The 228990-nt window shown below is 64.4% G+C and carries 193 protein-coding genes, 4 tRNA genes, 2 rRNA genes and 2 pseudogenes (2 of these 201 only partly in view); 100 read left to right on the forward strand and 101 right to left on the reverse strand.

The genetic code is table 11. From position 1 onward, the window contains the following. The 3 genes from QYC26_RS09415 to QYC26_RS09425 all read left to right on the forward strand — a co-directional run. Positions 1-1759, forward strand: a 23S ribosomal RNA gene (locus tag QYC26_RS09415) (it extends 1034 nt beyond the left edge of the window). 120 nt (positions 1760-1879) lie between these two features. Then, positions 1880-1994, forward strand: a 5S ribosomal RNA gene (gene rrf, locus QYC26_RS09420). A 102-nt stretch (positions 1995-2096) separates the two neighbouring features. Then, a tRNA-Met gene (locus QYC26_RS09425) sits at positions 2097-2173 on the forward strand. A gap of 241 nt (positions 2174-2414) precedes the next feature. On the opposite strand, the gene QYC26_RS09430 is transcribed toward QYC26_RS09425, so the two are convergent. From QYC26_RS09430 to QYC26_RS09440, 3 genes are read right to left on the reverse strand one after another with little or no spacing between them, the layout of a single operon-like run. After that, a complete protein-coding gene (locus QYC26_RS09430; protein WP_317511975.1) occupies positions 2415-2831 on the reverse strand; it encodes a hypothetical protein in 417 nt (138 codons plus the stop codon). A 54-nt stretch (positions 2832-2885) separates the two neighbouring features. Beyond that, the gene (locus QYC26_RS09435; RefSeq protein ID WP_317511976.1) at positions 2886-3380 is read right to left on the reverse strand and encodes a hypothetical protein; all 495 of its coding nucleotides are present in this window, start codon (positions 3378-3380) and stop codon (positions 2886-2888) included. 50 nt (positions 3381-3430) lie between these two features. Continuing rightward, complete coding sequence (locus QYC26_RS09440) at positions 3431-4234, reverse strand: hypothetical protein (RefSeq protein WP_317511977.1); 804 nt, start codon at positions 4232-4234, stop codon at positions 3431-3433. A 352-nt stretch (positions 4235-4586) separates the two neighbouring features. Between QYC26_RS09440 and QYC26_RS09445 the strand changes: the two genes are divergently transcribed. Further along, complete coding sequence (locus QYC26_RS09445) at positions 4587-5192, forward strand: TetR/AcrR family transcriptional regulator (protein ID WP_317511978.1); 606 nt, start codon at positions 4587-4589, stop codon at positions 5190-5192. 67 nt (positions 5193-5259) lie between these two features. On the opposite strand, the gene QYC26_RS09450 is transcribed toward QYC26_RS09445, so the two are convergent. After that, entirely contained in the window at positions 5260-8226 is a 2967-nt protein-coding gene (locus QYC26_RS09450; protein ID WP_317511979.1) for a TonB-dependent receptor plug domain-containing protein, read from the reverse strand. A 485-nt stretch (positions 8227-8711) separates the two neighbouring features. On the opposite strand from QYC26_RS09450, the gene QYC26_RS09455 reads away from it, so the two are divergent. Beyond that, positions 8712-10469, forward strand: coding sequence for an N-acyl-D-amino-acid deacylase family protein (locus QYC26_RS09455; protein ID WP_317511980.1), 1758 nt, complete (start codon positions 8712-8714; stop codon positions 10467-10469). A gap of 188 nt (positions 10470-10657) precedes the next feature. Next, entirely contained in the window at positions 10658-11968 is a 1311-nt protein-coding gene (locus QYC26_RS09460; protein ID WP_317511981.1) for a surface lipoprotein assembly modifier, read from the forward strand. A 44-nt stretch (positions 11969-12012) separates the two neighbouring features. On the opposite strand, the gene QYC26_RS09465 is transcribed toward QYC26_RS09460, so the two are convergent. From QYC26_RS09465 to QYC26_RS09490, 6 genes are all read right to left on the reverse strand, one after another. Beyond that, complete coding sequence (locus QYC26_RS09465; RefSeq protein WP_317511982.1) at positions 12013-13614, reverse strand: GMC family oxidoreductase; 1602 nt, start codon at positions 13612-13614, stop codon at positions 12013-12015. Positions 13615-13710: 96 nt separating this feature from the next. Beyond that, complete coding sequence (locus tag QYC26_RS09470; RefSeq protein WP_317511983.1) at positions 13711-15819, reverse strand: phosphocholine-specific phospholipase C; 2109 nt, start codon at positions 15817-15819, stop codon at positions 13711-13713. A 34-nt stretch (positions 15820-15853) separates the two neighbouring features. Continuing rightward, the gene (gene phnE / locus QYC26_RS09475; protein WP_317511984.1) at positions 15854-16849 is read right to left on the reverse strand and encodes a phosphonate ABC transporter, permease protein PhnE; all 996 of its coding nucleotides are present in this window, start codon (positions 16847-16849) and stop codon (positions 15854-15856) included. Continuing rightward, on the reverse strand, positions 16846-17529 hold the full coding sequence (locus QYC26_RS09480; protein ID WP_317511985.1) for a phosphonate ABC transporter ATP-binding protein: 684 nt from the start codon (positions 17527-17529) through the stop codon (positions 16846-16848). The genes phnE and QYC26_RS09480 overlap by 4 nt, the downstream gene beginning before the upstream one ends. Before the next feature lie 53 nt (positions 17530-17582). Then, the gene (locus QYC26_RS09485; RefSeq protein WP_317511986.1) at positions 17583-18545 is read right to left on the reverse strand and encodes a phosphate/phosphite/phosphonate ABC transporter substrate-binding protein; all 963 of its coding nucleotides are present in this window, start codon (positions 18543-18545) and stop codon (positions 17583-17585) included. Positions 18546-18671: 126 nt separating this feature from the next. Next, positions 18672-20870, reverse strand: coding sequence for a TonB-dependent receptor plug domain-containing protein (locus QYC26_RS09490; RefSeq protein ID WP_317511987.1), 2199 nt, complete (start codon positions 20868-20870; stop codon positions 18672-18674). Positions 20871-21119: 249 nt separating this feature from the next. On the opposite strand from QYC26_RS09490, the gene QYC26_RS09495 reads away from it, so the two are divergent. Genes QYC26_RS09495 through QYC26_RS09505 form a run of 3 tightly spaced genes read left to right on the forward strand, consistent with a single transcriptional unit; the run spans position 21120 to position 24210 of the window. After that, positions 21120-22013 carry a MurR/RpiR family transcriptional regulator gene (locus tag QYC26_RS09495; RefSeq protein WP_317511988.1) on the forward strand — a complete coding sequence of 298 codons (894 nt, stop codon included), beginning with the start codon at positions 21120-21122 and terminating at the stop codon, positions 22011-22013. 49 nt (positions 22014-22062) lie between these two features. After that, positions 22063-22323, forward strand: a complete 261-nt coding sequence (locus tag QYC26_RS09500) for a hypothetical protein (RefSeq protein ID WP_317511989.1) — start codon at positions 22063-22065, stop codon at positions 22321-22323. 57 nt (positions 22324-22380) lie between these two features. Further along, positions 22381-24210, forward strand: a complete 1830-nt coding sequence (locus tag QYC26_RS09505) for a diguanylate cyclase (RefSeq protein ID WP_317511990.1) — start codon at positions 22381-22383, stop codon at positions 24208-24210. A 23-nt stretch (positions 24211-24233) separates the two neighbouring features. Here the strand turns inward: QYC26_RS09505 and QYC26_RS09510 are convergent, their stop codons facing one another. From QYC26_RS09510 to QYC26_RS09535, 6 genes are all read right to left on the reverse strand, one after another. Further along, on the reverse strand, positions 24234-24917 hold the full coding sequence (locus QYC26_RS09510) for a Fe2+-dependent dioxygenase (protein ID WP_317511991.1): 684 nt from the start codon (positions 24915-24917) through the stop codon (positions 24234-24236). A 19-nt stretch (positions 24918-24936) separates the two neighbouring features. Further along, entirely contained in the window at positions 24937-26088 is a 1152-nt protein-coding gene (locus tag QYC26_RS09515; RefSeq protein ID WP_317511992.1) for an alpha-hydroxy acid oxidase, read from the reverse strand. A gap of 21 nt (positions 26089-26109) precedes the next feature. Further along, positions 26110-28365 (reverse strand): TonB-dependent receptor, encoded by a 2256-nt coding sequence (locus QYC26_RS09520; RefSeq protein WP_317511993.1) that lies wholly within the window; start codon positions 28363-28365, stop codon positions 26110-26112. Between the two features lie 20 nt (positions 28366-28385). Further along, on the reverse strand, positions 28386-29096 hold the full coding sequence (locus tag QYC26_RS09525; RefSeq protein WP_317511994.1) for an energy transducer TonB: 711 nt from the start codon (positions 29094-29096) through the stop codon (positions 28386-28388). A 296-nt stretch (positions 29097-29392) separates the two neighbouring features. After that, positions 29393-29929 carry a DUF177 domain-containing protein gene (locus QYC26_RS09530; protein ID WP_317511995.1) on the reverse strand — a complete coding sequence of 179 codons (537 nt, stop codon included), beginning with the start codon at positions 29927-29929 and terminating at the stop codon, positions 29393-29395. After that, positions 29926-30450: a ubiquinol-cytochrome C chaperone family protein gene (locus QYC26_RS09535; protein ID WP_317511996.1), complete on the reverse strand. Its 525-nt coding sequence runs from the start codon at positions 30448-30450 to the stop codon at positions 29926-29928. Before QYC26_RS09535 ends, QYC26_RS09530 begins: the two co-directional genes overlap by 4 nt. A gap of 126 nt (positions 30451-30576) precedes the next feature. Here QYC26_RS09535 and QYC26_RS09540 point away from each other — a divergent pair, with 126 nt between their 5' ends. Next, positions 30577-31053 carry an outer membrane protein assembly factor BamE gene (locus tag QYC26_RS09540; RefSeq protein ID WP_317511997.1) on the forward strand — a complete coding sequence of 159 codons (477 nt, stop codon included), beginning with the start codon at positions 30577-30579 and terminating at the stop codon, positions 31051-31053. A gap of 134 nt (positions 31054-31187) precedes the next feature. On the opposite strand, the gene QYC26_RS09545 is transcribed toward QYC26_RS09540, so the two are convergent. Beyond that, positions 31188-33452 carry an NADP-dependent malic enzyme gene (locus QYC26_RS09545; protein WP_317511998.1) on the reverse strand — a complete coding sequence of 755 codons (2265 nt, stop codon included), beginning with the start codon at positions 33450-33452 and terminating at the stop codon, positions 31188-31190. 132 nt (positions 33453-33584) lie between these two features. Here QYC26_RS09545 and mutS point away from each other — a divergent pair, with 132 nt between their 5' ends. Continuing rightward, positions 33585-36197 (forward strand): DNA mismatch repair protein MutS, encoded by a 2613-nt coding sequence (gene mutS / locus QYC26_RS09550; RefSeq protein WP_317511999.1) that lies wholly within the window; start codon positions 33585-33587, stop codon positions 36195-36197. A 49-nt stretch (positions 36198-36246) separates the two neighbouring features. After that, on the forward strand, positions 36247-39003 hold the full coding sequence (locus tag QYC26_RS09555; protein ID WP_317512000.1) for a [protein-PII] uridylyltransferase: 2757 nt from the start codon (positions 36247-36249) through the stop codon (positions 39001-39003). 6 nt (positions 39004-39009) lie between these two features. Here QYC26_RS09555 and QYC26_RS09560 read toward each other — a convergent pair whose 3' ends face one another. From QYC26_RS09560 to thrS, 4 genes are all read right to left on the reverse strand, one after another. After that, entirely contained in the window at positions 39010-40869 is a 1860-nt protein-coding gene (locus QYC26_RS09560; protein WP_317512001.1) for a sodium:proton antiporter, read from the reverse strand. A 101-nt stretch (positions 40870-40970) separates the two neighbouring features. Further along, positions 40971-43691 carry a TonB-dependent receptor gene (locus QYC26_RS09565; RefSeq protein WP_317512002.1) on the reverse strand — a complete coding sequence of 907 codons (2721 nt, stop codon included), beginning with the start codon at positions 43689-43691 and terminating at the stop codon, positions 40971-40973. 300 nt (positions 43692-43991) lie between these two features. Continuing rightward, positions 43992-44528: a translation initiation factor IF-3 gene (gene infC, locus QYC26_RS09570; RefSeq protein WP_317512003.1), complete on the reverse strand. Its 537-nt coding sequence runs from the start codon at positions 44526-44528 to the stop codon at positions 43992-43994. A 174-nt stretch (positions 44529-44702) separates the two neighbouring features. Continuing rightward, positions 44703-46706, reverse strand: a complete 2004-nt coding sequence (gene thrS, locus QYC26_RS09575; RefSeq protein ID WP_317512004.1) for a threonine--tRNA ligase — start codon at positions 46704-46706, stop codon at positions 44703-44705. Positions 46707-46898: 192 nt separating this feature from the next. On the opposite strand from thrS, the gene QYC26_RS09580 reads away from it, so the two are divergent. The 7 genes from QYC26_RS09580 (at position 46899) to QYC26_RS09610 (ending at position 52334) form a co-directional block, all read left to right on the forward strand. Next, complete coding sequence (locus tag QYC26_RS09580) at positions 46899-47972, forward strand: YjgN family protein (RefSeq protein ID WP_317512005.1); 1074 nt, start codon at positions 46899-46901, stop codon at positions 47970-47972. Positions 47973-47990: 18 nt separating this feature from the next. After that, the gene (locus QYC26_RS09585) at positions 47991-49076 is read left to right on the forward strand and encodes a M48 family metallopeptidase (RefSeq protein ID WP_317512006.1); all 1086 of its coding nucleotides are present in this window, start codon (positions 47991-47993) and stop codon (positions 49074-49076) included. 10 nt (positions 49077-49086) lie between these two features. Next, complete coding sequence (locus QYC26_RS09590) at positions 49087-49842, forward strand: alpha/beta hydrolase (protein ID WP_317512007.1); 756 nt, start codon at positions 49087-49089, stop codon at positions 49840-49842. Continuing rightward, the gene (locus QYC26_RS09595; protein ID WP_317512008.1) at positions 49839-50618 is read left to right on the forward strand and encodes a tetratricopeptide repeat protein; all 780 of its coding nucleotides are present in this window, start codon (positions 49839-49841) and stop codon (positions 50616-50618) included. Before QYC26_RS09590 ends, QYC26_RS09595 begins: the two co-directional genes overlap by 4 nt. 66 nt (positions 50619-50684) lie before the next feature. After that, the gene (locus QYC26_RS09600) at positions 50685-51098 is read left to right on the forward strand and encodes a VOC family protein (RefSeq protein WP_317512009.1); all 414 of its coding nucleotides are present in this window, start codon (positions 50685-50687) and stop codon (positions 51096-51098) included. 32 nt (positions 51099-51130) lie between these two features. Then, the gene (gloB, locus tag QYC26_RS09605) at positions 51131-51859 is read left to right on the forward strand and encodes a hydroxyacylglutathione hydrolase (protein ID WP_317512010.1); all 729 of its coding nucleotides are present in this window, start codon (positions 51131-51133) and stop codon (positions 51857-51859) included. A gap of 58 nt (positions 51860-51917) precedes the next feature. Further along, complete coding sequence (locus QYC26_RS09610) at positions 51918-52334, forward strand: hypothetical protein (RefSeq protein ID WP_317512011.1); 417 nt, start codon at positions 51918-51920, stop codon at positions 52332-52334. Between the two features lie 42 nt (positions 52335-52376). Here QYC26_RS09610 and QYC26_RS09615 read toward each other — a convergent pair whose 3' ends face one another. The 4 genes from QYC26_RS09615 to QYC26_RS09630 form a co-directional block, all read right to left on the reverse strand. Next, on the reverse strand, positions 52377-54170 hold the full coding sequence (locus QYC26_RS09615) for a long-chain fatty acid--CoA ligase (protein ID WP_317515039.1): 1794 nt from the start codon (positions 54168-54170) through the stop codon (positions 52377-52379). 66 nt (positions 54171-54236) lie between these two features. Continuing rightward, entirely contained in the window at positions 54237-55907 is a 1671-nt protein-coding gene (ggt, locus tag QYC26_RS09620) for a gamma-glutamyltransferase (RefSeq protein ID WP_317512012.1), read from the reverse strand. Between the two features lie 66 nt (positions 55908-55973). Then, positions 55974-56207, reverse strand: a complete 234-nt coding sequence (locus tag QYC26_RS09625) for a DUF2061 domain-containing protein (protein ID WP_317512013.1) — start codon at positions 56205-56207, stop codon at positions 55974-55976. A 126-nt stretch (positions 56208-56333) separates the two neighbouring features. Next, positions 56334-57398 (reverse strand): quinone-dependent dihydroorotate dehydrogenase, encoded by a 1065-nt coding sequence (locus tag QYC26_RS09630; protein ID WP_317515040.1) that lies wholly within the window; start codon positions 57396-57398, stop codon positions 56334-56336. 204 nt (positions 57399-57602) lie between these two features. Between QYC26_RS09630 and QYC26_RS09635 the strand changes: the two genes are divergently transcribed. Both QYC26_RS09635 and QYC26_RS09640 read left to right on the forward strand, forming a co-directional pair. After that, entirely contained in the window at positions 57603-59441 is a 1839-nt protein-coding gene (locus QYC26_RS09635) for a DUF885 domain-containing protein (protein WP_317512014.1), read from the forward strand. A gap of 247 nt (positions 59442-59688) precedes the next feature. After that, entirely contained in the window at positions 59689-60534 is an 846-nt protein-coding gene (locus QYC26_RS09640) for a helix-turn-helix transcriptional regulator (RefSeq protein WP_317512015.1), read from the forward strand. A 10-nt stretch (positions 60535-60544) separates the two neighbouring features. On the opposite strand, the gene mnhG is transcribed toward QYC26_RS09640, so the two are convergent. From mnhG to QYC26_RS09700, 12 genes are all read right to left on the reverse strand, one after another. Then, positions 60545-60919, reverse strand: a complete 375-nt coding sequence (gene mnhG / locus QYC26_RS09645; protein ID WP_317512017.1) for a monovalent cation/H(+) antiporter subunit G — start codon at positions 60917-60919, stop codon at positions 60545-60547. Next, positions 60912-61196, reverse strand: coding sequence for a monovalent cation/H+ antiporter complex subunit F (locus QYC26_RS09650; RefSeq protein ID WP_317512018.1), 285 nt, complete (start codon positions 61194-61196; stop codon positions 60912-60914). The genes mnhG and QYC26_RS09650 overlap by 8 nt, the downstream gene beginning before the upstream one ends. After that, positions 61193-61531 carry a Na+/H+ antiporter subunit E gene (locus tag QYC26_RS09655; protein WP_317512019.1) on the reverse strand — a complete coding sequence of 113 codons (339 nt, stop codon included), beginning with the start codon at positions 61529-61531 and terminating at the stop codon, positions 61193-61195. Before QYC26_RS09655 ends, QYC26_RS09650 begins: the two co-directional genes overlap by 4 nt. Then, a complete protein-coding gene (locus QYC26_RS09660) occupies positions 61528-62991 on the reverse strand; it encodes a proton-conducting transporter membrane subunit (protein ID WP_317512020.1) in 1464 nt (487 codons plus the stop codon). The genes QYC26_RS09655 and QYC26_RS09660 overlap by 4 nt, the downstream gene beginning before the upstream one ends. Continuing rightward, the gene (locus QYC26_RS09665) at positions 62988-63368 is read right to left on the reverse strand and encodes an NADH-quinone oxidoreductase subunit K (RefSeq protein WP_317512021.1); all 381 of its coding nucleotides are present in this window, start codon (positions 63366-63368) and stop codon (positions 62988-62990) included. Before QYC26_RS09665 ends, QYC26_RS09660 begins: the two co-directional genes overlap by 4 nt. After that, positions 63365-66109 (reverse strand): hydrogen gas-evolving membrane-bound hydrogenase subunit E, encoded by a 2745-nt coding sequence (gene mbhE / locus QYC26_RS09670; protein WP_317512022.1) that lies wholly within the window; start codon positions 66107-66109, stop codon positions 63365-63367. Before mbhE ends, QYC26_RS09665 begins: the two co-directional genes overlap by 4 nt. 238 nt (positions 66110-66347) lie before the next feature. Beyond that, positions 66348-67508, reverse strand: a complete 1161-nt coding sequence (locus tag QYC26_RS09675) for a CaiB/BaiF CoA-transferase family protein (protein WP_317512023.1) — start codon at positions 67506-67508, stop codon at positions 66348-66350. Next, positions 67505-68434 carry a hydroxymethylglutaryl-CoA lyase gene (locus QYC26_RS09680; protein ID WP_317512024.1) on the reverse strand — a complete coding sequence of 310 codons (930 nt, stop codon included), beginning with the start codon at positions 68432-68434 and terminating at the stop codon, positions 67505-67507. The genes QYC26_RS09675 and QYC26_RS09680 overlap by 4 nt, the downstream gene beginning before the upstream one ends. Then, entirely contained in the window at positions 68431-69048 is a 618-nt protein-coding gene (gene leuD / locus QYC26_RS09685) for a 3-isopropylmalate dehydratase small subunit (protein WP_317512025.1), read from the reverse strand. Before leuD ends, QYC26_RS09680 begins: the two co-directional genes overlap by 4 nt. Next, positions 69045-70451, reverse strand: coding sequence for a 3-isopropylmalate dehydratase large subunit (locus QYC26_RS09690; protein ID WP_317512026.1), 1407 nt, complete (start codon positions 70449-70451; stop codon positions 69045-69047). The genes leuD and QYC26_RS09690 overlap by 4 nt, the downstream gene beginning before the upstream one ends. Further along, positions 70420-70920: a DUF3598 domain-containing protein gene (locus QYC26_RS09695; protein WP_317512028.1), complete on the reverse strand. Its 501-nt coding sequence runs from the start codon at positions 70918-70920 to the stop codon at positions 70420-70422. The genes QYC26_RS09690 and QYC26_RS09695 overlap by 32 nt, the downstream gene beginning before the upstream one ends. Before the next feature lie 12 nt (positions 70921-70932). Further along, positions 70933-72486 (reverse strand): alpha/beta hydrolase, encoded by a 1554-nt coding sequence (locus tag QYC26_RS09700; protein ID WP_317512029.1) that lies wholly within the window; start codon positions 72484-72486, stop codon positions 70933-70935. 84 nt (positions 72487-72570) lie between these two features. On the opposite strand from QYC26_RS09700, the gene QYC26_RS09705 reads away from it, so the two are divergent. From QYC26_RS09705 to QYC26_RS09720, 4 genes are read left to right on the forward strand one after another with little or no spacing between them, the layout of a single operon-like run. Then, the gene (locus tag QYC26_RS09705; protein ID WP_317512030.1) at positions 72571-73251 is read left to right on the forward strand and encodes an isochorismatase family protein; all 681 of its coding nucleotides are present in this window, start codon (positions 72571-72573) and stop codon (positions 73249-73251) included. Further along, entirely contained in the window at positions 73251-74153 is a 903-nt protein-coding gene (locus QYC26_RS09710; protein WP_317512031.1) for a polysaccharide deacetylase family protein, read from the forward strand. Before QYC26_RS09705 ends, QYC26_RS09710 begins: the two co-directional genes overlap by 1 nt. After that, a complete protein-coding gene (locus QYC26_RS09715) occupies positions 74143-75057 on the forward strand; it encodes a polysaccharide deacetylase family protein (RefSeq protein ID WP_317512033.1) in 915 nt (304 codons plus the stop codon). The genes QYC26_RS09710 and QYC26_RS09715 overlap by 11 nt, the downstream gene beginning before the upstream one ends. After that, positions 75054-76487, forward strand: a complete 1434-nt coding sequence (locus QYC26_RS09720) for an aldehyde dehydrogenase family protein (protein ID WP_317512034.1) — start codon at positions 75054-75056, stop codon at positions 76485-76487. Before QYC26_RS09715 ends, QYC26_RS09720 begins: the two co-directional genes overlap by 4 nt. 92 nt (positions 76488-76579) lie before the next feature. Here QYC26_RS09720 and QYC26_RS09725 read toward each other — a convergent pair whose 3' ends face one another. Beyond that, the gene (locus tag QYC26_RS09725; RefSeq protein WP_317512035.1) at positions 76580-76933 is read right to left on the reverse strand and encodes a helix-turn-helix transcriptional regulator; all 354 of its coding nucleotides are present in this window, start codon (positions 76931-76933) and stop codon (positions 76580-76582) included. 506 nt (positions 76934-77439) lie between these two features. On the opposite strand from QYC26_RS09725, the gene QYC26_RS09730 reads away from it, so the two are divergent. The 3 genes from QYC26_RS09730 (at position 77440) to QYC26_RS09740 (ending at position 79608) form a co-directional block, all read left to right on the forward strand. Next, on the forward strand, positions 77440-77583 hold the full coding sequence (locus QYC26_RS09730) for a hypothetical protein (protein ID WP_317512036.1): 144 nt from the start codon (positions 77440-77442) through the stop codon (positions 77581-77583). A gap of 113 nt (positions 77584-77696) precedes the next feature. After that, complete coding sequence (locus QYC26_RS09735) at positions 77697-78731, forward strand: alpha/beta hydrolase (RefSeq protein ID WP_317512037.1); 1035 nt, start codon at positions 77697-77699, stop codon at positions 78729-78731. 4 nt (positions 78732-78735) lie between these two features. Next, positions 78736-79608, forward strand: a complete 873-nt coding sequence (locus QYC26_RS09740) for a sugar phosphate isomerase/epimerase family protein (protein ID WP_317512038.1) — start codon at positions 78736-78738, stop codon at positions 79606-79608. Between the two features lie 72 nt (positions 79609-79680). Here the strand turns inward: QYC26_RS09740 and QYC26_RS09745 are convergent, their stop codons facing one another. Next, the gene (locus QYC26_RS09745; protein WP_317512039.1) at positions 79681-80121 is read right to left on the reverse strand and encodes a hypothetical protein; all 441 of its coding nucleotides are present in this window, start codon (positions 80119-80121) and stop codon (positions 79681-79683) included. A 207-nt stretch (positions 80122-80328) separates the two neighbouring features. Between QYC26_RS09745 and QYC26_RS09750 the strand changes: the two genes are divergently transcribed. From QYC26_RS09750 to QYC26_RS09770, 5 genes are all read left to right on the forward strand, one after another. Then, a complete protein-coding gene (locus QYC26_RS09750) occupies positions 80329-81753 on the forward strand; it encodes an OprO/OprP family phosphate-selective porin (RefSeq protein WP_317512040.1) in 1425 nt (474 codons plus the stop codon). 100 nt (positions 81754-81853) lie between these two features. Then, positions 81854-82564, forward strand: a complete 711-nt coding sequence (locus QYC26_RS09755; protein ID WP_317512041.1) for a response regulator transcription factor — start codon at positions 81854-81856, stop codon at positions 82562-82564. After that, a complete protein-coding gene (locus QYC26_RS09760; RefSeq protein ID WP_317512042.1) occupies positions 82561-83874 on the forward strand; it encodes an ATP-binding protein in 1314 nt (437 codons plus the stop codon). The genes QYC26_RS09755 and QYC26_RS09760 overlap by 4 nt, the downstream gene beginning before the upstream one ends. Positions 83875-83975: 101 nt before the next feature. Beyond that, positions 83976-84665 carry a carbonic anhydrase gene (locus tag QYC26_RS09765; protein WP_317512043.1) on the forward strand — a complete coding sequence of 230 codons (690 nt, stop codon included), beginning with the start codon at positions 83976-83978 and terminating at the stop codon, positions 84663-84665. After that, the gene (locus QYC26_RS09770) at positions 84662-86176 is read left to right on the forward strand and encodes a SulP family inorganic anion transporter (RefSeq protein WP_317512044.1); all 1515 of its coding nucleotides are present in this window, start codon (positions 84662-84664) and stop codon (positions 86174-86176) included. The genes QYC26_RS09765 and QYC26_RS09770 overlap by 4 nt, the downstream gene beginning before the upstream one ends. Before the next feature lie 61 nt (positions 86177-86237). On the opposite strand, the gene QYC26_RS09775 is transcribed toward QYC26_RS09770, so the two are convergent. Both QYC26_RS09775 and QYC26_RS09780 read right to left on the reverse strand, forming a co-directional pair. After that, entirely contained in the window at positions 86238-87314 is a 1077-nt protein-coding gene (locus tag QYC26_RS09775; RefSeq protein WP_317512045.1) for a tartrate dehydrogenase, read from the reverse strand. A gap of 82 nt (positions 87315-87396) precedes the next feature. Next, positions 87397-87888, reverse strand: a complete 492-nt coding sequence (locus QYC26_RS09780; protein WP_317512046.1) for a MarR family winged helix-turn-helix transcriptional regulator — start codon at positions 87886-87888, stop codon at positions 87397-87399. A gap of 175 nt (positions 87889-88063) precedes the next feature. On the opposite strand from QYC26_RS09780, the gene QYC26_RS09785 reads away from it, so the two are divergent. Next, positions 88064-89311, forward strand: coding sequence for a dicarboxylate/amino acid:cation symporter (locus tag QYC26_RS09785; RefSeq protein WP_317512047.1), 1248 nt, complete (start codon positions 88064-88066; stop codon positions 89309-89311). 338 nt (positions 89312-89649) lie between these two features. Further along, entirely contained in the window at positions 89650-90045 is a 396-nt protein-coding gene (locus tag QYC26_RS09790; protein WP_317512048.1) for a UrcA family protein, read from the forward strand. A gap of 136 nt (positions 90046-90181) precedes the next feature. Here QYC26_RS09790 and QYC26_RS09795 read toward each other — a convergent pair whose 3' ends face one another. Both QYC26_RS09795 and QYC26_RS09800 read right to left on the reverse strand, forming a co-directional pair. After that, complete coding sequence (locus QYC26_RS09795) at positions 90182-90925, reverse strand: LytTR family DNA-binding domain-containing protein (protein ID WP_317512049.1); 744 nt, start codon at positions 90923-90925, stop codon at positions 90182-90184. Between the two features lie 85 nt (positions 90926-91010). Continuing rightward, complete coding sequence (locus tag QYC26_RS09800; RefSeq protein WP_317512050.1) at positions 91011-92141, reverse strand: sensor histidine kinase; 1131 nt, start codon at positions 92139-92141, stop codon at positions 91011-91013. A 341-nt stretch (positions 92142-92482) separates the two neighbouring features. On the opposite strand from QYC26_RS09800, the gene QYC26_RS09805 reads away from it, so the two are divergent. Further along, a complete protein-coding gene (locus QYC26_RS09805) occupies positions 92483-93034 on the forward strand; it encodes a hypothetical protein (protein WP_317512051.1) in 552 nt (183 codons plus the stop codon). Between the two features lie 160 nt (positions 93035-93194). On the opposite strand, the gene QYC26_RS09810 is transcribed toward QYC26_RS09805, so the two are convergent. From QYC26_RS09810 to hemC, 8 genes are all read right to left on the reverse strand, one after another. Next, the gene (locus tag QYC26_RS09810) at positions 93195-96416 is read right to left on the reverse strand and encodes a DUF3857 domain-containing protein (protein ID WP_317512052.1); all 3222 of its coding nucleotides are present in this window, start codon (positions 96414-96416) and stop codon (positions 93195-93197) included. A gap of 68 nt (positions 96417-96484) precedes the next feature. Further along, on the reverse strand, positions 96485-97075 hold the full coding sequence (locus QYC26_RS09815; RefSeq protein ID WP_317512053.1) for a DUF3800 domain-containing protein: 591 nt from the start codon (positions 97073-97075) through the stop codon (positions 96485-96487). 35 nt (positions 97076-97110) lie between these two features. Then, entirely contained in the window at positions 97111-97509 is a 399-nt protein-coding gene (locus QYC26_RS09820; RefSeq protein WP_317512054.1) for a hypothetical protein, read from the reverse strand. Between the two features lie 5 nt (positions 97510-97514). Further along, on the reverse strand, positions 97515-99470 hold the full coding sequence (gene ftsH / locus QYC26_RS09825) for an ATP-dependent zinc metalloprotease FtsH (protein WP_317512055.1): 1956 nt from the start codon (positions 99468-99470) through the stop codon (positions 97515-97517). A 90-nt stretch (positions 99471-99560) separates the two neighbouring features. Next, positions 99561-100502 carry a tRNA lysidine(34) synthetase TilS gene (gene tilS / locus QYC26_RS09830; protein WP_317512056.1) on the reverse strand — a complete coding sequence of 314 codons (942 nt, stop codon included), beginning with the start codon at positions 100500-100502 and terminating at the stop codon, positions 99561-99563. Between the two features lie 19 nt (positions 100503-100521). Then, positions 100522-101505 carry a hypothetical protein gene (locus QYC26_RS09835; RefSeq protein ID WP_317512057.1) on the reverse strand — a complete coding sequence of 328 codons (984 nt, stop codon included), beginning with the start codon at positions 101503-101505 and terminating at the stop codon, positions 100522-100524. After that, positions 101502-102218, reverse strand: a complete 717-nt coding sequence (locus QYC26_RS09840; protein WP_317512058.1) for a uroporphyrinogen-III synthase — start codon at positions 102216-102218, stop codon at positions 101502-101504. Before QYC26_RS09840 ends, QYC26_RS09835 begins: the two co-directional genes overlap by 4 nt. Then, on the reverse strand, positions 102215-103141 hold the full coding sequence (hemC, locus tag QYC26_RS09845) for a hydroxymethylbilane synthase (RefSeq protein WP_317512059.1): 927 nt from the start codon (positions 103139-103141) through the stop codon (positions 102215-102217). The genes QYC26_RS09840 and hemC overlap by 4 nt, the downstream gene beginning before the upstream one ends. Before the next feature lie 43 nt (positions 103142-103184). Between hemC and tsaD the strand changes: the two genes are divergently transcribed. From tsaD to QYC26_RS09880, 7 genes are all read left to right on the forward strand, one after another. After that, the gene (tsaD, locus tag QYC26_RS09850) at positions 103185-104231 is read left to right on the forward strand and encodes a tRNA (adenosine(37)-N6)-threonylcarbamoyltransferase complex transferase subunit TsaD (RefSeq protein ID WP_317512060.1); all 1047 of its coding nucleotides are present in this window, start codon (positions 103185-103187) and stop codon (positions 104229-104231) included. Then, complete coding sequence (locus tag QYC26_RS09855; protein WP_317512061.1) at positions 104228-105205, forward strand: NAD(P)H-dependent glycerol-3-phosphate dehydrogenase; 978 nt, start codon at positions 104228-104230, stop codon at positions 105203-105205. Before tsaD ends, QYC26_RS09855 begins: the two co-directional genes overlap by 4 nt. 279 nt (positions 105206-105484) lie before the next feature. After that, positions 105485-105832: a phasin family protein gene (locus QYC26_RS09860; protein ID WP_317512062.1), complete on the forward strand. Its 348-nt coding sequence runs from the start codon at positions 105485-105487 to the stop codon at positions 105830-105832. Positions 105833-105904: 72 nt separating this feature from the next. Then, entirely contained in the window at positions 105905-106528 is a 624-nt protein-coding gene (locus tag QYC26_RS09865) for a Pr6Pr family membrane protein (RefSeq protein ID WP_317512063.1), read from the forward strand. Positions 106529-106588: 60 nt separating this feature from the next. After that, the gene (gene pabB / locus QYC26_RS09870) at positions 106589-108364 is read left to right on the forward strand and encodes an aminodeoxychorismate synthase component I (protein WP_317512064.1); all 1776 of its coding nucleotides are present in this window, start codon (positions 106589-106591) and stop codon (positions 108362-108364) included. Between the two features lie 92 nt (positions 108365-108456). Further along, entirely contained in the window at positions 108457-109659 is a 1203-nt protein-coding gene (locus tag QYC26_RS09875) for a pyridoxal phosphate-dependent aminotransferase (protein WP_317512065.1), read from the forward strand. A gap of 149 nt (positions 109660-109808) precedes the next feature. Beyond that, positions 109809-109949, forward strand: a complete 141-nt coding sequence (locus QYC26_RS09880; RefSeq protein WP_317512066.1) for a hypothetical protein — start codon at positions 109809-109811, stop codon at positions 109947-109949. A gap of 15 nt (positions 109950-109964) precedes the next feature. On the opposite strand, the gene QYC26_RS09885 is transcribed toward QYC26_RS09880, so the two are convergent. The 4 genes from QYC26_RS09885 to QYC26_RS09900 all read right to left on the reverse strand — a co-directional run bounded on the left by QYC26_RS09885 (position 109965) and on the right by QYC26_RS09900 (position 113801). Then, entirely contained in the window at positions 109965-111101 is a 1137-nt protein-coding gene (locus QYC26_RS09885; RefSeq protein ID WP_317512067.1) for a GNAT family N-acetyltransferase, read from the reverse strand. A 17-nt stretch (positions 111102-111118) separates the two neighbouring features. After that, complete coding sequence (locus QYC26_RS09890; RefSeq protein WP_317512068.1) at positions 111119-111586, reverse strand: RidA family protein; 468 nt, start codon at positions 111584-111586, stop codon at positions 111119-111121. Between the two features lie 61 nt (positions 111587-111647). Continuing rightward, positions 111648-112721: an FUSC family protein gene (locus QYC26_RS09895; RefSeq protein ID WP_317512069.1), complete on the reverse strand. Its 1074-nt coding sequence runs from the start codon at positions 112719-112721 to the stop codon at positions 111648-111650. Positions 112722-112829: 108 nt separating this feature from the next. After that, on the reverse strand, positions 112830-113801 hold the full coding sequence (locus QYC26_RS09900; RefSeq protein ID WP_317512070.1) for a DUF3011 domain-containing protein: 972 nt from the start codon (positions 113799-113801) through the stop codon (positions 112830-112832). Positions 113802-113999: 198 nt separating this feature from the next. Here QYC26_RS09900 and QYC26_RS09905 point away from each other — a divergent pair, with 198 nt between their 5' ends. From QYC26_RS09905 to QYC26_RS09915, 3 genes are read left to right on the forward strand one after another with little or no spacing between them, the layout of a single operon-like run. Further along, positions 114000-115229: a glycosyltransferase family 2 protein gene (locus tag QYC26_RS09905; RefSeq protein ID WP_317512071.1), complete on the forward strand. Its 1230-nt coding sequence runs from the start codon at positions 114000-114002 to the stop codon at positions 115227-115229. After that, the gene (locus QYC26_RS09910) at positions 115226-115840 is read left to right on the forward strand and encodes a class I SAM-dependent methyltransferase (RefSeq protein ID WP_317512072.1); all 615 of its coding nucleotides are present in this window, start codon (positions 115226-115228) and stop codon (positions 115838-115840) included. Before QYC26_RS09905 ends, QYC26_RS09910 begins: the two co-directional genes overlap by 4 nt. After that, a complete protein-coding gene (locus tag QYC26_RS09915) occupies positions 115840-117387 on the forward strand; it encodes a hypothetical protein (RefSeq protein WP_317512073.1) in 1548 nt (515 codons plus the stop codon). The genes QYC26_RS09910 and QYC26_RS09915 overlap by 1 nt, the downstream gene beginning before the upstream one ends. Before the next feature lie 392 nt (positions 117388-117779). On the opposite strand, the gene QYC26_RS09920 is transcribed toward QYC26_RS09915, so the two are convergent. The 7 genes and pseudogenes from QYC26_RS09920 to QYC26_RS09950 all read right to left on the reverse strand — a co-directional run bounded on the left by QYC26_RS09920 (position 117780) and on the right by QYC26_RS09950 (position 126109). Beyond that, a complete protein-coding gene (locus QYC26_RS09920) occupies positions 117780-118085 on the reverse strand; it encodes a 4a-hydroxytetrahydrobiopterin dehydratase (protein WP_317512074.1) in 306 nt (101 codons plus the stop codon). After that, entirely contained in the window at positions 118078-118743 is a 666-nt protein-coding gene (locus QYC26_RS09925; protein WP_317512075.1) for an SDR family oxidoreductase, read from the reverse strand. Before QYC26_RS09925 ends, QYC26_RS09920 begins: the two co-directional genes overlap by 8 nt. A 55-nt stretch (positions 118744-118798) precedes the next feature. After that, entirely contained in the window at positions 118799-121036 is a 2238-nt protein-coding gene (locus QYC26_RS09930) for a TonB-dependent receptor (protein WP_317512076.1), read from the reverse strand. 146 nt (positions 121037-121182) lie between these two features. Further along, a pseudogene (locus QYC26_RS09935) lies at positions 121183-122383 on the reverse strand (MFS transporter). Positions 122384-122544: 161 nt separating this feature from the next. Next, positions 122545-123447 carry an SDR family NAD(P)-dependent oxidoreductase gene (locus tag QYC26_RS09940; protein WP_317512078.1) on the reverse strand — a complete coding sequence of 301 codons (903 nt, stop codon included), beginning with the start codon at positions 123445-123447 and terminating at the stop codon, positions 122545-122547. Positions 123448-123534: 87 nt separating this feature from the next. After that, positions 123535-124452: a hypothetical protein gene (locus QYC26_RS09945; RefSeq protein WP_317512079.1), complete on the reverse strand. Its 918-nt coding sequence runs from the start codon at positions 124450-124452 to the stop codon at positions 123535-123537. Beyond that, entirely contained in the window at positions 124379-126109 is a 1731-nt protein-coding gene (locus QYC26_RS09950) for an N-acyl-D-amino-acid deacylase family protein (RefSeq protein ID WP_317512080.1), read from the reverse strand. The genes QYC26_RS09945 and QYC26_RS09950 overlap by 74 nt, the downstream gene beginning before the upstream one ends. A 159-nt stretch (positions 126110-126268) precedes the next feature. Between QYC26_RS09950 and QYC26_RS09955 the strand changes: the two genes are divergently transcribed. Continuing rightward, the gene (locus QYC26_RS09955; protein WP_317512081.1) at positions 126269-127564 is read left to right on the forward strand and encodes a TetR/AcrR family transcriptional regulator; all 1296 of its coding nucleotides are present in this window, start codon (positions 126269-126271) and stop codon (positions 127562-127564) included. Between the two features lie 169 nt (positions 127565-127733). Here QYC26_RS09955 and QYC26_RS09960 read toward each other — a convergent pair. Further along, a tRNA-Ser gene (locus QYC26_RS09960) sits at positions 127734-127826 on the reverse strand. 190 nt (positions 127827-128016) lie between these two features. Between QYC26_RS09960 and QYC26_RS09965 the strand changes: the two genes are divergently transcribed. Further along, positions 128017-128808, forward strand: a complete 792-nt coding sequence (locus QYC26_RS09965) for a DUF1134 domain-containing protein (protein WP_317515041.1) — start codon at positions 128017-128019, stop codon at positions 128806-128808. Between the two features lie 61 nt (positions 128809-128869). Here QYC26_RS09965 and QYC26_RS09970 read toward each other — a convergent pair whose 3' ends face one another. Continuing rightward, positions 128870-130198, reverse strand: a complete 1329-nt coding sequence (locus QYC26_RS09970; protein ID WP_317512082.1) for a dihydroorotase — start codon at positions 130196-130198, stop codon at positions 128870-128872. Between the two features lie 61 nt (positions 130199-130259). Between QYC26_RS09970 and QYC26_RS09975 the strand changes: the two genes are divergently transcribed. Together QYC26_RS09975 and QYC26_RS09980 are read left to right on the forward strand one after the other, a co-directional pair. Next, positions 130260-130991, forward strand: coding sequence for a folate-binding protein (locus QYC26_RS09975; RefSeq protein ID WP_317512083.1), 732 nt, complete (start codon positions 130260-130262; stop codon positions 130989-130991). Positions 130992-131026: 35 nt separating this feature from the next. Further along, positions 131027-132700 carry a M28 family metallopeptidase gene (locus tag QYC26_RS09980; protein WP_317515042.1) on the forward strand — a complete coding sequence of 558 codons (1674 nt, stop codon included), beginning with the start codon at positions 131027-131029 and terminating at the stop codon, positions 132698-132700. Between the two features lie 63 nt (positions 132701-132763). Here the strand turns inward: QYC26_RS09980 and QYC26_RS09985 are convergent, their stop codons facing one another. Both QYC26_RS09985 and acnA read right to left on the reverse strand, forming a co-directional pair. Next, entirely contained in the window at positions 132764-133159 is a 396-nt protein-coding gene (locus QYC26_RS09985; protein ID WP_317512084.1) for a hypothetical protein, read from the reverse strand. A gap of 197 nt (positions 133160-133356) precedes the next feature. After that, the gene (gene acnA / locus QYC26_RS09990) at positions 133357-136026 is read right to left on the reverse strand and encodes an aconitate hydratase AcnA (RefSeq protein WP_317512085.1); all 2670 of its coding nucleotides are present in this window, start codon (positions 136024-136026) and stop codon (positions 133357-133359) included. 252 nt (positions 136027-136278) lie between these two features. On the opposite strand from acnA, the gene QYC26_RS09995 reads away from it, so the two are divergent. The 3 genes from QYC26_RS09995 to QYC26_RS10005 all read left to right on the forward strand — a co-directional run bounded on the left by QYC26_RS09995 (position 136279) and on the right by QYC26_RS10005 (position 138089). Beyond that, on the forward strand, positions 136279-136602 hold the full coding sequence (locus tag QYC26_RS09995) for a YnfA family protein (protein WP_317512086.1): 324 nt from the start codon (positions 136279-136281) through the stop codon (positions 136600-136602). 93 nt (positions 136603-136695) lie between these two features. After that, complete coding sequence (locus QYC26_RS10000; RefSeq protein ID WP_317512087.1) at positions 136696-137370, forward strand: SDR family oxidoreductase; 675 nt, start codon at positions 136696-136698, stop codon at positions 137368-137370. Between the two features lie 194 nt (positions 137371-137564). After that, positions 137565-138089, forward strand: a complete 525-nt coding sequence (locus QYC26_RS10005) for a TIGR02281 family clan AA aspartic protease (protein WP_317512088.1) — start codon at positions 137565-137567, stop codon at positions 138087-138089. Here the strand turns inward: QYC26_RS10005 and QYC26_RS10010 are convergent, their stop codons facing one another. Further along, positions 138090-139001, reverse strand: a complete 912-nt coding sequence (locus QYC26_RS10010; protein WP_317512089.1) for a peptidylprolyl isomerase — start codon at positions 138999-139001, stop codon at positions 138090-138092. A 98-nt stretch (positions 139002-139099) separates the two neighbouring features. Further along, complete coding sequence (locus QYC26_RS10015; protein ID WP_317512090.1) at positions 139100-139609, reverse strand: hypothetical protein; 510 nt, start codon at positions 139607-139609, stop codon at positions 139100-139102. 193 nt (positions 139610-139802) lie between these two features. On the opposite strand from QYC26_RS10015, the gene QYC26_RS10020 reads away from it, so the two are divergent. From QYC26_RS10020 to ribH, 6 genes are all read left to right on the forward strand, one after another. Further along, positions 139803-140474, forward strand: a complete 672-nt coding sequence (locus QYC26_RS10020; RefSeq protein WP_317512091.1) for a TonB family protein — start codon at positions 139803-139805, stop codon at positions 140472-140474. Between the two features lie 681 nt (positions 140475-141155). After that, positions 141156-141506 carry a hypothetical protein gene (locus QYC26_RS10025; RefSeq protein ID WP_317512092.1) on the forward strand — a complete coding sequence of 117 codons (351 nt, stop codon included), beginning with the start codon at positions 141156-141158 and terminating at the stop codon, positions 141504-141506. 17 nt (positions 141507-141523) lie between these two features. Beyond that, the gene (gene ribD, locus QYC26_RS10030; RefSeq protein WP_317515043.1) at positions 141524-142474 is read left to right on the forward strand and encodes a bifunctional diaminohydroxyphosphoribosylaminopyrimidine deaminase/5-amino-6-(5-phosphoribosylamino)uracil reductase RibD; all 951 of its coding nucleotides are present in this window, start codon (positions 141524-141526) and stop codon (positions 142472-142474) included. A gap of 27 nt (positions 142475-142501) precedes the next feature. Continuing rightward, complete coding sequence (locus tag QYC26_RS10035) at positions 142502-143107, forward strand: riboflavin synthase (RefSeq protein WP_317512093.1); 606 nt, start codon at positions 142502-142504, stop codon at positions 143105-143107. Positions 143108-143220: 113 nt separating this feature from the next. Further along, positions 143221-144510, forward strand: coding sequence for a 3,4-dihydroxy-2-butanone-4-phosphate synthase (ribB, locus tag QYC26_RS10040; RefSeq protein WP_317512094.1), 1290 nt, complete (start codon positions 143221-143223; stop codon positions 144508-144510). A gap of 2 nt (positions 144511-144512) precedes the next feature. Next, on the forward strand, positions 144513-144935 hold the full coding sequence (gene ribH / locus QYC26_RS10045; RefSeq protein ID WP_317512095.1) for a 6,7-dimethyl-8-ribityllumazine synthase: 423 nt from the start codon (positions 144513-144515) through the stop codon (positions 144933-144935). Positions 144936-145006: 71 nt separating this feature from the next. Here the strand turns inward: ribH and QYC26_RS10050 are convergent, their stop codons facing one another. Beyond that, on the reverse strand, positions 145007-145405 hold the full coding sequence (locus QYC26_RS10050; protein WP_317512096.1) for a glyoxalase/bleomycin resistance/extradiol dioxygenase family protein: 399 nt from the start codon (positions 145403-145405) through the stop codon (positions 145007-145009). A 120-nt stretch (positions 145406-145525) separates the two neighbouring features. Between QYC26_RS10050 and QYC26_RS10055 the strand changes: the two genes are divergently transcribed. The 7 genes from QYC26_RS10055 to QYC26_RS10085 are packed head-to-tail and all read left to right on the forward strand — an operon-like array spanning position 145526 to position 149839. Continuing rightward, positions 145526-146074 (forward strand): GNAT family N-acetyltransferase, encoded by a 549-nt coding sequence (locus QYC26_RS10055; RefSeq protein WP_317512097.1) that lies wholly within the window; start codon positions 145526-145528, stop codon positions 146072-146074. Positions 146075-146130: 56 nt separating this feature from the next. Beyond that, entirely contained in the window at positions 146131-146508 is a 378-nt protein-coding gene (gene crcB / locus QYC26_RS10060) for a fluoride efflux transporter CrcB (RefSeq protein WP_317512098.1), read from the forward strand. Continuing rightward, the gene (locus QYC26_RS10065; protein WP_317512099.1) at positions 146505-147662 is read left to right on the forward strand and encodes an RluA family pseudouridine synthase; all 1158 of its coding nucleotides are present in this window, start codon (positions 146505-146507) and stop codon (positions 147660-147662) included. Before crcB ends, QYC26_RS10065 begins: the two co-directional genes overlap by 4 nt. Further along, a complete protein-coding gene (locus QYC26_RS10070; protein WP_317512100.1) occupies positions 147662-148264 on the forward strand; it encodes an FMN-binding negative transcriptional regulator in 603 nt (200 codons plus the stop codon). The genes QYC26_RS10065 and QYC26_RS10070 overlap by 1 nt, the downstream gene beginning before the upstream one ends. Next, positions 148261-148926, forward strand: coding sequence for an HAD-IA family hydrolase (locus QYC26_RS10075; protein WP_317512101.1), 666 nt, complete (start codon positions 148261-148263; stop codon positions 148924-148926). The genes QYC26_RS10070 and QYC26_RS10075 overlap by 4 nt, the downstream gene beginning before the upstream one ends. Continuing rightward, the gene (locus QYC26_RS10080; protein ID WP_317512102.1) at positions 148923-149144 is read left to right on the forward strand and encodes a hypothetical protein; all 222 of its coding nucleotides are present in this window, start codon (positions 148923-148925) and stop codon (positions 149142-149144) included. Before QYC26_RS10075 ends, QYC26_RS10080 begins: the two co-directional genes overlap by 4 nt. Next, complete coding sequence (locus QYC26_RS10085; RefSeq protein ID WP_317512103.1) at positions 149144-149839, forward strand: ATP12 family chaperone protein; 696 nt, start codon at positions 149144-149146, stop codon at positions 149837-149839. Before QYC26_RS10080 ends, QYC26_RS10085 begins: the two co-directional genes overlap by 1 nt. Positions 149840-149844: 5 nt before the next feature. On the opposite strand, the gene QYC26_RS10090 is transcribed toward QYC26_RS10085, so the two are convergent. Beyond that, a complete protein-coding gene (locus QYC26_RS10090; protein WP_317512104.1) occupies positions 149845-150939 on the reverse strand; it encodes an alkene reductase in 1095 nt (364 codons plus the stop codon). Positions 150940-150995: 56 nt separating this feature from the next. On the opposite strand from QYC26_RS10090, the gene QYC26_RS10095 reads away from it, so the two are divergent. The 6 genes from QYC26_RS10095 to QYC26_RS10120 all read left to right on the forward strand — a co-directional run bounded on the left by QYC26_RS10095 (position 150996) and on the right by QYC26_RS10120 (position 158904). Further along, positions 150996-151928, forward strand: a complete 933-nt coding sequence (locus QYC26_RS10095) for a DMT family transporter (RefSeq protein ID WP_317512105.1) — start codon at positions 150996-150998, stop codon at positions 151926-151928. Between the two features lie 26 nt (positions 151929-151954). After that, positions 151955-152617 carry a COQ9 family protein gene (locus QYC26_RS10100; RefSeq protein WP_317512106.1) on the forward strand — a complete coding sequence of 221 codons (663 nt, stop codon included), beginning with the start codon at positions 151955-151957 and terminating at the stop codon, positions 152615-152617. Positions 152618-152681: 64 nt separating this feature from the next. Then, entirely contained in the window at positions 152682-152924 is a 243-nt protein-coding gene (locus QYC26_RS10105) for a FeoA family protein (protein WP_317512107.1), read from the forward strand. Between the two features lie 3 nt (positions 152925-152927). Next, positions 152928-154781, forward strand: coding sequence for a ferrous iron transporter B (gene feoB, locus QYC26_RS10110; protein WP_317512108.1), 1854 nt, complete (start codon positions 152928-152930; stop codon positions 154779-154781). Positions 154782-154796: 15 nt separating this feature from the next. Then, a complete protein-coding gene (gene ssb, locus QYC26_RS10115; protein WP_317512109.1) occupies positions 154797-155402 on the forward strand; it encodes a single-stranded DNA-binding protein in 606 nt (201 codons plus the stop codon). Positions 155403-155556: 154 nt separating this feature from the next. After that, positions 155557-158904, forward strand: a complete 3348-nt coding sequence (locus QYC26_RS10120) for a PAS-domain containing protein (RefSeq protein WP_317512110.1) — start codon at positions 155557-155559, stop codon at positions 158902-158904. Here QYC26_RS10120 and QYC26_RS10125 read toward each other — a convergent pair. After that, the gene (locus QYC26_RS10125; RefSeq protein WP_411197648.1) at positions 158878-159459 is read right to left on the reverse strand and encodes a LuxR C-terminal-related transcriptional regulator; all 582 of its coding nucleotides are present in this window, start codon (positions 159457-159459) and stop codon (positions 158878-158880) included. The genes QYC26_RS10120 and QYC26_RS10125 overlap by 27 nt on opposite strands. A 273-nt stretch (positions 159460-159732) precedes the next feature. On the opposite strand from QYC26_RS10125, the gene QYC26_RS10130 reads away from it, so the two are divergent. The 3 genes from QYC26_RS10130 (at position 159733) to QYC26_RS10140 (ending at position 164800) form a co-directional block, all read left to right on the forward strand. Further along, positions 159733-161145: a DcaP family trimeric outer membrane transporter gene (locus tag QYC26_RS10130; RefSeq protein ID WP_317512112.1), complete on the forward strand. Its 1413-nt coding sequence runs from the start codon at positions 159733-159735 to the stop codon at positions 161143-161145. Positions 161146-161165: 20 nt separating this feature from the next. After that, on the forward strand, positions 161166-162833 hold the full coding sequence (locus QYC26_RS10135; protein ID WP_317512113.1) for an MFS transporter: 1668 nt from the start codon (positions 161166-161168) through the stop codon (positions 162831-162833). 92 nt (positions 162834-162925) lie between these two features. Further along, positions 162926-164800 (forward strand): AMP-binding protein, encoded by a 1875-nt coding sequence (locus QYC26_RS10140; protein WP_317512114.1) that lies wholly within the window; start codon positions 162926-162928, stop codon positions 164798-164800. 57 nt (positions 164801-164857) lie between these two features. Here QYC26_RS10140 and QYC26_RS10145 read toward each other — a convergent pair whose 3' ends face one another. The 8 genes and pseudogenes from QYC26_RS10145 to QYC26_RS10180 form a co-directional block, all read right to left on the reverse strand. Beyond that, the gene (locus QYC26_RS10145) at positions 164858-166237 is read right to left on the reverse strand and encodes an L-serine ammonia-lyase (RefSeq protein ID WP_317512115.1); all 1380 of its coding nucleotides are present in this window, start codon (positions 166235-166237) and stop codon (positions 164858-164860) included. A gap of 81 nt (positions 166238-166318) precedes the next feature. Next, a complete protein-coding gene (locus QYC26_RS10150) occupies positions 166319-167671 on the reverse strand; it encodes an MFS transporter (protein ID WP_317512116.1) in 1353 nt (450 codons plus the stop codon). Positions 167672-167746: 75 nt separating this feature from the next. Next, positions 167747-168214: an SRPBCC family protein gene (locus QYC26_RS10155; RefSeq protein WP_317512117.1), complete on the reverse strand. Its 468-nt coding sequence runs from the start codon at positions 168212-168214 to the stop codon at positions 167747-167749. Positions 168215-168237: 23 nt separating this feature from the next. Beyond that, positions 168238-168891: a glutathione S-transferase family protein gene (locus QYC26_RS10160; RefSeq protein WP_317512118.1), complete on the reverse strand. Its 654-nt coding sequence runs from the start codon at positions 168889-168891 to the stop codon at positions 168238-168240. Further along, positions 168884-169375 carry a VOC family protein gene (locus QYC26_RS10165; RefSeq protein WP_317512119.1) on the reverse strand — a complete coding sequence of 164 codons (492 nt, stop codon included), beginning with the start codon at positions 169373-169375 and terminating at the stop codon, positions 168884-168886. The genes QYC26_RS10160 and QYC26_RS10165 overlap by 8 nt, the downstream gene beginning before the upstream one ends. A 43-nt stretch (positions 169376-169418) precedes the next feature. Next, a complete protein-coding gene (locus QYC26_RS10170; RefSeq protein ID WP_317515044.1) occupies positions 169419-170216 on the reverse strand; it encodes a VOC family protein in 798 nt (265 codons plus the stop codon). Then, a pseudogene (locus QYC26_RS10175) lies at positions 170199-170567 on the reverse strand (DUF1428 domain-containing protein); the annotation flags it as partial. The pseudogene QYC26_RS10175 and the gene QYC26_RS10170, both read right to left, overlap by 18 nt. Before the next feature lie 50 nt (positions 170568-170617). After that, on the reverse strand, positions 170618-171067 hold the full coding sequence (locus QYC26_RS10180; RefSeq protein ID WP_317512120.1) for a VOC family protein: 450 nt from the start codon (positions 171065-171067) through the stop codon (positions 170618-170620). Positions 171068-171174: 107 nt separating this feature from the next. Between QYC26_RS10180 and QYC26_RS10185 the strand changes: the two genes are divergently transcribed. Further along, entirely contained in the window at positions 171175-171855 is a 681-nt protein-coding gene (locus tag QYC26_RS10185) for a helix-turn-helix domain-containing protein (protein WP_317512121.1), read from the forward strand. Positions 171856-171869: 14 nt separating this feature from the next. Here the strand turns inward: QYC26_RS10185 and QYC26_RS10190 are convergent, their stop codons facing one another. After that, positions 171870-172838 (reverse strand): 2-hydroxyacid dehydrogenase, encoded by a 969-nt coding sequence (locus QYC26_RS10190; protein WP_317512122.1) that lies wholly within the window; start codon positions 172836-172838, stop codon positions 171870-171872. 50 nt (positions 172839-172888) lie between these two features. Next, on the reverse strand, positions 172889-173938 hold the full coding sequence (locus QYC26_RS10195; RefSeq protein WP_317512123.1) for an LD-carboxypeptidase: 1050 nt from the start codon (positions 173936-173938) through the stop codon (positions 172889-172891). Between the two features lie 102 nt (positions 173939-174040). On the opposite strand from QYC26_RS10195, the gene QYC26_RS10200 reads away from it, so the two are divergent. Together QYC26_RS10200 and QYC26_RS10205 are read left to right on the forward strand one after the other, a co-directional pair. Beyond that, on the forward strand, positions 174041-175594 hold the full coding sequence (locus QYC26_RS10200; RefSeq protein ID WP_317512124.1) for a M20/M25/M40 family metallo-hydrolase: 1554 nt from the start codon (positions 174041-174043) through the stop codon (positions 175592-175594). A gap of 89 nt (positions 175595-175683) precedes the next feature. Beyond that, the gene (locus QYC26_RS10205; protein ID WP_317512125.1) at positions 175684-176067 is read left to right on the forward strand and encodes a limonene-1,2-epoxide hydrolase family protein; all 384 of its coding nucleotides are present in this window, start codon (positions 175684-175686) and stop codon (positions 176065-176067) included. A gap of 54 nt (positions 176068-176121) precedes the next feature. Here the strand turns inward: QYC26_RS10205 and QYC26_RS10210 are convergent, their stop codons facing one another. The 3 genes from QYC26_RS10210 to QYC26_RS10220 form a co-directional block, all read right to left on the reverse strand. Then, positions 176122-177321 (reverse strand): MFS transporter, encoded by a 1200-nt coding sequence (locus QYC26_RS10210; protein ID WP_317512126.1) that lies wholly within the window; start codon positions 177319-177321, stop codon positions 176122-176124. 126 nt (positions 177322-177447) lie between these two features. After that, positions 177448-177843 carry a polyketide cyclase gene (locus QYC26_RS10215; protein ID WP_317512127.1) on the reverse strand — a complete coding sequence of 132 codons (396 nt, stop codon included), beginning with the start codon at positions 177841-177843 and terminating at the stop codon, positions 177448-177450. 256 nt (positions 177844-178099) lie between these two features. Continuing rightward, positions 178100-178175: transfer RNA gene (locus QYC26_RS10220), tRNA-Thr, on the reverse strand. 165 nt (positions 178176-178340) lie between these two features. Here QYC26_RS10220 and QYC26_RS10225 point away from each other — a divergent pair. Together QYC26_RS10225 and QYC26_RS10230 are read left to right on the forward strand one after the other, a co-directional pair. Next, positions 178341-179645 carry a hypothetical protein gene (locus QYC26_RS10225; protein ID WP_317512128.1) on the forward strand — a complete coding sequence of 435 codons (1305 nt, stop codon included), beginning with the start codon at positions 178341-178343 and terminating at the stop codon, positions 179643-179645. Between the two features lie 96 nt (positions 179646-179741). After that, on the forward strand, positions 179742-184412 hold the full coding sequence (locus QYC26_RS10230) for an NAD-glutamate dehydrogenase (RefSeq protein WP_317512129.1): 4671 nt from the start codon (positions 179742-179744) through the stop codon (positions 184410-184412). Between the two features lie 58 nt (positions 184413-184470). On the opposite strand, the gene QYC26_RS10235 is transcribed toward QYC26_RS10230, so the two are convergent. Next, entirely contained in the window at positions 184471-186255 is a 1785-nt protein-coding gene (locus QYC26_RS10235) for an ABC-F family ATP-binding cassette domain-containing protein (RefSeq protein WP_317512130.1), read from the reverse strand. A gap of 94 nt (positions 186256-186349) precedes the next feature. Between QYC26_RS10235 and QYC26_RS10240 the strand changes: the two genes are divergently transcribed. The 4 genes from QYC26_RS10240 (at position 186350) to QYC26_RS10255 (ending at position 191049) form a co-directional block, all read left to right on the forward strand. Continuing rightward, positions 186350-186664: a PepSY domain-containing protein gene (locus QYC26_RS10240; RefSeq protein WP_317512131.1), complete on the forward strand. Its 315-nt coding sequence runs from the start codon at positions 186350-186352 to the stop codon at positions 186662-186664. Positions 186665-186726: 62 nt separating this feature from the next. Further along, entirely contained in the window at positions 186727-187392 is a 666-nt protein-coding gene (locus tag QYC26_RS10245) for a response regulator transcription factor (RefSeq protein ID WP_317512132.1), read from the forward strand. A 131-nt stretch (positions 187393-187523) separates the two neighbouring features. Beyond that, entirely contained in the window at positions 187524-188831 is a 1308-nt protein-coding gene (locus QYC26_RS10250) for a HAMP domain-containing sensor histidine kinase (protein WP_317515045.1), read from the forward strand. A gap of 130 nt (positions 188832-188961) precedes the next feature. Then, a complete protein-coding gene (locus QYC26_RS10255; protein WP_317512133.1) occupies positions 188962-191049 on the forward strand; it encodes a M13 family metallopeptidase in 2088 nt (695 codons plus the stop codon). 48 nt (positions 191050-191097) lie between these two features. Here QYC26_RS10255 and QYC26_RS10260 read toward each other — a convergent pair whose 3' ends face one another. Continuing rightward, a complete protein-coding gene (locus QYC26_RS10260) occupies positions 191098-191382 on the reverse strand; it encodes a chorismate mutase (protein ID WP_317512134.1) in 285 nt (94 codons plus the stop codon). A gap of 102 nt (positions 191383-191484) precedes the next feature. Between QYC26_RS10260 and QYC26_RS10265 the strand changes: the two genes are divergently transcribed. The 3 genes from QYC26_RS10265 to QYC26_RS10275 are packed head-to-tail and all read left to right on the forward strand — an operon-like array spanning position 191485 to position 195326. Next, positions 191485-192501: a polyprenyl synthetase family protein gene (locus tag QYC26_RS10265; protein ID WP_317512135.1), complete on the forward strand. Its 1017-nt coding sequence runs from the start codon at positions 191485-191487 to the stop codon at positions 192499-192501. Positions 192502-192525: 24 nt separating this feature from the next. Beyond that, positions 192526-194994: an ATP-dependent helicase HrpB gene (gene hrpB / locus QYC26_RS10270; RefSeq protein WP_317512136.1), complete on the forward strand. Its 2469-nt coding sequence runs from the start codon at positions 192526-192528 to the stop codon at positions 194992-194994. A gap of 53 nt (positions 194995-195047) precedes the next feature. Further along, positions 195048-195326, forward strand: a complete 279-nt coding sequence (locus QYC26_RS10275; protein WP_317512137.1) for an ETC complex I subunit — start codon at positions 195048-195050, stop codon at positions 195324-195326. A 19-nt stretch (positions 195327-195345) separates the two neighbouring features. Here QYC26_RS10275 and ubiG read toward each other — a convergent pair whose 3' ends face one another. Beyond that, complete coding sequence (gene ubiG, locus QYC26_RS10280; RefSeq protein WP_317512138.1) at positions 195346-196071, reverse strand: bifunctional 2-polyprenyl-6-hydroxyphenol methylase/3-demethylubiquinol 3-O-methyltransferase UbiG; 726 nt, start codon at positions 196069-196071, stop codon at positions 195346-195348. Positions 196072-196138: 67 nt separating this feature from the next. Here ubiG and QYC26_RS10285 point away from each other — a divergent pair, with 67 nt between their 5' ends. The 5 genes from QYC26_RS10285 (at position 196139) to QYC26_RS10305 (ending at position 202907) form a co-directional block, all read left to right on the forward strand. Further along, positions 196139-197401, forward strand: a complete 1263-nt coding sequence (locus tag QYC26_RS10285; RefSeq protein ID WP_317512139.1) for an aspartate kinase — start codon at positions 196139-196141, stop codon at positions 197399-197401. A gap of 29 nt (positions 197402-197430) precedes the next feature. Further along, positions 197431-198417 carry an NAD(P)H-dependent flavin oxidoreductase gene (locus QYC26_RS10290; protein ID WP_317515046.1) on the forward strand — a complete coding sequence of 329 codons (987 nt, stop codon included), beginning with the start codon at positions 197431-197433 and terminating at the stop codon, positions 198415-198417. Positions 198418-198727: 310 nt separating this feature from the next. Continuing rightward, positions 198728-200941: a phosphoenolpyruvate--protein phosphotransferase gene (ptsP, locus tag QYC26_RS10295; protein WP_411197649.1), complete on the forward strand. Its 2214-nt coding sequence runs from the start codon at positions 198728-198730 to the stop codon at positions 200939-200941. Positions 200942-201044: 103 nt separating this feature from the next. After that, entirely contained in the window at positions 201045-201914 is an 870-nt protein-coding gene (locus QYC26_RS10300; RefSeq protein ID WP_317512141.1) for a helix-turn-helix domain-containing protein, read from the forward strand. Positions 201915-201998: 84 nt separating this feature from the next. Then, on the forward strand, positions 201999-202907 hold the full coding sequence (locus tag QYC26_RS10305; protein WP_317512142.1) for a YbgF trimerization domain-containing protein: 909 nt from the start codon (positions 201999-202001) through the stop codon (positions 202905-202907). A gap of 37 nt (positions 202908-202944) precedes the next feature. On the opposite strand, the gene QYC26_RS10310 is transcribed toward QYC26_RS10305, so the two are convergent. The 6 genes from QYC26_RS10310 to QYC26_RS10335 all read right to left on the reverse strand — a co-directional run bounded on the left by QYC26_RS10310 (position 202945) and on the right by QYC26_RS10335 (position 212317). Beyond that, positions 202945-203616, reverse strand: coding sequence for a glutathione S-transferase family protein (locus QYC26_RS10310; RefSeq protein ID WP_317512143.1), 672 nt, complete (start codon positions 203614-203616; stop codon positions 202945-202947). A gap of 98 nt (positions 203617-203714) precedes the next feature. Beyond that, positions 203715-204140, reverse strand: coding sequence for a hypothetical protein (locus QYC26_RS10315; protein WP_317512144.1), 426 nt, complete (start codon positions 204138-204140; stop codon positions 203715-203717). Between the two features lie 132 nt (positions 204141-204272). Further along, positions 204273-208802, reverse strand: a complete 4530-nt coding sequence (gene gltB, locus QYC26_RS10320) for a glutamate synthase large subunit (RefSeq protein ID WP_317512145.1) — start codon at positions 208800-208802, stop codon at positions 204273-204275. Between the two features lie 53 nt (positions 208803-208855). Then, positions 208856-210310 (reverse strand): NAD(P)-dependent oxidoreductase, encoded by a 1455-nt coding sequence (locus QYC26_RS10325; RefSeq protein WP_317512146.1) that lies wholly within the window; start codon positions 210308-210310, stop codon positions 208856-208858. A 160-nt stretch (positions 210311-210470) separates the two neighbouring features. Then, entirely contained in the window at positions 210471-211277 is an 807-nt protein-coding gene (locus QYC26_RS10330) for an undecaprenyl-diphosphate phosphatase (protein ID WP_317512147.1), read from the reverse strand. A gap of 101 nt (positions 211278-211378) precedes the next feature. After that, entirely contained in the window at positions 211379-212317 is a 939-nt protein-coding gene (locus QYC26_RS10335) for a complex I NDUFA9 subunit family protein (RefSeq protein WP_317512148.1), read from the reverse strand. 103 nt (positions 212318-212420) lie between these two features. On the opposite strand from QYC26_RS10335, the gene QYC26_RS10340 reads away from it, so the two are divergent. Next, positions 212421-212507, forward strand: a tRNA-Leu gene (locus QYC26_RS10340). A 265-nt stretch (positions 212508-212772) separates the two neighbouring features. Here the strand turns inward: QYC26_RS10340 and QYC26_RS10345 are convergent. From QYC26_RS10345 to QYC26_RS10360, 4 genes are all read right to left on the reverse strand, one after another. Then, on the reverse strand, positions 212773-213084 hold the full coding sequence (locus QYC26_RS10345; protein ID WP_317512149.1) for a hypothetical protein: 312 nt from the start codon (positions 213082-213084) through the stop codon (positions 212773-212775). 50 nt (positions 213085-213134) lie between these two features. Beyond that, positions 213135-213530: a hypothetical protein gene (locus QYC26_RS10350; protein ID WP_317512150.1), complete on the reverse strand. Its 396-nt coding sequence runs from the start codon at positions 213528-213530 to the stop codon at positions 213135-213137. Positions 213531-213697: 167 nt separating this feature from the next. After that, positions 213698-214792, reverse strand: a complete 1095-nt coding sequence (locus tag QYC26_RS10355) for a PepSY-associated TM helix domain-containing protein (RefSeq protein ID WP_317512151.1) — start codon at positions 214790-214792, stop codon at positions 213698-213700. Continuing rightward, a complete protein-coding gene (locus QYC26_RS10360; protein ID WP_411197590.1) occupies positions 214792-217005 on the reverse strand; it encodes a TonB-dependent receptor in 2214 nt (737 codons plus the stop codon). Before QYC26_RS10360 ends, QYC26_RS10355 begins: the two co-directional genes overlap by 1 nt. A gap of 225 nt (positions 217006-217230) precedes the next feature. On the opposite strand from QYC26_RS10360, the gene QYC26_RS10365 reads away from it, so the two are divergent. Further along, a complete protein-coding gene (locus tag QYC26_RS10365; protein ID WP_317512152.1) occupies positions 217231-218877 on the forward strand; it encodes a M28 family metallopeptidase in 1647 nt (548 codons plus the stop codon). Between the two features lie 44 nt (positions 218878-218921). On the opposite strand, the gene QYC26_RS10370 is transcribed toward QYC26_RS10365, so the two are convergent. Beyond that, a complete protein-coding gene (locus QYC26_RS10370) occupies positions 218922-219395 on the reverse strand; it encodes a heavy metal-binding domain-containing protein (RefSeq protein ID WP_317512153.1) in 474 nt (157 codons plus the stop codon). 60 nt (positions 219396-219455) lie between these two features. Here QYC26_RS10370 and QYC26_RS10375 point away from each other — a divergent pair, with 60 nt between their 5' ends. Further along, a complete protein-coding gene (locus QYC26_RS10375) occupies positions 219456-219968 on the forward strand; it encodes a hypothetical protein (RefSeq protein WP_317512154.1) in 513 nt (170 codons plus the stop codon). Positions 219969-220121: 153 nt separating this feature from the next. Here QYC26_RS10375 and QYC26_RS10380 read toward each other — a convergent pair whose 3' ends face one another. After that, a complete protein-coding gene (locus tag QYC26_RS10380; RefSeq protein ID WP_317512155.1) occupies positions 220122-220439 on the reverse strand; it encodes an alkylphosphonate utilization protein in 318 nt (105 codons plus the stop codon). A gap of 130 nt (positions 220440-220569) precedes the next feature. On the opposite strand from QYC26_RS10380, the gene QYC26_RS10385 reads away from it, so the two are divergent. Beyond that, entirely contained in the window at positions 220570-221316 is a 747-nt protein-coding gene (locus tag QYC26_RS10385) for a DUF72 domain-containing protein (protein ID WP_317512156.1), read from the forward strand. On the opposite strand, the gene QYC26_RS10390 is transcribed toward QYC26_RS10385, so the two are convergent. Continuing rightward, positions 221308-222447 (reverse strand): pyridoxal phosphate-dependent aminotransferase, encoded by a 1140-nt coding sequence (locus QYC26_RS10390; RefSeq protein WP_317512157.1) that lies wholly within the window; start codon positions 222445-222447, stop codon positions 221308-221310. The two genes, QYC26_RS10385 and QYC26_RS10390, sit on opposite strands and share 9 nt — an antisense overlap. Positions 222448-222607: 160 nt before the next feature. Here QYC26_RS10390 and QYC26_RS10395 point away from each other — a divergent pair, with 160 nt between their 5' ends. The 4 genes from QYC26_RS10395 to QYC26_RS10410 all read left to right on the forward strand — a co-directional run bounded on the left by QYC26_RS10395 (position 222608) and on the right by QYC26_RS10410 (position 227457). Next, the gene (locus tag QYC26_RS10395; protein ID WP_317512158.1) at positions 222608-223288 is read left to right on the forward strand and encodes a TetR/AcrR family transcriptional regulator C-terminal domain-containing protein; all 681 of its coding nucleotides are present in this window, start codon (positions 222608-222610) and stop codon (positions 223286-223288) included. 298 nt (positions 223289-223586) lie between these two features. After that, complete coding sequence (locus QYC26_RS10400) at positions 223587-225326, forward strand: D-aminoacylase (protein WP_317512159.1); 1740 nt, start codon at positions 223587-223589, stop codon at positions 225324-225326. A gap of 58 nt (positions 225327-225384) precedes the next feature. Beyond that, the gene (locus QYC26_RS10405; RefSeq protein WP_317512160.1) at positions 225385-226257 is read left to right on the forward strand and encodes a Coq4 family protein; all 873 of its coding nucleotides are present in this window, start codon (positions 225385-225387) and stop codon (positions 226255-226257) included. Positions 226258-226350: 93 nt separating this feature from the next. Continuing rightward, entirely contained in the window at positions 226351-227457 is a 1107-nt protein-coding gene (locus QYC26_RS10410) for an alpha/beta hydrolase (RefSeq protein ID WP_317512161.1), read from the forward strand. Between the two features lie 50 nt (positions 227458-227507). Here the strand turns inward: QYC26_RS10410 and QYC26_RS10415 are convergent, their stop codons facing one another. Next, a protein-coding gene (locus QYC26_RS10415) for a TonB-dependent receptor (RefSeq protein ID WP_317512162.1) crosses the window boundary here: on the reverse strand, positions 227508-228990 show its 3' portion. 887 nt of this gene lie beyond the right edge of the window; the window shows 1483 of its 2370 coding nt (coding positions 888-2370); the start codon falls outside the window, past its right edge; its stop codon occupies positions 227508-227510.

Here is a 228990-nt window from a genome sequence, read left to right on the forward strand (position 1 = left end):
TCCCCAAGTCACGTCTAAGTGGGAAAGCATGTGGGAATCCCAAAACAACCAGGAGGTTGGCTTAGAAGCAGCCATCCTTTAAAGAAAGCGTAACAGCTCACTGGTCTAAATAAGGGTTTCTGCGGCGAAGATGTAACGGGGCTCAAGACGTGCACCGAAGCTTAGGGTGTGTTCTATGAACACGCGGTAGCGGAGCGTTCCGTAAGCCTGCGAAGCCGAAGGGTAACCGACGGTGGAGGTATCGGAAGTGCGAATGCAGACATGAGTAGCGATAAAGAGGGTGAGATGCCCTCTCGCCGAAAGACCAAGGGTTCCTGCTTAAAGCTAATCTGAGCAGGGTGAGCCGGCCCCTAAGACGAGCCCGAAGGGGGTAGTCGATGGGAACCACGTTAATATTCGTGGGCCTGGTGGTGTGTGACGGATTTCGTGTGTTGTCAGACCTTATTGGATTGGTCTGGCTTCGAAGAAGTCCCAGGAAATAGCCCCACCGTATAGACCGTACCCGAAACCGACACAGGTGGTCAGGTAGAGTATACCAAGGCGCTTGAGAGAAGTATCCTGAAGGAACTCGGCAAATTGCCTCCGTACCTTCGGAAGAAGGAGGCCCCACATTTGGGCAACCATTTGTGGGGGGCACAGGCCAGGGGGTAGCGACTGTTTAGCAAAAACACAGGGCTCTGCTAAGTCGGCTTCAAGACGACGTATAGGGCCTGACGCCTGCCCGGTGCCTGAAGGTTAAGTGGAGGGGTGCAAGCTCCGAAATGAAGCCCAGGTAAACGGCGGCCGTAACTATAACGGTCCTAAGGTAGCGAAATTCCTTGTCGGGTAAGTTCCGACCTGCACGAATGGCGTAACGACTTCCCCACTGTCTCCAGGATATGCTCAGCGAAATTGAATTCTCCGTGAAGATGCGGAGTACCCGCGGTTAGACGGAAAGACCCCGTGCACCTTTACTGCAGCTTCAGAGTGGCATTAGGAAAGAATTGTGTAGCATAGGTGGGAGGCTTTGAAGCCGAGGCGCCAGCCTTGGTGGAGCCATAGGTGAAATACCACCCTGTTGTTTTCTGATGTCTAACCCAGCACCGTTATCCGGTGCGGGGACCCTCTGTGGCGGGTAGTTTGACTGGGGCGGTCGCCTCCTAAAGAGTAACGGAGGCGCGCGATGGTAGGCTCAGGACGGTTGGAAACCGTCTGCAAGAGTGCAATGGCATAAGCCTGCCTGACTGCGAGACTGACGAGTCGAGCAGAGACGAAAGTCGGTCATAGTGATCCGGTGGTCCCTCGTGGAAGGGCCATCGCTCAACGGATAAAAGGTACGCCGGGGATAACAGGCTGATAACCCCCAAGAGCTCATATCGACGGGGTTGTTTGGCACCTCGATGTCGGCTCATCACATCCTGGGGCTGGAGCAGGTCCCAAGGGTTTGGCTGTTCGCCAATTAAAGTGGTACGTGAGCTGGGTTCAGAACGTCGCGAGACAGTTTGGTCCCTATCTGCCGTGGGCGTCGAAATTTGAGAGGAGTTGACCCTAGTACGAGAGGACCGGGTTGAACATGCCTCTGGTGGACCTGTCATCGTGCCAACGGTGCAGCAGGGTAGCTATGCATGGACGGGATAACCGCTGAAAGCATCTAAGCGGGAAGCCTCCCTCAAGATAAGATTTCATAGAGCCGTCGAAGACCACGACGTTGATAGACTGGATGTGGAAGTGCAGTAATGCATGGAGCTAACCAGTACTAATTGCTCTATTCACGCTTGATAGTCCCACCATCAATGACAGCCCTGGGCTGTCGGATGGATGAGATTTAAAGCTCAACCAGATGATTGAAAACGCACGGATAACATCGACAAGAACCCAACATATTGCGCCGGCTTCATAGCTTGGTGACCATAGCGTCTGTGACCCACCCGATCCCATCTCGAACTCGGCCGTGAAACCAGACTGCGCCGATGGTACTATTGCTTAAGCACTGGAAGAGTAGGTCGTCGCCAGGCTTTGAAGCTCGCGCAATATGTTGTGTAAGAACCCATTCACAAACCCCGCTGCCTCAGGACAATCAAGAGGCCCAGCCCTCTCCTGATCCAGCACAAAGTTGACGCGGGATGGAGCAGCCCGGTAGCTCGTCAGGCTCATAACCTGAAGGTCGCAGGTTCAAATCCTGCTCCCGCAACCAACCACACAAACACACACAGGCGCCACTCGGCGCCTTTTTTTGTGCCCGGCGCACAGCGACCAGCGACGGCGCGGTGATGTGGCTATTCCCTCGAGGTGGCGCTATTGGGCGCGGCCAGCCGCCTTCCAACCGGAGATCCGCGCTCGGAATGGTGATGTCATTCCGAATGAGGCGCCCAGCGCGGGTACGACCGCAAGCACTGGCGCCTCATCCTGAATCACGCAAATCCGCTGCAAGTGCATCAGCCGCCGCTGACCATCAGCATCAGCCTTTGTCCGTCCTTCCCAAGGATTTCGAGGCCATCGGGGCTGGTACGGAAGCGCTCCGCCTCTTCAACGATCGTCAGGAAGCGGCTCACCTCCTTGGCGTGCTCGCAATCATAGGCTGGGGCTTGCACGTCGCTGATGCTGATCTTCGGGAATTTGATGGCGACCCTCGCGGACCAGTCCGTGTCGCACGCCGTCTTGCCCGTCACGAACTGCTGTTCCGCATCGATGAGGAATGTCGGCGCTGGGCTGTCGTCGTGCTTGCCGGGAAATTCGGTTACCCACCATGTCCATTGCAGGAGGGAGGGGGACAGCGGGGCGGCGGTCTGGGCGGTGGCCTGCACCGGCAACAGGCAGGCTGCCAGGCCGAGCATGGTAAGCGATTGTTTCATGTTCAAATTCTATCCTCCGGAAAACGGCGTTGATATTCGCATGGCGTCTCGTCTTTAGCGCCCCTCGCAATGCGCCACGAAATCAGCGACCGCCTTGGTGCCCGCCTTGGTCCCGGCCATATTGATGCTGGCGCTGCCGATTATGGCCGTCAGCCCGCCATTGGCCGCGAGCGCCGATATGAACGGATGGTCTCCGGCGATTTCGACCGAGGTGAACGACGGCAGTTCGGGGATCTCGGTCTGCACCGTTTTGCCGCTTAGTCTCAGCGTTTCGGTTCCGGCGGTCAGCGTAATGCCCGAAAGTCCTGCCGGGCCGCCCGATATGCCCGCAAAGATGCGCGCGCCGCCTGCCTCGCAGGTAAAGTTCAGTTCCTGACCGTCCGTGTCGTTCTTTTCATAGGCCAAAATGGCTTGGCCGGCGCGATCGCTCTCGTCGATGCGCAGATGCCAGTCATAGCCCGCTTTCCCGGCGGGCTGCGCAGCCGCGCCGCTCGCCCCGCTGACACAGGCAGCCGCACCGATAAGAAACAGGGCTGTACGCGAAGTCATCAAAGGCATGGGGATCCTCTTGGTTCGTTGGGTCTCTGCTGAATCAATCGTCATTGTGGCGTCACGCTCCCCGGCACGGCGTCCGCGGCGATCGGGGGCTGCATGAAGCCGATAGACTTCACGCATTGCTCGCTCATTTCGGCGGGCGTGGGCAAGTCGCGGGCCTGGCGAGCGAGGGGCATGTAGAATGCCCGACCATTATTCGCGACGAAATGGGGGCTTGCCTGTCCGCCATCGGTCACGCCCAGAAAGGCGCGCAAGGTCTCATCCTTCCAGCCCGTATTCAGCGCCAAATGCGCGGCGTCGCCGATGGTCAGGCATTTGCCTGCGGCATCGTCGGTGGCAGGCGGCGTGATCCGGATGTCGTAACGATAGTCCAGCGCATCGGCCGCAACGATCCGTTCGGGCACGGGACCGGTCTTGAAGACGGGAGGCTCGCTTTCCCGCAATGGAAAGGCGCTCTCACGGATCCAGAGAAACATAGTCCAGCCACCGCTGCCGCTAACCGAAACCATATAACTGGCCTGGCGCGTGCTTGCGTCGCGGGTGGTAAGCTGCGGCAGCCCGAATGTACGGATGGCGCGGTCTGCATCCAGAGGGGCAGACGCCTGCGCAATCAGCGAACTCAACCGGCTGTAGAGTTCGGTCTGGTCATATGCGCAGACAGCCGTCTGCCCGGGGCGGTGCTGCGCAGCATCGTCGGCGACGGGTTCAATCAGACGACAACGCGTTGGGGGCGCATCGGCGCGGTTAAGGGGCTGGCTATCCGACGAAGCACTCGCCACACTCGCCATGAGCGAGCCCGATAGTGCGGCGAACATAAAACCAATATATCTCTGATACTTGCTCATCAACACCCTTCTGCCGCAGGGGAATGAACGGGCGATGAAGCTGGCGGCAGACCCGCTCTATGCCCAAGCCGACTTGCCCCGACGCGATATCAACACCCATGGGGGTCAGATTTGGCTTCGGCGGTTGCACGTGCCGAATAGCGCGCTGGGAGAGCGTTCGCGATGAACGCCGCGAACATACTGACGCAAACGCATATGCGCTGCCTCTCGTCGAAACAGGCTTTCGGTTTGTCGAAATTGCCTCAGGGCGGCTGGCCGGGCTGTTAGGGTGCCAGCCACCGGAGCAACCGCCATGCTGAGACCGACTGCATATTCGGCTATCGAGCCGGCGCCTGCGCCGCGCCTCACGGGGGCATTGTCCACGCGCAATTGTTACGGCCGCATCATCTGGGCCGCCCGCGATCTGATGGTTCGCACGCACAACCCGCATTTTTCGGTCCGCGATATCGCGGCGGCAAGCGACCTCAGCCCTCGGGCTGTCTACAACCATTTCAACGGCCCTGAAGCGCTGCGCCGCGCGGTCTTGCGCAGCATGCTGGATGAGGTGCGGGAGGGCGTCGAGATTGACCTGCCCACCACTCTCCCGCTGGAACAGGCGATTCCCGATTTCATTCGATCCGCGCTGGCGGTTTTGTCCTCCGAGGTGAACGTCGCGCTCTGGAACGTCATTGCCTGCCATCACCTGTCGGATCGGTGGCTTCCGGCCGCCTATCACCGTCTGGTTCGTCAACCGATCATCACGTCATTGGAACTCTATCTTCTGCGGCGCGCCGGCTTTGTTGCCCGCAACGCTGATCAGGTGCGTCCGCTAACGCTCCATCTCCTCGGTATGATCGAGGCCGCGAGCGTGCTTCCTTCCCTGCTGCGCCTCGAAACCGACGCGGAAGGGCGAGCGCCGGTGGATGTGGATTTCATTGCAGCCAGCTTCCTGCGCGCGCATTTTGCGGCGCCAAATTCCTGACCGGATATTCAGAGACCAAAAAGAAGGCGGCCAATAAGGGTGTTGGCCGCCTTCCTCCCCTTTTCGATCAGAATTTGACTTTGGCGCCCATGGCAAAACGTCGGCCAAGCGAGTCATAGGTCGACGGATAGGTGTTGCCGCTGTTGAAACTCGTCGAGCCGATGGTGCTCCCGACGATGGGTGGTTCGCGGTCGAACAGATTCTGGACCGTTGCCGTGATCGTGACGTGATCGCTCGGCGAGAACTGGAAGGCCAGATCGAACCAGTCATAGGCTTTGATATGGCGGAACTCCTCGAGGAACTGGTCGGCGACAAGGGGCTCCACATCGACCGAGGAGATATGGCGCCACAGGAGCGAGATATCGATTGCCTCGAAACTGAGGGTCGATCGTGCGTTCCACGAAAATTCCGGCTGTATCGAACCAACGCTGCCAAAGGCGGTCGTGCCATTGCCGGGGGCGCCGCAATTGACGCTGTAATAGCCGACACATTCGCGGTTGATCGAACCCGGCTTGGAGCGGAAGCGCGACGAGTTTGTCCAGTTTCCGTTTAGTGCAAGACTGAGTTCGGCAAAATCGAACCTGTGTTTGTAATTGAGCGCAACATCGATGCCGTCGGTCTTGATAGTTCCCTGGTTGGAAAGCGGCAGGAAGACGCCGGGTGTCGTCGCGCTGTCACCGTCCAGCCCGCCGCTGAGCGGATCTCTCTGAAATTCAAGGCAATCAAAGGATGTTGCGGCGCCGGCAACCGGATTGACGGTATCGGGCCCTGATCCCCCGAAGCATTCGCGCAACTGATCGTCGATCGTCGGCGCGGTGATCGCATTCTTGATCTTGATGTTATAGTAATCGGCCGTGAAGGTGAGCCCGGGGACAAAGTCGGGCTCGAAGACGAAGCCGATCGTGAAGGTATCGGCCTTTTCCACGTTCAGGTCCGGATTGCCGCCTTGCGTGAAATTGATCTGCCCGCCCGAGGGCGCGGTGATGAAGCCGATCGTGTTGGCTGGAGCCCCCTGGGCCAGACAGATTTGCTGCACGACCGGGTTTCCGATCGCGGGATTGAAATCATCGGCGCTGGGGTCGGCGGCCTGCCCTTGGCACGGGTCATAGGCCGAGTTGTTGAGCCCGGTCTGCACCGATGCATAGAGTTCCTGGATCGTCGGGGATCGGGTCGCCCGGTTGTAATTGCCGCGGATCTTGAGGCTGGCAATGGGCGCCCAGCTGCCACCGATCTTGTACGTAAAGGCGCCGCCCGTCGTGTTGTAATCGGAATAGCGCGCGCCAAGCTCGAGCGTAAGGCTGTGGGCAAACGGCTTATCCTCGATCAGCGGTGCGATCAGCTCGCCGAACACTTCCTTCACATTGGTCGAATTGTCGGTGGTGGCCGGCGCGCCGCCAAGGCCCAGCACTTCGCCGGGGATCAGCGAAAGCGCGTCTGGCGTCCGCTTGGCGGAGGTTTTTCGATATTCGGCCCCCAAGGCGATGTTGATCGGTTGGGCATCGCCGATCGCCCCGAGCTCGCCGGTCACGACGCCGCGTATCTGTGTCATCGCGTTCTTCTGGGTGTCGCTGGCATTCGCCGCGTCGATGAAGGAGATCATCGCTGGCGTAATGCTGCCTGCGGGCCCAAAAATATTGAGCGGAACGCAATTGTTGCTCGTATCGAGGCAGGTGTCCGGATTGGTTGCCAGCAGCGCCTGCCGCGCGCGGGACAATAGCCCAAAGCCGATATTTTCGCGGAGCAGTTCGCTTTCGCCATAGGTGCCAAACACGTCGAAGCTGAACTTGTCGGTAATGTCGCCGCGCACCCCGATCTTCTGCTGCCAGAATGTCGTGGTGAACGCTGTCCGGCGGGGCCCGGCCTCGATGAATCGGCGCAGTACATTGCTCTGGAAGGTGGCGTAATTCGGATCATTCGGATCGGTGGCGAGCGCCGCCGCATCGCACTGCGCGCCGGACAGGCCATTGGCGGCGCAAAGCTGGTTGCGCGCAGGGGCGGGCAGAAACGGATTGCTGTAGGGGATTTCGAAGGCGGCGCCGAACAGGCCCGACGACGCCACGATCGATTCACTCTTGTTGCGCGAGAAAATGCCCTGCGCGTAGACATCAATGCCGTCGGCGACCTCATAGCGTGCCGAGCCGAAGATGTTGAACCGCTCAAACGGTGTCTGCAGGATATTCTGCGGGTTGAAGTTGAACGGAATAAAGCTTGAATCGATATTGAACGCACCGGTGGCTGGGTCCAACTGGCGCGTCCCCACTCCGGGAATGGACATGCGCACGGGAATCGATGTGCCCGATCCCCCCGCTTCCCCGGTCGAGGAATCGATATTGTCGATCGAGAAGGAGCGGGAGCCCTGATAGACGGGTTTGGCTTTCTGATAGCCGATGCTGAGCACGGCATTGCCCCGGTCGTCAGAGAAATTGCCGCCCACCGTCAGATCCGCGCGAAATGTCGATCCGTCACCGCGCTGCGTAATCTGTTGGCCCAGATCGAGCTGCATGCCTTCAAAATTGCGCTTGGTGACGAAATTGACCACGCCTGAGATCGCGTCCGCGCCATAGGTCGTCGATGCGCCACCCGTCAGCACGTCGACGCGTTCGATCAGCGCGAGCGGAATATTGTTGAGGTCGGCTGCGCCGTCGGCGCGCGCGGGAACGATCCGCATGCCGTCGAGCAGTGCGAGGTTGCGATTGATGCCAAGCCCCCTCAGGTCGACAAAGGAAGAGCCGCCCTGACCGTTATTGACCGCTGAACCGATGCTGGGTGCCACGCCGGGCAATTGCCGGAGGAATTCCTCGGCGGTGTTGGACTGTTTCAGCTGTATCTCGTCCTCGCCGATCACCGATACCGGGCTCGATTGCTCCAGATTGGGGTTTCGGATCAGGGTCCCGGTCACGATGATATCGGGGCTGGTCTGCGATGCTGCCTCGGTTTGTCCCTGCGCATCCTGAGCATGGGCGGGCGATAGAAGGAAAGACGAGCTTACGAAAATGCTCGTCGATATGAGGATGTTGCGATGGTCCGTACGCATCTGGCACTCCCTGTAAGAGTGATGACGATGGCAATAGTCGGATCATCTAGGATCTAATTATGAAGCGATGCCATCAGATTTGCTGGAAGCCCTTGCGGTTGGGCACGTTTCCTCAAAGGGAGTCGCCGGCGTGCTACGGTTTCATGCGCAATGTCATGCTTTCATCTTCACACATTGCGCATGATTGAGCGGCGCTCCGTCCTGTGCTGATCGAAATGCGCTGGTGGAGCAGCGGATCGGGCGATGAGAGCGCGTCGCCAGCGCGAAAATATGGCCCTCTATAAAAACTGAACAGACTGTTTCGGAATTTCTATTCCGAAAATCTGTTTCAGTGTATGCTGGGTCCCGGCCGGGAAGAGGGCGGAAGACCCATCAAAGGCATTCCCGAGAGCGGGGTCGACCGCGGGCTGAACGATCTGCCCCCAGGCGAGTGGTGAGTAGCGATGCGTCAACGATAAAAACGCCGATAATAAGGAGAGAGATGGATGGCCCAGTTTCTGATCAAGGGCGGTACGGTCGTCGACGGGACGCTGGCACCGGCCTTTGCTGCAGATGTGCGTGTCGATGGTGAGCGGATCGTCGAAATCGGCAAGAATCTGGATGCGCGCCCGGGCGAAGAGGTGTTCGACGCCAGTGGATGCTATGTCACCCCGGGTTTTATCGAGGCGCACACCCATTATGATTCCACGATGTGGTGGCAGCCCGAACTGGATCCGCTGCCGGGTTACGGCGCGACCACGATCGTGATGGGCAATTGCGGATTTTCGGCGGCGCCGCTTGCCGATGACAAGGCTGCCCAGATGGAGATGATCAAGATCTTCTCCTTCTTCGAGGATATTCCGCTCGAACCGTTCATGCAGCATTTGCCGTTCGACTGGCGCAAATGGTCCGAATACCGGAAATCGATGGTTGAGAAGGTCAAGATGCCGCTCAACTATACCACTTATGTCGGCCATATTGCGATCCGCATCGCGGTGATGGGGGCAGAGGCCTGGAATCGCGTTTCCACCGCAGATGAGCGGGCAAAGATGGCTGAATTGCTCGAAGATGCGCTGCAGGCCGGGGCATTGGGGCTGTCGACCAATCTGCTCGATCATGACGGTGAAAACCGGCCGATCCCGACGCTGGTGTCCGACGATGCCGAATTCGAGGCGCTGTTCGAAGTGCTCCAGCGTTATCCCGCCGCCACCTTCCAGTGCATCATCGACGTGGCGCTGATGCGCGACAATGGCGATCAGCAGATCGAGCGCATCGCAGGCCTGCTCAAGGGGCGCGGCATTCGCGTTCAGTTCACCGGCGCGGGGCCGACGTCCGAATATCAGAACTACCGTGTCGAACAGATGCGCGATCTCGTCGCCAGGCTGCGCGGCGAAGGGATTGATGTCTGGCCGGGCTATACGCATGTGCCGCTCAGCGCGCAGGTCAGCATTTACCGGTCGCTGCTGTTCGCGCAGTCGAACGACTATGTCTGGCACGAAGCCGTGCTCGCCGAAGGCGATGCGGCGAAGGAAGCCGTTTTGCGCGATCCGGACTGGCGCGCCCGGGCGCGCGAAAGCTGGGATACGAAGATCTATCCGCAATCGCCGATGGCCAATCCGCATATGTTGCTGCTGACCAAGGTGGGCTCTGAAAATGGCACTGGCGGTCCGTTCGGCCTCACCCTCAAGGATTATGCGGAGCAGCTTGGCGTTCATGCCTCCGATGCCGCGGCCGAGTGGCTTTTGCGCAATGGCGTCAACTCCGCCATCCGCATGGCGCCGCTGCCGATGAACGACGACGCGGTCGCGGTTCAGGTGCGCGATCCGAAATCGCTCGGCAATGTCAACGATTGCGGCGCGCATCTCCAGATGCTCTGCGGCAGCGGTGAAAACGTGATCTATCTGACCAAGTTCGTCCGCGACAAGCAGCTGATCACGCTGGAAGAGGCGATCCACACGATGACCGGCAAGATCGCCGAGCATTTTTTCCTTCAGGACATCGGCGAAGTGAAACTGGGCAAGCGCGCCGATCTTGTCGTGTTCGATCTGAACGAGATCGAACAGCGCGACATGGAAAAGCGCTATGATGTCGACGATGGCAAGGGCGGCATGATGTGGCGCTATACCCGCCCGGCGGCACCCATGCGGCTGACGATGGTCAATGGCGTGCCGATTTTCCGGGACGGGGCCTATACGGGCGCAAAACCCGGCGAATATCTCGAAGCACGGGTCGAAAACGGCCCCGCCTCGATCGCTGCCGAGTAAGTCCGCCGCAATGCTTTGATGCGGCATGACACACTGGACGAAGGGCATCGTACTTGCCCTTCGTCCATCTTCAATCGTGTGCTCAGCGGCGTTTCGCGACGATCGCGCTCTGTATAATGGCTTTATCGGGATATAGGGCTGTGAAACGGGGGCGTGTCATTTTAGTTCATAAGTTTCTGGCCATAGTCATGCTGGCTTCGATCCCGGTCGCAGCAAATGCAAAGGATGCGCCTGACCAGTCCGCGCCCGTTCTCACGCAGACCCATGTCTCGGCGATCGAGGTCTTTGCGCTGGCTGATCGCGCGCGGGGGCAAGGCAATTTCGAGACCGCTGAGGCCGCCTTCCGCGCACTTACCGAAGACCCCGATCTGGAGGTGCGCACCGAGGCGCGTTTCCGCCTTGGCATGATGCTGGCGGATGATCTCAAACGCTATAACGAGGCCGCGCTCGCCTTCCGCCGCATTCTCGATGACAAGCCCGGGGCCGCGCGTGTCCGCCTCGAACTGGCGCGCATGCAGGCGATGCTCGGCAATATGGCGGGCGCGCGCAAGGAATTGCGCGCGGCGCAGGCTGCGGGGCTGCCGCCAGCGGTCGAGCAGTTGGTGCGCTTCTATTCGCGCGCACTCAATGCGCGCAAGCCGCTGGGGGGCTCGGTCGAGGTGGCGCTTGCGCCGGACAGCAATATCAACCGGGCAACACGGTCGGATACGCTGGGTACGGTGATTGGCGATTTCTCGCTCGACGACGATGCGCGTGCAAAATCGGGTGTCGGGCTTGATCTGCGCGGGCAGGGCTATTTTCGGCATGGCATTGAACCGGGGGTCGATCTGCTCGTCCGCGCCTCGGCGGACGCGACGCTATATCGGGAGGCTGATTTTAACGACCTCACCGTGGCGCTTCAGGCGGGGCCGCAATATATCTGGGGCGGCAATCAGCTGACCTTCTCGTTCGGCCCCGCGCGGCGGTGGTATGGCGGGGATCTGTTCAGCACGTCGATCGGCGGCGGGGTCAGCTGGCAACGTCCGCTGGGCAAGCGCGGTCAGGTGCGCCTCGACGGCAATATCGTGCATGTCAGCAACAAGCGTAATGCGCTGCAGACGGCGGATGATTTCACGCTCTCCGCCAGTTTCGACCGCGCCTTTAGCGGGCGTTTTGGCGGCGGCGTACAGCTGTTCGGCTTTCGCGAGGCGGCGCGCGATCCGGGCTATTCGCTGGCGATGGGCGGCGCCTCGGCCTATCTTTTCCGCGATCTGGGCCGGACCACATTGGTCGGAACATTGGGCTATAGCCGCCTCGAAGCGGACGCGCGGGTGTTCCTCTATCCCAAGCGCCGGGCCGAAAATCGGTATAGCGCCAGCATTGCGGCAACCTTGCGGGCGCTCAGCCTTGGCAGCTTCGCCCCGCTTGTGCGCCTGAAGTGGGAACGCAATCATTCCTCGATCGAGCTTTACGATTATCGCCGCGTCGCCGCGGAATTCGGCGTAACCTCCGCCTTCTGATCAGGTTGCAATAATCCGCAGCAGCGCGCGACACCGCTTCGTCATCACGCCGCCTTCAACAGCATGTCGGCGGCTTTCGCGCCGATGGCGATGCACGGGGCGTTGGTATTGCCGCGCAGCGGCGTGGGCATCACCGAGGCGTCGGCGATCGTCAGCCCGTCGATGCCGTGGACGCGCAGGTTCGGCGCCACCACGCCCATCGGGTCGCGGCCAAGCCGGCAGGTGCCCGCATAATGGAAATCGGTGGTCACGGCATCGCGCAGGAAATCCTCGATCTGCGCATCGGTCTGGATATCGATCCCCGGCGCGCGTTCCGCGCCGATGATCGGGCCCTGCGCATCGCGCCATGCGTCATGGGTCATGATGCTGCGGCCCAGTTTCACGCCGTTGATCAGCGTTTCCAGATCGGCGCGCTTTTCCATGAAGTTGAGGTCGATTTCCGCCGGATCGAGCGCGGAGGCCGAGCGCGGGCGCACGCTGCCCCGGCTTTCCGGCGTGATGCAGCACATCGTCACCGACAGGCCGTGCTGCGGCACATTGCCGCCGTCCAGCCCGTCCGACATCAGCGGCACGAACTGGAGCTGCAGGTCGGGTGCATCAAGCCCGGGGCGCGAGCGCGTAAAGATATTGCCGTCGAAATTGTGCCACGCGCCGTACCCCTGGCGCAGGAACAACCATTGCAGGAAAATCCGCGCGCGTTCAGCGAACGACATGCCGCTGAAGGTGATCGGGCGGTTGCTGAGATATTTGATCAAGACCGACGGATGGTCGTGCAGATTGGCGCCGACGCCCGGCAGGTGGTGCTTCACCCGGATACCGGCGCGTTCAAGGTCGGGCGTGTTGCCGATGCCCGAAACCTGCAGCAGTTGCGGCGTCTTGAGCGCGCCTGCGCTCAGGATGATCTCCTTGCCCTCGGCAACATGATCCTTGCCGTTCTGCCGGTAGATAACCGCCTGCGCCCGCCCGTTCGCGATATCGACCTGCAACGCCAGCGCGCCGGCGCGCACCTCCAGATTGGGGCGCTTGCGTGCGGGGCGCAGGAACGCATCGGCGCTCGAACAGCGCCTCCCGTTTTTGATCGTCGCCTGGGTCCAGCCCGCGCCTTCGGGGTCACCGGCGCAGAAATCGTCGGTCAGCGGAATGCCATGCGCCTGCGCCGCCGCCATGAAACTGTGCAGCAGCACATGGTTGGGCAGATCGGGCGCGTCGGACACCCAAAGTTCCCCGTCCACGCCGTGCGCCGCGCTTTCACCGCGCGTCTGGTGCATGGTCGATCGGAAATAGGGGAGGAGATCGTCATAGGACCAGCCCTCATTTCCCGCCGCCGCCCAGTCGTCATAATCCTGCTTTGCGCCGCGGATATAGAGCATGGCGTTGACGCTGCTCGAACCGCCCAGCGTCTTGCCCGTGTAGAGCATGATCTCGCGGTTGTTCAGATGCTTTTGCGGCACCGTATTATAGTGCCAGTGGTGCTTGCCGGTCTTGAACAGCTCCAGCATTCCGGCGGGCATCTTGATGAACGGGTGTCGGTCCGACGGGCCCGCTTCCAGCAGCAGCACCTTTTTGGATGGGTCGGCGCTCAGCCGGTTGGCGAGCACGCACCCCGCCGAACCGGCCCCCACAATCACATAATCGTACCGCGCCATGGCCCTCTCCCACATTTATGCCATACTGCTAGTATGGTCTAAATGTGTTGTCCATATTCCGGGCAGCCCCAAGCGGCTGCCCGGTGCGCTTTTCGCTCAGCTGAACATCAACGGATCGCTCACCCCGTCGACGCCGCGCTCGATCCGCCCGGCAAGTCGGATCTGCATCCCTGTCAGCGTGACGCAGACATCATACCAGCCATGTTCGCGGGCGCCTTCCCACATCTCAACGGTCTTGCCCTGCGGCTTGAGCGCGATCTTTCTGCGCGCGCTGGGGGCATAGGCATCCTCGCCCATCTCCACGGTCTGCGGCGCCGCGCCCGGGTTGCGCAGCGCAATGGCCAACCCATTGCCCCGCGCTGCGGGGCGTGCGGTCATCAGCGGCGCCTGCGCGGCCTCGCTGATGGTGCCGCGAAACGCGCGGTGAAAGCCATTGGGGCCGAGCACCCAGAGGTCGAATGTGCCATCGTCATCGGCGATCCAGCGATCGTCGATCGCCTTGCCGGCCTCGACCGTATAGCGGCGCGGAATCCGGTCGAGATGGCGCTTGTCATAGACATGGAACACCGCACCGGCCTGCCCCTGATTGATGAAATCAAGCGTGATGGCATTGGCCGCCGCATCGATGCGTGCGTCGACATGGAGGATATAAGGCAGCGCGCGCGAGCGGCGGACGCCCTTTTCCTGATGCAGTTCCTGCGGCGTCCGCGGGGGAAACGCCTTGGGGCGCTGCAGATGCGCGGCGAGGATCGTCGTCGATCCGCTGACATCGGGTAGGTCCGGGAAGCTGGCATCGCCTTCGCGCGAGAAATCGAAGCACGAGGTCAGGTCGCCGCAGACCGCACGGTGCCACGGGCTGATCGCGGGGATGGTGACGCCGAAACGTTTCTCGATGAACTGGCCGACCGATGTGTGGTCGAACACCTCGCTGCTCACCCAGCCGCCCTTGCTCCACGGCGAGACGACATACATTGGAACGCGCGGGCCCAGCCCCCAGGGCCGGGTCGTGCCCGACACCGCGTCGTCGCGGGAAAGGTATTTGTCCTCATGGTCGTCGAAATAATGGCCGGGCAGGCTGAGCGTCGCCTTGCCCGCCAGGCTGCCATCGGCGTTGTACGAGGGCGGCGCGGCTGGCGGCAGGTGGTCGAACAGCCCGTCATTCTCGTCGAACGTCTGGAAAAAGACCGTGCTCGCCCACACATCGGGATTGGCGGTGAGCGCATCGAGCACGCGCGCGGTGAATTCGGCGCCCTCGATCGGGGTCGAGGCGTAGGGGTGCTCGGACCATTCCTTGGGGGGCAGCACCCAGGACACCGCCGGCAGCGTGCCGTTCTTCGCATCCTCGGCCAGCTTTTCGAGCGAATGATGGCTCATTCCGCGCTCATAGATCGGCGAACCGGGCTTGGCGTCGCGAAACCCCTTGAAGGCGAGGCCACCGTGCATCGCGCCGGTCCAGTTATCATTGGGGTCCTGATAGATGCGCCAGTCGACGCCGGCGGCTTCGAGCACCTCGGGGATCGTCGCCCATTCAAGCGCATTGCCGGCATAGGTGTAGCCCGGTTCGGGCAGCGCGCCCTTGATCCAGCAGCGCAGGTTATTGGGCTCGGACGTGTCGTCGCGGCAATTGGTGCCGGTGGCCGCCACCTTGGGATCGAAATTGGAGCCGGACCAGAAGACGATGCGGTTGGGATCGGTGCCCGTCGTGATCGAGCAGTGATAGGCGTCGCAGATCGTGAATGCCTCGGCGAGCGCGAACTGGAAGGGAATATCCTCGCGCTTGTAATAGCCCATCGAATAATCTGTCTTGAACTTGGGCCACAGGCCGAACTTGCCCTGGTTCCACGCGGCCTGCGCGTCGGAAAAACTATGCGGCGTGCCGGGCACCTTCAGCGCGTTGGTGCGCGCGGTGTCGAGGTGGAAGGGCGGCAGGTCGCGCACGCCGTTATTCTGCCACCAGACAGTCTTGTCGCCGGGCAGCGGAATGGGATGCCGGTCGCCAAAGCCGCGCACGCCCTTCATCGTCCCGAAATAATGGTCGAAGGATCGGTTTTCCTGCATCAGGATGACGATATGGCGAACATCCTTGATCGTCCCGGTCGTCCGCCGCGCGGGGATGGCGAGCGCCCGGCCGATGCTGGCGTGGAATGCCGCTGCGGTGCCGGCCACGCTAGCCACCTTCAGGAAATCGCGTCTCGATTTGCTCATTCAAACTACTCCGGTTCGACGGGAAAAAGGAACGTCATCGCCAGGCCCGCCGCGCGTGCGCGGCGATCAGGTCGAGCGTGAGGATGACGAGGAAGATGGCGATCAGGATCGTGCCGACATGGCCATATTCGTACATGTCGAACCGGCCCTTGAGTTCCTGGCCGATGCCGCCCGCGCCGACGAGGCCGATCACCGTGCCCATGCGTACGTTGCGGTCGAAGGTATAGAGCGTGCAGGTGATGTGCTGGGGCAGGATCTGCGGCAATATCGCCTGGTGCCAGATTCTGAACCGGCCGACCCCCATCGCCGCCAGCGCCTGTTGCGGGCGGGGATAGGCATCCTCGACATCATCGGCATAGAATTTGCCGAGGAAGCCCGCCGAATGCAGCCCCAGCGCGAGCACCCCGGCAATCGGTCCAAAGCCAAAGGCGATGACGAGGAACAGCGCCGCCACCAGTTCGGGCACCGCGCGCAAAAAGCTCGACACCGCGCGCGCGCCGCCGCGCACCGCGCCGTTGGGCACCAGATTGCGCGCGCCCATCAGCGCCAGCGGCAGCCCGATCGCAATCGCGATGACGGTCCCCCAAAGTGCCATTTCCAGCGTTTCGAGCATCTTGCCACCAACATGGCCGAGATAACCGAGCGGGTCGACCAGCCATGTGGTTCGGACGACGCGTTCTGTCGGACGCAGCGTTTCGGGGTCCAGCTCTGAAACGCGCGTTTCAACCGTCTCGACATAGGCGAAGGGCGGCAGGTGGGCGGGATCGAAGCCCGTAATCCGCGCGACCTCGCGGCGTTCCGAAAGCTGGATCGGCACAAGCTGCGCCAGCGTCGCGCTGAAGCCGTCGGCCACCTGCGAGCGGTCGGCAAGGCCCATCGGCACCAGCATCGCCTCCGCGCTGAGCGACAGCATCCGGCCGATTTCAAGGCGCTGGCCGGTATAACCGAGCAGCAGAAACGCCAGGAAAAGCAGCGCGATGGTGCGCGCGCCGAACAGGGCGGGGAAGCGCCAGATTTCGGTGGCCGTCATGCCGGCATCTCCGCCGGGCGGATGCGCGCGGGGCTGTGCTCCGCCAATGCGCTGTCAACGCTGATGCGCCCCGCGTCGAGTGTGATGAGGCGATCGGCGAAACGGCGCGCCAGTTCGGGTTGGTGCAGGCTGCAGATCACGGTCGCGCCAAGGCTGCGGGCCTCGGCGCGGATCAGCGCCAGCGTGGTGGCGGCGGTCGCCGGGTCAAGGCTCGCCACGGGTTCGTCGGCGAGGATCAGGGCGGGTCGGTGTTGCAGCGCGCGCGCAATCGCAACGCGCTGTTGCTGTCCGCCGGAAAGGCTGTCGACCCGCCGGCCGATCAGCGCCGGTTCCAACCCCAGTTGCGCGAGCAGCCGGCTGGCGCGGCGGCGCTCTGCCTCGGGATAGAGGCGAAACAGCGAACGCCACCCCGCGATGCCCGCGGTGCTCATCACCGTGTCGGCCACGCTTGCCCGGCCGCACAGCGCCAGATCCTGCGGCACGATCCCGATCCGGCGGCGCAAGGCGCTTGGGTGCGCGGCCGCGACAGGGGTTCCATCAAGGTGCAACTGGCCGGAGCTTGGCGGCACTGCGCCCGCAAGCGCCCGCAGCAGCGTCGATTTCCCGGCACCCGACGCGCCGAGGACCGCGCAGAACTGGCCTGAGGGGATGGCCAGCGTCAGCGCCCTCAGCACGGGCATCTCGTCCCCGTGGCGCACGCTCAGCCTGTCGAGCAGAATTTCCATCGCTGCGGTTACCGCCGTGCCGCCATGCGCAGCATTTCGCTTTTCAGCGCGGTGCTGATCATCGCCATCTTGTGGGCGGCGGGGGCGAAATGGCCGGTGGGAACGCTGCCGACATAGCCGTCGACCTGCGCGCCGCCATAGCCGCGGATCATTTCGGCGGAGATTCCGGGGCTGTGGCGGACGGCCTGAAAGGCGGTGCGCAGGCGCTCGCGTTGTTCGGGCGCAAGCCGGGTGTTCGCGATCAGCGGCGGATAGGGAATGGCGTCGCTGCGCGCGATCACGCGCAGATCGCGCACGCCGGCCATGTCGGCGCGCACGGCCTTGTCATAGGAATCGAAGGAAAGCGCGGCCGCATCAACCTCGCCGGCCACCAGCGCGGACAGGCTGCTGGCATGGGTGCCGGTCATGCGGATCGCGGCCAGATCGTGCGTGGGGTCGATCCCCGCCTCCATCAGCATGGTGACCGGGAAGACGAAGGCAGAGGTTGAATTGATGTCGCCAAAGGCGATGCGCTTGCCGCGCAGCTCCGCAATCGTATGGATCGCGGAATCGGGGCGGACAAACAGCCCCGCATAATAGACCGAGCGGCCCGATTTCATCGCCACCGCCAGCAGTTCGGCGCAACCGCGCGCGCTGGCCTGTAAATAGGTGACCGGGCCGACAAAGGCGATGTCGGCAGCATTGTTGCACATCGCCTCAACCACCCCGCCATAGGATTGCGCCACTTTCAGGTCGAAACGCACCCCGGTGTCGCGCGCAACCGCGTCGAAAATCGGCTGATAGTCGGCCAGAGTGCCGCTTTCGGTGCCGCCATCGGCGGGGATGAGGAGCACGCGCAGCGGTGCCGCCGAAACGGGCTCTTCCCGCCCGCGCAGCGGTGCCGCCGAAACGGGCTCTTCCCGCCCGCCCAGCCACAGCGTGCCGATGGCAAGCATTGCCACCAGCACCCCGGCCATCATCCATTTCCGCATACGCACCCTCCACCGACCCGAACGACGGGGGGCTGCTACGACGGTGCTGTGACAAGCTCATGAACCGGCAGACCTTGCACGGCGATGTGCCCGGCATCGGTGCCGATACCGGGCACATCGCTTCGCTCAGAACTTGGTGGTGTAGGAAACGTAAACGCTGCGCGGCTTGCCCTCGAATTCATAGCCATAATAATATTCGGGGCTCGCGGTCGTGATCTCGCCGCGGTTGAAGGCTGAGCTGTAGCGCATATTGCCATAGCCGTAGCGCTCGGCATATTTCTCGTTGAAGATGTTGGCGATGCGCAGCTGGAGGCGGTGCTGGCGCTTGTCGCCCGCCCAATATCCGATCGATCCGTTCATCACGAAATAATTGCCGAAATTGTGGCGCAGCGACTGGTTGAGGCCGCCCGTCGCATATTCGGGGCCCTGATAGCGCGGGAAGAGCGTCAGGTGGATCCGGTCGTCGGGGCTGTGCCAGGCGATGTTGCCGCCGATCATATATTCGGGGGTTTCGTTGATCTGCAGCTTGCTGCCGTCCAGACGCGCCTTCTGCTTGGTATAGTTGATGTTGAAGGAAAAGCTCTTGCCGATCAGAATATCAAGGTCGGCGGTCAGGCCGCGGATCTTGGTGACGCGGTCATTGTTGAAATAGGTCGACATGCCGGGTTCCCAGCCGGGAATGCCAACCGCTTCGTCGGGCAGCGGGATTTTCGACTGGATGCGGTTGGTCACATCGGTGTGGAACGCGCCAAGCTCGGCATTCACCTGCACAGCGCCGAACAGCTTCGAAAAACCGATGCCGCCATTATAGGTTTCGGTTTCCTCGGTCTTCAGATTGGGGTTGCCGACCAGCGTGGCGCTTTGCGAATAGAGCTCGTTGGTCTGCGGCAGGCTGTACGACGTACCGCCATTGCCGCGGATATAGAAATCGCCGATCGGCTGGCGGAAACCGAATTTCCAGATCGTGCGCGATCCGAAGCTGTCAGCAAAGTCGGTGCGCACCGCCAGCGACAATTTGGTGTCGGTGCTGAAGGGCAGGACCGGGCGGAAATCGGCATAGACGCCGGTGATCGTGTTCGCCTTGTTGGAAATCGGGAAAACCGGGTCGGAATCGTTCTTGTACGAAACCACCTGAACCCCGCCGACGACTTCAAGCGCGTTCGGAATGTTGAGCGTGTTGCGGACATTCAGCCCCATCTCGCGGAACCCGCCGACCTTCGAATCCTTGCCGAATCCCTTGTTGGCGAAGGGGATCGACTTGCCGGTGGCGTCGCCGAACGCCGTGGTCTTGCCGGTCGACGGATCGATGCACCCCGTCTGGATCTTGCAGATCTCGGCATAGGTTTCGGTGTTGTTGAGCTGCGGGTTGCTCCAATAGCCTGCGATCTCGGTGTAGAGATTGTCGGACCAGCGCCGGTCGAACGAGAAGTCGACGATCGGATAGCGCGTGCGGTTGGGGGAGAAGGTTTCGGCGTCGGGGAAGGGGTCGTGGAACTCTAACTGGGTATATTGCCCGTTGACGCGGAATTCCGACTTGTCGTCCAGCTTCCACAGATATTTGACGCCGATATTGTTGCGGTTGAGCGGATATTCCTGGATCCCGCCGGCTTTCACGACATTGTCGACATAGGCTTCGGGGGCAAAGATGCGCGGGCCGTCGGTCTGGATGCTGCCGCCATAGAACATCAGGCTGTGGCGCCCGTCGGCGTCGAGCGGGAAGCTCGCATTGCCCCAGATCTCACGCGTGTTGAACGCGCCATATTGCGCGCCCAGTTCGAACTTGCTCGTCCCGTCGGGGCGCTTGGTGACGAGGCTGACCACGCCGATGCCGCCATTGCTGCCGAAGAACAGGCTGTTGCCGCCGCGAAACACCTCGACACGTTCGATCATGTGCGGGTCGATCGTCGTGGTGCCCCAGATCGTTTCCAGCGCGGGGCCACGATCGTACAGCGGCACGCCGTCGAGCACGACCAGCGTGTCGCGGTCGCTGCCACCGTCGAGGCGGATGGTATATTCGCCTTCGTCGGGCGAATAGCCGATATTGGCGCCCTTGATCAGGAACTGCGCGATTTCGGCGAAGTTGGTCGCCCCGGTCGTCGCAATCTGCTGCGCATCGATGATCTGCACGGCATTGCCATATTCGATCGCCTGCGCGGCCAGCGGCGTCGCCTTCACGACCTCGCCGGTCACGACGATCTCGCCCGATGCATCCGCGGCATCGGCGCTGGCCTCGTCAGCCGCTGCCAGCGCGACGGAGGGCAATGCGCTGGCGGTCAGGAACAGGCCAAGACACATGGCCGCGCGAAATTTGGATGCAGTTTGCACGTAAAAGCCCCTGTTGAAGGATCCCGGTCACATTGCCGGTGCAGGACATCGATCTGACGGCGATTCGTGCTGCAGCGCGGCATTGCGCAGGGCCCGGTTAGGCGGGGGATGTGACAGTTGAGTGAAAGATGTTCAATTTTATGGAAAAATAAAAATGACCATATCTCATTTTCGGCTGAGTGGACTTTGGGTGCCGTCTGCCGCAGAATCGCGATGATTTTTCACGCAATGCGGCAAGACGGAAACAATATGGGCAAGGCCAAGGATGGGGCGGCTCCGGGGGCGACGGAGAGCGGCCCGGTCGAAAACGCGCTGGCAAGAATGAGGATAGCTCAACCCGGCATGGCCAAGGGCGCGCGCCGCATTGCCGACTATATCCTCGCCCAGCCCGAGGAAATCGTGCGTATGTCGGTCACCGAACTGTCTGAAGCGGTGGGGGTGAGCGAAGGCAGCATCATCAATTTCTGCCGCGGCATCGGGCTCACGGGGTTCCAGCATCTGAAACTCAGCCTCGCGCGCGAGATCGTCCAGCCGGTTCAGTTCATCCATGAAGATGTCGGCCGCGACGATGATATGGATACGATCTGCCGCAAGGTCTTCCATTCGGGCATCCAGGCGCTGCGCGATTCGCTTTCGGTGCTCGATCCGCAGGCGCTGTCGCGCGCGGTGGCCGCGATCCGCGGCGCCAAGCGCGTCGAGATCTACGGCATCGGCTCGTCCGCCCCCATTGCCGAGGATACGCATTACCGCATGCTCCGCATCGGGCTCGACGCCCGCGTCGTGATCGACAGCCATGTCCAGGCGATCAGCGCGTCGCGCTGCGATCCCGATGTCGCCGTGCTCACCATCTCGCATAGCGGCGCGACGCACGAGACGGTGGCCGCCACGCGCCTGGCAAAGGAGGCTGGTGCGCGCACCATCGTGATCACCAATTTCGCGCGCTCGCCCATCCAGGCGCATGCCGACATCGTGCTCTTCACCATGGCGCGCGAAACGCGCTTCCGGACCGAGGCGATGACCAGCCGGATCGCGCAGCTCTGCGTTGTCGACGCGCTCATCGCCGCGCTTGCGCTCGATGATTATGAACGCTCGACCGAAACGCTGCGCAAGACCTTCGAGGTGCTCTCGATCAAGCGCTTCTAGCCGGACCGCCGCGATTGAAGCGCCGCGCCCCGGGAGATAGGAGGGGCCGATGAAGAAGAAGCGCCGCTATCTGACCGCGACGATGCCCGATGGCTATGTGAAGACGATCGGCCCCACCACCGACAGCTTCACCCATTATTGGCGCATCGTGGCGGTGCTCGAAAACGGCAAGACCGAGGTGTTCTGGGGGCATAGCCGCTCGCTTGCCGAGGCGAAGAAGAAACGCGGGCCTGCGGCGGACGGCGCCCGGATGCGCGGCTGGAAAAGCTACAGTTTCGAAATCGCCGAACTGGTCGAAACACCCGCCTGAGCCGGGAAATATCGCATCGTTAATCCTTTTAAACCAAAGCGCCGCTATAGTGGCATAATGTTCTCCTCGCTCTCTTCCCGGGTCGCCGCGCTCAGCACATTGGTGGTGGTCGCGCTGGCCGCCTTTGCCGCCCTGCTTGTCGATGCTTCGCGCCAGACGCGCGACAGCTTTGTCGCGGTCACCCAATCGGCTGCGGTGATCGAGAATATGGGACAGATCCTCATCGATCTGCGCGAAGCAGAGGCCGGGCAGCGCGCCTTCATCCTCACCCGCAATCCGTCCTTCGTCGAATCCTTCGAAAAAAGCGTCGACAGCGCCGCGATCAACGCGGCCCAGCTCGTTCGCCTGACCGAGGATAACCGCCTTCAGAACATGCGCGCGCAGGAAATCCGCGCGATGATCGATCTGCGTATCGAATCATTGCGCAAGACGCTCGATATGGGGCGCAAGGCCAATTTCACCGGTGCGACCGAACTCATCGCCAATGGGCAGGGGCGCGATCTGATGATCTCGGTGGCGGCGCGCTCGCAGGGCTTTCTCGAGGAAGAACGCGTGCTCCAGACCGCCCGGATCGAGGCCGCCAATACCCGGCTCGGCTGGGTGAAGCAGCTCGCGCTGGTCGGCGGCCCCATCATCGCGCTTTTGTCGGGCATCGGCGCGTTCCTCGTCATCGCGGCGATCAAGCGTCCGATCCGCACGATGGAGCAGGCGATGGAGGATCTGGGGCAGGGGAACCGCAGCATCCGGATCACGTCCGACATGGGCTCGCCCGAATTCGAACGGCTGGCGCAGGGCTATAATGCGATGGCCGAGCAGCTGGAACACGCGGTCGCCGATCAGGCGCGTAGCGCCCAGCAGCTCAAGGTCGTCAATGCCGAGCTGCTGCTCAACAGCGACGTGCTGAAGGAACGCGGCGAGGTGATCGAGCTTCTCGGCGGCATGGCGCACCGCATGCAGGCGGCGCGCACCGATGAGGAACTGGCCGCAATCATCCAGGTTTTCGTGCCGCGCGTGCTCCCCGGCATACCGGGCGCGCTCTATGCGCATAATAATTCGCGCAACCTGCTCGTGCCGATTGCCGGCTGGAGCGGGCTTGAGGTCGACAAGGGCGGCTTCGCGCCCGATCAATGCTGGGCGCTGCGCCGCGGCCAGAGCCATTTCGTCGCCGAACCCGGTGGCGACATCGTCTGTGGCCATGTCGGCGACAGCCGCGAAATCTATCACTGCGAACCGCTGCTCGCGGGCGGCGAGGTGATCGGCGTGCTCTATCTGAAGGGCGTGGTTGAAAACGAAACGCGCTTCCGCCTCACCGTCATGGCCGAAAACATCGCCTCGGCACTGGTCAACCACCGTCTCCAGCGCGGGCTGCGCGAACAGACGATCCGCGATCCGCTCACCGGGCTGTTCAACCGGCGCTATATGGAAGAGACGCTCGCGCTCGAAATCGCGCGCGCCTCGCGCTCGGGCGCGCCGCTCAGCCTCGTCATGTGCGACGTCGATCATTTCAAGCGCTTCAACGACGAATTCGGCCATGATGCGGGCGATGCGGTGCTGCAGGCGGTGTCCGCCGAAATGGTCCGTCGTTTCCGCGACGGCGATGTCGTCTGCCGCTTCGGGGGCGAGGAATTCACGATCATCGCGCCCGGCAGCTCGGTCGAGGCGCTGGCCAAGCGCGTCGAGCAGGTGCGCCATTCGATCAGCGAGCTCAATGTCCGCCAGGGCGGGCGCACGGTGGGGGCCACCAGCATGTCCTTCGGCATCGCCAGCTGGGATCCCGGCATGGCGCGCGACGGGTCGACGCTGATCCAGGCCGCCGACACCGCGCTCTATCAGGCTAAGCGCGAAGGCCGGAACCGCGTCGTCGTCGATCTGCGCGCCGCCGCCTGAGCCGCGCGCCGCGCGGGGGCGGTCTACATCTCCGCCCAGCGGCGCAGCAGATTGTGGTAGACGCCGGTCAGCCGGACAAGATCGGCATCGTCGGGCGCGCGCGTCGCGGCAAGCGCCTGGACCGTCTGGTCGAGATCGAACAGCAAGCCCCGGTCCTCGGCGCTGCGCACCATGCTCTGGATCCAGAAGAACGAACAGATCCGCCGCCCGCGCGTCACCGGCTCCACGCGGTGCAGGCTGGTTGCGGGGTAGAGCACCAGCGCGCCCGCCTCCAGCTTCACCGCCTGCGCGCCGTGCGCGCCCTCGATCAGCAGCTCGCCGCCGTCATAATCGGCCGGGTCGGTGAGGAACAATGTGGCCGAAACATCGCTGCGCAGCGTATCGTTCGTCCCCGGAATCCGCATCACCGCGCTGTCGACATGCGTGCCGTAATGGCCGCCACCCGCATAGCTGTTGAATTTGGGCGGATAGATGCGGTGCGGCAGCGCGGCCGAGATCGCCAGCGGATGCGTGCCCATCCGCCCGAGGATGATATTGCCCAGATCGCGGCCCAGCGGATCATTTTCGTCGATCTGCAGATTGCGCTTCACTGCGGCGGAAAGCGTGCCTGCGGTGCTCGCGCCGTCCACCCAGGTGCCGGCGTCCAGCCGCGCGCGAAAGGCGCGCACTTCCTCGGCCGTCAGGAAATTGTCGATGGTCACCAGCATGGCGGTAAGATCCGTCTCGTCAGCAGGGAAAAAGGGCGGTGTCGTCGATGTCGGCGATCGTCGCGCGCCCGGCCAGCGCCATCGCGATCTCCAGTTCCTGGCGGATCATCCGCGTCATGTGCGCCACGCCAAGGCTGCCCGCCACGGCGAGGGCATGGATCTGCGGGCGGCCGATCATCACCGCATCCGCGCCGCATGCCAGCGCCTTGAACGCGTCGGTGCCGCTGCGGATGCCGCCGTCCAGCAACACCGGATAGTCGCGCCCCAGCGCGGCGCGGATCGCGGGCAGCGCCGCAAGGCTTGCCGGCGCGCCGTCCAGCCCACGCCCGCCATGGTTGGAAACGACGATCCCCGCCACCCCCATGCTGCGCAGCATTTCGGCGTCGGCGGGGTGGAGCACGCCCTTGGCGATCACCGGCAGCCGGGTTTCGGAAAGCAGCCAGTCAAGGTCTTCGGCGCGCGGCGCATCGGCCATCGCGCCCTGAAAGACGATGCTGGCATCGGGGGGCAGCGCCACCGGGGCAAGCGGCGCCTGATCGCGCAGATTTTCCGGGCGGACATCGCCCGGCAGTTGAAAGCCCAGCCGCTGCGCGGCGCGCGGCGGCGTCTGCACGCTGGTGTCCAGCGTCACCATGATCGCGCGGTACCCTGCGGCCTCGGCGCGGCGGACCAGCGCCAGCGTGTCTTCGCGGCGCGGCTGCATATAAAGCTGAAACCAGAGCGGCCCGGCGCTCGCCGCTGCAATCTCCTCAAGCGTTGCCGAGGCCAGCGTGCTCGCCACCATCAGCGTATCGAGCGCGCCGCGCGCGGTCGCCACCTCGCCCTCGGGATGGACCAGCTTCTGATAGGCGACGGGGGCAAGGAGGATCGGGTGGTGCAAGTCGGTGCCCAGCAGCCGCGTCGCGGTGCTGCCCCGGCGCATATCTCCGAGCAGCCGGTTATAGATATGGATGGTGCCAAAGGCCGCGCGATTGGCGGCCAGCGTCTGTTCGGCGCCGCTGCCGCCCTCGATATGCGCGCGCACCGGCGCGTCGATATGGTCGTCGGCCAGCCGGGCATAATCGTCCAGCGAGACGAGATCGGCGGGAATGGCGGTCAGTCTGGGGCGGCGCATCGCGTCCTCGGCGGTCGTTTCGATGCCTATAGACAATAAATGACGGGCCGGCGCCATGGCCGGCCCGTCGTCACGCGATCAGAAGCGTGCGCCCACCGTCAGGCGGAAGCTGCGTGCATCGCCCTTGTAGATGAACGATCCGCTGCGATACGCGGCAAGGTAATAATCCTTGTCGGTGATGTTTCCGGCGTTGAAGCGAACGTCGAAATTCTCGTTGAACTTGTAGCTCGCGAACAGGTCGAACACCGTGCTCGACGGCACCGTGCGGTTGAGCGAACCCGCGCCATCGGGCTGCCCGGCATGCATCTTGCCACGATAGGTCGCCGTTCCGCCGAACGAGAATTTCGAGGTCGCCTGATACCGCAGCTGCGCGGTGGCTGCATTGTTGGCGAAATTCGCCAGCGGTTCGCCGATATTGGCGGGGTTGTTCGAACGCAGGATCTTCGATTTCATGAAGGTCACGCCCGCTTGGCCGCTGAGGCGCTCGGTGATGTTGCCGACCATCCCCAATTCGACGCCGCGCACCCGGTTGCGGCCGGTATTGAGCGTACCGGTCAGGTCATAGCCAGTATTGCCGATCGCCTGTTCGAACACATCGTCCTTGGTGATCTCGAACGCGGCTGCACTCAGCATCAGGCGATCGTTGAACAGATCCCATTTCACGCCCAGTTCCAGATTCTGGACGGTTTCGGGCTGGCCATAATCGATCGCTGCGGTGGAGGTGCCCGTCGGAACGCTGGGAACGCAGATGCCGCCATAACCGCAGCTGCTGCCCAGATCGGATTCGCCGCCGTTCACATCCTTGGCGGTGCCCCAGCTGAAATAGATATTGCCGTTTTCGGTGGGCTTCACCGAAATGCCGGCATGGCCGTTCCACAGCTCCTCGCTATAGCCATAGGGGGTCCGGGTGCCGTTGTTGGCAATGGTGGTGTTGCTGTAATCCAGCGCGTCGTAGCGCAGCCCGGCAAAGACGGTCAGCCAGTCGGTGAAATCGACGGTGTCCATGATGTACGCCGACAGCGTCTTCACATGCCATTTCGAATCGACGCGGCCCTTGGTGATCTCGCGGCCCATCAGCGTGTTGATGTTGTCGTAATAGTTTCCGGCGGCATCCTTGATGCAATAGCCGGTGCCGCAATTGGGCGTGCCGGTGTTGACGTTGGTGTAGATACCGTTCGTCACCTTCTGATCGGAATATTCGGTGCCGACGATCAGGTTGTGCTTCATCGAGCCGGTGGTGAATTCGCCGTTCACGTTGAACTGGTTGACGAAATATTCAACGTCCTGCCAGCCCTGATGCGTGCTCAGCGTCGTGCCGCGATAGCCGGTGGTGACATAGCCATTGTCGGTCGTGCCGTACCGCGTCGCATTCTGGATGCTGAATCCGTCGAACGGCTCAAGGATGATGCGGCCGGTAAAGGTGTCGACGTCCGATTTCAGGAAATCCTGTTCCTGCGCATAAACGGGGGTCTTCACCGGCTTGCCGGTGGTGCCGTCGAGATACACGCCCATATCGGGCAGGTCGCGCGCGGTGAGGTGGTAATAATCGAGCAGGATCTGCAGTGTGTCGGTGGGGGTGAACACCGTCGACACCGCGCCGCCCCAGCGCTTGCGGTCGGCCGGATCGCGATCGGGCACTTCCTGATAGCTGTAGAGCAGGTTGACGCGCGCGGCGAGCGTGTCGGTCAGCTTCCAGTTGCTGTCGATCGTGCCACGGATGAAATTGTCGGTGCCCGCGCCCAGCTCGGCGCGGTTGAAATTATATTCGGTGCTCGCGCGCTTGGTGATGCCGTTCACCGCGCCGCCGGCCGAACCGCGGCCCGCAAAGGTCGAACTCGGGCCCTTGGTCAGTTCCACCTGTTCGATGGCAAAGCTTTCGCGGATCGTCATGCCGGGGTCGCGCAGCCCGTCGACGAACACGTCCGAACGCGCTTCCTGCCCGCGAATGATATAACGGTCACCAAAGGCGTTGCCGTTTTCGCCGGTGCCGATGGTCACGCCCGGCTGCTGGTTCAGGATCGCGCGCAGGTCGGTCTGGCCCGATTCCTTGATCTGCGATTCGGTGATGACGGTGATGGTGGTGGGGGTTTCGACAAGCGGCTTCACGCGGCGCGCATCGCCCGACACGCGCGCCTTATAAGGGGCGCCTTCCTGCGTATAGGGGTTGGTGTCCGAGGTGCGGTCCTTGATCTTGAGCGTGTCCAGCTCAACTTCGGCTTCCTGCGCGGCGGCGGGCGTCGCGGCGGTGGCGGCAACCAGGCCCAGCGCCAGCGTGGCCGCGCATGATTGCAGGCGCAGGCTCGCTGGCCGCGAGACATTCAACGTCTTGCTCACTTGTATTTTCCCCTTTTTATTCAACCATTTATCAATGAGTATTCGATGGGCAGAGATATCGTCAGCCGGTCCTTGCCCAGCGAGTCGGGAATGGCCGGGAGCGGCGAGGCGCGCCGCATCAGGTTCAGCGTTTCCTGATCGAGCAGCGCATACCCGCTGCTTTTCTTGATCACGGCGTCCAGCACATTGCCCTGTCGGTCGATCGTGAACTTCACGACGACCACGCCCTGCTGGCGGGCCTTCTTGGCTTCGGGCGGATATTTCCGCTTCCGGTTCAGCCAGTCCATCAGCGTGGCGTAATAATTCTGTTCCTGTTTGCGTGTCTGCGCCGATGGTGCGGGCGGCGCGGCGGCGGCCGGGGCTGCGGGCTGCGGCGGTGCCGCAACCGGCTGGGGCACCGCGATCTGCGGGCGCGGTAGCGGCACCGGATCGGCCACCGGCACCACATAGGGCGCCGGAAGCTCCGATTTGGTCACCGTCACCTCGGGCTTCACGATCTGCGGCGGCACTGGCTGTTGTTCCTGCTGCTCAGGCGGTGTCGGCGGGGCCTGTTCGAGCGGCTGGCTCAGATCGGGGACCGAGAACACCGCAAGCTCGGGCCCGGCGGCGTGCATCTTGAGCGGGGCCTTGTTGAAAACGAGCAACGCCAGCGCCAACACCGCGCCGTGGATCGCGAGCGATAGCGCCATGCCGCCGGTGCGGCCCGCTGTCTGATCGAGATAACCGCTCATTGCCCGCCCCCCGGCATCGGCGCCCACAGGCGGGGTCGCGGCTGGCGCCGTCTCGTCCCGTTGCTGTCGAACGCGTCTCGCATCCTTGCTCGCCCGTTTTGTTGCAAACGATATGTATAATGATTCGCAATAGGTGCCCGCCTATTCCTCTCGAACGCGCTTGTCCAGCGTCAATAGGCGGTCGGGTAAAGCGGCTGTTTTTATCCACCCCAGACACGAAAAAAGCCCCGGCTGCGCGGGGCGGCCGGGGCTTTTGTAACATTTTGTATTCTATCAAAAAAAACGGCCTCGTGCGGTTATGCCCCGCCGGTCATCTTCTTTTTCAGCGCGGCCAGCGGGCCAAAGGCGCCGGCCTCTTCCTCGCTCAGCACGCCCGCCTGGCGCAGCGTGGTCTCGGCATTGGGGCTGCGCGGGAAGGGATCGAGCGCCAGCGCCATCGTCTGCGCCAGCGCTTCACCCATATCGACCGCCTGTCCGTCGAAATCGACGATGTCGAGATCGTCTTCTTCCAGTTCGATCTCGTCGGCGGGCACGCCCGTTTCGGCGGCGACGAACTTCAGGGAAAAGCTCTCGCTGATCGTCGCGGGCACCGGCTCGCCGGTCGCCACGCAAAATTGCTCGACCTGCGCCTCAAGCCGGCCCGAGGCGGCAATCCCGCCCGCGACGCGCGACAGCGCGGCGGTGCCCTTCAGCAGCGCGATGCTCTGCAGCCCGAACCGCGTGGCGAGTGCCACGCGCTCGGCGGCATCGGCCTCCAGGTCGACGGTGCGGGGGCGTTCGCCGATCGAATCCACGCGGTAGATGCGGCTGAATTCTGCGGGGGACGTGGTCATGGCTTGGGGAAATCTCCGTTGACAAGGGCCGGCATGGCGCGCGCGTCGAGCTGGACGACAAGCGCGCGCATGCGTGCGGCGGTAAAGCTCAGCGTGCCGGCATCCACCGGCGCGCCGCGAAACAGGTTGCGCGCCAGCGCGTCTTCCCAGCTCTCGGTGCCCTGGCTCGCCGCGCGGTATGCGGTCAGCCGGCCGCCCAGTGCGCTCATCATCTTGCCAATATGCTTGCCGACGACGATGTCGCCGATCCCGATCTGGCGCAGCTGGCCGTCCATATCGTCGACGAAGATCTCGGTCAGCAGCACCGAGACATCGGCCCCCGGCTTGCCCTCGCGCTCGAGTCTGAGCAGCGTCGCGCTCAGCAGCGCGGCGACCATGTCGAACCGTCCATCGACCGTGTCGGCAACCCCGCCGTCGAGATACCAGGCCGGCTCCCGGGCTTCGGAAACGATTGCATTATATAGCGGAATAAGCGCCTCGCGCCCATTCTGCCTCCCGAAAAGGCGGTTGATAATCGACACTGTCCGGTCTGCTCCAATAATTGGCGGCCTTGTCTGGCGGCTGCTATCCGCATATCGATGCAGCAAGCACGGCATGCAATGGGATTATGCCGCCAGATTTGCGTTGATTCGAGGAGTAGCGGGCCGATGGCAAGAAAGACACGGGCGATCCTGGTGGTGGCCACCGCCACGTTGGCTCTGGTCGCAACCAGCGGCTGCACGCGGATTCGCGGGCATCAGGGATATATTATCGATCAGCAGCTGGTCGATGGCATCTCGCCGGGCGTCGACAATCGCGATTCGGTCGAAGCCACGCTGGGCCGCCCCACCTTTGTCGGCCAGTTCGACAAGAATGATTGGTATTATGTCGCGCGCGACACGCGCCAGCTCGCCTTCGCCCAGCCCAGCCCCACCGCGCAGACGGTGCTCCACGTCCGGTTCGACGGCGCGGGCAATGTCGCCTCGATCAACCGTACCGGTCTGGAACAGGTCGCCTCGATCAGCCCCACCGGCGCCAAGACGCCAACGCTCGGCCGCAAGCGCGGCTTTTTCCAGGAACTGTTCGGCAATATCGGCGCGGTCGGCGCGCCGGGCATGGGCGGTGCAACCCCCAACACGCCCTGACGGGAACGAGCAACCGGAACGGTCGCACACCGCGCGACACGTTCCGAAATCTCATGTCGCCTTTGCCAGCGGCATCAGGCCACAAAAAAGGGCGCCCCGGTTTCCCGGAGCGCCCTTTTTGCGTGTAGCGCGGATCAGCCCGCGATGCCGGCTGCGGCGAGCACCGCCAGCGTCACCAGTTCCGATGCGCTCGACGACATCGTCGCGACCTGAACCGGCTTTTCCATCCCGACAAGCATCGGGCCGATCACCGAATCGCCGCCCAGTTCGCGCAGCAGCTTGGCCGAAAGATTGGCCGACTGCAGGCCGGGCATGATCAGCACATTGGCCGGGCCCGAAAGGCGGCTGAACGGATAATGCGCCATCGCCTTGGGGTTGAGCGCGACGTCGGGCGCCATTTCGCCCTCATATTCGAAGCTGACACCGCGTTCGTCGAGGATGCTGACGGCGGCGCGCAGATTTTCCAGCCAATTGCCCTCGGGGTTGCCAAAGGTCGAATAGGACAGGAAGGCAACCCGCGGCTCATGGCCCATGCGGCGCGCGACGGCGGCGGTGCCCTCGGCGATGTCGGCCAGTTCGGCCGCGCTCGGGCGTTCGTTCACCGTCGTGTCGGCCATGAACACGGTGTGGCTCTGGCCCACCAGCACGTGGATTCCGAACGGCGTCGATTCCGGACGCGGGTCGATCACCTTGCGCACTTCGCGCATCGTGCGCGAATAGGTGCGCGTCACGCCGGTGATCATCGCATCGGCTTCACCCAGCTGCAGCATCAGCGAACCGAAGATGTTGCGATCGCGGTTCACCATGCGCTCGATCTCGCGCTTCAGATAGCCACGGCGCTGCAGGCGAGCATAGAGCATCTCGACCATCTGGGGGACGAGCGGCGAATTGACGCTGTTGTGCAGTTCGAAGCTGTACGGATCGTCAACGCCCAGCGCGCGCAGCTTGTCATACACATCGTTGCGGCCGACGAGCACGGGGATGCCATAACCGCCTTCGCGGAACTGGATCGCGGCGCGCAGCACCACTTCCTCTTCCGCCTCGGCGAACAGCACGCGCTTGGGGTGCGCGCGCGCGGCTTCATAGGCCAGCGTCAGCACCGAGGTCGTGGGGTTGAGCCGTGCCTTCAGCGACTGGCGATAGGCCGCCATGTCGAGGATCGGCTTTTGCGCCACGCCCGAATCCATCGCCGCCTGCGCCACGGCCGACGGTACGATTTCCATCAGGCGCGGGTCGAACGGCGCGGGGATGATATATTCGGGGCCAAAGCTGTGTGCCATGCCGCCATAAGCCAGCGCCACTTCCTCGGGCACCTGCTGGCGCGCCAGTTCGGCGATGGCATTGGCGGCGGCAATCTTCATCTCGTCATTGATCGCGGTTGCGCGCACGTCGAGTGCGCCGCGGAAGATGAAGGGGAAGCCGAGAACGTTGTTCACCTGATTCGGATAGTCCGAACGGCCGGTCGCGACGATCGCGTCGGGGCGTGCGGCCTTGGCTTCGGGCGGGGTGATTTCGGGATCGGGGTTCGCCATCGCGAAGATGATTGGCTGGGGGGCCATGCCCATCACCATTTCGGGCTTCAGCGCGCCGGCGGCGGACAGGCCGAGGAAGATGTCGGCGCCCTGCAGCGCTTCGGCTAGCGTGCGGTGCTCGGTCACCACGGCGTGCGCGGACTTCCACTGGTCCATCGATTCGGCGCGGCCCTGATAGATTACGCCCGAACGGTCGCACATGATGACATGGTCGTGCGGCACGCCCATCGACTTGATCAGCTCGGTGCAGGCGATTGCCGCCGCGCCCGCGCCGTTCACCACCACCTTCACGTCCTTGAGGTCGCGGCCGGTCAGGTGGCAGGCGTTGATCACGCCCGCGGCGGTGATGATCGCGGTGCCGTGCTGGTCGTCGTGGAAGACGGGAATGTTCATCCGCTCGCGCAGCTGCTGCTCGATGATGAAGCATTCGGGCGCCTTGATGTCTTCAAGGTTGATGCCGCCAAAGCTGGGCTCGAGCAGCGCGACCGCGTTGCAAAAGGCTTCGCTGTCCTCGGTCGCCACTTCAAGGTCGATCGAATCGACATCGGCAAAGCGCTTGAAGAGCACGGCCTTGCCTTCCATCACCGGTTTCGACGCCAGCGCGCCGAGATTGCCGAGGCCGAGAATGGCGGTGCCGTTCGAAATCACGGCCACCAGATTGCCCTTGGCGGTATAGTCATAGGCCGTTGCCGGGTCCTCGGCGATCGCGCGGACGGGAACCGCAACACCCGGAGAATAGGCGAGACTCAGGTCACGCTGGGTGGCCATCGGCTTGGATGCGACGATCTCGATCTTGCCGGGCCGCCCGTGCGAGTGGAAAAGCAGCGCTTCTTTTTCAGAAAACTTGACGTTGCTGCCTTCGCTCATTCGGACTGTCCTTTTCGCAAATATACTGGCGCGCCTGGGGGGAGCGCGGGTCGCGGCGGACCCTAGGCGCAAAAATCGATGCGCGCTACCTTTGGCAAAGCTGAAATTAGCCGGTATCAGACCCGCCGAGCTATGACGAAATCCACCAGCGCCTCTTCCGCCCCGACGCCGATGATGGCGCAATATCTGTCCCTCAAGGCCGAGGCCGGGGACAATCTGCTCTTCTATCGCATGGGCGATTTTTTCGAGCTGTTCTTCGACGATGCAAAGATCGCCGCCGCCGCGCTCGACATCGCGCTTACTGCACGCGGCGAGCATGACGGCAAGCCCGTGCCGATGTGCGGCGTCCCCGCGCATTCGGCCGATGCCTATCTTGCGCGCCTTATCAAGGCGGGGCACCGCGTCGCGATCGCCGAACAGGTCGAAAGCCCGGCTGAAGCCAAGGCGCGCGGTTCCAAATCATTGGTCGCCCGCGCGGTCGTCCGCGTCGTCACGGCGGGGACGCTCACCGAGGAAACCCTGCTCGACGCGCGCGCCGCCAACTGGCTTGTCGCCATCGGCCAGGCGGGGGGACAGCTTGGCTTGGCGGCCGCCGATATCTCAACCGGCCGGTTCGAGGTTGCCGCGATCGACCCGCATAATCTGGGGGCGGAGCTTGCACGGCTCAACCCGGCCGAACTCGTCGCCTGCGAAAGCTGCGATCATCAGCCCGAATCCGCGCTCCTGCGCCCCCGCGCTGATTTTGACAGCGCGCGCGGTGAAGCGCGGCTCAGGGATCTGTTCGGCGTTGCGACGCTTGATGGGTTCGGCAGCTTCGACCGCGCTGAACTGGCGGCCGCCGGCGGGCTCGTCGCCTATCTAGATCATGCCGGCAAGGGGCGCTTGCCGTTCCTCCAGCCGCCCGTTCGCCGCCATGCCGGCGGCCATATGATGATCGACGCCGCCACGCGCGAAAGCCTTGAACTGACGCAGGCGAGCGGCGGTGGCCGCGCGGGCAGCCTGCTCGACAATGTCGATCGCACCGTCACGGGCGCGGGCGCGCGGCTGCTCGCCGCCGATATCGGCGCGCCGCTCGCCGATCGTGGTGCGATCGAGACGCGGCTCGATCTGGTCGGCTTTTTCTTCGACGATTCCGGCCAGCGCGAGGATCTGCGCAGCGCGCTGAAGGCGCTGCCCGATATCGGCCGCGCGCTCGGGCGGCTGGTTGCCGGGCGCGGTGGCCCGCGCGATCTCGGGCAATTGCGCGATGGCCTCAACGAGGCGCGTCTGCTGCGCGAAAAACTGGCGCGCATCCCCTCGCCGCCGTTGCTGCTCGAACGCCTGCTGCCGCTGCTCGACGGGCATGGCGAGCTGGTCGACCATCTCGCCCGCGCACTGGTCGCGAGCCCGCCGATCGATGCTGCGCAGGGCGGCTATATTGCAGAAGGCTATGACGCCGCGCTCGATGAGCTGCGCAATGTCGGCGGCGACGGGCGCCGCGCCATCGCCGCGCTCGAAGCGCGCTACCGCGAATCCACCGGCATTGGCGCGCTCAAGATCCGCCATAACGGCGTGCTCGGCTATCATGTCGAGGTGCCGGCACGCGCTGCCGATACGCTGATGGCCGCGGATTCGGGCTTCACCCACCGCCAGACGCTGGCGGGCGTCGTTCGCTTCAATGCCCCCGAACTGCACGAACAGGCGCTGCGCGTCACGCAGGCGGGCGCACATGCGCTGGCGGCCGAGGCCGCGCATCTTGAGGAACTGACCGCGCTTGCGCTCGGTCGGCGCGATGCGATTGCGACGACGGCCGATGCGCTTGCCCGGCTCGACGTGTCCGCCGGCCTCGCCCAGCGCGCGGCTGAGGGCGGCTGGGCACGCCCCGTGCTGGTCGACGATCCCTGTTTCGAGGTCGAGGGCGGCCGCCATCCGGTCGTCGAAAGCGCGGTCGAACGCGCGGGCGAGCGTTTCGTCGCGAATGATTGCAGCCTCTCCGAAAGCCGGCGCCTGTGGCTTGTCACCGGTCCCAATATGGGCGGTAAATCGACCTTCCTGCGCCAGAACGCGCTGATCGCGGTGCTTGCACAGGCAGGCGCCTATGTTCCGGCACGCGCGACGCGCATGGGGCTCGTTGATCGGCTGTTCAGCCGCGTCGGCGCGTCGGACAATCTCGCGCGCGGCCGGTCGACCTTCATGGTCGAGATGGTCGAAACTGCCGCCATTCTCGCCCAGGCCACCGAACGCAGCTTCGTCATTCTCGACGAGGTCGGGCGCGGCACCTCCACCTATGACGGGCTCGCCATCGCCTGGGCGGTGGTCGAGGCGGTGCACGAGGTGAACCGCAGCCGCTGTCTCTTTGCCACCCATTATCATGAGTTGACCCGGCTGGCCGAACGGCTCGACGCGCTCAGCCTGCACCATGTCCGCGCCCGCGAATGGAAGGGCGATCTCGTCCTCCTCCATGAAGTGGCGGACGGCGCCGCCGATCGCAGCTACGGCCTTGCGGTCGGCAAGCTTGCCGGGCTGCCCCCGGCGGTGCTCGCCCGCGCGGATGAAGTGCTGAAAAAGCTGGAGGCCGGCAAGGCGCAGACGGGTGGCCTTGCCGCAGGGCTCGACGATCTTCCGCTCTTCGCAGTACTCGCCGCCCCGGTCGAGGAACGCGATCCGCTGCGCGACGCGATCGAGGCGCTCGATGCCGATGCGCTCAGCCCGCGCGACGCGCTCGATGCCATCTACCGGCTGAAAATGCTCGTCGAGCACGGCTAAGGGTAGTGAGGTGATTACATTGGACCTTTCTCTATTCTAGACTGGGTCCATGTCCATTCGCTTCGAGAACATCCCGCAACGGCGCGCCATCATCGATCGGCGCATCCTCTCTGATGCGCTGGCCGAACTGCCCGATGCCGCCGACACGGGAAAATTGCGGCAAAGCGCGGTGGTCTTGCTGCGCGGGGCGATGGAAAAGGGGCGCGCCGAAATCGCGCGCCGGCTGGTCGAAAGTCCGTCACGCGGCAGCGAGATCGCCTCTGCCCAGGCTTTTCTGACCGATCAGATCCTGCGGCTCGTCCATGATTTTACGGTCAAGCGGCTATATCCGATCAACAATCCCACCGCTGCCGAACGGCTCACGCTGATCGCGGTGGGCGGCTATGGGCGCGGCGAAATGGCGCCCTTTTCGGATGTCGATATCGGCTTCCTCACCCCGTGGAAACAGACCGGCTGGACCGAACAGGTCATCGAATCGATGCTCTACACCTTCTGGGATCTCGGCCTGAAGGTCGGCCATTCCAGCCGCTCGCTCGATGAAATGGTCCGCATGGCGCAGTCGGACATCACGATCTGCACCGCGCTCCTCGAGGCGCGCTATATCTGGGGCGATCAGGCGCTGTATGACGAGGCGTCGGTCCGTTTCTCGCAGGAGGTGATGGCCGGAAAGGGCCGGGCCTTCGTCTCTGAAAAGCTGGTCGAGCGCGATCAGCGCCACAAGCGCATGGGCGACAGCCGCTATGTCGTCGAACCCAATGTGAAGGAAGGCAAGGGCGGGCTCCGCGATCTCCACACGCTGTTCTGGATCGGCAAGTTCGTCCATCAGGTCAGCACCGTTGCCGAACTGGTCGACAAGGGGCTGCTCACCCGCAAGGAACTGCGCCAGTTCCAGAAGGCGGAGAATTTCCTCTGGTCGGTGCGCTGCCATCTGCACAGCCTCGCGGGTCGCGCCGAAGAGCGTCTGACCTTCGATTTTCAGCCCGAAATCGCCCGGCGCATGCGCTACGCCGATCGTCCCGGCAAATCGGCGGTCGAACGCTTCATGCAACATTATTTCCTGATCGCGAAGCAGGTCGGGGATCTGACCGGGCTGTTCCTCGCGCATCTCGACGACACGATGGGCGCGCGCGGCCGCCGGTTCGCGCTGCCCACGCTCCGCCGCCGTCCGCGTAAGCTCAATGGCTTCACGCTCGATCGTGGCCGGCTCGCGCTGCCGTCGGAAGATTTCTTCGAAGAAGATCCGGTCCGCCTCATCGAGATGTTCGCGCTGGCCGACAAGCACGAGATCGAGATTCACCCGCTCGCGATGCGCGCGGCGCGGCGCGATGCGCGTCTGATCGATGCGTCGGTGCGCAACGATCCGCGCGCCAATGCGCTTTTCCTTGACGTGCTCACCTCGCCGCGCAGCCCGGAGGCGGTGTTGCGCTGGATGAACGAGGCCACTGTCTTTGGCCGTTTCGTTCCCGATTTCGGCCGCGTCGTCGCGCAGATGCAGTTCGACATGTACCACCATTATACGGTCGATGAGCATTCGATCCGCGCGATCGGCCTGCTGTCCGATATCGAAAAGGGCATATTGTACGACGATCACCCGCTCAGCTCGGTGATCGTCAACCAGCTCGTTTCGCGCCGCGTGCTCTATGTCGCGGTGCTGCTCCACGATATTGCCAAGGGGCGGGGCGGCGATCACAGCGTGCTGGGGGCGGAAGTCGCCAAGCGGCTTTGCCCGCGTTTCGGGCTGACGCCCGCTGAAACCGAGACGGTGGCCTGGCTCGTCCGCCATCACTTGTTGATGGCCGCTACCTCGTTCAAGCGCGACCTCGCCGATTTCAAAACGATCCTCGATTTTGTCGAAACGGTGCAGAGCGTCGAGCGCCTTCGTCTGCTGCTCGTCCTCACCGTCGTCGATATCCGCGCGGTCGGCCCCGGTGTCTGGAACGGCTGGAAACGCCAGCTTCTCTCCGATCTCTTCGATTCCGCCGAGGAAGTGCTCCGTCTCGGGCACAAGCAAAAGGGGCGCGCCGAACGGATCGCCGCCAAGCAGGCGGTGCTTCAGGAAATGCTCGGCTGGGATGACGGCGAACTGGCCATGCTCAAGAAGAAGCTGGGCGATGCCTATTGGATTGCCGAGCCGGTCGACGTGCTTGAGCGCAACGCGCGCCAGATCGCGGCCGCCAAGGACAAGCCTTTGTCGATCGAGGCGCAGGTCTATCCCGAACGCGGTGCGACGCTCGTCACCGTCTATGCGTCCGACCATCCGGGGTTGTTCTACCGCGTCGCGGGCGCGATCCACCTTGCCGGCGGCAGCATCATCGATGCGCGGATCCACACGACGCGCGATGGCATGGCGCTCGATAATTTCCTGGTTCAGGATCCCTTCGGCTTCCCGCTCGACGAGCCTGATCGCCTCGCCCGGCTCGAACGTGCGATCGAGGATTCGCTCGCCAACCGGCACAAACTGACGCAAAAGCTCGCGCAGCGCCCGCTCAGCCGGCCGCGCGCCGATGCGTTCGATATCGTTCCCTCGGTGTTGCTCGATAACAAGGCGTCGAACCGCTACACCGTGATCGAGATCAGCGCGCGCGATCGCCCTGCGCTGCTCCACGACATCGCCTATGCGATGTTCCAGGCAAAGCTCACCATCCACTCGGCGCATATCGCCACTTACGGCGAACGCGCGGTCGACACCTTCTACATCACCGATCTGATCGGCGATAAGCTCGATGGCGCCACCCGGCTCAAAAGCGTCGAACGCCGCCTGCTCGCGGCTGCAGCAGGTGAGGAGATCGACAGCCAGGCCGCCTGAGCGGGGTCAGCCGCCCGACGGGGCCAGAACTTCGCTGCCGCTGTCCTGCGCCTTGTCCTGCAAGTCTTCGCTCCGGTTGCGGCTGGCCGTGTCGGGGGGAACGAAGCTGATCGCGGTGTCCCCGGCCTCCACCAGCGGCCGCGCGGTCGTCGAAAAGAACAGAATGCGCTTGTCGGGCTTCATTATGGCGACCGGCATCGCGCCTTCAGGCAGCATCGCGCGGTAGTCCGAATAACGGAATTTCTCGGTTATCCGGGTGCGGCTGAACGCCCAGTCGTCCGCAACCAGGGTTTGCAGCTCGTCCATCGTGGCGCCGGTTTCCAGCAATACGCGTCCACGCATGGCCGAACTGCCGCTCGTTCTGTCGGCATGGGTCTGGCTGACGCGTTCGGGGCCCATCTCCTGTCCGATATCGGCGCAGATCAGCGCGTTATAGGCATCGTTGTCGCTGGCCGCGATCACGTGCTGGAACTCGCCGAATTCCAGATGATCCTGCGCATCTTCGGCCAGGATATCGCCCTGCCAGGTCTCCAGCCCTTCCTTGCGCGCGGTGCGCAAGGCGAATTTGGAGGGATCGGCAATCGTCACCGCAAGGCCGAGCGATTTGAGCATCGCGCCGAATTTTGCCGTCCAGCCATTGGCGCCGACGATCAGGACCGCGCTGCGCTCGGCATTTTCGATCCCCAGTCGCCGCGCGAGCCATCGCGCCGAAAAGCCGTGCGCGAAGATCGTCGCGACAACGACGCCAAAGCTCAGCGGGATCAGCCCCTCGGCATCCTGCACCCCGTAATCAGTGAGGCGCAGCGCAAACAGGCCGGTGATCGCCACGGCAACGATCCCGCGCGGCGCGATCCACGCCACGAAGATGCGCTCGCGCCACGGCATCGCCGAAAAGAGCAGGCTGGTCAGCACGGTGAGCGGGCGGACGACGAACAGCAGGAGGAAAAGGAAGATCACGAAGCGCGCCTGAAACTGGCTCATCGTCGCCCAGTCGAGCGTGGCCGACATCAGGATGAACACACCGGACACAAGGATGACGGTCAGGTCTTCCTTGAACCGTCGCAACGCGTGCGAAGCGGCCATCGGCTGGTTCGCGATCACCACGCCCATGATCGTCACCGTCACCAGCCCGGTTTCATGCTGGATCAGATCGGCGATCACGAAACCGGCGATCACGGTCACCAGAAGCGTCGGCGTCTTCAGATATTCGGGAACATATCCGCGCGGGAAGAGCCAGCCGATCGCAAACCCCAGCCCCGCGCCCAGCAGCCCCGCGACGAAGGTCGACGCCAGAACGTCAAACCCGATCGCGGCGATATCCACCCGCCCCGCGCCGCCATGCGTGACATAGGCATAGATGAAGACCGCGAGCAGCGCGCCAATGGGATCGTTGACGATTGCCTCCCATTTCAGCGCATCCTTCACGCGGGGGCTGATGTTGAGTGGGCGCAGCAAGGGTTGGACGACGGTGGGGCCTGTCACGACCAGAATGCCGCCGAACAGGGCGGCCACCTCAAAGGAAAGGCCTGCGCCATAATAGGCGGCGGCGGTGCCCAGCGCCCAGCCGAGCGGGGCACCGATCAGCACCAGCCGCAGAACCGGGCCACCCGCATGGCGCAAATCCCTGAAATTGAGGCTCAACCCGCCTTCGAACAGGATCACCGCGACGGCCAGTTTGACCATCGGTTCCATCAGTGCGCCGAAATCGGCCTTGGGGTCGATCAGGCCGAGCACCGGTCCGGCGAGTACGCCGGTGATCAGCATCAGGGCGATCGCGGGGCGTCCGGTGCGCCAGGCGATCCATTGCGCACCGATGCCAAGCAGGCCGATCAGCGCGATCTTCACCATCAGGGAGTCAAGCAACATGCGCGCGACCATGCCAATGCGGTGGACAGGGTTCAAATAAAAGCGGCCCGTCGCATCGGTGGACGCGACGGGCCGGATGTGTCAGCCATCCGGCTGAAGCATCAGAATTTGCCGCGCAGCGTTACGCCATAAGTGCGCGGTTCTGCGAGGAAGGCGGAAAATATCTGGGTTCCGCCGGGGAATTGCGCCGCCGGGAAATTGGGGTTTGCCCCCACATTCTGCGCCTGTTGGAAGGGCGAGTTGAACGCAACCTGCGTATAGCCCTTGTTGAACAGGTTTTGCGCCCAGATTTCCACCGCCCAGCGCTCATCCTCGCCGCGAATGCCTGCTCGGGCGTTGACGATGGCAAAGCCATCCTGCGCCTTTTGCGGGAACAGGTCGGAACCGGTGTTATAGTCGCTGGTCAGGCGGGTATCGACATAGAAGAGCCCGCTCAGCCCCGAATTGCCGATCGGCGGTGTCCAGGTAACCGAACCCGTGGTCACATATTCGGGCGCGTTGGACATGAAATTGCCCGGCAGCATCCGAAGGGCGGGATCGAGCGGCACGCCGGTGTCGCGGCCCACCAGATCGTTGCGATATTTGGTCCGCGCCCAGGTGAAGCCTGCGTTGAAGCGCAGATAGGGCGACGGGGAGAGCGAGGATTCGACCTCGATCCCCTGCGCGCGCACGCCGTAATGCACGTCGCCCGGATCGCACGCGCCGGTTGCGCCGGAAAGATCCTCGTCCGATCCGCTGCCGCCGACAAGGTTCGAGCAGCCGTTGATGTTCTGGACAAGGAAGACCGTGCCGTTGAACGTATTCAGCTGAAAGTTCGAGAATTCCTGCCGAAAGGCGGAGATGTTGAAGATGAAGTTCTTGAACGCCAGCTTCGCGCCGATTTCATAGGCATCCACCTTTTCAGGGTCGAACCGCAAATTGGTGACGTTGAAGCCCGATTGGGGCGCCGCGAACGGAAAGATGGTCGACGTGGTCAGCGCCGAACGATCGAGGTTGAAGCCGCCCGCCTTATAGCCCTTGGAAAAGCTGGCATAGACCATGACATCGTTGTTGGGTTTCCACGAAACCACGCCCGTTCCGGTGAACTGATCGTCCTTGATCTTGTCGCGCAGGCTGAGCGCATTCAGTTCGGCGCTGCTATTGCCCTGACACGAAAGTCCGATCAGCCCGCCGGCAATCGCGGTGACGGTACCGCCGGCGGCGAGCAGGGGAAGCAGATTCTGCTTCTGGACCGGGCACAACACATTGTCATTGTTGAACTCGGCCCGGAACTTCTTGATCTCCTTGGTCCAGCGCACGCCCAGCGTCAGGTCGATCGTGTCGGTGACGTGAAAGATATTGTGCGTGAAGAAGGCATAGTTGGTGCTCTTCTGCCGGTAGATGGCGTCGTCATCGCCCACCGAGCGGATGGCGTCGAGCCGGTCGAACCCGGCAAGGAGGGCAGGCCCTGCGGTGGGAATGCTTCCGACGAAACCACGCCCCGCTGCGCTCAGGCATCCCGGATTGGCCGCATTGATCAGCACCGAGGGAAGTCCGGCCGCAGCCACAAGGCGGCAGGCCGCGAACCGGCCATAATCGCGCCCGAACTTCAGATTGTCGGTCAGCTTCATCTTTTCATCGGCGAAATAGCCGCCGACAAGCCAGTCGAGCCGGTCGTCGAACAGCGAACCCTGCAGACGCAATTCCTGGCTGAAGGTGCGGAATTCGCGCTGATAGGCCGAACTGCCGGGGTCGCGGTACAATATGTCGACCTGGCTATAGTCGGTGTCCGATCCCTGGTTCGAACGATAATCCCGGTAGGCGGTGATCGCGGTCAACTGGACGGCGTCGAAATCCCAGTTGAGTTCGCCCGAAATGCCCCAGTCTTCGGTCTTGCCGCGATAGCTCCGGCCTTCGGAGACATAGAGATCGCGGTCATAGGGATTGACCGTGAAAGCGGCGGGATTCTGCCCGGTGCCAATGAGCGCGCCGATGATGGGATTCTGGGCTGGATCGAGCAGCCCGCCGACCTGCGCGACTTCATTCTGGCGGATATAGACCGCGCCGCAGCAGGATTCGTCACGCTTGGTATAGTCACCGATCAGCCGGATGCGGACGTCGCTCGAGGGTTCGAACAAGAGTTGGCCACGCAGGAAATAGCGATCGCGGTCGTTAAGGTCGCGGTCGTTCACAAGATCGCGGTAGAAACCGTCACGCTTGCTCCATACCCCGTCGATACGGGCTGCAATGGTTTCGGTGATCGGCCCAGTCACTGCACCGCTCAACCGCCAATAATCGTAATTGCCGTAAGTGATTTCGCCCGAGCCGCCGAATTCGAATTCGGGGCGCTTGCTGACAATGTTGAGCAGACCCGCCGATGCGTTGCGCCCGAACAGCGTGCCCTGCGGTCCGCGCAGCACCTCGACGCGTTCGATTTCACCGAGTTCGTTGAGGCCGACGCCGGTGCGCGAGCGATAGACCCCGTCGATGAAGACGGCGACCGAACTTTCAAGCCCGGGATTGTCTCCCACCGTGCCGATGCCGCGAATACGCGCCGAGCCATTGGCTTCGGAGCCGGTGGAGGAAACGAGGAGGGAGGGGGCCAGCTGGTTCAGCTGGCGGATATCGTTCGCCCCCGAATTCTGGAGCGTTTCGGAACTGACCGCCGAAATCGCGAGCGGTACGTCCTGCAATTGCTGGGCGCGCCCCTGGGCGGTGACGATGATTTCATTGGTGGCGGTGTTCGCGCCGGTCGGTTCTGGAGGCGGTGTTGTTTCCTGCGCCAGGGCAGGGGCGGAAAGGGCGAGACACGCGACGGACAACATCCACGAAGCTTTGGACATCTGGCTCTCCTCTCTGATCGACTGTTTTTCTGATTGTCCCCACAGCAGTTATTTTTGCCGATCCTACGCGCATCGATCGAAACGACCAGCGTCTCAAAGGAGAAAAGAGCCTGATTCTTGGGGGTTCGCGGCCTTTATGCCACAGTTTTTCAGATGCAATTTGCAACTGACGTTACGGAATAAGTCCAACCGGACGACGGGTTAAGAGCTGCAAAATTTGCACGTTGCACGGCGGGCAAAAGAAAAGGGCGCTTTCCATAAGGGAAAGCGCCCCATTTTCCTTGCGCTGCGGCAGCGCAATTATTTGGGAGACAGCACCATCAGCATCTGACGGCCTTCCATGCGCGGATAGGCTTCGACTTTTGCGTCTTCGGCCGTGTCCTGCTGGACGCGCTGCAACAATGCCATGCCAATCTGCCCGTGGGAAAGCTCACGCCCGCGGAAACGCAGCGTGACCTTCACCTTATCACCCTCTCCGATGAACTTGTGGATGGCCTTCATCTTAACGTCATAGTCATGATCGTCGATGTTGGGACGCATCTTGATCTCTTTGATCTCCTGCGTCTTTTGCGTCTTGCGCGCGGCGTTTGCCTTTTTCTGGGCTTCGTATTTGTATTTGCCGACGTCAAGGAACTTTGCGACCGGCGGGTCAGCATTCGGAGACACTTCGACGAGGTCGAGGCCGACGGACATCGCCTGCTCCATCGCCTCACGGGTATACATCACGCCAATATTCTCGCCGTTCTCGTCGATCACGCGAACCTTGGGCGAGTTGATAAATTCATTGTAGCGCGGGCCGTTGTTCGGCATTTGTGGCGCGAACGGGCGCCGGGACATGGGCGGACGTATAGCGGATTCTCCTTGAATGCTCCGATTTCAGTGCGCCATTTAGCGATTTCGTGCGCCTAAGAAAAGAGGCGGGCGGTGCATGGTTTCAGATTTCAGCTATTGCGTTGCGCAATAGCGTCACCTGAGCCCTGAACCGCCCCTCCCTGATTTGCCGAAACGCGATCAGGCGGACCGCAGATCCGGTGGGGTTGCCTCCTCGCGCAGCATCACAATCGCCTCATCGAGCGACATGATCTTCTGGCCTTCCTTGCCGAGCGTGCGGACGGCGACGGTGCCTTCCTCGGCCTCGCGCTTGCCGACGACCAGCAGGTGCGGAACCTTCGCCAGCGAGTGTTCGCGCACCTTGTAGTTGATCTTCTCGTTGCGCAGATCGCTTTCGACGCGAATGCCCGCCGCCTTGAGCCTGGCGACCGCATCGCGCGCATAATCGTCGGCGTCGGACACGATCGTCGCGACCACGGCCTGCACCGGCGCGAGCCAGACGGGCAGCTTGCCCGCGAAATGTTCGATCAGGATGCCGATGAAGCGCTCATAGGAGCCGAAGATCGCGCGGTGGAGCATCACCGGGCGGTGGCGTTCGCCATCCTCGCCGATATAGCTCGCATCGAGCCGTTCGGGCAGCACGCGATCCGACTGGATCGTACCGACCTGCCAGGTACGGCCGATCGCGTCGGTCAGGTGCCATTCGAGCTTGGGGGCGTAGAAGGCGCCCTCGCCGGGCAGTTCTTCCCAGCCATATTCCTCGGTGGCCAGGCCCGCGCGGACAACCGCGTCGCGCAGCTCGGTTTCGGCCTTGTCCCACATCTCCTCGGTGCCGAAGCGCTTTTCGGGGCGCAACGCGAGCTTGATCGAATAGGTGAAGCCGAAATCCTTGTAGATCCGGTCGGCCAGCTCGCAAAACGCCTGCACCTCGGCGACGATCTGGTCTTCGCGGCAGAAGATGTGCGCATCGTCCTGCGTGAACTGGCGCACGCGCATCAGCCCGTGCAGTGCGCCATGCGGCTCGTTGCGGTGGCAGCAGCCATTTTCGTAGAGGCGCAGCGGCAGGTCGCGGTACGACTTGATCCCCTGGCGGAAGATCAGGACGTGCGCGGGGCAGTTCATCGGCTTCAGCGCCATCCAGTCGGCATCGGCCGAAACGATCGGGCCCTCATCGTCGACATTGGGCACTTCGTCGGGGATGACGAACATGTTCTCGCGGTACTTGCCCCAGTGGCCGGATTGCTCCCACTGGCGCGAATCCATCACCTGCGGGGTCTTCACCTCGCGGTAGCTGGCGCCGTCGATCGCGCGGCGCATATAGGCTTCAAGCTCGCGCCAGATGCGGTAGCCCTTGGGGTGCCAGAAGACGCTGCCATGCGCTTCCTGCTGCAGATGGAACAGGTCCATCTCGGCGCCGAGCTTGCGGTGGTCGCGCTTGGCGGCTTCCTCGAGCCGGGTAAGGTGCGCGTCGAGCTGCTTCTTGTTGAGCCAGCCGGTGCCATAGATGCGCGTCAGCTGCGCGTTTTTCTGGTCGCCGCGCCAATAGGCGCCCGCGACGCGCATCAGCTTGAAGGCGGCGGGGTCGAGCTTGCCGGTCGAGGGAAGGTGCGGGCCGCGGCACATGTCGAGCCAGTCGTCGCCCGACCAATAGACGGTCAGTTCCTCGTTTTCGGGCAGTTCCTTGGCCCATTCGGCCTTGAACGTCTCGCCCTCGGATGCCCATTTTTCGATCAGCTGCTGGCGGCTCCACACTTCGCGGCGCAGCGGTTTGTTGGCGCGGATGATCTCGCGCATCTTTTCCTCGATCGCGGGCAGATCGTCCATCGAGAAGGGCTCGCGCGAGGCTGGGGCCATCACGTCATAATAAAAGCCGTCATCGGTTGCCGGGCCGAAGGTGATCTGCGTGCCGGGAAACAGGGCCTGCACCGCCTCTGCGAGCACGTGCGCGAAATCGTGGCGCGCCAGTTCAAGCGCATCGGCCTCGTCCTTCGAGGTGACGAGCGCCAGCTGGGTATCACCTTCGAGCGGGCGGTTGATATCGCGCAGTTCGCCATCGACGCGCGCGGCGATCGCCGCCTTGGCAAGGCCGGGTCCGATCGCTGCCGCGATGTCCGCCGGGGTAGTCCCGGGCGCAACCTCTCGGACGGAGCCGTCGGGTAGCGTGATCTTGAACATCTCGGACATGGATTTGCCGTTTCTCTTTTGGAGTTTCGATATGGGTGATTGCGCCGGGCTTATGCCCCCAAGCTCCCCTATAGGGCAAGCGGCAACGAAGCTGGCGCGCCGGCTCCAATTTAGATGGTCACGCAATTTAAACGGTTGACGCGTCACTCAGGCCCGATCACGCCTTGGAGCGTAACTGGCCGGGGGGCATTTATGGAAGAAGAAAGCGCTTTTGCATTTGAGGGGAACTGGCGCGATTTCGCACGCATAGCCATTCCCAACCTGTTGCTGACGATCGTTACGCTCGGCATCTACCGTTTCTGGGCGACGACGCGCGAGCGCCGTTACTTATGGGGGAACAGCTATTTCATCGACGACCGGCTGGAATGGACGGGAACGGGCAAGGAACTGTTCTTCGGCTTCCTGCTTGTCTTTGCGCTGCTTGGTGTTCCTTTCCTCTTCCTTCAGTTCGGTGCGCAGGCGCTCGTGCTGCAGGGCAAGGCCGAACTGGCGGGGATTCTCTCGCTGCTGGCTTTCCTCGTCATCTTCTATCTGGGCGGGGTCGCGCGGTTTCGTGCGCTGCGCTACCGGCTGAGCCGCACCTATTGGCACGGCATTCGCGGCGGCAGCGACAATCAGGGCTTTGGCTATGGCCTGTCGACCATGTGGAAGACGGTGGTCGGCTGGTTTCCCTTCGGTCTGCTCATCCCCTGGTCGATGGTGTCGCTGTGGAACGAGCGCTGGAGCAAGATGAGCTTCGGTCCGCACCAGATATCGTCGTATGCCAGCGCGGCGCCGCTGATCCCGCGATTCCTGATCTTCTACGCCGCACCGTTCCTGATCGCTATCCTCGCCGGCGCGGCAGCGGTCACGGGCGGCGCCTTTCTGGGCCCGCTACGTCTCTATTCGGAAGCGCCCGCCCTGGTCACCGTGCTCATGTTCATGGTGGTGATGCTCTGCGTCTATCTGCTCGTCGGGTTGATCGCGCTGGCCTATTATTCGGCATTCTTTCGCGAGGCGGTGGGGGGCCTGTCGTTCGGTGGTCTCGATTTTTCGTTCGAGGCGCGTACCAGCGACTGGGTCAATCTGATCATCGTCGATGCACTGATCGTGGTCGGTACCTTCGGGCTCGGCTATATCTTCCTCAGCTATCGCCACTGGAAATTCTTCATCACGCACATGGAAGCGCGTGGGGAGATTCAGCTCGACATGCTGACCCAGTCGCGCACCCGCCAGCCGGGGCAGGGTGAAGGGCTGCTCGACGCATTCGACGTGGGGGCGTTCTGAATGGAGGGCGCCTCCGCCATGCCGCGCGCACCGGACTTTTCCGTCTGGCATTATGATGGCGAAAGCGCGGTGCGCCGGACGCCGGAAATGGTGGTCCGTGCAGACGGCTTCGTGCTGGTGGAGGACGGTGTCGCCGGAGCGCCGATCGGCTGGAACCAGCTCGTCGCGCAAGGCGTAACGCGCGGCGAGGCGGTGTACGGGCTCAAGGACCGGCCCGGCTGGCGGATCGGGCTGGCCGGGGAAATTCCCCCCGCCATAGCCGACAGGCTGCCGCGCGAGGCGCGCTATGGCGGGGTGATCGATCGCTGGGGACTGGGCCGCGCGTCGCTGGCCTTTGGCGTTGTCGCGGCGGCGGTGGTTGCGGTCGTCGCCAGCGCGCCGCGCTGGATTGCGCCTTATGTGCCACCCAGTTTCGAACAGAAGCTGGGCGATGCGATGGTCGGCGATTTCGGCGGCCGCTTCTGCAACGGGCCGGGCGGTCAGGCCGCGCTCGACAAGCTTACCCGTGCGCTCAACCGCGATGGCGTGCCGCTCAAGGTACGTGTTGCCAAGATGCGGATGGTGAATGCGGTTGCCTTGCCGGGCGGCAACATTGTGATCTTCGATCAGTTGCTGCGTGATGCCAAATCGCCCGATGAGGCCGCAGGGGTGCTTGGCCATGAGATCGGCCATGTCGCCAATCGCGACGTGCTGCAGGCGCTGCTGCGCCAGACCGGGCTCAGCGTCGTGATGGGGGGGATGAGCGGCAACGTCGGCGGCTATGCCAATGCGCTGCTTGCCGCCACCTATTCGCGCGAGGCCGAGCAGGCGGCGGATATCTATTCGATCGCGGCGATGGACCGCGCCGCGATTTCGCCGGCAGCGACGGCCGGTTTTTTCCAGCGGCTGTCGGTGATCGACAAGAAGCTGGGCGAGGCGAGCGTTGCGCTCAACTATCTGTCGACCCACCCGCTTTCGGCGGACCGCGAAAAGCAGTTCGCATCGAGCGCGAAGCCTGGGCGCAGCTATCAGCCCGCACTGACCCGCGACGAATGGGAAGCGCTCGTCGATATTTGCCGTAATGATCCCGATGTGAGGGAGGACAGCCGCTGGTTCGGTCGTTAAGAAGCGGGGCATGACACTGCCCAGCTATACGCCGCCCAGCTTCTCCGTCCGTCCCGACGGGCTGCGCCTTGCGCATGTCCACCGCAAGGGCGCGGGGCCGACCATCGTCTTCCTGCCCGGCTATATGTCGGACATGGAAGGGGGCAAGGCGCTTGCGCTCGATGCCTGGGCGCAGGCCAACGGACGGGCGATGCTGCGGCTCGATTATTCGGGATGCGGCGCCAGCGAAGGCGCATTCGATCAGGGCACGCTCACCGTCTGGCGCGACGATGTGCTCCACCTCATCGATACGCTGGTCGAGGGGCCGGTGGTTCTTGTCGGCTCGTCGATGGGCGGCTGGCTCATGCTGCTTGTGGCGCTGGCCCGGCCCGAGCGGGTGCAGGCGCTGATCGGCATCGCGGCGGCGCCCGATTTTACCGACTGGGGCTTTACCGATGCGCAACTGGCCGAGATGCAGGCCAAGGGGCGGCTGGAGGAGGCGTCCGAATATAGCGACGAGCCCTATGTCACCACGCGCGCCTTTTGGGAATCGGGCCAGGCGAACCGGCTGTTCGGGCAGGAGATCGCGGTCGATTGCCCGGTGCGGTTGTTGCAGGGTCAGCGTGACGACGATGTGCCGTGGCACCACGCGCTTCGGCTGGCGGAAGCGCTGCGTTCAGACGATGTGCAGGTGGTGATCGTTAAGGACGGGGATCACCGCCTTTCGCGCGATGGGGATATCGCGCTGCTGATCGATACGCTCGCGCGCCTGCTGGAGAGCCGATGACCCTTTTCCCCTTGATCCTTGCCGCCGCGCTGGCCGCTGCGCCTGCCGAACCCGCCCAGCTCGGTGACGAGGCGAAATATGACGCGTGCGTCATGCTGGCCGCAGGCGACCCCGAAAAGGCGGTTGAGCAGGCCAATGCCTGGCGCATCGCCGGCGGCGGCGTTCCGGCGCGTCAGTGCCTTGCGCTTGCCTATGTGCAGCAGCAGCGCTGGTCGTCCGCGGCCGTGGCCTTTGAACAGGCGGCGCGCGATTCCGAAATGGCGCAGGATGGCCGCTCGCCCCGGCTATGGGTGCAGGCGGGCAATGCCCGGCTGGCCGCCAAGGAGGCGCAGCCCGCGCGTAATGCTTTCGACAAGGCGTTAGCCTCTGGCGGGCTGGATGGTGAAATGAAGGGCGAAGCGCATCTCGACCGCGCCCGCGCCTGTGTCGCGCTGGGTGATATGGCCGCTGCGCGCGGCGATCTTGATGCGGCGCTGAAGCTTGTCCCCGACGATCCGCTTGGCTGGCTGCTTTCCGCCACGCTCGCGCGAAAGATGAACGACCTTCCGCGCGCGCAAAAGGATATTGCGGAGGCGGTGAAGCGTTCGCCCGACGATGCGTCGGTGGCGCTGGAGGCGGGCAATATCGCGGTGCTGACGGGCGCCCCCGATGCCGCGCGCGCGGCCTGGCAGGGCGCGATCGCCAGCCAGCCGAACAGCGATGCGGCCAAGGCGGCCGCAGAGGCGCTGAAGGCGCTCGATGCCGATACGCCCGCCGCGGCACCGCCCAAGCCGTAAGGGGCTGCAAAGCGCGGGCCACCGGCCTATACCGGTATCAATCCGTCACGCGTTACAGGACATCGCATGAAGTATCTCCACACCATGATCCGGGTCACCGATCCGGACGAGACGATCCGTTTCTTCGAGCTGCTCGGCCTGCGCGAGGTGAAGCGTTTCGACAGCGAGCAGGGCCGTTTCACGCTGATCTATCTCGCCGCGCCCGGCGACGAGGATGCGCAGGTGGAGCTGACGCACAACTGGGACCCCGAGGACTATAGCGGCGGCCGCAATTTCGGGCACATCGCCTATCAGGTCGACAATATCTATGAGACCTGCCAGCGGCTGATGGATGGCGGCGTCACGATCAACCGGCCGCCGCGCGACGGGCATATGGCCTTTATCCGCACGCCCGACGGCATTTCGGTCGAGCTGCTGCAGGACGGCCATCTCGAACCCGCCGAGCCCTGGGCCTCGATGCCCAATATCGGGAGCTGGTAATCGCAGCCCACGCGGCCGCCAAGGAGCACAGCATGATCGAGATCGTTCGTATCCCCGTTCTCAGCGACAATTACGTCTGGCTGATCCATGATGCGGACTCGGGCGAAACCGCCGTGGTGGACCCTGCGGTCGCGGAGCCGGTGCTGGCCGAGGCCGGCGCGCGCGGCTGGACGATCAGCCAGATCTGGAACACCCATTGGCACCCCGATCACACCGGCGGCAACGCCGCGATCAAGGCGGCCACCGGATGCACGATCACCGGCCCGCAGGCCGAGGCCGAACGTATTCCGACGCTCGACCGGCAGGTGCGCGAGGGCGATAGCGTTTCGATCGGCGCGCACCGAGCGCAAATCTATGACGTGCCCGCGCACACCGCCGGGCATATCGCCTATCATTTGCCCGGTGAGGGCGCGGTGTTCGTGGGCGACACATTGTTCGCCATGGGCTGCGGCCGGTTGTTCGAAGGAACGGCGGCGCAGATGTTTGCGAACATGCAGCGGCTGGCCGCGCTGCCGCCCGAAACGCGGGTGTACTGCGCGCACGAATATACCCAGTCGAACGGGCGCTATGCGCTGGCGGCCGAGCCCGAAAACGCCGATATCCGCGCGCGGATGGCGGCGGTGGACGCCGCGCGCGCGGCGGGCGAGGCAACCGTGCCGACGACCATTGCGCTCGAGCGCGCGACCAATCCGTTCATGCGCGCGCGCGACGCCGAAGAGCTTGCCGTGCGCCGCGCGGAAAAGGATGTATTTCAAGGGTAAATCGATATAGCATCGAAACGCTGGGGAAATTCGGGATCACAGGATGAAGGGGATTTCCATGCTCAAATTGCTTCCACCCTTGGCCGTGCTCATGATCGTTGCTGGATGCGCGACCACAGCGACACCCGAACAGCAACAGGCGCGGCAGGACAAGTTCGAAGCCGATCTGGCCAAGGCGCTCAAGGGCCGTACACCCGCAGGCGATCCGCGCAGCTGCATCAACATGCGCGATATCCGCTCCACCAAGATCGTGCGTCCATCGACCGTGATCTATGAAATGGGCGGCGACCTTGCCTATCGCAACGATTTCGGCGGCAGCTGTGTCGGCCTCAGCGATAACGACACGATGATCACCCGCACCCCCACCAACCAGCTGTGCCGGGGGGATATCGTCCGCATCGCCGATCTCAGCGCCGGTTTCCAGAGCGGCAGCTGCGTGTTCGGCGACTTCGTGCCCTATCGCAAGGCCAAGTAAACGCCTGTCTGCGCGTGGCATGGGCCGCGCGCAGACATGGGATCAGCCCTTGTAGAGCGCGTCGAGCCGGTCTCCATAGGCTTCACGCAGCACATGGCGGCGGATCTTGAGCGAGGGCGTCAGCTGCTTGTTGTCGATCGTGAAGCCTTCATCGGCAAAGACCCAGCGGCGGATCTTTTCGGTGACGGAAAGGTCGCGGTTCACCCGGTCCACCGCGTGGGAGACCGCGGTACGGAATGCCTCATGCTCGCGCAGCAGATGCAATTCAGTGGGCAGCCCCTGCGCCTCGGCAAATTCGCGCGCCCATTCGGCATCGGGGACGATCAGCCCGACCAGATAGGGGCGCCTGTCGCCCGACACCATCGCCTGCCCGATCTCGGGCTGCAGCGTCAGCATCCCTTCCACCTTTTGCGGGCTGACATTGTCGCCCTTGTCGAGGACGATCAGATCCTTCTTGCGATCGGTGATGACGAGGCGGCCCTTTTTGTCGAGATGGCCGATATCGCCGGTATACAGCCAGCCATCGACCAGCGCGCGCGCGGTCTCTGTCTCGTTGCGCCAATATCCCTTCATCACCAGTTCGCCGCGCACGAGGATTTCGCCGTCCTCGGCGATGCGTACCTCGGTATGCGGCAGCGGCGGGCCGACCGTATCCATCTTGATCCCCGCTGCCGGGCGGTTGCAGGCGATGACGGGTGCCGCCTCGGTCTGGCCATAGCCCTGCAGCAGCGTGAGGCCGAGCGAATGGAAGAACACGCCGATATCGGGGTTGAGCGGGGCGCCGCCCGAGACAAGCGCCTTCATCCGCCCGCCGAAACGCGCCTGGACCTTGGGGCGGAACAGCCGGTCGAGCGCGAGGTCCATCGGCTTGTCCCAGAAGCGGAGGGTGCCGTTCAGTTCCTTGGCGCCCAGCCCGAGCGCGCGGCGCAGCATCGCCTGGGGCAGTTTGCCCTGTTTTTCGACCGCTTTCACCATGCGCTGGCGCAGCACCTCGAACAGGCGGGGGACGACAACCATGATCGTCGGCCGGACCTCCTCGATATTGGCGGCGAGCTTGTCGAGCCCCTCGGCATAATAGATCTGCGCGCCCAGCCCGATCGGGAAATGCTGCCCGCCGGTATGCTCATAGGCGTGCGAGAGGGGGAGGAAGGAGAGAAAGATCTCTTCGTCCCAGCCGAAATCCTCGGAGATGATCTCGATGCACCCGGCGACATTGTGGAGGATCGCGCCGTGGTGCTGCATCACCCCACGCGGCGCGCCGCCGGTGCCGCTGGTATAGATGATGCAGGCAAGATCATCGCGGGTGACGCGCGCGGCGGTGGCGCGGATATGCGCGACATCGGGCGCCTGACCCGCGATCAGCGCGCGCCAGTCGTGGAAATCGACCAGCCCCGACTGGCCGACGCGCAGCGGTTCGATCCCGATCACCGCGCGCACCTGCGACGAGCGCATGACCGCGGGCATCAACGTGCGGGCGAGCTTTTCGGTGGAGACGATCACCGCGCTGGCGCCGCTATTTTCAAGGATATGCTGGTGATCGCGCTCGGTATTGGTGGTGTAGGTCGGCACCGTCACCGCGCCTGCGGCCATGATCGCGAGATCGGAAATGCACCATTCGGGGCGGTTTTCGGCAACCAGCATCACCCGGTCGCCGCCGCGAATGCCCATCTGGGTGAGCGCGGCGGCCAGGCTCGCCACCTGATCGGCGGCCTCGCGCCAGCTGATCGAATGCCAGGCGCCCCCATCCTTGTGCCAGAGGAAGGGCTTGTCGCCCTGTTCTTCCGCGCGGGTGAAGAACAGGGTGACGAGATTGGGGAAATTTTCGAAGTGACGCATCATCCCTCCTGAAAACGCGCGGATTGCCCGCGTCGTCCTGCACAGATCATCGCTGCACCCGCCGGCTTATTCGGCGAGCGCCACACCCTCGCTGCGCGGATCGGCGGCACCGCGCCAGCCCGCGCCCGTCCATTCGACCGCGTTCACCTTGGACGGCAGATCCGCCGCGACCACCGCGCGCCCGAGCGTGTTGAGCGCGGGCAGTTTTGCTTCGAGCGCGGAGCCCTGTTCGATCATCACCGCATCGCCCCCGAAGTAGAGATTGGGGAGCGCGATCGCCTCGGCGGCGGGCAGGCCGAAATCCATATAGCCGATGAGCGTCTTGGCGATGTGCATTATGATCCGCTTGCCCCCGGCCGAACCGAGCGCGAGCACCGGGCGGCCGGTTTCGTCATAGACGATGGTCGGCGCCATCGAGGAGAGCGGGCGCTTGCCCGCCTCCACCCGGTTGGCGACGGGGGCGCCGTCCTTTTCGGGCGCGAAGGTGAAATCGGTCAGTTCGTTGTTGAGGAACATGCCGCTCGCGATCAGCTGGCTGCCGAACGGCCCCTCGATCGTCGAGGTCATGCTGGCGACATTGCCGGCGCCGTCGACCGCGACGAAATGGGTGGTGCCCGCAACCTCGCCCGAAATCGCGGCGGTGCGCGGCTGCGCGCCCGGCGGGGTGCCGGCCTCATAGGCGGCGAGCGAGGTGTCGGGCGAAATCAGCGCCGAGCGGCTGGCGAGATAGGTGCGGTCGAGCAGCCCGGCGACGGGGACCTGCACGAAATCGGGATCGCCCAGATATTTCTCGCGATCGGCATAGGCGAGCATCATCGTCTCGGCGATCAGGTGCCAGCTCTTCGGATCGTCCTTGCCCATCGCCTTCAGATCGAAGCGTTCGAGCATGCCGAGCATCTGGAGGATGGTGGTGGCGCCCGACGAGGGCGGGCCCATGCCGCAGACCGTGAAGCGGCGATAGGGCGCGCACAGCGCAGCGCGGTCGCGCACCTTATAGGCGGCCAGATCGGCGAGGGTGAGCGGCACCGGGTTGACCGGACTCTTGCTGACGGCGGCGACAATCGCCTTGCCGTGCGTGCCGGTATAGAAGGCATCGGGGCCTTTTTGCGCAACATCGCGCAGCAATTTGGCGAGCGCGGGGTTGCGGATCGTGGTGCCCTCGGCCTTGGGCTTGCCCTGTTCCCAGTAAATGGCGCGCGCCTCGGGGAAGCGATCCCATAGGGGCGCCATCATCGCGAGCCGGCCCGCGAGCGTCTTGTTGACGGTATAGCCCTGATCGGCGAGGCGGATGGCGGGCGCGAAGATCTTTGCCCAGCCGATCTTGCCCCAGCGCTTGTGGGTTTCGGCCATCAGCCGGATATTGCCGGGAACGCCCACCGAATGGCCGCCCTGAAAGGCATCGCGAAACCCGATGGGCTTGCCGTTCGCGCCCATGAACAGCTTCGGCGTGGCCGATGCGGGCGCGGTTTCGCGGCCGTCGATCGTTTCCATTTTCTTAGTCGCGGCGTCGTGGTGGACGAGGAAGCCGCCGCCGCCGATGCCCGAGCTTTGCGGTTCGACCACGGTGAGCGCGAGCATCATCGCCATCGCGGCGTCGGACGCGCTGCCGCCCTGCCGCAGAATCTCGCGGCCCGCCTCGGTGGCGCGGGGATCGGCGGAGGAGACGACACCGCCGGCGGCCAACGCGGGAACGGGTGACAGGACGAGCGTTACGGCAAGCAGAAAATGTTTGAACATCGACCGGATACTAGCCGCCCGCGCGGCAAGCGCAATGCGCGTGGGCGGCGCGACACGCGCGACATGTCATGCGCGGTGGTGTCGCGCTGTCCCCCATTGCCCAAACCGCGCGAAAAGGCCGGAAAAATCGCCGCGCCAGGCGCGTTCGTGGAAGAAGAAAACCACCGTGTTGATACAGGGTTCGATGAGCGCGATTCCGCCCGCGATCGCGACCGATCCGGTGAGCGCATAGGCGACGCCGAACCCCACCATCAGGTGGAGCGCGAGATAGGTTGCGGTCTTGGCATATTCGACGGGCATGGTGTTTCCTTCGTCGGCAATATGCAAATGCGTCGCAATATTATCTAATGCATTGTCTCGGTATCGCTGATCGGCGGCATCGATCAATGCCGCCGAGAGGGGCCGCTGCCACCGCTCATGCCGTGATCAGAGCGTGCCGACCGCATCCTTGAGCGTGGCGAAACCGTCGCGCGCGAGCAGCTGGCGCAGCCCCTTGTTGATCCGTGCGGCGAGCCCGGGGCCTTCATAGACGAGCGCCGAATAGACCTGAATGAGGCTGGCGCCCGCGCGGATGCGGGCATAGGCGTCCTCGGCGCTGGCGATTCCGCCTGCCCCGATCAGCGGGATGGTGCCGCCGGTTGCCTTGTGGAAATCGATCATCCGCTGCTGCGCCAGATCGCGCAGCGGCGCGCCCGAAAGGCCGCCGCCTTCGCCGGCATGACGGCTGTTGAGCGCGGGGCGGCCGATCGTGGTGTTGGAGATGATCAGCGCATCAAGCCCGGTATCCGCCGCGATCCGCGCGATATCGTCGATATCGGCGGGTTCGAGATCGGGCGCGACCTTGAGGAAGATCGGAGGCATGCGCCCCGTGGTGACCGCCGAGGCGGCGCGCGCGGCCATCACCGTCTGGAGCAGTTCGGTGAGCGCGCCCGCATCCTGCAGCGCACGCAGCCCCGGCGTGTTGGGCGAGGAGATGTTGACCGTGAGATAGGTGGCGACCGGCGCCATCGCGCACACGCCCCTGGCGTAATCGTCGATCCGGTCGGTGCTGTCCTTGTTCGCGCCGATATTGACGCCGATGATGCCGGGACGGTGCGCGACGGCGGTCAGCCGCGCGAGCGCCTCGACCTGGCCGCCATTGTTGAAGCCCATGCGATTGATGACCGCGCGGTCCTCCACCAGCCGGAACAGGCGCGGCTTGGGGTTGCCGTCCTGCGGCAGCGGGGTGAGCGTGCCCAGTTCGGCAAAGCCGAAACCGAGGCCGAGCATGACGTGCGGCACCTCGCCATTCTTGTCGAACCCGGCGGCGAGCCCGACCGGATTGGGAAAATCGATCCCCGCAACGCGCATGCCAAGCACCGGATCGGCAGCGGGCGGCGCGCCCACAGGCATGCGCTTCAGCGCGGCGAGCGTCAGCAGGTGCGCGCGTTCGCCGTCGAACTGGAAGGCAAGGGGGCGCAGGAGCGGATAAAGCGAGGCGATGAGCGACATGCGCGCCCCTATGACAGGCGCGGGCAGGCCGGTCAAAAGCCAAGTGGCGCGGGCGGTTTCGACGAACGACGCACTGGATTCGACGAACGACATGGGCCCCTTCCCCCGCCCGCAGCCTTTCGATTAGGCTCCGCCCCATGAAGTCAACCTTGCAAACAGGGGCCTGAAAACAGGGACTTCGACAACAGAGGGAGAATTTCCACGATGCGCGTTTTGCGAACCGGCATTTCGATGGTGGCGCTGGCACTGACCGCGCCGATCGCGCTTGCGCCGGCATCCGCCCAGGCCCCGGCGGCTGCGGCACAGGCCAACCCCGATGCGGAGATCCTCGAATTCTTTGCCGCCTATGACACCGCCCAGCTCAACCGTTCGCCGATGAGCAAGGCCTATCGCGGCATTCGCGATGGCGATTACGGCAAGTGGAACGATTTTTCGGACGCCGCCGAACAGGCCGAATATGACGCCGACCAAAAGGCGCTGAAGGACATGCGTGCGCGCTTCGATCCGGCCACGCTCAACGCCGAAAACGCGCTGTCGTACCGCCTGTTCGAAAAGAAGGTCGAGCGCAGCGCCCGCGCCTTCCCCTTCCGCCACAATGATTACAGCTTCGATCAGATGAACGGCCCGCAAAGCCAGCTGCCGGCGTTTCTGATCAACATCCACCGCATCGAAACCAAGCGCGATGCCGAGGCCTATGTCAGCCGTTTGAACGGCCTTGGGCCCGCGATCGACCAGCTGGTCGGGCAGAGCCGCAAACAGGCCGAACGGGGCGTGATGGTGCCGAAATGGGTCTATCCCTATGTGATTTCGGACGCGAAGAACGTCGTCAGCGGCTTTCCCTTCACCAAGATCGCCGATGAAGCGCCGCTTTACGCCGATCTGAAGGCGAAGCTGGGCAAGCTGGATATTCCGCAGGCCGAAAAGGACGCGCTGCTCGCCAAGGCGGCGGACGCGCTCGTGAAGTCGGTGAAGCCGGCTTATGGCCGCCTCGTCGCCGAGATGGAGCGCCAGCAGGCGATTGCCTCCACCGATGACGGCGTGTGGCGTTTCAAGGACGGCGCGGCCTATTATGCCGAGCGGTTGTCGAACTACACCACGACCCCGATGACCGCCGATCAGGTGCATCAGGTGGGGCTCGACAATGTCGCGCGCATCCATGACGAAATGCGCGGGATCATGAAGACGACCGGTTTCACCGGCGATCTGCCCGCCTTCTTCACCTTCATGCGCGAGGACAAGCGTTTCTACGCACCCAACACCGATGAAGGGCGCCAGCTATATCTCGACGAATCCGAAAAGGCCAAGCAGTGGGTGACCGCGAAGCTGCCGGAATATTTCGGGGTGCTGCCGCAGGCGCCTTTGGTGGTGAAGCGCGTCGAACCCTTCCGCGAAAAATCGGCGGGCAAGGCGTTCTACCAGTCGCCCGCGCCCGATGGCTCGCGCCCCGGCACCTATTACGCCAATCTTTATGACATGGCGGACATGCCGCTGACCGAGGTGGAGGCGCTGTTCTACCATGAGGGGCTGCCCGGCCATCACCTCCAGCGTACGATTCAGACCGAGCTGAAGAATGTGCCCGCCTTCCGCCAGTTCGGCGGGGTCACCGCCTATAGCGAGGGCTGGGGGCTCTATTCGGAAAAGCTGGCCAAGGACATGGGGCTCTATACCGATCCGTACCGCGATTTCGGCCGGCTTCAGCTGGAATTGCACCGCGCGATCCGCCTCGTCGTCGACACCGGGCTGCACCACAAGCGCTGGACCCGCGAAAAGGCGATCAAATATGTCGAGGACAATTCGGCCGACGCGCCGGGCGGCATCGTCAAGGCGATCGAGCGCTATATCGTCTATCCGGGCCAGGCGACCGCGTACATGGTCGGCCGCCTCAAGATCAGCGAATTGCGCGCGCGTGCCGAGAGCAAGCTGGGCGCGGGTTTCGACATTCGCCGTTTCCACGATCTGGTGCTGAAGAGCGGGCCGGTGCCGCTCGATGTGCTCGAAGAGCGCGTCGACAGCTGGATCGCGGGCGGCGGCCAGCCGGTCTGAATCATAAACCGGGCATGGGAAGGTTCGGGATAAAAACGAGAAATTTTTGCGCGATGTCGATTCTGTACAATACGAATCGGGACCGTTCGACCTAAACCACCCATGCGACCCGAAGGGCCCTTTCAAGATTTTCTTTGGGGGTTCTTAACTTACAGCCCGGCCCGAACTCTTCTGGCCGGGCTGCTTTTATATCGCGCCCGGATTGCCTATCCTGAACCCAACCAGAACAAATATCGGGTCGGGGTAGATGGATATTCAATTAAATTACGCCGCGCCGGACGGCGATTTGCGCGAGTATCTGTCGGTCTTTTACGAATTCCATGCGCCCGTTCCCGTGTTCGAGGATGTCGAACGCGCCGATTTCGCGCAGATCCGCTTCATGCTTTCGGGCGAGGGGCACTACACCTTCGCCGACGGGCATGAGGCGAGTTCGGCGCCGATCACGATCGTCGGCCCCACCACCGGCAATACCCGCATCCGTGCGACGGGGCCGGTGCGCATCTTTGGCGCGGGGCTGTTGCCCGCCGGTTGGGGCGTGCTGATGGGGTTCGAGGCGTCGACGCTGGTCAACCGCGCGATCGATGCCACGCAATTGTTCGGGCCCCAGCTGGAAGCGGCGCTTGCCGATTTGCGCGCGGCCGACGGGCTGGAGGCCAAGGTGGCGATCGGCAACCGGGTGATGCGCGCGCTGGAGAAGCATGTCGAGGAAACGCCGATCGCCTTTACCCGGATCGTCGATCAGTGGCTGGAAAGCGCGCTGTCGCCCGATGTGCAGGATCTGGTTGACGCGGTGGGGCTGTCGCGCCGGCAGGTCGAGCGGCAGTGCAAGCGGCTTTACGGCGTTCCGCCCAAGCTGCTCTCACGCAAATACCGCGCCATTCGCGCCGCCACCAAGCTGGCGCGCGGCGAGGTCGAGATGGGGGATCTGATCGGCGACAATTTCTACGATCAGTCGCACTTCATCCGCGAGATCAAGCAGTTCACCGGGCTGACCCCGAAGAAGTTCAGCGAGGATCTGCCGACGCTCGCCAAGCTGACGGTGAAGCCCGCCGAACTGGCCGGAAAGGTTGACCCGATCGTCTTTCAGAGCTGAGCGCGGAAAATCAGGCTTCGCGGCGATCGGGCGGGCCGGCGCGTTCTTCGAGCGGGGCGTCCTGGCGTTCGACCACGCCCTCGAGCGGATCGGGGCGGGTGAGTTTCAGGTCCGCGCCCGAGATATAGGCCGCGCGGCCGAGTAACTGGGCGGCGACGGGCAGCGTCATCAGCAGGAAAAGGATCGTGATCGCTGCGGTCGACAGGCCGAGATCGCGGCTGAGCAGCACCGCGCCCAGCACGATCAGCGCCGCGCCCAAGGTGCCTGCCTTGGTGGAGGCGTGCATGCGCTGGAACGCATCGGGCAGGCGGACCACGCCGAGTGCGGCAAGCGTGAGGAAGACGAGCCCGACACAGATCATCGCGGCGCCCAACAGCTCAGTCATCGCCCGTTCCCTTGCGTTCGAGAAAGGCCGCGAGGGCGGCGCTCGCGACGAAATTGATGAGCGCAAGGCCAAGCCCCACGTCGAGAAAGGCGCCGTAGCCGGTGGCCACCGCCGCCGCCGCCGAAAGCGCGACCGCAACCGCGGTGAGCATGTCGAACGCGACGAAGCGGTCTGCCACGCCGGGGCCGCGCACCATGCGCCACGCCGCCAGCGCGAGCGGGATGGTGAGCAGCAGGATGACGAGGTTGGCAAAGGCCTGGGTGGGAAAGCCGGTCATGCCTCCAGCTCCCCAATCCAGCGTTCATAGAGCGTCTTGAACCGGCGGATCGCGGCGTCGGACGAAGGGGCGTCGAGCATGTGGAGATAAAGCTGCTTGCGGTCGGCGGAGACGTGCAGGCAGGTCGAACCCGGCGTCAGCGAGGTGAAATAGGCGAACATCGCCACGCCCCATTCGGTGCGCAGGTCTACCGGGATCCTGACGATCGCCGGCGCCTGCGCCGGAACCGGCGTGACCACGATCCTTGCCACCGCGAGCGAGGAAATGACGATATCGTAGAGGAAGATGGCGGCGAGCGCGACGAGCGCGCGCAGCTTGCGCAGCAGGCGGATCATGCGGCCACCCCGAGCGCCTGCGTGGCGGCGCCCGCGACATCCCATATCAGCCCGGGCAGCAGCCCGATCAGCACCGTGGCGCACGACAGCAGCCCGATGGCGATGAGCATGGCGGTGGGCACGGGGCGCGCGATCCGCCCGCCGATCCGCGATTGCCAGAAACCGAGCGCCCAGACCGCGCCCATCGAGATGATCGTGAGCAGCCCGGCAAGGATCGCGATGATGGCGAGCCAGCCGCGCCCGGCCTCGAACGCGGCGTCGATCACGGTGAACTTGGCCCAAAAGCCCGATAGTGGCGGGATGCCCGAGAGCGAGAGGATGGGCACGGCGACCATCATCGCGAGCAAGGGCTGCGAGCGCGCGATGCCGCCCGCGGTGCGCAGGTCGAAACTGCCATCGGCGCGCGCGATGGCGCCGGCCGCAAAGAACAAATTGGTCTGCACGATGATCGAATGGATCATGTAGAAGATCGCCGCTTGGACGCCCGCCGCCGTCGCGATCGACAGGCCCATCGCCATATAGCCGACCTGCGCGATGATGTGGAAGGCGAAGAGGCGGCGCAGATCGGTCTGCGCGAGCGCGCCCGCGACGCAGATGAGCATGGTGCAGCACGCCATGACCGCGATGATTTCGGAAAAGCCCGGCAGCATGCGAACGCCGAAGAGCGAGATCAGCACGCGCAGCGCCGCGTAGAAGCCCGCCTTGGTGAGCAGCCCGGCGAACACCGCCGAGGCTGCGACCGGCGCGGTGTGGTAGGACGCAGGCAGCCAGAAGAAGAAGGGGAAGAGCCCTGCCTTCAGCATGAAGCCGGCAAGCATCAGCACGCCGCCGGTGACGAGCGACAGCGACGGATCCGTCGTCCGCGTCCGCGCGGCGAGATCGGCGAGGTCGAGCGTGCCGGCTTCGGCGACGACAAAGGCGATGCCGATAAGGATGAAGGTGGCGCCGAGCATGCTGATCGCGGCGTAGCGGATCGCCCCGTCGATCTGCGCCTTGCGCCGATCGAGCGTGATGAGCCCGAGCGCGGTGAGCAGCATCAGTTCGAACCAGACATAGAGGTTGAACAGATCGCCGGTCAGAAACGCGCCGTTGACTGCGGCGAGCAGCCCGAGGAACAGCGCGTCGAAGCCCGCACGGCGGCGGCGCGCCGCCACCTCGGCGCGGGCATAGATTGCCCCGGCGACGCCAATGAGCGCGGTGACGAGCGAGAGCGGCGCGGCGAGCGCATCGCCCACAAAGCTGATACCGAAGGGGCGCGGCCATCCGCCAAAGGTCATCACCACCGCGCCCTCGCGCTGGACGGTGACGAAGAGCAGGAGCGAGGCAAGCGCCATGAGCCCGACACTGGCTTCCATCGCCAGCCGCTGCGCGCGCGGACGCCCATAGAGCATCGCGGTGAGCGCGGCGCCCAGCAGCGGGACGAGCACGGGGGCGATAAGCAGAAGGCCGGTCAGATTCATCCCGCGCGCTTCCCCGGTTCGTCGGGATTGCCCAGTTCGGCGGCGCTGCGCATCTGCGAGGCATCGAGCGTGCGTTCGCCGCGCCAGGCGCGCAAGCTGAGCGTGGCGAGGACGAGCGTGAGCGCAAAGCCGATGACGATCGCGGTGAGCACCAGTGCCTGCGGCAGCGGGTCGGCGCTGGCCCCCAGCGTCTTTGCGCCTTCGTCGATCAGCGGCGGCGCCGCGCTTTTGATCCGCCCGGCCTGGAAGATGATGATGTTGGTCGCGGTGGTGAGCAGCGACAGCCCGAGCAGCAGTCGCACCAGATGGCGCGACAGGATCATGTAGATCGCGCAGCCGAACAGGATCGAGGCCATGAGCGCATAGACGATGTTCACCGTTCGGCCCCCCTTTGCAGCCCGAAGAGGAAGGAGAGGACCGCGCCGAGCACGACGACATAGACGCCGAGATCGAAGACCATCGTGGTGCTCGTCTTGAGCACGAGGCCGCCGAGCGACAATTCGTACCAGGGCTGGACGAGATAGGCGCCGCGTTCAAAAAATCCCGGAAGTCCGGCGAGGAGCACCAGCAGCATTCCCGCGCCGATCACGGAAAGCGGATGGAAATGGAGCGCGATACGGGCACGGTCGATCCCATGCGCAAGCGCGATCATCGCAAAGGCGAGCGCGGCGACGAGCCCGCCGATAAAGCCGCCGCCCGGTTCGTTATGGCCGCGCAGCATGATCCACACCGACAGCGCGAGCAGCACCCAGAAGAACAGCCATGCCGTCTTTACCAGGATGAAGGCGGGCTGGCGCCGCGCGCGCGGGCTGCTCAGCGGTTCGTACAGGCGCGGGCCGAGCAGCGACCAGGCAAGGATCGCCGACATGCCGATCACCATGGTTTCGCCCAGCGTGTCGAACGCGCGGAAATCGACGAGGATGACGTTGACGACATTGCGCCCCTTGGCCGCGACATAGCTTTCGGCGCCGAAAAAGGCGGAAACCGCGCCGTCATTGCCGCCCGCCGCCATGTCGAGCAGCGCAACCAACATGATGAGCCCGGCGACGACCGAGAGGATGATGTCGAGCCTGCGCTCGCGGTAGCGGCGCGTGGGCGGAATGCCGAGCGGGATGGCGAGGAGCAGCGCGGTGAGCATCACCACGATGAGCGCCTCAACCGAGAATTGGGTGAGCGCCAGATCGGGCGCGCCGTTGAGCAGGAAGCCGATCGCCACCGAAAAACCGGTGAGCCCGACCGCGATCATCGCCGAGACGAGCCCGCGCATCCAGGCGGCGGCGAGCGCCCCGACCACGCCGATCGCCGCGATGAGGAACGCCCCCCATTCGATGGGTGTCGGCTGGGGCAGGCGCGGCGCGATTCCGGCGGCGAGCCAGGCGGTGGGCAGGAGCAGCGCGGTGGCCGCGATGACGACGAGCAGATGGCGCCGCAGATCGCCGTGCTGAATCGTGCGCGTGAGCGCGCGCGCGCCGCGAAACACCGTGAGGATCGCGCGTTCGTAGAATTGTTCGACCCCGGCGCGTTCGAACCAGTTGCTGCCGCGCAGCCGCAAATGGATGCGTTTCCAGTTGAGCGCGATCAGCCCGCCGATCGTGACGACGACCAGACTGAGCAGCAGCATCGGCGTCAATCCGTGCCACAGCGAGACATTCACCTCGACCGCGCGGCCATAAACCTCGACTGCGGCGGGGCGCAGCACATTGGCGGTCACCCATTCGGGATCGAGGCTGAGGAACAGCCCGGCAAAGGCGAGCACGAGCGGGCCGAGCACCAGCCCCACGCTTTCGCCGTGGCGCAGTTCGCTGACCTTGCCGCGATTGAGGAAGAAGGGCCGCAGCGTGATGACCGAGGCAACCCCCACCATCACCGCGTTGACGAGCACGATAATCGCCATGGGGAGCAGTTCGGGCGTGCTTTCAAGCTGCGCCTGGAACAGGAATTCCTTGGAGATGAAGCCGAAAAAGGGCGGAAGCCCGGCCATCGACAGGCTGGCGAGCAATGTCGCGAGCGCGGTCAGCGGCAGATAGCGCACAAGCCCGCCCATCGACCTGAGCGTGCTGAGACCGGTGGCGTGCAGCACCGAGCCGGCGCAAAAGAAGAGCGCGGCCTTGTAGAGCGCATGGGCAAAGAGGAACCCGACCATCGCGACGCTCGACGCCGGGCCGGTGAGCCCGATCAGCGTGACGAGAATGCCGAGCGAGGCGATGGTGGAATAGGCGAGCGCGGTCTTGAAGTTTTCCGCGCGCAGCGCCTGCAGCGCGGCGATCAGCATCGAGAGCGCGCCCACCGCGATCAACGTCTGCCGCCCGCCGGGCACCGCGGCGATCAGCGGCTCGAACCGCGAGAGCAGATAGATGCCGAGCTTCACCATCGTCGCCGAATGGAGATAGGCCGAGGCGGGGGTGGGCGCCTGCATCGCGTTGGGCAGCCAGAAATGGAACGGGAACTGCGCCGATTTGGTGAAAGCGGCGATCATGATCCCGGCGAGGATCGGCACGACCATCGGGCTGGCGGCAAGTTCGGGGATGCGTTCCTTGATGTCGCCGAGCGAATAGGTGCCGAGCACCTGCCCGATCATCAGGATCGCGGCGAGCAGCGCCAGCCCGCCAAAGGCGGTGACATAGAGCGACATCAGCGCCGACCGCCGCGAGCGGACATTCTTGCCGTCGAACCCGATGAGGAGGAACGACAGGATGCTCGTCGCTTCCCAGAAGACGAGCATGACGATCAGATTGTCGGCCAGCACCGCGCCGAGCATCGCGGTCATGAACAGCAGGATGAGCGTGAAGAAACGGCCCCGGTCGGATGCCGATTTCTCGTTCATATAGGCGCCCGAATAGATGACGACGAGCGCACCGATGCCGGTGATCAGCAACGACATCATGAACGAGAAGCCGTCGAGCCGGAAGGTGAGGTAGATGCCGAGATGCGGCGCCCAGTTCAGCCCGTCCCCCAGCACCCAGCCGCGTTCCATGACGGGCGCGGCGGCAATCAGGGCGACGAACAGACCGGCGGGGAGGAGTGCGAGGACCCAGCCCGCCCAGCGCCCCGCAAGGCGCGACACGGGGCTGGCAAGGCAGCTGCCGGTTAAGGCGATCAGGAGTATCCAGATCAGCATCGAACGAGTTCAGCACCTGCCTTTATTGGTGCCGAAATGCGGCAGGGTTCCTGCACCGCGCACCATCCGAAAGATGGCTATTCAATGCAGGGCAGATGCAGAATTGGCAACCGTTGATCCGGTTTTTCGCGGGAAAAGTTAACGCGGCCCCGGCGATTTAGTCTGCGCGCGCCAGCCGGACACAAAAACGCCCCCGGAAACTGGTTTTTCCGGAGGCGGTTTTGCTTGGGGGCGAGGCTCAGGCGGCGAGATCGGCGATTTCGTCTTCGCTGAGGCCGAGATCGGCGAGGATGGCGCGCGTGTCGGCACCCGGCTGGGGCAGGACCGACGCGGCCGCCGCGAGCTGGCCGTCGAACGCGATAGGCAGCGCGGGCAGGCGGGTTTCGCGGCCATCGGCCAATGTGACGGGTTCGAGCGCGCCGGTGGCGGCGAGGTGCGGATCGTCGAACATGTCCTCGGGCTTGCCGATCGGCGCGAAGGGCAGGCCGGTGCCTTCGAGGCGCGCGATCACCTCGTCCCGCGTGAAGCCTGCAATCAGTTCGCGGATCTGCGGCAGGATCTGATCGCGCTTGAGCACGCGGTCGTTGTTCTTGCGCAAGCCTTCATCGGCCCAGAGCGCGTCGAGCCCGAAGAGCGCGCAGAATTTCTCCCACAGCCCGTCGGTGACGACGCCGATGAACACCGGATCGTCCCTGGTTTCGAACACGTCGTAGATCGCCCAGGCCGAAATGCGCGCGGGCATCGGGTTCGCCGCCTTCCCGGTGACGGCAAGCTGCGCCATGTGCTGGCCAACGAGGAAGACCGTGGTTTCGAAGAGCGAGGCCTGGATGAGCTTGCCCTTGCCCGTGCGGTGGCGTTCCTCAAGCGCGGCGAGCACGCCGATCACGCCGAACATGCCGCCCGTCACGTCGATGACGCTGGAGCCGGCGCGAAGCGGGCGTCCCGGCGGGCCGGTCATATAGGCGAGCCCGCCCATCATCTGCGCGACTTCGTCGAGCGCGGTGCGCTTTTCATAGGGGCCGGGGAGGAAGCCCTTGGCCGAGCAATAGATGAGGCGCGGATTGGCCTGCGACAGCGCGTCGTAGCCAAGGCCGAGCTTTTCGAGCGCGCCGGGGCGGAAATTTTCGATCAGGATATCGGCCTTGGCGGCGAGCTTCTGGGCGATGGCCAGCCCTTTTGCCGATTTCAGATCGAGCGAGATGCTCTTCTTGTGGCGGTTGTACATCGGGAAATAGCCCGATCCCGAACCGAGCAGCGTGCGTGTCTTGTCGCCCTCGGCGGGTTCGACGCGGATCACTTCCGCGCCCAGCGCGGCGAGCATCGCGCCCGCCGCCGGGCCCATCACCATATGCGTGAATTCGACAACCTTGATGCCTGCAAGTGGTGCGGGCGTGTTCATGCTGCAACCTTTCCGAAGCCGAGCGGCAGACCCGCATCGGGGGTGAAACCGTAAAGCGGCTCGCCGGGCAGCGCGTCCGCGATGATGCTGCGCACCTTGAGCAGCTTTTCGAGATCGATCCCGGTGTCGAAGCCCATCGCCTCGAGCATGAAGACCAGATCCTCGGTGACGATATTGCCCGACGCGCCGGGCGCGAACGGGCAGCCGCCCAGCCCGCCGAGCGAGGAATCGAGCGTGGTGATGCCTTCCTCAAGCCCGGCCAGCGCGTTGGCGAGGCCAAGGCCGCGGGTGTTGTGAAGGTGGAGCGTGTTGAGCCGATCGGCGCCGATATCCGCCTTGATCGCGCGGACCATGCGCTTCACCTGCGCGGGATTGGCGTAACCGGTGGTGTCCGACAGCCCGACCTCGCGCGCGCCCGCTTCGATCGCGGCCCCGGCGAGGCGGCGGACAGCGTCTTCGCTCACCGGCCCCTCGATCGTGCAGCCGAACGCGGTGGCGAGACCCACCTCGAAATGCGGGCGCGTGGCTTCGGGCTGCTGCGCGACGAGATCTGCGATCGCGCGGATTTCGGCGAGCATCGCGGCGTGATCCTTGCGGACATTCTTCAGGCTGTGCGTTTCGGACATCGAGAAGGGGATGGAGATTTTTTCCGCCCCAGCTGCGATCGCGCGTTCGGCGCCCTTCAGATTGGGGACGAGCGCGGCAACCGACAGCCCCTCAATCCCCCTGGCGAAGGCGATCAGTTCGGCGGTGTCCGCCATCTGGGGCAGCAGGCTGGGCGGCACGAAGCTGCCGACCTCGATTTCGGGCACGCCGGCGGCGGCTTCCGCGGCGATCCAGGCCTTTTTCGCTTCGAGCGGCATCACCCGGTCGATGCTCTGCAGGCCGTCGCGCGGGCCGACTTCGCTGATATGAATGCGCGTCATGGTTGAACGTCTCCGAGATAGATCCAGGGGCGCGCGGCTTTGTCGGCCTCCTGAAAGGCGGCGATTTCCGCCTGGTTCTTGAGGGTGAGATCGATCGCGTCGAGCCCTTCGTAGAGCATGGCCTTGGCCTCGGCGCCGATCTCGAACGACCACTCGGTGCCGCTGGCGAGCGTCACCGTCTGCGCCGCGAGATCGATCGTCACCGGCCCGCCATCCTGCGCGATGGCGGCAACGGCCGCCTCGGCGAGCACCAGCGGGACAATGCCGTTGCGCGTGCAGTTGCCCGCGAAGATCGGCGCGAAACTGGGCGCGATCACCGCGCGGATGCCATATTCGGCAAGCGCCCAGACCGCGTGTTCGCGGCTGGAGCCACAGCCGAAATTCGTGCCCCCCAGCAGAATTTCAGCCTGTGCGAATGCGGGCTGGTTGAGCACGAATTCGGGGTTGGGATCGCGTCCCCCCGGCGTCAGATAGCGCCAGGCGGAGAACAGCCCCTCGGCAAGGCCGGTCTTGCCCGTGCTCTTCATCTCGCGCGAGGGGATGATGGCGTCGGTATCGATATTGTCGCGGATTAGCGGCGCCGCGACCGAGGTGACAGTGGTGAAGGGGGTCATGCCGCAATCTCCCGCGGATCGGCGATATGGCCCGCGATCGCGCTGGCGGCGACGGTTTCGGGGCTGGCGATATGGGTGCGGATATTGGGGCCCTGACGCCCCTCGAAATTGCGGTTGGTGGACGAGATCACGCGCGATCCGGCGGGAAAGCTTTCGCCGCCCGCATAAAAGCACATCGAGCATCCGCTCATCCGCCATTCGAACCCGGCTGCGGTAAAGACCTGGTCGAGCCCCTCGGCCTCGGCGGCGCGGCGTACCGCCATCGATCCGGGGACGACGAGCGCCTTGACGCCGGGCGCGACATGGCGGCCCTTCAGCAGCGCGGCGGCACGGCGCAGATCGGACAGGCGGCCATTGGTGCAACTGCCGATAAAGGCGGCGTCGATGGGGATGCCGGCCAGCTTTTGCCCCGGTTCCACACCCATATAGGCGCGCGGGCGTTCGGGCGCGTCGGCGGGCACCTGCCCCGAAATGCCGGTGGCGTGTTCGGGCGAGGTGCCCCAGCTGACCATCGGTTCGATGGCGGCGGCGTCGATGGTGATGTCGGTGTCGAACGCGGCGTCCGCGTCGGAGGCGAGCGTCCGCCATTCGGCGATCGCGCGGTCGAGCACCGCCCCTCTGGGCGCGTAGCGGCGGCCGGCAATCCAGTCGAACGTCTTCTGATCGGGCGCGATCATGCCCGTCATCGCGGCGAATTCGGTGGCCATGTTGCAGAGCGTCATGCGCCCTTCCATGTCGAGCGCGGTGACCGCATCGCCCGTGAATTCGACGGCATAGCCCTTGCCGCCGCCGGCGCCGTGGCGCGCGATCAGCGTCAGGATCATGTCCTTGGGGGTAACGCCCGGTGCCAGCGTGCCGGTAAAGGCGACGCGCATCGTTTTCGGGCGGGTGAGGCGCAGCGTGCCCGTGGCCATCGCATGTTCGGCCTCGGACGAGCCGATGCCCCAGGCCAGCGCCCCAAAGGCGCCCTGCGTGCAGGTGTGGCTGTCGGGCGCGATCAGCGTGCAGCCGGGCAGCACGATCCCCAGTTCGGGCGAGACGACATGGACGATCCCCTGATCGGGGTCGGTCACGTCGAACAGCGTGATTCCGGCTTCGGTCGCCGCCGCACGGGTTTCGGTGATGAACGCCTGCCCGCCGGGCATCAGCGTCTGATCCCCGCGCCCCGGGCGCGTGTCGACGATATGATCCATCACGCAAAAGACGCGCGCGGGATCGGCGACCGTCCGGTTGGCCGCCTTGAGACTGTTCAAGGCGGCGGCACCGGTGCGTTCATGCAGGAAGATCCGGTCGATGGCGATCAGTTCGGCGCCACCGGAGAGACCGGCAACGACGTGCCGGTCCCAGATTTTCCCGAACAGGGTGCGAGGATCAGGCAGCCTGATTCTCCATTTCCTTTTCAAGAGCGGCCCAGTCGCGGCTGACGAGCTTTTCCTGAATGGCGGTGCGGGTTTCGAGCAGGCCGTTGCGGATCCAGTGCCAGGTGCGGCAGCGCGTCTGGCCGTCGTCCGAAAGCTGGATCATCTCGTAGAGATACAGGCTGGGGTCGCCCTGGCGCTGCCAGTAGAGCATCACGGTGCGGTTATATTCGTCGAGACCGACTTCGGCGGCCCAGCCCTTGATCAGATCATTGTCCCACCACACGCGCTTGTCGGCATAGGTGGCCGGGAAATCGCGCACATCGGTGCGGCCATCGTCCCAGATATAATGGTTGGTCTGGTGATAGGGCGTGTCGCTGTCGTCCTTGAAGCGGCAGAACAGGCGCGACTTATGCTCGTCGATCTTCTCGCCGGCAGCGTTGTAATAGGTGTAAACACCGTCCCACACGCCCTCATGGCGTGCCAGCAGCGGCATGTCTTCACGAATACCCATTATCTTCTCCCTTTAAAAACCTTCAGGTGCCCAGATGTCGGTCCGGCCGGTGGCCCAATCCGCCTTTTCCCAGCGGGTGATGGCGGGGGCGGCGGCGATGATCGCATCGCGGTCCGCCGCGACGAGCGCACCGAGAAGCGCGCGCCCTGCGCGGGCGCGGATCAGGCTGCGATGTTCGGCGGCAAGCGCTTCCGGCGCGATGTCTTCGGCTTCGAACGGAATGGCGTTGGCGTGCTTTGCCTCGAACCACGGCCAGAAGAAGTGCGCACCGCGCACCGCGCTCCAGCCGGCGTTCAGATATGCGCCGAAGCGGTCGGGCGTCTGATCGGGGATTGCCTGATCGGCCCAGCGTTCGGCATCGGCCGCCTGCGGAATATGCGCGGCGATCGCGCCCCAGCCCGGCGCGTTGATGCGCGCGGCAATGGCGCCCGCGAGGAGTGCGGAGAAGCCCTCACCAATGATTTGCGGCGCCTTTGCGCCCGAGATCGCGGCGATGGCCGCTGCGGCGACCGCGCTCCAGCCCGCGAGATCGGGGGTGTAGCCGGCTTGCCAATTGTCGGACAGGCCGTGGCCGGGCAGGTCGATCGCCAGCGTATCGGTGGTGTCGATCAGTTCGGCGGCGCGGCCGGGCGCATGGAAGACGATGGTGTCGGCATCGCGCTGGCCCTGCCAGTGGATCAGGCCGTCGAAACCCGGCACCGCGACATGCGCAAAGCCGCCGTCGCGGCTTTCGGCGATGGTCGGGATCGGCACGGTTTCGGCCGCAAGCAGATGGGCAAGGCAGGCGTCTTCGAGATCGGTTGGGGTTGCCACCGCTTCGGCGCGCCAGCTTGGCGGCAGTTCGCCGAGGCGCGCGATATGCGCCTGCAGCGGATCGCCATTATAGGCCGCGATCAGCACGGGGATGGTCTGCGCATCGACCGCCGGAATATCGCGCGGCGCGCGGAGCACCGCGCCATAGCCGGCGCGGTAAGCATCGCCGCTGTCGAGCATGTCGCGGATCACCGCATCGGTCTTGACCGGATCGTCGTGCGCGACGCTGATTCGCGCGCCGTGGCGCACGTCGAACCAGGGGAAGAACCAGGTCTGTTCGATGATCCGGTTCCACAGCCAGGTCAGGTGCTCGCCGTAGGCGCTGGGCTGGAAGGGGGGCAGATAGCCCTTGTCGAAAATCGCGGATTCTTCGGGCGTCCAGATCGCATAACCGCCGGTGGCAAGCGCCGTGAAACGGTCCGGATGGCGCTTGACCGCGCCCACCAGGATGATGCCGCCCGAGTGGAAGCCATAGGCGGCCGTCCTGGCGATGCCGAGCGCGTCGAGCAGGTCGACAAGCGCGGTTGAAAAGTCGTCAATTTCCGGATTGCCCGGCAGCGGATCGGACTGGCCGAAGCCCGGCGAGTCGGGCGCGATGCACGTGAAGTGCTGCCCCCATTTTTCCATCAGCGGTTCATATTCGGCCGAACTGCGCGGACTTTGGTGGATCATCAGCAAGGTCGGGCCCTGACCGGCCTTGCGATAATGAACTCGGCGATCGCCGACGCGAATGAAGTGACGGGTGATGCTCATGGCGCCTAATTTGTCCGGACAAATTCCGCTCGACAAGTCCTTTTCTTCAACTATCGTACGAATCACGAGTTCGCAGGAGGCATAATGACACTGATCGGGACCCAGATGGTTTGCGATGGTCGCACGGCGCGTCAGATCTTTGAGGAAGTCATGGCGAACCCGGCGCGCAACAAGTTCGGCTTCGGGGAAAAGCTGGCCATCGTGAACGTGGATTTCCAGCAGGCCTATACCCGCACGGACATGTTCAAGACGGCGTATGAGACCGATCCGCGCCAGATCGAATATGTGAACATCATTTCGCGCCTTGCCCGTGCCAAGGGCATGCCGGTGATCTGGAGCCGCGTCGGCTATAAGGACGATGCGGGCGATGCCGGCGTCTGGGGCACGCGCACCAACACCCCGGATTCGCTGCAGAACATCAAATATGGCAGCGAGCGCCACGCCTTTGATCCGCGCTGCGAGATCGACGCGAACGACCTTGAATACACCAAGCGCATGCCCTCGGCCTTTTTCGAGACGCCGCTTGCCAGCTATCTGCGCTGGCACAAGGTGGATACGGTTGTCGTCACCGGCGGCAGCACCTCTGGCTGCGTGCGCGCGACCGCAGTGGATTCGCTGTCCTATGGGTTCCGCACGATCGTTCCGATCGAAACCAGCGCCGACAAGCATGAAAGCTATCACTTCGCCAATCTGACCGATCTTCAGCTGAAATATGCCGATGTCGAACCGGTACAGACCGTGATCGACTGGCTGGAGGCCCGCTGATGCGCGAAGGCGAAGCCGATCCCGGCCTGTATGATTTCGCGCCCTATCGCGGCCGCCCCAGGATTACATGGCCGGGCGGCAAGAAGGTTGCCGTCTGGGTGGCGCCCAATCTCGAATATTACGAGATCGACCCGCCCGCCAATCCGCTGCGCAAGAGCTGGACCAAGCCGCACCCCGATGTTGTGGGCTTTTCGCACCGCGATCATTCGAACCGCGTGTCGCACTGGCGCATGGCGGAGGCGATGTCGAAATACGGCTTTCCGGGTTCGGTTTCGCTGTCGGTGGCGCTGTGCCAGCACCATCCCGAGGTGGTGAACGATGCGAACGCGCGCGGCTGGGAATTCTTCAGCCACGGCATCTACAACACGCGTTATTCCTATGGGATGGACGAGGCGCAGGAACGCGCGATCATCGAGGATTCGATCCGCACCGTGCGCGAGGCGACCGGGCAGACGATCCGCGGCTGGCTCGCCCCCGCGCTCACCCACACGCCGCGCACGCTCGATCTGATCGCCGAATATGGGCTCGACTATACGTGCGACCTTTATCACGACGATCAGCCCCAGCCGGTGCATGTGAAGACGGGCAAGCTCGTTTCGATCCCGTACAGCCTTGAGGTCAACGACCATTACGGCTTCTTCGTCTACAACATGTCCCCGCGCGAATATGCCGATACGCTGATCCGGCAATATGAGCGCCTGGCCGAGGAAGGCGCGGAATCGGGCACGGTGATGTGCATTCCGCTTCACGCCTATCTGATCGGTCAGCCGCACCGCATCGGCCCCTTTGCCGAGGTGCTCCGCCATATTGCCGAGGATGGCCGCGCCTGGATCGCCCGCGCGGGCGAGATCGCCGACCATTATTACGCCCATCATTATGCGGAGGCCCTCAATGGCGCTTGATCCCGCCTATCTCGAATATCCCAAGCGCCGGGAGGGGTATGACCATGACCTTTATCCATGGTCGTCGATCTTTTCGCGTCCGCCCGTCGCCTGGCCCGAGGGCAAGTCGGTCGCGGTGTGGCTGTGCGTCAGCCTGGAATGGTTTCCGATCACGCCGACGGACAAGCCGTTCCGCGCGCCGGGCCATATGCAGACCAGCTATCCCGATTATCGCCACTATACGGCGCGCGAATATGGCACGCGCATCGGCATGTATCGGTTGCTGGATGCGTTCCAGAAGGCGGGGGTACGCGGTTCCTTTGCCACCAACGGCGCGATTGCCGACCGTTACCCCCAACTGATCCGCGACATCGTGGCGGACGGGCACGAGATCATCGCGCATTCGACCGACATGAACGGCACGATCGCGACCGGCCTGCCGATCAAGGACGAGCGCGCGCTGATCGAGGGGGCGATCGCGTCGCTTGAAAAGGCGACGGGCAAGCGCCCCGAAGGCTGGCTGTCGATCGCGCGGTCGCAGAGCTGGAACACGCCTGCGCTGCTGAAGGAAGCGGGTTTCCGCTATGCGTGCGACTGGGCGAACGACGAACTGCCCTGGCGCTTTGCCAATGGACTGGTCAACCTGCCGCTGAACCATGAACTGTCCGACCGGCAGATCATCACCGTCCAGCAGCAATCGGCCGACAGCTATGCCCAGCAGATGATCGATGCCTTCGACTGGCTGGCGGCAGAAGCCAAGACGCATGGCGGGCGCGTGCTGCCGCTCCACATCACCCCCTATATCATGGCGTTGCCCTACCGCATTTCGGCCTTTGAAAAGCTGATCGGCGAGCTCGCGGCGCGGCCCGAGGCGTGGTTTGCGCCGGGCAATGAGATCGTATCCGCATGGGAGGCGCAGGCATGAGCCTTGCCGTTGTAAATCCGCGTACCGGTGAACCCGATTACAGCATCGAACCGCTCGATTCCGCGGCCCTGGGCGCGGTTGCTGCGCACCTACGCGCGGCGCAGCCCGGCTGGGCGGCCGCCACGCCGCAGGCGCGCGCCGTGCAGCTGCGCGCGCTGGCCGATGCGATCGGCCGTCACCGCGATGCGCTGATCGCCGCGCTGACCGACGATACCGGCCGCGCCGCGATCTCGGTGATCGAGGTCGATACCATGGCGCGCACCCTGCTCCGCTGGGCGGACAGCGCGCCCGAGATCATCGCGCGCAGCGAGGTGAACGACCGCGCCACCGGGATTCCGACGATCACCACCTCCACCCGGCTGGTGCCCTATGATCTGGTCGGCGTGATCAGCCCGTGGAATTTTCCGCTCACGCTGGCGCTGATCGACGCCATCCCCGCGCTTGCCGCCGGGTGCGCGGTGCTGATCAAGCCGTCCGAAATCACCCCGCGCTTCATCCGGCCGTTGCTGGCGGCGATTGCCGAAGTGCCCGAACTGGCCGGTGTGCTGACGCTGGTCGAAGGCGACGGCGCAACGGGTGCGGCGCTGGTCGAGCATGTCGATTTCGTGGCCTTTACCGGATCGGTCGCCACCGGCCGCAAGGTGGGCGAGGCCGCCGCGCGCGCGTTCATCCCGGCCAGCCTTGAGCTGGGCGGCAAGGACCCGATGCTCGTGCTGGCGAGCGCGGACCCGATCAAGGCCGCCGAAACCGCGCTGCGCGCGTCGATCGTCAACAGCGGGCAGGCCTGCCAGTCGCTCGAGCGAATCTATGTCGCGCGCGCGATTGCCGAGCCGTTTCTCGATCATCTCGTCGCCTGCGCCAAGGCGGTGCGGCTCAACTATCCCGATGTGCATCAGGGCGATATCGGCCCGTTCATCTTCGCGCGGCAGGCCGAAATTGTGCAGGAACAGCTCGACGACGCCGTGGCGAAGGGCGCGCGCGTGCTGGCCGGCGGACAGGTGGAAACGCTGGGCGGCGGCAAATATCTGCGTCCGACGGTGCTTGCCGATGTGACGCCCGACATGGCGGTGCTGGCCGAGGAAACCTTCGGCCCCGTCATTCCGGTGACGATCTTCGACACCGTCGACGAGGCGGTGGCCCATGCCAATGCGGGGATTTACGGCCTGTCGGCGGCGGTGTTCGCCGGTAGCGTTGCAGAGGGCGAGGCCGTGGGCCGGCGCATCCGCGCGGGCGGAATCTCGATCAACGACGGATCGCTGACCGGGCTGGTCTGGGAAGCCGAGAAGTCAAGCTTCGGCAAGAGCGGGCTCGGCCCGTCGCGCATGGGGGATAGCGGCTTGCTGCGGTTCTTCCGCAAGCAGGCGCTTATTCGCCAGTCGGGCAGCGCGCTGCCGCTGGCGGCCTATTCGGAAGAAGCGCTGGGCGGCTGATCGCCGTCAGGATGGCAGGATGGCGGGGCCGTGCGCACCGCCATCCCCGGCCTTGGGGCCGGGCAGGGCGGCTGCGTCAACGATACCGCACATCAATGCCAGATCTTGGGCGCCTTATCGGCTTCGCCGGCGGCTGGCATATAGCCGATCGGCGTGCGGGCCAGCATGTCCGCCGGGCAACGGCCATTGGCGATCGCGGCGGCGATTTCCGGGATGCGTCGACCCTCGATCGACAGGATTTGCGCGGCAATGGCCTTGGCTACCATATGGGTGCGGTTGCGCGCCTGAAGTTTGAGGCGGACATTGTCGATATGACGCTCGACAGTGCGCGGCGCGATATCGATTCGCTGCGCGACTTCCTTGGCCGAATAACCCTGAGCGACAAGCTCAAGGATCTGGTATTCACGGCCGGTGAGCCCGGCAGCGCCATAATGCTGATCAATCATCTGCTTCCCCTTTTAGGTCCGGGGCGCTCCGCGAGTAATTCCCTCTCTTACCCCACGAGCCGCATTGGTTCCGGTGTGTGTTCAAAAACCAGAAAATCCACCCAAAAGGTGGATCTCAACTCAGCGACCCCATGCGAGTCCCACACCCCGCATGATTGGTTAAGGATACAAGTGCCGGGGTAAGGCGGCAATAATCAATTGAAAGAACAGGCTTCCTTTTTCAATGACTGTCGTCTTGCCGAAATAATCCTTTTTTACAGTAATTTGTAATTCCGTACTTTGCAGTATCGTCTTGCTTACTGACCGGTGTGTTGGTTGCGGCACCCATTTTTGCGAGGGGCGCTGGCGACAAAAGCGAATCGGCGGCACGCGCTCTTCGCCCCGAACGGAAAGGTTTATCCTCCAACGCATTCCCGCACGCGGCGAGCCGTGCGCGGCGTCGGAACCGTCGGTGCACGCGGACGGTTGGTTCAATGGGTGGAAAGACGAAACGGAGGCCAACCATCATGAACAGCAAGACCAAGGACCCGAAACCGCAGGCAGCCGAAAAAAAGGATCGCGGTGTCGAGCAGGTGGAAAAGGGCCAGCAGCCCAAACCCGACAATATCAACCCGCTCGCCCCGCCGATCAACGTGCAGGGCGGCGCCTGATGCGCGAAAAGACGGGTTGTATCAGCACGTTGCGACAAAATTGCTGCTGACCCTGCCGATACGCTCTCGGTTACAACAGGCCCTGAACAGAAAAAGTAACGGGAGAGAATGGCGTGGAGGAGCGGATTGACGTTGGCGGCGTAGCCATCAACGCGGTGGTCGAGGGCGAAGGCCCCGTCGTTCTGATGGTGCATGGTTTTCCCGGCCTCGCCTGGTCGTGGCGGCACCAGATGCGCCCGCTCGCCGAGGCGGGCTTCCGCGCCGTCGCGATCGATTCGCTCGGCTATGGCAAAAGCGATCGGCCGAGCGACCCCGCGCTTTACGATTCGGCGCATATGCAGCGCTATCTGCTCGCCATTCTCGATCATTTCGGGGCAGAGCAGGCCTATGTCGTCGGGCAGGATTTCGGTGCGCAATATGCGTGGAACCTTGCGGTGCGCGCGCCCGAACGGGTCCGCGCGCTGCTGACGACCATTCCCTATGACTATGATCTGGCCGGCCGCGCGATGCTGGGCGGTGCGCCGCGTCTGCCCGCCGATGCGCCGATCGCGCCGGTCATGGCCTCGCCCGATCAGCTGCCCTCGGCGCGGTTCGCCGCGATGGCGGAGCAGCATTTCCTTCACCTCCATTATTTCCAGCAAGTCGGCCCCGCCGAACGCGAGCTGGGCGAGAATTTGCGCGAGTTTCTGAAGCGCGATTTCTATGCGCTGTCGGCGGACGGCGATCTGTGGAACTGGGTGGGGGTGGAAAGCGCCGATCATGGCTATCTCGATGCGCTGCCGCCCGCGCCGGAGCTGCCCTGGCCGTGGCTGAGCAGCGCCGAGTTCGACCGGTTCGTCGAAGGCTATGACCATCCCGACATGATGCAGCGGGTGATTGGCGGCCTTAATTCCTACCGGACGGCGGACGCCAATTGGGAAATCGGGCGCGCATGGGCCGATCATGACGTGACCGTGCCGACCTTGTTCGTGTACGGCGACAAGGACCCGTCCTTCGGCTTCTTCCCTGAGTGGCGCGAACGGATGGAGCGCCGCGTGCCCGGGCTCACCGGCATTGTCGGGATCGACGGCGCCGGGCATTTCGTCCAGCAGGAACAGCCCGCCGCGTTCAACCGCGTGCTGCTCGACTTCCTCGCCAGCCAGCGCTGACGCTATGGGCTGGACGCTGCGCTATACAGGGCATCTCGGGCTACGCGGGCCCGAGGCGCCGCTGTTTCGCCACAGCGCGCGTTCGGCCGATCCCTTCGACCAGATCGACCGGCTCGCCGATCTCGGCTTTGCCGGGGTGCAGGACAATTACGCCGCGTTTCGCGCGCCCGAGGATCAGGCGCGGATCGCGGCCCATGCGACCAGGCGCGGGCTGGTTATGGGAAGTTTTGTCCATGATCCCGCGCACTGGAACCAACCATGCTGGAGCGTGGTGGGTGCCGAGGCGCGCGCCGCGCTCGATGCCGCGCTGACGCACAGCCTTGAAACCGCGCAGCGGATCGGCGGGACGGTGATCACCTGCGTCACGGGCCGCGATCCGCACGCCGACCTGCTTCGTCAACGGACCGCGATGGCAGAGAATCTGCGCCGCGCGGGCGACCGGGCAGCGCGGGCGGGGGTTAAGCTCTGCGTCGAGGCGACGGCAGCGGCCTGGCTTCCCGACATGCTGGTCGACAGCCTCGATACCGCCCTCGCCATCGTTCGTGCGGCCGATCATCCGGCGGTGCGGCTGATGTTCGATGCGGGCCATGTTGCGATGGACGGCGCTGATATACTCGCTGCCTATCGACGCGTGCAGGGGCTGATCGGCGCGGTGCAGCTGGCGGACATGCCGCGCGATGGTAGTGTCGGGCGCATCGATGTGGGCGGCGGGCGCACCGATTGGGTACCCTTTTTGAATGCCGTCCGCGCCGATGGCTATGACGGGCTGTTCGAGATCGAACATGAGCCCGAAACCGACAGTGCCGAAGGCGAGGCGCTGCTGATCGCGCGTCTCGCAGGCGTGGATCGTGCCCTTTCCGGCACTGTCGGGGGGTAACCTCGGCGATTAGAGGGATTCGCCGGGATCGAAAGCAACGGGCTGTGGTCTTGTTTCGCCCGTCACACCGGCTCAGGGGTTCATGGCAAGGAACTGGGGCAATTCGGTTTCGAACTGCCTTGCATCGCGCGCGGCCTCGGTCTGGGCGAGGCTGCGGATCGATTCGGGCAGCGCGCCGCCATTCGCCATTTCGCGGCGGACCTTGGTGCACGATCCCGTGCTCATCCCCGATTGCGGCTCGGCGAGCGGGGTGACGCGCGCGAGCGGCGCGATGACGGCGCCATCAGCGCGGGTGACCGTGCGTTCGAGCGCATAGCGGGTCTTCCATGCGCAACGCGGCATTTCGCGCGGGCCAAGACCCCGCTGCGACACGCTGAGCGTCATTTCGGGGGTGTAGCGCAGCTGCAGCGCGCCCTGCGGCGAGGGGACCTGATGGTCGATGGTCGTCGCCAAAGCGGGGGTGGCAAGCGCGGCCAGGGCGAGCGGCGCGAGGATACGCGAAGAAAAAAACATATCTGTTCGTTCGTCCATTGGGAGGGATGGCGCGAACCTAGGCGGCAGATGTTGCCTAGAAACCAATGGTTTGTAACAAAATATTGCCGGTTCCGGCTTATTTGACTGTCATTTTTGTGCAATAAATAGGTCATTGCGCTGTCACAGCACCGCAATAATTGCCCGCTCCGAACGGTGACAACCCTACCCTGCGAAAGGATTTTCTTGATGTCGAAGCGGCTGCGGGCTGCCTTGCTAACGGGCACGGGAATCTTGCTGGCCTGCCCCTCTCTGGCGTCGGCACAGCCGCTGAGCCAGGAAGAGGCGACGGCGCTTCGCGAGGAGGTGGCACGGCTGAAGGCATCGCTCGCCAGGATCGAGGCGCGGCTTGCCGCTGACGGATCGCAGGCGCCCGCTGATACCGCAGTTGCCGCCGCCCCCGCGACGCCGCCTGCCGCAGCCCCTGCACCGGGCACACCCGCCAAGGCGGAGCCCGCAAAGCTTGCCGGTGCCAAGGTGGAATGGAAGGGTTCTCCCCAGATCGTCGATGGCGGCCACGCCTTCAAGCCCAAGGGGCGCATCCAGGTCGATGCCGGCTATGTCGGCGGCCCCGGCGCCAAGGAAGATCCGGGCCTTGGCTTTTCCACCGAGTTTCGCCGTATCCGGCTGGGCGCCGAAGGGCAGTTCACCGACAATCTGAGCTACAAGCTCGAGCTTGAACTGTCGGACAACAAGGTCGATCTCGTCGACACCTTCGTGACCTTCAAGAAGGATAATCTGGCGCTCACGGTGGGTAACCAGAACCAGTTCCAGTCGCTCGACGAACTCACCGGCGACACCACCGGTTCGTTCATGGAGCGCGCGGCGTTTACCGATGCGTTCGGCTTCGAACGCCGGCTCGGCATCTCGGCGCAGTACAAGCTCGATGCGCTGACGCTGCAGGCGGGCGTGTTCGCCGACGATATCAACGCACTGGCCGCGAGCGACGGTGTGAAGGCCGATGAAAACAACGCCTTCAGCCTCGATGGCCGCGTCGTCTATGCCCCCATGGTCGGCACCACCCAGCTGCACTTCGGCGGCTCGGCGCACTGGCGCAAGCTCAACCGCCTGTCGGGCATCCCGATTTCCTATCGCCAGCGGCCCTTCCTGCACAGCACCGACAGCCGCATTCTGGCGACGCCGTCGGCCTCGATCGCCGAAGAGCTGAACTACGGCCTCGAATTCGCGGCGATCCATGGCCCCTGGCATGCGGCCGCCGAAGCCAACTGGCTGCGCCCCGACGTCGTCGATGCGCGCAACCCCTCCTATTTCGGCGGCTATGCCGAGGTCGGCTATTTCCTGACCAAGGGCGACAGCCGCGCCTATGCCAACACCATCTTCGGATCGACCAGTCCGAAACGCCCGATGGACAAGGGCGGGCCGGGCGCATGGCAGGTCAATCTGCGCTATGACTATCTCGACCTCAACGATGGGCCGTTCGTCGGCGGCAAGCAGAATGCCTATCTCGCCTCGCTCATCTGGACGCCGATGCGCTATCTGCGTCTGAACCTCAATTACGGCTATCTCGAATATGACCGCGCGGCGCTGTTGCTCGGCGGGCGGCGCGATTACGGGCTGCACATGCTGGCGACGCGGATGGAGCTCGATTTCTGAGACCCGTGTAACGAAATGTTGCCGGGTGCGGGCATGGGTGGATAGGCTGGCCTTGGCTTCCTATCTCCGGGGGCAACCGAAATCTGGAAATATCTGCCGCATGTCCGCTCCCGTTATTCTGCTTGTCGAGGATGATCCCGCGCTGCGCACGCTCACCGCGCGCGCGCTGCAGCAGAATGGTTACCGCGTCCGGCCCGCATCGTCCGCCCCGGAAATGTGGAATGCGTTCGATGCGGGCAGCGTCGATCTGGTGCTGCTCGATATCATGCTGCCCGGCACCAACGGGCTCGACCTGTGCCGCCAGATCCGCCAGCGCAGCGAGGTGCCGATCATCTTCGTCAGCGCCAAGGGCACCGAGACCGACCGTGTCGTCGGGCTTGAGCTGGGCGCCGACGATTATCTGCCCAAGCCGTTCAGCACGCGCGAGCTGATCGCGCGTGTCCGCGCGGTGCTGCGGCGCGGCGGGCTCGATCGCCAGCACGGCGAGGGTGGGCAGGGGCAGGCCGGTTTCGACGGCTGGACAGTGCGCTTTGCCCGGCGCGAGCTGATTTCGCCCACCGGCGCGGTGGTCGACCTGACCGGGGCCGAGTTCGACCTGCTGTCCGCCTTTCTGGAAAATCCGCAGCGCGTGATCGCGCGCGAACGGCTGATCGAATTGTCGCGCACGCGGCTGGGTGATTCCTCCGATCGCAGCATCGACGTGCTCGTCAGCCGGTTGCGGCGCAAATTGTCGCGCCCCAGCGCGGTCGCGCCGATCGTCACCGTGCGCGGTGTCGGCTATATGTTCAGCGCGGCGGTCACCCGCCAGTGAGACTGACCCTGCGTCCGTCGGTCGGGCTGTTTGGTGGCTTTTTCGCGATTCTGCTGCTCGCGCTGATCATCGAGGTCGCGGTCAGCACGCTCCTTCATGAACGCGACAGCCAGCTGCGCGTTCATACCGAGGAACTGCACCGCGTGGCCGATCAGCTGGCCATTGCGACGCGGCTGATGAACGGCGAGCCCGAGGACGAGCGCGAGGATCTGGCGGCGAGCCTGTCGAGCGCGCCGCTTGAGGTGCGCTGGCAGGATGACGCGGTGCCGCCGCTGCCGCACAACCCCGCGCTCGATGAAACGCGCGCGCAGATGTTGCTGCGCCAGCCCTCCCTCGCCAAGAATGACCTGTGTCTCGATCTCGCCAAGCCCGAGCGCGAGGGGGTGATCAACGGCCAGTTGCGGCTGAACGATGGCAGCCAGCTCGAATTCCGGACGACGCAGCTCGTCACCCATCCCAAATTCCATTTCAGCGGCTTTCTCCGCTCGCTGATCCCCGCGGTTGTCCTCATCCTTATCGGCGGGGTGCTGGCGGGGCGGATGCTCTCACCGATGCGGATGCTTGCCGATGCGGCGGTGCGGATCGGCAATGGCGAGCGCGTGCATGTGCCCGAAACCGGGGTTCCCGAAATCCGCCGCGTGGTGCGCGCGTTCAACGTCATGCAGGAACGCATTCATCAGGCGATCAACGACCGGACCGAGGCGCTCGCCTCGGTGGGGCATGATCTGCGCACCCCGCTTGCGCGGCTGCAGCTGCGCACCGAGCTGATCGCCGACCAGAGCGTCCGCGCGCCGATCGAAAAGGACGTCAACGAGATGGAGGCGATGGTCGCCTCGCTCATGGCCTATTTCGGGGGCGACAGCGATCCCGAAAGGCCGGTTCAGGCCGATGTCGCGGTGCTGGCGCAGACGCTGGTCGACGATATGTGCGATATGGGGGAGAACGCCTCGTATCGCGGGCCCGATCATCTTGAGGTGACCGTCCGCACGCTCGCGCTGAAACGTGCTCTCTCAAACCTTATCGAGAATGCGATCAAATATGCCGATGGCGCGCATGTCTCGGTGGAACAGTCGCCCGGATATGTGTCCCTGTGCGTCGAGGACAATGGCCCGGGCATTCCCGAAAGCGAGCTGGAACATGTGCTCGAACCCTTTGTGCGGCTCGATCCCGCGCGCAGCCGTGATACCCATGGGCTGGGGCTGGGCATCCCCATCGCGCACCGCATGGCCAAGCGCGAGGGGGGGCGGCTGATCCTCAGCAACCGTTCCAATGGCGGCCTGCGCGCGGAGATCCGCCTGCCGCATCGTTGAGCGGGAAACATTTTCTTACAGGATTGCTGCATCGCAGAAAAACTCGGGGGGTAGCTTGACGGAAAGCCGGGAAGTGACCGGCACCAGTCGAGGAGTCCCCCATGAACGAGCTCATTGGCCGCGTTTTCAGCTTTGAAAAGCAGGTCTTCCCCAACCAGAGCGCGCTCTATTCGCGTCTGGCGAGCGACGGGCAGAGCCCCAAGGCGCTGATGATTTCCTGCGCCGATTCGCGCGTCGTTCCCGAACACATCATGCAGGCGCAGCCCGGCGATCTGTTCGTCTGCCGCAACGCCGGTAATATCGTTCCCCCCTTTTCGCAGGCCAATGGCGGCGTGTCGTCGACCGTCGAATATGCGGTCGCCGCGCTCGGCGTGCGCGACATCATCGTCTGCGGCCATTCGGACTGCGGCGCGATGAAGGCGCTCGCCTGCGAACAGGATCTGACCGGCATGCCCAATGTCGCGGCGTGGCTGCGCCATGCATCCGCCGCGTACAAGGTGGTCGACGAAAGCTATCCCACGCTCGATCGCGACGACCGCATTCGCGCGGTATCGCTCGAAAATGTCGTCGCGCAGCTCAACCACCTGCGCACCCATCCCTCGGTGGCGGCGGGCATTGCGCGCGGTGAAATCGCGCTGCACGGCTGGTTCGTCGACATCCATGCCGGTCTGGTGCTTGGTCTTGACGGTGCAACCGGCCAGTTCGTGCCGCTGCGCGAGGATCAGCCGCTGCCGGTTGCGCTGCCGCACGCGGCGCGCCGCGCCGCCGCCTTTGCCGAGGCCGCGGAATGAGCATCGCCGCCGGTGCACCGGGAAAGACGGCCGTTCGCGACATTACCGCGTCGGTCGTCGTCTTCCTCGTCGCGATGCCGCTCTGCATGGGCATTGCGATCGCTTCGGGCGTGCCGCCTGAAAAGGGGCTGATCACCGGGATCATCGGCGGCATCGTCGTCGGCATGCTCGCCGGTTCACCGCTTCAGGTGAGCGGCCCGGCGGCGGGCCTTGCCGTCATCGTCTTCGAAATCGTCCAGAAACAGGGGCTGTCCGCGCTCGGGCCGATCCTGATCTTGGCGGGCGCGATCCAGATTGTCGCCGGGCTGTTCAAGCTGGGCGGCTGGTTCCGCGCGATTTCCCCCGCCGTGGTGCACGGCATGCTCGCGGGTATCGGCCTGCTGATCGTCGTCGGCCAGTTCCATGTGCTGTTCGATGCCAAGCCGCTGGCCGGCGGGATCGAGAATCTGCTCGCCATGCCCGGCCGTGTCCTGGGGCTCTCGCCTTCGGGCGGCGGAATTCCGGCGGCGCTGATCACGGGTCTGGTCACCATCGGCACGATGCTCGCCTGGGGCCGCTGGCACCCGAAATCGCTGCGGCTCATCCCCGGCGCGCTGATCGGCGTGGTTGCCGCGACGCTGCTCGCCTCGGGCCTCAACCTCGAGGTGATCCGCGTCAACGTGCCCGAATCGATCACCGGCGCGATCGACCTGCCCGATATGGCGGGCCTTGGCGCGATGCTGATGAACCCCACGATCATCACCACCGCGATCGCGATCGCCTTTATCGCCAGCGCCGAAACGCTTTTGTCGGCGGCGGCGGTAGACCGGATGCACAATGGCGTGCGCACCAATTACAACAAGGAACTGAGCGCACAGGGTGTCGGGAATCTGCTGTGCGGCTTTGCCGGCGCGCTGCCGATGACGGGCGTGATCGTGCGCAGCTCGGCCAATGTGCAGGCGGGGGCGGTGACGCGCCTGTCGGCGGTGCTCCACGGTGTCTGGATCCTCGGTTTCGTCGCGCTCCTGCCCTGGCTGCTGCGCGAGATCCCGATGGCGGCGCTGGCCGGCGTGCTGGTGGTGACGGGCTGGAAGCTGGTGAGCTTCGATCATGTCCGCCATCTTTTCTCGCGCTATGGTCTGCTGCCCGCGCTCGTCTGGGCCGGCACCTTCACCATGGTGGTGGCGACCGATCTGCTGACCGGTGTGCTTGTTGGCCTTGCGCTCTCGATGCTCGAACTGATCCCGCATGTCCGCAGGCTGGCGCTGCGCGTCGAGAACAGGTTGCACGGCGAGACGCCCGAAATCGTGCTCGATGGGGCGGCAACCTTCGTCGCGCTGCCCAAGATCAGCGCCGCGCTCGATACCGCGCCGCAGGGCGACCGGCTGAAGCTCAACCTCGAACGGATGAGCCATGTCGATCATACCTGCGCCGAGATGATCGAGGACTGGATCAAGCGCCGTCGCGAGGCGGGCGCGACGGTCGAGGTGGCCGGATCCTGTTCGAACGCCGCGCGCTGGGCGGCCGCCTGATACCGGATGCTCCCGGGGGGCGGGGTGGGAAACCACCCCGCCCTTTTTTCATGGGCGCATATCAGCCGAGCGCTTCGGCCACTGCCTTGCCGCAAGTCACGGTATCGGCACTGCCCTTCAGATCGGCGGTACGCAGCGCGGGATCGGCGAGCACGGTTTCTATCGCGCGCATGATCGCGGCAGCCGCCTCCGCCTCGCCCAGATGCTCGAGCATCATCGCGGCCGACCAGATCTGCCCCACCGGATTGGCGATGCCCTTGCCCGCAATGTCGGGCGCCGATCCATGGACGGGCTCGAACAAGGACGGCGCGGTGCGATCGGGATTGATGTTGCCCGAAGGCGCCACCCCGATCGTTCCCGTGCAGGCGGGGCCGAGATCGGAGAGGATGTCGCCGAACAGGTTGGACGCGACGACGACGTCGAACCGGTCGGGGTTGAGCACGAACTGCGCGGTCAGGATGTCGATATGATATTTGTCCCAGCGCACATCGGGATAATGCGCCGCCATCGCCTCCACGCGTTCGTCCCAATAGGGCATGGTGATCGCGATGCCGTTCGATTTGGTGGCCGAGGTCAGGTGCCGGTTCGGACGGCGATTGGCGAGTTCGAAGGCATAGCGCAGAACGCGGTCCACGCCGTGGCGCGACATCACCGTTTCCTGCAGCACGATCTCGCGCTCGGTCCCCGGATACATGCGGCCGCCGACCGAGGAATATTCGCCCTCGGTATTCTCGCGCACGATCCACATATCGATGCTGCCCGGCCCGCGCCCGGCGAGCGGCGAGGGGACGCCCGGCATCAGCCGCGCGGGGCGCAGATTGACATATTGATCATATTCGCGGCGAAACTGGAGCAGCGATCCCCAGAGCGAGACATGGTCGGGCACCGTATCGGGCCAGCCCACCGCGCCGAAGAAGATGGCGTCGGCCGCACCGATCCGCTCCTTCCAGTCATCGGGCATCATCTGGCCGTGGCGGGCATAATAGTCGCAGCTCGCGAAATCATGCCATTGCTGCTCGATGGTAAAGCCGTGGAGCGCGGCCGCGCGTTCGAGCACGCGCACGCCTTCGGGCATCACTTCCTTGCCGATGCCGTCCCCGGCGATGACGGCGATACGATAATGGCGATCCCGTGCCATGGCGTTTTCCTTCCTGCGCGTGTTCGGCGGACGGTCTGCCAGCGGGGCTTGCGGGTGACGACCCGGATTTAGGGGGGGGCGTTCAGTTCGGCGCGAGATCGCGTGGAAAGCGGTGGATCATCTCGCCGGTAATCGCGGCCCACGCATCGAGCATCGCGTCGACCCGGGCGACTCCGGTATCGGTGATCGAAACGATGCCGCGCCGCCGATCGGATACATCGCCGCTCAGCTGGACCATCCCGTCGCGCTTCAGCACGAGCAGCCAGCGATAGGCGGTGGTCGCCGGCACCATCGAGGCGATATAGGCATCGTTCTGATAGACGGTCCGTCCGCGCTGGCGACAGATATACAGGTCGATCAGCATGTTGAACGCGGCTTCACCGAAATAGCCGGGGTTGAAGATATCACGGCGGACCGCGCGGGCGCGCAGGATGGCTTCGGCCAGGGCGATGCGCCAGCGCTGATCGGGATGGATGAGCGTGGCGCGGGTTCCACAAACCGCTGCTGCGCTTGTGATGGGGGGCCAATGCCCCGGTGCAACAGTTGATGCGCCCTGACGGTTTTTATTCGACACAGTCCGCTCCACTTCCGAGTCCGACCATTCCGATAACGTAATGACATTGTTGTCATTTGCCATCACTTTGTGAAGACACGACAAATTCTTTGCAACTGTCTTTCGACCGCAAATCATTTCATCCGTTGCAGAAATTGGATTAAGCGCGGGGGGAATATTCCATCGGGGGACGTACATGGCGCACGCCTGGCGCATCGTAGCGGGTCTTGTCGTCGGGCTGGTGCTCGGCATCCTGTGCAGCCGTACGGGCTTTGCCTATCTCGACGCGACGGTCGCGATTGCCGAGCCGGTGGGCGGGCTCTGGCTCGACGCGCTCAAGATGACGATCATCCCGCTGGTGATCGCGCTGCTGATCACCGGCATTGCGCGCACCGCCGACAGCGCGCGCGGCGGCGGGTTGGCGCTGCGCTCGGTGGCGTTGTTCATCGGGCTGCTCTGGCTGTCGACCGCGATCGCCGCGATCCTCGTGCCAGCGCTCCTCAATCTGTGGCCGATGCCCGAGGCCGCCGCCGCCGCGCTGCGGGGGGCGCTGGGGCAGCCGCATGCGGCGGTGACCGCCGCGCCCGGGCTGGCCGAATTCCTGCGGTCGGTGGTGCCGACCAATCCGGTGGCCGCCGCCGCGAGCAACGCGCTGCTGCCGCTCATCCTGTTCACCGCGCTTTTCGCGCTGGCGGTGACGCGGCTTCCCGCCGCGCAGCGCGAGCCGCTTATCGCCTTTTTCGGCGCGATTGCCGATGCCATGCTGGTCATGATCGGCTGGGTGCTGTGGCTCGCGCCGCTCGGCGTGCTCGCGCTTGCCTTTGTCGTCGGCGTCCATGCGGGGACCGCGGCGATCGGTGCGCTTGTCCATTATATCATCATCGTCTCGGCGGCGGGGCTCGCGGCCTGGCTGCTCGCCTATCCGGTCGCGCGGCTGGGCGGCGGGGTTTCCATCGGCCGCTTCATCCGCGCGGTGGCGCCCGCGCAGGCGGTGGCGCTCAGCACGCAAAGTTCGCTTGCGTCGCTGCCCACCATGCTGCGCGGGAGCGAGGCGCTCGGCGTCCAGCACGGCGTGGCGAATGTCTCGCTGCCGATTGCGGTCGCGATCTTCCGCGTCACCAGCCCGGCGATGAACCTCGCGGTCGCGCTTTATGTCGCGCACTGGTTCGGTATCGCGCTCACCCCCGGCACGATTGCGGTGGGGGCGGCGGTGGCGGCGATCACCACGCTGGGTTCGGTCAGCCTGCCGGGGCAGGCGAGCTTCCTTACCTCGATCACCCCGATTGCCGCGGCGATGGGGGTTCCGATCGAACCGCTCGCGCTGCTCGTCGCGGTCGAGATGATCCCCGATCTGGTGCGCACCGTCGGCAATGTGACGATGGACGTGGCGGCGACGACCGTGCTGCAGCGGATTGAGGATCGCGCGGCCGATGCGGATGGCTGAGCGGTTGTAGAACCCGCCTGATTCGGCGCGGCATTGGGCGCCGAATCGTCAAATATCATCGTTTCACTTGCAACTTTGTGGCGGTTTTCCGCCATTTCAGACGCAAAATCCTGTCGCTTGTCGACGGGATTATGTCGTTCGTCGCCCGCCCTGCCGTTTGCAGAGACGAGGCGTTTTCCCGTCGATCCGGCCATGCCCGGCCCTGCGCGTGCGGCTATCAAAAAGGGGAGGCGGATCGAACGAAGTCCCAGAGTCGGACGGTTCGCCCACCTTGGATCAGCAGCCTCCCCCTTGGGCCGCGACGAGGCGAAAAGACAAGTTTCAGGAAGGATCGAGAAATGCATGTCACCCCTCTGCGCATCGCAATCAGTTCTGTAATCGCCAGCGCCGCCCTCATCGCGGGCGCCACTACGGCCTTTGCCCAGGAACCGATCGTCTCCACCGCAAATCGCAACGTGCACACCGCCGCTGTCAGCTATGCCGATCTCAACCTCATGACCGAACAGGGCGTCGACAAGCTCACGGGTCGCGTCCGCATCGCCGCCCGCTCGGTCTGCGATGTCCGCTATGCCCCGCGTCCGGTGGGCGAGGAAATGGCATCACGCAAATGCTATAGCGGTGCGATGGACCGCGCCTCGCGCGATATCGAACTGGCGGTTGCCAGCGCTCGCAGCGGCGACCAACTCGCCCGCAACGATGCCGGCGCCCGCATGATCGGCGTATCGCGCCCATAAAATACCGGATCGGGGAGACCAGACCCCGTCCCCTTTGCCCCACAAGGCAAGCGCGCTCCCGGCCATCCCTTAGGCCGGGAGCGTTGCCTTTTATGGGGTGTTTTTTTGTGTCGCTGTTGGCCGGCGGCCTGTGCGGTCAGCGCCCGGCAAGCGCCTTGGCGGCGGGCAGATAGGTTCGCCCGATGCGGATCTCGATATCGCCGAGATCGGCGAACCAGACCCCCGACCCGTCATGCCGCAGCCGCTGGATCCGATCGCGCCGCACGATGGTGGAGCGGTGGAGCCGGATGAAGCGTTCGGGATCGAGCCTTTCCTCGAGCGAAGCGATCGTCTGGTGGAGCAGGAAGCTGCGTCCGCCGACATGCAGCCGCATATAATCGCGCTCGGCGTCGATTCGCTCGATATCCTCGGCGGCGATGCGCACCAGTTCGGAACGGTGCGGCACCCAGAATTCGCTGGCAAAGGGGGAGGGCGCGGCATCGCCGGGATCGGGCGTGTGGCGGCCTTCGTCCTGGTCGGCATGGCGGCGCGCGCCGACGCGCTGCACCGCGCGCATCAGCCGGTCGGGCGCAACGGGCTTCAGCACATAATCGACCGCCTCGATATCGAACGCCTCGACCGCAAAGCCGTCAAATGCGGTGACGAAGATGATCGCGGGCGCATTGGGCAGGCGCGACAGCGCGCGCGCCACGCCGATGCCGTCCAGTTCGGGCATGGCAATGTCGAGCAACAGCAGATCGGGCTGCAAAGCCTCGGTCAGCCGCAGCGCGGCCGCGCCATCGGAAGCGGTGCCGATGACGTCAATCGCCGGCTCCTTGGCGCAGATCAGTTGCAGGCGCTCGATTGCAAGCGGCTCATCATCGACGATCAGGGTTCGCATCGGCCCCCTGTCTAGCGCAATTTCCGCGAGCGAGGGAATGGCAATTTCGTCACCGAAACGGGCGCTTGCCGAACGACCTGGGGTGTCAGCGGCAGCCACGGCGTGTCTCGGGCATGGTCAGCCGGACGATGAAGCCGCCTTCTTCGGGCGACATCCATTCGATCCGTGCTTCATCGCCGAAGCGCGCGGCCAGCCGGTCGCGGACATTGGCGAGCCCGATTCCCGCCCCCTGGATCTTGTTGACGCTATTGTCCTGGCTCACCACCTTGCCATTGTCGGCAATGGTGATGACCAGCCAGCCATTTTCCGATCGCGCGCTGATTGCGATGGTGACCGGGCGGCTGGCGCGCGACACGCCGTATTTGATCGCATTCTCGACAAGCGGCTGGAGCAGCAGCCCGGGGACGCAGGCGCTGAGCAGGTCCTCGGGAATGTCGAACCGGGTGCGCAGCCGTTCGGGAAAGCGCACCGCCTCGATATCGAGATAGAGCTTTTGCAGGCGCACCTCTTCTTCCAGCGTCACATCCTCGAGCGGATCGCCCGACAGGCTGGTGCGGTAGAAGGTCGACAGGTTCATGATCATCGCCTCGGCCTCTTCGGGGCGGTTCTTCAGGATCAGCGAACTCAGCGAATTGAGCGTGTTGAACAGGAAATGCGGGTTCACCTGATAACGCAGCGAACGCAGCTCGGCCTGCTGCGCGGCGCGCGCATATTGCGCGGCGCGGCGTTCGGCCACGCGCACCTCGCCGGCATAGGAAATGGCGATATAGAGCGCGGCCCAGGCGCAGAAGAAGAAGAAGCGGTTGATCGCCAGCTCGGCAATCTCCTTCCACATCGGCCATTCGCTGCGCTTCATCTCGATATCCGCCTCGCTCAACAGGCTGTGCGGATCGAAGACGTTGAACATGTAGTAATTCGCCGCCGCGACCGCGATTGCGCAGGGGATGGCGCCGATAAAGGCGGTGGCGACGCGCACCCAGAGCGGCTGGCGGTCAAAGGCGCGCACGAGCAGATAAAGCCCCCAGGTCAGCACGATTCCGATCGCGGTGACGACGATGCGCCGCTGGGTCATTTCGCCCTGTTCGGGGAAATCCATCACCGCCGCGCGCAGCGTCACGACAAGCCCGTAGAAAAGCCAGAACCCGATGATCGAATAAAAGGCCACAAGTGGCCTGACCGTGCGCGGAGTCTCAATGTCGTGCTGTGCGAATTCCATCACAAATATGTAACGCACAAAGCGGGTTGATGGCCATGCGCGCTATGTCGTCCGTCGAATGGCCCCCGGCTTTTGTCGAAAGCCGCTCACCGGGCGGGGGTGGGGGCGCGCGCCGCCCCGGTTTTGCGCGCGTAACGGCGCGCTTTGCAGGGGATGCGCTGTTGCCCGTGCGCCACGCCGGGCACGCGAAAGGCGATAAGATTGTTATTTGGTCGCAACCCTATTGAATCCAGCGGGTTATTCTGATTCCATGATGAATGGGAGCCGAATGCGCCGTTCAAGCGCGGGCAACCGCGCGGGGTGTATAAAGGCTTCAGGGCAAAAGGTCTGGAGTAACGACCATGGGCACTGCATCACGACCCGCAGATGGCACCTTGACGCTGGCGGAACTGAAGGAATTTGCCAGTTTCCCCGCCTCCACCCAGCGTTATATCCGCCGCTCGCTCGATGTGGGGCTGGAACGGCACGACGCGATCGAACTGTGGTCGCGCGATATCGTCGAGTCGGCGAGCATCAACGCGCAGACACGGGTGTATGAACGGCTTCCCGAAATCCGCGCGCTGATCCCCGATGATAGCGGGTTGGCGGAGGTGGAGCGCTTTCTGGCGCCGCTCATCACGCTCTCTGCCTTCGATCTGGGGCAGGAACGGATCGACAGCTTCGGGGCGTATCGCTTCCTCTATGAACGCCTGCTCGGCGCGCATGTGCGTCCCTGGCTGCCCAGCGCGTTTTGCGCGGCGGCGGCGCTGCCGCACCTTCATCCCGAACGGCGGCGGATGCTGCTCCAGTCGCTCAGCGAAGCGGCGGCAACGGCAGCGGGTTGGTCGTCACGCGAACCGCATTTCTATCCGGACTGGGTGGAAAAGGTGGATACCCACGGCGCCAGCGGCTGAGCGCCCCAAAAAGTAAGCCCCGTCGCTTTCGCGGCGGGGCTCCCTTGACGATCCAACTCCGAATAGAAGCGGATCTGTCATCTGCTCTTTCTTTCGATCGAGCATAGGAAGAACGGGCGGGGGCGCTTTCGGTTCCCCGCGCCGTCAAAAAAATTCAGGATCAAGGCGAAACGCCGAAATCCGCGAAGCGGCCTTCGATATCGGCGTCGATCTTGCGGGCCGCCGCCAGATCGGCGTCCGCTTCCTTGATCATCCCCAGCCGCTTCTTCGCAATGCCACGGCCGAGCAGGCTTGGGGCCAATCCGGGCATCTTGGTCAGCGCGGCGTCATAATCCGCGATCGCCAGCGCATAATCGCCCTTGCGCAGATAAACGAGGCCACGGCTGTCCAGATACATGGCGTTGCCGGTACGCGTCACGGCAATCGTGCAATCCTCAAGCGCCTTGTTGAGGCCGATATTGCGGTTGGCGCGCTCCCAGCAGGCGTTGTTCCGACGCGCCATGTTTTCGGGTTGTTCCTGAACAAGCCCATCCAGATATGCCAGTAACGGCGCCGGGTCGCCTGCAATCGCATCCAGGTTTGCGGCGGCGCCCAGGATATGCGTTTTATGGGTCGGATATTGCTTTGCGGCATCGGCATAGGCCAGTTTCAGGCGCTGGAACGCGCCCTGATCGGCGGCCACGCGCTTCATGGCGGCCATGTCGAAATTGCGCGTTGGCTCAATGGCAATCGCCGCGACAATGTCGTCGGCTATTGCGCTGGTATCGGGATAACTGTCGATCATCGATAAGCGTACGCCATAGGCATCTGCCGAAGGCTGCAGCGCGAGCGATTGTTTGATCGCTTCAAGGGCTTCCTTCTTTCGATCGAGATTGACGAGCGCATTGGCGCGCAGGGCGTGGGCATATGGGTTGTTCGGAAGACGCTTTGCAAAGGCATCGGCAGCCGCCAGCGCCTGATCGAGATTGCGGCTTCTGGTATATGCTCTGGTGAGCCCGATATTCGCTTCAACATCGTCTGGCATCCGATCGACCGCGATGGCGAAATCGGACTGCGCGGCGTCGAACTGGTCTAGCGCCAGGCGCAGGCCGCCGCGCTTTTCATATGCGCGTCCATTTTGCGGATCACGAAGAATGATCCGGTCCATCAGGTAGATGGCATCTTCAACCCTGCCGGTCCTGACGAGAAACTCGGCCTTCATCCAGTTTGCGTTCGCATGATCGGGATTCGTCGCCAGTGCAGCGTCCAGATCCTGTCCTGCAGCCTGAAAACGGCCCAGGGCGATTTGCGCTCCGGCGCGGGCCGCCAGCGTGTCGGGCGTCCGTTTGCCTTGGGCGATCAGCGGATCGAGCAGCAGAAGCGCCTTTTCGGGCGTGCCGCTCGTCACAAGCTTGCCGGCTTCGGCAATCGCCTGCGCTTCCGTGGATTGTGGCGCTGCCGCTGCCGGCTCCGAAGCATTTTTCGGCGCGCGGATGAACAGGGTCTTTGCGAATATGTCGTCGCTTTGCGAATCGGCCGCCTTGACGGCGGCAAGGCTTAGTTCGCCGGGGACCGAGCGGTCGAGCGCCGTCATGTCGAAGCGCCCGTCCTTCAGGCTGGCGGTGCGCTTATACTGAACGCCGCCAATGGTCTCGTCGAAGCTTTCGCCTTCGATCGAAAACCCCTTGCCCGCATCGGGCAACAGGATGGTCTGGTGGGTCATGATATGCTTCGCATCGATCAGCACGGGAAAATCGGGCGCGCCGGTTTCCCTTTTGGGCGCAAGGTTGCGGCCAAGGCGCGATTTGTCTGCCTCGTACCGCAGAGCGCCGTCATCGTCCCAGTCCATCGTGGCGGTGCCGGTAAAGCCCAGACGAACTTCGCCTGTCGTGGCCACGATCTCTTGCGAAACCGCGTCGATCGACACCCAGTCATGACGTTCCGCCCATAGCTGGCGCAGAAATTCGTCCCGCTGGGTGCTGTTCACCAGCGACAGGAATGTGCGCATCTGCATGGCATAGTCGCCGCGCAGGATGGCCGTTCCCGTCGCCTGCGCGGGCTTGTCGAGGCCCTTGCGTGCATCCAGATCGAGCCGCCATTCATGGGTGGGGGTAGTGGGCCCGTTCCAGACGATCGGCGTCAGCGCGGTGGTATCGCCCCGCAGCACCAGCCCCCATTTGAAGGGCGGGGTGTCGATCGTGTCGATCGCGCCATCACCGGTTCGGGTGCCGTCGATCCAATAGGTTTTTCCGCCGATCGTGGTGCGCACGATGACATGATCGAACCGCCCGGGCGCGGGCAGGGCTTCGTCCACCCCGTCGGACCGTTGCGCGGAAACCAGCACGGGTGCGGCTTCGATTCCGAGCCCGTGAAGCAGTGCGAGGAGGAGCGCCGTCTTGCCTTTGCAATCGCCGCTGCGCGCCTGCCACACGGCGTCGGCGGCGGTGGGGATGTAATTGCCCAGCCCGCCAAGATCGGCGAAATAGCGCACATCGGTCTGGACAAGGCGCAGCGCCTCGGTGGCGCGGGCCATGGGATCGCTTGAGCGCGCGGCAATGCGCGCAATTTCCTCCGCAAGCGGCGAATCCGGTGCCAGCATCGCCGCCTGCGCGTATTTCGGTGCCATCAGGCGCGCAATGGCGCCCCAGTCCGCGAAATCGGAAATCTGCACCAGCCCCTGATCGACGAAGCGGCCCGGCGTGGCATCGGGAAATTTGACGCTGGTGTAATTGGACTGATCGACGGTCAGCGTGGTGAAGCCGGCGGCATCACTCTTTTTCGGCTTCGGGATTGCGCTGCCGAAACGCCATTTCACCGCGCGCTTGGCGGGCCAGCTGTACCGCAGGTGGAGCCTTTCCGTCTTTTGGCCGCCGAGGAACATGTTGTTCGCCTCGACATGCCCGTCCAGCGCCTCATCGGCGAGGTCGATCGTGACCCCCAGCTCGAGCGTATCGCCGACCCTGAGCCCGGGAACCGGTGCCACTGCGGTGCGAATGCCGTTGATTTGCGCCTGCTCAAGCGCGGCTTCGCGCTGCAATATCTTGAAGTGGCTGCCATCGCCGAGCACGTTGATCACCTGCCCATCGCGGTGGATGGCAAGCGTATGGACCGTCGCCGAGCCCTTTTCGGGCTGCCAGGCGACGGTGGCGGTGCCCGCCGCCTGAACCGCCGCCGGTGTCGTCAGGTGAAACAGCTGGCGCGAATATTGATGCAGCCCGGCGTCATCGATCCGCATCTGGTAATCCGCCAGGCGCGCGCTGAGGCCCTCCTCCTTGGGGGGCGGAGCAGAGGGGGCATCCACCTTGACTACCCAGGCCGGTGTCGGCCCCACCTTTACCTTGTCTTCCGCCTGCGCCGCAGTGGCCATCGCCACCACGGCTGCGCCCAAGAGCCACCGTTTCAAATCTGTTCCCCCGCTTAATGCGGGAGAAACAATAGCATGGCCTTATGTTGCGGCAATGCTGCGCATGTTCAGCCGTGGTGCAGCCGCAGCACGCTGCTTTGCAGAAAGGGCGCGACGATGCGCTGGACGCGGTCTGACCGGGTGGAGCGGATCGCGAGATTGTAGAAGGAATTGGCGATGACATCGGCGATCTGGACGCCGGCGGAGCGGCGGCTGTCGGCGAGTTCGGTGCGGCCGCAGGTGCCGATCAGCGCGGCGATATCCGCGCGGACGGCAGCGAGCATCGCGGGGGAATAGCGACCATCGTCGATGACGATTTCGGCGCAGCCTTCCACCTCGGGCAACCAGGCGCCGACGACCTGTTCGAGCAGGCGGACATAGACCTTCAGGTCGAAATCCTGCTCGCCGGGTTGCGGGCGCGGCATCGTCTTGTCGTCGAACGCGGCGACGATCGCGCGGCCGTGATAGCGTTCGAGCAGTTCGAAGAAGAGCGCGCGTTCGACGAGCGAGATCCGGCTGCCCTTCATCTCGCCGCGCAGCCCCGTCACCGTCTTGAAGCGGTCGAGAAGATCGTCGGCGGCATCCGCGTCGATCGACACGGCGGCAAAGACCATCGCACCGGCCGAAACGCCGCCGCTTTCATCGCAATAGATCGGCACTCACTTCCCCTCTCTGCCCAGCATTGGCGCTGGTTTCAGACGCACGGATAGCGTTTTTTCATGAGATCGGCATAGACCATGCTCACCCCCATCTCCGCGCGCTTTTCGGGCGGCACGGCACCCAGCGCGCCGAACAGGTCGGACGAGGTGAGCCCCGAGCGTGGCGGCGGGCAGCTGTGCGGCGGCTCGCCGCGCCCCGTGCTCTGGGTCAGCATTGTGCGATAGCCGCGCGCGATCCGCGCGATATCGCGCTTCATCGCGGCCAGCTCTTCCGACTCTGCTGCGAGCGGGCCGAGCGCGCGCACCGCATCGGCGCGGGCGAGCAGGTCCTTGACGCTGATATCCTGCGCGCTGAGCGGGGGGGCAGAAACGCCAACGGCGCCTGCAGGTGCAAGCGCCGTCACGGTCAGCAGCCAGGCCGACAACAAAGGCATTACGATCAGGCGCCCTGTGGCGCCGGATCACCGAACCCGCCACCGCGCGGGCGCCGGGTCTTGGGGATGGACGACCCCCCCGTGCCCAGTGCCTGCGGACGCCGGTAGCTGCCGTCATGGCGGCCGATATCCTCGCCCACGATGACGCGCTTCGATTCCTCGCCCGAGAGCGTCTCATATTCGAGCAGCGCTTCGGCCAGACGGTGGAGCTGATCGAGATTGTCGGTCAGCACCTTGCGGGCGGCTGCCTCGCCTTCCTCGACCAGACGGCGCACTTCGCTGTCGATGAGGCGCGAGGTTTCTTCGGACATGTTCTGCGCGCGGGCAACCGAATGGCCGAGGAACACCTCGTCCTGATTGTCGCGGTAGCGCAGCCAGCCGAGCTTTTCGGACATGCCATATTCCATCACCATCGCACGGGCCATGTCGGTGGCCTGCTGGATGTCGTTGGAAGCGCCGGTGTTGAGCTCGTCCATGCCGTAGATCAGCTGTTCGGCGATCCGGCCACCGAAGCAGAGCGCGAGCTTAGCCTTCATCTGCTTCATCGTCATCGAATAGCGATCGCGATCGGGCAGGTTCCAGGTCACGCCCAGCGCGCGGCCGCGCGGAATGATCGTCACCTTGTGCAGCGGGTCGCAACCCGGCACGTGGAGCGAAACGAGCGCGTGGCCGGCTTCGTGATAGGCGGTGGCCTTTTTCTCGTCCTCGGTCATCGCCATGGACTTGCGTTCGGAGCCCATCATGACCTTGTCCTTGGCCTCTTCGAACTCCTGCATCGCAATCAGGCGCTTGCCCTTGCGCGCGGCGAGGAGCGCGGCCTCGTTGACGAGGTTGGCGAGATCGGCACCCGAAAAGCCCGGCGTGCCGCGCGCGATGGTGCGCGGATCGACATCGGGGGCGAGCGGCGTCTTCTTCATGTGGACGAGCAGGATCTTCTCGCGGCCCTCGATATCCGGGCGGGGAACGACGACCTGGCGGTCGAAGCGGCCCGGACGAAGCAGCGCGGGATCGAGCACGTCGGGGCGGTTGGTGGCCGCGACGATGATGATGCCTTCATTGGCCTCGAAACCGTCCATCTCGACGAGCAACTGGTTGAGCGTCTGTTCACGCTCGTCATTGCCGTTGCCAAGACCGGCGCCGCGGTGGCGGCCGACCGCATCGATTTCGTCGATGAAGACGATGCAGGGCGCGTTCTTCTTGGCCTGTTCGAACATGTCGCGGACACGGCTCGCGCCGACGCCGACGAACATTTCAACGAAGTCCGACCCCGAAATGGTGAAGAAGGGGACGCCCGCTTCGCCCGCAATTGCACGGGCGAGCAGCGTCTTGCCGGTGCCGGGCGAGCCGACGAGCAGCGCGCCCTTCGGGATCTTGCCGCCGAGGCGGGCGAATTTGGTCGGGTCCTTCAGGAAGTCGACGATTTCCTGCAGCTCCTCGCGCGCCTCGTCGATGCCGGCGACGTCGTCAAAGGTCACGCGGCCTTCCTTCTGCGTCAGCATGCGCGCGCGCGACTTGCCGAAACCCATCGCGCCCGAGCCTGCATTTTTCTGCATCTGGCGCATGATGAAGAACGCGATGCCGATGATCAGGATGAAGGGCAGCGACTGATAGAGGATGACCATCCAGATCGACGGCTGTTCCTCGGGCTTGGCGCTGAAATTGACGTTCTTTTCCTTGAGACGCTCGATCAGCATCGGATCGTTCGGCGCATAGGTGCGGAACGCCTTGTCGTCGGTCAGCGTACCCGAGACGACGTCGCCCGCGATCTCGACCTTCTTGACCGAGCCTTCATCGACGCGCTGGAGGAATTCGGAATAGGCGATCCCCTCCGCATTCGCGATGCGCGTGCGTCCGTCGAACATGGTTACGAACAGCGCCAGCGACACGAGGATACCGACCCAGATGAGAAGGCTCTTCATCCAGGGGTTGGTTTCGGGCGGCTTGTTGTCGTTTTCGTTCATCAGGGTTTCCGCAAAGAATCTCTGTCCCTAAAATAGGGGTTCAAAGTTTAAACACAATGCAACGGCCGTGTATTTCGGTCCGCTGGTCGCTCAATTCGCCGCGCGTCGGGCAGGGGCTGGCCAGATTCTCCACAATGCCCCGCCGCGCACCAGCAGCGCGCCGAGGCTCGCTTGCCGGCCTTCGGCCAGCGCCGCCAGCGCGCGGTCGAGCTCGGGGCCGCTGGGCGCGGCCTCGGGGCTGAGCAGCGTGATGGCGCGCAGCACGAGCCGGCGCAGGATTTCGGGGGGCAGCGCATCGGGCGTGATCAGCACCGCGCCGTCCTCGCGCCGCAAATGGGTGGGCTCCAGCTGGTCGACCGACCATGTAATCGCCTGTTCGGCCTCGGCCAGATGGCGCGCGCTGCGGGCGAGCGCGGCGCGGTCTATCCAGTTCGCCTCGGCCAGATGGCGGCGCATGCGTACGCGGTCGAAACGCGGATTCTCGTTGGACGGATCGCGCAGTGCGACGAGGCCCGCCTGCCCCACGATCGCCTCCAACTCGGCGCGCCGCCAACCCAGAAGCGGGCGGACGACCGCGCCGTTCACCGCGCGAATGCCCGCAAGCCCCCCCACGCCCGCGCCGCGGTTGAGCCGCATCAGCAGCGTTTCGGCCTGATCATCGGCATGGTGCGCGGTCAGGATGAACGCTGCGCCCCGGCTTTGGCGCAGGGTTTCGAGCAGATGGTAGCGCGCGCGCCGCGCCTCGGCCTGCAGCGATCCGGTGATCGGCGCATCGGGCGCAAGGATGGCGTGCGCGATGCCGCGCGCGGCGCAGATCTGCGCGACATATGTCGCCTCGGCCGCCGATTCCGCGCGCAGGCCATGGTCGACCGTGGCGGCGATGACGCGGTCACCCCAGGCCGCCTCGGCGAGCAGCAGCAGCGCAAGGCTGTCCGGCCCACCCGACACCGCGACGATCAGCGGCGCGGACGACCGGTCAACATCGGCAGCATCGGCGCGAAAGCGCGCCAGATCGGCAGGCGAAATGGTCAATGCAGGCGCCGACCCCGCATCAGGACGGGGTGTTGGCGGCGGGCGCGGGCGGGGTCGCCTGCGCGGTGGGCTCGGGGGTCTGTGGCTGCACTTCGGGCTGCGCGTCGGGCTGCGGCACGGGGAGCGCCGGTTGCGTCGGGGCGGGTGCCGGATTGCCCGACAGGATGCGCGGCGTCAGGATCGCGGCGGCTTCGAGCGTGTCGAGCGCGCGGCGTGCCTCGACATAACGGCGCGCGGCCGCCATCCAGTCATCGGCCTTGGCGCGGCCGGGCATGCGGGCCACTTCGGTCATCGCCGCATCGACCTGATTGCCCTCAAGCCGGCGCTTGGCGCGGGCCAGCCGTTCGGACGGAATGGGCGAGGGGGTGCCCGCCTTGCGCAGCACGAAAAGCTCGCCCACCTCGCGCTTCACGCCGTCCCACCAGCCGGCTTCGCTGCCGCCGCCGGTCAGCTCGGGGCCAAGATCGCCGAGGCTCGTCTGCAGATCGTTGAGCGTCACCGGCTGGCGCGAGGCGGCGATGATCGTCGCCACCGCGCGCGGCTGGCTGTCGCCGAAGCGGTCGCGCAGCTGGCCTTCGATATAGCCGAGCGCCATGCCGCGATCGAGCGCGCGGCGCGCGGCAAAGGCCACAAGCAGCCCTTCGGCGCGCGCGGCATTGCCCGATGCCGCATCGGCGCTGACGCTGATCCGCGCCAGCCGCTGTTCAAGATCGCGCACGCGGGTGAGCAGTTCGTCGGCGGCCTGCGGATCGACCACGGCCTGCACCGGCGGAACCGCGTTCACCGCGCCATCGGGTGCAATCTTGCGATCGAGTTCGGCGACCGCCGCGCTGCGCACCGGCGCGGGCTGGCGGGTAAACCATGACGCGCCGTCGCTGCTTTTGAGGAACCAGCCCATCGCGATCAGGCCTGCGGCAAAGGCGATGACGACCGCAATCAGGATCGTCCGGATCGGTCGTCCCGGTCTGGCTTCTCCTTCGATCGGTACGTAATCCCTGGTCATCCGGCCTTGTCCTCGCTCAAACTGTCGCTGTGTTTGCACATATGGGCCGCCAGCGCCAGCAGTGCCGCATCGTCGGGATGCTCGGCAATCGCCACGCGCTGCCATCCGGGGCCCGCGGCCTCAGCGGCGTTGGCGCTGATCGCGGCGATCGCGATACCGCGCCTGTCGGGCACCAGCTTCGCGAAATGCATCGCTGCGCGGGGCGAATGGAGCATGGCGACGGGGGTCTCGGCCAGCGCGGCTTCCAGCCCGTGCGGGTGCTCGACGGCGCGCGCGGCATAGGTGGCGATGCGGGTGATCGCGACGCCCCGGCTATCGGGCTCGCGGCGATCGGCGCCGCACAGATGGAGCACGCGCGCCACCCCGTTTTGCACGAGCAGATCGATCAGCCCGATCGCGTCGCCGGGGCCGATATGGACGGTTTCAAAGCCGGCGGCGCGCACCGCAGCGGCGGTGGCACCGCCAACGACATAGGCGGGGAGTGCCTGGTAACGCGCAACATCCACGCCGCCGTGGCGCAGCGTGTTGGCGCTGGTGATCATCACCGCGTCGAACGCTTCCGGCGCGGGCGGTGTCCAGGCGAGCGGGCCGACGGTGAACAGCGGCACCGTGCGCGCGCTGAGGCCCAGCGCCTGTGCGCGGGCCAGCGTCTCCGCTGCGCCCGGCTCGGGACGCAGGATCAGAAGCGGGCGCCGATATGCGGGGGGCGTCATCCCGTGAAAAGGCTCCGCAGCGCGGGGCTGGCGCGGTCGAGCAGGCTTTCGGCGAGCGCGTAAACCGCTGCGTGGTCGCCGGGGGCAAGGCGCGTCTCGCCGCCATGCTGCTCGGCGCCGTCCATGCTGAGGATCTCGGCGCGCAGCCACAGATCATCGCCCGCGCGCACCGCAAGCGCGGCGACGGGGGCATGGCAATCGGCGCCCAGCTTTTCCAGAAGCGCGCGTTCGGCCATCACGCAGGCAAAGGTGTCTGCATGGCAGATCGCGTCGATCGCCGCGCGCAGATCGGCGCGGGCACCGAGGCATTCGATCCCCACCGCGCCCTGCGACGGGGCGGGAAGCATGGTTTCCACCGGAATCGCATGGCCGACATCGTCGCGCCCCAGCCGGTCGAGCCCGGCGGCGGCGAGCAGCGTCACCTCCGCCTCGCCCTCGGCCAATCGGTTGAGCCGCGTGTCGACATTGCCGCGGAACAGTACGACCGACAGGTCGGCGCGTGCGCGGCGCATCTGCGCGGACCGGCGCGGCGAGCTGGTGCCCACCCGGCCATTTTGCGGGATTGCGGCGAGGCTGTCCGCGCCGATCAGCCGATCGCGGACATCGGCGCGTTCGAGCATCGCGGCGATCACGATCTCTGGCGGGCGGATCGTTTCGACATCCTTCATCGAATGGACCGCGAAATCGATCCGGCCGTCGAACAGCGCGATATCGAGCTCCTTGGTCCACAGCGCCTTGCCGCCGATATCGGCGAGCGCGCGGTCCTGCACCTTGTCGCCCGTGGTCTTCACGATCACGATTTCGATGGCGTTATCGGCCCAACCATGGGTGGCGATCAGCGCGTCGCGCACCATATGCGCCTGCGTCAGCGCCAGGGGCGAGCCGCGTGTTCCGAGCTTCAGGGGAAAGGAGAGGGATGTCATGGCGGCTTGTGCTAGCGATGAACGGCACTAGAGAAAAGGACCAATGGCACTCATCCTCGGCATAGAATCCAGCTGCGACGAAACCGCCGCCGCTGTCGTCAGCACCGATCGGCAGATTCTGTCGCATGCGCTGGCGGGACAGGAAGAGGCGCATCGCCCCTTTGGCGGGGTGGTGCCCGAAATCGCGGCGCGCGCGCATGTCGAGGCGCTGGAGCCGCTGGTCGCGCAAGCGCTGGCCGATGCTGGCGTGACGCTCGATCAGATCGATGCCGTCGCCGCGACCGCCGGGCCGGGGCTCATCGGCGGGGTGATGGTGGGGCTGGTCACCGCCAAGGCGCTGGCGCTGGCGGCGGACAAGCCGCTCATCGCGGTCAACCATCTCGAAGGCCATGCGCTCTCGCCGCGGCTGGCCGATCCCGATCTGCAATTTCCCTATCTGCTGCTGCTCGTTTCGGGCGGGCACTGCCAGCTGCTGCTTGTCGAGGGCGTCGGCAATTATCGCCGGCTCGCGACGACGATCGACGATGCCGCGGGCGAGGCGTTCGACAAGACGGCCAAGCTGCTTGGCCTTGGTTTTCCGGGCGGGCCGCGCGTCGAGCAGGCGGCGAAGCTGGGCGATCCCAAGGCGGTGAAGCTGCCGCGCCCGCTGGTCGGCACGGCCGAGCCGCATTTCTCCTTTGCCGGGTTGAAGAGCGCGGTGCTCCGCGCGCGCGACGCCAACACCCATTCGGCCGAGGATATCGCCGCGTCGTTCCAGCAGGCGGTGGTCGATTGTCTCGTCGATCGCACGCGCCGCGCGCTGGCGCGCGTGTCCGAAGAGGCGGTGCAGCCCACTGCGCTGGTGGTGGCTGGCGGGGTGGCGGCCAATCAGGCGGTGCGCGGGGCGCTCGAGGCGCTGGCGGCTGCGCATGATCTGCCCTTTTTTGCGCCGCCGCTCTGGCTGTGCACCGATAATGGCGCAATGATCGCCTGGGCCGGGGCCGAACGGTTCGAAGCGGGGCTGACCGATCCGCTCGATTTCGCGGCGCGGCCGCGCTGGCCGCTCGACCCCAATGCAGAAAAGGCGCGCGGCGCGGGAGTGAAGGCATGAAGATCGGGGTGATCGGGGCGGGCGCATGGGGCACCGCGCTGGCGCAGGTGGCGGCATCGGATGGCGCGCCTGTCACGCTCTGGGCGCTCGAGCCCGAGGTCGTGGATGCGGTCAACGCCACGCACGAGAACACGCATTATCTGGCCGGTGTGTCGCTCAACCCCGCCATCCGGGCGACGGGCTCGCTCGCCGATCTGGACGATTGCGACGCGCTTCTGGTGGTCACCCCGGCGCAGCATGTGCGCCGCGTGCTTTCGGGCATGACGGTCGGCACCCGCCCGCTGGTCCTGTGTTCGAAGGGGATCGAGGCGGGTACGCAAAAGCTCGTCTCCGAAATCGTGGCCGAGGTGCAGCCCCAGGCGCCGATCGCGGTGATCTCTGGCCCGACCTTCGCGGCCGAGGTGGCGCGCGGGCTGCCCACCGCGGTGACGCTTGCCTGCGCCGATGACGCGGCTGCGCAGGCGCTCGCCGAACGCATGGCGCAGCCCTATTTCCGGCCCTATCTGTCGAACGACGTGGTGGGCGCCGAAATCGGCGGCGCGGTCAAGAATGTGCTCGCCATCGCTTGCGGCGTGGTCGAGGGGCTGGGCCTTGGCCTCAATGCCCGCGCCGCGCTCATTGCGCGCGGCTTTGCGGAAATGACGCGGTTCGGCACCGCACGCGGCGCGCGCGCCGAAACGCTGGGCGGGCTTTCGGGGCTGGGCGATCTCGTCCTCACCTGCTCGTCCACCCAGTCGCGCAACTTCTCGCTCGGCCATGGACTGGGCGAGGGGCGGCCCGCTTCCGAATTGCTCGCCGACCGGCGCACCGTGGCCGAAGGCGCGTTCACCGCGCCCGTGCTGCACCAGGCGGCGCGCGCGGCGGGCGTGGAGATGCCCGTGGTCGAAGCGGTGTGCGCGCTGCTGGAAAACAGCGCGCCGGTGGGCGCGGTGGTGGCCGATATGCTGTCCCGCCCCATTCGCGCCGAAACCTGATCGCGGCGGTCAGCGGCCAAGGGGCAATCCGCGCAAGGGCCGAGACACGCAAGCGCCAAGACACTCAAGGGCCAGGACACTCAAGGGCTTGTCTCTCCCCGGTCTTTCGGCAATCCTCTCTGACGAACAGGGAGGAACGCATGATCAGGCCCGTCGCATCCGGATACAGGATCGCCGCGATCGATCCTGCCGCACGCGCGCAGAAGCGCCCCGCTCCTTCCCAAAGCTCGGAAGTGCACGCCGGCAGCAAGGCCGGATCGGCAAGCGAAGGAGAGCGAAATGGCGGAAAAGGCAAAGACCGGCACGACAGGGGCTGGCAATGCTGATGCGAACAAGCCGGGGCTTGAGGGGTTTTTCGAGCCATTGACCGATGCCGGGCGCAAGGCGGCGGAAAATTCGGCGACGATCAGCCTCAAGATGATCGAACATGCCGAAGCCAATAGCCGCGACGCCTTTGCCGCGATGCGCGCGGCGGCCACCGCCGGCAGCCTGGCCGAGGTGCTGCGCATCCAGGGCGATTATATCCGCGAACAGGGCGCGCGGAACATGTCGATGGCGCGCGAGGTGGGCGACCTGATCGTCCAGCTTGGCAAGCGCGCGATCGACAGCGAAGGGGGCGGGAAATAACCCCCGAGCCCGCAATATCGCAGACCGGGCGTGCGCAGCCGCGCCGCCCGGTCTGCTGCTGAAGCCCGCCGCATGACAGCCGGGCAGATCGGCGCGCTGCTGGGCTGTGCGATCAGCCTAGCCGCGCTTGCCGTTCACGGCATCGTCGTCTTCCCGGCCTCGCTTGCGGCGGGGCACGGCATGGTGGAGGCGGTCGGCGGCTATCTCTTCGCCTTTGCCGTCATCACCCATATCGGCGCGCTGCTCGTCTATCTGTCCTATCTCGCCAGCGAAGGCTGGCTGCGCTTCTTCCGCGTCTCGGTCCACCGCGCGGCGATCGCCGCGGCGATGCTGTTCGTCATCCTGTTCCAGCAGGTTACGCAAAGCGTGGGCGGGCTGCCCGGCTATCCCGCGCCGCTCGCCAGCCTGCTCCTCATCATCATCGGGCCGATCTTCTATCTGGGCTGGTGGCTCGCCTTTGATCGCAACCAGCCGCTGCTGTGGAACACGGTGCCGCGCATGCTCGCCTATCCCGTGCTCTATGTGCTCGCGGTGCTCATGCGCGGCGCGATCACGCATCGCTATCCCACCCCGCTGCTCGATGTCATGCGCCACGGCTATGTCGAGGTGATCGCCAATGCGGTGATGCTCTTCATCCTGTTCGGGGCGCTGTGCGTGCTGGTCGTCGTGGTCGACCGGCTGGTGCCGCGGCGATGAACGCGCGCATTTCACGAGTTTCGCTTTACGAAGCGCCCCTGTTCGGGGCAACAGCGCGCTATGGCGCTCGATCCGGCTAAGCCCTTTGTCCTTTTCGACGACGCGCGCACCTCCGGCGCGGCGCCCGCGCGGCTTTATGCTGATCCGGTCGAGGTGGTTGCGGCGCAAGGGGCGAGCAATGTCTCCGCCGCGCTCGACCGCATCGCCGCCGCGCAGGCCAAGGGGCTGCACGCTGCCGGTTTCCTGTCCTATGAGGCGGGTCTTGCGCTCGAGCCGCGGCTGCGCGCGCTCCAGCATCCGGGCGGGGTGCTGCCGCTGCTCTGGTTCGGGCTGTTCCGTGGTTACGAGCAGATCGATGCCGATGCCGTGGCGGGGATGCTCCCCGATCCGGCGGGTGCGCTGGTCAGCGCGCCGCGCCCCAGCATCTCGCGCGCCGATTATGAGGCCGCGCTCGGCCGTGTGCAGAATTATATTTCGGCGGGCGACATCTATCAGGCCAATCTCACCTTTCAGGCGACGGTCGATCTGATCGGCCATCCGCTCGCGGTATATGCCGGGCTGCGCCGTCGCGCGCGCGCGGGCTATGGCGGGGTGGTCTACACCGGGCATGACTGGCTGTTGTCGCTTTCGCCCGAGCTGTTCTTCAGCCTGCGCGGCGGCCGGCTCACCACCCGCCCGATGAAGGGCACCGCCACGCGCGGCGCCTCGGCAGAGGCGGACGCGGCGATTATCGAGCAGCTGCGCACCGACCCCAAGCAATGCGCCGAAAATCTGATGATCGTCGATCTGCTGCGCAACGACCTGTCGCGCGTCGCGGTCTCGGGGTCGGTGAAGGTGCCCGCGCTCTTCGCGGTCGAAACCTACCCCACCGTCCATCAGATGACATCGACCGTCACCGCCGACATCCTGCCCGGCAAGGCCGCGGTCGACGTGCTGCGCGCCATCTATCCGTGCGGATCGATCACCGGCGCGCCCAAGATCCGCGCGATGGAAATCATCCATGAAGTCGAGCGCGAACCGCGCCACGCCTATACCGGCGCGCTCGGAAGAATCGATCCAAATGGTGACGCCGCGTTCAATGTCGCCATTCGCACGCTACATATAAAGGATGGCGATACGCGTGCGATGATGGGACTGGGCTCGGGCATAGTGGCGGATTCACGCCCCGGCGACGAATGGAACGAATGCCTGGCCAAGGGCGCGTTCGTCGAAGGGCCGCGCCCACGTTTCGATCTGGTCGAAACCATGGGCTTCGATCCGGCCGAAGGGTTGCTCCACCTCGACCGGCACCTCGACCGGCTGAAGGCCAGCGCCGATGTTTTCGGTTTCGCGTTCGACCGGCATGTCGTGCGCAACGAGCTTCAGGCCGCGACCTTCCGGCTGCGCCATCCCTCGCGTGTGCGGCTGCTCTTGGCGCGCAGCGGTGCGCTCGCGGTCGAAACACGGCCGCTGCCTCAGGCGCCCGACGGCCCGGTTTCGGTAGCGATCGCGCCGCTTCCGGTGCATCCCGGCGATTTCCGGCTGCGCCACAAGACGACCGACCGGGGTTTCTACACCCGCGCGCACAAGCAATCGGGGTGTTTCGAGGTGGTGTTCACCGATCCGCAGGGGCGGCTCACCGAAGGCAGCTTCACCTCGCTCTTCGTCGAGCGCGACGGGGTGTTGCTGACCCCGCCCAGCGCGCGCGGGCTGCTGCCCGGCGTGCTGCGCGACTCGCTCATCGCCGAAGGGCGCGCGGTCGAGCGCGATCTGGAGCCCGACGACCTGCGCGGCGGCTTCCTGATCGGCAATGCGTTGCGCGGTCTGATCCCGGCGCGGCTCTCAAGCAAGGTTTGAGGGCACATATACGAAATCTTTGGTCGGTGCCGTTGCGAGACCGGGGCTAGGCGACTAAGGACGCGCTGCACCGCACAAGGGAGCTTATTCGAATGTCTCAGACCTCCGCCGCGCTCGATCGCATCCAGCCCTCCGCAACATTGGCGATGACCAGCCGTGTGCTCGAGCTGAAACGCGCAGGCGTCGACGTGATCGGCCTGAGCGCCGGCGAGCCCGATTTCGACACGCCCGACTTCGTCAAGGAAGCCGCGATCGAAGCGATCCGCAAGGGCCAGACCAAGTACACCAATGTCGACGGCACCGCCGAACTGAAGGACGCGATCGCGAACAAGTTCAAGCGCGACAACGGCCTTGATTATGCCGCGAACCAGATCAGCGTGAACGTCGGTGGCAAGCACACCCTGTTCAACGCGCTCGTCGCCAGCGTGAACCCCGGCGACGAAGTGATCGTGCCCGCGCCCTATTGGGTCAGCTATCCCGACATCGTGAACTTTGCCGGTGGCACGCCCGTCTTCATCAAGGCGTCGGCCGAGCAGAACTACAAGATCACCGCAGCCCAGCTCGAAGCGGCGATCAGCCCCAAGACCAAGTGGCTGATCCTCAACTCGCCGTCGAACCCGTCGGGCGCCGCCTATACCCGCGCCGAACTCGAAGCGCTCGCCGACGTGCTCCGCCGCTACCCGCATGTGCTGGTGATGGCCGACGACATGTACGAGCACATCGTCTATGACGATTTCGAATTCACCACGATCGCGCAGGTCGCGCCCGATCTCTACGATCGCACGCTCACCGTGAACGGCTGCTCCAAGGCCTATTCGATGACCGGCTGGCGCATCGGCTTCGCCGGTGGCCCGGCCTGGCTGATCAAGGCGATGGCCAAGCTCCAGTCGCAGTCGACCTCGAACCCCTGCTCGATCGCGCAGGCGGCGGCCACCGCCGCGCTCAACGGGGATCAGAGCTTCCTGGCCGACCGCAATGTCTCGTTCAAGAAGCGTCGCGACCTCGTCGTCGGCATGCTGAACCAGATCGACGGGCTGAACTGCCCCACCCCCGAAGGCGCTTTCTATGTCTATCCCGACGTGTCGGGCCTGATCGGCAAGAAGACGCCCGCCGGGTTGTTGATCGAAAACGATGCGGTGTTGATCGACTACTTCCTTGATCAGGCGCGCGTCGCCGCCGTACATGGCGCTGCCTTCGGCCTCGAGCCCGCTTTCCGCGTCAGCTATGCGACCTCGGAAGCGATCCTGACCGAAGCCTGCACGCGTATCCAGAAGGCCTGCGCAGACCTGCGCTGAGCCGGTGGGACCGGGTGGCTCCGGCCGCCCGTCTCTCTTTTTTCGCCATTTTTCCGTTCACCGGACGGAAAGGGGCATGGTGGCATCTGCCACGCATTGTTTTCGGTTTTATGACGCGCCGCGCGTATTTGCGGCCCGGAGATGTGAACATGGCTGCACTGTTGAAATCGGATCTGTTCCAGCGTTTCGCCGGCGGCTTCGGCATTGGCGCGCTCGTTATGCTGCTGGCGCAGCCGGATATCGTCAATCCGGTCGTCGACGCGCTCAAGGCCGCTGCGGGAATCGCCTGACGCGGTTCCGGCCGTTCAGCCGCTGCGCTTGAACGGCCCCATTTCGGTGAGCGCGGCGATATCGTGCGCCACCGCCTCGCGTTCGCGGCGCAGAAAATCACTGACGGCCCCGCGAAACCCCTTATCCGCGATATAATGCGCCGACCATGTGGCCACCGGCTCATAGCCGCGCGCGAGCTTGTGATCGCCCTGCGCCCCCGCCTCGACCCGCGCGAGCTTACGCGCGATCGCGGCCTCGATCGCCTGATAATAGCAGAGCTCGAAATGGAGGAAGGGCACCTCCTCGGTGCAGCCCCAATAGCGCCCGTAAAGTGTATCCGCGCCGATCAGGTTGAGCGCGCCGGCAATTGCCCGCCCGCCGCGCCGCGCGAACATCAGGAGCAGCCTGTCCCCCATCCGCTCGGCCAACAGGCTGAAAAAGTCGCGGGTCAGATAGGGGCGGCCCCATTTGCGCGCGCCGGTGTCCTGGTAAAAGACCCAGAACGCATCCCAGTCGGCCTCGGTGATCGCGCGGCCCTGGAGCTGGACGATCTCGATCCCCGCCAGCGCGGCGGCGCGTTCCTTGCGGATCGCCTTGCGCTTGCGCGAGGCGAGGGCACCCAGAAAATCGTCGAAATCGCGGTAGTCGCGGTTCGCCCAGTGATATTGGCTGTCGGATCGGATGAGCCAGCCGGCATCCTCGAACAGGCCAAGCTGCTCGGGGCTGACAAAGGTCGCATGCGCCGAGCTGAGCCCGTTCTGGCGGACAAGCGCCTCGGCGGCGGCGATCAGCGCGTGCGCGCTGGCCGGGTCCTGCGCCAGCACCCGTGGCCCCGGGACCGGCGAAAAGGGCACCGCGATCTGCAGCTTGGGATAATAATGGCCGCCTGCGCCCTCATAGGCCTGCGCCCAGCCTTGATCGAAGACATATTCGCCCTGGCTGTGGCTCTTGCCATAAGCGGGCAGCGCACCGGCCAGCCCGCCGGGGCCGTCGATCACGATCGGCAGCGGCTGCCATCCGGTGCCGCGCCCCACGCTTCCCGAATCTTCCAGCGCGGAGAGGAAAGCATGGGACACGAACGGATTTGCCGCGCCCGCAAGGCGGTCCCAGGCGCGCGCATCGATCGATGCGATGCCGGGCGCGATGCGGGCGATGATGTCGGCGTCGCTCATGGCAGAGCCGGTTCGGTTCAGGCGGGGCGCACCGCGACGATTGCGTCAACCTCCACCGCCGCGCCCAGCGGCAGCACGGGCACGCCCACGGCGCTGCGCGCGTGGCGGCCGGCATCGCCGAACAGCGCGACCATCAGTTCGGACGCGCCATTGGCCACCTTGGGCTGGTCGGTGAAATCGGGGGTCGACGCTACGAACGCGCCGAGCTTGACGATGCGTTCGACACGGTCGAGCGAGCCGAGCGCCTTTTCGATCTGCGCCACGAGCATCAGCGCGCAGGCGCGTGCGGCTTCATAGCCATAATCGGTGTCCCGGTCTTCGCCGAGGCGGCCCTTCATCAGCGCGCCGTCCTTGAACGGCAGCTGGCCGGAGACGTGGAGCAGCCCGCCCGCTTCGACGGCGGGGACATAGGCGGCGACGGGGGCAGCTGCCTCGGGCAGCGACAGCCCGAGTTCTGCGAGTTTCTGCGTAATGCTGTCAGTCATGCCACCGGGTTCCGCTCTTTGCGCGCCGCCGTCAAGGGGCGCCGTGTTCAGGCCGGCGGCGTCAGCGCCGTCGCCGCACCGCGAATTCCTGCGTCCGGTCGACAAGGTCGCCCAGGTCGCGTTGCAATTGCTCGAACGCGAACCCGATCCCATAGATCCGCGCGATCATGTCGTCCGACAGGCCCGATGCCGTCTGGTCGCGGCGCAGCGCCGATGCGGCGGCGACATAGGCCGAGATCGCGTCGCTGACCGCGGCCATCGAGCGCGGCGGTTCATGGCTCGCCAGCGCATCGGCGGTTTCGCGCAGGAAGATGCTGATCGCCTGAATCGCCGCAAGTGTTACCGGCGTCAGCGCGGCGGCGTCACCGGGCAGCGGGTCGGGGGTGGCACGTCCGATCATCGTCATGTCGTGGCGGATACGGCGGAGCGTGCGGCAGATCGGCAGCGGATCGGGCGCGGAGGTGAGGTTGATGCGCTTTTCGCGGGCGGCCTCGTCGGCGATCGTCTCGGCCAGCGCGATCGCCTTGCGGATCTGGTCGTGCTGGCGGAAAAACGCCGCCGTGTCGCCCGTGCCGGCCAGCCCGCGCCCCAGCATGTCGGCCAGATTGGCGAGCAGCCCCAATGCGCGCCCGGCGGCATTGGTCAGTGCCTCATGCGCGCGCGTCGGGAAGATGACGAGCGAGACGACAAGCGCCACCGCGCTGCCGAGCGCGATTTCGAGCATCCGCTGGATCCCCGTTTCGAACACCCCGGTGCCGGGCAAGGCAGGGGTGAGCATCAGGATGATCGCGGTAACCGGCGCGATCCGGTAGGCGGGTTTCATCGCGACGAGCAGCGCCAGCGGGGCGAGCGCGACGGCTAGCGCCACGCCCAGCGCGACCGGATCGCCGTGCGGCATCGCCACCGAAACGATCACGCCCCAGATCGCGCCGCCCAGCGATCCGACGAAACGGTCGACCGTCGCCTTCAGCGCGGCGCCCACGCTCGCCTGCATGACGATGACCGAGGTCAGCACCGCCCATTCGGCGCGTTCGATGCGCAGCATATGGCACAGGCTGTAGGTGAGCACCGCCGCCACGCAAATCCGTGCCGCCAGGCCAAGCTGCGCCGTGTGCGACCGAATCCAGTTCATCATCCGCTGTCCCGAAACCCCCATCGCTCAACGCAGCTTCTAACCCGGCCGCCGCGCCTTGCGTAGGGGGCTTCCAGACTTATCCACAGGCGGGGCCCGCAGTGCTGGCCCTCATGATCCGGTAAAATCGAGCTGGATCACCTGGCTGGGCGTTGCGCGGCAATAGATCGACATGCTGCGCGGCCCATCGGGATAGGTCGCGGTCAGCACGGCGCCGAAGCGCCAGCCGCCATTGCCCTGTTCCAGCGAGACCAGCCGGTCATAACTGATGCGCGATCCCCCCGTTGCGCCCACCTGCCGCGAGGTTTCGTTGAGGCAGGTCTGGATCGACGGGCGCGCGGCCGAGGGCAGCGGCGAAAGATCCGCCGTCACCGCCGCCGGTGGGCGGGGCGGGAAGCTGGTCGGGGCCGACGACGGGGGCGGTGCGGGCGCGGTCGGCGTGGTGGGCGTGGATGGCTGGGGTTGCGGCGTGCTGCTCTGCGCCGGTTCGGCCTGCTTTTTCTTGCCTGCATTGGCGAGCAGCGCGATCAGCCCGCCGGCCACCGCGACGCCCGCGATGATCGCACCGGCGCTGGGGCCGTCATCGTCGTCATAGCCATAATCATAATCGGGATAGCCGCTGCCGCCGCCGCGGCGGCCATAGGCGAATTCGGCACGGCAGCCATTGTCCACCCAGATCGATCGCCGGTCATAGCCCCAGCTGCGCCCCAGCGTGCAGGTGCCGCCCAGCCGCCGGATCAGGCGGACGCGGTTGTCGGTATCCGCGTTGCAGCGCCGATATTTATACTTGAGCGATTCGCAGCGCAGCGTCCGTGCATAGCCGCCGCCATAACCCGGATTGACTGGCGGCCGGACGCCCGGGCGCCCGGGCAGCGGTGTCGGCTTGGTCTCGGGGCGTCCCGGCCAGGGCCGCGTCTGTGGCGGCACGCTCGGCGTGGGGCGTGTCTGCGGCGGAACACTGGGCACGGGCTGCGTCGTCACAGGCGGATCGCTCGGCACCGGCCGCGTCTGGGCACCGGCGGGGGCGAGGATCGAGCTTGAAAGCAGGGTAAAGACAACCAGTGCCGATATGGGGCTTCGCATCACAAGCACCTCTCCGCTGATTTTCGTCAGAGAAGGTACAATCTCTGTTGAATCGTACAATTCAAATTTGAAATGACTGCAAATCCTTCTACCTAAACGGTCAATTCGTCGATACGCCTCAAGTCAGGTGGAGCGTGGTTGGAAAATTATTAACCACAATCTGGCATTGTCGAATCGGCAGAATGTGAGGAGCAACATATGGCCGCGACAGATGCTGCGGAAATAGTCAGAACACCGGTAGGTTTCGTGCCGGAGGCTGCTCACGAAATAGAACTCAGCATCGTTATCCCCTGCCTGAATGAAGCGGAAACATTGGCGCAGGTGGTCGATCACGCGCATCGTTTCCTCAAAGCCTATGGAGTGGCGGGGGAGGTTATTGTTGCTGACAACGGATCGACCGATGGATCCAGGGAGATCGCCGTTGCCGGTGGGGCCCGCGTGGTTCCCATAGCGCAACGCGGCTATGGCGCGGCACTTCGCGGTGGGATTTTCGCAGCGCGGGGTACCTATGTTGCAATGGGCGATGCGGACTGCAGCTACGACTTCATGGCGTTGATGCCTTTTGTCGAAAAGCTCCGAACCGGGATCGATTTGGTGATCGGTAACCGTTTTCAGGGAGGCATAGGCAAAGGCGCGATGCCGCGCCTCCACCGTTATCTGGGTAATCCGGTTCTATCCTTGGCGGGCCGGGTTTTATATTCGGCGCCGATCGGTGACTTTCACTGCGGCTTGCGTGCCTTTCGCCGGGAGGGGATACTGGACTTGGGATTGTCGTCGGATGGCATGGAATATGCGTCCGAGATGATCGTCAAGGCGCAGCTGGTCGGCTTGTCAATGGCAGAAGTGCCCACGACGCTTGTCAAGGATGGGCGGTCGCGCCCTCCCCATTTGCGCAGTTGGCGTGACGGCTGGCGCCATCTCAAATTCCTTCTTCTGTTCTCTCCCCGCTGGCTCTTTATATATCCGGGACTGGCTCTCATGGCGCTTGGCGTTGCCGTGCTGGCAATGTTGTTGCCGGGCGATGTACATGCGGGTGGCATCACGCTGAGCATTCATACGTTGCTTTTCGCTGCCGCATCTGTGCTGATCGCCTCTCAACTTCTCAGCTTTGGCATGCTGGCCAGCCATTTTGGGGTACGCGAACGATACTGGCTTGCGGGCCCGATGCTAACCAAGGTGAGCGCGTGGCTCAGCATCGACAGGGCTTGCATTGTCGGCGGGACGATGATGCTGATCGGTTTCGCCGGTGCGGTCGCGGCGCTCGCAAGTTGGGCCGCCGGCGGTTTCAGTGCGACCCGTCCCGAAATGCTGATGCGGCTTTCCATCCCGTCTACCCTGCTGCTTGGGGTCGGGCTTCAACTCGCGCTCACGTCGTTCCTGCTGGAACTGCTGTCCCATCCCGCTCGTGCTACGGAGAATAGGCGATGAGCCTGCTGAACAAGCTTCATACACAGGCGCATGCCAAGGCCGTATTTGGTCGTCGAGTGGCGGTCCTGGCAAAAACCATAGCAGATTATATTCCGCAGGGCGCGCGTGTCCTCGATATCGGCTGTGGCAGCGGAACGCTGGCAAAGGCGATCATGAATATCCGCCCGGATGTTTCGATTGAAGGCATTGATGTATTGGTGCGGCCTGGAACCGACATTCCTGTCACGGCCTTTGATGGTCGGACCATTCCGTGGGGCGATGATCATTTTGATGTCGCGCTGTTTGTCGATGTGTTGCATCACACATTGGCGCCGGATGCACTGATGGCCGAGGCAAAGCGTGTCGCCAGACAGGGCATCGTGATCAAGGATCATTTGCGGGAAGGTCTGTTTGCAGATGCGACCCTGCGCTTCATGGACTGGGTGGGCAATGCATCACATGGCGTAGTCCTGCCCTATAATTATCTGTCCGATAGCGAGTGGCAGGCAATCTGGTCTCGGCTCGATCTCAAGGTGCAGCGCATGCAGGACAAGGTAGGCCTGTATCCGGCTCCCTTCTCCTGGTTTTTTGATCGACGCCTGCACTTTGTGGCTCGACTGGCGGCCGATTGATGGCAACGGTTGCGCGGAGCGCGCCAGCCCGTTCGCGCACTGCGATCGACGTCATCCTGGCACATCCGGACCGCTGTTATTGGATTGCCGCGTTGTTGGTCTATGGCCTGGCGGCAAGCAATGCGGCCAATGGCCATTTCCTGTACCAGACCTCGCGCGATTTATGGCAGCATCTGGCCGCCCTTCGAACCCTGATTGAAAACCCCTTCCACCCGGCCAATCCTTTCGTGCCTGGGCAGGATGGGTCGCGCCACTTCCATCCCTATTGGGTCGGAATCGCGGTGCTTGCGCGAGCAATGGGCTGGACGGCGTGGCAAGCTCTGGCAGCTGCCAGCTTTGTCAGTGCGGGCACCTTGATATTGGGCATTCGCGCTTTTGGGTTGGCCTATCACGGTTCGCGGTGGGGGCCCGTGGCATTGTTGCTCGCAATGACCTTGGGGTGGTCGCTCCCGATCAGCCATACTGGCTTTCACTCGGTGGAGACATTGGTTGAGGGCGTATCCTATCCCGCCGCACTTCTGATTGGTCTTTCCCTGCTGCTTTGGGCGCTGGTGATCCGGGCATTGGCACGCCCAATATGGGCTTTGCTTGTTCCCCCGTTGGCGGCGTTCATGTTTGCCACGCATCAGCTAGGTGCGGGTATCGGCTTTGTGACGGCCGGTGCGTTCATTCTGTTCTGGCCCGAGGCGCGGCTAAAGACGCGTGTCGTCGTCGCTCTGGCATTGGAACTTGGCCTCGCCCTGTCTGCGTTATGGCCATATCATAATCCGTTTGATGCGATCATTCGGACCGGTAATCCCACATGGACCGGTGGTATAGATTTCTACGCGCCGAATAAGATTGTGATGATCGTCTTGCCGTCGATCTTTGGGGTGATTGGGCTTTTGCATCGCACGAGCTGGCGGTGGTCTTTGCCCATATCGGCCAGCGCTACCGCCTTTGCCTTGATTTTCTACGCGGGCAGCTACGGGATTCTGATTGCCACACGTTTTGCACCACCACTGATGCTGATGCTCCATATCGGCCTTAGTACTTTGATACTGATACTCGCCCGAAATTGGCATCATATGCCCAAGGCACACCAATTGGGCTGGTTCGCATTGGGGTGTTTTTGTGTCGTGGGCCACGGCATGGTGACTTTCATCTATCTGCGTGGCGAGGTTCGAGAATCGCGCGTGCTGGGTAATTCCTATACGCAAGGGCTCGCAATCACCCGGGATATTCCCGATCAACAGCCGGTGGCCGTCTGGGATGTGGCAGCCTGGCCAGTCGTGGCCACGGGCCAGCGGGTGATCTCGGTTCCCTGGCCTGAGCCCATGATCGAGGGACTGGCGCACCGGCAAGCGGCGGTAGAGCAGCTCTTTCGACCGGATTTGACCCGGGAAGCGCGCTTGTCTTTGGCTCGGCACTGGGGGGTTAAGACGCTTATCCTTGATACAAATGGCCCGTTGCGGCGCGAAATGCCTCGCAACTTGCTCCAGACATTACAGCAACAATCCGTTCGTTCAGTCAAAGTGGGGATGTTCATCCGTTTTGATTTGGAGTGATGCAGGAAAGCGCGCCGCACACGGCATCAAGCCTGCGGGAAGAAGGATGTAGAGCAAAGGCGGGCGCCGTGTCGCGACACGCTATGGCCCCACGAAAAATACCGAAATTTTTGGAAAGGCTGTGCCACCCGACATGGCTGTATCGTGCCGCCGGGCGTCGCACGAAGCGGAGGGTGGTTCGGCGCCGTTGTCGCTGACCACCTATGCGGCTTGCCGCGCAGCCCGATCCTGCCCGCGTCGGTTCCCGAGCGCCCCGCATGAACTGGTGCGGCAATTTGCGTTGGCGCGAAGCCCGACGATACCGATCTGATCGTCGATACCCGCGGGAAAACGGCGGCAACAAATCGGAATCGAAGGGCCGGTATTATGCTATTTGGGAACGGCGCCGAAAATCACATGCCGGCAATGTGATCGATCCTTGCGGCAAGTGCGATGTCGCGTTCCGAAACGCCACCTGCATCATGCGTGGTCAGCCAGATTTCAAGCTGGTTATAAACATTGAACCATTCGGGATGATGGCAGGTCCGTTCCGCTGCGATCGCGATCCGCATCATTGCCCCGATCGCCTCGGAAAAACTGTCAAATTCGATCTTGCGATAAAGCGCACGGCGATTGGGATCATAAGCCCAAAGGGGCAATGTTGCCGCGAATTGCGCGATTTCCTTTTCGGAAAACGCTTTGACCGGGCCGTCATGCATTGTTGGTGACCGGAATAAGCGCCCCGTTTATGGCGCGGGCATTGTCGCTGAGCAGAAAATCCACAACATCGGCAATCGCCACAGGCTTGGTCCACTCATCCGGATTGGCATCGGGCATGTCGGCGCGGTTGCGCGGCGTGTCGATAATCGACGGCAGAACGGCGTTGATGCGGATCTTGCGTGTTTTCACTTCCGCCGACAGCGCCTCCACCATCCGGGCCACCCCGGATTTGGCGGCGGTATAGGGCGCCATGCCGGCCTGTGCCTGGTTGGCCGCGGCGGCCCCCACGCAAAGAATCGCGCCGCCTTCGGACATGGCGGGAAGGGCGGCCAGAATGGTGCTGAGCGCGGTTTCGACATTCACCGAATAGAGCGTGCGCCACGTTTCGAGCGTCGATTGCTCCACCGGAACCCAATCAAACCCGCCCACCAGATGCACCAACCCGTCAATGCCGCCGACAAGCCGTTCCGCCTCGGCAATGGCTGTCGCCGCGCCTTGGCGATCCGCCAGATTATCGGCAATGATCTGGTGTGCGGTGTCGGGCAGCTCGGTGTTTTTTTTCCGGTCGATGCCCACAACGGCGTGGCTGCGCGCCAAGAGGGTCTGCACGACAGCGGTGCCCAATATGCCTGCGGAGCCGGTTACAATGATACGCATTTTTTCCTGCTTTCGGTGTGGGCGGGGCGGGTAACCCCGCCTCCGCCCTTTCGGATCAGAATTTGAAGCCGAGCGTGACGCCATAGGTGCGCGGCGGCACATAGCTGGCGGTGATAAGGCCCCCCAGACCGGCGCCAAAATCGATGAAATTATCGACCGCCTTGCTGTTGAACAGGTTGCGCGACCACAAGGAAATCTCCGCCTCCGATGCGCCCATGGGAATTTCGCTGACGATGATGCGGGCATTGACGATTGCGTGGCCGTCTACCTTGGTATCCTGCGCCCGTTGATAGGTGGCGCCGCGCAAGGCGAAAGCCGCGGTGTGATAATCGGACACGAAGTTGACATCGGCAATCAGGTTGAGCTTACCCCAATCGCCCCGCGCTGCCGTCCAGTCGACGCTGGAAAATGCCGTATAATTGGGAACACGGTTGAAAGACCGATTATCCGCCTGGTTCACGCCATTGTCGATGAACTCTTTATATTTCGGATCGGTATAGGACAGCGATGCCTGGATCAGGATATCGTCAGAGGGCTGGGCTGTCGCTTCGATTTCAAAGCCGCGGATGCGCGCCTTGCCGGCATTGCGAACTTGTCCAATGGCGCTGTTGCCCACGACGCGCAGCACCGCAAGCTGCATGTCCTTCACTTCGTTCCAGAACCCTGCGACGTTCAACTGCAGGCGGTTGTCCAGAAGCCGGGTTTTCAGGCCGACTTCGAAGGCATCGACCTTTTCGGGGCGATAGGGCTCGAGCAATTCGACGATGGAATTGGTTTCGCCGTTGAAACCGCCGGATTTGAAGCCCTTGGCAAATTTGGCATAAATATTGGTTTCGTCACCGGCCTTGTAGCTGGCAATCGCGGTGGGCGACACCGCATTGAACTTGGCTTCGGGCACCAACCCCTTTGGTGCGTCGATCAACGTCGCCCCGCTCACCAGATTGGTTGCCGATCGTTCAATCGTTTTGGTTTCATGGGTGTAGCGAAGGCCGCCGGTCAGGGTCAGGCGGTCGGTGACGTCGTAATCAAGCTGCCCGAACGCGGCATAGCTTTCGCCGGTAAAGCCGTAGCGCGCGGCGACGCGGCTGAGGCCGCCCAATGCAAGTTGGGTGTCCTCGCTACGCCCCTTGTCCTTGAAATAGTAAAGACCAAGGGTGTAGTTGACGGGGCCGGTGCTGCCCGTGAGTTGAAGTTCCTCGCTGAACGCGCTGTACCAGCTTTCCCGTTCTGCGGTGAAGATCGGGAGCGGGGTGCCGTCGGTATCCTGATTGCCCTGAAAATGGAGCTTGCGATAACCGGTGATCGATTTGAGCGTTGCTTCGCCCAGATCATAGCTGACCGTCAGGCCGTGGCCCCAAATTTTGGCATAATCGCGGGTCGGCGCGTCGATATGCACCTGCCGATGGCGGGTCTTGTTGACATATAGATGCGCAGGAAAGCTGTTCAGGCCGCCAAATACGCCGCCGGGCGCGAAAATTCCGTTGGGATTCACGGCATAGGGCTGGGTGTAGGTCATGTTCTGATCGGATACGCTGATGTCGAAGCTGTAATCGAACGTCAGGTCGTTATTCGGTTCCGCCCGAACCTGAATCATACCGCCCTTGGTATTCAGATTGTCGAAGGAGCGATCTTCTGAAACGCCGGCATTGGTGACGCCCGGAATGGGATTGGGAACCGCTGTGTAAAAGCCGTCGCGCTTTTGCATCTGCCCGGAAAGCTTGGCGGAAAAGATGCCGAGTGCGGGCAGGTCGATGCTGGCGCGCAGACGCTTATAATCATAATTGCCGTAAGAGGCCTCGATCTTGCCCCCGAGTTCGCCGGACGGCTTGCGCGTAACGAGGCTGAGCGCGCCGGAAAGCGTGTTGCGGCCATAAAGCGTTCCTTGCGGGCCGCGCAGCACTTCAATGCGTTCCAGATCGGCAACGTCGAACACGGAACCCTGCGATTTGCCGATATAGATGCCGTCGAGATAGATGCCGACCGTGGGATCGTTGGTCAGAACGGCGTTGGTGGTCGAACTGCCGCGGATCGCGATGCTGGATGTGGTGCCGTTGCCGGGAGACCGGGTGATGCGCAGGTTCGGCGCGATGCTTTCCATCTGGTTGATCGAACTGATGTCGCGGCTATCCAGAAACGCTTCCGAAACGGCGGTGATGGCAATCGGCACGTCCTGAAGGCTCTGCGCGCGTTTTTGCGCCGTCACGACGATATCGGCAAGCCCGCCATTAGCATCGGCCATGTCCTGCGCGGTGGCGGCGCTGGCGGTGAACGCCATTACGGATGCACCGAGCATCAACCCCTGGCGCAAGGCCGATGGACGTAAAAAAAACCTTTTTAGCGTAACCATTTATGCTCTCCCTGAGACTGTATTTATGGATGGGACGGACACGACAAAGGCATCGCGCGTGGGCGCGTTGCGGAAAGGAACTGTGAGATGGGTCAGTTGGCTGGGTTTTGACGTCGGCGAAGCAGAACGGCCCAGAATGCCGTGGCCACAAGCAACCCGCTCATCGCGAAAATGGCGGCCGGCAAACCGAAATGCGATCGGATCGGGTGCAGGACAAAGGGCGTGGCGAATTGTGCCAGGAAAATGGCGGTAACCTTTAGCCCCATGGCCTTTGCGCGGGCCTCGGCCGTCACGCGGGCGAGGATTTCAGAGATGACAGCCGGTGCCGCCAGACCCGCGCCCATCCCCGCAAGCGAAAGGCCCAGTCCGATGATATGTTTTTCGGTGGTCAGCACCATGGTGGCCATCCCCGCCGCCAATAAGATCGCGGCCAGCGCCGCGGCCGTCATCGTTGCGGCAATCCGGGTCAGAAAGCCGAACATGCTGGCGGATAGGATGCTGCTGATGGCAAAGACCGACAGCAGAAATCCCTGATCCGCAGCGCTGGCGATACCGGCCTCGCCCAGAATGAACGGGCCAAACAGGCTTGGCACGTAAAACCCGATCGAGAGCAGAAACAGCAGCAGATAGAGATGCAGGATCGATCGGATGGAGCCGGATTGCTTTTGATCGGGCTGATCCGCCGCGATGGGAGCGCTGCGATCGCACCAGGCCACGGCAAAAATGGCCGCGCCCAGCGCGTAGAGAATAAAGGGCCCGCGCCACCCCCAGACATCAACCAGCACGCCGCCGGCATTAAGCGCTAATATACCGGCAATCCCCCCCGCAGAGCCGGCAAAGCCGATCGCGAATGTCCGGCGGGAAATTTCCGGCCAGTGCAAAGGGCAAGGCCGCAACGCCGCCTCCCGCAAGGCCAAGGAACAGCCGGGAAATAACAAGTTCTGGCAGATTGGATGCATATAGCCCGGCCATGCCTGCGCAGACATAGAGCAGCAGGCATGCGAGCAAATAGCGCCGGAAGCCGAATGTGCGGACGGCCCAGCCGGTCAGCGGCGAAGATAGCGCCATGACGGCGGCGGGCAATGTGGTGACGAGTTGCGCGAACAATTCGCCATTGGACCCCGCTGCAATGGTGCGCGACATTGCGGGCATCGCCGGAATGATCGCCAGCGGAATGAGCGTCGAAAGGATGCTGCCCGAAACGACGATCGTGCTGGTGGCGAGGCTTGGCCGAAGGTGGGTTTGGTCTGGCACGGTTTGGCCGGTGCCGGGCGTGATCGGTACTCCCGTCATATCACGTCCTGCTCAAACGCGCAGAAACTGTGGCAAAGATGGGTTCACCCGGGCGTGCGGGGGAAATGGGCAATTCGCTCCAATGCAACGTGCCGGCTTTGCCAAAAGCCTCGATTACCATCGCCTTCATAAAGGTCCTCTCCTGTGCCTCGATCGCGGCGTTATTCGCCTGTCGCGTGAATTGCGGGGTGCGACCATGGAGGCGGTTCCCGCCGCGGCAGCGGCGTTTTTCCGTCGAGGCTCATGACCTGTAACCGGGTGGCCCAGGGGTAATGCATGCTGAAAGCGATAAGCCCGGTGCGTTCGCTTGCCGGGCGATGGCACATGGCAAGAACGGTTTCCGCCAGATATTCGACATCTTCGGTCGGGTAGTCCTCGGGGATCAGGGCGTTGGCGCCCGCGGTGCGGATCGCCGTCGAAGGCCCCACCACATTGGCCGCGATCCCATGATCGATCAGTTCTGCGGCAATACCCTGAGTGAAGCGGTGCAGGGCCGCCTTGATCGACGCATAAACGACATCGCCGCCCGATTTCGTATAATCGGCGTAGGGGCGCCCCACCTGCAGAGCGGTGACCGAACCGATATTGACGATCCAGCCATCGCCCCGCTCCTTCATGTGCGGAACGACTTGTTTGATCAGCGCGAAGGGCGCGCGCAGATAATGATCGACCGTTCTGTCGAACGTAGCGTCCGGCATGTCCTCAACCCGCGCATAATCGGCAAAGCCGGCATTGTTGACCAAGATGTCGAGCCGTCCTGCCGCAGCGATTGCGCGTGTGATCAGGCTGTCGCGGTCTTCCGGTTTTTCGAGATCTGCGGCGAGTGCGATTGCGCGGCCGCCAGCGTTTTCAATTAGTTCGACGGTTTCGGCGAGTGTTCCCGCGATGATTTGCGCCTGACCGAAGCGTTGGCCCGCACGGGGCGCCTGGACCGATCGGGCGGTCACGATAACGGTTGCGCCGGCGGCGGCCAGACGCTGGGCGATGGCCCGTCCGATTCCGCGGCTGCTGCCGGTGACAAGCGCCACCCTTCCGTCAAGCGACGGTTTTTCATGTTGTTCCATATGGGCTCCCTTGCGGATGCCGGCGATGTTTTGCCGGTCAATCCGCAATCTGGCGCTTACGCGGCAGGAAAATGGTGAGGGTTCGAATTAGCTGCGTTCGGCCCAGGACAGGGATGGGCCGGTGGTGTCGACATATTCGGCGCCCACAAACCCCAGCTTGGCACGGGCTTCTTCAAGCGGCAGGGCAAATGCGTCTTCATAGCGCGCCATGAAGAAGGGGCCCGATTCCCGCCCGACGCGCATGCCGCGTTCCACCGCATTCTGGCAGACCGGCCAGACATGGGGGTAATGCAGCATGGTGCGAACCGTGTAGCGCAGGTTCACAAACATGGAGAGGACAGAGATTTCCCCCGCAAGTTCCGCGCCGAAATGTTTGAAATGGGTTGTGATACGCGCCCATGCCGGCACGAGTTCGCCCATATAGTTGAAATCGCCACCCGTCATGATGTGCTCAAGATCATGGGTCTGCCCGTTGCGAAAACGGAAATAATCATATTGCGTTTTCGGTTGTGGCTGTTCGTAAATCACCAGATCGAAGTTTTTGGCGATGACATCCTGGTAGAAGACATGGCCCAGCGTGCCTTCTGCATAATCCTTGAAATCATCGGCGCCGTAGGTCGATTGAAACCCTTCGCTGAACCATGCATCAAGTTCAGGGTTCGTCTGGCGTTCCTTGTGGAACAGCTCCTCAATGTAATCCATGTCCTGAATTTCATCGAGAATGCCGACGATTTCATACATTTCGGCCTGGGCAGGACGATCGGTCCCATTGCGCTTGAGCGTGATGGTTGAAATCCAGTCCCGCATGCGGGGGTGATTAAGATATTTCGACGAACTGAGCAGAACGCTGCTGTCTGTCGTAACCGGGGTTACGCCGCGGAGCAGATACGGAATATCGTTCATAAAACCCTCTCCGGTTTCTGGTTCTTTATTATGCTGCAATAGTGGGTGCGGGTTGTTGGCCGCGCACGAGGCGGCCAGGCAGTTTTCCTGTCGGCTGGCCATTGCGCGCGATCACCGTGCCGCTGACGATCGTCGCCACATAACCATCGGCCTTCTGATCCAAGCGGCGGCCGCCGGCGGGGAGGTCATGGGTGACATACGGCGCATGAAGCGCCAGTCTGGCTTCATCAAGCAGGTTGAAATCGGCCTTGTAGCCAACGGCGATGACGCCGCGATCCTGCAGCCCCAGCGCCTTTGCAGGGTCCGCTGCAAGCATCTTGATCGCCTGTGGGATAGTGATTTTGCGCCCCTGATGATCGCGGGTCCAGTAGGTCAGCAGAAATGTGGGGTAGCTGGCATCGCAGATGACGCCGTAATGCGCGCCGCCATCGCCCAGCCCGACGATCGTGTCAGGGTGGTTCAGCAGGTCTGCGACCATGTCGAGTTTGCCATCATAATAGTTGCCGATCGCAACATAGAGCATGGCATTGCCGTCATCTTCGAGCAGCCAGTCATAAACCAGCTCGGTGGGGGTGACGCCTGCGCGCGCCGCCTGCGCCGCAACGCTTTGGTCGGGCGAGGGAGCATAATTGGGCGGGCTTCCGAGCTTGAACATCCAGTCCCATGACCGCCCAATGACTGCCAGGGGATGGCCGTCTGTCGGATCTTCCGCAAGCAGCGTGGCGCGGGTTTCCGGCTTGCGCAACTCGGCGATCTTTTCTTCCAGGGGAAGCTTTTCGATAGCGGCATAGCTTGGGCAAAGCCCGAACGGGTTCACCGACAGATTATGGCCGATGATCAATCCGATCGGACGGGGAAAAACTTGGGCGGTAATCTGCGCGCCTTCGGCATTCGCCTTCTCGACATGCTTCAGCGCCAGATTCCAATCGGGCGTGCCCTCATTCGCGGTACCGAGCGTAAAGGTTGCCGGGCGTCCCGATGCCTGGACAAGGCGCACGAGCGACTTTACTTCGGTTTCCCAATCAAGATGGGGCACGTCCAGCACAAGCTGCATAATGCCCTTATCGGCATCGCGCAGGCCGGCGGCGATCGCTTCCAGCTCTGCTTCCGATGCATCGAAGCTGGGAATTTGTGCGCCATCACGGGTGCGGTGAATGAATTGGCGCGAGGTGGCGAAACCCAATGCGCCCGCTTCAACCGCTTCGCGCGCCAAGGCGCGCATTTTGCTGAGATCATCTTCCGAAGCCGGATCGCGTGCGGCGCCGCGTTCGCCCATCGCATAGACGCGCAAGGGGGAGTGGGGAAGGTAGGCGGCAACGTCGATATCAAGCGTGCGGCGATCCAGCGCGTCAAGATATTGCGGGAAGGTTTCCCAGTCCCAGCTCAAGCCATCGGCCATGACCACGCCGGGAATGTCTTCCACACCTTCCATGACGTTGATCAGCGTATCGCGATCTTCCGCGCGGCACGGCGCAAAGCCAACGCCGCAATTGCCAAGAACCGCAGTCGTTACGCCATGTGCGGAAGATGGGTTGAGCCGATCCGACCAAATGGCCTGGCCGTCATAATGGGTGTGTGCATCCACAAAGCCGGGGGTGACGAGCAGGCCGGTCGCGTCGATTTCTTCTGCGCCCGTACCTTCAATGGCTCCGATCCTGGCAATGCGGCCATTTTTTACGGCGATGTCGGCAGCAAATGGCGATTCACCCTTGCCGTCCACCACATGGCCACCGCGGATGACCAGATCATATTCCGCCATTTTCAGTAATCCTCTCTGTCTCCGATTGCATCGGATTTGGCCAAACGGTACGCAACCGTTCGGAATTTGACAAGCCCTGTCTTGTCATTTTCGGCGGGAGGCTCCACATTGCGGAAATGCTTATCCTTGCAATGATATAGTCAGGGCTTTTCAACGCCCATGACGCGTGACGCGGACGACCAATCCAAGGGTTCCAAAAGGCTGAATCACCTGCTTGTTGCGGCTCGGCATGCCTTTATGCTGCACGGTTATCAGCATGTGAGCGTTGATGGGATCTCGCGCGCGTCCGGCGTCAGCAAGGAAACCATCTATCGGCATTTTGCTGATAAACAGGCGCTGTTTCGGGCGGCGATGCAAAATGCCGCTGAACAGTTCGCTCATGATTTTGCCGACATTTTTCACGGATGTACTTCGCCAGAGGCAATATTGGCCCGGTGCGCGCGGGCCATTTACGATCGCGCGGCCGATATCGAACATCCCACTCCCAACTGGCTTGTCGTCGGAACCGCCGATCGGTTTCCGGAACTGTCGCAGGCGGTGTTTTTCGACGCCCTGAAAAGCGTGGCGCCGTTGCATGCCTTTCTGGACAAACTGGCGCGTGAAAACGGGGTGGAAACGTCCGTTCCCCTTACCGTGCTTGCGCAATTCGGTGCTTTGGCGGTGGCCGGCCCGCTGCATATCATGGCGGGAACGCCCCCGGCGGATATCGATCTGGCGGCGCGGCGCGTCGCCCGGCTTTTTATTCACGGCTATGGCTCGGATCTCGACGATGAATCCGGGAAACACGCACCGGCGCTGACATTCGGTCTTCCGCCCGCTGATCCGGTGCTGCCGCAGGAAGAGCATATCGCGCAATTAATGGCCGTCGCGCGCAGCCATTTTTTTGAACATGGGTATCGGGGCGCCAGTCTGGATGAAATCGGTACCGTCGCCCGCGTCGGGCGGGGGACGCTATACCGTCATTTCGGCAGCAAAAAGGGGCTGTTCACGGCGGTCATGCAAAAGGCCGCGGATAACATTGTCGCCCGTTCGCAGGTGCATCTTTCCACCGATCGATCCGTTGTCGACAACCTGTTTATCGCCGGCAATGCGGCATCGGCGATATTGCAAAGTCGGGAGGCGATACAGCTTTACCGAACGGTGAGCGCCGAAGCGAAGGCGATGCCCGAAGTCGCGAGCGCTATTTATCGCCGTACGCGCGCCCGTTTCGTGCAGCCTGTGGCGCAATATCTGGCGTGGTGCTCAGCGCGCAATATATTGAGCCTGGATGATCCCGAATGGGCCGCAGATCAATTCGTCACATTGGCGAGCGGTGGAAATCGCTACCTTGTGCTTAATCCACCGCCGACCGATGCGGAACGCGAAGACGCGGCGCGATTGGCGATATCCATCTTCCTATACGGCTTTTTGGGCAGAGAGGCGGGGGCGGTCCGGTCGGCAAGAGCCGATCAATGACACCCGCATGGCATTAAGCGTGGCGCGCCCATTGCTGCCCGGGGCAACTCAATAGCGATGAGATTTTTTGGGGCGGGGCCAGAAAAACCCGCGTGAGGCTAAGGCCGGTAAAAAATCGGCCAAGAAGCAAGATTTTCAGGGATTTTTAGGCCCCTCCGAGCAAGGTCGGTGGCGGAGACGGAGGGATTCGAACCCTCGGTACCGGATTTACCAGTACGACGGTTTAGCAAACCGTTGGTTTCAGCCACTCACCCACGTCTCCAGGAACCGAGAGGCGAAGCGGGCTATAACGAGCATGTTGGGAGGGATCAACATGCCGTTGGCGCTTTTGCGCGATTTTTTTCAAATGGCTGACACGGGTGGGCGTGATATCGACTCAGGTCGCCGCGCCGTTCATTGCGGGCTCAGCCAAGGAAGGGCTATCGTGGCCGGTCTCTACCCGGGGGTGAATGATGTTTAAGACCCAGTTTTATCGCGGCTTGATGATGGCCGCCGCGCTTTCGATGGGCGCCGCGCCGGTTCAGGCCCAGATTCGCTCGGTCGATCCCAACGAGGCGATCGACGCGGATCTCGCGCCGCTGCCCACGCAGGGCAACACCGCCGCGCCGCAGGAGAGCGCGAACGACCCCTATGCCGAAAATTACGGCCTGCCGGTGAACAGCGATCCCGCACCCGCCGCCCCCTCGGGAACCGCGCCCCAACCTGCGCCCATGCAGGCCCCGGCCGATCCCACGCGCGGCAAGGCCGCGGCGCAGGCGACCACCACCTATGAGCGCGGCGACCTCATCGGCGCGGCCGAGGGCGTGTTCGGCAAGGGCGCCGAAGGGCTGGCCGGGCTGCTCGAAAATATCCTGAAGGAGCAGGGCGAACCCAATGCCTATATCACCGGCGAGGAAGCCTCGGGTGCGTTCGTCGTCGGCCTGCGTTACGGTTCGGGCACGCTGCATCACAAGGTGGAGGGCAATCGCCCGGTCTACTGGACGGGGCCGTCGATCGGGTTCGATGCGGGCGGCAATGCCTCGAAAAGCTTCGTGCTCGTCTATAACCTTTATGACAGCCAGGATCTCTACAAGCGCTTCCCGCAGGGCGAAGGCACCGCCTATTTCGTCGGCGGGTTCACCGCGAGCTATCTGCGTCGTGGCGATGTCGTGCTGATCCCCGTCCGCATGGGCGTGGGCGTGCGGCTGGGCGCCAATATCGGTTATATGAAGTTTAGCGAAAAGGGCCGCTGGCTGCCCTTCTGATCGGGCTTGGCTTTGGCCGAAATGAAAAGGGCGCCGTTTCCGGCGCCCTTTTTCTTATGCGTCAACCGAAGCTGGTCGATTCGAAGCGGACGGGTTCACCCACGGCCTGGTTGGCCAGTTGGGCTTCCCACATCACGCGGTTGCCGCGCACGATCGTGCCGACGGGCTTGCCGGTCAGCTTCATGCCGGTGAAGGGCGACCAGCCGCAGCGCGACGCCAGCCATTCCTCGGTCACGTCCCACTGCGCCTTGAGGTCGACGATGGTGAAATCGGCGTCATAGCCTGCGGCGATCCGGCCCTTGCCCGAAAGCCCGAACACGCGCTGCGGCCCCGCGCTCGTCAGCTCGATCACGCGCTGGAGCGTGGTGCGCCCCTCGGCCACATGGTTGAGCATCAGCGGCAACAGCGTCTGCACGCCGGGCATGCCGCTTGGGCTGTCGGGATAGGCCTTGGCCTTTTCCTCGATCGTGTGCGGTGCATGGTCCGATCCCAGCACATCGGGAACGCCCTGGTTGAGCCAGTGCCACAGCCCGTCGCGGTGCGCGGCGGAGCGGATGGGCGGGTTCATCTGCGCATAGGAGCCAAGGCGCGGATAAGCGTCCTCGGCGGCGAGCGTCAGATGCTGGGGCGTCACCTCGCAGGTCGCGACGTCCTTGTGCTGCGCGATCAGCTCCAGCTCGGCCGGGGTCGTCACGTGCAGGATATGGATGCGCCGCTTGGCCGCGCGCGCCAGCTTCAGGATGCGGCGCGTGGCGAGCATCGCGCTTTCATCGTCGCGCCAGACGGGGTGCGACGCGGCATCGCCCGCGATGCGTTCGCCCTTGCGCGCGTTCATCCGTTCCTCGTCCTCGGCATGGATCGCGACGCGGCGATGGCCCGAGGCGAGCACGCGCGCGAGCTCGCTGTCTTCGGATACGAGCAGGTCGCCGGTCGAGGCGCCCATGAAGATCTTCACCCCCGCCGTGCCGGGCAGGCGTTCCAGCTCGGCCAGCGCGGGGGCGTTGGCGGCGGTGGCGCCGACGTAAAAGGCATGGTCGCACCACATGCGGTGATGCGCGCGCTTCAGCTTGTCGGCCACGGCATCGGCGCTGTCGGTGTTGGGCTTGGTGTTGGGCATTTCGAACACCGCGGTCACGCCGCCCAGCACCGCTGCGCGGCTCCCCGATTCGAGGTCTTCCTTCTGCTCCAGCCCCGGCTCGCGGAAATGGACCTGCGTGTCGATCACGCCGGGCAGGATATCGAGCCCGGTGCAGTCGATCACCTCGGCCGCGTCGCCATTTTCGCCGATCGCGACGATCTTGCCGCCGCGCACGCCCACCGGCGCCTGAACCGGGCCGCCGGGGGTGTGGACGGTGCCGTTCTTGAGAAGAAGATCGAATGTCTGGGCCATGTTTGCAGATCCACCGGTTTTGCGGGTTTCAAATATATAGCGGACGCCTTACCTGTTCGCCATGAACGGCACCACCCTGATCGATCGCGCTCTCCTCCGCCTGTCGGGAGAGGATGTACGCAATTTCCTCCAAGGGCTCGTCACCAACGATGTCGAGGCGCTCGCGCCCGAGGCCCCGGTCTGGACCGCGCTCCTGAGCCCGCAGGGCAAGGCGCTGTTCGATTTCATCCTCTGGGCGGATGGCGACGATGTGCTTGTCGATTGCGAGGCCGAACAGGCCGATGCGCTGGCCCGGCGACTCACCCTCTACCGCCTGCGCCGCAAGATCGTCATTGCGCGCGACGATACGCTCGCGGTCCATTGGGCGCTTGAGGGCGCGGGGGCACGCGATCCGCGTCTGCCCGCGCTTGGCCATCGCTGGATCGCGGCACCGGGGGAACCCGCCAGTGGCTGGCACGCGCACCGGCTGGCGCAGGGCGTGACCGAGGGCGTCGCCGAACTGGGGCAGGACAAGACGCTCTGGCTCGAATGCAACGCGGCCGAGCTCAACGGCGTCAGCTTTGCCAAGGGCTGCTATATCGGCCAGGAAAACACCGCGCGGATGAACTGGCGGCAAAAGGTCAACCGCCGGCTCGTCGTCGTCCCGCTCGCGCTTGCCGACGAATCGCGCCAGCGCATCGCCTATCCCGCGCTTGGCCTTGCGGTCGAGCATCGCTGGGTGGAGGATCTGAAAAATCTGCCGCTTCCCGGCTGGCTCGCCGCCGCGCTCGCCGCCCCGGCCGACGCGCAGTAACCCCTTTTCCGATCGAGGAGCCCGGTCCCGTGTCCATGCGTTCGCTTCTGCTGTCGGGGGCCGCGCTGCTCCTCGCCGCTTCCACCCCGGCGCTTGCCGCCCCCGCCGCCCCGTCCGCCACTGGCATCGATGCGGGCCAGATCGAATCGATCGTGCGCGCGATCACCGATGACAGTTTCGAGGGCCGGGCCCCTGGCACGCGGGGGGAGGAGCGCACCATCGCCTGGCTCACCGACGCGCTCGGCAAGCTCGGGCTCGAACCCGGCGGCCCCGATGGCCAGTGGACCCAGCCGGTGCCGCTGCTCCACACCCAGCTCGGCGCGCCCGAACGGCTGGGCGTCTCCTTCGGCGCGCAGTTCACGCCGATGGCGCTGGGGCAGGATATTTACCTGAGCACGCTCCAACCCCGCGACAAGGCGGTGATCGACAATGCCGAAATGGTGTTCGTCGGCTACGGCGTCACCGCGCCCGAACGCGGCTGGGACGATTACAAGGGCGTCGATCTGAAGGGCAAGGTCGCGGTCTTCCTCGTCAACGACCCCGATTTCGAGGCGCAGACCGGCGAACCGGTGCAGGATCGTTTCGGCGGCCGGACGATGACCTATTATGGCCGCTGGATCTACAAGTTCGAGGAAGCCGCGCGCCACGGCGCGATCGGCGCGCTCATCGTCCACGACACGCCGGGCGCGGGCTATGGCTGGAACGTCGTCCAGAGCCCCGGCGGCGAGAATTACGACATGGTTCGTCCGGCGGATCGGATCACGAGCGTAGCGCTGCAGGGCTGGCTCCACGGCGACGCTGCCACCGCGCTGTTCACAGCGGCCGGGCTCGATCTCGCGGTGCTGCGTGCCCGGGCGCGTAGCAGCGATTTCCGTCCGGTGCCGCTCAAGGGCGCGCGCTTCTCCGCCGCAATCCCGGTCACGCGCGAAGTGGTTCAAAGCCGCAACGTGCTCGCCAAGATCACCGGGGCAAAGCGCCCGGACGAGGTGGTGATGCTCGGCGCGCACTGGGATGCTTACGGCGAGGGCAAGCCCGATGCCGAGGGGCGCAAATACCGCGCCGGCGCGAATGACGACGGAATCGGCGTGGCCGCGCTGCTGGAAATGGGCCGGCTGTTCAAGGCGGCGCCCCGGCCCGATCGTACGATCGTCTTCGGTTTCTGGTCCGCCGAGGAACGCGGGCTGCTCGGGTCCGAAACCTATGCCGCGAACCCGGTTTATCCGATGGAAAAGACCGTCGCCAATCTCACGGTCGATGTGCTCCAGACCGCGGGCGCCGCGCGGGACGTGATCCTGATCGGCAAGGGGCAGAACACGCTCGAGGATGATCTTGCGCGCTTTGCCGCGAAACAGGGGCGCACCATCACCCCCGATGCCGCGCCCGAACGCGGGCTCTTCTACCGCGCCGATCACTTCCCGCTCGCCAAACGCGGCGTGCCCGTGCTCCTGATGATGGGGCTTGCGGGCGGCGCCGATCTGGTCGTCGGCGGGCGCGCCGCGGGTGAGAAATGGGTCAGCGACTATACCGGCAATTGCTATCATCAGGCCTGCGACGCGTGGAGCCCCGACTGGAATCTCGACGGCGCGGTGATGGACATGGAACTGGTGCGATCGATGGCGACCGAGCTCGCCAATTCAGACCGCTGGCCGCAGTGGAAACCGGGCTCCGAATTCAAGGATATCCGCGAAAGAACCAACCCGCCGCGCTGACGGTAAATCGAATAAAATTGTATCCGTGGAATGAGCGGATGAGTGTATATTTTTATACTGTAATTATTTAAATTTGAAGTGGCGAACCCAGTTCTTTATGTTGACTTCTTGGGGTTTATTGGGGTCACCTAATTCAGATTTAATGAGTAATTCGTTTAAATTGCGCATAAATTGCTCTGCGCGTTCTCCGGGTATCAACAGATCAGATTCGTAATCAATTAATTTAAGTGAGCTTGCACTTTTGTGATAATTTTTACGACTAAAAATATTTTCTATAAATCGATCAATACGAATATCACGGATTTTGATCTTTTTTGCACAGATATCATCGAACCAAGTTGCAGAAGAGTAATGCCTTTGGATCGTTTTGAACGAAGACCCCCGAGGGCCAAGCTCTCCTATCAGGAGGAGTAATGTGGAAATTTCTGCAACTTGTTCTAGGCTGATCGCTTTTTTCATAAACAGGTTCCAGAAATTTTAGTCTAGGCCAATGATGCTTAATAAGTTCGGTTAGAAATTGTTATCTGCCTTTCGAGCTAAATTATAAATGTTCATTTCCAGTAAAAAAGGGGCCGGGAGAACATGTCTCCCGGCCCCTTTTTTTTACTGGCCAGTGCCTCCCCCGCACGGGGCGGGGAAGGTTCTGATCCTCAGGCTCAGGCTGCGAGCTTGCGCAGCACGTACTGCAGGATGCCGCCGTTCAGGAAATAATCCAGTTCGTTGACGGTATCGATGCGGCAAAGCGCGGTGAAGGTGAAGGTCGAGCCGTCGGCGCGCTTGACGAGCACGTCCACGTCCTGACGCGGCTTGAGGCCGGCGACGTTCAGGATCGTGAAGCTTTCGTCGCCCGTCAGGCCCAGCGTGTCCTTGGTCTCGCCGTCCTTGAACTGGAGCGGGAGCACACCCATGCCGACGAGGTTCGAACGGTGGATACGCTCGAAGCTTTCGACGATAACCGAGCGGACGCCGAGCAGGTTGGTGCCCTTGGCTGCCCAGTCGCGCGACGAGCCGGTGCCATATTCCTTGCCGCCGATGACGACGAGCGCGGTACCGTCGGCCTTGTGCTTCATGGCCGCGTCATAGATCGGCAGCACTTCGCCGTTGTAACGCGTCATGCCGCCTTCGACGCCGTCCAGCATCAGGTTCTTGATGCGGATGTTGGCGAAGGTGCCGCGCATCATGACTTCGTGGTGGCCGCGGCGTGCGCCGTAGCTGTTGAAGTCTGCCTGCGCGACCTGGTGCTCGCTCAGCCACTTGCCCGCGGGGCTCGTCGCCTTGATCGAACCGGCCGGCGAAATGTGGTCGGTGGTGATCGAGTCGCCGAAGATCGCGAGCGGCTTGGCTTCGACGATGTCGGTCACCGGAGCCGGGGTCATGCTCATGCCCTCGAAATAGGGCGGGTTGGCGACATAGGTCGAACCTGCGCGCCAGCTATAGGTGTCCGAACCCGTGACGTTGATCGCCTGCCAGCGGGCGTCGCCCGTGAAGACGGTCGAATAGCGGGTGACGAACATTTCGCGGGTCAGCGCGCCGTCCATGACCGAACGCACTTCTTCGTTGCTTGGCCAGATGTCCTTCAGGAACACGTCCTGGCCGTCGCTGCCGGTGCCGATCGGGGTCGAGACGAAGTCTTCCGTCACGGTGCCCTTCAGCGCATAGGCGACGACGAGCGGCGGCGAGGCGAGGAAGTTGGCGCGCACGTCGGCCGACACGCGGCCTTCGAAGTTGCGGTTGCCCGAAAGCACCGAGGCGGCGACGATGTCGTTGCCGTTGATCGCCTTCGAGATCGGTTCGGCGAGCGGGCCCGAGTTGCCGATGCAGGTGGTGCAGCCATAGCCGACAAGGTTGAAGCCAACCTGGTCGAGATACGACTGGAGGCCAGCCTTTTCGAGATAGTCGGTCACGACCTGCGAACCCGGTGCGAGCGAGGTCTTCACCCAGGGCTTGGGCTTCAGGCCCTTTTCGACGGCCTTCTTCGCGACGAGGCCGGCTGCCACCAGAACGCCGGGGTTCGAGGTGTTGGTGCAGCTGGTGATCGCGGCGATCACGACGTCGCCGTCGCCGATGTCATGGTCGCGGCCTTCGACGGCCACGCGGGCCGGAGCCGACTTCTTGTAGACCTTTTCGAGGTCGCCGTTGAACACGTCGTCGACGTTCGACAGGACAACCTTGTCCTGCGGGCGCTTGGGGCCGGCGAGCGAGGGTTCGACGGTCGACATGTCGAGCTCGAGAACGTCGGTGAAGACGGGCTCAGCCGAGGGATCGAGCCACAGGCCCTGTTCCTTGGCATAGGCTTCGACGAGCGCGATATTCTCTTCGGTACGGCCGGTGAGGCGCATATAGTCGAGCGTCTTGTCGTCGATGCCGAAGAAGCCGCAGGTCGCGCCATATTCGGGGGCCATGTTGGCGAGCGTCGCGCGGTCGGCAAGCGACAGCGAGGCGAGGCCGGGGCCGAAATATTCGACGAAGCGGCCGACCACGCCCTTGGCGCGCAGCATCTGCGTGCAGGTGAGCACGAGGTCGGTGGCGGTGATGCCTTCCTTCAGTTCGCCGGTCAGCTTGAAGCCGACGACTTCGGGGATGAGCATCGAGACGGGCTGGCCGAGCATCGCGGCTTCGGCTTCGATGCCGCCCACGCCCCAGCCGAGCACGCCCAGGCCGTTGATCATCGTGGTGTGGCTGTCGGTGCCCACGCAGGTGTCGGGATAGGCAATGGTGTTGCCTTCGGCATCGGCCGACGACCAGACGGCCTGCGCGATGTTTTCAAGGTTCACCTGGTGGCAGATGCCGGTGCCCGGGGGAACGACCTTGAAGTTGTCGAGCGACTTGGAACCCCATTTCAGGAAGTCATAGCGCTCCATGTTGCGCTGATATTCGAGCTCGACGTTATCTTCGAACGCCTTGGGGGTGCCGAATTCATCAACCATGACCGAGTGGTCGATGACGAGGTGCACAGGCACCTGCGGGTTGATCTTGCCGGCATCGGCGCCGAGCGCGTTCATCGCGTCGCGCATCGCGGCGAGGTCGACCACGCAAGGAACGCCGGTGAAGTCCTGCATCAGCACGCGGGCGGGGCGATACTGGATTTCACGTTCGGACTTGCGGTCCTTCTGCCAGTCGGCAATCGCCTGGATATCCTCGACCGAAACCGTGACGCCGTCTTCGAAGCGGAGCAGGTTTTCGAGAAGGACCTTCATCGAGAAGGGGAGACGCGAAACGTCGCCGATTTTCGCTGCCGCCTTGGCGAGCGAATAATAGTGAATCGTCTTGCCCGCCACGTCGAGCGTGGAACGGGTGCCGAGGGTATCCTGGCCGATGGCTGTCATCTTTGGCTCCTTCAAAGCTGGCATGGCCGGGGAGAAGCCGGTCGAGCTAGACCATGCCTGTAATCGCGGGTGCGATTGTCGCGGGCGCCTTAGCAAGGGGCGCTGCAGGATGGAAGCGCCGAGATCGGCAATTTTTCAGGCATTTTGCGGGGTTTTGTTGCGAAGGATTTGCAATTGCTGCGCCATTGCCGCCAAAAGACACGCAATGGCGCGGAAATGCGTGCGCATGGCCGGGCAAAAGGGGTGGTCGGGATGACATGGCTTGTCTATTTTGCAGCGGCGATTGCAGAAATTGCGGGCTGTTTCGCCTTTTGGGCCTGGCTGCGGCTCGATCGGACGGTGTGGTGGCTGGTGCCGGGGATCGCGTCGCTCTGCCTTTTCGCCTGGTTGCTGACGCTGGTCGACTCCGATCAGGCCGGGCGCGCCTATGCGGCTTATGGCGGTGTTTATATTATCTCGGCGCTGCTCTGGCTCTGGGGCGCCGAGGGGGTCCGTCCCGATCGCTGGGATCTGGCCGGTGCGGCGATCTGCCTTGCGGGCGCCTCGATCATCCTGTTCGGCCCGCGCCCCGCCTGATTTTTAATAAGGGAATATGGTTCCGAAATTGGCAAGCGCGCCATTTCGGTATATCCCCGCCGGGATCAAGAAGAAACCAAGGGGAGTGTTTGCGTGACGGGTAAGATCATTGTGGCGGGCGGTTTCGGCGCCCTTGGCCGTGCGGTGGTGGCCGAACTTCAGGCGCGCGGCGCCGCGGTGGCGGTGGTCGATATGGCGCCGGTGCCGGCGGGCAGCGGTGCGGATGTGGCGATCGGCGGCGTCGATCTCGCCGATCCGGCGCAGGTGGCGGATGCCTATGCCAAGGCGGCCGGGGCGCTGGGCGGGTTGGACGGCGTCGTCAACGTCGCGGGCGGCTTTACCTGGGAAACTATGGCCGATGGCTCGCTCGACAGCTGGGACCGGATGTACCGCATGAACGTGCGCACTGCGGCCACCTCGTCCGCTGCCGCGATCCCGCATCTCGTCGGCAAGGGCGGCGCGATCGTCAATGTCGGCGCGGCGGCAGCCACCAATGTCGCGATGGGCATGGCGCCTTATGCCGCGTCCAAGGCGGGGGTGATGGCGCTCACCGAAAGCCTGGCCGACGAGCTGCGCGCGCAGAATGTCCGCGTCAACGCGGTGCTCCCCACGATCATCGACACCCCGGCCAACCGCGCCGACATGCCCGATGCCGACACCTCGGGCTGGGTGAAGCCGGAATCGGCGGCGCGCGTGATCGCCTTCCTGCTTTCACCCGATTCCGGCGCGGTCACCGGAACCGGAATCCGCCTCTCGCTGGCGGGCTGATCGGGCAGGCACGGGCGCGTTGCCGGGCTTTGTCCCGATTCCATTCGTCGCGACATGCTTGATGCAGGCGCGGCGACAGGGCATGAACGGCACGCGCCTTTCCGGGGGGAACCGCGAATGAACAACCGGTCGCCAAATGCCCATGGCTGTTCGACATTCTGCACCGCGCGTGCGGATGCCCTGGTGTGCGTCCCATGATGCGGGTGGTTTTCGCCATCTGCCTCGCGGCGATCGCGTTCATCGCGCTCATGCCCGGCGGGCCAAGCACCCCGGTGCGCCAGGCCGCAACCGTGATTACCGACAGCGCCGAGGATGCCGCGCCCGCCCCCGCGATCCAGCAGGCGGGCAACGGCATTGCCGAGGTTATCCTCCGCCGCGCGCCCGACAGCCATTTCTATGCCGATGCGCGCGTCAACGGCGCGACCGTGCGGTTCCTCGTCGATAGCGGCGCGAGCGCGGTCGTCCTCACCCGCGCCGATGCGCAGGCCGCCGGCATCGGCACGCAGGCGGGCGAATTCACCGCGCGCGCCATGTCCGCCAATGGCGAGGTGAAGCTGAAGCCCGTGACGCTCGACCGCGTCGCGATCGGCCCCGTGACCGCGAACAATGTCGAGGCGATGGTGGCCGAGAATGATCTCACCGTCTCGCTCCTTGGCCAGAGCTTCCTCGAGCGCGTCGCCAAGATGGAGATTTCGGACGGCGAGATGCGCCTGCGCTGATCAGTCCGCGCCGGTCGGCACCTTGCGCACGGGCACCGGGATGTTGCAGACATCGGCACCGCCGGCGGGCACGTCGAAAAACGGATCCTGCCGGTTGGCGCGCGCGTCGCGGTAGCGGATGAAGGATTTCGCGGCCAGATACTGATAGCGCGTCTTTTCCGCCTCGGGCATGTCCTTCATCGGCTTCAGCTGGGTGATCGCGATATTGTCGTCCGCGTCCTCGTAAAATCCCAGATCGCCGGTCCCGCGCGGGCGTGAGGAAAGATAGTCCATCCCCTCGATCACGCGCCCGACGACCGCGATATTGCGGTCGAGATGGCGGGGCGCCTGCCCGATCACGGCATAAAGCTCGGCGCCGGTGCCGGTATCGGGCGCCATGTCGCGGCCGACGCCGACCATGCCGTAACAATGCGTCAGCCAGACATTGTCGCCGTCGCTCGCCACCGGCCAGCCCTGCCAGAAACCCGTCTTCTTGGCATAGGGATCGGGCCAGTCGATCCATTCGGGCGCGATCTCGCCAAGCGGGCGGAGGTATTCGCGCGGGGGCTCCATGGTTACCGCCTTGGGCAGCATGCGCTTGGCCGTCGGATCGCCCCATTGGACGACATAATTGTCCTGCACGCGGGTGATCGCGGTGCCGCCGCTCCACCAGCGCTCGGCCGCCAGCGCGCGGATATTGGCGACATGGACCGGCGCGAAATCGGGCGCCAGCTGGATCACGACGCGCCCGCCCTCGGTGGTGGTCATCACCAGAAGGTCGCTTTCGGGAATCTCCGCCCAGTCGGCGGCGGGTGCGGCTGCGGCGATTTCGGAGGGGCTGGGGGTCTCATCCTTGCCCTGCGCAAGCGTGTACAGGGCAAGGGGAACGCCGGTCAGCCCGGCCAGCGCAAGCGCCGCGATCGATTTCTTCATGGGATGGGCAGCTTAATTGGTTACGAGGAAATGAAAAGTCTGCGCGAACGGGCTTTCATTTCCGTTTTGCAACGATATCGGGTGGTTTGGGTGCATGCTCATTGCGGCGCGCAGGCCGTCTTGTCGCCCGCGGTGCAGGCGGCCACCCGCGCGCGCCACGCCGCCATCGCGGCCTCATGCGCTTCGGTCTGGCGCTGTGCCTCGGCTTCGCTTTCCGCCAGAATGTCCTGATAGGCGGCGTCCTGCGCGGCGATGGCGGCCTTGCGCGCATCCTCGGCGGCGCGCCGGGTTTCGGCGGCGGTGCGCGCATTTTCGGCGTTGAGCGCGGCGGTGCGCGCGCGTTCAGCGGCCTCGGCGGCCAGCGCGGCTGCGGCCGGATCGGCCAGCATCGGTTCGTGGGGCGCGGCCCTGGCCTCCGTGTCCGCCTCGGGTGTCGTATTGTCCGGGCTTGCTGCGGGCGGCACGGCCTCCACCGGCGCGGCCTCGGGCGGCGTCTCCGCCGTCGTCGCGGGCAGGCTGGGCGGCAGGTCGATCGTCTCGATCCGGTTCTGCGCCGGCGCGGCGGTGGCGAGGAGGGCAGCCGCAAGTGCGGCGGTGATACGAAGCATGAACGATCCTTTATCCGGCCGCGTGCCCGGCTTTTCCACCGGGCAGGGCCGCTTCCCTTATGACGCGGCCCGGTGCCCAAGTCAGCCCCCTGCCGCAGCTGCGCGAACCCGCTTGCCAGATTGTAATAATGATGTAACGTAACATCATTGCAGTAATGGTATAACAACGCAGTGCGAAGAGGAGGGACATGATATGCCTTATGAAGCAGTCGGTTTCGCAGGCGAACGCCGGGCCCACCCCACTGCGTTCTTCGCCGCGCTCGCGGTCAACGGCGCCGTGATCGGCGCGCTCCTGACGGCCAATCCGGGGCTGGTCGAAAAACTCCCCACCTTCCTCCGCACGCACAACATTCCGATCACCCCCGAGGCCACACCCGAACCGCCGCCACCCCCGACATCGGACGAAAAGGTTACTGCCGCCGCGATCGACCGGGTGACGCCGTCCACGCCCCCGATCCTGCCGCCGACGGGCGGCTTCACCGTCGATCGGGTCGAGCCGACGATCCTGCCGCCCTTGCCGCCGCTCCCCGGTGGCGCGCTGGGTGGCGGGCAGGGGGCGGTCGATCCGCCCAAGCCCGTGCTCGTCGATGCCACGGCCGATCCGCGCCACGCCGCCGCGCTCCAGCCGCCCTATCCGCCCTCGATGCAGCGGATCGGGATGGAAGGCAGCGTCACCGTCCGCGTGCTGATCGGCGCCGATGGCCGGGTGAAGGCGGTCGAGCAGGTTTCCGCCAGCGACGCGGCCTTTTTCCGGGCAACCGAAAGTCAGGCGCTGCGCAAATGGCGCTTCCGCCCGGCCACGCGCGACGGTGTTGCGGTTGAAAGCTGGAAGGTGATGACGGTGCGCTTCCGCATCGCCGAATAAGCCTGAACCGGGCGGCGGAGATAAATTTCGGACCAAGTGACCGTCCGCTGTCAGGCGAAAGCATGAAGGGGCGGGACGCCCGAAGCGGACGGTAGCGGCGAGAACGAGAAACGCTATTCTATCTCAATGAAACACATTTTTGTCTGCACAGTTCTTTTCGCATTGACTGCGTGCGCAGCTGAAATGAGCGATCCTGCCTTACCGTCGCAACGAACCATTGCGCAGATCGAAAGCGGCCATCAGTTGCTGACTGATCTGACCATAGTGGGTGCTTATGGCACTCCCGAAGCGATGAATGCCGTCTCACGTGTCAAGGTACGCCACGTCAGTTGCGGCGCAACGGGCTCGGCCATCGCAACCTGTAGCTACGAAGCAAGCCGATGTCTGGAAACAGAGAAGGATGTTAACGGCGATGAGTGGTGCGCTCGAACGTCAAATTTTGTGAGGGTCAACGGCCAGCGAAGCATAGGCGACGTAGTAGTCAGGGGCTGGGCGCTCGACCGATGAGAGGCGGCGTCAGATGTCCGCTTTGTCGCGTATCCGGACAGTCCGGTTTTGGTCAAAGCCGTCGATGATCGGCCAGCGCGTCATCTCGGTTCCGGCCATTCGGATTGGCAGCCTTGGCAAATGGATAGGCGGAGGGGCTGGTTTCGCGTCGGCCTCTCCATTATCTTGCAGGCCATGGCGATATTTCCCCGTCCCGTTTCCCCGCGCAAGGCGATCCGCGATCTGCGTCTGTTTCTGGCGATGCGTCAGAAACATGAACTGATCTTCGGCTTCCTCTCGGTGGTCATCACCGCGCTTCTGATCGCCGGTTTCTATGTCGATTCGCGCATCGACAAGCCGTGGAAGCGCGATGTCTTCTACGTCCAGAGCTGGCCGCTCGACCGCAGCCTTGAACAGATCAAGGCGCAGCAGGCGATCGACATGAAGGAAAGGAAGAAGCGCGAGGCCGAGATGGAGGCCAAGCGGCAGGAACGCATGCGCCAGTTCCAGAAGGTCGAGAAACAGCTCGAAGCCATCGGGCTTTGAGCAACCCTGCGCGCTGGATGGCGGCGGCGCTCGCGCTGTCCGAGCGCGGACGCGGTCGCACCGCCCCCAATCCCAATGTCGGTTGCATCATCGTGTCCGGCGGCAGCGTCGTCGGGCGCGGCTGGACACAGCCCGGCGGCCGCCCGCATGCCGAGGCGATGGCGCTGGCCGAGGCGGGCGATGCCGCGCGCGGCGCCACCGCCTATGTCACGCTCGAACCCTGCGCGCATCAAAGCCCGCGTGGCCCCGCCTGCGCCGATCTGCTCGCCGCATCGGGGGTGGCGACGGTGCATGTCGCGCTGGGCGATCCCGATCCGCGCACCAATGGCAAGGGCATTGCGCGGCTGCGCGCGGCCGGCGTCGCGGTGCATGACGGGCTGCTCGCGGCCGAGGCGGCGCGCTTGATGGGCGGTTTCCTCATGCGCCAGCGCAGTGGGCGTCCGCTGGTGACGCTCAAACTCGCCACCTCGCTCGACGGGCAGATCGCGATGGCCGATGGCCGCAGCCGCTGGATCACCGGCGCTGCGGCGCGCGCGCACACCCATCTCGAACGCGCGCGGCACGAAATGATCCTGGTGGGGCGGGGCACCTATGATGCCGATGCCCCCCGGCTCGACGTGCGTCTGGCCGGGCTCGAAGCGCGTAGCCCGCGCCGCGCGCTGCTCACCCGCGGCGTTGCCCCCGAAGGCTGGGAAGCGGTTGCCGCGCCCGGTGCCATCGGTGCGCTCGCCGGTGTCGATCATCTTTTCGTCGAGGGCGGTGCGCAGACGGCGGCGGCGTTTCTCGCCGCCGATCGCGTCGATCGCCTGCTGCTCTACCGCGCGCCGATCCTGATCGGGCGGGGGCGCGCGGCTTTGGGCGATATCGGGCTCGCCGATCTGGCCGAGGCGCATGGTTGCTGGCGGCTGTGCGACACGCGCCTGCTTGGCAGCGACCGCATGGAAGTCTACGAGCGCGTCCGGATCTAGGACGGCGACGCAACAAAGGGACCGCGAATGTTCACGGGCATCATCACCGATATCGGCACCATCAAGAGCATCGAGCAGCGCGGCGACATGCGCGCGGTGATTGCCTGCAGCTATGACATGGCGGGCGTCGATCTCGGCGCGTCGATCGCCTGTTCGGGCGTGTGCCTCACCGTGGTCGACAAGGCGCCGGGCTGGTTCGCGGTCGATATCTCCGCCGAAACCATCTCGCGCACCGCGTCGGACCAGTGGCGCGCGGATGGCCGTCTCAACCTCGAACGCGCGATGAAGCTGGGCGAGGAACTGGGCGGGCATATCGTCACCGGCCATGTCGACGGCGTCGGCACGGTCACCGGTCTCAGCGACGAAGGCGACTCGAAACGCGTCACGATTGCCGCCGGGCATGATCTGGCGCCCTTTATCGCGGCCAAGGGCTCGGTTGCGCTCGACGGCATCTCGCTCACCGTCAACAGCGTCACCGACACGGCCGAAGGCGTTGAATTCGGCGTGAACATCATCCCGCACACCGCCTCGGTCACGACGTTCGACGCGCTCGCCGAAGGGCGGCGCCTCAATATCGAGATCGACGTTCTGGCGCGTTATCTTGGCCGTATGCGTTCGGTTTTGGAAAAATAATCGCGGTAAAAGGCGTTTGATCGTCGATGTTTCTACGCTTTGCGTAAGAATGTTGCGCCCTGTGTGAAATTTTCTGTTGGGCATCACATTGCAATGTGATATTCGGTGTGGCCATGAGCACCGAACTGATCGAACGCGTCCGCGACCTTGTTGCCGAAGGCGCCATCTCACGCTCCGGCCTCGCCCGCGCGGCCGGACTTCATGCCAATTCGCTTCGCCTGCTGGACGAGCCCGAGTGGAACCCCACCGCCGAAACGCTGCGCAAGCTCGAAAAATATCTGAAGCAGCGCGAATCCGCGCCCGCGCTGGTCCCGATCGAAGAGATTATCGAGGAAGCGCGCAATGGCCGCATGTTCATCCTCGTCGACGATGAAGACCGCGAGAATGAGGGCGATCTTATCATTCCCGCGCAGATGGCGACCCCGGCGGCGATCAACTTCATGGCCAAATATGGCCGCGGGCTGATCTGCCTCACGCTCACCAAGCAGCGCGTCAACCAGCTTGGCCTCAACCTGATGAGCCGCAACAACGGCACGCGCCACGAAACCGCCTTCACCGTCTCGATCGAGGCGCGCGACGGCGTCACCACGGGCATTTCGGCGGGCGACCGCGCGCGCACCGTCGCGGTGGCGATCGATGCGTCGAAGGGCCCTGAGGAAATCGTCACCCCCGGCCATGTCTTCCCGCTGGTCGCGCGCGAAGGCGGCGTGCTCGTCCGCGCCGGGCATACCGAGGCGGCGTGCGACGTGTCGCGCCTGGCCGGCCTCAACCCGTCGGGCGTGATCTGCGAGATCATGAAGGACGACGGCACCATGGCGCGCATGGACGACCTCGTCGAATTCGCGCACGAACATAATCTCAAGATCGGCACGATCCGCGATCTCATCGCCTATCGCCGCCAGCACGATCACCTTGTCGAGAAAAAGGCAGAGGCGCGTTTCGAGAGCCGCTGGGGCGGCGAATGGACCGCCAATGCCTTTCTCAACAAGGCCACCGGCACCGAGCAGATCGCGCTGGTCAAGGGCCGCATCGACCCCGACAAGCCCACGCTCGTGCGCATGCACGTGCTCTCGCCCTTCGCCGACCTTTTCGCCGAGGCCGACGAACGCGGCCGCCTGCTGCGCCGCTCGATGGAAATCATCGGTGCGGAAGGCGCGGGGGTGATCGTCGTCATCAACAAGCGCCGCGCAGATTTCTTCACCACCTCGATCCAGGAAAAGGCGGGCATGCCCGCGCTCGATCCCGAGGAACTGCGCGATTACGGCGTCGGCGCTCAGATCCTCACCGAACTGGGCGTGCAGGACATGGAACTGCTCACCAACAGCCACCACACGCTGGTGGGGCTTGACGGCTACGGCCTTTCCATCGTTGGGCAGCGTCCAATCGACAGCGGAGAAGCTTGATCATGGCAAAATTTCTGATCGTGGAAGCACGGTTCTACGACCATCTGAACGACATGCTGCTCGACGGCGCGCGCACCGCGCTCGAAGCGGCCGGGCATACGCATGAAACCGTCACGGTTCCGGGCGCGCTCGAAATCCCCGCGGCCATCGCGCTTGCGGTCGATAGCGAGCGTTATGACGGCTATGTCGCGATCGGCGTCGTCATTCGCGGTGAAACCTATCACTTCGAAGTCGTCTCGAACGAAAGCGCGCGCGGCATCATGGCGCTCACGCTCGATGGCCTGCCGATCGGCAACGGCATCCTGACCGTCGAAAACGAGGCGCAGGCGCTCACCCGCGCCAAGCGTTCGGAAAAGGACAAGGGCGGCGAAGCGGCCAAGGCCGCGATCGCGATGCTCGAACTCCAGGCCCGTTTCCAGGCCTGAGGCACGGGATTTGCAAAGTGGACAGCGGCGGCAGTCTCATGTCGCCCTGTCCACTTTTTTTTGTGCCCGGCTTATCCCTTGGGGCTGATCGTCGCCCCGATCGACCAGACCTGCCCGAACGGATCGCGCAGATGGCCGTAGCGATCGCCCCAGAACTGGTCGTCGAGCGGCATTTCGACGCTCGCCCCCGCCGCCAGCGCGCTGGCCCATAGCGCATCGGCGTCGTCCACCTGCAGGTGCAGCCGCGCGCCGCCCGGCTGGGCGCTGCTCTTGCCGCCGTGAAATTCGGGAAAATCGTCGGACAGCATCAGATCGCCGCCGTTCAGCTGGAGATGGGCGTGCATCAGCCGCTGGCCGTCCTCGGCGGCATGCTGTTCCACCAGCACCGCGCCAAAGGCCTGTTGATAGAAAGCCACCGCCTGTTTCGCGCGGCCTTCGCCGATGGTAAGATAGGGTGTGATGCCCTTCATGGCGCGTCCTTTTCCGCTAAGGGAAGGTCAGGCTATGCCGCCGTCGATTGCCCGTAAAGCGCTTGCCAATGGCGATCGGCGGACTAGCATGCGCCCCTCTCGTAATTCAGGGGATATTTCATGAGCTTGGGCGGCCCCCTTCTTGTCACCGAACATCTCATCCTGCGTCCCCCTGCGGCCGAGGATCTCGACGGCTGGGCCGCGTTCCATGCCGATCCCGAAGCGATGCGCTTTCTGGGCGGTGTCGTCAGCCGCGCGGCGTCGTGGCGGATGCTCTGCACCATGGCGGGCGCCTGGCATATTCGCGGCTTTTCGATGTTCTCGCTCATCGAACGGTCGAGCGGGCGCTGGGTTGGCCGCGTCGGCCCCTGGCAGCCCGAAGGCTGGCCGGGCACCGAGGTGGGCTGGGGCGTGCTCCCCGAATTTTCCGGGCGCGGCTATGCGCGGGAGGCGGCGATCGCCTCGATCGATTTCGCGGTCGAGATGCTGCACTGGGACGAGGTGATCCATTGCATCGATCCCGCGAACAGCGCGTCGATCAAGCTCGCCGAACGGCTCGGCGCGGTCGATCGCGGGCCAACCACTTTGCCTGCGCCGCTTGACGTTTATTCGGTCAACCGCTGGTCGCAAAGCGCCGCCGAATGGAAGGCGCGCCGGGCCACGCTCTGATCCCCTGCCAATTTCCGGCTGTTTCTAATATCGGCCACCTGCGCTAAGGGCGCGGGATGCAGAATCTCCTTCTAGTCATGGCCGGCGGTGCGCTGGGCAGCGCGGGGCGCTACGGCGTCGGCCGGCTGACGCTCAGCCAGCTTGGCCCGCATTATCCATGGGGCACGCTTGTCGTGAACCTCATGGGCGGGCTGGCCATGGGCGTGCTGGCCGGCGTGCTGGCGCGTTTCGGCGAAGGCGAGCAGGGCTGGCGCCATTTCCTCGCGCTTGGCCTTCTCGGTGGATTTACGACCTTTTCGGCGTTCAGCCTCGACACCGCGACGATGATCCAACGCGGCGACTGGGGCGGCGCGGGGCTATATGCGCTGGCCTCGGTGATCGGATCGGTAACAGCGCTGTTTCTTGGCCTCTGGATCGTGAAGGTAGCCGCGTGAGCACGAACGATAACAACAGCGATGTCCGCCAGTTCAAGGTGGGCGAAGACGATGACGGGATCCGGCTTGATCGCTGGTTCAAGCGTCATCTCCCCGATGTCAGCTTCAACACCGTGTCGCGCTGGGCGCGCACCGGCCAGCTGCGCGTCGATGGCAAGCGCGTGGCGCCCGGCGACCGCGTCGAAATGGGGCAGGTGCTGCGCGTGCCCCCCGCCGAACCCGCCAAGGCCGAGGTCGTCGCCCGCCCCAAGCGCGCCCGCCCGCAGCTCAGCGAAGATCAGATCGCCTTTGCCGAGTCGCTGGTGATCCACAAGGATCGCTCGGCGATCGTCATCAACAAGCCGCCGGGGCTCGCCACGCAGGGCGGCACCAAGACGACCGAGCATGTCGATGGTCTGCTCGATGCGCTCCAGTTCGAGGCGGATGGCCGCCCCAAGCTCGTCCACCGGCTCGACAAGGATACCTCGGGCGCGCTGCTCCTCGCGCGCTCGGCCAAGGCCGCGGCCAATTTCGCCAAGAGCTTTTCGTCGCGCACCGCGCGCAAGGTCTATTGGGCGCTCGTCGTCGGCGTGCCGTCGATCGAGGACGGTATGATCGAACTGCCGCTCGCCAAGCAGCCGGGCACCGGTGGTGAGAAGATGCATGTCGACGAAAAGGAAGGCCTGCCCGCCCGCTCGCGCTACCGCGTCATCGAACGCGCCGGCAATCGTGCCTGCTGGGTCGAACTGCAACCCTTTACCGGGCGTACCCACCAGTTGCGCGTTCATATGGCGGCGATCGGCCACCCGATTGTCGGCGACGGCAAATATGGCGGGCAGGAAGCGTTCCTGACCGGCGGGATCAGCCGCAAGATGCACCTCCATGCGCGTCGTATCCGGATCGATCATCCCGATGGCGGCCGGATCGACGTGTCGGCCGAACTGCCCCGCCACTTCGCCGAAAGCCTCGACACGCTGGGCTTCGACCGCGCGCTGGGCGACAGCCTGCCGTTGGACGAGGTGAAGTTCGCCGACACCGCCGAGGGCAAGCGCAAAAAGGCTGCCGCCATCGCCAAGGACAAGCGCCGCGAACGCAAGGGCGAACGCCGTGGCCGTGCGGGTGACGACCGGGGACGCGGTGGGCGCTCGGACGACCGGGGCCGGGGCGGCCGCTAATGCATCCGCACCCCGATTTCCGCTGGGAAGGCCGGGCCGAACTGCGCGGCTTTGCCGAACAGATCGGTTTCGGCGCGCTGTTCGCGGCCACGCCCGACGGGCCGCGCGTCGCGCATCTTCCCGTCGTGTTCCTCGGGGAAGCGCAGCTCGGTTTCCACATCGCACGCGGCAACGGGATCGTGCGCCATCTCGACGGGCAGACCGCGCTTTTCGTCGTGCAGGGCCCCGATGCCTATATCAGCCCCGACTGGTATGGCCTGCCCGATCAGGTGCCGACCTGGAACTATCTTGCGGTCGAGCTGGAAGGCACCGTCCGCAAGATGGACCGCGATGCGCTCATCGCTCAGGTTGACCTCCTGTCCGCCGCGCATGAGGCGGGGCTTGCCCCCAAGGCGCCCTGGACGCGCGACAAGATGACGCCCGGCTATTTCGAGCGCTTGCTTGGCGGTATCACCGGGTTCACCATGGATATCACGGGCTGGCGCGGCACCAAGAAACTGGGCCAGAACAAGCCCGAAGCCGCCCGCGCGGCCGTGGCCGAGGCGCTCGATGCGCGGGGCCAGCGCGCGATGGCGCATCTGATGCGGGAAATGCCGCTATGAGTTTCAACCGGCTCGCCCTGTTCGATTGCGACGGCACGCTTGTCGACAGTCAGGCGAATATCTGCCTTGCGATGGAGCATTGCTTCGAAAAGTCCCGGCTCGTGCCGCCCAGCCGGCAGGAAATCCGCCGAATCGTGGGGCTGAGCGTGCGCGAGGCGGTTGAGGCGCTGCTTCCCGAAGGCGATGCCGCGCTGCATGATGTGCTGGCAGAGGATTACAAGCGCGCCTTTCACGCGCTGCGCGGCAAGGGGCTGATCGACGAGCCTTTGTTCGACGGTATTCTTGAAACCATGGCGCGGCTCGACGAGGCGGGCTGGCTGCTCGGCGTGGCGACGGGCAAGTCCGATCGCGGGCTGGCGCTGTGCCTTGAGCATCACGGTATCACGCGCCGTTTCGTCACGCTGCAGACCGCCGATCGCCATCCGTCCAAGCCGCATCCCGCGATGGTCGAAACCGCGATGGCCGAGGCGGGCGCCGCGCCCGAGACGACGATCATGATCGGCGATACCAGTTTCGATATGCTGATGGGCCGCGCGGCCGATGCGCACGCGCTCGGCGTGTCCTGGGGCTATCACGATATCATCGATCTGACGGCGGCGGGCGCGCACCGCGTGGTTCATGATCCGCGCGATATCGCTGGCTATGCCGAGGATTTCGCATGACCCCCGAGGCCCGCGAGGCGCAGGCGCGCAACCGATTCTTCGTCATTGCGCTGTCGCGGCTGGGCGGCGTTGGCCTGACCGTGGCCGGGATCGTCGCGACGGCGGGGCAGCTTCCTGCGCTGTCGCCGGTTATCGGCTATGCGATGGTGCTGGTGGGGCTGGCCACCATGTTGTTCGTGCCGCGCGCGCTCGCGCGGCGCTGGAGGACCCCGGAATAATGAAGCGTTTCTACAAGCAGACCGCCGTGATCGAGGATCAGGGCGGCTATGGCATCGCGCTCGATGGGCGCCCGGTGCGCACCCCCGGCCGCGCCGCGCTGGTCGTGCCGAGCCGCGCGCTGGCAGACGCCATCGCAGGCGAATGGGATGCGCAGGGCGAGACGATCGATCCGCGTTCGATGGTGCTGACCGGGCTCGCCAATGCAGGCATCGACCGCGTCGGCGCCGATCCCGAAGGCTTTGCTGCGGGCCTTGCCGCCTACGGCGAAAGCGACCTCACCTGCTACCGCGCCGACAGCCCCGCGCCGCTCGTCGATCGTCAGGCCGCCGCCTGGGATCCGCTCCTCGACTGGGCGAAGGCGCGCTACGACATTGCCTTCGTGCTCGCCACGGGTGTGATGCACAAGCCGCAACATGCGCAGACCACCGAACGGCTCGCCGCCGCCACCGCCGCGCGCGATCCCTTTGCGCTGGCGGCGCTTTCGCCGCTCGTCACGATCAGCGGGTCGCTCGTCGCCGCACTCGCCGTCGCCGAAGAGGCGTTCGAGGCCGAAGCCGTCTGGGAAGCCGTCTGCGTCGATGAACGCTGGCAGGCCGAACAATGGGGTGAGGATGAACTCGCCCAAAAGGCGGAAGCCGCGCGGCGCGCCGATTTCCTGACGGCCGCGCGTTTCCTTCAACTGCTAAAGGGCTGACGCCCTCAGGCGGGTTCCACCTCGGCAAAGGGATAGTCGATATACCCCTCGGGCCCCTGGCTGTACCAGGTCCTGGGCTCGTCGGGGGTCAGCGCGATCCCCGCCTGGAACCGCACCGGCAGGTCGGGATTGGCCAGGAAGGTCCGCCCGAACGAGATCGCATCGGCCACGCCCGCCTCAAGCGCCGCCTCGGCTTCCTCGGCGGTGAAATCGGAATTGAGCACCAGCGGCCCCTTGAACGCCGCGCGGATCGCGGGGGAAAGCTTGGGTTCGTCGGTGCGCCCGAACGTGCCCTCGGGGCCGGGCTCGCGCAGTTCGAGAAAACCGATGCCGATCCGGTCGAGCGCGGCGGCGGCGGGAACGAACACCGACGCGGGATTGCTGTCGTCCACCCCTTGCGTATCGCCATTGGGGGACAGGCGCACCGATACGCGCCCCGCACCGATTGCGGCGGCCACGGCTTCCACCACCTCCACCAGCAGGCGGATACGGTTTTCGGGGGAACCGCCGTAGTTGTCGGTACGCTGGTTGCTGTTGTCGCGCAGGAACTGGTCGATCAGATAGCCGTTCGCCGCGTGGATCTGGACGCCGTCGAACCCGGCGCTCAGCGCGTTGCGCGCGGCCGTCACATAATCGGCGATCAGCCCGGGAATCTCCGCTGCGTCCAGCGGGCGCGCGGTTTCATAGGGCTGGCGCCCGTCATAGGTGTGCGCATGGCCGGGCGCGGTGGTGGCCGATGCGGAAACCGGCTGCTGACCGCCATTGAAGCTCGAATGCACCACCCGGCCCATATGCCATAGCTGCGCGACAATCCGCCCGCCCGCCTTGTGTACCGCCTCGGTCACCGGCTTCCATGCCGCCACCTGCTCGTCGCTCCACAGGCCCGGCGCATAGGGCCAGCCAAGCCCCTGCTGGCTGATTCCGGTCGCTTCCGAAATGATCAGCCCGGCGCCGGCGCGCTGCGCGTAATAGGTCGCCATGATCGGGGTGGGCACATGGCTGCGGCTGGCGCGGGCGCGGGTCAGCGGCGCCATCAGGATACGGTTGGGCGCGGCGATCGCGCCGAGCTGGATGGGATCGAACAGGGTCGGAACTGGCATCGTATCAGTCCTTCTTTGAAACGTGACGGAGCAGAGATAGGGCGCTATGCGAGGCCATGCACGATTCCGGGAGCACAAGAATAACTTCGTCGCGGCCAAGCGGAAGCGGTCTGGCCTTTGTCGCGCTGGTTGTCGCCAATGTCTGTCTGGCCTTCGGGCCCTGGCTTGTGCGGCTCGCCGATGTCGGGCCGATCGCCTCGGCCTTTTGGCGTTTGCTGCTCGCGGTGCCCTTTCTTTTCCTTGCCATGCGGCTGTTGGGGCAGCGCATTCCCGCGATGAAGCCCGGGCTCTGGGTGATGCTCGGGTTTGCCGGGCTGTTCTTCGCCAGCGACCTCGCGGCATGGCATCTCGGCATTTTGCAGACCAAGCTCGCCAACGCGACGCTCTTTGGCAATTCGCCCAGCCTGATGTTCCCGATCTATGGTTTTCTGATCGCGCGGGCCTGGCCCAGCCGTGGGCAGGCGGCGGCGCTTCTGCTCGCGGCCTTTGGCGCGGCGCTGTTGATGGGGCAGAGCTATGAGCTGTCGGGCCAGAATCTGGTCGGCGATCTGCTCTGCCTGCTCTCGGGCGCGTTCTATACCTGTTATTTCATCGCGATGGCGCGCGCGCGGCTGGCGATGGGGCCTGTGCCCGCGCTCACGCTCAGCACGATGGCGGGGGTTATCCCGCTCTTTCTCTTCGCGCTGGTGATGGGCGATGCGATCTGGCCGCAGAACTGGACCGCATTGTTCCTGCTCGCGCTGTTCAGCCAGGTGATCGGGCAGGGGCTGATGATCTATGCGCTCGGCCATTTCCAGCCGCTGGTGATCGGGCTCGCGCTCCTCATCCAGCCCATCGTCTCGGGCGCGATTGGCTGGATCGTCTATGAAGAGCGCCTTGGCACGCTCGACATGATCGGCGCGGTTGCGGTCGCCATCGCGCTCGTTCTGGTTCGCCGCCCCGAAAAGGATGCGCCGTCGCGCCTTGCGGCGGACGGATCGAAGGCATAGCGTGGTTTCCATGGAGGAATTTTCTGGTGTCTGACCTGCCGCTCGATCCCACGCTCGACGAAATTCGCGATCATCTCGCCGCGATCATCCCGCTCCATGCGGGGTTTGACGGCTGGACGCCGCTCGCCCTCGAACGCGCGGCCGAACAGGCCGGGGTCGATGCCGATGTCGCACGGCTGGCCGTGCAGGGCGGCGCGACCGCGATGATCGATGCCTGGTTCGCAGCACTCGACCGGGCGATGGAGGCGGCGCTCCCGCCTGAAAAGCTCGGCGCGATGAAGATCCGCGAAAAAATCGCCGCGCTCGTCATGGCGCGGAGCGAAGCCGCGGCCCCGAATCGCGAGGCGCTGCGCCGTGCGCTCGCCATTCTCGCCATGCCGCAAAATGCGATGCTCGCCGCCCGGCTCGCCTGGCGCGCGGCCGATCATATGTGGCGGCTCGCGGGCGACACCTCCGCCGATTATAATCACTATACCAAGCGGCTGACGCTGGCCGGCGTCTATGGTTCCACGCTGATGGTGTTCCTCAACGACGACACGCCCGATCACGCCGACACCCGCGCCTTTCTCGATCGCCGCGTCGACGGCGTGATGCGTTTCGAAAAAACCAAGGCGCAGCTGCTGCGCCGGCGCGATCATATGCCCAGCCTGTCGCGCTTTATCGGGCGCCTTCGATACCCCGCCGTCTGAGCGCTGGCCTTTTGCGCGGGTTATTGATAATTAGTCGCAGAATCTGAAGAAAAGCGGAACCACAGTGCGTCTCGATCAACTTCCCCTGCGCCAGCCTGCATATATCACCACTATCGATTGGGACAGGCTTTCGCCCGCCGAAGGGCGGCGGTTGCGTGAACTGGGCTTTCATGAGGGCGTGGCCGTCGAGGTGCGCCATCATAGCGGGCTGTTCCGTTCGGGGCCGATCGCCTGTCAGGTCGGGCGGATGACGATTGCGCTCCGCCGCGCGCTGGCGTCCGCCATTGCCGTCCAGCCGGGAGCCTGATCGATGAACCCGGCACCGATGATCGCCCTGGTCGGCAATCCCAATGCGGGCAAGAGCGCGCTGTTCAACGCGCTGACCGGCGCCCGCCAGAAGGTTGGCAACTATCCCGGCGTCACCGTCGAGCGCAAGGCAGGCCGCATGGCGCTGCCCGACGGTCGCCCGGTCGAACTGGTCGACCTGCCCGGCGCTTATAGCCTCGATCCCTCCAGCCCCGACGAATGCGTCACGCGCGATGTCGTCACGGGCAAGTTGACCGGTGAACGGACGCCCTCGGGGCTGATCATCGTGCTCGACGCGGGCAATCTCGACAATCATCTGCGCTTTGCGCTCCAGCTCCTGTCGCTCGGCATTCCCGCCGTGGTGGCGCTCAACATGGTCGACATGGCCGAACGCGACGGGCTTGTCCTCGATGCCGAGGCGCTGTCGCGCGAACTGGGCGTGCCCGTCATCCCCACGGTCGCCGTGCGCCGCCGTGGGCTCGATGCGCTGAAGGATGCGCTGGCCGAGGCGGTGGGTGGTGCCGAGCACCGCGCGCCCGACATTGCCGCCATCCCCACCGACGAAGACGCCGTCCAGCGCCGCGCGCGTGCGATTTCCAAGGCTGCAACGGTTTCCGAAACCTCGGCGCGCCGGATCACCCATGTGATCGATTCGGTCGTGCTCCACCCGGTTGCCGGGCCGATCATCCTCGCGCTCCTGATGTTCCTGATGTTCCAGGCGGTGTTCTCCTGGTCGGAAGCACCCATCGGCTGGATCGAGGACGGTTTCGCAGCGTTGCAGGGCGTGGTCACCGATGTGTTGCCCGACGGCTTCTTCCGCTCGTTCCTGGTCGATGGCCTCATCGCCGGTGTTGGCTCGGTGGTCGTCTTTCTGCCGCAGATTCTGGTTCTCTTCTTCTTCATCCTGCTGCTCGAGGCATCGGGCTATATGGTGCGCGCCGCCTTCCTGATGGATCGGCTGATGGCCTCGGTCGGCCTGTCGGGCCGCGCCTTCATCCCGCTCTTGTCGTCCTTTGCCTGCGCGATCCCCGGCATCATGGCCACGCGCACGATCGACGATCCCAAGCAGCGGCTGACCACGATCCTGATCGCACCGTTGATGACCTGCTCGGCGCGCCTGCCCGTCTATTCGGTCATCATCGCGGCGTTCATCCCCGCACAAAAGGTGGCGCCCGGGGTCGGGCTGCAGGGGCTCGTCCTTTTCGCGCTCTATATCGCGGGCATCCTGGGCGCGGTGCTGGCCGCGCTTGCCTTCCGCAAGACGATCGCGCGCGGCACGGGCAGTGGCTTCCTCATCGAAATGCCCAAATATCAGATGCCCCGCCTGTCCGACATCGTGATCGGCCTGGGTCAGCGTGCGCGCGTCTTCCTGCGCCGCGCGGGTACGATCATCATGGGCGTGACCGTGCTGCTCTGGGCGCTGCTCGCCTTTCCGCAGGCGCCCGAAGGCAAAAGCCAGGTCGAATATTCGATCGCCGGGCGGATGGCGTCGGGGCTTGAGGTGCTGGTGAAGCCGATCGGCTTCAACCACGAAATGGCGCTGTCGATCATCCCTGCCATGGCCGCGCGCGAGGTGGCCGTCGCGGCACTCGCCACGGTCTATTCGATCGAAGCCGACGACGAGGCGGAAACCGAAAGCTCGCTGGTTGAACGGCTTCAGGGGCGCTGGCCGCTTCCCACGGCGCTCGCCTTCCTGATGTGGTTCGTCTTTGCGCCGCAATGCCTTTCCACCATCGCCGTCATCCGCCGCGAAACCAATGGGTGGAAGTGGCCCACATTCGCCTTGGCATATCTGTTCGGGCTCGCTTATGTCGCAGCAGGCGCTACCTATTGGGGCGCAACGGCATTGGGACTTTAAGAAGGGAATCGGCGCGTGGCTGGCTCAGTGAACAAGGTGATTTTGGTCGGCAATCTCGGTGCCGACCCCGAAGCGCGCTCGCTCAACAACGGGGGCGAGGTCGTCAATCTCTCGATCGCCACCTCCGAGCGCTGGAACGATCGTGACGGCAACCGTCAGGAACGCACCGAATGGCACCGCGTGGTGATCTTCAACGAAAACCTCGGCAAGGTCGCCAAGCAATATCTGCGCAAGGGCTCGAGCGTCTATCTCGAAGGCCAGCTGCAGACGCGCAAATGGCAGGATCAGAACGGCCAGGACAAATATTCGACCGAAATCGTGCTCCAGCGCTTCCGCGGCGAACTCGTGCTGCTCGGCGGTCGCGATGAAGGCGCCGGCATGGGCGGCGGTCGTTCGTCGGGCAATGACGGCTGGGGCGGTGGCGGCGGCGGTGGCCGTTCGTCGGGCAATGACAGCTGGGGCAGCACCGGTGGCGGCAGCGGCGGTGGTCGCGCCAATGACGGCTGGGGCCAGACCAGCAGCGGCAATGACAGCTTTGGCGGTGGCCGCTCGTCGGGCGGCGGTTCGCGCAGCAATTCCTCGGCTTTCGACAGCGATCTCGACGACGACGTTCCGTTCTGATTTCGGGCATCGCTGACGCAGATTTCCGGGCGTCTTCGCCGTGCTTCCTCGGAAGCCGGCGGGGGCGCCCGATCTCGTTGGCGCGCCCGCGCTCTGTTGCGCGGCGTGGCCGCCTGATATTATCCCCACCGGCAATGGCTAGCGGATATCAGCGATGAGCTTGCAATGGGCGGCCCTTGTCGTGCTGGCGCTGATGCTCGCCCTGTTCGCGCTCGCCTGGACGGTCGAGGCGCGGGGCGGCGGCACCGCGCGCTGGCGGGGGATGCGGCACGGCGCCTATACGCTGGCACTCGGCGTCTATTGCAGCAGCTGGACCTTTTACGGCGCCGTGGGCAGCGCGGTGCGCGACGGCTGGCACTATCTGCCGATCTATCTCGCGCCGATCTGCGTGCTCATCGCCGCCCCCGGTTTCCTGCGCCGCCTTGGCCATGCGGTGGCGGAGGAACAGGCAAAGACCGTTTCCGATTTCATCGCGGCGCGCTTTGGCCATGACGTGGTGGTCGCCCGCCTCGTCACGGTGATCGCGCTGTGCGGCACGATTCCCTATGTCGCGCTCCAGCTCCGTTCGATCGGCAGCGCGGTGTCGATCGTCGCGGGGCAGCCCGTCGCGGTGCCCGCGATGATCGCCGCGGCGCTGCTGCTCGCGCTCTTCACCATCCTTTTCGGCGCGCGCCGGTTCGAACTGGCGGGGCGCAGCGAAGGGCTGCTCTATGCCATCGGGCTCGAATCGATCATCAAGATCGCAGCGCTTGTGGTGGTGACCGCGCTGGCGGTGTTCATCGTCCTTCAGGCGGACATGGCCCAATATGCGCGCGGCATTGCCGTGCTCGAACATAATTTCCGTCCCGACCGGCTTTCGCTCGATATCGGCGCGATCTTCCTTATCTCCGCCATGGCGGTGCTGGTGCTGCCACGCCAATTCTATATGGGGCTGGTCGAGGCGCGCGCCCCCGACGATCTCGTCCGCGCCCGGCTTGGCCTTGCCGCCTATATCGGCGCGATGGCGCTGATGGTGCTCCCGATCGCGCTGGCCGGGGCGGCGCTGTTCGAAGGCGGCGCACCCGCCGATCTCTATGTGCTGCAACTGCCTGCCATGGCGGGGCAGCACTGGGCGCTGGTGCTGGCGCTGCTGGGCGGGGTCAGCGCGGCGGCGTCGATGGTGATCGTCGATTCGACCGCGCTTGCCACCATGGTTTCGAACGATCTGATTTTCCCCGCGCTCGTGCGCGGCGGCAATCACCGGGGCGCGGGGGCGATCGGGCGCTCGGTGCTGCGCGTCCGGCGGCTGTCGATTATCGGCATCATCCTGTTCGCGCTTGCCTGGGCGCTGCTCGTCTCGCCGCAGGCGTCGCTCGCGTCGATCGGCCTCGTCGCCTTTGCCGCGATGGCGCAGTTCACCCCGCACTTCATCCTCGCCACCTTCCGCGCCGATCGCGACGCGCTGGCCGCGCGCGCCAGCCTCGCGGTCGGCTTTGGCTTGTGGTTCTACACGCTCGCGCTGCCGCCGATCCTGCCGCATGGCTGGCTCGCGGCGCTCACCGGTGGCCTGTTCGATCCATACCATCTGTTCGGCCTCGGCAATCCGTCCCCCATCGTCCACGGCGTGGGCTGGAGCCTTGGCGCCAATCTTCTCGTCTATCTGCTCGTCGCCGCGCGCAAGGTGCCGTCGCGCCCGTTGCCGCAGCTGCTGGGCGGGGCGCGCCGGATCAACGACGTCATGGATCTCGCGCGGCTGACCGCCAGCTTCATCGGGGAAGAACGCACCGCGCGCGAATTTCCCGGGGCACGGCCCGACGTCCCGATCGACCGCAGCTCGGCGCAGCGCGCGCAGGAACTCATCGCCGAGGTGGTCGGCGCCTCCTCGGCCCGCGCGCTGATCGCATCGACGCTGGCCGATGGGCAGATGAAGCTCGCCGACGTTACCCGCCTGCTCGATGCCGGTGGCCAGTCGCTCCGCTTTTCGCGCCAGCTCCTCGCGGCGACGTTCGAAAATATCGATTCCGCGATCAGCGTGGTCGATGCCGATATGAATGTCGTCGCGTGGAACAGCCAGTATCTCGACATGTTCGGCTATCCCGCCGGGCTGGTGCGCGTCGGCGTGCCGATCGCCGATCTCATCCGCCACAATGCCGGGCTCGGCGATTTCGGTTCGGACGATGTCGAGTTCAATATCGAAAAGCGGCTTGGCCATATGCGGCGCGGGCTGCCGCACAGCTTCGAACGGCGGCGCTCTGACGGGCGGGTGATCAAGACGGTGGGCGGCCCGATGCCGGGCGGCGGCTATGTGACGAGCTTTACCGACATTACCGAGGAAGCGCGCACCCGCGACGCGCTCGAATCGACGCTGGCCGAGCTTGAAACCCGCGTGGTCGACCGCACCCGCGCGCTCAGCGAGGCGAACCGGCTGCTGGCGCAGGCAACGCAGGACAAGACGCGCTTTTTGGCCGCCGCCAGCCATGATCTGCTCCAGCCGCTCCATGCCGCGCGGCTGTTCACCGCCGCGCTCGCGCGGGAGGCGGCGGACAAAGCCCGGCCGCTCGTCGGGCGTGTCGAAAACGCCATTGTCGCGGCCGAAGGGCTGCTGCGCGCGCTCCTCGATATCAGCACGATCGATGCGGGCGGGGTGCAGCCCAATCCTGAACAGATCGCGCTCGCGCCGTTCCTCACCGATCTCGTCGAGGGCTTTGCCCCGCTCGCGCGCGAAAAGGGGATCGCCTTGCGCACCGGCCCACTCTTTGGCCAGCTGCACAGCGATCCCGCTCTGCTGCGCTCGGTGCTCCAGAATTTCCTGTCCAACGCCATTCGCTACACCGAACGGGGCGGGGTGGTGATCGGCGTCCGCCAGCGCCAGACGATGCTCCGCATCGATGTGATCGACACCGGCATCGGCATTGAGAGCGGCCAGATCGATGCGATTTTCGGCGAATTCACGCGTCTGGGCGCAGTCGAGGTCGAAGGGCATGGGCTTGGCCTCGCGCTCGCAGAGCGCATCGTGCGCCTTCTCGGCGGGCGGATCGAGGTCGCCTCCACCCCCGGCCGGGGAAGCCGGTTCAGCCTGTTGCTGCCCGCCACCGGCATTGGCCCGGCCTGGACGGGCGTGGAAACGGGGGAGAGCGTCGTCGCCACGCCCGGCATGCTGCGCATTCTGGTCGTCGATAACGAACCGATGATCGTCGAGGCGAGCTGCGCGCTGCTGACGAGCATGGGCCACCGCGCCTTTGGTGCCGGCGACGGCGTGGGCGCGCTGGCGCTTGTCGGCGGGGCCGATGCCGCGCTCGTCGATTATCGGCTCGATGCCGGGGAGGATGGGCTCAGCCTGATCGCCGCGCTGCGCGCGCGCCGGCCGGGGCTCCCCGCCGCGCTGGTGACCGCCGAGCTCGATTCGGCGCTTGAGCTGCAGGCGGCGGCACAGGGCGTCGCCGTCATCGCCAAACCCGCCGGGGCCGAGACGATCTCGGCCTTTCTTGCCAGTATCTCAGTGCTTGAGATCGAGCCCGAGTGACCTTGCCACCAGCGCGGCCTGGGTGCGCGTGCGCACGTCGAGCTTGCGCATGATCGCGGTCATATGCGCCTTCACCGTCGCCTCGCTGATCGCCAGTTCATGCGCGATCTGCTTGTTGAGCTTGCCGTCGAGCACCGCAAGCAACACCTTGAGCTGGGTGGGGGTGAGGGCCGCGATTTCGCGCCGCACGCTGTCCTCGGGCTGGTCGCGCGTTCCATCCGGCGCCTGAACCGGCGCCTGCCCGCCGAGCGCGCGGGCGATCGCGGCCTCGATCGCGGGCAGGGGGCTGTCCTTGGGCAGGAAGCCGACCGCCCCCAGCGCGCGTGCTTCCTCGGCGGCCTTGGCGCCCTCGGCGCTCGAGATGACGAGGATCGGCACCTCGGGCTTTTCGGCGTGGAGCAGCGCAATCCCCGAATAGCCGACCGCACCGGGCATTTTCAGGTCGAGCAGGATCAGGCGCAGATCGTCGGCCGCGCCCGCGGCGCGCAGCGCGGCCGCCAGCGTTCCCGCCTCGACTATCTGTGCCTGCGGCACGACCTTGGCCACCGCCAGCATCAGCGCTTGGCGGAACAGCGGATGGTCGTCCGCGATCAGGATCGTTTCTATTGCGTGTCTCAATTCTGTTCGGTGGCGCCAGATTAAACGCCGCGCCGCGATCGGCAAGCGTTGCCCCTTCAAAAAATCGCACAATCCGGCGCTTCAACGGCTGCCGCCGTCGCGGCGCTATACGACCAAGGTCGTAGATGTTCGACCGAGGTCGGGATGGTCTGTCATGGCCTGCGCACCGATGATGGGTGCTTGGAGAGGGTGCCTGAAAGGAACCGGTCATTGGGCAAGCGCGGTCGCCAGTTCTGTTCGGTTTTGCTTGGCGCATCGGCCCTTGCCCTGCCGCAAATGGCCTCGGCCGCCACCGCGCGCGAGGCCGCGCTGGAGGCGCGGTTGCAGCGGCTGGAAGCCGAAATGATGCAGCTGCGCACCGATCTGATCGATGCGCGCCAGCAGCAGGTGGAAACCACCGCTGCCACCACCGCCGCAACGACGGCGATCACCGCGCAGAACGCACAGGCCGAAACGCGCCTCAACGCGCTCGAGGCGCGCCCGCAGGCGCCTGCCGAAGGCTTCACTGTCGGCGGCACCACCTTCGGCATGGGCGGCTTCATCAAGCTGGTGGCGAGCAGCACGCGCTACAGCGCGGGCGAAATGCCGGGCGGCCAACTCGCCAAGGAACTCTATCTGCCGCAGTTCATTCCGGTCGGCGGGGCGCCCAGCCGCGATTTCATCGCGCATGCGCGCCAGAGCCGGATCTTCTTCACCAGCTCCACCCCGGCGGGCAGCGGCGAGATCAAGGGGCATGTCGAGTTCGATTTCGCGCTGGGCAACGCGCCCGCTGGCGCGCAGCGCTCGACCAACGCCTATTCGCCCACCTTCCGGCGCGGCTTCCTCACCTATGGCAACTGGCTCGCCGGGCAGGAATGGACCAATTTCCAGAACCCGGCCTATTTCCCGGAAACGACCGACTTTGCAGGGCAGATGGAAGGATCTGTCTTCGTCCGTCAGGCGATCGTACGCTATCGCCAGCCGATCGCCCAAGGCATCGATCTCTTCGTCTCGGCTGAAAACCCGCAGACCGAAACCATAACCACCACCTCCGCCGCGCTGGTCGATCACGATACCGATCACGTCCCCGACGTTACCGCACGCCTTGCCGTCAAGCGCGGCGCGGCCGATTTCCACGTCGCCGGGCTGGTGCGCCAGCTGTCGGTAGAGGGGGATGCGGGGGCAAGCGATGCGCTTGGCTGGGGTGTCTCGGCGGGCGGCAAGTTCGTCTTCGGCCCCGAAGGCCGCCATGATCTCCGCTTCGTCGCCACCTATGGCCACGGCATCGGGCGCTATCTGTCGGCGGGCTTCGTCCCCGATGCGGTCTATGATCTTGGCGCGCTGGGCAATGACCGGCTCCACGTCATCGACAATGTCGCGGGCTTTGCCGCGCTGAAGCTCGGCTGGGCGGACAATCTCCGCTCCACCTTCATGGCCGGGTTCCAGCATGCCGGCATGCCCGACAATATGCTGCTGCCCGAACTGGCGAACCGAAATGCCTATAGCTTTGCCGGCAACCTGTTCTGGTCGCCGGTCAGCAAGCTCGATCTGGGCATCGAATATCGCCATGCCCTGCGTGAAGTCGTAAACGGACAGAAAGGGCGTATGGACCGCTTTGAAATGGCGGCGAAATATACATTCTGACAAAGATCAGGAGAGGATGCATGGCAACAACATATAAAGAACTGCCAAAACACCACCGGGCCACCAGACGCGAAAAACAGGTCATAGCCGCGTCGTCTCTGGGGACGGTTTTCGAATGGTATGATTTCTATCTTTACGGGCTGCTCGCCACCTATATCTCGGCGCAGTTCTTTTCGGGGGTGAACGAGACGACCGCGTTCATCTTCGCGCTCGCAGCCTTTGCGGCGGGCTTTGCGGTCCGCCCGTTTGGCGCGCTGGTGTTCGGGCGGATCGGCGATCTGGTCGGCCGCAAGAACACCTTTCTCGTCACCATGGGGATCATGGGCCTGTCCACCTTCGCGGTCGGCCTCTTGCCCAGCTATGCCTCGATCGGCGTCGCCGCGCCGCTCATCCTCCTCTTCCTCCGCCTGGCGCAGGGGCTGGCCTTGGGCGGCGAATATGGCGGGGCTGCCACCTATGTCGCCGAGCACGCGCCCGAGGGAAAACGCGGGCTCTATACCAGCTGGATTCAGACGACCGCCACCTTCGGCCTGTTCGCGGCGCTGCTTGTCGTCATCGGCTTTCGCTATGCGCTGGGTGAAGAGGCTTTTGCCGCCTGGGGCTGGCGCCTGCCGTTCCTGATCTCGATCATCTTGCTTGCGGTGTCGATGTGGATCCGCATGCAGCTCAACGAAAGCCCCGTCTTCCAGAAGATGAAGGAAGAGGGCAAAACCTCGAAGGCGCCGCTGACCGAGGCCTTTGGCCAATGGGGCAATCTGCGCTGGGTGATCGTCGCGCTGTTCGGCGCGGTCGCGGGGCAGGCGGTGGTCTGGTATGCGGGCCAGTTCTACGCGCTGTTCTTCCTTGAAAAGACGCTTCGGGTCGACGGTGCCACCGCCAACATCCTGATCGCGATCGCGCTGGCGCTCGCCACCCCGTTCTTCGTCGTGTTCGGCTGGCTGTCGGATCGCATCGGACGCAAACCGATCATCCTTGGCGGCTGCGCGCTGGCCGCACTCACCTATTTCCCGCTCTTCGGCGCGCTCACCGATGCCGCCAACCCGGCGCTGGCCCGCGCCCAGGCCAATGCCCCCGTGGTGATTGCCGCGCATCAGGGCGAATGCTCGTTCCAGTTCGATCCGGTCGGCCGCAACCAGTTCGACACGTCGAGCTGCGACATCGCCAAGGCCTATCTCGCCAAGGCGGGGGTCAATTATGACAATGCCGACCTGCCCGCAGGGCAGCCGGCGGTCGTCCGCATCGGCGCGGCGAACATTGTCGCCCCCGATCCCGGCGGGCTTGCCGGTCCGGAACGCAAGGCCGCGATCGAAGGCTTTCAGGCCAGCCTGAAGGCGGGGCTTGCCGAGGCCGGCTACCCGGCCAAGGCCGATAACGATCAGATCAACAAGCCGCTGGTCGTCGCGATCCTCTGGGCGCTCGCGATGCTGGTGACGATGGTCTACGGCCCGATCGCGGCGATGCTGGTCGAACTCTTCCCCAGCCGGATCCGCTACACCTCGATGTCGCTGCCCTATCATGTCGGCAATGGCTGGTTCGGCGGCTTCCTGCCCACCACCGCCTTCGCGATGGTCGCTGCCACGGGCAACATCTATTACGGCCTCTGGTACCCCGTGGTGATTGCTGCCGCCACGGTCGTGATCGGGCTGTTCTTCCTGCCCGAAACCTTTCGCCGGAACATTGATCGATAACCCAGGAAACGGGCGGTGCGCCGGGTCTCGTCGATCCGGCGCGCCGCTCAAAACCCCTTTCAAAGCCACTATGTGATCAGGATGAGATGACGATGAGCGAAGCGTATGAAACGGCATGGCGTGGCAGCGTCGCCGACCCGGAAACCTTCTGGGCAAAGGCCGCTCAGGCGATCGACTGGTTCACGCCGCCCGCCCGCAGCTATGCCGAGGTGGGTGGCTGGTTTCCGGGCGCCACGCTCAACACCTGTCACAATTGTCTTGATCGCCACATCCATGCCGGGCGCGGAGACACGCCCGCGCTGATCTATGACAGCCCGGTCACCGATACGGTCCGGCAGTTCAGCTATGCCGAGCTTCTGGAAGAGGTCGGCCGCGTCGCCGCGATGCTGACGCGGCTGGGCGTGGTCAAGGGCGACCGCGTCATCCTCTACATGCCGATGATCCCCGAAACGGTCTTTGCCATGCTCGCCTGCGCGCGGCTGGGCGCGATCCATTCGGTCGTGTTCGGCGGTTTCGCCGCGCTCGAACTCGCCAAGCGGATCGATGATGCCACCCCGCGCCTGCTGCTCACCGCTTCGTGCGGGATCGAGGGGCAGCGCACCATCGCCTATAAGCCGATGGTCGACGAGGCGCTCTCGCTCGCCCGCCATAAGGTCGATCATGTCGTGCTCCTCCAGCGCGAACGGCTCGAAGCCGATCTTTCGGCCCCGCACGATGTCGATTGGGCGACGCTGCGGGCTGAGACCGCGAACGATCCGGTCCCGGCGCCCGTGCCGCTGCTGTCCAGCGATCCGCTTTATGTGCTCTACACCTCGGGGACGACGGGGACGCCCAAGGGCGTGGTGCGCGAAAATGGCGGCCATGCGGTGGCGCTCGCCTGGTCGATGGCCAATATTTTCGGCATCGGCGCGGGCGATCCGTTCTGGGCGGCATCCGATGTGGGTTGGGTCGTTGGCCACAGCTATATCGTCTATGCCCCGCTTCTGGTCGGCGCGACGACCGTGTTGTTCGAGGGCAAGCCCGTCGGCACCCCCGATGCCGGCACCTTCTGGCGGACGATCGAGCGCCACGGCGTGAAGACCTTTTTCACGGCGCCCACCGCGATCCGCGCAGTGCGCAAGGAAGATCCAGACGCCGGTTTCCTCAATGACATCGGCACCGGGGCCTTGAACGCGATTTTCCTCGCCGGCGAACGCGCCGATCCCGACACGATCGCCTGGCTTGAGGAGAAATCGGGCCTCCCCGTGATCGACCATTGGTGGCAGACAGAACTGGGCTGGCCCGCAATTGCAAGCTGCCTGGCGATGGGGGACAGCCGCCGCCGTCGCGGCAGCGCGGGGTTCCCCGTGCCGGGTTATGAATTTGCGGTGCTCGATGAAGAGGGCAAGCCCGTTGAAACGGGCAAGAGCGGATCGGTCGTCATCAAGGCGCCGCTCCCCCCCGGTGCATTCCGCACATTGTGGAAAAATCAGGCCGGTTTCGACAAGAATTTCACCGGATTTCCAGGCTATTATGAAACCGGCGATGCAGGCCATTTCGACGCCGACGGTTTCCTGCACATCATGGGGCGGACCGACGACATCATCAATGTTGCGGGTCACCGCCTGTCGACCGGCCAGATGGAACAGATCGTCGCCGAACAGCAGGGTGTTGCCGAATGCGCGGTGATCGGCGCGGACGATCCGATCAAGGGCATGATCCCGGTCGCCTTTGTCGTGCCGCGCGCCGGGGCCGATGCCGATGAGGTGATGACCGCGCGGGTGATCGCGGCGGTGCGCGCCGAGCTTGGCGCGGTTGCCGCGCTCAAGACCAGCTATGTCGTCCCGCAACTGCCCAAGACCCGTTCGGGCAAGATCCTGCGCAACCTGCTGCGCAAGATCGTCAATGGCGAGGCGTTCGATACGCCCCCGACGATCGAGGATCCGAGCGTCCCGGCAAAGATCAGCGCCGCCGTCCACGCGCGCTGATCGTCCCGGCCCAGATGCCGTGCCGTCCGTTTTCGCGGGCGGCACGGCATCGGCGCCTCAGCATTCGACGACGTTCACCGCCAGCCCGCCCAGCGCGGTTTCCTTATAGCGTTCGGACATGTCGAGCCCGGTCTTGCGCATCGTCTCGATCACCTGATCCAGGCTGACGCGGTGGGTGCCGTCGCCCAGCATCGCCAGCCGCGCGGCCTCGATCGCCTTGATCGATCCCACCGCATTGCGTTCGATGCACGGCACCTGCACCAGCCCGGCGACGGGGTCGCAGGTCAGCCCCAGATTATGCTCCATCCCGATCTCGGCGGCATTCTCGATCTGCGCGGGCGATGCGCCCAGCGCCGCCGCCAGCCCCGCCGCCGCCATCGAACAGGCCACGCCCACCTCGCCCTGACAGCCGACCTCGGCGCCCGAGATCGAGGCATTTTCCTTGAACAGCGATCCGATCGCCGCTGCGGTCAGCAGGAAATCCTCGGCACCCTGCGTACAGGCCTTGGGCGCAAAGCGCTCATAATAGCGCAGCACCGCAGGGATGATCCCGGCCGCGCCATTGGTGGGCGCGGTCACGACCTTGCCGCCGCCGGCATTTTCCTCGTTCACCGCCAGCGCCCACAGGTTCACCCAGTCGATCACGGTCAGCGGATCGGCGAGCGCGCGTTCCTGCCGTTCGATGAGCGCGCGGTAGATGGTCGGCGCGCGCCGCTTCACCTTGAGCCCGCCGGGCAGCAGCCCGCCCGATGCGATCCCGCGGTCGATACAGGCCGACATCGCGTCGCGGATCTCGCGCAGCCGTGCCGAAATGGCCTCGGGCGGCAGCGCGCTTTCCTCATTTTCGCGCATCAATTGCGCAAAGCTCTTGCCCGATTGCTGCGCCATCGCCAGCAATTCGTCGCCCGACCGGAAATTATGGGGCACATCCCAGCCGCCCTCGGTGGGCGCGTTGCGATCGGTCTGGTCCTCGTCAAGGATCGCGCCGCCGCCGACCGAATAATAGGTGCGCTGCGCAATCGTCTTCCCGTCCGCGCCCAGCGCGGTGAAGGTCATCGCATTGGAATGAAAGGCCAGTCTTTCGCGCTGGAGCAGGCGCAGGTCGCGTTCCTCGATAAAGTCGATCGCGTGCGTGCCGCCCAGCGGTAGCCGGCCGGTTTCGCGGATCTGCGCCACCAGCGCATCGGCGGCATCGGGATCGATTTCGGCAGGCCGCTGTCCGGTCAGCCCGATCAGCACCGCGCGGTCGCTGGCATGGCCCTTTCCGGTCAGCGCGAGCGATCCGAACAGCGCGGCATCGATGCGCGCGACCCGCTCGATCAGCGCAGCGGTGCGCAGGCGATCGGCGAAATCGGCCGCCGCCGTCATCGGCCCCATGGTGTGCGAACTCGACGGGCCGACCCCGATCTTGAACAGGTCGAATGTACTGGCGACCATAAATCCCTTCCTGCTGACGCGGCCCTTTGGGCTCGGCCATGCTTATGGACCGAGAGCGCAGGCCAGGGCGAGGAGAAACTTTTAGATCGTACTATCTCGCTCCGCCCGGAGCTGGGCCCGGTCGTCCCGGTCGATCGCGGCGAGCGAGATTCCCCGGCTTTCGCGCAGGATCATCGCCGCGATCAGGCTCACCGCGCCCGCCGCGCTGATATAGACCGCGATCGGCATCCAGCCGTCATAGGCGCGCAGCAGCGTGGTCCCGATCAGCGGCGCCCAAGAACCGGCGACGATGGCGGTCACCTGATAGCCGAGCGACACGCCCGAATAACGCATCCGGGTGGGAAACATTTCCGCCATGATCGCCGGCTGCGCGGCATACATCAGCGCATGGACCGCCATGCCGATCAATATGGCGAGGAGGATGACCGCGTCGTTCCCCGTGCCGAACATCGGAAAGGCCAGAAACGGCCAGGCGATGGTGAGCGCCGCGCCGAGCAGATAGACGGGTTTGCGCCCGAACCGGTCGGCCATCCGCCCGATCGGCGGAATGATCAGCGCGTGGAGGAAATGCGCGACGAACAACATGCCGAGGATTGCGGTCGTGTTGATCCCGATATGCGCGAGATAGGTGATCGAGAAGGTGACCACCATGTAATAGAGGATGTTCTCGCCGAACCGCAGCCCCATCGCGGTAAACACCCCGCGCGGATAGCGGCGGAACACCTCGCTCAGGCCATAGCCCGATGCCGCCTGCGCCTCGGCCTCCGCGCGCGCCGCCTGAAAGATCGGGGAATCGGTCACCTGCGTGCGGATGTAATAGCCGATGCCGACGATCACGACCGACAGCCAGAAGCCGATCCGCCAGCCCCATTCCAGAAAGGCTTCGGACGACAGGGTAGCAGAGAGGATAAGGAGGACGACGGTCGCGAGCAAATTGCCGATCGGCACGCCCGCCTGTGGAAAGCTTCCCCAGAAGGCGCGGCTGCGATTGGGGGCATGTTCGGCGACGAGGAGGACCGCGCCGCCCCATTCGCCGCCCAGCGCAAACCCTTGGACAAAGCGCAGGAGAACGAGCAGCGCGGGCGCCCAATAACCGATGCTGTCGAAGGTTGGCAGGCACCCCATCAGGAAGGTGGATATGCCGATCAGCACAAGGCTGAACTGGAGCAGCGCCTTGCGCCCCATCCGGTCGCCGACATGGCCGAAGACGATCCCGCCCAGCGGCCGCGCGATGAACCCCACCGCATAGGTGGCAAAGGCGGCGATGATCCCGTCCAGCTCATTGCCGGTGGCGGGGAAGAACAGCTTGCCGAATACCAGCGTCGCCGCGGTGCCATAGAGGAAGAATTCATACCATTCGACGACGGTCCCCGCCATCGATGCGCCCACGACCTTGCGCAGATAGGGCAGGTCGGCCTTTTCCTCGTGCTGCATCCAATGCTCTCCCCGCCGCTGTTGTAGCAGCAGCGGGCGCGCCGTCTAATGCTTTGCAGGCTTGGGTTCAGGGCGTCAGGCGACGCCTTCCTCGCACAGCGCCTTCAACTGGTCGGCGCAGATGCCCCAGCCTTCCTCGAACCCCATTTCCTTATGCTTCTGCATGTCGCCCTCGGTCCAGTGCCGGGCAGAGGCGGTGTAGCGCGTGCCCGCGCCGTCCGGGGCGATCTCGAAAATGCCTACCATGAACGGGCCTTGCGGGCGAAAGGCGCTGTCGAGCGCGTCGGTGACGACGATCCGCCGCCCCGGCTCATAGGCCAGATAAATGCCTTCATTATGGATTTGTTCGCCATTGGGGCCGTGCATGATCATCGCCTCGCGCCCGCCCGCGCGCCGATCCTGTTCGACGATCTCGACCCGCCAGGGCTTGGGGCAGAACCAGTCGGGCATGCGCTCGGTCATCACCTGCCACACCGCCTCGGGCGGCGCGGCGATGTGGCGGGAGACGCTGAGCTCCCAGTCCTTTTTCATATCGTCGGTCATCAAAAGCTCCTCGGGCGGTTTGTTTAGTCGCGGTCGGGCGCGCCGGGCGGGAAATAGGATCGGTAAGGCCGGGCCTCGTCGACGCATTTGGCGACCGAGGGCCGCGCGAGCAGGCGCGCCCGGTAATCGCGCAGCCGGCCAAGCCCGGTATCGATCGGGCGCGCCCAATCGGCATAGAAAAGTGCGGGCGCTGCGGCGCAATCGGCCAGGCTGAAATCGCCGTCACACGCCCATTCGCCGGTCAGGCGTTCGTCCAGCCAGGCATAGATGGTGTCGAGCGCGGCGTGCGCCTTGTCGATCCTCGCCCGGTCGGGCTGAGTGGCATCGGCGATATAGGCGCCGACCACCGATTGCATCGGCCCCATCACATGATTGTCGAAGATCCGGTCCATGAACCGCACCGCCAGCGCCGCGTCCCGATCAGTGGGGATCAGCGGGCGCGCGCCGGGGTGGTGGATGTCGAGATATTCGATGATGATCGAGGATTCGATCACCGGCGCACCGTTATCCACGAGCACGGGGAATTTGCCGATCGGCCAGTGGCGCTTCAGCGCCGCGCCGTTTTCCGGTTCCTCGGCGATGAGCGGCCGGGGCGTGTAGGGAAGTGCCTTTTCCAGCAGCGCGATCTGCGCCTTCCAGGAATAGGAGGAAAAGGGGTGGCCATAGAGCTCAAGCATCGGCGGCTTCCCCGCGTGCGGCCGCCTCGATGGTCGCGATGTCGATCTTGCGCATCGAAAACATCGCCTGCCCAGCGCGTTGCGCCGCCGCCTTGTCGGCGCCGAGGAACAGCGCCGTCAATTGGCGCGGCGTGATCTGCCAGCTCATGCCCCAGCGATCCTTCAGCCAGCCGCACTGGCTTTCGCTGCCGCCATCGGCGATCAGCGCCTCCCATAACCGGTCGGTTTCGGCCTGATCCTCGGTTTCGATCTGGAAGCTCACCGCTTCGGTAAAGGCGAAGGCCGGGCCACCATTCAGTGCGATGAACTTCATGCCGGCCAGGGTGAATTCCACGGTCAGCACCGATCCTTCGGGGCCCGACGGCGTATCCACGGGGGATCGCACCACCCGGTCGACCGTGCTCCCCGGCAAAAGCGAGACATAGAAGCGGGCGGCCTCCTCGGCCGCGCCGTCATACCAGAGACAGGGTGTGATCTTGCTCATCGCATGCTCCATTGCAGCGGGAATGGGGAAGGGGGACGGCGCGTCAGCGCCGCCCGCCGACAAGGCCAAAGGCCGCCCCTTGCGGATCGATGCAGTTCATCGCGAAATCGCCGCCGGGGATTTCGTCGGGGCCGTTCACCACCTTGCCGCCGCCCGCCTCGACCGCCGATTTCGCGGTGTCGACATTCTCCACGCGGAAATATTGGGTCCAGCGCGGGGGGCCCATTTCGGCGCTGCCGGGCATGATCGCGCCCAGCATGCCGCCGTGGCGGATGAACTGATACTTGCCCATCGGGCCCATATCCATCTCGCCGTCCTGCTGCCATCCGAACATCTCGCCGTAAAAGGCCCAGGCCCCCGGCTGGTCCGATGTTTGCAACTCGTTCCACGCGCAGTGGCCGGGGCGTGGGCAATCATCGGCAAAGGCAAGGCTCTTGCCGCTGCCCTGCGGCTTCATCACGTAAAAGGGCGCGCCCTGCGGATCGGCCACCATCGCGATCCGGCCGACCATGGGAATGTCCATCGCGGGCATCTGCACGCTGCCGCCGCGTTGCTGGAGGTCCGCCACCGTCGCGTCGACATCGTCGACCGCGATATAGCCGAGCCAGATGGGCGCCGCGCCTTGCGCGGCCATATCGCGCGTGATCGGCATCATCCCGCCGACGCTGTTCTCGCCCGCATTGACGATCCGGTAATCCATCTGCGGCTGGCCGGAATCGGCATAGCTCCAGCCGAGCACCGCAGTGTAGAAGGACTGCGCGGCATCGGCGTCGCTCGTCAGCAGCTCGTACCAGATATAGTCGCCAGGCTTGTTGGTATTCGGCTTTTCCAGCGTCACCACGGGTTCGAAGCCACCATAGATCATCCGCATCCCGTCAAAGGGCATCGGGTTTTTCTCGGGGCTCATCCGCTCATCGGTTTTCATCATCTCGTCCATGCGCGCCATCGCGGCATCGCGAACCGCCTTGTCCGGCCATTCGATCCAGGAAAAAACGACCGTTTCGTCGTCCTTGGCCTGCACCGCGCGGCGAAAATCGGTCTGCTTGCCGTTCGGCACATCGTCGCCCCAGCATTCCAGGACGCGTGTTGCGCCCAGTTCCATGAAAACGCTGTCGCCCATATTGGCGTGATCGATGAATTTCTGCTTGTTCGCGGTCGGCACCGCGATCACGAAACCGTCAATATAGCTCATGTCTCTCTCCCGTTTCGCGGGTTGTCCGGTGCGCTATGCGTCCGGCATCGTTACGCGGCGGCTTCGGTCGCTGGTTCGCCGGCCATTGCGGCCTCCATGTCCATCCAGACCATTTCCCAGATATGGCCGTCGGGATCGGCAAAGGACCGGCTGTACATGAAGCCGTGATCCTGCACCGGATTGGGGTCGGCGGTGCCGCCGCTTTGCGTCGCCTGCGCGATCACCGCGTCAACACCCGCGCGGTTTTCGACGCTCAGCGCCAGCAGAGCCTGCGCGCTCTTGTGCGCGTCGATGATCGTGCGCTCGGTGAAGCTGGAAAAGCGCGCGTGCGTCAGCAGCATCGCGTGGATCGTGTCCGAAAAGCGGAGCATCGCGGCGCTGTCGTCGCAAAAGCGCGGATCGCGCGCCGCGCCGATGCTTTCGTAAAAGGCGATCGACCGGTCGAGATCGGTCACCGGCAGGTTGACGAAGATCATCTTGGGCATTGGCGTCTGGGCCATGGTCTATGCTCCCTCTCCTAAGGGCGTCGGCTTGGGCCGACTCGCTGTTGACAAACATGCCGCGAAAATTAAATAAAGCAACTATGGAGTTAGAAAAAATAACTAACGTGAAAAATTCTGCCAAAAAGCGCGGGTTCGACGACGCGTGCGGCATGGCCCATGGCCTTGAACTATTGGGGGACCGCTGGGCGCTGTTCGTCGTGCGCGAGCTTATGCTGGGTCCGCGCCGATTTGGGGATCTGCGCGCCGACCTGCCCGGAATCAGCGCCAATGTGCTCGCCCAGCGCCTGACCGAACTGGAAGCGAACGGAATCGTCGTGCGCGGCAAATTGCCACCGCCCGCCAGCGTCCCGGTCTATGGTCTGAGCGAATGGGGGTATGAGGCCGAACCGATCGTGCAGGAACTCGGGCGCTGGGCCGCGCGCTCGCCGCGCCATGATCCCACCCTGCCGATCAGCGGCGTCTCGATCCTGCTGTCCTTCCGCACAATGATTGACCGCAAAGCCATTGGCGATCTGGTGCTGGCGGTCGGCTTCCGCTTTGGCGAAGACGAATATCTGGGCCATCTGGGCGCGGACGGGTTTTCGGTCGGGCGCGGCGCGGCCGATGCGGGCGATATCGTCTTTGTGGGCACACCCAGTGTGCTCGCTGGCTTTGTCTATGGCGGTGCGCCGCTCGCCGAACTTGCTGAAAGCGGCGCGCTGCACCTCATGGGCGATCCCGCGCTCGCCGCGCGTTTTGCCGCGCTGTTCGTGCTGCCGCCGAAATTCGTGCCCCCGCCGCGCTGACGGGGGTTGGGGCATCAGCCTTGCAGATGCGCGGTTTCGGGCACCGGGGTCAGCGCGCGCCCATCCCGGAACCAGGCGATCAGATTGTCGGCGACCAGCCGCCCCATCGCCGCGCGCGTATGCGCCGAGGCCGACCCGATATGCGGCAGCAATACCACCCCGGGCAGGCCGAGCAGCGCCGCCGGCACATTAGGCTCGTCCTCATAGACGTCCAATCCGGCCACCAGAATCGTGCGGTTTCGAAGCGCCTCGATCAGCGCGTCCTGATCGACGACGCTGCCGCGCGCGACATTGATGAACACCCCCTCGGGCCCCAGCGCCTTTAGCACCCCGGCATCGATGATATGCCGCGTTGCCGCGCCGCCGGGCAGGATGGCGATCAGCACGTCGCACGCCGCCGCCAGCTCCCTGGCGCTCGGATAATAGGGATAGCCGACGCCCGGCTGGCGGTGGCGACCATGATAGGCGATATCGACGCCGAACCCTTCCAGCCGCCGGGCGATCGCCTTGCCGATGCTGCCCAGCCCGACAATCCCGATTGTGCGGCCGCGCAGCGTGGGGGAAAGCGGAAAGGCGCGTTCGGTCCACAGCCCGTCGCGCAGGAAACGGTCGGCTTGCGGGATCTGGCGCAGGGTCGCGATCAGCAGCCCGATGGTGAAATCGGCTACCTCGTCGTCGAGCACGCCCGGGGTGTTGGTGACCATCACGTCGCGCGCCGCAGCAGCCGCCACGTCGACATTGTCATAGCCCACGCCAAAGCTCGCGATGACTTCCAGATTGGGCAGCTTCTCGATCAGTTCGGCGCCCAGCCGGCCATAGAGTGTGCTCGTCGCGACACCCCGGATGCGCTCGCCCTGCTCGGCAAGGAAGCGTTCGGGATCGGGCTGTTCCCACAGCGCGTGGAGCGGGATGCCCTCGGCCTTGAGGGGGGCGATGACCGCATCGGTCATCGGCGCGGGAAGCAGGATGTCGGTCGCCTTCATGCCGCCGCTATACGCGCCATCGGCGCCGCATGCGTCCTGTTTTTGTGCGCTCACGCCACCACGGGTTCAAGGATGCGGATCGTGCCCGCCGCCGCGTCGATCTCGGCCTCGGCGCCCACGGGAATGCTGAACTGGTTGGCGATATGCCCGATCTGCGCGCCCTGAAAGGCGGGGATGTCAAGCGGGCGCAGATGCTGCTCCAATATCTGGGAAAGCGTGAAGCCGCCATAGGACGGGCCACTGGCGCGGCAGCTTGTGCATTGCCCGAACACCACCCCGGCCAGCCGGCCGAGCACGCCCGCCAGCGCCAGCTGGGTGAGCATCCGGTCGATCCGGTATTCGGCCTCGTCGACATCCTCGAGGAACAGGATCGCGCCGTCGAAATCGGGCAGATAGGGCGTGCCCATCAGCGCGGCGAGCACGGTCAGATTGCCTCCGATCAGCCGCCCACGCGCGGTGCCGGGGGTCAGCGTGCGGATGCGCCCGCTGCGCTGGACCAGCCTGTCCTCCGCGCCCGCCGGATTGGCGAGCACGGGCGTCGCACCCTCGAAAACGAGGCTGCGAAACGCATCCCAGGAAAATCGCCCCCAGGAACTTGCGGCATTGGGGCCGTGGATCGTCGTGAACCCGGCGCGCGCGGCAAAGGCGAGGTGGAGCGCGGTGATGTCGCTGAATCCGATCAGCAGCTTGGGGTTTTTGCGGATGGCGGTGAAATCGAGATGCGGCAAAATCCGCGCGCAGCCCCATCCGCCGCGCACCGCAAACACCGCGCGCACTTCAGGGTCTGCGTACATCGCATTGAGATCGGCGGCGCGCTCCGCATCGGTGCCCGCCAGATAGCCATGGCGCGCGGCAACGAACCGGCCCGGTTTGGGGACAAGCCCCATGGCGCGGATCGTGTCCTGCACCAGCGCCAGATCGAACGCATCGTCGGTAAAGCCCGCCGGTTCGACCAGCCCGACAACATCGCCGGCGTGCAGTCGGGGCGGTTTGCGCAGCGTTGGCCGCGGCGCGGCCCCCGCCGGGCGCGTCGCAAGCGTTGCGGCAACGGCGCCCATCGCGCCAAGGGCGGTTCTTCTATCGAGCATTTTGAAGGTCATAACAGCATCGACGGGACGCATATAGCGCTATCCATCGTCCGCGGGGCCGGATAGCCTGCCGCGCGCAATCGACTGATGCGGCAACGGACAGGGGAGACGGGGATGACGGATCGCGACAACGACAAAACGGCCTCGATCGATCGGCGGACGATGATCAAGGCGGGCGGCGCGGCCGCCGCGCTGCTCGCGCCCGGGGTGGCGCAGGCGGCCTCCGTCAATGCCGACCGCGCCGCCGTGCTGGCCGCGATTGACGCGCATCAGGATGCGGCGGTGCAGCGGCTGGCCGATTGGATCAAGCTGCCCTCGATCGCCGCCGAACAGCGCAATATCGATGAGGGCGTCGCGCATATGATCGCGCTCGCGCGCGATGCGGGGTTCCAGTCGGCCAAAGCGATCCCCACCGGCGGCGTGCCCTCGGTGTTCGCTACGCTCGACGCCGGTGCAAAGCACTGGATCGGCGTCTATTTCATGTACGACGTCAAGCAGTTCGATCCGGCCGAATGGAGCTCGCCCCCGCTCGAGGCGCGGCTTGTTGATCGGCCCGGCCTTGGCCAGGTGATGGTCGGGCGCGGCGCGGTCAATCAGAAGGGCCCCGAAATGGCCTTTCTCGCGGCGGTGCGCGCGTTCAAGGACAGCGGCAGGGAGCTGCCGGTCAACATCGCGCTCATCGCGGAAGGGGAGGAAGAGATCGCCTCGCCCAATTTCCCCAAGGCGATCAGCCATCCCGATGTGCTTGCGACGATGGAACGCTGCATCGGCGTGTTCATTCCCTCGGCCAGCCAGTCGCCCGAGGGCACGAGCACGCTGACATTGGGCGCCAAGGGCGCGGTCGAGCTCGAGCTGATCTCGAGCGGCGAACGCTGGGGGCGCGGCCCCACCAAGGATATCCATTCCAGCAACTATGCCCGGGTCGACAGCCCCGCCTGGCGGCTGGTTCAGGCGCTCGATACGCTGATGAAGCCCGATGGGCACACCATCGCGGTCGAGGGCTGGTACGACAATGTCCAGCCGCTGTCGCCGCGTGAAAAGGCACTGATCGCCGAAACCGCGAAGCGGACGAGCGAGGACGAGGTGAAGAAGCAACTGGGCGTCAGCCGCTGGATCAACGACGAGCCCTGGCAGCAGGCGCTCGAACGCCTCGCCTCGCAGCCGACGATCAACATCCAGGGGCTCGTCGCGGGCTATACCGGCCCCGGCGGCAAGACGATCCTGCCGCACCGCGCGGCCGCGAAGATGGAATTTCGCCTGCCCCCCGCGATGACCAAGGAAGAGGCGATCGCCAAGTTCACCGCGCATCTGAAGAAACATGGCTTCGAGGATCTGGAAGTGAAGGTGACGGGCGGGTACGGCCCCACCAGCACGCGCGAGGACAGCGCGCTCGTCCGCGCCGAAAAGGCGGTGATGGAACGGCTGGGCGTGCCCTATACGATCATCCCGCGCAGCGCGGGATCGTGGCCCGGCGTGGTCTTTTCGGGTCCGCCGCTCAACTTGCCCGCCGCGCAATGGGGCATGGGCCATGGCAGCGGCGCGCACGGGCCCGACGAATATTTCCTGATCAAGAGTTCCAACCCCAAGGTGATGGGCATGGCCGGCGCCAGCAAGGCCTATGCCGAACTCCTCTACGAACTCGCCAATCAGGCCTCGATCCGCGCCTGACGCATACCTCCCGTCGCCGTGTCATGCGGCGACGGGGGGCACTGAAAATTCCAAAGAAAATAGCGAAAAAACAACGAGGGAGAGGCACAATGCCCGACAATATCGAGCGTATCCGCGAGTTTTGCGATGTCTGGTCGTCGCTGGATGCCGACCGGATCGTCGCGTTCATGACCGAGGATTGTTTCTATCACAACATCCCGATCGCGCCCGTGACGGGGCATGCCGCGATCCGCGCGTTCCTCAGCGAATTCCTCAAAATGGCGGATGCGTGCGAATTCGTCGTCCACGCCATCGGCGAAACCGCAGACGGCGCGGTGATGACCGAGCGGGTCGATCGCTTCCGCGCCAACGGCCAATGGATCGATCTGCGCGTGATGGGGATATTCGAGCTGCGCGACGGGCTGATTTCCAGCTGGCGCGATTATTATGATCAGGCGGAAATGGAGCGCCAGCTCGCACAGGTCGTCGCCTAGGACGGCCTGCCCCTGTGCGGACGGGCGGCATCGCGCGCCCGCACAGAAAAGGGGTCAATGCCCGGCGCTGCTCGGTTCGCCCTCCGCAAGCGCGGTGCCCGCGGTCTCGGGAATGGCGAAATAGATGAGCGGCAGCCCCAGAAAGCCGACCAGCCCCAGCCATTGCCCCGCCGCCGCGACCGATCCGGCCTGCACCGATACCCAGCCGAACAGCATCGGCGCGATCACCATGCCCCAGCGCCCGAGCAGATTATGGCACCAGCCATTGGCGGCGGCGCGGATTGCGGTCGGAAACAGCTCCGAATTCAGCGTGAAGCCTATGGTCCAAATGCCAAGCATCGCCTGCAGCCCGACCCAGCACAGCGCGATCGTCCACCAGTCCGTTGCGGCATAGCATTGCAGCGTCAAAACCGCAGTCATGCCGAGAAAGATCATCGCCGTCCTGCGCCGTCCGATCCCGTCCATCAGCCAGCCCGCGGCGATATAGCCGATAAAGGCCGAGGCGAACCCGGCAGGCGCGATCTTGGCGAGGTCGAGCGCGGTCCAGCCGCGTTCGTTGAGCACATAGAAGGAAAAGAAGAAGCTGCTCACCGCCGAGGCGAAGTTGATCACGAACCACAGCCCGCTCATCGCAACGAAGCGGCCGCGCATGCCCGGCCGGGTGAGCGCGCGGAATTCGTCGGCAAAACCGGTCTTGTCGGGCGTGCTTGCGCGGCGCTGGGTGAAGGCGGGGGTTTCACGCAATTTCCAGACCATGATCGGCAGCACGAGCAGCGGCGCGGCGCCGACGATGAACAGCATGCGCCAGCCAAGCGCCGATCCTTCGGCGGGCGCCAGCAACAGCATGGGAAGCGCCGCCCCCACGCTGCCCGCCGCGCCCAATATCCCGATCGCGCGCCCGCGCAGATGGGCGGGCAGGGTTTCGCTGACGATGACATAGGCGGTGGCGATCTGCGTCACGAGCAGCAGGCGGGTGACGAACTGGATCGCGGTATAGCTCGGCAGATCGGGCGCCAGCGCGGTCGCGACCGATCCGATCGAAAAGCCGGTGACCGACAGCAGCATGATCGGCCGCCGCCCCCAACGATCGGCCAGCCGCAGCAGAAACCACGCCGCGATCGCCCCCATGCCGATCATCGACAGCGCCCGGCCCAGCTGCTGCGCATCGGCCCCGAACGTCTTGCCCGCATGCGGCAGCACGACGCTCGTCACATTGACGTCGAACCCTTCGAACATGACGGCAAAGGCCAGCATGCCCAGCAGCCCCAGATGCGCGGCGGTGAAACGGTCCGCTTTTTGATGTCCCCGGATTTTCGCTCTCCCGATACGCCGCGCGCTGCATGCGCCTGGCGCTTTTCCTTATGTTTTCATGCGGCGCCGTTATCTTTCGATCAGCTGCTTGAGCCGGCGTAGATCGCCGACCACCCATTTGGCATCGGCGGAAAACCGCTCGTCATCCATTTCCGGCTGACGGAACAGCGTCAACATAACCTCGGCACCGGCCCCATTTTCGATGACGCGCAAGGGGACATGGACGACGTTCCCCGTGCCGAGATCGACCCAGTGATCCATCACGCCATGATCATTATGCGGTGAGAAGCGGATGCGGACCGCGCCCTCGGGCCCCTCCGCGCGCCAGTGTGCGCCGTCCTGTTCCAACGCCGCTTCCGACAATCCCGATGCCCAGCGCGGGAAGAATTCGGGGCGCCAGATACGTTCGTAGAGCGTCCGCCAATCGCAGGCGATCGATACGCTGAAGGTCCGCGCGGGCAACATCTCATTCTCCATCTTGAGCAACCAGATACCCCTTTAGGCGCGTGCGCCGCGTGACGCGAGCGTCGATGGGACGTGCCTTTGCTGCCCTGGTATCGTCTGCCGAAGAGCTGGCGAAGGGTTCTAATTCAATATGTTGATCGATGATTGTCCATCACGGATAAGGCCGAAGGAAGGATTTAGAGGACGGTTCGACCATCCGCCCGATCGAGCGTTCGATCAGCTTCCGTATGATTTTCAAACGATAAGGAAAAAATTGTGGTGCCGCTTAGGTGACTCGAACACCTGACCCCCGCATTACGAATGCGATGCTCTACCAACTGAGCTAAAGCGGCGCAGGCCCATATGGGCGTCTGAGGTGGCAGCGCTTAACAGCGTGTTTGGCGGAGCACAAGCCGGTTCTGATCAAAGCCGCGTCGATTTTTGAAAATCGCGCACGCTTAACCATCCGACAACCTTGTTGCCTGACAATGGCATGCAGGCTTTTGGGCTGAGTGGGGATGGACATGGATAGTGTGCGCGAGTTTTCGGATGGCGATGTCGTCACGTTCCTCGAGGATGGCGATGACATTGCGCCCGGCGGCGTCGAAAGCCCGCTGATCGTCGATGTCGACGAACGCCGCATGCAGGTGCGCGCCTATCACCATTGGGCCTCGCTTCTGAACGGGCGCGATCTGCCCTCGATCGAGGATCTGGAGCCCAAGGATCTCGTCGATTTCGGCCCGCACAGCGTGCTGATGGATTTCACCGCCGGCGCCGAAACCCCCGTTGTCGCCTATCTCGGCGGCGCGCTGCGCAGCGCGTGCGGGCTCGACGGCATCCCGCTCCAGTCGGTGGCGGACGTGCCGGGCGGGTCGCTCCTGTCGCGGCTGACCGACCATTATCTCCAGATTATCGCCAACCGCGCGCCGGTGGGGTTCGAGGCGGAGTTTCGCACGCGCGACGGCGTCGACACGCTCTATCGCGGCATATTGATGCCCTATTCGTCGGACGGCGACACGATCGATTTCGTCTACGGCGTGATCAACTGGAAGGAACTCGCCGATTCGGGGCTTGAGGAAGGTCTCGCGCGCGAAATGGATGCTGCCATGCCGGACCCGGCGGGCGGACTGGTGCTCAACCGGTCGGACGATCCGCAAACCAGCACCACCGCGCATGTCTTCGTCGCCGATCAGGGCGCCGACGATGATACGGTGCCGGCGCTTCCTCCCATGATCCATGATTCGGGGCTGGGCGATTTGCTGGCCGCCGCGCGGCAGGGGGCCGATGCCGTGCGCATCGCCGATGGGCGCAGCCGCGCCGCGCTCTACCGGGCGCTCGGGCTCGCCTATGATTTCGCGCTGGTGAGCGAGGCCCGCGCGGGCGAATATGCCGATCTGCTCGACGATGCCGGGCTCAAGGTCCAGGCGCGCGCGCCGATGACGCCGATCGTCAAGCTCGTCTTCGGTATCGATTACGACAAGACCCGGCTCACCGAATTCGCCGCCGCGCTGGCGCATGCGCGGCGTATGGGGCTCGGCGTCGCGCAACTCGCCGGTTATCTCGAATCGCACCCTGGCGGTTTGAAGGCGGTGGTTCGCGCCGAACGTCAGGCGCGCGCGCCCGAAGGCCGCACCGCGCCGGTGGAAGAAGCGGTGGCGCAGCTGCGCCGGATGCCGCCGCGCGCGATCGTCCAGATGGATCCGGGCGACGATGAATTCGTTCTGCTCGTTGCGCGCCGGGTCAGCGAAACCGGGCTCGCGGTGCTTGGGTCGGTACAGGATGAAAGCCTCGTCGCACGCGCCGTACGGGTGGCCGGGAAATAGTCTTTTTGGTGGGTTGAGATCGCCGCCTGCCCGTCGCATAGTCGCGCAATAATATTACGCGCCAGTGTTCAAGGCGCGGAAGCAGGCGGAGTATTCATGAAGGCAAAAACGGAAGCAGGCGCAGCCCTGCTGGTAGATTCGTTTTCCGAGCCCATTGCCAAGGCGCTGATCGTCGGCGCGCTTCCCAATGAGATCGAACAGTTCGACAAGGCGGCCCGTGCGGATGCCGCGCGGTTCGTTGCCGAGACGGCGCTCGTCCGCCGCAGCGACACGCCCGCGATCAGCCTCGAAACCATGGGCGGCAGCGACGATGGCGGGCTGCGCCGGATGCGGCTGGCGGTGATCAACGCCGACCAGCCCTTCCTCGTCGATTCGGTGGCAGCGGTGATCGCGGCGCAGGGGCTTGCGATCGATCGTCTGCTGCACCCCGTTATCGGGGTGGAACGCGATGCGGATGGCACGCTGGTATCGATCGGCAAGCGCGGCGACGAGGGCAAGACCCCCGAGTCGATGATCTATATGGAGATCGAGCGCGCCGACGCGAAGGATCGCCGCGCGCTGGTCGATGCGGTACGCGGGGTGCTGGCCGATGTGCGGGCCGCGGTGCGCGACTGGCCAAAGATGCAGGCGGCGCTGCGCGTCGATGCCGAAAATCTGGGCGATACCGAGGGCGCGGCGCTGCTGCGCTGGTTCCTTGACGGTAATCTCACCCAGCTCGCGCATGAAGTGCGTCTGCGCGACGGCACGATCGAATCCGCGCTTGGCATCGCTGCCGGTGACGACGCGCCGCTGCTCGCCGATGGCTCGCGCGACCTGGCGTTCGCCTGGTTCGAAACCGCGGGCAACGAAGCGCCGCTGGTGCTCAAGTCGAACCGCGTCGCGACCGTCCACCGCCGCGTGCCGATGGATCTGCTGATCGTTCCGGTGCGCCGCGACGGCAAGATTATGGCCCTTTCGATCCATGCGGCGCTGTGGACCAGCGCGGCGCTTGCCGCTGCCCCTGCCAAGGTGCCGGTGCTGCGCGCCGGGCTTTTGCAGGTGCAGGAAAAATACGGGTTCAGCGCGTCGGGCCATGCCGGCAAGGCGCTCGCCCATGCCTTGTCCGAACTGCCGCACGATCTGCTGATCGGGTTCAAGCCCGAGGCGCTGGAAAAGACCGCGCTCACCGCGATGTCGCTCGCCGATCGTCCGCGCCCCGAAATGCTGCTCTATTCCAGCCCGCTCGGACGCCATCTGTTCGCGCTTGTCTGGCTGCCGCGTGAGGAATTCTCGGCCGGCCGCCGCACCGCGATTGGCGAGATGCTGGCCGACGCCGCGAATGCGTCGATCCTGAGCTGGGCGCTGGAACTCGACGACAGCGATGTCGCGCAGCTGCGCTATACGCTCGATCTGCGCGAGGGCGGCGTGGTGCCCGATGCTGCCGCGCTCAACACCCGGCTGGTGGAAATGGTGCGCGGCTGGGTGCCGGGCGTCGAAAGCGCGCTCGTTGCGCTGGGCGAAGGGCAGCGCGCACCGCGCCTTGCCATCCGCTATGCCAATGTCTTCCCGGCGGCGTATCGCACGAGCTATGGCCCCGATGAGGCGGCGCGCGATATCCTGCGCCTGCGCGATCTGTCGACCGAAGCGCAGCGCGGCACGCGGTTGTTCCGGGCGCCCGGCGACAGCGCCGATCAGCTGCGCCTGAAGATCTATCACCTTGGCGGCCTGCTCCCGCTGTCGGACGTCGTGCCCGCGCTCGAGCATTTCGGCTTCCAGGTGCTCGGCGAAAGCTCGACCCGGCTTGAGGGCGGCGAGAACGGCTATGTCCATGATTTCCTGCTCCGGGTGGGCGGGGATATCGTGGCGGACGATCTGCTCGCGCGGGCGGCGGTGCTTGAAAGCGCGATTGCCGCGGTGCTCGAAGGCGATGCCGAAAATGATGCGTTCAACCAGCTGATCGGCGCGGTCGGGTTCGATCCCTTCGCCGTCGTGCTGCTGCGCGCCTGGTTCCGCTATCTGCGCCAGACGGGCATGTCCTACGGCATCGACACCGTCGCCGGCGCGTTGCGCCGCGCGCCCAATGCCGCGCGCCAGATCCTCGATCTGTTTGCCGCGCTCCACGATCCCGATCGGGCGAGCGAGGCCGCGGTCGATGCCGCGAACAAGGCGCTCGACGCCGCGCTCGCCAAGGTCGCGGCGATCGACGATGATCGCATCCTGCGCCGCATCCGCAGCGTCGTCGCGGCCACGCTGCGCTCGAACGCCTATGCCCCGGCGGCAGCCGAGGCGCTGGCGTTCAAGCTCGACAGCAACGCCATCCCCGGCCTTCCGGCACCGCGTCCGTGGCGCGAAATCTGGGTCTACAGCCCGCGTGTCGAGGGTATCCACCTGCGCGGTGGCCCGATCGCGCGCGGTGGCTTGCGCTGGTCCGATCGGCGCGACGATTTCCGCACCGAAATCCTCGGCCTGATGAAGGCGCAGCTGGTGAAGAACGCGGTCATCGTGCCCAATGGCGCGAAGGGCGGCTTCTATGCCAAGCAGCTCCCGTCGCCCGCCATCGACCGCGATGCCTGGCTGGCCGAGGGCACCGAGAGCTACCGGATATTTATCCGCTCGCTGCTCTCGGTGACCGACAATATCGTCGACGACAAGGTCGTGCATCCCGAACGCGTCGTCGTGCGCGACGGCGATGATCCCTATTTCGTCGTCGCTGCCGACAAGGGCACCGCCAGCTTCTCCGACGTCGCCAACGCGATCGCGCTCGATCGCAATTTCTGGCTGGGCGATGCCTTCGCCTCGGGCGGGTCGCAGGGCTATGACCACAAGGGCATGGGCATCACCGCGCGCGGCGCATGGGTGTCGGTCCAGCGCCACTTCGCCGAAATGGGCATCGACGTTCAGAAGGAATCGGTCACCGTCGCCGGTTGCGGAGACATGTCGGGCGACGTGTTCGGCAACGGCATGCTCCTGTCGAAGGCGCTCAAGATCGTCGCGGCGTTCGATCACCGCCATATCTTCCTCGATCCCGATCCCGATCCGGCGGAAAGCTGGAAGGAACGCAAGCGGCTGTTCAAGCTGCCACGTTCGTCCTGGGCCGATTATGACGAGAAGCTGATTTCCAAGGGCGGCGGCGTTTTCCCGCGCACGCAAAAGGAAATCGCGCTGTCGGCCAAGGCCGCGGCCGCCATTGGCATCGAGCCCGGCAGCTACGATCCCTCGACGCTCATTTCCGCGATCCTCAAAGCCCCGGTCGACCTGCTGTGGTTCGGCGGCATCGGCACCTATATCAAGTCGGACGACGAGAATAATGCCGAGGTGGGCGATCCCGCGAACGACGCGCACCGCGTCAATGGCGCCGATGTCCGCGCCCGCGTGGTCGGCGAGGGTGCCAATCTGGGCTGCACCCAGGCCGGGCGCATCGACTATGCGCGCACGGGCGGGCGGATCAACACCGACTTCATCGACAATTCGGCCGGCGTCGATTGCTCGGACAATGAAGTCAACATCAAGATCCCGCTCAACCGCGAAATGCGCGAAGGCCGTCTGGCGTTCGACGATCGCAACGCGCTGCTCGTCGAGATGACCGACGATGTCGCCGCGCTGGTGCTCGAGGATAACCGCCTGCAAACGCTCGCGCTGTCGCTCGCGCAGCAGGGCGGGGCGGCGGCCCTTCCGGCACAGGCCCGCGTGATCGAGGTGCTCGAGGCCGCCGGGCGGATCGACCGCGCGGTCGAGGGGCTGGAAAGCTCCGACGATCTGCTCCGCCGCGCACAGGATGGGCAGGGGCTCACCCGGCCCGAACTGGCGATCCTCCTGTCGCACGGCAAGCTCGCGCTTCAGGATGCGATCGAAGGGTCGGGCGTCACCGCCGATCCGGCGCTCGCCCCGCTGCTCCACGCCTATTTCCCCGAAGCGATGCGGACGCGCTTTGCCGCCGCCATCGATGCGCATCGTCTGCGTCCGCAGATCATCGCAACCAAGATGGCGAACCGGCTGGTCAACCGGCTCGGCCTCGTCGCGCCGTTCGAACTCGCCGAGGAAGAAGGCGCGTCGATGGCGCAGGTCGCCGCCGCCTATTTCGCCGCCGACATGATCTTCGGCCTCGAAGACGTGATGGAGGCGATCGAGGGCGCTTCGGTGGGTGAGGAAGACCGGCTGGCGCTGTTCGACATGGCGGCCGCGAGCGCACGGCTCCATGTGTCCGACCTCTTGCGCGTGATGGCGCAGGATGCGCATGCCGGCACCACTGCGGCGCGCCTCAGCGAGGGCGTCCAGCGGCTCGATGCCGCACGCGGCGAGTTGCTGAAGGCCGAGGCCCGCACTCAGGCAAGCAGCTTGCGTGCCCGGCTGGTCGCGCACGGTGCCAATGGCAAGCTTGCTGACCGGATCGTCCGCCTCGATGAACTCGACGGCGCGATCGGCATCGCCGAGCTGTGCGCCGATCAGGGCTATGACGTGATCGAATCGACCCAGGCCTATGTCCGTCTGGGCGAGGAAATCGGGCTCGACTGGGCCAAGGCTGCGGTCCAGCGCTGCACCCCCGCCGATCAGTGGGAAAAGCTGCTGGTCGCCGGGCTCGCCACCGAGTTCGAGCAGCTTCGTCTCGACTTCCTCGCGCGAACCAAGGGGCGCGATCCGGAGGCGATGGTGGACCAGTGGCTCACCGCCAATGCCGCGCGCGTGGCGCAGTTCCGCGCGCTCGTCGACAGGGCACGCACTGCGGCCGCGCCGACGGTGGCGATGCTCGCGCAGATCGGCGGGCAGGCCCGCACGCTTCTGGCGCGCTGACCAAAAGAAAAGGGGCCGGGAAACCGGCCCCTTTTTTTACCTTTCAGGCAATCCCGCGTCAGCCGAGCGCTTCGACCATCTCGGCCAGCTCCAGCCAGCGTTCCTCGGCGGCGTCGCGTTCGGCGCGCGCGGCGTCGATCGCCTGAGTCAGCGTCTGGAAACGCTTGGGATCGCGCGTGTACAGGTCGGGATCGGCGAGCAAGGCCTCGTCGCGCGCGATCTGCGCTTCGATTTCCTCGATCTTCTGCGGCAACAGGTCGAAATCGCGCTGGTCCTTATAGCTCAGCTTGGTGCGCTGCTGCGGCTTGGGCGCGGTGTCGGCGGCCGGGGCCTTGGCGGCGGCTTTTCGCGGTTCCGTCCGCGCCACGCGCTTGCGCTCCCAATCGGCATAGCCGCCTGCGATCACGTCGATCTTGCCCGATCCGTCAAGGCCGAGCGTCACCGTCACCGTGCGGTCGAGAAAGTCGCGGTCGTGGCTGACGATCAGCACCGTGCCTTCATAATCGGCGATCACTTCCTGAAGCAGGTCGAGCGTTTCGAGGTCGAGATCGTTGGTCGGCTCGTCGAGCACGAGCAGGTTCGACCGCCGCGCAAATTCGCGCGCAAGCAGCAGGCGCGAGCGTTCGCCGCCCGAAAGCGTCCCCACCTTGGCCTCGGCAAGCGAGGGATCGAACAGGAATTCCTTCAGATAGCCCTGGATATGCTTGCGCACGCCGCGCACGTCGATCCAGTCGCCGCCCTCGGCCAGCACGTCGCGCACGCGCTTTTCGGGTGCCATCAGGCTGCGCTGCTGGTCGATGATCACGCCGTCCAGCGTCTTGGCGAGCGTCACCTTGCCCTCGTCGGGCGCCAGCTCGCCGGTCATCAGCTTGAGCAAAGTCGTCTTGCCCGCGCCGTTCGATCCGACCAGGCCGATGCGGTCGCCGCGCTGCACCTTGAAGGTGAAGTCCTTGATCACCGCGCGGTCGCCAAAGCTTTTGGTCACGCCGTCCAGCGTGATCACGCTCTTGGTCTTCACATCGTCGGATTCGACCGCGAGCTTCGCCGCGCCCTGCGGCCCGATCATGGCGGCGCGCTGCGCGCGCATCTTGTGCAGCGCCTCAAGCCGGCCCTGGTTGCGCTTGCGCCGGGCGGTCACACCGCGCGCCAGCCAGTGAAGTTCGAGCTTCAGCTTCGCGTCGAGCTTTTCGGCGGCGCGTTCCTCCTCGGCATAGACCTTCTCGGTCCAGGCGTCGAAACCGCCAAAGCCGATCTCGTTGCGGCGCAGATTGCCGCGGTCGAGCCACAGCGTCTGCCGGGTCAGGCGGGTCAGGAAGGTACGGTCGTGGCTGATCACCACAAAGGCGCCGGTAAAGCGCCCCAGCCAGTTTTCCAGCCAGTCGATCGCCGCCAGATCGAGATGGTTGGTCGGCTCGTCGAGCAGCAGCACATCGGGCTCCATCGCCAGCGCGCGCGCGATCGCCGCGCGGCGGCGCTCGCCGCCCGATGCCGTTGCCGCCTCGCGCGACAGGTCGATGCCGATCTGGTCGGCGATCGCCTCCACCGCATGGCGCTCGGGTGCGTCTTCGCCGGAAATCGCGAAATCGAGCAAGGTCGCATGGCCCGTCATCGCGGGCTCCTGCTCCAGAATCACGACCTTGGTGCCCGGAACGATGGTACGGCGGCCCTCATCGCCCTCGATCGTTCCGGCAATGAGCTTGAGCAGCGTCGTCTTGCCCGCGCCGTTGCGGCCGATCAGCGCCACCCGGTCGCGCGCGCCCAGATACAGGTTCAGTCCGCGGAACAACCATCCACTGCCTTGAACGAGACCAAGATTTTCATAGGCGAGAACGGGGGCGGACATGGAAACACTGCCTTTGGATGATCGATAAGGATGACGCGCAAATGAAGCGGCTATTCATGGCCTATTCAACGCTTTCGGCCTATGCCACAAGCCCATGAAAATGATGACACGCCTTATTTGCACGATTGCAGTCAGCCTGTCCGCGGGCGCCATGCTTGCCCCTGCGCAGGCTCAGGCGCGGCGTGGCGATCAGGATTCGGCCTATCAGGCGGTCCAGCGGGGCCATGTCATGTCGCTCCGCGAGATCGAGTCCCGGGTGCTTCCCTCGGTGCGCGGGGCGGAGTATCTGGGGCCAGAGTTTGATCGCGGTCGCGCGGTGTATCGCCTCAAGTTCCGCCGCGATGTGCGGGTCTTCTGGGTCGATGTCGATGCCCGCACCGGCGATGTGGTGGCACGTTCGGACCGTTAGGGAACGGCCAGCGTGATCCGGCCGTTTTCTGGCCTGTTCTGCAGAAATGCAAAGGGGAATAAATGCGCGTTTTGATCGTTGAGGATGAACCGAGCCTGGGGCAGCAGCTGCGCGCGACGCTTGAAGGCGCGGGCTATGCGGTCGATCTCGCCACGGACGGCGAGGACGGGCATTTTCTCGGGGCAACCGAGAATTACGATGCCGTGATCCTCGATCTCGGCCTGCCCGAAATCGATGGGCTCACCGTGCTCGATCGCTGGCGCAAGGAAGGCCGGGTGATGCCCGTGCTCGTGCTCACCGCACGCGACAGCTGGTCCGACAAGGTCGCCGGGCTCGATGCGGGGGCTGACGATTATCTCGCCAAGCCCTTCCAGTCCGAAGAACTGATCGCGCGTCTGCGCGCGCTGATCCGCCGCGCCTCGGGCAATGCCTCGTCCGAACTGGTGGCGGGCGATGTTCGCCTCGACACGCGCTCGGGCAAGGTGACGCTCGCGGGCGCGCCGGTGAAGCTCACCGCGCAGGAATATAAGCTGCTCAGCTATCTGCTCCATCACAAGGGCAAGGTGGTGAGCCGCACCGAACTGATCGAGCATATTTACGATCAGGATTTCGATCGCGATTCCAACACGATCGAAGTGTTTGTGACTCGCATTCGCAAAAAGCTGGGGCCTGATGTGATCACCACGATCCGCGGGCTCGGCTACAGCCTGGACGAACCGCAGGGCTGATGACGCACGACAGTCCGGCGCCGTTTCCTTCGGATCCAACAGCCACGGACGACGCCTCAACGGCGGCGTCCGATGGCGCGCGTCCGGCGCGGCGCGGATTCGGACGCTATACGGGATCGCTCGGCCGCCGCATGACGATCATCGCGGCGGTGTGGATCACGCTGCTGCTCGTCGGCGGCGGGCTCGCGCTCGACCGGGTATTGTCCGACGCGATCACGCGCAACATGGACTATCAGCTCGAATATGTGCTGCGCGGGATGATCGCGGCGGGCGAGATCGGGCCTGACGGCGAAGTGCGCTTCAGCCGCACGCTCGCCGACCAGCGTTTTCTCGAACCCAATTCGGGGCTCTACTGGCAGGTCAGCGGAAAGGGGCAGGAACCCTTCCGCTCGCGCTCGCTCTGGGATCGCGCCTTGCAGATCGGCCCCGAGCATCAGGACAGCCAGATCCACGTCTATGACAGCAAGGAATTTCCGGATCAGGCGCTGCGCGTGATGGAACGCGACATCATGTTCCCGGATTCGAACGTCCTCTGGCGCTTTCAGGTGGCTCAGAGTCGCGACGAGCTCGATGCCCAGATCCGCACGCTCCGGCGCACGCTGGTGCGCAGCTTCGCGCTGCTTGGCCTCGGCCTGATCGCGCTGACCGCGCTCCAGACGCTCTATGGCCTCTGGCCGCTCCGGCGGATCCGCAACGCCATCGTCGCCATGCGCGAAGGCCGCGCCAACCGCGTCGACGAATCGCTCCCGCGCGAAGTGGAGCCGATGGTCGAGGAGTTGAACGCGCTGCTCGAACATAATGAAAAACAGGCCGAGGAAGCCCGCCGCCATGCGGGCAATCTCGCGCATGCGCTCAAGACCCCGCTCACTGTCATCATGAATGCCGCCACCGCGCAGGCGCCCGATCTGTCGGAAACGGTGATCCGCGAGGCGACGACGATGCGCCGGCAGGTCGACCATCATCTGGCGCGCGCGCGCGCCGTTGGCCGGCGCGGCCATGCGCATAGCCGCGCCAATGTCTGGGCCAGCCTGGAATCGGTCGAACGCGCGGTCAGCCGGCTTTACGGCCATGTCCGCTTCGACATGGATGGCCCGCGCGATCTGGATGTGCGGATCGAGCGGCAGGATCTCGATGAACTGCTTGGCAATCTCGTCGAAAACTCCGCCAAATATGGCGGTGGCAGCGTGTTCGTGACGATCGCGCCGGCGGGCGATTTCGTCGAAATCCTCGTCGAGGATGACGGGCGCGGCATCCCCGAGGAACAACGCCAGAAGACCTTCGATCGCGGCACCCGGCTCGATACCAGCAAGCCCGGAACGGGGCTTGGCCTCTCGATCGTGCGCGATGTCGCCGAAATCTATGGCGGCAGCATCGAGCTTGAGGAAAGCGAGGATCTGGGCGGGTTGCTCGCGCGTCTCCGGCTGCCCCGCGCGGTCTAGAACGCGGCTCTTTCGGGGCATTGTTCCGCAAACGGTATATTTCCGTCGACGAGCAACATCGGATCGCCTTGTGCTGGGGCGCCGTGCGGTTAGTCTCCCGCCCATTCGATGGGCTGGGCGGGGTAGTGCAATGATCAAGCGCATTTTGGGTGGTGTGGCGGCGATCGCCCTGGCCGCCGGGTTGAGCCAGACGGCATGGTCCTCATCGGCCGATGGGGAGGCCGCATCCGGCGCGGCGGCACCGATCGCCAAGCCGGCGCTGGGCAGTTTTGGCTTTGACGCAACCGGCATGAACAAGGCGGCCGCTCCGGGCGACGATTTCTACGCCTATGCCAACGGCCAGTGGGACGCGAAGACCGAGATCCCCGCGGATCGTTCGTCCTGGGGGGCGAGCGCCGTGCTGCGGGACCTGTCCGATCAGCGCACGCGCACGATCATCGAGGATGCCGCCGCCGCGTCCGGCGCGCCCGGCAGCAATGGTCAGAAGGTCGGCGACTATTTCGCCGCCTTCATGGACGAGGCCGCGATCGAGGCGAAGGGCGTGCGTCCCGTCGCGCCGATGCTGGCCGCGATCGCCGCGATCAAGACCCCCGCTGACATGTCGCGTTTGTTCGGCGAGTATAACCGCATCGGCTTCACCGTCCCGCTCGAGATCGATATCGATCAGGATCTGAAGGATAACAGCGTCTACGCGGTCTATCTCGGCCAGTCGGGCCTCGGCATGCCCGACCGCGATTATTATCTGTCCGACAAGCCAAAGCTGGTCGAAGCGCGCGCGCGGTACAAGGCGCATGTCGCGCGCCTGCTGGAACTGGCCGGGGTGTCGGATGCCTCCGATGCCAGCGCGCGGGCCGAGCGTATCTATGATCTCGAACACCGCATCGCCGAGGTGCATTGGTCGGCGGTGGAATCGCGCCAGATCGAAAAGCTCCATAACCCGCTGGCCACCGGTGAATTCGTCAGCATCTATCCCGGCGTCGACTGGCCGGCCTTTTTCAAGGCGGCGGGCGTCGACGCGCAGAAGCAGATTGTTGTCGCTCAGCCCAGCGCCGTCACGGGCATCGCCAAGCTTGTCGGTTCGATTCCGGTCGCCACCTGGAAGGATTATCTGACCTTCCACACCATCGCCGAATCCGCGCCGCTGCTCGGCAAGGCGATGGTCGAGGAAAGCTTTGCGTTCAACGGCACCGTGCTCAAGGGAACGCCGCAGAACAAGGAACGCTGGAAGCTGGGGGTCGACGGGGTCAATGGCGCGCTCGGCGAAGCCGTGGGCCAGCTTTATGTCGCGCGCTATTTCCCGCCCGAGGCCAAGGCCAAGGCCGATGAACTGGTGCGCAACCTCATCGCGGCGATGGATGTGCGCCTTTCGAAACTGGAATGGATGGCGCCCGAAACGCGCGTGAAGGCGCGCGCCAAGCTTGCGACCTTCACCGCCAAGATCGGCTATCCCGACAAATGGCGCGACTATTCGGCGCTGACGGTGCGCCGCGACGATGCCTTCGGCAACGCCATGCGCGCGCAGCGTTTCGAATATCAGCGCAATCTCAACAAGCTGGGTAAGCCGGTCGACCGCAGCGAATGGTATATGACGCCGCAGATGGTGAACGCCTATGCCAATCCGCTGATGAACGAGATCGCGTTTCCAGCGGCGATCCTCCAGCCGCCCTTTTTCGATCCCAATGCCGATCCCGCAGTGAATTACGGAGGGATCGGCGCGGTGATCGGGCATGAGATCACGCACCATTTCGACGATCAGGGCAGCAAGTTCGATCCGCAGGGCAATATGGTCGAATGGTGGACCCCGCAGGATGTTGAGCGGTTCAAGCGCTATACCGAAAAGGTCGTCACCCAGTTCAACGGTTATGAGCCGCTAAAGGGAACCCATATCAACGGCGAACTGACGCTGGGCGAGAATATGGCCGATCTGGCGGGGCTCAACATTGCCTATGATGCTTATCAGCGCGCGTTGGGGGGCAAGCCTGCCCCGGTGATCGACGGCTATAGCGGCGATCAGCGCTTCTTCCTGGGCTGGGCGCAGGTCTGGCGGAGCAAGTACCGCGAACCCTTTCTGCAGCAGTTGCTGACCACCGACCCGCATTCGCCGGGCAACTACCGCGCCTATATGGTCCGGAACATGGACAATTGGTACAAGGCGTTCAACGTGAAGCCCGGGCAGAAGCTCTATCTGGCGCCCGAGCAGCGCCTCGGCGTCTGGTAATCACCCGGAGTCGGGCCTCGCTGCTGCGGGGCCCGTCAGCGCTGGGGATCAGCCCTCTTCCTTGATTCGCGCATGGTGGCGGATCACTTCATCGATGATGAAGCGCAGGAACTTTTCGGAAAATTCGGGGTCGAGATTCGCGTCCTGCGCCAGACGGCGCAGCCGGGCGATCTGGCGTTCCTCGCGGCCCGGATCGGCGGGCGGCAGTTCGTGTTCGGCCTTGTATCGGCCAACTTCCTGCGTGATCTTGAACCGTTCGGCCAGCATGAACACAAGCGCCGCGTCGATATTGTCGATACTTTCGCGAAAGCGCTGCAATCGGTCGTCATTCATGGCCGTCTCCGTTCTCGCGCGCGCTTTTCGTTGCTTGATAGCCCGAATGCAAGGCCATATCGCTTGCATATCTCGGGCAGGCGGGCCAATGCGCTCCCTGTCATGACTGCAACGATCCATCGCCTGAACCCGTCCGACCGGGCCCCTTCGCTTGATCCGCTGATGGCGCTCGTCGCTGCGGATATGAACGAGGTCAATGGCGTGATCCTCGATCGCATGCAGTCCGACATTCCGCTCATTCCCGAGCTGGCCGGCCACCTGATTGCAGGCGGTGGCAAGCGCATGCGCCCGATGCTGACGCTCGCGAGCGCGCGCCTGCTGGGGTATGAGGGGACGCGCCACTTCAAGCTTTCGGCAGCGGTCGAGTTCATCCACACGGCAACGTTGCTGCATGACGATGTGGTCGATGGTTCGGCGCTGCGCCGTGGCCGCCACACCGCCAACATCATCTGGGGCAATCCGGCAACCGTTCTGGTCGGCGATTTCCTGTTCAGCCGCTCGTTCGAGCTGATGGTGGAAGACGGCAGCCTCAAGGTGCTGCGCATCCTGTCCAGCGCGTCGGCCGTGATCGCCGAGGGCGAGGTCAACCAGTTGACCGCGCAGCGCAAGGTGGACACGACCGAAGACCATTATCTCGAAATCATCAGCGCGAAGACCGCGGCGCTTTTTGCAGCCGCCTGCCGGATCGCCGCGGTGGTTGCCGAGCGCCCCGAGGCCGAAGAGACCGCGCTCGATGCCTATGGCCGCAATCTCGGGATCGCGTTCCAGCTGGTCGACGATGCCATCGACTATTCGTCCGATGCCGAAACCATGGGCAAGGGCGTGGGCGACGATTTCCGCGACGGCAAGGTGACGCTGCCCGTCATCCTCGCCCATGCACGCGGCAATGACGAGGAAAAGGCCTTTTGGCGCGATGCGATGCACGGGCACCGGATCAGCGACGAGGATCTTGCCTATGCCAAGCAGCTGCTCGAGCAGACCGGCGCGCTTGCCGACACGCTGGCGCGCGCGCGCCATTACGGCCAGCGCGCGATCGATGCGCTGGGCGGCTTTGCCAATGACAAGGCGAAGGCGGCGCTCATTGAAGCGGTCGAATTCGCGATCGCGCGCGCCTATTGATCCATGGCCGCCACTGGCCCGGGCATGACCGCTGATCTGCCCATCCATGCCGTCCTTCCCGAACTGCTCGATGCGCTGCGGGAGCAGTCCAGCGCGGTGCTCGTCGCGCCGCCCGGGGCAGGCAAGACGACTGCGGTTGCCCCCGCCCTTTTGAACGAGCCTTGGTGTACGGGGCGTATCCTTTTGCTTTCGCCGCGTCGTCTGGCCGCGCGCGCCGCTGCCGAGCGCATGGCGCAATTGGCGGGCGAGCCTGTGGGCCGGACGATCGGCTATGCCACCCGCATGGACAGCAAACAGTCCGCCGCCACGCGGGTGCTGGTGTTGACCGAGGGAATTTTCCGCAATCAGATCCAGGCTGATCCCGAGCTGGATGGCGTGTCCGCCGTGCTGTTCGACGAGGTGCACGAACGCAGCCTCGACAGCGATTTCGGGCTTGCGCTCGCGCTTGATGCGCAAGGCGGGCTGCGTCCCGATCTGCGTATCGTGGCGATGTCGGCAACGCTCGACGGCGCGCGCTTTGCCGCAATGATGGACGGCGCACCGGTGATCGAAAGCGCCGGGCGCAGCCATCCGCTCGAACTGCGCCATGTCGGTCGCAAGGCCGATGCGCGGATCGAGGATGAAATGGCGGCGGTGATCCGCCGCGCGCTGGCGGACGAAGCGGGCGGGCTGCTCGCATTCCTGCCGGGCGTCGCCGAGATCGAGCGCACCGCCGAACGGCTGGCGGGGCTGGGGGCGGATGTGGATCTGCACCGGTTGCACGGCACGCTCGATCCCGCCGCGCAGCGGGCCGCCATTGCCGCCGCCCCTGCGGGCAAGCGCAAGCTCGTTTTGGCGACGAGCATTGCCGAAACCAGCCTGACGCTCGATGGCGTGCGGATCGTCGTCGATAGCGGTCTTGCCCGCCGGCCGCGTTATGACCGCGCCGCCGGCATGACGCGGCTGGTGACCGAACGCGCGAGTCAGGCCTCCGCCACCCAGCGCGCGGGGCGTGCGGCGCGCCAGGCACCGGGGGTTGCGTACAGGCTGTGGGAAGCCGCGGCCACGGCGGGGATGCCGCCCTTCGATCCACCCGAAATCCTCGAAGCCGATCTTTCGGCGCTGTTGCTCGATTGCGCGCTATGGGGTGTCAGCGATCCGCGCCAATTGAAATGGATCGATCCGCCGCCGCTTCCCGCGATCGCGGAGGCGCGGCACCGGCTCGAAAGCCTCGGCGCGCTTGATGGCGATGGCAGGCCGACGCCGCATGGCGCCGCCATCGCGCGTCTGCCGCTGCCGCCGCGCATCGCGCATATGATGGTGGAGGCGGCACGGCTCGGCTGGGCACGGCTGGCGTCGGAAATCGCGGTGTTGCTGTCCGAGCGTGGGCTCGGCGGCACTGATGCCGATCTCCAACTGCGCCGTCGGCGCTGGCATCAGGAACGGGGCAAGCGGGCAGAGGGCGCACGCCGCCTTGCGGATCGCTGGGCACGCCTTGTGTCATCCACGTCCGACACCGGCGACGCGGCTGATATCGGCGCGGTCGTTGCGCTGGCCTTTCCCGACCGGCTTGCAAAGCGCCGCGGCGCAGACGGCGCGGACTGGATATCGGTTGGTGGCCGGGGCTTCCGGCTCGATCCCGCCTCGCCGTTGGCGCGGGAGGAATGGCTGGCCGTTGCCGAGATTCAGGGCGCGGCATCGGGCGCCCGCATCCTTTCGGCGGCGCCGATCGATTTCGCCATGGTTGAGCAATTGTTCGGCGATCGCATCAGAGTGGGCGCGCATGTCAGCTTCGATCCGGCCAGTGGCGGTGTCCGAACGGTGTCGGGCAAATGGCTGGGCGCGGTCCAGTTGGCCAAGGGGCAGGATGCGAAACCCGACCCGGCGGCTGTTGTCGACGCGCTGGTCGATGGCGTGCGCACGCACGGACTGCAGCTTCTACCCTGGAGCGCGAACGCGGTGGCGTTGCGCAAGCGCGCGGTCTTTGCGCGGCGCTATGCTCTCGAGCTGGCCGATCTGTCGGATGAGGCGCTGCTCGCTACGATCGGCGAATGGCTGCCGGTGCTGGTGACCGGTAAGCGCAGGCTGTCGGATATCGATCCGGGGGCGCTCAGCGGTGTGCTTGATGCGCTGCTCGGCTGGGATGGGCGCAAGCGGGTCGATGTTCTTGCGCCGACCGATTTTGCAAGTCCCGCGGGCAGCCATCATGCGATCGACTATGAAGCAGAGGCCGGGCCCACCGTGACCATCCGGGTGCAGGCGCTGTTCGGCTTGTCCGAGCATCCGGCGATTGGCGGCGGCGCAATCCCGCTGGTTCTCAGCCTGACCTCACCCGCCGGCCGGCCGATCCAGACGACGCGCGACCTGCCCGGATTCTGGTCGGGAAGCTGGATATCGGTCGCCAAGGAAATGCGCGGACGCTACCCTAAACATCCCTGGCCCGACGACCCGGCTGCAGCCAGTGCAACGCTCAGGACAAAAAAGGCAGATGCCCGGGCGGCAGGCCGCTCTTGACGACTCCGGTGCTCGTGCGGCACTGGGCATCCAGTTATTTCAAGGAAACGGACATGGCCGCGCGTATTTTCCAGACTCCCAAGAATGCGATGCAATCGGGCAAGGCGCTCACGCACCGCTGGGTTCTGGAGTTCGAGCCCGCGGAGCGCAAGGTCGCCGACCCGCTGATGGGCTGGGCTGGCTCGGGCGATACCCAGCAGCAGATCAAGCTCTATTTCACCGATGTTGAGGGCGCCAAGGCTTATGCTGAACGCGAAGGCCTTGAATATCACGTGATCGCAGCGCCCGAGCGCAAGCTCAAGCTGCAGGCCTACGCCGACAATTTCCGTTGATTGATGCGCGCGCGCCGGATCAGGCGCGCGTGATCGTCATCAGATAATCCATCGTCGTGTTCTCGCTCAGCACGAACCCGCGCGTGGGCGAAAAGCTGAGGCCGGTCAGGTCGCGCACCTGAAGCCCGGCCTGCTCGACGATCGCGGTCAGTTCCTCGGGCGTCAGGAACTTATTCCAGTCATGCGTCCCCTTGGGGATGCCGCCGATGCTCTCGCCCACCGTGATCAGCGCCAGATGCGACAAATTGGTGCGATTCGGGGTGGACAGGATCATGAGCCCGCCGGGCGCCAGCGAATCTGCCAGCCCCGCGATGAACGCCGCCGGGTCGTTCACATGCTCGACCACCTCGAGCGAGGTCACCAGATCGAACTGCGCGCCCTCCAGCGATTCGACCCCGCCATGGCGATAATCGATCGACAGTCCTGATTGTTCGGCATGCAGCCGCGCCGCCGCGATATTTTCGCGCGCCGCATCGAAACCCGAAACCGCCGCACCCATGCGCGCCAGCGGCTCGCACAACAGCCCCGCGCCGCAACCCATGTCGAGCGCGCGCTTGCCTTTCAGCGCGTGGCGATCATGCTCATCCAGCTGCCAATGCTGGTCAACGGCGTCGCGGATATAGCCCAGGCGCACGGGATTGAGCTGGTGGAGCATCGCCGAGGACCCCTTCGGATCCCACCATTCGGCCGCCATCTTGCCGAAATGCGCGGCCTCGTCCGGATTGATCGTTGTTGCGTTTGCCATGGGTCGTCCCTATCAGGGCCGCGCCTTTTGACCAAAGGGCTTTTCAGGAAATTTCCGGGAAGTTTGCATGGCCCGTATCGTAATGAAATTCGGCGGCACCTCGATGGCCGGGATCGAGCGGATCCGCAATGTCGCGGCGCTCGTTCAGCGCGAGGTAAACGCTGGCAATGAAGTCGCGGTTGTCGTGTCGGCCATGGCCGGCGAAACCGATCGTCTTGTCAATTTCTGCCGCGAGGCATCGTCGCTTTATGACCCCGCCGAATATGACGTGGTGGTGGCAAGCGGCGAACAGGTGACGAGCGGCCTGCTGGCGATCACGCTGCAGGCGATGGGCGTCAATGCGCGCAGCTGGCTCGGCTGGCAACTGCCGATCCGTACCACCGATCGCCATGCCTCGGCGCGCATCGAAACCATCGATACGGACAAGCTGATTGCCGCCATGCAGTCGGGCCAGGTCGCCGTCATTCCGGGTTTCCAGGGAATGACCGAAGAAAGCCGTATCACCACGCTCGGCCGTGGTGGATCGGATACCTCGGCGGTCGCGGTCGCAGCGGCCGTGAAGGCCGACCGGTGCGACATCTATACCGATGTCGACGGCGTTTACACCACCGATCCGCGCATTGTGCCCCGGGCGCGCAAGCTGCAAAAGGTGACGTACGAAGAAATGCTCGAGCTTGCGAGCGTCGGTGCCAAGGTGCTCCAGACGCGCTCGGTCGGGCTGGCGATGAAGGAAGGCGTGCGCATTCAGGTGCTGTCGTCCTTCGATGCGCCCACGGATAATGAACTGCCGGGGACCCTGATCGTCGGCGATGATGAGATTGAGGACAACGAGATGGAACGCCAACGCATCACCGGCATCGCGCTTGACCGCAACGAAGCAAAGATCACGCTGACCGACGTTCCCGACAAGCCGGGCGGCGTTGCCTCGATCTTCGGTCCGCTGGCCGACAGCAACATCAACGTCGATGTGATCGTGCAGAATATCGCGCACGAAACCGGCTCGACCGACGTCACCTTCACGGTGCCCGGCGCCGAACTGGCGCGCGCGATCGACACGCTGGAAAAGTCGAAGGACACGATCGGCTATGCCGAGCTGAAGCACGACACCAAGATCTGCAAGGTCTCGATCGTCGGCGTCGGCATGCGCAGCCATCCGGGCGTCGCGGCCGCGATGTTCCAGGCGCTGGCCGATCGCGGAATCAACATTCAGGCGATCGCCACCTCCGAAATCAAGGTTTCGGTGCTGATCCAGGAAGAATATGCTGAGCTTGCGGTGCGTGTGCTGCACACCACCTATGGCCTTGACGCACCGGAGTCCGTCGAAGCGTGAGCGCCGGTCGCGACCGTCTTGCCCGGCTGATGGCCAGAGGCGCCGAGTTTCTTGGCTGCGAGGTCGCCATTCTTGGCGGCGCGATGAGCTGGATTTCGGAGCGCAACCTGGTCTCGGCCATCTCCAATGCCGGCGGGTTCGGTGTCATTGCCTGTGGTGCGATGACGCCGGAACTGCTCGACACGGAAATCGCGGCAACCAAGGAAAAGACCGACAAGCCGTTCGGCGTCAACCTCATCACCATGCACCCGCAGCTGTTCGAGCTGATCGAGATCTGCGGCAAGCACAAGGTGGGGCATGTCGTGCTTGCGGGCGGCCTGCCGCCGGCAGGCGCGCTGGATGCGATCAAGGCACATGGTGCCAAGGTGATCTGTTTCGCGCCGGCGCTCGCGCTCGCCAAGAAGCTGATCCGCTCGGGCGTCGATGCAATCGTGATCGAGGGGATGGAAGCCGGCGGCCATGTCGGTCCGGTCTCCACCTCGGTCCTCGCGCAGGAAATGCTGCCCGAAATCGCCGATCTGGTTCCCGTCTTCGTGGCGGGCGGGATCGGCAAGGGGCAGGCGATCGCCAGCTATCTTGAAATGGGCGCCGCCGGGGTTCAGCTGGGCACGCGCTTCGTGTGCGCAACCGAATGCATCGCGCATCCCAACTTCAAGAAGGCGTTCATCCGGGCCTCGGCGCGTGACGCCATCACCAGCGTTCAGATCGATCCGCGTCTGCCGGTCATCCCGGTACGCGCGCTGCGCAACGCGGAGATGGAAGCCTTTGCCGCCAAGCAGCGCGAAGTCGCGCAGGCGCTTGATGCAGGCAAGGTCGACATGGGCGCCGCCCAGCTCGAGATCGAACATTACTGGGCCGGTGCGCTGCGCCGCGCCGTGATCGAAGGCGATGTCGAGAGCGGCTCCGTCATGGCGGGCCAGTCGGTCGGCATGGTGAAGAGCGAAGAGCCGGTTGCGACGATCATCAGCGCGCTGATGGACGAAGCCGCCGATACGCTGGCGGCACGCCACGCTTGAATGCGCTGCGCCGACAGGCGCGGTGGATAAGGAATTGGCCCGGCCGATCACGCTCCAACGAGCGGTATCGGCCGGGTTTTTCTTGTGCGCTAGGGCGCGGCAATAGGCATAATTGGTAGAAATGGGCCATTTTGTCGGTCAAATGCCGATGGTTTGATTTGTCCGGGCCGGTGAAATTGTTGTCGCCTCATATGGCATCGTCGTTGGAAAATGGGCGAAAATTCTGATAGCGCTCATGAGGATGGCTCTCTCGACAACGTCCACCGCAGGCGCGTCCGCGCGCGAAATTCTGAAGCGCCTCCACGATGTGATGGCGTCGCGAAACAACGCCCAGGCCAAGCTGAACCAGGTGGTGAACATCGTCGGCGAGGCGCTCGCCTCCGAGGTGTGTTCAATCTACCTGCTCCGCGAGGGGGTGCTTGAGCTTTTCGCGACGCGCGGCCTCAACCAGGAAGCCGTCCACGTCACCAAGCTGGCGTTCGGCGAAGGCCTGATCGGCAAGATTGCCGAGAATGTCGAAACGCTGAACCTCGACGAGGCGGCGAGCCACCCGGATTTCGCCTACAAGCCCGAAACCGGTGAAGAACTTTTCCACAGCTTTGCGGGCGTCCCCATCGTCCGCCGCGAGGAAGCGGTGGGCGTTCTTTCCATCCAGCATGCCGAACCGCGCAAATATGACGATGTCGTCATCGAGGCGCTTCAGACGGTTGCGATGGTGCTTTCCGAATTGATCGGCAATGCCGGGTTGGTCGACGAACGCGCGGGCGCGGTCGGGCGAATCCACGACACCCAGCCGATGCGCCTGACGGGGCTGAAGCTGGTTGAGGGGATGGCACACGGCGTTGCGGTCTATCACCAGCCGCGCATCACGATCGAACATACCGTCGCAGAGGATATCGAGGCGGAACGGCACCGCGTCTATTCGGCGTTCGACAAGATGCGCGATCAGATCGACCGCATGGCGAGCCAGGCCGAATTCGGCGGCGGCGAGCACCAGGAGGTGCTCGAGATGTACAAGATGTTCGCCTATGACGAGGGGTGGTCGCGCCGGATCAACGAGGCGATCGACAGCGGCCTGACCGCCGAAGCCGCTATTGAGCGCGTACAGCAGCGCACACGTATGCGCATGCGCCAGATCGACGATCCGTTGCTTGCCGACCGGATGCACGATCTTGAGGATCTGTCCAACCGGCTGTTGCGCATCGTCTCGGGGCAGCTCGGGTCTGCTGCGCAATTGGGATTGCGACAGGATACGATCCTAATCGCGCGCAATCTGGGGCCGGCGGAGCTTCTGGAATATGACCGCCGTCGTCTGAAGGGCGTGATCCTCGAGGAAGGCTCGCTCACCGCGCACGTCACGATCGTGGCGCGCGCCATGGGCGTGCCCGTGCTCGGGCGCGTCGCCAATGTGCGCCGGATGATCGGGGAGGGCGATTCCGTCCTGCTTGATGGCGCGAACGGCACGCTCTTCGTGCGTCCGACGCCCTCGATGCAGGAAGCGTTCGACGCCAAGCTGACGCTCAACCAGAAACGCCGCGCCGCCTTTGCCGCCATGCGCGATCAGCCTTCGATGACGAAGGACGGTGTTCCGATTGCGCTCATGGTGAATGCCGGGCTGCGCGACGATGTCTCCGCGCTCGATGTGACCGGCGCCGACGGCATCGGGCTTTTCCGCACCGAATTCCAGTTTCTCGTCTCGGCCACGTTGCCGCAGCGTGAGCGGCAGCAGCGCCTGTACCGCGACGTGCTTGATGCCGCTGGCGAGCGGCCCGTGGTGTTTCGCACCGTCGATATCGGCGGAGACAAGGCGCTCCCCTATATGCGTCAGGATGAGGCGGTTGAGGAAAACCCCGCCATGGGCTGGCGTGCGCTGCGCGTTGCGCTGGAACGCAATGGCCTGATGAAGGCGCAGGCGCGCGCGCTCATCGAGGCCGCCGCCGGTCGGGTGCTCAACGTGATGTTCCCGATGGTTTCCGAACCCTGGGAGTTCGACGAGGCCAAGGCGTTGTTCGAGGCGCAGCGGGCATGGGTGGCCTCGCGTGGGCGGATGCTGCCCGCGAACATTCGCTACGGCGCGATGCTTGAAGTGCCCGCAATTGCGGAAAGCCTCGATCTGCTGCTCCCGAACATCGATTTCCTGTCGATCGGAACCAACGACCTTACCCAGTTCCTTTTCGCGGCTGATCGTGCCCATCCCAAGCTAGCAGAGCGCTATGACTGGCTCTCGCCTGCTATTTTGCGTTTCCTGCGCCGCGTGATCGCGCCCACCAAACAGGCCGGCGTGCCGGTGACGGTATGCGGCGAGATGGGTGGGCGTACGCTTGAGGCGATGGCGCTGATCGGTCTCGGGATTGAACGGCTTTCGATCACGCCCGCAGCCATCGGCCCCGTCAAGGCGATGCTGCGCACGCTCGACCGGGCAAAGCTTCAGGCTGAAATGCCAGGCTGGCTCGATCGTCCCCCGCGCGACATGCGGGCAACATTGTCCGACTGGGCGGCTGCCAACGGCGTTGAAATTGCTTGAGGGTTTCAAAAACCGCGATGGGGTGGGCCGCTCGCATTGACATACCGGCCTCGCCAATGTGACATGCGCGCCACGGCGCCACATCAGATAAGCATTGGGTGAAATGACGGAGCAATTCGAAACCGCAGGACATAACCCGGTTTCCGGTACGGTGGGACAGCGTCTTGCGGCGGCACGCCATGCCGCCAAGCTCGATCTTTCCGATATTGCCGCGCGGACGCGTATTCCGCAGCGTCATCTGGAGGCACTGGAAGAGGGGCGCTACAGCGATCTTCCCGCCATCACTTATTGCACCGGCTTCACCAAGGCCTATGCCCGTGCGCTGGGGCTCGATGAAGTGGCGCTGGCGCGTGATATCCGCAACGAGCTGTCCGCGATTGGCGGCGCGTCGACGCGCGAATCCGAATATTTCGAGCCCGTCGATCCGGCACGTGTCGCGCCGCGTGGGCTGGTCTGGACGATCGTGGTCATTGCGGCGGTTCTGCTTGCCGGGTACGGCGTGATCCGCGCCGGGCTGCTCGATGGCCTGGGCGGCCGTGACCCGATGGCGGTGGCTGCGGGCACCAGCGAATTCGCCAATGAGGCCGAGAATGCGCAGGCGGCGGCCCCCGCTGCGGCACCGGCGACGCCGCAACAGGCTGCGCCGCTTTCCGGCACCGTCCTGCTGACCGCGACCGATGAAATCTGGCTTCGCATCTATCAGCCCGATGGCAAGCGCCTGCTCGAAAAGACCATGAAGGCGGGTGAAAGCTGGCAGGTGCCGGGCGATGCCGTTGATCCGATGATCCTGACGGGGCGTCCCAATGTGCTGCGGGTGACGGTTGGTGGCCGTGAAGTCGCGCCGCTGGGCCCGCCCGAGCGGACCATTTCGAATGTCGGCGTCAGTGCCAAGGCGCTTGCCGCGCGCGCTGCTACCGATGCGGCGGCGCCCGCACCGGGCGTTCAGCCGGCCAACACCATCGCCCAGCCGTGAAGGCAAGCGCCGTTCGGCCCTTGAGGGACGTACGGCGCCTTACCTATAAGGTGGGTGAGATTGCGTTATCGGAGACGAGTGAACATGCGTAAGACGCTGCTTCTGGCGGTACTTCTCGGCAGCGTGGGCGCCCCGGCGGCACATGCGCAGTCGGCCAATCTGTCCCCCCGCGTGGACAAGCTGGAAAAGGAGATGCGGGCCGTCCAGCGCAAGGTGTTCCCCGGCGGCAGCACCCAGTTTCTTGAGCCCGAAATCGCCGCACCTGCGCGCGATGTCGATCAGGCCGGCAGCCCGGCCTCGACCCCGCTGGCTGATCTGTCGGCACGCGTGAACGCCTTGGAATCGCAGCTTCAGTCGCTGACCGGCCAGATCGAGCAGAACAGCTACAAAACGCGCCAGCTCGATGAGGCGTTCAAGGCCTATAAGGCCGAGATGGATGCCCGCTTGAAGGCGCTTGAAGGGGGCGGTGAGCCCGTGTCGACGCCCGGTGCCGCGTCGGGCACGGGAAGCGTCAAGCCGCCGGCGGTCAGCTCGGTTGCGCCGACCAAGCCGAGTGGCGATCGCAAGACCGCGCTCGAGGCAATCCAGAAGCCGACGAGCAGCGACCCCGGCGAGGACGCCTATCTGTACGGCTATCGTCTGTGGGAAGCGAAATTCTATCCCGAGGCGCAGGCCCAGCTGAAGCTGATGGTGGAAAAATACCCCAAGCATAGCCGTGTCACCTTTGCCCAGAACCTGCTGGGCCGTGCCTATCTGGATGAAGGCAAGCCGGCACTCGCGGCGGTGGCGTTTTATGACAATTATCAAAAGCAGCCCAAGGGTGCGCGCGCGCCGGACAGCCTGTTTCATCTCGGGCAGTCGTTGACGCGGCTCAAGAAGCTGCCTGACGCCTGCAAGGTCTTCGACGAATTCGATCAGGTGTACGGAGCCACGGCGACGGCCAGCCTGAAGGCTCAGGTGGTCAAGGGGCGCACCGAAGCCAAGTGCAAGTAAAGCAAAAGAGGCGCCGTTTCCGGCGCCTCTTTTTTTATCAGAAATCGACCTTGTCGTAATGCTCGGGGGGCTTGATGACCTCCATCCGCTCGGACAGCAGCGGCCGGAAGCTGGGCCGTGACTTGAGTCCGGCATACCAGCGTTTCACCAGCTCATGGCCCTTGAAGTCGAGGCCGCCCAGATAGTCCGCAACCGAGATATGCGCTGCGGCCGTCAGGTCGGCGAGGCTGAGCGTTGCGCCCGCGAGCCAGGTCCGGTGATCGAGCAGATAGTCGAGATAATCGAAGTGGCTGTGCGCGTTCTTCATCGCTTCGCGCAGGATGCGCGCATCGGGTGCGGAGCGTTCGATCAGCCGTTTTTTCATGCGCTCGTGCATCAGCGGGCCGACGACGTCGCCATAAAATTGCTGGTCGAACCAGGCGACAAGGCGGCGCACTTCGGCGCGGTTCGCGGCTGTCCCGCCGATCAGTGGTGCCTTGTCGACCGTTTCCTCGAAATATTCGCAGATGGCGGCGGAATCGATCAGCAGCACATTGCGATCGGATTCGACCATCACGGGCGTCTGCCCCGCCGGGTTCATGTCGAGAAACTCGTCGCGACGATCCCAGGGGGATTCGCGCACAAGTTCGTAGCCGACCCCTTTCTCACCGAGGAGAAGGCGGACCTTGCGGGAAAACGGACACAGAGGGAATTGAAATAGCTGCCACATTTGCAGGCGACTTTAACGTGGCCGGCGGTGCCGTCCAGCCTTTGATACCGGCTTGTTGGCCGGGAATGACAATTAGCGTCAGATGTGCCGAAAGACCGTCAATAATCGCCGGTCAGATCACCCATTCGCCCACCGATATCGCCGATCTGACCAAGAATATCGCCCATCGCCGCGCGCAACCCGGGAAGCATGTCGGCAAGGCGCGCGCTGGCACCCGCCATCACCCCGGTCATCGCCCGGCTGCGATCAGCCATGCGCGATTCGACGTCAGGGTCTCCATCGGCCACGCGGTCGCGCACGGTATCATCGTCGGATGCTTCAGAGCGGGGATCGATGGCCTTTTCAAGCTTGCCAATCCGCATGTCGAGCACCGCGCCCATCGCGCCGGAAATCACATCCGCCACATGTTCCTGGACGCGTGGGTCACCGATCTTGCGCGCAAGATCGGCCTCGGGCGCATCCCGGGCAACGGCAGGGGCTGAGACCAACAGGAGCGAGGCGAAGATGACGGCGTTGCGGCGCATGGCAGATCCTTCGTGCAGGCACGGACGCGGAAAGCGGAATGAATAGAGATAGTAGCCTGAGCTGGGCCTGAACGAAAGCCGGCCCCGTCTTTCGACGGAGCCGGCTCGGCGTTTCTGGTGGCGCAACCGCGCTTATTCGGCGGCGATCACCTCGGCCGCGTCGCTCAGAGGATGGGCGAGGCGCGACACCATTTCCTTCGGGCAGACCTGCCAGAACTGATGGCGACGGCGATCCCAGTCGTCGAGGATCGCGTTCGACCATTTGCTGTCGGTGGCCAGCGCATGCTCGGCGATCAGCGACTTGAGACGGGCCTCCCAATGCGCCGAGTCCAGACGCTGCCATATGATGTTGTCGGGGTTGGCGCGACGTTCGAAATTTTCATCCTCGTCGAAGATGAAGGCCATGCCCCCGGTCATCCCGGCGCCGAAATTCTGGCCGACGCTGCCGAGAATGACGGCAGTCCCGCCCGTCATATATTCGCAGCCATTCGCGCCGCAGCCCTCGACAACCACATCGGCGCCCGAGTTGCGGACGGCGAAGCGTTCACCGGCCTGGCCTGCGGCGTAGAGCTTGCCCGAGGTCGCACCGTAGAGAACGGTGTTGCCGATGATGGTGTTGCGGCGGCTTTCCAGCGGCGAGCTGACCATCGGGCGCACCGAGATGACGCCGCCGGACAGACCCTTGCCGACATAGTCGTTGGCGTCGCCGAACACTTCGAGCGTGATGCCCTTGCAGAGGAACGCGCCAAGCGACTGGCCGGCCGAGCCGCGCAGACGCACCTGAACATGGCCATCGGCGAGCTTCGACATGCCGAAGCGGCGCGTGATTTCAGACGAGAAGCGCGTGCCGACCGCGCGGTGCGTGTTGCGCACCGTATAGGTCAGTTGCATCTTTTCGCCGCGTTCGAACACGGCCTTGGCATCGGCGATCAGCTGTGCGTCGAGGCTGTCGGGCACATCGTTGCGGAAGGTGTCGATGTTGAAGCGGCGCTTCTCGTCATCGGCATCGACCTTGGCGAGGATCGGGTTGAGATCGAGGTCGTCGAGATGCTCGGCGCCGCGGCTGACCTGACGGAGCAACTCGGTGCGGCCGACGATCTCGTCGAGCGAACGGAAGCCCAGACGCGCCAGGATCTCGCGCACTTCCTCGGCGATAAAGGTCATCAGGTTGATGACCTTTTCCGGCGAGCCGGTGAACTTCTGGCGCAGCTTGTCATCCTGCGTGCAGACGCCGACCGGGCAGGTGTTCGAGTGGCACTGACGCACCATGATGCAACCCATGGCGACGAGCGAGAGCGTGCCGATGCCATATTCCTCGGCGCCGAGGATGGCGGCGATCACGATGTCGCGACCGGTCTTGAGGCCGCCGTCGGTGCGCAGCTTGACGCGGTGGCGAAGGCCGTTGAGCGTCAGGACCTGGTTTACCTCGCTGAGGCCCATTTCCCACGGCGTGCCGGCATATTTGACCGAGGTTTGCGGGCTAGCGCCGGTGCCGCCGACATGGCCGGCGATCAGGATGACGTCGGCATGCGCCTTGGCAACGCCCGCCGCCACGGTGCCGATACCGGCCGAGGAGACGAGCTTCACGCCGACGCGGGCACGCGGGTTGATCTGCTTCAGATCGTAGATCAGCTGCGCCAGATCCTCGATCGAATAGATGTCGTGGTGCGGCGGGGGCGAGATCAGCGTCACGCCGGGCGTCGAGTGACGCAGGCGGGCGATGAATTCGGTCACCTTAAAACCGGGCAGCTGGCCGCCTTCACCGGGCTTGGCACCCTGGGCAACCTTGATCTCGATTTCCTCGCACGCGCCGAGATATTCGGCGGTGACGCCGAACCGGCCCGAGGCGACCTGCTTGATCACCGAGTTGGCGTTGTCGCCATTTTCATAGGGCTGGTAGCGGATCTTGTCTTCGCCGCCTTCGCCCGACACGGCCTTGGCGCCGATGCGGTTCATCGCGATCGCGAGCGTTTCATGCGCCTCGGGCGAGAGCGCGCCGAGCGACATGCCCGGGGTGACGAAGCGCTTGCGGATCTCGGTGATCGATTCGACGCTGTCGATCGCCACCGGCTCATTCGCAAAGTTGAATTCGAGCAGATCGCGCAGATAGACAGGCGGCAGATCGCGCACCCCGCGCGAGAACTGCAGATAGGTCGAATAGCTGTCGGTGGCGACAGCGGTCTGCAGCAGGTGCATCAACTGTGCCGAATAGGCATGGGTCTCGCCGCCAGCGCGCTGGCGATAGAAACCGCCGATCGGCAGCGTGACGACGGCCTTGTCGAACGCGGCTTCGTGACGCGTCACCGCGCTATAGTGGAGCGAAGCATAGCCTTCGCCCGAGATCTTGGCCGGCATGCCGGGGAAGAGATCGTTGACCAGCGCACGCGACAGGCCAACGGCTTCAAAGTTATAGCCGCCGCGATAGCTGGAGATCACAGCGATCCCCATCTTCGACATGATCTTGAGCAGGCCGTCATCGACCGCCTTTTTGTGGCGCTTCAGGCAATCTTCGAAGGCCATCTCGCCGAACAGGCCGCGGGCGTGGCGATCAGCGATCGCCGCTTCGGCCAGATAGGCGTTCACGGTGGTTGCGCCGACGCCGATCAGCACCGCGAAATAATGCGTGTCGAGGCATTCCGCAGTGCGGATGTTGACCGATGCGTAGGAACGCAGGCCCTTGCGCACGAGGTGCGTGTGGACGGCGGCGGCGGCGAGCACGCCAGCGATGGCGATGCGATCCGGGCCGACATTCTCGTCGGTGAGGAAGATTTCCGAACGGCCTTCGCGAACGGCCTGCTCGGCTTCCGCGCGGATGCGCTGGATCGCGGCGCGCAGATCATCATGCGAACCGCCGGTGGGGAAGGTGCAGTCGATCTCGGCTGCCTGCGCGCCGAAATAGCTCTTCAGCCGAGTCCATTCCGAGCAGGTGAGCACGGGCGATTCGAGCACCAGAACGTGATCGTTCTGCGCTTCGCGATCGAGGATGTTCGCGAGGTTGCTGAACCGCGTCTTGAGGCTCATCACCTGCGTTTCGCGCAGCGAGTCGATCGGCGGGTTGGTGACCTGCGAGAAGTTCTGACGGAAGAACTGGCTGATCGGGCGCGGCTTGCTCGAGATGACGGCGAGCGGGGTGTCGTCGCCCATCGAGCCGACGGCTTCCTTCGCATCCTCCACCATCGGCGACAGGATCAGTTCCATGTCCTCGAGCGACTGGCCGGCGGCAACCTGACGGCGGGTGAGGTCCGCCCGGTCATATGTCGGCGTTGCGTTTGCGGGTGCTGCAGGCAGGTCGTCGATGGTGAGGAAGTTGCCGACGAGATCGGCATAGGGCTGTTCGCCCGCGATCCGGTCCTTGATCGCGCGGTCGTTGTAGAGTTCGCCCTCGTCGAGGTCGATCGCGATCATTTCGCCCGGCCCGAGGCGGCCCTTCTGGACCACCGAGGTTTCGGGCACGACGACCATGCCGGCTTCCGAACCGACGATCAGAAGATTGTCGGTCGTGCGCGTGAAGCGGAGCGGACGGAGCGCGTTGCGATCCATGCCGGCAACGACCCAGCGGCCATCGGTCATCGCAAGCGCGGCGGGGCCGTCCCACGGTTCCATCACCGAGGCGAGATATTCGTACATCGCGAGATGTTCGGCGGGCATTTCATTGGCGGCCTGCCATGCTTCGGGGACGAGCATCAGCTTGGCGGTCGGGCCATCGCGGCCCGAACGGCAGATCGCCTCGAACACGGCGTCGAGCGCGGCGGTGTCGGACGCACCTGCCGGGATGACGGGCTTGATGTCTTCCGAATGCTCGCCAAAGGCGAGGCTCGCCATCTTGATCTCGTGGCTCTTCATCCAGTTCTGGTTGCCACGGATCGTGTTGATTTCGCCGTTATGGGCAAGGCAGCGGAAAGGCTGCGCCAGCCACCATTGCGGGAAGGTGTTGGTCGAATAACGCTGGTGGAAGATCGCCACGCGGCTTTCGAAACGCTCGTCCTGCAGGTCGGGATAGAAGATCGAGAGCGATTCCGCGAGGAACAGGCCCTTGTAGATGATCGAGCGGCACGACAGCGAGCAGATGTAGAAGCCCGAGATCTGCGCGGCGATCACCTTCTTTTCGATCCGGCGGCGGACGAGATAGAGGTTCTTTTCGAACTCGGCGGCATCCTGCGCGCCGGGCATCGGGCCCGCGATCATGATCTGTTCGATCTCGGGGCGCGTTTCCTGCGCCTTGCGGCCGATGACCGACACGTCGACCGGCACCTGGCGCCAGCCATAGATGGTGTAGCCCGCATCGATGATTTCGGATTCGACGATCGTGCGGCAGGTTTCCTGCGCGTGCAGGTCGGTGCGCGGCAGGAAGATCATGCCAACGGCAAGGCGGTTGGGCAGCGGATCATGGCCGCCCGCCGCGATCGCGTCGTCGAAGAAGCGGACGGGCAGGTCGACATGGATGCCGGCGCCGTCGCCGGTCTTGCCATCCGCGTCGACGGCACCGCGATGCCAGACGGCCTTCAGCGCGTCGATTGCCGAAGACACCACGCGGCGCGAGGCTTTGCCATCGGTGGCGGCGACGAGGCCGACGCCGCAGGCATCGGATTCGAATTCGGGGCGATACATGCCCTCGCGGGCGAGACGTTCGCGTTCGGCGTCGATGTTGAACTGCTTGGTCATGGTCGTTTCGCTTCTTTTCAAAATTCGGGCGGGCGGGGCATCAGGGCGAACCCTTATGCCGGCTCGAGGGCCTTTTGCGGCGCGGCCTTGGCCTTCGCCTTCAGATAGGCCTGCATGTGTTCGGCGACGTCGCGGCCATCGCGGATCGCCCAGACGACAAGGCTGGCGCCGCGCACGATGTCACCGGCGGCGAAGACGCCGTCGACGCTGGTCTGCATCGTCTTGTGATCGACGCGGACGGTACCCCAGCGGGTGACGGTCAGATCCTCGTTGCCGAACAAACGCGACAGGTCCTCGGCGTCGAAGCCGAGCGCCTTGATCACCAGATCGGCGTCGAGGCGGAACTCGCTGCCCGGTTCGGGTTCGGGCGCGCGGCGGCCCGATGCGTCGGGTTGGCCGAGGCGCATCTTGGTGGCGCGGACGGCGGTGACCGTGTCGGTGCCGTCAAAGGCTTCGGGGGCGGCGAGCCACACGAATTCGGCGCCTTCTTCCTCGGCATTGGCCACTTCGCGCTGCGAACCCGGCATATTGGCCCGGTCGCGGCGATAGAGGCACTTCACCGATTTTGCGCCTTGGCGCAGCGCGGTGCGGACGCAGTCCATCGCGGTATCGCCGCCGCCGATCACGACAACATTCTTGCCCTCGGCATTGAGCGCGCCGCTTTCGAACGCGGCAACGGTGTCGCCAAAGCTCTTGCGGTTCGACGCGATCAGATAATCGAGCGATTCGACGATACCCGCGGTGCCGATGCCCGGTGCCTTAATGGCGCGCGGCTTGTAGACGCCGGTGGCGATCAGCACGGCGTCATGCTTCTTGCGCAGTTCGTCGAGCGTGGCATCGCGGCCGACTTCGAAGCTCTGGTGGAAGACGATGCCGCCTTCCTTCAGGCGCTCGACGCGGCGCATCACGATATCCTTTTCGAGCTTGAAGCCCGGGATGCCGTAGGTCAGCAGACCGCCGGCACGGTCGTGGCGGTCATAGACATGCACGTCGTGGCCCGCGACGCGGAGATATTCGGCGGCGGTGAGACCGGCCGGGCCGGCACCGATCACGGCGACCGACTGGCCGGTGGCCTTGCCCGCGACGAGCGGTTCGACCCAGCCTTCTTCCCAGGCGGTGTCGGTGATGAACTTTTCAACCGAACCGATGGTGACCGAGCCGTGGCCCGAAAATTCGATGACGCAATTGCCTTCGCACAGCCGGTCCTGCGGGCAGATGCGGCCGCAGATCTCGGGCATGGTCGAGGTGCTGTTCGACAGTTGATAGGCTTCGCGCAGACGGCCTTCGGCGGTGAGGCGCAGCCAATCGGGGATGTGATTGTGCAGCGGGCAGTGGACCGAGCAATAGGGAACGCCGCACTGCGAGCAGCGCGAGGCCTGTTCCTCGGCTTTCTCTACCGGAAAGCGGGCCGAAATTTCCTTGAAATCTTCCGCGCGTAGTTCGGCTGCACGTTTTGCAGGATAGTCCTGAGAGACACCCACAAATTTCAGCATCGGCGTTTCGGCCATCGGTTTCCTCCGTCAATTGGAGAGAGCCGATAACCGAAAACCGAGGCCTGTCACGCTGAATCTGCATTATAGGGCAGTATAGCTTCCCTATTTATCTCAAATCCACTCGTTGTTGCGATTACCTCGCAATATTGTGCTGCAATATATGGCCGTATCGGTCCTATCGCGTCAAAAGCCAGATCAGGGCCACCGATCCGAGGATGATTCGATACCAGGCGAAAGGCGCGAAACCGAAGCGCGAGACCATTGCGACAAAGGCCTTCACGATAAGCAGCGCGACGACGAAGGCGGTGGAGAAACCGATGGCAATTGCGCCAAGATCGTCGAGGCTAAGCAGAGCCCGGTCCTTCCACAGCGCATAGACGGTGGCGGCGATCATCGTGGGGACGGCAAGGAAGAAGCTGTATTCCGCGGCCGTCTTGCGCTCGACCCCCATCAAAAGCGCACCCATGATTGTGGCGCCCGAGCGGCTGACGCCAGGAACCATCGCAAGGCACTGGACGACGCCGATCTTGAGCGCGGTGCCGAAGGGCAGTTCCTCGACGCTCGAAAAACGCACCTGTTTCACCATGCGTTCGATCGCGAGAATGGCGACGCCGCCCAAAATCAGCATCACGGCGACAATGATCGGGGTCTGGATCGCCGCGCGCACCGCGTCATAGGCGATGACGCCGATTACCATTGCGGGAAGAAAGCCGAGGATGATGTTGCGGGTAAAGGCAATGGCGCCGCGATCGCCCGCCGTCAGGCCCTTGGCCACGCCCCAGAAGCGCCCCCAATAGGCGACGATCACGGCGAGGATGGCGCCCAACTGAATCGCGATCTTGAACGCAACCGAGGATTCGCCCTCGAAACCCAGCAACGCGCTGGCGAGGATAAGATGGCCGGTGGAGGAAACGGGAAGGAATTCAGTAAGCCCCTCGATAATCCCGAGGAGGATATAGGTAAGCACGTCACCGGAGGTCATGGACGCGAATCTCCTGCCGGATCGCCCCGAGCATGGCCGAGGGGGACGATCTCAAGGAACTCGTGCCCTCGGCTGGCTCGACACGAAAAGGCGGGAACGCGTCAGGCGGTGCTGCGATCCGCGCGGAAGCGACCCAGGTGTCGATATTTCACCAGCCAGTTCTGTGCAACGGCATCGAGCGCGGTGGCGGTGATGCCGAACGCCGAAAACCCCTCGGCGGCGTCGGCGACGATATTGTCCCTCTGCAGCATCTGCCACTGATCCCAGGTGATCGGCGCGCCGGGGGCCCAGCCAAACAGGCGGGCCATCGGGCCGGCAACGCAGTCGGGCACCGCGATCTCGATCCGGTCGCGGCCGGTGGCCTTTTCCAGCCAGCGATTGATTTCGGCCATGCTGAGTATTTCGGGGCCGCCAAGTTCATAGGTCTTGCTCGCATGACCGGTGGGATCGAGCAGCGCCTGGGCGGCCGCGCGCGCCACGTCGCAAACATAGACCGGCTGGAAGCGCGCCGCGCCGCGTATGATCGGCAGTATCGGCAGCGCGCGGATCAGGCCGGCGAAGCGGTTGGTGAACTGATCCTCCGGCCCGAAGATGATCGACGGGCGCAGGATCGTTGCTGCCGGGAAGGCCGCGCGGACTGCGGCCTCGCCTTCGCCCTTGGTGCGTCCATAATTTGATTCGGATTTCGCGTCGGCGCCCAGCGCCGAAACATGGACAAACGCGGTTGCCCCGGCACTGGCCGCCGCCTCGGCCACGTTGCGCGCGCCGTCGACATGAATTTTCTGAAACGACCCATCGAGTACGCCGACCAGGTTGATCACGGCATCGGCACCCTGCACCGCGCGGGTCACGCTGTCCTTGCGGGTGATGTCGGCGGCGACGAATTGGGTTTGCCCGATCTCACCAAGTGGCTTCAAAAACCAGGCGCGGCGGGGGTCTCGTTCGGCGAAGCGCACGCGGACACCGGTTGAGAGCAATTCCTGCGCGATATAGCGGCCCAGAAAGCCGCTGCCACCAAACATCACGATCAGCCGGTTCATGGCACCTGTCCCCGGAAGATTTTTGTCGGAAAAAATCAATGCCCGTTCAAGAACGTGTTGACAAGCATCGTTGGGGGCCGCTATCGGCGCAGCCCTACCCCGTGCCCAGGTGGCGGAATTGGTAGACGCACCAGCTTCAGGTGCTGGCGCTCGCAAGGGCGTGGAGGTTCGAGTCCTCTCCTGGGCACCATCCCTTTTCGGGATGAACAATGCCGAAAAATCCGACGGTTAGGCGGTTCGCGACACGGTAAGTGTCCGCGAACAAGCCGTTCGGATCGGCGGTGCCGGTTGCGGCCCAAATCCCTTATTTAAATTTTTGATCAAACATTTTTAGCGGCGTATCGGCCTGCCTGAGCGGGTGTTGCGGGTGTCCTGCCGCCCCTGATTTTCGGTCGGTGCGCGCAGCTTGAAAGGGATCCTCGGGGCTGAAAGGCCCCGAGGACGAAAAACAGGCGTCAGTGCACGCCATAATCCCAAACATACCAGCAGATCGCTATGAACGGGATGAGCAGCAGCGCCCATTGCCGAAGATGCTGGATCGGTGTGGTGCGGAAGCGGGCCGGATGTTCCTGCTTCACGCGCGCGGTAATCGCGGCGAGCGTCGGATCGCCCTTGATATGGCCGAGATCGATGATCGGACCGTCGGCCAGGAAATCAAGCAGTGTCGTCAACGCCTCCGCGTCGATTTCGGGATAGCGGCGGAGCAGGTTTTCGAAATGCGCGCGCTCGTACGGCGCGGCCGGATCGGCCGAGCGGGAAAGGGTCATGATGGTCCTCGTGATGATGTGATGAAAAGCAATCCCGCAACGGTGCGGGGTCACGAGGAAATCGGGGGTGCCCGGGCCTGAAAGGGATGATCGCGGCGATCGCGCAGCGCCCAGCGGGCGCGCTCTGCGGCATGTTCGGCGCTGCGGCTATTGCGTGGCGCCGTAAAGGTGAGGCTGGCCAGCAAGGGCGGCGTGCCCGGGCCGGACTTGGCTGGATCGGGCGCCTGCGCGCGCGTGGCCTGAAGGCTGTCGCCCGCGCGGTACTGCGCAATGATGGCGTGAAGCGGCCGGGCCTCGATCGAGAAGGGCGTCGGTGCAAGCGGATCGTCCCGCTCCGCCGCGAGCAGCGCCGTACCTTGCCCTGCCAGCACCATGAGCGCGAGCAGTGACAGCAGGTGCGACGCGATCCAGCCGCGCAGGCAGGCAAGGGCGGGGCTACGCTCCATCCCGGCCGCTGTACCGGGTCGCGCCGCAAAAGGCCAATCGCGGCGGATGGGCCGGTGGTTTAGACCATCATATGCATCCCACGCGGCACCCACCCTGTGCGCTTGGTAGTGGTTTCGGGGGAACGCTCTGATGCGCTTCCCCTTGAAACCGGCCTAAACGGGGCCGCTCAGGCGTTGACTGTCGGGCGTGCAGGCACGCGGCCCGCCGCGCGCTTGCGGGGGCGGCGGAACCAGAAGCTCCAGACGGTGAGCGAGCCGAGCATGGCGAGGGAGAGGCCGGATACGGTCATCAGCAGCTTGTATGCCAGTCCGCCGACCTTGGCGGCATGGAGCGGGTAGAGGAGGTTGAAGAGCTGTGCCCCGCGCGGCATTGCAAGCGCGTCGCGCGCCTCGACGATCCGTCCGGTCGCCGGATCGAACCAGATCATGGTGCGGCCATTGGGCAACCATTCCTCAGGCTGCTTCATGCGCAGCGTGATGAGCTCACCGGGCTCGTCGGGCAGGCCGAGGCCGCGAAATTCGGCTTGAGGAAAGCGCTGGTGCGCGGCGGTGAGCATGGCGCGCCAATCGGGATTGGCGGCAAGCGGCCCGCCCTTTGTCTCGGGCGCCTCAAGGCTCTTCACGATCTCTTTCGGCGAAGACCATGGGCTGAGCAGGAAGCCGGCCACCGGCTTGAGCGTCAGCATCGCGCCGGTCAGGCAGGAAATGAGGAGGAGTGGTGCAACGACGACACCAAGATCGCGGTGATGGCGGACGATTGCCGGGCGGCTCATCCGCGCGGGCCAGGCGCGCAGCGAGAAGGTCTTGCGCAGCGGCCACCAGAGGATGAGGCCGGTGACGACGAAGCCGATGCCGATAAGCGCCAGCCAGCCTTCGATGATCGCGCCGGTCTTGCCCGACCAGAGATAGTGGTGGAAATCGAAGAGCCAGAGTTCCACCCGGTCCCATTTGCTGGCCCAGCGCGTGATCTGTTCGCCCGCCTGATCGGTATAAGCGCCGGCGTCACCCTCGAAGCGAAGCCGGTGGAGGCCCAGATCTTTGGAGGCGAACAGGATCGACTCGGGCCGTGCGGCGGGATCGGCCATGATCCGGCCGACGGCGTCGGAGATCACGCCGACATCGCGGATCTGCGTATCGCGCGCATGGGGCAGGAAATTCCACTGATCCCGGAAAACGAGGATCGCCCCGGAGAGCCCGAGCACCGCGAGCAGGAGGCCGATCAGGCCCCCCGTCCAGCGGTGCAGCAGATCGATGATGCGCATCAGAAGCGGTAATCCCAGCCAAGCGTGAACGTCCGGCCACGGCCCGCAAAATAGGAAAGCGGATCGGTCGGCAGGCGTGTGTCGCTGGAATAGTCGATATAGAATTTGTCGAACAGGTTCTGGACCGACAGGCTCAGCCCGCCAAAGCCGGTATCGTAACGGATGCTGGCATCGGTGATGTTATAGCCGCCGAAATCGTTGCGCGCATCGGGCTGGGGCTTGTCGGCATCGGCATGGAAGGTGCGCGACAGGAAGAACTGGGTCTGGACCAGTGCCGAGATCGGCCCGCGATTGTAGCTCGCCGACAGATTGACGCGATCAGGCGAGATGTTGACCCCATCGAGATCGGTGTCGACGATCCCATCGGGCGCCCCGCGCGAGGCATCGCTGTCGTACCGCCCCTTTATATGGGCGTACCCGACATTGAGCTTGAGCCCGTCGATCGGCATCCGCACGCCCAGATTGAGCTCAAGCCCTTGAATTTCCATGCGCAGGCGCTGGACGTCGAAATTGCGATCGGTGCCTGCGATGAGCAACTGCCCCTTGTCGCTCGACGACCAGAAATAGGCGGCCGAGGCGTCAAGCGGTCCGCGCTTCACTTCCAGCCCGATCTCGCGATTGTTCGACACGATCGGATCGATCCCGATCGAGCTCACCGAAAAGCCCGCTTTGCCGACCGCGCGGGTGATGCGACCGATGTCGGGAACGGTGAAGCCCTCGGCATAGCTCGCATAGGCGCGAATGCCGTCCCACGGCTCGACGATGACGCCCCCGTTGATCAACAGGTCCTTGAAGCTGGGTTTCGCCCCCGCGACATCGACTCCGCCATAGCTCGATAAATCGCAACTCGTGGCGGGTGGGGTGGCGGTGCAGGTGGTCGCGGCCAGCGTGTGATAATCGTCGATCTTGATCTGGACATTTTCCCAGCGCACCCCGCCAGCGAGACGGACGATCCCGTCGAACAGCTTGAGATTGGCCTGGCCGAAGGGTGCGAGGCTGCGGAAATCGCTGGGCGGTACCCAGACGCGGCCGGTGGCGATGAGCGCCTGTTCGGTCTTGTCGAACAGCGCGTCGAACCCGGCGGTGAGCGTCAGATCCTCGAAGCCCGGAACCGCGCGTTCATAGCTGATCTTGGCGCCCAGCTTGCGCGAGCGGTTCTGAGACTGGTCGAACAGCGTGCCGACGGGGGCGAGCGCGGGATCCTGGAAGGTCGCCTGCGGATTGATTTCGCCGCCGAACGTGTCGCGGCTACGGTTGAAGAAGATCTGGCTGACGAAATGGCCACCGCCCAGCTGGCTGTCGGTGAGCGACAGCGCGACGCTTTCGGTGCGGCTCTGTGCCGACTTGCCCGGCGGGTCGCCGCGCACGGCGCTGGTCGGCAGGCCAGTTACGCGGTCGCCGGCGAGCGCGACATAATCGCCGTCACCCTTGAGTTCATAGCGGCTGGCAATCAGGTCGAGCCGGGCGGTCGACGACAATTCATAGCCAAAGCGCCCGAAGAGCGAGAGCGTTTGCGAATCCTGCGTTTCGCCCTGGGTGAGGTTGAGGCCGACGCGGCGCCCCTGCCCGTCGTAAAACGCACCGCGCTTTTCCCAGGCGGCACCCACGGTCGCATCGAAGCGGCCGGATTTGTACTGGACCAATCCGGCAACCTTGCCGCCCAGGCCGTCGCTGCTGAAATCATTATCGGCGGTGCCCTGCAGCAGCACGCGGCCGCTAATGCCTTCCTTGGTGGGAGCGCCGACCGTCACCTGATTGACGATGCCGCCCGTGCCGCCAATGCCCTGCAGCGCGTTCGAGCCGTAGATCAGCTCGACGCGGTCGACGAAGAAGCCGTCGATGGTGAAGCCGTCGCGGCTGCCGTCGCGCATCGGCGTCGATTGCGGAATGCCGTTGATCGCATAGAGCGGCGAGCGGCCGCGCAGCGTTTCGCCAGAACCCGACAGCTTCTGGCGTGTCGGCGAAAAGCTGGGCGTGAGCGTGGACACCGCATCGGTGACCGATCCCGAGATCGCGATCTGCTGATCAAGGCTTTCCTTGCCGATCACATCGATCGTCAGCGGCAGCGCGTTGGGCGGCAGCGCCGTGCGCGCTGCGGTGACGATGATGTTTTCCTGGTCGCCCGTCTGTTGCGATGCGGACTGGGCGAAGGCGGTTGCGGGCAGCGCGAAGGTGGAGGCGCTGGCCATCAGCAGGACGACTCGAAGGCTCATTGGATCTGCAATTCCCCTATATGTGGCGCGGCCTTTACCCGACAAAGGCATCTCTTGCAATTGACTCTCAACAGCGTCCGATGGTGCGAAATGCTGTTGCGCAACCAACGATGTTGGAAGCAAAATTGCGGGTGTTTCCCGGTGACGAGGGAAGGGCGAGCGATTATGACGGTTGCATAGCAACCGGCTGCGTCCTGCCGCCGGCATCAACGCAAAGGAATAGCCGTGAAATCACTGCTGCTTGCCTCTACCCTTTTGCTTGCTCCGGCGGCGACGCTGGCCGCACCGGCCGTCGATGAGGCGCGCCTCAATGCGCATATCAAGACGCTGTCTTCGGATGCGTTCGAAGGGCGCGGCCCGGCGACCGAGGGGGAAACCAAAACCGTCGCCTATCTCACCGAACAGATGAAGGCGGCCGGACTGGAGCCGGGCGGCGACAAGGGCGCGGATGGCAAGCGTGCCTGGACGCAGGCGGTGCCGCTGCTGCGCGCCGAGATCACCGGCACGCCCAAAGTTTCGCTGAACGTGGCGGGCAGCCCGCAGGCGCTGACCCAGGGTGAAGAAATCGCGGTGCGCGCCGCGCTCAACGGGCAGAAGCAGGTGACTATCGCCGACGCCCCGCTGGTGTTCGTCGGCTACGGGGTGACCGCGCCCGAACGCAACTGGGACGATTTCAAGGGTCTCGACGTCAAGGGCAAGATCCTCGTCGTACTGGTCAACGACCCCGATTTCGAGACGCAGCAGGGCGATTTCGGCGGCAAGGCGATGACCTATTATGGCCGCTGGACCTACAAGTTCGAGGAAGCCGCGCGGAAAGGCGCGCTGGGCACGCTGATCGTCCACGAAACCGCGCCGGCATCCTATGGCTGGGCTACCGTCAAGAATTCGAACACCAACACGATGTTCGACATCGTGCGCGACGATCCGGCCAAGGCGCATGCGCCGCTTGAGGCATGGATCCAGCGTGATCTTGCGGTGGCGCTGTTCAAGGCCTCGGGCCTCGATTTCGAAGATCTGAAGGTGAAGGCGCGCGCGCGCGATTTCCAGCCGGTGCCGCTGAAGGCAACGATCTCTGCGGATTTCGCCGTGAACAGCGAAGTCATCACCTCGCGCAACGTGGTCGGCCGCGTCACGGGTAAGACACGTCCCGACGAAACCGTGCTCTACACCGCGCATTGGGACCATCTTGGCGTCGCGGCACCCGATGCGAATGGTGACACGATCTATAACGGCGCGGTCGACAATGCGACGGGCACCTCGGCGCTGATCGAAATGGGCCGCGCCTTCGCCAAGGCACCGCGTCCCGCCCGTTCGGTGGTGTTCCTTGCGGTGACGGCTGAAGAAAAGGGGCTACTGGGTTCCGAATTCTACGCCGCCAACCCGCTCTACCCGCTCGCCAAGACCGCCGGCGTGCTCAACATGGACGGGTTCGGCGTCAACGGCCCGGCGCGCAACTTCACCATTTCGGGAACGGCCGAGCTTGGCCTGCTCGATCGTCTGGTGGCCGAGGGCAAGAAGCATAACCGCGTCTACAGCCCCGATCCGCGCACCGAAGCCGGCGGCTTCTATCGTTCGGATCACTTTCCCTTCGCCAAGCGCGGCGTACCTGCCATTTCTTACGGCGCGGGTAATGATCTGGTCGATGGCGGCCTCGCCCGCGCGGAAGAACTGAGCAAGGACTATACTGCCAAGCGCTATCACCAGCCCGCCGACGAATGGAGCCCCGATTTCAATATGAAGGGTCTCGCTGCCGACATCGCGCTGCTTTTCGACGTGGGCAACGATCTTGCCAATTCGACCGACTGGCCCAACTGGTCGGCCAATTCGGAATTCCGCGGCACGCGCGATGAAAGCGCTGCTGACCGGAAATAAGATGTGTGCGGGGAAGGGTGACTGCCCTTCCCCTCAATATGGGCTCAGTTCGGATTGTCCGCCGGCGCGGCGGCCGCCGGCTCTGCGGTGGCAGCCGCGCCGTCCGTAAAGCGGATCGCGGTTCCGGTGGCGTTGGTCTTGCCCCAGCTCATCGCCGAGACGTGGGAATTGCCATATTGCGCGTTGATGACGGCATCCGCGCCCAGCTTGTCCGCCCGCTCCCAAAGCTCCTTGTAGATTTTCTCCTGCGAGGCCTCGCTGCTGAACAGCGTTGCCTTGCGCACCCCCGCCTTGACCTCGCCGATCACGGTATAGGGCCTGTCGGTGATGTCGTGCGGAAAGACGGGGACGCCGACCGCGTCGTTCATCACCACAAATTGTCGGGACTGTTTTCCGGCCACTGCCGGAGACGTAAAAAGAATGCCCACGCAAAGCGCGGCCAGAACCGGATGACGCATATTTCCTCCCCCTATCAAGGTGCTGGAGGCTGACATGGCGTCAGGATGATCGTCAATCACCGTCTTGCGCGTTCCGCGTATGCACAGCATCCTCCGGCAAAATTGGGGGGAAGGGGATCGATGGCCAACGGGCTTTGGGCGGCTGCGCTTGCATGCGCCTTGGTGTTGCCAAATGGCGTGGCGGCCGCGGCGGAGGTGACGGCAGCGCCGGTATTACGCAGCGGCACGCCGGTGCAGTTGATGGTTCTGAACGAGGTGACGACCAAGACCGCAAAGCCCGGCGATCGCTTTGTGCTCCGCGTCCACGCCCCCGTCAGCCAGAACGGCGCGGTCGTGATCCCGGTCGGCACGAAAGCGGTGGGCGAAGTGGTCGATGCCGAAAAGAACGGCATTCTGGGGCAGTCGGGGAAATTGAGCGTTCGGCTGCTGCATCTCGAATGGCGCGGCCAGACCATTGCGCTCACAGGCACCGATCAGGACAAGGGAAAGTCGGGGGCGCCCGAAACGGTCGTCAGCGTCGTCGCGATCGGGGTGCTGGGCCTTTTGGCGCGGGGCAACAATGCGAAGCTGAAGGCGGGCGAACTGGTGACGGGGTTTGTCGACGGCGATCACGGGCTAGTCGGCGGCCGCTAACCGGGCGCGCCTGACATTATTTTGAAAAGCTGTCATTTCCCGTTCAGTTTAGGGGGGATAGGGGGACGGTGATCGTTTCTCAAGGAACGGTCAGGACAGCACCGGCCCTGCTTTCCGATCCCTTCGGGAACAGGGCCAAGTGCTGGGGCCGCTTCAGCGTTTCTTCACGAACTCCGCGCGCAGGACGAGGCCCTTGATCGTTTCGTGGCGGCAATCGATTTCCTGTTCGTCGCCCGTCAGGCGGATCGACTTGATGACCGTGCCGCGCTTCAGCGTCTGATTGGCGCCCTTTACCTTCAGATCCTTGATCAGCGTCACGCTGTCGCCATCGACCAGCAGGTTGCCCACCGCGTCGCGTACTTCGACGGCACCTGCGCTGCTGCTGCGCCCGGCGGCCTCTTCCGCGCTGATCCATTCGCCGGTGGCTTCGTCATACACATATTCTTCGTCGGTGTCGGTGTCGGTGCTCATCGCCTGTCCATTTCAAAATTGGGGTTATGCGGTGTCCCTACGCCAAGGCGCGTCAATCGGGAAATAGGCGCGATTGCGTAGACGCCCGATCCGCGACACACTTGGTGCAGATCAAATCAGGGAGGATCGCATGGCTGACGGACGCATCCGGGTGGGCATTGGCGGTTGGACCTACGAGCCCTGGCGCGGAACCTTCTTTCCCAAGGGGCTACCCCATGCCCGCGAACTTGAGCATGCGGCCTCGCGTGTCAGCGCGATCGAGGTCAACGGCACCTATTATCGGCTCCAGTCACCCGACAGCTTTCGCAAATGGGCGGCCGCGGTTCCCGACGACTTTGTCTTCACGGTAAAGGCCTCACGTTATTGCACCAATCGCAAGGTGCTGGCCGAGGCAGGGGAATCGATCGACCGGTTTCTGGGGCAGGGGCTGACTGAACTCGGCAGCAAGCTGGGCCCGATCTTGTGGCAGTTCATGGGAACCAAGCATTTCGACGCGGAGGACTTTGCCGCGTTTCTGGCCTTGCTGCCTGAACGCCGGGACGGTGTGCGCCTGCGCCACGCGCTTGAGGTGCGGCACGAGAGTTTCAACGATCCGGCGTTTTTCGAAATGGCGCGCAAGGCGAATGCTGCGGTGGTGTTCGCCGATTCACGCGAACATCCCTGCTTTCCCGAGCAGACCGCCGATTTCACCTATGCCCGGTTGCAGGATGCCGAGGAGGCCGAGCCTGCGGGCTATACGTCCGAAGCGCTCGACCGCTGGGCCGAACAGGCCAAGGCATGGCGCGACGGCGGACGCGACGTCTTCGTCTTCATGATCAACGGCGCAAAGGTGCGCGCCCCGGCGGCTGCCGAAGCGCTGATGGCGCGTCTAGGCTAGGCGCGGCTGTTTCGGAAACCATTCGGCCAGACGCACGAGCGCCTGTTCAACGAGCGGCGTCGACACGGCAAAGCTGATCCGCATGAAATGATGCCCCTCGACCGGGTCGAAATCGACACCGGGGGCGGTGGCGACACCGGTTTCGCGCAGCAGCTTTTCGCAAAAGGCCAGGCTGTCCTGCGTGAGGTGGCCGATATCGGCATAGATGTAGAAGGCACCGTCTGGCGGTGCGATGGCATTAAGGCCGAGGCCCGGCAGCGCGTCGAGCAGCAGCGCACGGTTGCGGCGATAGGTGTCGACATGGCCTTCCAGTTCGTCGCGGCAATCAAAGGCGATGAGCCCGGCATGCTGGCTGAGCGAGGGCGGGGTGAGGAAGAGGTTGGTCATCCGTGCGCGCACCGGATCAACCTGATCGAGCGGTGCGATGAGCCATCCCAGCCGCCAGGCGGCCATGCTGAAATATTTGGAAAAGCTGTTGATGATGAAGGCGTCGGGCGCGAACTCGAGCATCGAATGCGCAGCGCCCGTATAGCTCAGCCCGTGATAGATTTCGTCCGAGATGATGCGGATGCCGCGTTCGGCGCAGATCGCGGCGATCGCGCGGAGTTCACCCTCGGCGATGATCGTGCCGGTCGGATTGGCGGGGCTGGCGATGATCACGGCGTCGGGCGCCGGTTCGATCGCGGCGATCGCAGCCGCAGTAAGCTGGTATCGTTCTGCCGGGCCGCAGGTGATTTCCACCGGCTCCATGTGCAGCGCCTTCAGATTGTTGCGATAGGCGACATAGCCTGGGCGCGCGAGCGCAACGCGCGCGCCGGTTGGCAACGCGGTGTTGAGCGCGAGGACGAGCGCGGGCGACGCGCCGCAGGTGAGGATCACCTGTTCGGGGTCGACGGCAACGCCGTGGCTTTCGGCATAATGCCGGGCAATACGCTCTTTCAGCGCGGTGCTTTCCCAATAGCCCATCGGATCGCTGTCGAGGATGCTATGCGCGGCGGCGATGGCGGCTTGTGGCGCACCGGTCGAAGGCTGGCCGAATTCCATATGGATGATGTCCAGCCCGTCCGCCTTCAACTGATGTGCCAGCCGGCTGAGACCAATGGCGTAGAAGGGATCGACCTGCGCAACCAAAATGAACGTCCTTTGCAATATATCGGTGTGGCGCGGTGGCGCCGTATGCGCGCGGCATAGGCGCTGCGGCGGCCGATTGCCAGTTGAACGGGCATGCAAGAATTACCGAACCTGCGTTCCGGATTTGATTTTGGCGGCGATCTCGGAAAGAAGGGGCGCCATGATGATCGATACGCAGCAGCCCGACTCCAAGACAGCGAACCGCAAGGCCGGCCGGCCGCGCCGCTTGACGCTGGACATGGTGCTGGATGCGGCGAACGATATGGGGCTTGAAAACCTCAGCATGAAAAAGCTCGCCGCCGATCTGGGTGTCGGGATTGCGACCATCTATCGTTATGTCGCCGATCGCGACGAACTGATCCGGCTGGCGCTGACCCGGCGCTCGTCGCGCCCGTTCATCGTGACGTCGGATATGAGCTGGGGCGATGTGGTGCGCGAATATGCGGCGTCGCTGTACAGCGTGATCAGCCAGGATTCCTACACGCTCAACACCTATATGGACGGCGGCTACGGCGTCGCGATGGAGCTTGAGTTCGTCGATATGCTGATCGCCGCGCTGGTCGAGCGCGGTTTCGAGGCGGAGGAGGCCGGGCAGCTGTGCCGGCTTGTCGGCCACCAGGTCGGTGGTGCCGCGCTGGCGCATATCCACCATATGGCGCTGCACGCCGCGGGCACGACGCGCGAGGCAAAGTTCGCCGATACGATTTCGGACTATGACGCCGAGGCGCTTCCCTATGCGCGCGCGGCGGCGCACGGGCTGTTCGACGAAGCCTCGGTCTCGAACTGGAAACCCGGGCTTGACCTGATCATCAGCGGGCTTGCGGCCCAGCGCAAAGCGTAAGCATTTTACCGATCCTCCCTTACGGATCGCTTGCCATCCAAAATTTTGGTATGTAGGTTCCGAAATGTCGGGCGGCCTATCCGTCGCGGGACTCGGTGCATTTGCGCCATGTGCTCGTGGTTGATGGCCGACATCGGCGCGGGAGAGGTAATTGGCATCACTATATGCATGCGTCCGTAAGCGGAAATCAGCCGGATTATCCGGCCTTTCTGTCGTGCGGTCGCGCCTCACCCGGCCATCCCAGCGCAATTATAGCCTGAAAAACCAGGGCAAATGACAAATGGGTGAGGAGAAGAGGATGTCGGATATTTTGATCAAGGGCGGCACCGTCGTCGACGGCACCGGCGCGCCTGCGTATAAATCGGACGTGCGCATCAACGGCGGCACGATCGTGGAAATCGGCGAAGATCTGAAGCCGGGTTCCGAAAAGGTCTATTTCGCCAATGGCTGCATGGTGACGCCTGGCTTCATCGAAAGCCACACCCATTATGACGGCACCATGTGGTGGCAGCCCGATCTTGATCCGCTGCCCGGCTGCGGCGCGACCACGGTCATTCTCGGCAATTGCGGCTTCACCGCCGCGCCGGTCTCGAAGGACAAGGCCGCCCAGCTCGAAATGATCAAGATCTTCTCGTTCTTCGAGGATATTCCCGAAGGCCCCTTCGTCGAAAACCTGCCCTGGGACTGGAACAAGTGGTCGGAATATAAGGCGTCGCTCACCAGCAAGGTGAAGGTGCCCGCCAACTATGCCGCGTTTGTCGGCCATATCGCGATCCGCCTTGCCGTGATGGGCCTTGAGGCCTGGGACCGCGCCGCCACCGCCGATGAAATCAAGGAAATGGCAGAACTGCTCGACGATGCGCTCGCCGCTGGCGCGCTCGGCATGTCCGACAATCTGCACGATCATGACGGTCAGGATCGCCCGATCCCGACGCTCAAGGCCGATGACGCCGAGTTCGTCGCGCTGTTCGAGGTTCTCGAACGCTATCCGGGGACGACCTATCAGGTCATCATCGACACCTTCATGCGTAAGACCGGCCCGGCATCGCTCGAGCGTCTTGAGCGCCTGATCAAGGGCCGCAACATCCGCATGCAGGTTGCCGGCGCCGTCCCCACGCTCGATTTCCAGAAGGACATCAAGCCCGTGATGCAGGAACGCGTCGCATCGATGCGCGCCAATGGCATCGATATCTGGCCCGGCATCGCGCATGTCTCGCCCACCAGCACGCTCAGCCTCGTCAAGTCGCTGATCTTCGCCCAGTCGAACGACTATGTCTGGCACGAAGTCGTTCTGGCCGACACGCATGAGGAAAAGGCCAGCTTGCTCGCGGATGCCGATTGGCGCGCCCGCGCGCGCGAAAGCTGGGACACCAAGGCCTGGCCGCACTCGCCGATGAACAACCCGCAGGATCTGTACCTCATCGATTCCGAAAACGGCGTCGGGCCCACGGGCATCACGCTCAAGGAATATGCCGATGAACGCGGTCTGCACCGTTCGGACGCGATGGCGGAATGGATCCTCGCCAATGGCACGCGCTCGACCGTGCACATGGCACCGTTCCCCAAGGACGAGCAGCTGACCATCGAACTGATGAACGACCCGCGGACCGTGGGCAATATTTCCGACGCCGGTGCGCATCTCCAGATGCTGTGCGGAGGCGGCGAAAACATCCTGCTGCTCACCAAATATGCGCGTGACGAAAAGCTGATGAGCCTGGAACAGGCCGTCCATGTCATGACCGGCAAGCTCGCCAATTTCTTCGGCCTCACCGATCGCGGCGAGATCAAGGTCGGCAAGCGCGCGGACGTCGTCGTCTTCAACCTCGACGAGGTCCAGTATCAGAACATGGAAAAGCGTTTCGACGTGCCCGATGGTAAGGGAGGCACCAGCTGGCGCTTCACGCGCCCGCCCGCACCGATGCGTCTGACGCTCGTCAACGGCGTCTCCGTGTTCGACGGCAAGCAATATACCGGCGCAACCCCCGGCGAATTCCTGGCCCCGGCCAACGACCAGAGCGTCGCCATCGCCGCCGAGTAAATAATGCATGGAAGGGGGCGGTGCGCCCGTCCCCTTTTTTCCTCAGGAGGGGAAAACAATGTCGAACGTCAGTCAGGCCGATTTTGAATATTTCAACGGCGCGATCACCAAGCACGAGACCGAATCCTCGGTGCTCATCAGCAGCTCGCGTTATCTGAACCATGGGCCGCTTCGCGCGCTGATCGCGCAGGAATTCCTGCGCAAGAACGGCGCGGACATGCCGAATACCGCGTTCATCCCCGAAGTCGCGCAGATCCTCCACCAGCTGGAAGATGTGCCGGCGATCGAGCAGATGATCCAGGAAGAGGCCGAACGCCTTCCCGAATTCCGGGCCTGGCTTGATCGTCGCCTGCTCTCGGACTTCAAGGCCGAGGAAGTGAAGGATTCAAAGCCCGGCACGCTCGGTGCGGTGATCTACGATTTCATCGCGAACAGCGGCTACAACATGGATTATTTCTTCCAGGGCATGCAGGTTCGCAGCGACTACGAATATTATCTCAAGGAACGCACGCTCACCCATGACATCGAGCATATGGTGACGGGTTTCGAAACCAATTTCTGTGGTGAAATCGCGCTGCTCGAAGCGAATTTCCGTGGCTTCTGCAATTACTTCAAGCCCGAACTCGCCGCCGTGTTCATGCGCGTGCCGACCTATCTCAAGTCGAAATCGATCATGAAGGCGGGCCTGCATTATCCCAAGGCGCTCGTCGAAATGCACAAGGCGATGGATATCGGCGCAGCCCAGGGCAACAGCTGGAAGAAGCCGCTGACGCTTCTTCCCTGGCGCGACATGGTCGATTGGAAGATCGAGGATATTCGCGAGGAATATGGCATCACCGGTGCCCCGCCATCGGGATATTGGGACTGGACCAACGCGATTGCGGAAGATCCGCGTCCGTCGCACGGCATCCACGCGATGGCGGCCGAATAAGGCATCGGACAAACAGCAAGTTGGGGGTGGGCAGCCGGTTCGATCAGCCGGCTGCCCTTTTTTGTGCGTGGTTCAGAGAGGAAAGGGGAAAGGATGACGCTACACGCAAAATTGGCGGGGATGGCTGCCTTGTGCTTGGCTTGGAGCGCAGGGGCGTTGGCGCAGGCGCCCAAGGCATCACCGGAGCGCCCGAGCGTCAACGACGCCGGCGCGCTCACCGTGCCGGGCTTCGAAGCGGATTTTTCATCCTTCGCCAGCGATGTCGCGCGCCGCAGCTTCATCGAGGAGCATTCGCCCGCTTTCTATGCTTCGCCGATTGCGCGCATGCACACGCTGCCCATTGCCGAACAGCGCAAGATTCTCGATCGTGACTATCTGGAACCCCGGATCGCCAAGGCCCGTGCGGCCTTTCCAGTGAAAATCACGCCGCAGACGATCGGCGGCGTCTACACCGAAACCATCGAGCCGGCGGGCGGGGTTGCCCCGCATAACAAGGCCAAGGTGCTGATCAACCTGCATGGCGGCGGCTTTATGATGGGCGCGCGCACCAATGGGCAGCTGGAATCCATCCCCGTCGCGGGGCTGGGGGGGTACCGCGTCGTCGCGGTGGATTACCGGCAGGCGCCCGAGCATCGTTTTCCTGCGGGAAGCGAAGATGTCGCGACGGTCTATCGCGATCTCCTGAAAAGCTACAAGCCCGAGAATATCGGCATTTTTGGCTGTTCGGCGGGCGGGCTGCTGGCGGCACAGGCCGCGGCATGGTTCCAGAAACAGGGGCTGCCGCGGCCCGGTGCCATCGGCATTTTCTGTGCATCGGCGGGGGATCTGGGGGAAGGCGATTCCCGCTATACCGGGTCGGTGCTCAACGGCCGTCCCGCTCCCCCGTCTGGCCCTGCGCGTGACATGGCGGCTAACCCCTATTTCGCCGGCGTGGATATGGCCGATCCAATGGTATCGCCGTCGCGCCATCCGGAGGTGTTGGCCAAGTTCCCGCCCACGTTGCTCATCAGCTCGACGCGTGATTTCGCGATGAGTGCGGCGCTCAATACGCACCGTGCGCTGATCAAGGCGGGTGCCGAAGCCGAGCTTCATCTGTGGGACGGGCTCCAGCATTTCTTTTTTGCCGATGTCGACCTTCCGGAATCGCGCGATGCGTTTCAGGTCATGGTCGGCTTTTTCGATCGCAGGCTCGGGCAATAAAAAAACGGGCGGCCATATGGCCGCCCGCCCAGTTAACTCTTGGCGTCGCGTCAGAATGCGACGGTAAGGTCGACGCCGTAAGTGCGGCCAATGTCATAGACATTGGTCAGTGCGACCACGGGCGCGCCGAAATTGTAATAATCCTTGTCGAACAGGTTCTTCGCCCAGACCGACAGATCGACATCGATACCGCCGAGCGGCAGGCCGGCAATGCCCGCACGGGCGTCGACGAGCCAATAGGCCTTTACCGTGTTGAGCTTCTCGAGCGCGGGGTTCTCCACCGGTGTCGAGGTCAGATAGTTCTTCGAACGATACCGGCCCTCGACCCGGCCAAAGGGGCGTCCCCCGCCGTCAAATTCGGGCAGGTCATATTGCGCCGCGACGCGTGCGGTCCATTTCGACGTGTAGGTCGGCCGTGCAACATCTGCCACATCGCGGCCTGCCAGGATGAAGGTCTTATAATTGAAATCGGTATAGCCGATATTGCCCGATAGGGTCAGCCCCTTTACCGGTATCGCGTCCATTTCAAGCTCGAAGCCCTTGATGTTGGCCTTGCCGGCATTGCTGAAGAACTGGACACCGTCGATGAAGTTCTGCGTCTGCAGATCTTTATAGTCCATGTAGAACACGGCGCCATTGGCGCGCAGGCGGTTCTGGAACAGCGACGATTTCACGCCGATTTCATAAGCCGTCAACGATTCCGGGCCGTAAGGGATCGCGCCTAGAATGCCGCCCGAAACATAGCCCGTCGAGACCTTGCCATAGGCGGTGACATCGGAATTGGGTTTCCAGGTCAGGATCGCGGCGTAATTGAACTTTTCATAATCGGACTTGTAGAGGCCGGGTTTGAGCTGTCCGCCCTGTCCGCCCGAAACACTGATGAGATCGGTCGATCGGCTGTCCGAGGTGTAGCGAAGACCCGCCGAAAAATCGAGCTGATCGGTCAGGTGAACGGTGGCCTGGCCATAGAGCGCCATCGAGCTGTTCTTGGCGACGGTTTCGGTAACCCCGCTGCCGAACACGGTGTCGAGCGGGGTCGGCAATACGACACCGTTCGACACAGGCTGGAAGATGCCGAGCACGTCGAGCGCGGGCGAACGTTCGTTGAAGTAGAACATGCCGGCGACGAGATCGAAGGCGTCCTGCGTGACCTGAAACTGCAGTTCCTCGCTGAACTGCCTCTGTTTCGAACTACGCGCCGTCAATAGCGTGAAGAGCGAGTCATTGGGCCCTATGGGCAAGGTTGGGATCGCGGCGCCCTGCCCTTGAAGCAATGCGCCAAACTGAGCTGCGGTAAAGCGAATCCCGCCCGTTGCCGCGAGATCGTTGATATTGGGGCGCTGGTTAAGTTTGCGGAAGCCGGTGATGCTTTTCACCGTGACGGCATCGCTCTGATTCCAGGTGATCGTCAGATTGTGGCCGGTGACGGTCATATGCTCGACGCTGGTGGCATTGGCGACGGCATCAAGGCGTTCGGTTGCCAGGTTGGTGACGCCACCGAACATCGGCTGGAATTGATAGATCCCGCCTGCG

The organism is Sphingomonas sp. C3-2 (assembly GCF_033025475.1).
GTDB lineage: Bacteria > Pseudomonadota > Alphaproteobacteria > Sphingomonadales > Sphingomonadaceae > Sphingobium_A.

What these genes read in the sequence shown, in the direction of transcription:
- QYC26_RS09430 (WP_317511975.1), bottom strand. Translation starts at nt 2,831, where the DNA reads ATGAAACAATCGCTTACCATGCTCGGCCTGGCAGCCTGCCTGTTGCCG.
- QYC26_RS09435 (WP_317511976.1), bottom strand. Translation starts at nt 3,380, where the DNA reads ATGACTTCGCGTACAGCCCTGTTTCTTATCGGTGCGGCTGCCTGTGTC.
- QYC26_RS09450 (WP_317511979.1), bottom strand. Translation starts at nt 8,226, where the DNA reads ATGCGTACGGACCATCGCAACATCCTCATATCGACGAGCATTTTCGTA.
- QYC26_RS09455 (WP_317511980.1), top strand. Translation starts at nt 8,712, where the DNA reads ATGGCCCAGTTTCTGATCAAGGGCGGTACGGTCGTCGACGGGACGCTG.
- QYC26_RS09460 (WP_317511981.1), top strand. Translation starts at nt 10,658, where the DNA reads ATGCTGGCTTCGATCCCGGTCGCAGCAAATGCAAAGGATGCGCCTGAC.
- QYC26_RS09465 (WP_317511982.1), bottom strand. Translation starts at nt 13,614, where the DNA reads ATGGCGCGGTACGATTATGTGATTGTGGGGGCCGGTTCGGCGGGGTGC.
- QYC26_RS09470 (WP_317511983.1), bottom strand. Translation starts at nt 15,819, where the DNA reads ATGAGCAAATCGAGACGCGATTTCCTGAAGGTGGCTAGCGTGGCCGGC.
- phnE (WP_317511984.1), bottom strand. Translation starts at nt 16,849, where the DNA reads ATGACGGCCACCGAAATCTGGCGCTTCCCCGCCCTGTTCGGCGCGCGC.
- QYC26_RS09480 (WP_317511985.1), bottom strand. Translation starts at nt 17,529, where the DNA reads ATGCCCGTGCTGAGGGCGCTGACGCTGGCCATCCCCTCAGGCCAGTTC.
- QYC26_RS09485 (WP_317511986.1), bottom strand. Translation starts at nt 18,545, where the DNA reads ATGCGGAAATGGATGATGGCCGGGGTGCTGGTGGCAATGCTTGCCATC.
- QYC26_RS09495 (WP_317511988.1), top strand. Translation starts at nt 21,120, where the DNA reads ATGGGCAAGGCCAAGGATGGGGCGGCTCCGGGGGCGACGGAGAGCGGC.
- QYC26_RS09500 (WP_317511989.1), top strand. Translation starts at nt 22,063, where the DNA reads ATGAAGAAGAAGCGCCGCTATCTGACCGCGACGATGCCCGATGGCTAT.
- QYC26_RS09505 (WP_317511990.1), top strand. Translation starts at nt 22,381, where the DNA reads ATGTTCTCCTCGCTCTCTTCCCGGGTCGCCGCGCTCAGCACATTGGTG.
- QYC26_RS09510 (WP_317511991.1), bottom strand. Translation starts at nt 24,917, where the DNA reads ATGCTGGTGACCATCGACAATTTCCTGACGGCCGAGGAAGTGCGCGCC.
- QYC26_RS09515 (WP_317511992.1), bottom strand. Translation starts at nt 26,088, where the DNA reads ATGGCGCCGGCCCGTCATTTATTGTCTATAGGCATCGAAACGACCGCC.
- QYC26_RS09525 (WP_317511994.1), bottom strand. Translation starts at nt 29,096, where the DNA reads ATGAGCGGTTATCTCGATCAGACAGCGGGCCGCACCGGCGGCATGGCG.
- QYC26_RS09530 (WP_317511995.1), bottom strand. Translation starts at nt 29,929, where the DNA reads ATGACCACGTCCCCCGCAGAATTCAGCCGCATCTACCGCGTGGATTCG.
- QYC26_RS09540 (WP_317511997.1), top strand. Translation starts at nt 30,577, where the DNA reads ATGGCAAGAAAGACACGGGCGATCCTGGTGGTGGCCACCGCCACGTTG.
- QYC26_RS09545 (WP_317511998.1), bottom strand. Translation starts at nt 33,452, where the DNA reads ATGAGCGAAGGCAGCAACGTCAAGTTTTCTGAAAAAGAAGCGCTGCTT.
- mutS (WP_317511999.1), top strand. Translation starts at nt 33,585, where the DNA reads ATGACGAAATCCACCAGCGCCTCTTCCGCCCCGACGCCGATGATGGCG.
- QYC26_RS09555 (WP_317512000.1), top strand. Translation starts at nt 36,247, where the DNA reads ATGTCCATTCGCTTCGAGAACATCCCGCAACGGCGCGCCATCATCGAT.
- QYC26_RS09560 (WP_317512001.1), bottom strand. Translation starts at nt 40,869, where the DNA reads ATGTTGCTTGACTCCCTGATGGTGAAGATCGCGCTGATCGGCCTGCTT.
- QYC26_RS09565 (WP_317512002.1), bottom strand. Translation starts at nt 43,691, where the DNA reads ATGTCCAAAGCTTCGTGGATGTTGTCCGTCGCGTGTCTCGCCCTTTCC.
- infC (WP_317512003.1), bottom strand. Translation starts at nt 44,528, where the DNA reads ATGTCCCGGCGCCCGTTCGCGCCACAAATGCCGAACAACGGCCCGCGC.
- thrS (WP_317512004.1), bottom strand. Translation starts at nt 46,706, where the DNA reads ATGTCCGAGATGTTCAAGATCACGCTACCCGACGGCTCCGTCCGAGAG.
- QYC26_RS09580 (WP_317512005.1), top strand. Translation starts at nt 46,899, where the DNA reads ATGGAAGAAGAAAGCGCTTTTGCATTTGAGGGGAACTGGCGCGATTTC.
- QYC26_RS09585 (WP_317512006.1), top strand. Translation starts at nt 47,991, where the DNA reads ATGCCGCGCGCACCGGACTTTTCCGTCTGGCATTATGATGGCGAAAGC.
- QYC26_RS09590 (WP_317512007.1), top strand. Translation starts at nt 49,087, where the DNA reads ATGACACTGCCCAGCTATACGCCGCCCAGCTTCTCCGTCCGTCCCGAC.
- QYC26_RS09595 (WP_317512008.1), top strand. Translation starts at nt 49,839, where the DNA reads ATGACCCTTTTCCCCTTGATCCTTGCCGCCGCGCTGGCCGCTGCGCCT.
- QYC26_RS09600 (WP_317512009.1), top strand. Translation starts at nt 50,685, where the DNA reads ATGAAGTATCTCCACACCATGATCCGGGTCACCGATCCGGACGAGACG.
- gloB (WP_317512010.1), top strand. Translation starts at nt 51,131, where the DNA reads ATGATCGAGATCGTTCGTATCCCCGTTCTCAGCGACAATTACGTCTGG.
- QYC26_RS09610 (WP_317512011.1), top strand. Translation starts at nt 51,918, where the DNA reads ATGCTCAAATTGCTTCCACCCTTGGCCGTGCTCATGATCGTTGCTGGA.
- QYC26_RS09615 (WP_317515039.1), bottom strand. Translation starts at nt 54,170, where the DNA reads ATGCGTCACTTCGAAAATTTCCCCAATCTCGTCACCCTGTTCTTCACC.
- ggt (WP_317512012.1), bottom strand. Translation starts at nt 55,907, where the DNA reads ATGTTCAAACATTTTCTGCTTGCCGTAACGCTCGTCCTGTCACCCGTT.
- QYC26_RS09625 (WP_317512013.1), bottom strand. Translation starts at nt 56,207, where the DNA reads ATGCCCGTCGAATATGCCAAGACCGCAACCTATCTCGCGCTCCACCTG.
- QYC26_RS09630 (WP_317515040.1), bottom strand. Translation starts at nt 57,398, where the DNA reads ATGTCGCTCATCGCCTCGCTTTATCCGCTCCTGCGCCCCCTTGCCTTC.
- QYC26_RS09635 (WP_317512014.1), top strand. Translation starts at nt 57,603, where the DNA reads ATGCGCGTTTTGCGAACCGGCATTTCGATGGTGGCGCTGGCACTGACC.
- QYC26_RS09640 (WP_317512015.1), top strand. Translation starts at nt 59,689, where the DNA reads ATGGATATTCAATTAAATTACGCCGCGCCGGACGGCGATTTGCGCGAG.
- mnhG (WP_317512017.1), bottom strand. Translation starts at nt 60,919, where the DNA reads ATGACTGAGCTGTTGGGCGCCGCGATGATCTGTGTCGGGCTCGTCTTC.
- QYC26_RS09650 (WP_317512018.1), bottom strand. Translation starts at nt 61,196, where the DNA reads ATGACCGGCTTTCCCACCCAGGCCTTTGCCAACCTCGTCATCCTGCTG.
- QYC26_RS09655 (WP_317512019.1), bottom strand. Translation starts at nt 61,531, where the DNA reads ATGATCCGCCTGCTGCGCAAGCTGCGCGCGCTCGTCGCGCTCGCCGCC.
- QYC26_RS09660 (WP_317512020.1), bottom strand. Translation starts at nt 62,991, where the DNA reads ATGAATCTGACCGGCCTTCTGCTTATCGCCCCCGTGCTCGTCCCGCTG.
- mbhE (WP_317512022.1), bottom strand. Translation starts at nt 66,109, where the DNA reads ATGCTGATCTGGATACTCCTGATCGCCTTAACCGGCAGCTGCCTTGCC.
- QYC26_RS09675 (WP_317512023.1), bottom strand. Translation starts at nt 67,508, where the DNA reads ATGAACACGCCCGCACCACTTGCAGGCATCAAGGTTGTCGAATTCACG.
- QYC26_RS09680 (WP_317512024.1), bottom strand. Translation starts at nt 68,434, where the DNA reads ATGACGCGCATTCATATCAGCGAAGTCGGCCCGCGCGACGGCCTGCAG.
- leuD (WP_317512025.1), bottom strand. Translation starts at nt 69,048, where the DNA reads ATGACCCCCTTCACCACTGTCACCTCGGTCGCGGCGCCGCTAATCCGC.
- QYC26_RS09695 (WP_317512028.1), bottom strand. Translation starts at nt 70,920, where the DNA reads ATGGGTATTCGTGAAGACATGCCGCTGCTGGCACGCCATGAGGGCGTG.
- QYC26_RS09700 (WP_317512029.1), bottom strand. Translation starts at nt 72,486, where the DNA reads ATGAGCATCACCCGTCACTTCATTCGCGTCGGCGATCGCCGAGTTCAT.
- QYC26_RS09705 (WP_317512030.1), top strand. Translation starts at nt 72,571, where the DNA reads ATGACACTGATCGGGACCCAGATGGTTTGCGATGGTCGCACGGCGCGT.
- QYC26_RS09710 (WP_317512031.1), top strand. Translation starts at nt 73,251, where the DNA reads ATGCGCGAAGGCGAAGCCGATCCCGGCCTGTATGATTTCGCGCCCTAT.
- QYC26_RS09715 (WP_317512033.1), top strand. Translation starts at nt 74,143, where the DNA reads ATGGCGCTTGATCCCGCCTATCTCGAATATCCCAAGCGCCGGGAGGGG.
- QYC26_RS09720 (WP_317512034.1), top strand. Translation starts at nt 75,054, where the DNA reads ATGAGCCTTGCCGTTGTAAATCCGCGTACCGGTGAACCCGATTACAGC.
- QYC26_RS09725 (WP_317512035.1), bottom strand. Translation starts at nt 76,933, where the DNA reads ATGATTGATCAGCATTATGGCGCTGCCGGGCTCACCGGCCGTGAATAC.
- QYC26_RS09730 (WP_317512036.1), top strand. Translation starts at nt 77,440, where the DNA reads ATGAACAGCAAGACCAAGGACCCGAAACCGCAGGCAGCCGAAAAAAAG.
- QYC26_RS09740 (WP_317512038.1), top strand. Translation starts at nt 78,736, where the DNA reads ATGGGCTGGACGCTGCGCTATACAGGGCATCTCGGGCTACGCGGGCCC.
- QYC26_RS09745 (WP_317512039.1), bottom strand. Translation starts at nt 80,121, where the DNA reads ATGTTTTTTTCTTCGCGTATCCTCGCGCCGCTCGCCCTGGCCGCGCTT.
- QYC26_RS09750 (WP_317512040.1), top strand. Translation starts at nt 80,329, where the DNA reads ATGTCGAAGCGGCTGCGGGCTGCCTTGCTAACGGGCACGGGAATCTTG.
- QYC26_RS09755 (WP_317512041.1), top strand. Translation starts at nt 81,854, where the DNA reads ATGTCCGCTCCCGTTATTCTGCTTGTCGAGGATGATCCCGCGCTGCGC.
- QYC26_RS09765 (WP_317512043.1), top strand. Translation starts at nt 83,976, where the DNA reads ATGAACGAGCTCATTGGCCGCGTTTTCAGCTTTGAAAAGCAGGTCTTC.
- QYC26_RS09770 (WP_317512044.1), top strand. Translation starts at nt 84,662, where the DNA reads ATGAGCATCGCCGCCGGTGCACCGGGAAAGACGGCCGTTCGCGACATT.
- QYC26_RS09775 (WP_317512045.1), bottom strand. Translation starts at nt 87,314, where the DNA reads ATGGCACGGGATCGCCATTATCGTATCGCCGTCATCGCCGGGGACGGC.
- QYC26_RS09785 (WP_317512047.1), top strand. Translation starts at nt 88,064, where the DNA reads ATGGCGCACGCCTGGCGCATCGTAGCGGGTCTTGTCGTCGGGCTGGTG.
- QYC26_RS09790 (WP_317512048.1), top strand. Translation starts at nt 89,650, where the DNA reads ATGCATGTCACCCCTCTGCGCATCGCAATCAGTTCTGTAATCGCCAGC.
- QYC26_RS09795 (WP_317512049.1), bottom strand. Translation starts at nt 90,925, where the DNA reads ATGCGAACCCTGATCGTCGATGATGAGCCGCTTGCAATCGAGCGCCTG.
- QYC26_RS09800 (WP_317512050.1), bottom strand. Translation starts at nt 92,141, where the DNA reads ATGGAATTCGCACAGCACGACATTGAGACTCCGCGCACGGTCAGGCCA.
- QYC26_RS09805 (WP_317512051.1), top strand. Translation starts at nt 92,483, where the DNA reads ATGGGCACTGCATCACGACCCGCAGATGGCACCTTGACGCTGGCGGAA.
- QYC26_RS09820 (WP_317512054.1), bottom strand. Translation starts at nt 97,509, where the DNA reads ATGCCTTTGTTGTCGGCCTGGCTGCTGACCGTGACGGCGCTTGCACCT.
- ftsH (WP_317512055.1), bottom strand. Translation starts at nt 99,470, where the DNA reads ATGAACGAAAACGACAACAAGCCGCCCGAAACCAACCCCTGGATGAAG.
- QYC26_RS09835 (WP_317512057.1), bottom strand. Translation starts at nt 101,505, where the DNA reads ATGACCAGGGATTACGTACCGATCGAAGGAGAAGCCAGACCGGGACGA.
- QYC26_RS09840 (WP_317512058.1), bottom strand. Translation starts at nt 102,218, where the DNA reads ATGACGCCCCCCGCATATCGGCGCCCGCTTCTGATCCTGCGTCCCGAG.
- hemC (WP_317512059.1), bottom strand. Translation starts at nt 103,141, where the DNA reads ATGACATCCCTCTCCTTTCCCCTGAAGCTCGGAACACGCGGCTCGCCC.
- tsaD (WP_317512060.1), top strand. Translation starts at nt 103,185, where the DNA reads ATGGCACTCATCCTCGGCATAGAATCCAGCTGCGACGAAACCGCCGCC.
- QYC26_RS09855 (WP_317512061.1), top strand. Translation starts at nt 104,228, where the DNA reads ATGAAGATCGGGGTGATCGGGGCGGGCGCATGGGGCACCGCGCTGGCG.
- QYC26_RS09860 (WP_317512062.1), top strand. Translation starts at nt 105,485, where the DNA reads ATGGCGGAAAAGGCAAAGACCGGCACGACAGGGGCTGGCAATGCTGAT.
- QYC26_RS09865 (WP_317512063.1), top strand. Translation starts at nt 105,905, where the DNA reads ATGACAGCCGGGCAGATCGGCGCGCTGCTGGGCTGTGCGATCAGCCTA.
- pabB (WP_317512064.1), top strand. Translation starts at nt 106,589, where the DNA reads ATGGCGCTCGATCCGGCTAAGCCCTTTGTCCTTTTCGACGACGCGCGC.
- QYC26_RS09875 (WP_317512065.1), top strand. Translation starts at nt 108,457, where the DNA reads ATGTCTCAGACCTCCGCCGCGCTCGATCGCATCCAGCCCTCCGCAACA.
- QYC26_RS09880 (WP_317512066.1), top strand. Translation starts at nt 109,809, where the DNA reads ATGGCTGCACTGTTGAAATCGGATCTGTTCCAGCGTTTCGCCGGCGGC.
- QYC26_RS09885 (WP_317512067.1), bottom strand. Translation starts at nt 111,101, where the DNA reads ATGAGCGACGCCGACATCATCGCCCGCATCGCGCCCGGCATCGCATCG.
- QYC26_RS09890 (WP_317512068.1), bottom strand. Translation starts at nt 111,586, where the DNA reads ATGACTGACAGCATTACGCAGAAACTCGCAGAACTCGGGCTGTCGCTG.
- QYC26_RS09895 (WP_317512069.1), bottom strand. Translation starts at nt 112,721, where the DNA reads ATGATGAACTGGATTCGGTCGCACACGGCGCAGCTTGGCCTGGCGGCA.
- QYC26_RS09900 (WP_317512070.1), bottom strand. Translation starts at nt 113,801, where the DNA reads ATGCGAAGCCCCATATCGGCACTGGTTGTCTTTACCCTGCTTTCAAGC.
- QYC26_RS09905 (WP_317512071.1), top strand. Translation starts at nt 114,000, where the DNA reads ATGGCCGCGACAGATGCTGCGGAAATAGTCAGAACACCGGTAGGTTTC.
- QYC26_RS09910 (WP_317512072.1), top strand. Translation starts at nt 115,226, where the DNA reads ATGAGCCTGCTGAACAAGCTTCATACACAGGCGCATGCCAAGGCCGTA.
- QYC26_RS09915 (WP_317512073.1), top strand. Translation starts at nt 115,840, where the DNA reads ATGGCAACGGTTGCGCGGAGCGCGCCAGCCCGTTCGCGCACTGCGATC.
- QYC26_RS09920 (WP_317512074.1), bottom strand. Translation starts at nt 118,085, where the DNA reads ATGCATGACGGCCCGGTCAAAGCGTTTTCCGAAAAGGAAATCGCGCAA.
- QYC26_RS09925 (WP_317512075.1), bottom strand. Translation starts at nt 118,743, where the DNA reads ATGCGTATCATTGTAACCGGCTCCGCAGGCATATTGGGCACCGCTGTC.
- QYC26_RS09930 (WP_317512076.1), bottom strand. Translation starts at nt 121,036, where the DNA reads ATGCTCGGTGCATCCGTAATGGCGTTCACCGCCAGCGCCGCCACCGCG.
- QYC26_RS09940 (WP_317512078.1), bottom strand. Translation starts at nt 123,447, where the DNA reads ATGGAACAACATGAAAAACCGTCGCTTGACGGAAGGGTGGCGCTTGTC.
- QYC26_RS09945 (WP_317512079.1), bottom strand. Translation starts at nt 124,452, where the DNA reads ATGGCCAGCCGACAGGAAAACTGCCTGGCCGCCTCGTGCGCGGCCAAC.
- QYC26_RS09950 (WP_317512080.1), bottom strand. Translation starts at nt 126,109, where the DNA reads ATGGCGGAATATGATCTGGTCATCCGCGGTGGCCATGTGGTGGACGGC.
- QYC26_RS09955 (WP_317512081.1), top strand. Translation starts at nt 126,269, where the DNA reads ATGACGCGTGACGCGGACGACCAATCCAAGGGTTCCAAAAGGCTGAAT.
- QYC26_RS09965 (WP_317515041.1), top strand. Translation starts at nt 128,017, where the DNA reads ATGTTTAAGACCCAGTTTTATCGCGGCTTGATGATGGCCGCCGCGCTT.
- QYC26_RS09970 (WP_317512082.1), bottom strand. Translation starts at nt 130,198, where the DNA reads ATGGCCCAGACATTCGATCTTCTTCTCAAGAACGGCACCGTCCACACC.
- QYC26_RS09975 (WP_317512083.1), top strand. Translation starts at nt 130,260, where the DNA reads ATGAACGGCACCACCCTGATCGATCGCGCTCTCCTCCGCCTGTCGGGA.
- QYC26_RS09980 (WP_317515042.1), top strand. Translation starts at nt 131,027, where the DNA reads ATGCGTTCGCTTCTGCTGTCGGGGGCCGCGCTGCTCCTCGCCGCTTCC.
- QYC26_RS09985 (WP_317512084.1), bottom strand. Translation starts at nt 133,159, where the DNA reads ATGAAAAAAGCGATCAGCCTAGAACAAGTTGCAGAAATTTCCACATTA.
- acnA (WP_317512085.1), bottom strand. Translation starts at nt 136,026, where the DNA reads ATGACAGCCATCGGCCAGGATACCCTCGGCACCCGTTCCACGCTCGAC.
- QYC26_RS09995 (WP_317512086.1), top strand. Translation starts at nt 136,279, where the DNA reads ATGACATGGCTTGTCTATTTTGCAGCGGCGATTGCAGAAATTGCGGGC.
- QYC26_RS10005 (WP_317512088.1), top strand. Translation starts at nt 137,565, where the DNA reads ATGATGCGGGTGGTTTTCGCCATCTGCCTCGCGGCGATCGCGTTCATC.
- QYC26_RS10010 (WP_317512089.1), bottom strand. Translation starts at nt 139,001, where the DNA reads ATGAAGAAATCGATCGCGGCGCTTGCGCTGGCCGGGCTGACCGGCGTT.
- QYC26_RS10015 (WP_317512090.1), bottom strand. Translation starts at nt 139,609, where the DNA reads ATGCTTCGTATCACCGCCGCACTTGCGGCTGCCCTCCTCGCCACCGCC.
- QYC26_RS10020 (WP_317512091.1), top strand. Translation starts at nt 139,803, where the DNA reads ATGCCTTATGAAGCAGTCGGTTTCGCAGGCGAACGCCGGGCCCACCCC.
- QYC26_RS10025 (WP_317512092.1), top strand. Translation starts at nt 141,156, where the DNA reads ATGGCGATATTTCCCCGTCCCGTTTCCCCGCGCAAGGCGATCCGCGAT.
- ribD (WP_317515043.1), top strand. Translation starts at nt 141,524, where the DNA reads ATGGCGGCGGCGCTCGCGCTGTCCGAGCGCGGACGCGGTCGCACCGCC.
- QYC26_RS10035 (WP_317512093.1), top strand. Translation starts at nt 142,502, where the DNA reads ATGTTCACGGGCATCATCACCGATATCGGCACCATCAAGAGCATCGAG.
- ribB (WP_317512094.1), top strand. Translation starts at nt 143,221, where the DNA reads ATGAGCACCGAACTGATCGAACGCGTCCGCGACCTTGTTGCCGAAGGC.
- ribH (WP_317512095.1), top strand. Translation starts at nt 144,513, where the DNA reads ATGGCAAAATTTCTGATCGTGGAAGCACGGTTCTACGACCATCTGAAC.
- QYC26_RS10050 (WP_317512096.1), bottom strand. Translation starts at nt 145,405, where the DNA reads ATGAAGGGCATCACACCCTATCTTACCATCGGCGAAGGCCGCGCGAAA.
- QYC26_RS10055 (WP_317512097.1), top strand. Translation starts at nt 145,526, where the DNA reads ATGAGCTTGGGCGGCCCCCTTCTTGTCACCGAACATCTCATCCTGCGT.
- crcB (WP_317512098.1), top strand. Translation starts at nt 146,131, where the DNA reads ATGCAGAATCTCCTTCTAGTCATGGCCGGCGGTGCGCTGGGCAGCGCG.
- QYC26_RS10070 (WP_317512100.1), top strand. Translation starts at nt 147,662, where the DNA reads ATGCATCCGCACCCCGATTTCCGCTGGGAAGGCCGGGCCGAACTGCGC.
- QYC26_RS10075 (WP_317512101.1), top strand. Translation starts at nt 148,261, where the DNA reads ATGAGTTTCAACCGGCTCGCCCTGTTCGATTGCGACGGCACGCTTGTC.
- QYC26_RS10080 (WP_317512102.1), top strand. Translation starts at nt 148,923, where the DNA reads ATGACCCCCGAGGCCCGCGAGGCGCAGGCGCGCAACCGATTCTTCGTC.
- QYC26_RS10085 (WP_317512103.1), top strand. Translation starts at nt 149,144, where the DNA reads ATGAAGCGTTTCTACAAGCAGACCGCCGTGATCGAGGATCAGGGCGGC.
- QYC26_RS10090 (WP_317512104.1), bottom strand. Translation starts at nt 150,939, where the DNA reads ATGCCAGTTCCGACCCTGTTCGATCCCATCCAGCTCGGCGCGATCGCC.
- QYC26_RS10095 (WP_317512105.1), top strand. Translation starts at nt 150,996, where the DNA reads ATGCACGATTCCGGGAGCACAAGAATAACTTCGTCGCGGCCAAGCGGA.
- feoB (WP_317512108.1), top strand. Translation starts at nt 152,928, where the DNA reads ATGAACCCGGCACCGATGATCGCCCTGGTCGGCAATCCCAATGCGGGC.
- QYC26_RS10120 (WP_317512110.1), top strand. Translation starts at nt 155,557, where the DNA reads ATGAGCTTGCAATGGGCGGCCCTTGTCGTGCTGGCGCTGATGCTCGCC.
- QYC26_RS10125 (WP_411197648.1), bottom strand. Translation starts at nt 159,459, where the DNA reads ATGCTGGCGGTGGCCAAGGTCGTGCCGCAGGCACAGATAGTCGAGGCG.
- QYC26_RS10135 (WP_317512113.1), top strand. Translation starts at nt 161,166, where the DNA reads ATGGCAACAACATATAAAGAACTGCCAAAACACCACCGGGCCACCAGA.
- QYC26_RS10140 (WP_317512114.1), top strand. Translation starts at nt 162,926, where the DNA reads ATGAGCGAAGCGTATGAAACGGCATGGCGTGGCAGCGTCGCCGACCCG.
- QYC26_RS10145 (WP_317512115.1), bottom strand. Translation starts at nt 166,237, where the DNA reads ATGGTCGCCAGTACATTCGACCTGTTCAAGATCGGGGTCGGCCCGTCG.
- QYC26_RS10150 (WP_317512116.1), bottom strand. Translation starts at nt 167,671, where the DNA reads ATGCAGCACGAGGAAAAGGCCGACCTGCCCTATCTGCGCAAGGTCGTG.
- QYC26_RS10155 (WP_317512117.1), bottom strand. Translation starts at nt 168,214, where the DNA reads ATGACCGACGATATGAAAAAGGACTGGGAGCTCAGCGTCTCCCGCCAC.
- QYC26_RS10160 (WP_317512118.1), bottom strand. Translation starts at nt 168,891, where the DNA reads ATGCTTGAGCTCTATGGCCACCCCTTTTCCTCCTATTCCTGGAAGGCG.
- QYC26_RS10165 (WP_317512119.1), bottom strand. Translation starts at nt 169,375, where the DNA reads ATGAGCAAGATCACACCCTGTCTCTGGTATGACGGCGCGGCCGAGGAG.
- QYC26_RS10180 (WP_317512120.1), bottom strand. Translation starts at nt 171,067, where the DNA reads ATGGCCCAGACGCCAATGCCCAAGATGATCTTCGTCAACCTGCCGGTG.
- QYC26_RS10190 (WP_317512122.1), bottom strand. Translation starts at nt 172,838, where the DNA reads ATGAAGGCGACCGACATCCTGCTTCCCGCGCCGATGACCGATGCGGTC.
- QYC26_RS10195 (WP_317512123.1), bottom strand. Translation starts at nt 173,938, where the DNA reads ATGACCTTCAAAATGCTCGATAGAAGAACCGCCCTTGGCGCGATGGGC.
- QYC26_RS10200 (WP_317512124.1), top strand. Translation starts at nt 174,041, where the DNA reads ATGACGGATCGCGACAACGACAAAACGGCCTCGATCGATCGGCGGACG.
- QYC26_RS10205 (WP_317512125.1), top strand. Translation starts at nt 175,684, where the DNA reads ATGCCCGACAATATCGAGCGTATCCGCGAGTTTTGCGATGTCTGGTCG.
- QYC26_RS10210 (WP_317512126.1), bottom strand. Translation starts at nt 177,321, where the DNA reads ATGCTGGCCTTTGCCGTCATGTTCGAAGGGTTCGACGTCAATGTGACG.
- QYC26_RS10215 (WP_317512127.1), bottom strand. Translation starts at nt 177,843, where the DNA reads ATGTTGCCCGCGCGGACCTTCAGCGTATCGATCGCCTGCGATTGGCGG.
- QYC26_RS10225 (WP_317512128.1), top strand. Translation starts at nt 178,341, where the DNA reads ATGGACATGGATAGTGTGCGCGAGTTTTCGGATGGCGATGTCGTCACG.
- QYC26_RS10230 (WP_317512129.1), top strand. Translation starts at nt 179,742, where the DNA reads ATGAAGGCAAAAACGGAAGCAGGCGCAGCCCTGCTGGTAGATTCGTTT.
- QYC26_RS10235 (WP_317512130.1), bottom strand. Translation starts at nt 186,255, where the DNA reads ATGTCCGCCCCCGTTCTCGCCTATGAAAATCTTGGTCTCGTTCAAGGC.
- QYC26_RS10240 (WP_317512131.1), top strand. Translation starts at nt 186,350, where the DNA reads ATGAAAATGATGACACGCCTTATTTGCACGATTGCAGTCAGCCTGTCC.
- QYC26_RS10245 (WP_317512132.1), top strand. Translation starts at nt 186,727, where the DNA reads ATGCGCGTTTTGATCGTTGAGGATGAACCGAGCCTGGGGCAGCAGCTG.
- QYC26_RS10250 (WP_317515045.1), top strand. Translation starts at nt 187,524, where the DNA reads ATGACGATCATCGCGGCGGTGTGGATCACGCTGCTGCTCGTCGGCGGC.
- QYC26_RS10255 (WP_317512133.1), top strand. Translation starts at nt 188,962, where the DNA reads ATGATCAAGCGCATTTTGGGTGGTGTGGCGGCGATCGCCCTGGCCGCC.
- QYC26_RS10260 (WP_317512134.1), bottom strand. Translation starts at nt 191,382, where the DNA reads ATGAATGACGACCGATTGCAGCGCTTTCGCGAAAGTATCGACAATATC.
- QYC26_RS10265 (WP_317512135.1), top strand. Translation starts at nt 191,485, where the DNA reads ATGACTGCAACGATCCATCGCCTGAACCCGTCCGACCGGGCCCCTTCG.
- hrpB (WP_317512136.1), top strand. Translation starts at nt 192,526, where the DNA reads ATGACCGCTGATCTGCCCATCCATGCCGTCCTTCCCGAACTGCTCGAT.
- QYC26_RS10275 (WP_317512137.1), top strand. Translation starts at nt 195,048, where the DNA reads ATGGCCGCGCGTATTTTCCAGACTCCCAAGAATGCGATGCAATCGGGC.
- ubiG (WP_317512138.1), bottom strand. Translation starts at nt 196,071, where the DNA reads ATGGCAAACGCAACAACGATCAATCCGGACGAGGCCGCGCATTTCGGC.
- QYC26_RS10285 (WP_317512139.1), top strand. Translation starts at nt 196,139, where the DNA reads ATGGCCCGTATCGTAATGAAATTCGGCGGCACCTCGATGGCCGGGATC.
- QYC26_RS10290 (WP_317515046.1), top strand. Translation starts at nt 197,431, where the DNA reads ATGGCCAGAGGCGCCGAGTTTCTTGGCTGCGAGGTCGCCATTCTTGGC.
- ptsP (WP_411197649.1), top strand. Translation starts at nt 198,728, where the DNA reads ATGGCGTCGCGAAACAACGCCCAGGCCAAGCTGAACCAGGTGGTGAAC.
- QYC26_RS10300 (WP_317512141.1), top strand. Translation starts at nt 201,045, where the DNA reads ATGACGGAGCAATTCGAAACCGCAGGACATAACCCGGTTTCCGGTACG.
- QYC26_RS10305 (WP_317512142.1), top strand. Translation starts at nt 201,999, where the DNA reads ATGCGTAAGACGCTGCTTCTGGCGGTACTTCTCGGCAGCGTGGGCGCC.
- QYC26_RS10310 (WP_317512143.1), bottom strand. Translation starts at nt 203,616, where the DNA reads ATGTGGCAGCTATTTCAATTCCCTCTGTGTCCGTTTTCCCGCAAGGTC.
- QYC26_RS10315 (WP_317512144.1), bottom strand. Translation starts at nt 204,140, where the DNA reads ATGCGCCGCAACGCCGTCATCTTCGCCTCGCTCCTGTTGGTCTCAGCC.
- gltB (WP_317512145.1), bottom strand. Translation starts at nt 208,802, where the DNA reads ATGACCAAGCAGTTCAACATCGACGCCGAACGCGAACGTCTCGCCCGC.
- QYC26_RS10325 (WP_317512146.1), bottom strand. Translation starts at nt 210,310, where the DNA reads ATGGCCGAAACGCCGATGCTGAAATTTGTGGGTGTCTCTCAGGACTAT.
- QYC26_RS10330 (WP_317512147.1), bottom strand. Translation starts at nt 211,277, where the DNA reads ATGACCTCCGGTGACGTGCTTACCTATATCCTCCTCGGGATTATCGAG.
- QYC26_RS10335 (WP_317512148.1), bottom strand. Translation starts at nt 212,317, where the DNA reads ATGAACCGGCTGATCGTGATGTTTGGTGGCAGCGGCTTTCTGGGCCGC.
- QYC26_RS10345 (WP_317512149.1), bottom strand. Translation starts at nt 213,084, where the DNA reads ATGACCCTTTCCCGCTCGGCCGATCCGGCCGCGCCGTACGAGCGCGCG.
- QYC26_RS10350 (WP_317512150.1), bottom strand. Translation starts at nt 213,530, where the DNA reads ATGGAGCGTAGCCCCGCCCTTGCCTGCCTGCGCGGCTGGATCGCGTCG.
- QYC26_RS10355 (WP_317512151.1), bottom strand. Translation starts at nt 214,792, where the DNA reads ATGCGCATCATCGATCTGCTGCACCGCTGGACGGGGGGCCTGATCGGC.
- QYC26_RS10360 (WP_411197590.1), bottom strand. Translation starts at nt 217,005, where the DNA reads ATGAGCCTTCGAGTCGTCCTGCTGATGGCCAGCGCCTCCACCTTCGCG.
- QYC26_RS10375 (WP_317512154.1), top strand. Translation starts at nt 219,456, where the DNA reads ATGGCCAACGGGCTTTGGGCGGCTGCGCTTGCATGCGCCTTGGTGTTG.
- QYC26_RS10380 (WP_317512155.1), bottom strand. Translation starts at nt 220,439, where the DNA reads ATGAGCACCGACACCGACACCGACGAAGAATATGTGTATGACGAAGCC.
- QYC26_RS10385 (WP_317512156.1), top strand. Translation starts at nt 220,570, where the DNA reads ATGGCTGACGGACGCATCCGGGTGGGCATTGGCGGTTGGACCTACGAG.
- QYC26_RS10395 (WP_317512158.1), top strand. Translation starts at nt 222,608, where the DNA reads ATGATGATCGATACGCAGCAGCCCGACTCCAAGACAGCGAACCGCAAG.
- QYC26_RS10400 (WP_317512159.1), top strand. Translation starts at nt 223,587, where the DNA reads ATGTCGGATATTTTGATCAAGGGCGGCACCGTCGTCGACGGCACCGGC.
- QYC26_RS10405 (WP_317512160.1), top strand. Translation starts at nt 225,385, where the DNA reads ATGTCGAACGTCAGTCAGGCCGATTTTGAATATTTCAACGGCGCGATC.
- QYC26_RS10410 (WP_317512161.1), top strand. Translation starts at nt 226,351, where the DNA reads ATGACGCTACACGCAAAATTGGCGGGGATGGCTGCCTTGTGCTTGGCT.